This is a genomic window from Streptomyces sp. NPDC059787 (assembly GCF_042732315.1).
Classification (GTDB): Bacteria; Actinomycetota; Actinomycetes; order Streptomycetales; family Streptomycetaceae; genus Streptomyces; species Streptomyces atrovirens.
Window position 1 is genome coordinate 1 of the sequence record NZ_JBHWHX010000007.1, and the last position, 225,309, is coordinate 225,309.

The following is a 225,309-nucleotide window of genomic DNA, read 5'->3' on the forward strand; positions in this document are numbered from 1 at the left end:
GGGGACGGGGGTCACGGGGTCTCCCCGGACTCGACGCCGCGCCGCCGCTCGGGGGCGGCGTCCGACGGGGCCCCGGCGTCCGGCGCGAGGCCGGCGTCCGGCACGGGGCCGGCGTCCGACGGAGCCCCGGCACCCGGCGCGAGGCCGGCGTCCGGCACGGGGCCGGCGTCCGACGGAGCCCCGGCACCCGGCGCGAGGCCGGCGTCCGGCGCGAGGCCGGCGTCCGACGGAGTCCCGGCACCCGGCGCGAGGCCGGCACCCGGCGCTGGGTCCGTGTTCAGGCGGAGACGGCAGGCGCCCGGTTCGGCGAAGGGCAGGAGTTCGATCTCCTGGGAGTTCTCGCCCAGGGCGCCGAGGGCGGCCCGGGCCAGTCCTTCGTGGACGCCGCAGATGACGCCGGGATGCTCGCGGGCCGTCTCGACGAAGGGGCAGCGCGGCAGCCGTACTTCGCGCGCCTCCGCGTCGGCCTCCGGGGCGAAGCCGATCTCCCCGAGGAGGTCCAGCAGCCGTTCCCGCGCCTCCCCCGGGTCCGCCGACGGCTCCTGCCCGGCGGTCAGGACGCGCCCCCAGTCCTCGCCCGCCGCGAGGGCGTCCCCGCGCGGATCGGCGCTGGTACGGGCGATCCGCGCGGCCAGTACGGCGGCGAGCCCCGCGTACTCCCGCGCGGGGGACTCCTGCGGCGGGCGGGCCCGGTAGCGCCAGGCGGGACGGCCGCGCCCGGCGGGGGCGGACCGCTCGCGGGCGGCCAGACCGTCGTCCACCAGGGCGTCCAGGTGCTCGCGGACGGTGTTGACGTGCAGCGCGCACACCTGGGCGAGCGCGGTGGCGGTGACGGGACCGGCCTGTCCGCGCAGGTACTGCAGGACACCGCTCCGCTGCCGGGACAGCGGGACACGGTGCGATCCGCTGCCGGGAAGCGGTCCGTTATTTTCCACGGTCATGTCCGTACTATATTGCAGGCATTCGGCCCGCACCGTTCGGACGGGTCGTCGACGGCTGGAAGGAACGGCCCCCTGATGAGCACTCTGACCCTCGCATCGGACCCCGAGGACGCGGCGGCCGTCGAAGCCGTCGAGGCGCACCACGCCCAGCTGGCCGGTGAGCTGGCCGGACGGGTGGCCATGCTGGTCGCCGCGGCGGACCGCGACCCGGCCTCGGCCGACGAGGTCCGCGCCGGACTGGTCGCCTTCTGCGACCGGGACCTGCTCCCGCACGCGGTCGCCGAGGAAGGCACCCTCTACGCCGCCGCCCGCGACCTGCCCGAGGCCCGTCTCCTCGTCGACGGCATGCTCGCCGAGCACCGCAGGCTCACCGCCCTGGTCGACGCGGTGCGCGAGGCCGGCTCCGCCGTACGGGCGGCGGCCGACGGCCGGGCCCTGCAGGTCCTGTTCGAGGAGCACCTGGGCAAGGAGAACGACCTCGTCCTGCCGCTGCTCGCCGGTGCCCCGGACATCTCGCTGGCCGATCTGCTGGGCGGCATGCACGAACTGCTCGGCGGCGGCGAGGAGAGCGCGGGCGAGTCCGCGGGCGGCGGCTGCGGCGGCACGTGCGACTGCGGCGGATCGGACGACGTGGAGGTGCCCGAACTCGACGTCCGGGAAGTCCCGCACGCGCTGCGGCACGCCACGGTCTTCGGCGCGCTCGGTGCCGTACCGGCCGGGCGGGCCATGGTGCTCGTGGCACCGCACGACCCGCTGCCGCTGCTGCGGCAGATCGAGGACCGGCACCCCGGTGTCTTCGCGGTGGACTACCGGCAGCGCGGCCCGGAGGCGTGGCGCCTGCTGCTCACCCGCCGCTGAACTCCCCTGCCGGCCCCGGACGTTCCGGGTTTCAATCGCCCTTTCGGGGCCAGTCGGAGAGTATGTCCCCTCGATATCGCACTGGTTCCAACTCCGCAGGGACGGTCATCGCGGTGATCGCGGACATCATGGCCGTCATCCTCGGACTCTGGATTCTGATGTACCTGCTGGACGCCAACCGGGGCAACGACCTGGTGCAGTTCGTCCACGACGCGGCCAACTGGCTGGCCACCTGGTCACGCGACCTCTTCACGTTCGACGAGGCCTGGGCCCGCGTGGTCGCCGGCTACGGACTCGCCGCCGTCGTCTACCTCTTCATCGGCCACGCCATCGCGGGCCGCCTCCGCCGGTACTGAGCCGCCCCCAGCCCCGGACCCCACCCCTCACTGGTCACGTGACCCGGGGGTCTGGGGGGCACCCCCAGTGAACACAGCACCTTCGACGAGGCCCCGGCCGGCTCAGGTGAGGGAACAGCAGTCCGGGTCCAGGCCCCTGGGCAGGTGGTCGCCGCCGAACACCGCGCAGGTGGCCTCGTGGCCGCCGAGGGCGGCGACCGCCAGGAGCAGTGAGCCGGCGGTCCAGGTGGTCAGTTCGCGCGGCCAGATCGCGTCGTCGTCGAAGACGTAGCCCGTCCAGTACAGGCCGGTCTCCGGATCGCGCAGGTGCTGGATCGACTGGAGCACCTCCAGCGCGCGGTCGGACTCGCCCATCGCCCAGAGGGCCAGGGCGAGTTCGGCCGACTCGCCGCCGGTCACCCACGGGTTGGGCACCACGCAGCGCACCCCGAGTCCGGGGACGACGAAACGGTCCCAGCCCTCCTCGACACGGGCCTTGGCCTCCGCGCCGGTGAGCGCGCCGCCGAGCACCGGGTAGTACCAGTCCATGGAGTAGCGGTCCTTGTCCAGGAACCGCTCCGGGTGGTGCCGGATCGCGTGCCGCAGCGCGCCCGCCGCCAACTCCCAGTCCGGCTGCGGCTCTTCGCGCTGCTCGGCGATGGCGAGCGCGCAGCGCAGCGCGTGGTGGACGGACGAGGAGCCGGTGAGCAGCGCGTCCGCGGTGGGCGTGCCGTCGTCGTCGCGCCGCCAGCCGATCTGCCCGCCGGGCTGCTGCAGCCGCAGCACGAACTCCACCGCCGCGCACACCACGGGCCACATGCGGTCCAGGAACGTGTCGTCGCCGGTGGAGAGGTAGTGGTGCCACACCCCGACCGCGATGTAGGCGACGAAGTTGGTCTCCCGGCCCCGGTCGGTGACGTCGAGCGGGTCGCCGTCGGCGTAGGCCGCGTACCAGGAGCCGTCCGCCAACTGGTGCCGGGCCAGCCACAGATAGGCCCGTTCGGCGGCGTCGTGCTCGCCCGCCGTGTCCAGGGCCATCGCGGCCTCGACGTGGTCCCACGGGTCGAGGTGGTGCCCCCGGAACCACGGGATCGCCCCGTCCTCCCGCTGCACCGCGAGGATGCCGGCGACGGTCGCGGCGGCCTGGCCGGCCGTGAGGACCCCGGGCAGGACCAGGTGTTCGGTCCGGGGGGTCGTCACGTGGCGTCCGCCTCGGCCCCGGCCGCGGCGCGCGGCAGGTGCGGCTTGGTCGCGTACGCCACGAAGCTCTTGCCGATCAGCGGGTTCAGCGCCTGCTCCGCGACCCGGGTGGCCAGCGGCTTCTTCATGATGTCCCAGACCAGCAGCTTGTGGTACGCCCGTACCGGCAGCGCCTTGTCGTTGTCCACGCCGAACGCGCACTTCAGCCACCAGTACGGCGAGTGCAGCGCGTGCGCGTGATGCGTGCCGTACGGACGCAGGCCCGCCCCGCGGATCTTCGCCAGCAGTTCGTCCGCCTTGTAGATGCGGATGTGGCCGCCCTCGACCTCGTGGTAGGCGTCGGACAGCGACCAGCACACCTTCTCCGGGCCGTAGCGCGGCACGGTGATGGCGATCCGGCCGCCGGGCTTGAGCACGCGCACCATCTCGGCGAGGACGCCCTTGTCGTCCGGGATGTGCTCCATCACCTCGGAGATGATGACGACGTCGAAGGACTCGTCGGGGAAGGGCAGGGCGAGGGCGTCGCCCTCCATGGCGGTGGCGGTGGCCCCGGCGGGTGCCTCCCCGGCCTCCTTCATCGCCGCGAACCACTTGGCGACCTCGCGGATCTCCTCGCCGTTCTGGTCCAGCGCCACGACCTGCGCGCCGCGCCGGTAGCACTCGAAGGCGTGCCGGCCGGCCCCGCAGCCGAGGTCCAGGACGCGGTCGCCCGGGGCGAGCGGGAACCGGGAGAAGTCGACGGTCAGCACGTGGCCCTGCTTTCGCGGTCGGAGGTGTCGGCTGCGTGCACGGCGGCGGCCGTGTCCGTGGGGGTGTCGGGACCGGCGTCCCCGGCGACCGGGGCGTCGGGGGTCGCGGGCGCGGGGTGGTCGACGGCCCCGGTCGCGGCACGGTCCGCGGGCCGGGTCCCGGCGAGGTCGGCAGCCCGGGCACCGGAGCGGGCCGCGGCCGTGTCCCGGCCCGCACCCGCCATCGCCTCGCGGTAGCGGGCCACCGTGCCCTGGGCCGCACGCGCCCAGGTGAAGTGCCGCAGCACCCGCTCCCGTCCGGCCGCCCCGAGCCGGGCGCGCAGTTCCGGGTCGCCGAGCAGCCGGGTCAGCGCGGCGGCCAGCGCCCCCGCGTCGCCGGGCGGTACGGCGAGACACGTCTCGCCGTCGCGGCCGGCCACCTCGGGGATCGCCCCGCCGGTGGTGGCGACCAGCGGGGTGCCCGTGGCCATGGCCTCGGCGGCCGGCAGGGAGAACCCCTCGTACAGCGACGGCACGCACGCGACCTGCGCCGACCGCACGAGGTCGACGAGTTCGGCGTCCGAGATGCCCTTGACGAACTCGACGGCGCCTTCGAGGCCGTACCGCTCCACGGCCTGCGCGACGGGCCCCTCCACGGGCCGCTTGCCGACCACGACGAGGTGTGCCCCGGGCTGCTCGGCCCGCACCTTCGCCAGCGCCTCGACGAGGAAGACCAGCCCCTTCAGCGGTACGTCCGCGCTGGACGTGGTCACGATCCGGCCCGGCACGACCGGCACCGACGGATCGGGCGCGAACAGGTCGGTGTCGGCGCCGATGTGGACGACGTGGACACGGTCCTGCCGTACGCCGAGATCGTCGACGATCTCCTGGCGGGAGCTGCCGGAGACGGTGAGCACGGACGGCAGGCGGCGCGCCACCCTCTTCTGCATCCGCGTGAAGGCGTACCAGCGGCGCACCGAGTAGCGCCGCTGCCAGTTCTCGGCGGCGTCCAGCTCCAGCCGCCGGTCGACGGTGATGGGGTGGTGGATGGTGGTCACCAGGGGGGCGCCGAGGTCGCCGAGCAGGCCGTAGCCGAGGGTCTGGTTGTCGTGGACGACGTCGAAGTCGCCGCGGCGGGCGCGCAGATGGCGGCGGGCGCGCAGGGAGAACGTCAGCGGCTCGGGGAAGCCGCCGGTCCACATCGTGCCGACCTCGAGCGCGTCGATCCAGTCCCGGTACTCGTCGCGCTTCGGAGTGCGGAAGGGGTCCGGCTGGCGGTAGAGGTCGAGGCTGGGCAGTTCGGTGAGGGTGGGGCCGCCGCGGTCCTCGCCGCGGTCCTCGTCGTGGATCTCGTCGTGGATCTCATCGAGGACGGGGTACGGCTGGGCGCCGATGACCTCGACGCGGTGTCCGAGGCGGGCGAGTTCGCGGGAGAGGTGGCGTACGTAGACGCCCTGCCCGCCGCAGAACGGGTTTCCCTTATAGGTGAGGAGTGCGATGCGGAGCGGTCGCAAGCCGTCGGATGCGGGCCCCCGCGAGGGCCCGGCCTGACTGGCCTCAGCGGTCACTCTGGGCCCCCTTCTCCCTGCACTGTCCCGCGAGATTACGCCGGGACGCTGATCTAGAACAAGTTTCAGAGTTGATCGTTCGGAGGATCCGAATCTACCGGCAGGTAGGGGTACTGGGAGCAGTGGATCAGGTGATTCACGCCACGACGGACGACATGCCATGCTGTCTGATCATCCACCCTCACCGACTGTCACGGACGGGACCCATGCCTGCGGAAGCCAACAGGGACAAGGCGGCCAGGGCAGCCACAACGGACAAGGCGGGCAAGGCGGCGGGGCCCGGCACCGCGCGGCCCGCCCCGGCCTCGCCGCTCACCGAGCGCCAGGAGGCGCGGCGCCGCCGCATCCTGCGGGCGTGCGCGCAGCTGGCCTGCCGGGGCGGTTTCGACGCGGTGCAGATGCGCGAGGTCGCGGAGTCCTCGCAGGTGGCGCTCGGCACGCTGTACCGCTACTTCCCGTCCAAGATCCATCTCCTGGTCGCGACCATGCAGGACCAGCTGGAGACCCTGCACGGCACGCTGGGGAGGAAGCCGCCGGCCGGCGAGACCCCGGCCGAGCGGGTCGCGGAGACCCTGATGCGGGCCTTCCGCGCGCTCCAGCGGGAGCCGCACCTGGCCGACGCGATGGTGCGCGCCCTGACGTTCGCGGACCGCAGTGCGAGTCCGGAGGTCGACCAGGTCTCCCGGCAGACCACGACGATCATCCTGGACGCCATGGAGCTCACCGATCCCACACCCGAGCAGCTCTCGGCCGTCCGGGTCATCGAGCACACCTGGCACTCGGCCCTGATCACCTGGCTCTCGGGCCGCGCCTCCATCGCCCAGGTCAGGATCGACATAGAGACGGCGTGCCGTCTGATGGATCTGACGGCCCCGAAGGGCCCGAGGACCACGGACGACCACTGACGCCCACCGGTAATCACCGGCGAAACTTTCGACACCTTTCCGTCCACGCTGGTAGCGGGCTTTCACTTCACGCACCCTCGTACGCCGACGACTCCCGCCCTGTGCGAATGATTGACCACCTCCCCCGTGGCCCGTATCGTCTCCGCAGCAATTCGGAGCCGAGTCCGAAACTTTCGTTCGACCGCACGGCAGCAATCCCGCCCACCCGTGACACGGGACCCACCGGAGAAGGGATGACATGCGCATGATCAGGAAGCGAACGAGAACGAGAGCCGGAGGCGGCACCCCCGCGCACGGCCGGCTGCGCGCCGTCCTCGGCGCCACCACCACCGCCCTGCTCACCGTCACCGCGCTCGCCGCCCTCCCCCAGACCACCGCCCACGCCGCCGGCACCCTGGGCGCGGCGGCGGCCGAGAAGGGCCGCTACTTCGGCGCCGCCGTCGCCGCGAACCACCTGGGCGAGGCGCAGTACGCCGCCACGCTGAACCGCGAGTTCAGCTCGGTGACGCCCGAGAACGAGATGAAGTGGGACGCCGTCGAGCCGAACCGCGGCTCCTTCAGCTTCAGCCGCGCCGACCAGATCGTGAACCACGCCCGGAGCCAGGGCATGGACGTCCGCGGCCACACCCTGGTCTGGCACTCCCAGCTGCCCGGCTGGGTCTCCGGACTCGGCGCGAGCGACCTCCGGTCGGCCATGAACAACCACATCACCCAGGTCATGACCCACTACAAGGGCGAGATCCACTCCTGGGACGTGGTCAACGAGGCGTTCCAGGACGGCGGCAGCGGCGCCCGGCGCAGCTCGCCCTTCCAGGACAAGCTCGGCAACGGCTTCATCGAGGAGGCCTTCCGCACGGCCCGCGCGACCGACCCGGCCGCCAAGCTCTGCTACAACGACTACAACACCGACGGCGTCAACGCGAAGAGCAACGCCGTCTACGACATGGTCAAGGACTTCAAGTCCCGTGGCGTGCCGATCGACTGCGTCGGCTTCCAGTCCCACTTCAACCCCAACTCCCCCGTCCCCTCCGACTACCGGGCCAACCTCCAGCGCTTCGCCGACCTCGGGGTCGACGTGCAGATCACCGAGCTGGACATCGAGGGCTCGGGCCAGGCGCAGGCCACCAACTACGGCAACGTCGTACGGGCCTGCCTCGCGGTGACGCGCTGCACCGGCATCACGGTGTGGGGCATCCCGGACAAGTACTCGTGGCGGTCGAGCGGCACTCCCCTGCTGTTCGATGACAACTACAACAAGAAGCCCGCGTACGACGCGGCGCTGAGCGCCCTGGGCGGCACCACCGACCCCGACGACCCGGACGACCCCGACGACCCGGGCACCCCGGGTGCCGGCTGCACCGCCACCTACACCACGGCGGAGCAGTGGGGCAGCGGCTACAACGGCAAGGTGACGATCACGGCGGGCAGCTCGCCGATCACCGGCTGGAGCGTGGACGTCACCATGACGTCCCCGCAGAAGGTCCTCTCCGTCTGGAACGGCTCACCCACCTGGGACAGCAGCGGCAACGTCATGACGGTGCGCCCCAGTTGGAACGGCTCGCTCGCGGCCGGGGCCTCGACCAGCTTCGGCTTCACCGTGAGCGGCGGCGCCTCGCCCCCGCCACAGGTCGGCGCCTGCACGGCTTCCTGACCCGGCCCACCCGCACCCGCGCTCCCCTTTCCGGGGGTGCGGGTGCGGTGCGCGTCCCACGATTGACGTGACCCTGCTCACCGAAGCCACCCCTGGCCCCTTCCCTACGGGCGGGTAGAGTGTCGGCGTCGTCATCACACCGTACGGGGGGAAGCCGGTGCAATTCCGGCGCTGACCCGCAACCGTGAACCGTCCGCCAGGGCGGTGAGCCGGACTGCCCCGCACGGTCCATGACCGGCTCACGTGCCCGGCGGACCCGCCGGCGCACCGGCACCGTCGAGGTATACGGAGCCGAGCCGCCGGGGTGTCCCGCGCTGCCCGGCTCCCCGCAGGGAAGAAGGCACCCGCCGATCATGAATGTTCGCCGCAGCGCAGCGGTCCTGGCCGCCGTCGCCGTGATCGGCGCCGCCACCCCGGCCGCCGCCGACACCACCCCGTCCCCGTCGCCGTCCCGGACGCTCCCCTCCGCCCTGTACGGCGACAGCGACCCGCAGTACGACGGCGTCTGGCGCCAGTCGCTCGCCCTGCTCGCCCAGCACACGGTCGGTGTCGAGCCGTCGAAGGCGGCCGTCGACTGGCTCACCGGCCAGCAGTGCGCCGACGGCTCCTTCGCCCCGTACCGCGCCGACACCGCCGAGGCGTGCGACGCGAAGACGATGGTCGACACCAACCAGACCGCCGCCGCCGTCCAGGCCCTCGCCGCGCTCGGCGGCCACGACGACGTCACGAAGAAGGCCGTCGACTGGCTGAAGTCCGCGCAGAACAAGGACGGCGGCTGGGGCTATGTGGCGGGCGGCGCCAGCGACACCAACTCCACCTCCGTCGTCGTCGGCGCGCTCGCGGCCGCCGGTGAGAAGCCGGCCGAGGTGAAGAAGGACGGCAAGTCCCCCTACGACGCCCTGCTGAAGCTGGCGCTGCCCTGCGAGGGCGACGGCGCGGGCGCGTTCGCCTTCCAGCCGGACAAGAAGGGCGAACTGGTCGCCAACGCGGACGCGACGGCGGCGGGCGTGCTCGGCTCGCTCGGTGCGGGCCTGGTCGTCGAGCCCGGCAAGGACGGCGCCGGGGAAGCGGCGTGCGAGAAGGCCGACGGCCCCGAGCAGGCCGCCGCCAACGGTGCCGCGTACCTCACCGACGCCCTCGCCGAGGACGGCCACCTCACCTCCGCCCTCGCCGGCGCCGAGGACCAGCCCGACTACGGCAACACCGCCGACGCGGTGGTCGCGCTCGCCGCACAGGGCGCCGGCGAGCAGGCCGGGAAGTCCCTGTCCTGGCTGGAGAAGAACGCCGCCGGCTGGGCGGCCCAGGGCGGCCCCGCCGCCTACGCCCAGCTGATCTTCGCCGCCCACGCGGCCGGAGCCGACCCGCGCGCCTTCGGCGGCACGGACCTGGTGAAGCAGCTCGGCGCGACCGGCCCGGCCGCCGAGAAGACCACGGAGGCCAAGGCGGACGAGAAGAAGGACGAGTCCGAGTCCGGATCGGACTCCGGCTTCGGTGTCTGGTGGTTCGTCGGCGTCTGCCTGGTCGCCGGCATCGGCATCGGCTTCCTGATCAGCGGCCGTACGAAGCGGCAGCAGCCGTGATCCGCCGGGCCACCGTCCTGTTCCTGGCCGCGCTCCTGCCCCTGTCGGCGGGCGCGGGCCAGGCGCAGGCCGCCGGCTACCGCTACTGGTCGTTCTGGGAGCAGGACGGCACGGCATGGACGTACGCCGACCAGGGCCCGTCCCTCGCCCGCCCCGCCGACGGCGACGTCCACGGCTTCCGCTTCTCCGTCAGCGAGAACTCCGCCGACGCGACGAAGCCGCGTGGCACCGCCGACTTCGACACCATCTGCGCACAGACCCCGGCGGCCGACGGCAGGAAACGCGTGGCCCTGGTCATCGACTTCGGCACCCCCGCCGACGCCCCGTCCGGCGAGACCCCGCCGGCCGGCCGCACGGCCTGCGCCCAGGTCCCCGAGGACGCCACCACGGCCGAGGCCCTGGCCTCGGTGGCCGAACCCCTCCGCTACGACACCAACGCCCTGCTCTGCGCGATAGCGGGCTACCCGGAGAAGGGCTGCGGAGAGCAGGTCTCGGCGGAGAAGGCCCCCGCCTCCACAGAGGAAAAGCCCGAGCCGGACGACTCGGGCGGCCCGTCGGTGGGCCTGACAGCCGGAATCGCCGTGGTGGCCCTCCTCGGAGCAGCAGCCATCTGGCAGGCCCGCCGCCGTGCGTAACGCACCCGGCTGCGGGCAATCGTGCCCGCCCGGCTGCGGGCAATCGTGCCGCTGGGGCGGCACGGGTGGGCGCGGCGGCACCCCGCGAACGCCGGGCCGCGCAACACCCCCCGCCCAGCGACAGCACCGGCACCGCACCCACCTCCACCCCGGCGCCTGGTGGCTCTGGTCCCTCTCCCTCGGCACAGCCGCCACCCGCACCACCAACCCCCTCCTCCTCACCCTCCTCATCACCGTCTCCGCCTACGTCGTGGCGACCCGCCGCCCCCACACCCCCTGGTCCCGCTCCTACGGCGCCTTCCTCAAACTCGCCCTCGCCGTCATCCTCATCCGCCTCACCTTCGCCGTGGTCCTCGGCTCCCCCATCCCCGGCACACACACGCTCATCCACCTCCCCGAAATGCCCCTCCCCCACTGGGCCCAGGGCATCCGCCTCGGCGGCAAGGTCACCGCCGAAGCCCTCGCCTTCGCCCTGTACGACGCCCTCCGTCTCGCCACCCTCCTCATCTGCGTGGGCGCCGCGAACGCCCTCGCCAACCCCTCCCGCCTCCTCAAATCCCTCCCCGGCGCCCTGTACGAACTCGGTGTGGCCGTCGTCGTCGCCCTCACCTTCGCGCCCCACCTCGTCGCCGACGTCCAGCGCCTGCGCGCCGCCCGCCGGCTGCGGGGCCGGCACGACAAGGGCATACGCGGCCTGCTCCAGGTCGGACTCCCGGTCCTGGAGGGCGCGTTGGAGCGCTCGGTCGCCCTCGCCGCCGCGATGGACGCCCGCGGATACGGCCGTACCGCCCAGGTGCCTCCCGCCGTCCGCCGTACCACCGCCGCCCTCACCCTCGGCGGTCTGCTCGGCGTCTGCGCCGGCACGTACGGACTGCTCACCGCCGAGGGCGGCACCTACGGCCTGCCCGTCCTCCTCACCGGTGTCGCCGCCGCCCTCGCGGGCCTGTGGCTCGGCGGCCGGCGCACCCTGCGCACCCGCTACCGCCCGGACCCGTGGGACGCCAGAGCCTGGCTGGTCACGGCGTCCGGAGTCGCCGTAGCGACCCTCCTGACCCTCGCCGCCTCCCGCGACCCGGCGGCCCTGCACCCCGGCGTGGTCCCGCTCGTCGCGCCCACGCTCCCCCTGTGGCCGGCGGCGGCCGTCCTGATCGGCCTGCTCCCCGCTCTCATCACCCCCGCCCCCGAGGCGGCCACGGACACCCGCAAGGAGCCGACGACGTGATCCGCTTCGAGAACGTGTCGGTGACGTACGACGGAACGGCCGAACCCGCCGTCCACGGCGTCGACTTCGAGGTCCCCGAGGGTGAACTGGTGCTCCTCGTCGGCCCGTCCGGCGTCGGCAAGTCGACGGTGCTGGGCGCGGTGAGCGGCCTGGTCCCGCACTTCACCGGCGGCACCCTGCACGGCAGGGTCACGGTCGCCGGCCGCGACACCCGTACCCACAAGCCGCGCGAACTCGCCGACGTCGTGGGGACGGTGGGCCAGGACCCGCTCTCCCACTTCGTGACGGACACGGTGGAGGACGAACTCGCCTACGGCATGGAGTCGTTGGGCCTCCCTCCGGCCGTGATGCGCCGCAGGGTGGAGGAGACCCTGGACCTCCTCGGCCTCGCCGGTCTCCGCGACCGCCCCATCGCCACCCTCTCCGGCGGCCAGCAGCAGCGCGTGGCGATCGGCTCGGTCCTCACCCCGCACCCCCGGGTCCTGGTCCTCGACGAACCGACCTCCGCACTCGACCCCGCGGCGGCCGAGGAGGTCCTCGCGGTCCTCCAGCGCCTGGTCCACGACCTCGGCACCACCGTCCTCATGGCCGAGCACCGCCTGGAACGCGTCATCCAGTACGCCGACCAGGTGGCCCTGCTGCCGGGCCCCGGCGAACGGCCGTGGCTCGGCGCCCCGTCGGAGGTGATGGCGGTCTCCCCCGTCCACCCCCCGGTGGTCGGCCTGGGCCGCCTCGCCGGCTGGTCCCCCCTCCCCCTGACGGTCCGCGACGCCCGACGCAAGGCGGGCCCGTTGCGCGACCGCCTCGCCGGCGGACGACCGCCCGCACAGGCACCCGGGCCGAAGCCGGCACCCGCCCCCAGGCGTTTGTTCCCGCGCAGGAAGCACGACACGCCCGCCCCCGTTCATGTGGCCGAGGTCCGCTCCCTGGCGGTCCGCCGCGACCGTGTCCAGGCCCTGCGCGGGGTCGACCTGACCGTCGCCCCCGGCGAGACGATCGCCCTGATGGGCCGCAACGGCGCCGGGAAGTCGACGCTGCTCAGCGCGCTCGTGGGCCTGGTCGCCCCCTCCTCGGGCTCGGTCCGCACCGGCGGCGCGGTCCCCCACCGCACCCGCCCCCGCGACCTGGTCCGCCGCGTCGGCCTGGTCCCGCAGGAACCCCGCGACCTCCTGTACGCCGACACGGTCGCGGCGGAGTGCGCGGCCGCCGACGAGGACGCGGGCGCCGAGCCGGGCACCTGCCGCGCCCTGCTGACGGAGCTGCTCCCCTCGGTGGCCGACGACACCCACCCCCGCGACCTGTCGGAGGGCCAGCGCCTGACCCTCGCCCTGGCGGTCGTCCTGACCGCGCGCCCGCCCCTGCTCCTCCTCGACGAGCCGACCCGCGGTCTGGACTACGCGGCGAAGGCCCGCCTGGTGACGATCCTGCGCGGGCTGGCCGCCGAGGGCCACGCGATCGTCATGGCCACGCACGACGTGGAACTGGCGGCGGAACTCGCCCACCGGGTGGTCCTGCTCGCCGAGGGCGAGGTGATCGCGGACGGCCCGGCGGCGGAGGTGGTCGTGACGTCCCCGTCCTTCGCCCCGCAGGTGGCGAAGGTCCTCGCCCCGCAGCACTGGCTCACGGTCTCCCAGGTCCGGGAGGCGCTGCGATGACCGCCGCCGGAAGCACGCCCACCCAGCGCCAGACCCGGGCCGTCCGCCTGGGCCCCCGCTCCTGGGCGGCCCTCGCCCTGGTCAGCGCGGTGGGCGTGGCAGGCGTCGGCTGGCCCTTCCTCGCCCCGCCCGACTCCTCCGTGAACGCCCACGCCCAGGACGCGCCGTGGCTCTTCGCGGGCCTCCTCGTCCTGCTGGTGGCGGTCGTGGCGGCGACGATCTCGGAATCGGGCCTGGGCCCGAAGTCGGTGGCGATGCTCGGCGTCCTCGCGGCGACGGGCGCGGCCCTGCGCCCCATCGGCGCGGGCACGGCCGGCCTGGAGCCCATGTTCTTCCTCATGGTCCTCAGCGGCCGGGTCCTCGGGCCGGGCTTCGGCTTCGTCCTCGGCTCGGTGACGATGTTCGCGTCCGCCCTGCTCACCGGCGGTGTCGGCCCCTGGCTGCCGTTCCAGATGCTGTCCATGGGCTGGTTCACGATGGGCGCGGCCCTGCTGCCGGGCGCCGACCGCCTGCGCGGGCGCGCGGAGCTCTGCCTGCTCGCCGTCTACGGCTTCCTGGCGGCCTTCGCCTACGGCACGGTGATGAACATGGCGGGCTGGCCCTTCATGTCCGCCCTGGCCTCGAACATCTCCTTCGACCCGGACGCGTCGCTCCCCGCCAACCTGGCCCGCTTCCTGGCGTACTGCCTGGCCACGTCCCTCGGCTGGGACCTGGGCAGGGCCCTGGCCACGGTCGCCCTGACCCTCACCCTCGGCACCCCGGTCCTGAAGGCCCTGCGTCGCGCCACCCGCCGGGCGGCCTTCGAGGCGCCGGTCACATTCGAGGAGACCCCTCGGTGAGCAGCCGCTCGCGCCCCGTGAACGAGTGGGTGAAGGACCCCACATGACCCGGGTCACATACGAAGCGGGGCCGTAGCCGGGCTCCCCGCGGGCGCTGCCGCGAACACCCCCGCACCCCGTCCCCCACTGCGACCGCGCTTAGTAAAAGGGACCTTTGCGGGCAATCCCGGGATTTGTTTCCGTGGAGCGGTCGCCAGGCGCCGACGTCCCTCACGGGTCGCGGCGCCGACACATGCCCCCGCCGCACGACATCCGTACGGCACCGGGCATACGGCGACCTCCCAGCTCCCGACCGAAAGGCCGCCTGTGTCCGCCGCTTCCCTCCTCCGCACCGTCGCCACCCCGAAGAAGGCCCTCGCCGGCGCCGCCCTCGCGGCCGCCACCTGCGGCACCCTGATCGCCGCCGCGCCCGCCCAGGCCGCGACCACGACGAGCGCCTCCTCGGCCCAGGCGACCGCGAAGAAGATGATCGGCGACTCGGCCGAATTCCAGTGCTTCTCGAAGATCGTCCAGCACGAGAGCAGCTGGAACCCCCACGCCACCAACGCCTCCAGCGGCGCCTACGGCCTGGTCCAGGCCCTGCCCGCCTCCAAGATGGCCTCGGCCGGCTCCGACTGGAAGACCAACCCCGCCACCCAGATCAAGTGGGGCCTGGACTACATGAAGGACCGCTACGGCAGCGCCTGCGACGCCTGGTCCTTCTGGCAGGCCAACAACTGGTACTGACAGCCCCGCACCCCCCTATACCGAAGGCGGCGGCCCCACGATCCCCGGGGCCGCCGCCTTCGTCATCCCGTATCAGCGCCTCAGTGCTCGCAGAGGGAGAACTCCCGCTCGTAGAGCTGCTCGTTGTGTTCGGCGACGAAGAACTTGCGCTCGTGCATGAGCTGTTCGCGGTACTCCTTGGCCTGCTCCAGCGTCATGGTCGAGGTGTCGGACCACGGCTGCTGCGGCGGCACGTCGGAGGTCGAGACGATCGTCTCCGAAGGGTCGACCAGGAAGAACGCGAGGATCTTGCGGTGTCCCGGGCGGGTGGGGTCCGCGAGGCGGAACGATCCGACGCGGTGCTGCAGGATGTTCGGGAACGCCAGGCAGCGGCCCGCCGGCGTCGACGCCGATCCCAGCACCTGGTTCAGCGCGTCCTCGTTCTCCAGGCCGTAGACCTCACGCATGCCGTTGTCGTCGTTCTGTTCGTAGTCCGGGTCGTCGAGCGCCGCCCGGAAGCTCAGCCGGCTCTCGGTGATGTTCTCGCTGTCCCAGTAGTAGATGCCGGTCGAGACGATCCGCTCGTTCAGCATCCCCTCGACATGCCAGGAGCCGCCCTGGTACTCGGGCTTGTCCGGGGTGAGGTGGATGGTGGCGAGCTTGACGACGACCTGGAGACGGCGGCCGCGCAGGTCGACCCGGTCGGAGTCGTCGGGCGGCTCGGGCGGGGTGAAGGCCGGGGCGTCCGGGACGACCGGGCGGCGGTTCTCCCACCAGTCGTCCTGGGCCTTCTCCCATGCCTCGATGGCCTCTTCGTAGGCCTCGTCATCACTGAAGGAGGACTTGTCCGGGTGCTCCGGCTCCGAGTCGTACCAGCCGTAGGGATCGGCCTCGATCCGCAGGGGCCTCGGACGGCGCAGATCGGTGAGCACGTTCTCCCACAGCGGGCGGAAGCGCGCGAACACCTCCGGCAGGACGGCGGCGAGGTCGCGATGGCGCTCGGGGTGGACGTTGTTGACGTACGACCGGAAGGCGACATCGCCGTCCTCACTGACGTCGACGTCCGTGGGCAGCCACTGGAACCTCTCCGAGAACTCGTGCTTCGAGTAACTGTTCGTCGGGTTGAGCCAAGCCCGCTCGGGCGCCCCGCTCACCTCTCTCACCAGGCAGAACAGTGAGGGATGGACCAGATCGAGCACCTGGCCGCCGGATCCGGGATGCCAGTCCCGCTCCGCTTCGGGGACCTGCTCCAGCACCCGGACCGCCTCGCGCAACCGGGCCCTGAGCTTGTCGTCGACCAGTGTGTCCGACTGCCACACCCCGTCGACGGCGGACACCTCGGCGCCGGTCCGTCCGTCCCGCAGCGCGGCGTAGTGCCGGAGTTCGTCGAGCACATGGCGGACCTGCGCCTCGGTGAGCCCTTGGGCGACCGCTTCCTCCGTCCACCTGGCGACGATGCCGGCATCGTTCATCTTGTCGGACCACCCCGGCTTCTCCCGGAGATGTGCGCTGCACCGGATCATCTCGAGTTCCCGCAGCGTCCGGGGGGCCGCGAACGCTATGGAACGGGAAGCGTGAAAGGGCAGCGGAAAAGCAGACAGGCCAGGCAACTCTTCTGTTCCTCACGGTCGGTGTGCGGTGGCCGGAAGAATACGACAGCGCACTGACACCGCGACCGTGCACCGGATCAGCCCGGAGCACGGTCCTTCTCCGGCACCGGCGGCCCGCTGCCGATCCCGGCGGCGGCCACCGCCGTACGGGCGCGCGGGCCCTGGAACAGGTACGTCAGTCCGAAGCCGGCGCCGACGACGACCGCGCCGCCGGCCGCGTCCAGGATCCAGTGGTTGCCGGTGGTGACGATCGCGGCGGCCGTGAACAGGGGGTGGAGGAGGCCGAGGGCCTTCGTCCAGGGCTTCGGCGCGATGACCGCGATCACCACTCCGCACCACAGGGACCAGCCGAAGTGCAGCGACGGCATCGCCGCGTACTGGTTGGTGAGGTGGGTGAGGGTGCCGTAGTCGGGCCGGGAGAAGTCCTGGACGCCGTGGACCGTGTCGATGATGCCGAGGCCGGGCATCAGGCGGGGCGGGGCGAGCGGGTAGAGCCAGAAGCCGACCAGGGCGAGGAGGGTGGCGAAGCCCAGGCTCGCGCGGGCCCAGCGGTAGTCGACGGGGCGGCGCCAGTACAGCAGGCCGAGGACGGCCAGCGGGACGACGAAGTGGAACGACGTGTAGTAGATGTCGAAGAACTCCCGCAGCCGGCCGATCCTCACCACGGCGTGGTTGACGGCGTACTCGATGTCCATGTGGAGCAGGCGTTCGAGGTCGAGGATCTGCTGTCCGTGTTCCTCGGCGCGGGCGCGGCCCGCCGAGTTGCTGCCGCCGGTCACGGCGAGGCGGACCTGGGCGTACGCGCTGTAGGTGACGCGGATCAGCAGGAGCTCGAGCAGGAGGTTCGGGCGGATGAGCACCCGGCGCAGGAACGGCAGCAGCGGAACGAACGCGAAGCGCGCCGGGGCGGGCGGGGCGTACGGGGTCGGGACCGGTGTGCGGAAGTACGGCGAGCCGCGGGAGAGGAAGGGGGCCGCGGTGGCCGCGGCCAGGGCCACCAGGAGGACGGTGTTGTCGCGCAGCGGGTGCAGGAACGCCATGTTCGGCAGCATCGTCTTCGCCGGCAGTGTCATCACCAGGATGACGGCGACGGGCCACACCGGGCGGTCGCGGGCGCGTCCGCCGACCCGGCCGACCACGGTGAGCAGCACCCACAGCAGCTGGTGCCGCCACGCGGTGGGGGAGACGGCGATGACGGCGCAGCCGGTGACGGCGACCGCGAGCAGGAGCTGGCCGTCGTGGGCGTAGCGCACCGCGCGGCGCAGGGCGAGGGCCACGACCGCGGCGCCGATCAGCAGGAAGAGACCGGTCTCCAGTGGGCCCCGGAGGCCGAGGCGGAGCAGGGCGCCGTGCAGGGACTGGTTGGCGGGGTCGTCGGCGGGGCCGCCGAGGCCGGTGCCCGCCAGGTGGTGCACCCAGTAGGTGTGGGAGTCGTGCGGCAGCGCGGCCCAGGCGAGCGCGGTGGCCGCGGCGAAGGTGACGCCCGTGGCGGCGGCGGCCCGGCGGCGGCCGGTGAACCACAGCAGCGGGGTGAGGAGGAGGAGGGCGGGCTGGAGGGCGGCGGCGACGCCGGTCAGTACGCCGCCGACGCGCTGCCCCCGCGCGACGAAGCAGCCCAGCAGGACGAGCAGGACCGGGATGATGCTGGTCTGGCCGAGCCAGAGGGTGTTGCGCACCGGCAGGGACAGCATGAGCAGGCTGACGGCGACGGGCCCGGCGAGGATCTCGGTGCGGCGGCCGACCGGCCGGGGCAGGGCGCGGGCGGCGATCAGCCCGAGGGCGACGACCAGGAGCAGCGTGCCGAAGGTCCAGCCCCAGCCGAGGGCCTGTTCGGCGGGGCCGGTGAGGGGGGCGAGGACGAGCCCGCCGAAGGGGGTGCCGGTGAACCGGGTGGAGTCGTAGAGGGAGCCGCTGACGTGCAGGACGCCCCCGGGGCCCACCCAGGTCTCCCATGCGGTCAGCCGTTCCCCGGGTGACGTGGTGAGAACGGCGGTGACCTGGCGTGCGGCGAGGACGGCGGCGAGCGTCCAGAGTCCGAGGCGTGCCATGCGCAGCCGTGCCCGGGGGCCGCCGGCGGCTGCCGCCCCGTAGGGCTCCGTCGCTTGTCCGCTGCGGTCCGCGTCCATCACCCTCGCCGGCCTCCCACCCGCTCGACTCACAATGAGTCATCACGCGATCTCTCTCCGTGACGAGCATAGGGTTCGCACCCCCGGGCGGGTCGCAAGCGACCCCCGCCCCACCTGACGGCCCCGCGGCTTCCGCCCGGTCGGCGATGGCCCACATTGGCCACCGTCGCCCGCGAGGGGCGCGAGAAGGGTCACACCGAACAGTCGGCCGAAGCCCTCGAGGGCGGCGCCGCGTGCCTGCACATCCCCCATTTAGATGCACTATGCAGCTAAGCCCGTACCGCCCGTAACGGCACCAACGGCGCCTATCGTCGTTTTCTTCGGCCCGCCGACAGCGCCGCCGCGCGGACCCGTCCCTGTTCCCGTCGAAAGGTAGGCGAGCGAAGTTTTGGCCACCGCCACGGTCACCGCTCCCCCGTCCACGCGAAAGGCCTCGCAGAAGGCCGGCGCCGCGCACACCCCCGCCCCCACCGTCACCGACCCCGCGCTCGTCCGGCGCGCCGTGAAGGCGGCGGCGCTCGGCAACGCGATGGAATGGTTCGACTTCGGTGTCTACAGCTACATCGCGGTCACGCTGGGCAAGGTCTTCTTCCCCTCGGGCAACCCCACCGCCCAGCTGCTGTCCACGTTCGGCGCCTTCGCCGCGGCCTTCCTGGTCCGCCCGCTCGGCGGCATGGTCTTCGGCCCGCTCGGCGACCGCGTCGGGCGGCAGAAGGTCCTCGCCCTCACCATGATCATGATGGCGGCCGGCACCTTCGCCATCGGCCTCATCCCGTCCTACGCCGCGATCGGCGTCGGCGCCCCGATCCTGCTGCTGGCGGCCCGTCTGGTGCAGGGCTTCTCCACCGGCGGCGAGTACGCCGGCGCGTCCACCTTCATCGCCGAGTACGCCCCCGACAAGCGGCGCGGCTTCCTCGGCAGCTGGCTGGAGTTCGGCACCCTCGCCGGATACATCGGCGGCGCGGGCCTGGTCACGCTGATGACCGCGCTGCTGTCGTCGGACGACCTGCTGTCCTGGGGCTGGCGGATCCCGTTCCTGATCGCGGGCCCGATGGGCATCGTCGGCCTGTATCTGCGGATGCGCCTGGAGGAGACCCCGGCGTTCGCGGCCGAGGTCGCCAAGGCCGAGAGCGAGCGCCCGAAGGTGCCGCTGCGGGAGATGGTGACCGGCCAGTGGCGTGCGCTGCTGCTGTGCGTGGGCCTGGTGCTGGTCTTCAACGTCACCGACTACATGCTGCTGTCGTACATGCCGAGCTACCTCACCAGCGAGCTGGGCTACGACGCCACGCACGGCCTGGTCGTCGTGCTCGGCGTGATGGTGCTGATGATGATCGTCCAGCCGTTCGCCGGCGCGCTGACCGACCGGGTCGGCCGCCGTCCGGTGATCGCGGCCGGCTGCGCCGGGTTCCTGGTGCTGTCCGTGCCGGCGCTGCTGCTGATCCGCGACGGCGGTCTGCTCGCGGTCGCCGCCGGCATGGGCGCGCTCGGCCTGCTCCTGGTCTGCTTCACCGCCGCCATGCCGTCCGCGCTGCCCGCGCTGTTCCCGACCCGGGTGCGCTACGGCTCGCTGTCGATCGGCTTCAACGTCTCGGTGTCCCTGTTCGGCGGCACCACCCCGCTGGTGGTCACGGCCCTGATCGGCGCGACCGGCAACATGATGATGCCCGCCTACTACATGATGGCGGCGGCCGTGATCGGCGGTTTCGCGGTGTGGCGCATGGCCGAGTCGGCGGGCCGCCCGCTGCCGGGGTCGGCGCCCTCGCTGGAGGCCGGGGCGGCCGGGACACACCGGGAGAACGCCTGACGGGCGGCGGGGGCACGGCGTATCTTCGTCAGCGGCACTAGTTAGGCTAGCTAACCAGCCGTACGGAAGGCACAGGTGCATGAGCGAGTCGCAGCTCTGGCAGAAGGTGGACGACTACTTCACCGGCCGCCTCCTGCCCGACGCCCCTGACGACGCCCTGGCGGCGGCCCTGCGCGACAGCGACGCCGCCGGGCTCCCGCCGATCGCCGTCTCGGCCCTGCAGGGCAAGCTGCTCCAGCTCCTCGCCCAGCTGCAGGGGGCCAGGAACATCCTGGAGATCGGCACGCTCGGCGGCTACAGCACCATCTGGCTGGGCCGCGCCCTCCCCGCCGACGGGCGGCTGGTCTCCCTGGAGTACGACCCCGGCCACGCCGAGGTCGCCGTCCGCAACATCGCCCGCGCGGGGCTCGACAAGCAGGTCGAGGTGCGGGTGGGCGCGGCGCTGGAGTCGCTGCCCCGGCTGGCCGACGAGAACCCGCCGCCGTTCGACGTGGTCTTCATCGACGCCGACAAGGTGAACAACCCGCACTACATGGAGTGGGCGCTCAGGCTGACCAGCACGGGCAGCCTGATCATCCTCGACAACGTGGTGCGCGGCGGCCGGGTGGCCGACCCGGACAACACCGACCCGGACGTGCTGGGCACCCGCGCCGCCCTCGACCTGATCGGCAGCCACCCCCGGCTGAGCGGTACGGCGGTCCAGACGGTCGGCGCCAAGGACTACGACGGCTTCGCGCTGGCCCGGGTGCTGGCCTGAGCCCTGTGCCCTACACCTCGTGGTAGAAGCCCACGTTGACGCTGCGCGGGGCGGTGCGGTCCTGGACGACGACCTCGCCGCTGCCGCCCCGGGGCAGCGCGACGGTGCCGCCGTAGGCGACCGGGTGCTCGTACCCGCCGACGGTCAGCCGCACCTCGGAGGACGGCTCGGGCAGGGAGCCGCGCAGCCAGGTCAGCTGCCAGGTGCCGTCCGGCGCGCACTGGAACTCCAGGTGGACCCGCGAGACGAACAGCCAGTCGTCCGGCGTGGAGAGCCGGCACAGGGACTTGTCCCGGCCCACCCGCAGCACGGTGCCCGGCTCGCTGGGCGCGTCGGCCATGAGCATGCCGGCCGTGGCGCCCGCTTCCGCCGCGGACACCGCGGCCATGGTGAGTTCGAGCACGTGGGCTCCTCCTGAGACGTCCTGGCGGACCGGAGGGGCCCGGACCCGCTGCCGCCGAATGATAAAACGCCCGGCTCCACGGCGTCCGGCACAATGGCCTCATGACCGAGCGAAAGCCACCTGGCGTCGACTTCGAGTCCTGGGTCGACAAGCAGATCCGTGATGCCGAGGCCCGCGGCGAGTTCGAGCAGCTGGCGGGGGTGGGCAAGCCGCTCCCCCGCGAGGTCGAGACCACCTACGACGAACTGTGGTGGGTCAAGCGGAAGATGGCCCGTGAGGGCTTCTCGGTGCTGCCGCCGACGCTGGCCCTGCGCAAGGAGGCCGAGGACGCGCTGGAGGCGGCCCTCGCGGCCCCCTCGGAGCGGATCGTGCGGAAGATCCTCACGGAGATCAACGCGAAGATCAGCGACATGATGTTCAAGCCGCCGCCCGGCCCCCCGCTGGGCAAGAAGCCGTACGACGTCGAGGACGTCGTACGGCAGTGGCGGGAGCGCCGGGCGGCGACGGGCGGGTCGGACGGCTCAGGCGTGTAGCAGCCGTTCCGCCAGCTCTCGGTAGTCCCGCAGGGCGAGCCGCAGTTGCTCGGTGTCGGTCGCCGCCGCGGCCCCGCTCGTTTCGGCGCCGTCGGTGTGCCAGGACCGCCGCAGGGTGCGGCGCCGCTCGGTCACCGCGTCCGTGAAGCGCGCGGTGAGCTCCTCCAGTGCGCGGTCCGCCTCCTGTACGGCATCCCGCGGCGCGTCGACGAACCCGGCCACGGCGTGCTGCAACTGCGCCGTGAGCTTGTCGGTGTCGTCGAGCCGGAGAAGACGGGCGACGGGGGTCCGGTCACCGTCGTGGTGCGTACCGGTGCCGGTGCCTGCGGAGATCCGGTCGTCGTGGTGCGTACCGGTGCCGGTGCCTGCGGAGATCCGGTCGTCGTCGTGGTGCGTACCGGTGCCGGCAGGGGCGGTGGTGCCGGACTCCGGGTGTGCGGCGGCCGGCGGGCTCTCGCCGCCGGGGGCGGTGCGGCCGGTTTCCTCACGGGTGCCGAAGCCGCTGCCGCGGGCTCCCGTGTCACCCGTGTCAGGGGCGTCACCCCAGGCGCCGGGAGCGGTGCGGCCGACTTCCTCGCGGCTGCCGAAGCCGCGTGCGCCCGCGTCCGGGGCACCGCCCCGGGCACCGGGGGCCGGGGCCTCGCCCAGGGGGCCGGGGGCCGTACGGCCGGCCCCTTCACGAGTGCCGAAGCCGCGGGCGCCCGGGTCCGGGGTGTCGCTCCGGGCATCGGGGGCCGAGGCGTCGTTCCGGACGTCGGGTGTGGTGCGGTGCCCCTCGACAGGCGGGGTGTCGCCGGGGCGTCGGGTCGCGTCGGTCATCGGTCAGCTCTCCTTCGCCTGGTGCCGGTGGAACAACGACGGTGTGCGGTGGCCGCGGCCGGCGGCCGGGGACGTACGGTCGCCGTCCGCGCCGACGCGGTGGCGTCCGGCCTCGTGCCGGGACGGCCGCACCAGTTCCTCGAACAGCGCGCGGGCCTCGACGACGGCCTCGCGCATCTCCTCGGTGCCCGCACCACCGTCGTGCGCGCCGTTCGCGCGTGCCTGCGCCACCCGGTGCACACGCCGGTAGCCCTCGACATGGTGGGCGTGGTGCACGGACAGCGCGGCGAGCTGGTCCTCGTAGTGCCCGTCGGCGGGGAAGCCGCGGGCGGCGGCGAGTTCGGCGATCAGCCGGTCCGCCTCGGCGACCGCGTCCCGCGGCGCGTCGACGAACCGCTCCTGGACGGCCGTCCAGCGCGCCTCGTACCTCTCCCGCTCGGTGGACTCCAACGGCCGTACGCGCAGGTCGCCGTGGCGCTCCACGCGCTCGGCGAGCTCCCGCTCGGCGGCCTTGGTGTCCCCGTCGTGCCGGGCGACGGCACGGTCGTACTCGGGTCCGAAGCGCCGCTTCAGACCGGCGCCGTGCCGCGGGCCGCGGGCGCGCGAAATCAGTACGGCCGCGACGACGGCGACCGCGACAATCACGATCAACGCAATGATCAGGCCAGTGGACATGGATGCCTTCCGGGTTATCGGCCCAACCGGCACTCCTCGCGAGCCGGTTCGTCTTCCGGGTTGCCCGAAGGTTCACCCACAAACAGTTCGGGGCCGTCACGGTCCGCCACGGCTTGTTCGCTCGCGGGCCGCGAGAATGCGGGCATGGTGTGGACCGTGGAACCGGAACCGTACGACTCCCCCGTCGCCGCCGCGCTGTGGCGGGCGTACTACACGGAGGTCAGCGACCGCTGGTACCTGCTGCACGAGGGGCGGCGGACCGGCCCCGAGGAGCTGGAGCGGGAGATCGCCGCCGTGTCGGGGGCCGACCTCGCGCCGCCGAAGGGCCTGCTGCTGGTCGCGCGGTACGCGGGCGAGCCGGCCGGCAGCGCGGGCGTCCGGCTGCGGGCCGGTACGACCGCCGAGCTGACCCGGGTGTTCCTGTACGAGGGGATGCGGGGCAGGGGCGGGGCGGCGCTGCTGGTGCGGGCCGCCGAGGACGCGGCCCGTGCCTCGGGCGCCACCCGGATGATCCTGGACACGCGCGGGGACCTCGTCGAGGCGCGGGCGCTGTACGCCCGGCTCGGCTACACGGAGACCGGGCCGCACAACACCGACCCGTACGCCGAACACTGGTTCGCCAAGGAGCTGGGCTGAGGAACTGGACTGAGGAGGCGCCTCAGCCGGCCCGTGCCACCGCCCGTTCGTCGTGCGGGCGTTCGCTCCGGGAGCCGCACAGCTCGTCGTTCAGCTCGTGCACCAGCCGCACCAGGTCGGTCGGACGGTCCGGCCCCCACCAGTCGCCGAGCAGTTCGGCCAGCGACTCCTCGCGGGCCCGCGCCAGCCGCTCCGTCACCTGGCGCCCCTCGTCGGTGAGCACCATGTCGACGCCCCGGCGCACGGCGAGATGCCGTATCTCGGCCTGGCGGGCGGCTTCGAGGACGACGTTCAGCGGGACGGGGCTGCGTTCGGCGAGCCTGGCCGGTTCCACCGAGCCGTGCTTCCTGATGCGCAGGAGCATCCAGCTCGTCGCGGGCAGCAGGTCGTAGCCCGCGCGGTCGGTGATCTTCCGGTAGATCTCACGGCGTCCCTCGCGGGTGCCGAGCACCGACAGCGCACGGCACACCTCGTCGTACGAGGACCGCTCCACGGGGTTGCTGGCGAGCGTCTCGGTGACGTCGGGCGCGGTGACCGAGGCGCGCAGCCGGTCCTCCTTGAGGAACCAGGCCAGCGCGAATCCGAGGAGGGCGATGGGTACGGCGTACAGGAAGACGTCGGTTATGGCGGTGGCGTACGCGTCGAGCGCCGGCGGGCGCAGGGCGGGCGGCAGGGCGGCGATGCCGCGCGGGTCGGCCTCCAGGGAGTCGGCGGAGACGCCGGGCGGGAGCCGCGTTCCCCGGAAGGCGTCGGTGAGCTCGCTGCCGAGGCGGCTCGCGAAGATCGTGCCGAAGATGGCGACGCCGAACGAGGCGCCGATGGAACGGAAGAAGGTCGCGCCGGAGGTGGCGACGCCGAGGTCCTCGTAGGGGACGGCGTTCTGCACGATCAGCACCAGGACCTGCATCACCAGGCCGAGTCCGAGGCCGAAGACGAAGAAGTACGCGCTCATCTCGGCGGTGGAGCTGTGCGCGTCGAGCCGGTGGAGCAGCAGCAGTCCGAGGGTGGTGACGGCGGTGCCGGCGATGGGGAAGACCTTCCAGCGGCCGGTGCGGCTGACGATCTGCCCGGAGCCGGTGGAGGACAGCAGCATCCCGGCCACCATCGGCAGCATGTGCACGCCGGACATGGTGGGGGTGACGCCCTGGACCACCTGGAGGAAGGTCGGCAGATAGGTCATCGCGCCGAACATGGCGAAGCCGATGATGAAGCTGATCACGGCGGAGAGCGTGAAGGTGCGCACCCGGAACAGCTTCAGCGGCAGCACCGGCTCGGCGGCCCGCCGCTCCACCGCCACGAAGGCCACGGCGAGGAGCGCGCCGAGCACCGCGAGCCCGATGATCTGCGGCGAGGCCCACTCCCAGGTGGTGCCGCCGAGGGAGGCGACCAGCACCAGGCAGGTGGCGACGGAGGCGATGAGGAAGGTGCCGAGGTAGTCGATGACGTGCTTGGTCCGCCGGCGCGGGATGTGCAGCACCGCCGCGATCACGGCGAGGGCGACGATCCCGACGGGCAGGTTGATGTAGAACACCCAGCGCCAGCTCAGGTGCTGGGTGAACAGTCCGCCGAGCAGGGGCCCGAGGACGCTCGTCGCGCCGAACACCGCCCCGAACATGCCCTGGTAGCGGCCGCGTTCGCGGGGCGGGACGAGGTCGCCGACGATCGCCATCGACAGCACGATCAGCCCGCCGCCGCCCAGGCCCTGGAGCGCGCGGAACGCGATCAGCTGGGACATGTCCTGCGCCGCGCCGCACAGCGCGGAGCCCACCAGGAAGATCACGATGGCGGTCTGGAAGAGCCTCTTGCGCCCGTACTGGTCACCGAGCTTGCCCCACAGCGGGGTCGCGGCGGTGGAGGCCAGCAGATACGCGGTGACCACCCAGGACAGGTGCTCCAGGCCGCCCAGTTCGCTGACGATGGTGGGCAGCGCGGTGGCGACGATGGTCTGGTCGAGGGCGGCGAGCAGCAGGCCGAGCAGCAGGGCGCCGATCGAGACCACGACGTTCCCGGACACGTGCTCCCGGTCGCCGGCGTCACGGCCCGGTGGTCCGGCGCCGGGTGCGGGCCCCGCGTTGCTCACCTTCGGCGTCGTACGGCGCGCGTCCCCGGCCATGAAGACCTCCACAGAGAACTGGTTCCACCGTCCATCGTGATCGGTGTGTCCCGTTATGGCCTGTCGAGTCCTACCGGAAGTCCACATTCCGGGGGCGCGCGGACAGGACTGTGAAGAAGATCTGCATAATCTCTGGAGTTCGCGAGGGGAGGGATGAACACGTGGAACAGCCGAACGGAAACCCGTGCCCGGAGTGCGGTGCGCCCAGAAACAGCGACAACACGCCGTCGTGCGCCTGCACCGTCCGCGCGTCCGACGCCCTGCGCGACGCCCGTACGGCGGAGGCCGCAGCCGCGGAGGACTTCGATCCGCTGCGCATACGGCCGTACGTCGAGCTGGACGACGGGGCCGGGCGGAGTACGCCGGACGGGCCCGCGGAGGCCGCCGGTGCGGCGGGGGCGCCCGCTCCGTCCGCGGAGGAGCCCGGCGCCTCGGGGGCGGCCGACGAGACCATGACCCTGCGCGCCGTCCCGGCGGAGGCGGCGCCCGGCGCGGCGGACCCGACGTCCGTCCTGCCGACGCCGCTGGCGCCCGGGACGGCCCGGCCGAACGCCACCGACCTGCACCTGTTCGACACCACGCGGCCCCTCGCGGCCGTCCCCGCCGCGCCCGGACCGGCGCACGCCGACGAGGCACCGCCGCGCCGGCGGCGGCGCGGGACGCTGTTCGCGGTCGCCGGGGCCGTGGTCGCCGTGGTGGGGGCGGCGGGGTGGGCGAGCGGAGTGTTCTCCTACGAGACGCCGTCCCGGGACGGCGCGGCGCCGGAGGAGGTCAGGGCGAGCGTCCCGGACCCGTCGTCCTCCTCGCCCTCCGCGGAGCCGTCGGCCGGCGCGTCCTCCGCCGCGCCGTCGTCGTCCGCCTCCCCGTCGGCCTCCCCGTCGGCGAGCGCGAGCGCGTCGGCCTCGCCGTCACCGTCGGCGTCCACCACGTCGGCGAGCCCGTCGGAGTCCGCCGAACCGTCCTCGGCCCCGACGACCACGGCACCGACCGACTCCGCCGAGGACACGGAGGAGGCCGAAGGCGGCAGCACCGGCCCGGTACTGCGCCGCGGCGACCGGGGCGCGGAGGTCACGGAACTCCAGCAGCGCCTGCGCCAGCTGTACCTCTACAACGACGAGGCCAACGGCCAGTTCAACCGCCGCGTGGAGGAAGCCCTGCGCAACTACCAGTGGTCCCGGGGCCTCCAGTCCGAACTGAGCGTCTACGGCCCGGAAACCCGGACCCGCCTGGAGACGGAGACCCAGGAGCCGTGACCCCGGACCCGCGCGGGGCCGCACACCGGACCGCACGACGTCCGCGGCGACCGGAAGAGGCTTCACCAAATCCCGGAAGCCACTACGGACGAAGCCCGCGGGGGCCACAACCGGCCCAGCACCACACACCGGACCGCACGACGCCCGTGGCGACCGGAAGAGGCTTCACCAAACCTCGGAAGCCACTACGGACGGAACCCGCGCGAGTCGCAGGCGCCCGTGTCCCGGGCCGTATCGCGACCGCGGCACGTCGGGTGGGTCGGTCGGGTACGGGCCGCCCCCGGACGCGCCTCGCGCCGGAAGCCCGAGCCGTAAGGGCGCGGCCTTGGTGAGGGGCTACTCCGTGATGTGCAACCGGATCGTGCCGTCGGCCGCCGCCTCCACCCGTACCCGGGTCAGGTCGCGTACGAGTGCGTCCGGGGCGTGGAAGCCGGCCCGGGGGCCGATGCCCACGACCCGCATCCCGGCCGCGCGGCCTGCGGCGATACCCGCGCCGGAGTCCTCGAAGACCACGCAGTCGGCCGGGTCGACGCCCAGTTCCGCCGCGCCCTTCAGGAAGCCCTCGGGGTCGGGCTTGCTCGCGCCGACGGACTCCGCCGTCACCCGCACGCCGGGCTGCTCAAGGCCGGCGGCGGCCATCCGCGCCGTCGACAGGGCGACGTCGGCGGAGGTCACGAGCGCGTGCGGCAGCCCCTTCAGGGAGGCGAGGAACGCGCGGGCGCCCGGCACCTCGACGACGCCCTCGGTGTCCGCGGTCTCCTCGGCGAGCATGCGGGCGTTGTCGGCGTGGTTCTGTTCCATCGGACGGCCGGGCAGCAGCAGGGCCATCGAGGCGTATCCCTGGCGCCCGTGCACGACCTTCATGACCTCGTCGCCGTCGAGCCCGTTCCGGTCGGCCCAGCGCCGCCAGACGCGTTCGACGGAGGCGTCGGAGTTGACGAGGGTGCCGTCCATGTCCAGCAGGAGGGCGCGGGCGGTGAGTACGGCGGTGGCCGTCATCGGCAGCTCCAAGACGCGGCGGAGGGGGTTTCGGACGGGGTGGCCCGGGGAACAGAGTGACCCCGCCCGCCGGTCAGGGGAAACGAGCGGGAGCCACTTTGTTCATCCACGGTACAAAACAAACCCGGCATCCCGCCACCTCCTTCGCCGACCGTTCACCGACGCTTCGGCCCGCCGTCACCGCGGGGGCCCGCGCGGCCGGGCGTCACCCGGCGATCGCCTCCCACAGGCTCCACACGCCCAGACCCAGCATCAGCAGCGCCGCGATCTGCGTGATCAGCTTCAGCGGCACCCGCTTCATCAGCGCCTTTCCACCGACGATGCCGAGCCCGGCGACCGCCCACAGCGCGAGCACCGCGCCCAGGCCGACGGAGAGCGGGTCGTCGTAGCGGGCGGCGAGGTTGGCCGTCATGATCTGCGTCAGATCGCCGAACTCGGCGACCAGGATCAGCATGAACCCGGCCCCGGAGACCTTCCAGAAGGACTGGTTCTCCGGCTTGCGGACCTCCTCCTCGTCCTCGTCCTTCTTCATCAGCAGCACCGCCGCGCCGCCCAGGAAGAGCACACCCGTGATCGCGTGCACGATCTGCTGCGGCAGCAGCGTGAGCACGCTTCCGGCCGCCACCGCGAGCGCGACGTGCAGCGCGAAGGCGGCGGCGACACCGGCGAAGACGTAGGAGGCGCGGTAGCGGGTGCCGAGGACGAGGCCGGCGAGCGCGGTCTTGTCCGGCAGTTCGGCGAGGAAGACGACGCCGAAGACGACGGCCGTCACGGTCAGGCTGATCAACGGTTCCTCAATCGGTCGGGACTGCCCCACCGAGAGTGCTGTGCGATTCCACGGGACACCTCGGCACGGCAGCACACGTGGCACCCGCGCCGTACGGCACGGGCGTGCACTGCTTGCCGAAGGTCTCGCTGGCCGGCCTCGCGTCACGAGGCCCGCCTCCGGGCGCCGGCTCAGGCGAGCTGAGCAGTATGTCGACGGTCCGGCGAAGAGCTACTCCCCTTCTGCGCCGTCCATGGTACGCGAGGTCCGCGCCGGCCGTCGTACGCGGAAACTTCACACCCGAACCATAGACGTGTCATGAACACGTCACTACCTTCTTACCGGATCCACCCCTCCCGGCAACACGGCGCGGCGAGCATTCCCCTGCCCGCACGCCAACGACCCCACCCCACAAGGGAGTTCGCATGTCGAAGTTCTACGCGCGTCGACGGCTCAGCATAGTCGCGGCGTTCACCGGACTCATAGCCTCCGTCGGCCTGTTCAACGGGCCGAACGCCTCCGCCGCCCTCCCCACCCCGGTCAGCGCCGCCACCGCCCGCGGCTACCTCGCCACCCTCGACGTCCGCACCGAGAACCGCACCGGCTACGACCGCGACCTCTTCCCGCACTGGATCACCCAGTCCGGCACCTGCAACACCCGCGAGACCGTCCTCAAGCGCGACGGCTCGGGCGTCGTCACCGACTCCTCCTGCGCCGCCACCAGCGGCAGCTGGTACTCCCCGTACGACGGCGCCACCTGGTCCGCCGCCTCCGACGTCGACATCGACCACCTCGTCCCGCTCGCCGAGGCCTGGGACTCCGGCGCGAGCGCCTGGACCACCTCCCGGCGCCAGTCCTTCGCCAACGACCTGACCCGCCCGCAGCTCCTCGCCGTCACGGACAACGTCAACCAGTCCAAGGGCGACCAGGACCCCGCCACCTGGATGCCGTCCCGCACGGCCTACCGCTGCACCTACGTCCGCGCCTGGGTCCAGGTGAAGTACTACTACGACCTGTCGGTCGACTCCGCCGAGAAGACCGCCCTGCAGAACCACCTCGCGAGCTGCTGAGACGAATTGCCGGGTGCGCAAATCTCCCCGGCGGCCTCCGTCGCTGCGTACCGTACGGGGCGACGGAGGAAGGGGTCACCATGGCCGGACTGCGGCTCGGACCACTGCTGAGGTACATCGACGGCTCGTCCGCCACCATCTGGGTCGAGACCCACCATCCGGGCACCGTCGAGGTGCGCTGCGCGGACGGGACCGGCGGGACGGCCGGCACCTTCCGCATCGCGGACCACCATTACGCGCTCGTCCACGTCACCGGTCTCACACCGGGGACGGCCACCCCGTACGAGGTCTTCCTGGACGACACCCGGGTGTGGCCGCCGGCCGAGGACCCCTTCCCGTCGCTCCCGCCGTCCGTCATCCCCACCCCGGGCCCGGACGGCCGGGTGCGCGTCGCGTTCGGCTCCTGCCGCTGGGCCTCGCCTCCCACCGGGGAGCCCGACCCGGTGGGCCCGGACGCCCTGGACGCCCTGGCGAAACGCATCGCCGCCGATCCGGACGGCGAACGCCCCGACGTCCTGCTGCTCCTCGGCGACCAGGTGTACGCCGACGAGACCTCCGACGCCACCCGCGAGTGGCTCGCCACCCGCCGCGACCTGGACGACCCCCCGGGCGGTCAGGTCGCGGACTACGAGGAGTACACCCACCTCTACTACGAGTCCTGGCTCGACCCGCAGGTGCGCTGGCTGCTGTCCACCGTGCCCACCTGCATGATCTTCGACGACCACGACGTGATCGACGACTGGAACACCTCCGCCTCCTGGGTCGCCGACATGCGTGCCACGTCGTGGTGGCACAAACGGGTGCTCAGCGGCCTGATGTCGTACTGGGTGTACCAGCACCTGGGCAACCTCTCCCCCGCCGAGCTGGAGGCCGACCCGCTGTACGCGTCCGTCCGGGCGGCCGACGACGGCACCGACGCGCTGCGCGCCTTCGCCTCCCGGGCCGAGGCGGACGCGGCCACCGTGCGCTGGAGCTACCGGCGCGACTTCGGCCGGGTGCGCCTGGTGATGGTGGACAGCCGCGCGGCCCGCGTCCTGGAGGAGGGCCGGCGCTCCATGCTCGACGCGGCCGAGGCCGACTGGCTGCGCGAACAGACCCTGGACGAGCGCGGTTCCTACGACCACCTGCTCATCGGCACGTCCCTGCCCTGGCTGCTGCCCCACCTGGTGCACGACGTCGAGGCGTGGAGTTCCGCGCTGTGCCGGGGCGACAAGGGCACCCGCTGGGCGCGGCTCGGGGAGAAGCTGCGGCGCGCGGCGGACCTGGAGCACTGGGCGGCCTTCCCGGAGTCGTTCGGCGAGCTGGCGGAGCTGATCGCCGAGACCGGTACGGGGCCGGAGGCGCCGGCGACGGTGTGCGTGCTCTCCGGGGACGTCCACCACGCCTATGTCGCCGAGCCGAGCTGGCCGGACGGCACCGGTCCTGACTCCCGGGTGGTGCAGCTGACCTGCTCGCCGGTCCACAACTCCATTCCGCTGTCGATGAGGATCGGCTTCCGCGTGGGCTGGGGCGGGGCCGCCCGGCTCCTCGGCCGCCTGTTCGCGCGGCACGGCCGGCTCGCCCCGCCGCCGGTCACCTGGCGCAAGACGGGCGGGCCCTGGTTCGGCAACCAGCTCATGACGCTGACGACCGAGGGGCGTTCGGCGGTGCTGCGCCTCGAACACGCGCAGCAGGAGGAGACCGGGACGCGTCTCAGGAGCGTGACGGAGACCCGGCTGAGCCGGTGAGATCCGAAACCTGTGAGCCGCCTGTGAACCGTGGTGTGGATTCGGTCACGCCGATGGTCATGACGGCGGGGCGGACGCCGTATTGACCGGCGGGAGCTGGCGCCCGAACAGCCGAATCAGGGCAAACCCGAGGGCTAAATGTTGAACTTGCAAGTATGAGTTAGGGACACCTAACGTGGGGAGTCGACTCGGTTCCGTCCCCCGGACCGGCCCCACCCGGGGGCCGGCCTGACCGAAGGAGACCCCCCACATGACCGGACGCCTCAACAGCGCCCAGCCATATGCCCTGGGCATGTTCCGCATCGTCATCGGCCTGCTCTTCGCCTGCCACGGCGCCGTGGACCTGCTCGGCCTGTTCGGCGGCGCGGACGGCAGCGGCGGCACCGTCGAGACCGGCACCTGGCCCGGCTGGTACGCGGCCCTGATCGAACTCGTCGGCGGCACCCTGGTCCTGCTCGGCCTCGGCACCCGCGCCGCCGCGTTCGTCTCGTCCGGCGCGATGGCCTACGCGTACTTCAAGGTCCACCAGCCCCAGGCCCTGTGGCCGATAGAGAACAGCGGCGAGAGCGCGGCCATGTACTGCTGGGCCATGCTCCTGCTGGTCTTCACCGGCTCCGGAGCCCTCGGCCTGGACCGCCTGTTCACCAAGGACTCGTCGGCGAACGGCGAACGGGAGACGGAGCGGACCCCGGTGACGGCCTGACCGTCCTCCCCACGGGGCCGCACGAGCCCCACGGGGCCGCACGAGCCCCACGGGGCCGCACGAGCCTCACGGGTGCCCTCCCTCGTACGACGGGGAGGGCACCCTTCCCCTTTGCGCGGGGAAAGGGAAGAGGAACGCCGGGCACCGCACGCGCGAACCCCCCGTGACCTTTCTGTCACTCGCCGGGCGTACGCTGTATGGCTGTCATCGGCCACTCCTGCCACTCCTGCCGCTCCCCGCGTCAGCGCGGCACGGCGCGGCCTGCGGGGGAGCCACGGGGAGTTCGGGTGGAGAGTCTGGGGTCGCTGGTCGGCAGCCCGTGGATCTATGCGGTGGTGGCCCTCTCGGTCCTGCTCGACGTGTTCCTCCCGGTCCTGCCGAGCGGAGTACTGGTGATCACCGCGGCCACGGCGGCGGCCGCGGGCACGGCGACCGACGTTCCCGACATCCTGGTGCTGACGCTGTGCGCCGCCACCGCCTCCGTCCTGGGCGACCTGGTGGCCTACCGCCTCGCCTGGCGCGGCGGCGCCCGGCTGGACAGGGCGATCGCCCGTTCGCGGCGGCTGAAGAGCGCGCAGGAACGTCTCGGCGCGGCGCTCGCCCGGGGCGGCGGCGCGCTGGTCGTCCTCGCCCGCTTCGCCCCGGCCGGACGCTCGGTGGTCTCCCTCGGCGCCGGCGCCGCACGCCACCGCGCCCGCGACTTCCTCCCCTGGTCCGCCCTGGCCGGGCTGTCCTGGGCCGCGTACAGCGTGGCCCTCGGCTACTTCGGCGCCCACTGGCTGGGCGCGACCTGGCTGGCCACGGCGGTATCGGTGGGCGCACTGTTCGCAGCGGGCGCAGGCGCGGGCTACCTGATGCGCCGCCACCCACGCCCTTCATGAACCACCCCGGCCACGGACACTCACACCATTGAGCCGGCACCCCCAACTGCGGGCAGTCGCGCCACCCCCAACTGCGGGCAGTCGCACCACTCCCGGCTGCGGGCAGTCGTGCCTCCCCCAGCGCCTTGAGGGCCTGGGAGGTACCCCCAGGGCGATGGGGGTCCCCCGCTCGAGCGGAGCCGAGAGTGGGGAGGGTGGGCGATGGGGGTACCTCCCGCTCGAGCGGAGCCGAGAGTGGGGGAGGCACCCCGCAAACGCCGGGCCGCGCAACACCCCCCGCCCAGCCCCGGCACCGGTACCGACACACCGGCACCGGCGTCCCTACCCCGCCGCCCGCCGCGCCGCGCCCCCACGCACCTCCAGCCCGTCCAGCAGCTCGGCCGTCGCCAAGGCAACCGCCTCCACCGCCCGTTCGAACACCTCGCGATTATGAGCGGCCGGCGCCCGGAACCCGGACACCTTCCTCACGTACTGCAGGGCGGCAGCCCGGATCTCCTCTTCCGTGGCCTCCTCCGGCTGCACGGGCGGACGCAGGGTCTTGATACTCCGGCACATGCCCCCAGTCTGACGCGCCCTCTCGGCAATTCGCCACCCAAAATCGAACAGGCGTATCATTGGGCCGTGGCTGCGACCTACGATTTTCCGAGTGACCTCCTCGCCGGTCAGGAGGAACTGCAACAGGTCCAGGGCGAGTTGTCCGCCCTGCTGAAGCGGCTCCCCTGGTCGGTCGAGCCCCTCGACGGCTTCAGCGACGACAACGGCTGGCGCAAGATCGAGCGCCCCGCCTCACCCGGCTGGACCGCCGACGAACAGGCCGAGGTGGAGAAGCTCCGGCAGCGGGAGCACGAGCTCGCGGTGTTCGTCAGCACCCACCGCTACTGGGCCGAACTCACCGGCGCCGACCGCATGCACGCCCGCTCCCGGCTCAAGCACACCCGCGAGAAGACGGAGGAGTCCTCGTAGAGGACGGGCGAAAGGACCGGGGAGGCACGACGACAAGGACCCCCGGAGCAACTCCGGAGGCCCTGTGTCCCGGTGGGCGCGGACGGTTTCGAACCGCCGACATCCTGCTTGTAAGGCAGGCGCTCTACCCCTGAGCTACGCACCCGGGGCCCGGGCCGTGCGCCCAGGTCGAGTCGACAGCCTACATGGCCGGGGCACGGACCGGCACACCCCCACCGGCGGTCACCGGGGGATATCCCCACCCCTGATCCGCCAGCCGCCCGGATCCCCCCGCGGGTTCCCCGTCCGTACGGTCGAAGAGCGCCCGGACACCGCCGGTGAGCGCCACCGTCCGTCCCAGGGGGAGACCGTCATGACCCGTACCACCACCCGTACCGCCCGGATCACCGGCCCCGCCTCCGACCGCCGTGCCGCGTGGACACGCGTCCTCGCCCTCGCCGGGTCCACCGTGGTGATCGTCGCGGGTGTGAGCGCCTGCGGGGCCTCGGCCGCCGACGACGACGATCCCGACCACCGGTCCTTCGACCTGCCCGGCAGGACCCTCACCATCGACTCCGACGACTCCGCCCTCGAGATCGTCGCCTCGGACGAGAACCCCTCGGGCAAGGTCGGGGTCACCCGCTGGTTCCAGGGCACCGTCGCCATCGGCACGGACCCGGAGGTCACCTGGTCCATGGACGGCGACCGGCTGGTGCTGCGGGAGAAGTGCTCCGGGCTCGTCGCCGACTGCTCCACCAAGCACCGCATCGAGGTGCCCCGCGGCGTCTCCGTCAAGGTCGAGGAGAAGGACGGCAGCGTACGGGCGCGGGGCTTCCGCGACGCGCTGAGCATCCGCACGACGGACGGTTCGGTCCGTGTCACGGACTCCACCGGGCCGCTGGAACTGCGCACCGGTGACGGGTCCGTGCGCGCGGAGGTCTCCTCCCGTACGGTGCGCACCCACAGCGGTGACGGCTCGGTCCACCTCGAACTGGCCGCCGTACCCGACCTGGTGGACTCCCGCAGCGGCGACGGTTCCCTGACGATCGACCTGCCGCGGGCCTCCTACCGCGTGGACACCGGGACCGGTGACGGCGCCGAGGACGTGTCCGTGTCCCGCGACGACTCCAGCTCCCATGTGGTGACCGCGCGCACCGGCGACGGCAAACTCACCGTCCGCACGGTGAACTGACCGACCCGTGTCTTCGTCCTTCACCGGTGGGAGAATGACATCGGGCAGGGCGAACGACAGTACGGGAGAGGGATGTGACGGCGACACCAGCGCAGCCGTACTCGCCGTCGGAGCCGCGCGTGCCTCGCGTGCGTCGTGCCGTGCCTCCTCTCTCTCCGCGGCCGGGTGCCCGCCGGGCCCGCGGCGCGCTGCGGGACGCGCTCGCGCTCGTGGGAATGCCGCTGGTCGCGGCGCTGGTGCTGCCCGCCGCGTTCGCCGGGGGCGGGACGCGGCGCTGGTTCGGCGGACGGGCCGAGAACCAGCGGGCCGAGGCGCAGGCCGCCAAGGACGCGGCGGCCGCCGCCTTCTACGAACTCGACACCGCCCAGCGCGACCTGCGGATCTCCATCGAGACGATCACCGCGGTCGACGACTCCCCCGCCGCCCGCCGGGCCGTCGCCGACTTCGAGGCGCTCGGCCGGCGCATCGACGAGGCCAGCCACCGGTACATCAGCGCCGTCGACGCCCATGACTTGGACCGCGACGACCTGGAGGCCTCGGCCGCCGCCCAGGCCCGCGACCGGCTGACCGCCGCCAAGGACGAGCTCGGCCGGGTCAAACAGGAGCTGGACCGGTTCACCGACGGGCTCGGTTCCCTTCTCGGCAAGGCCGAGACCCAGCTCGCCCGGCTCGCGCCCGCCGTCGAACGCGCCCGGCAGGCGCTGCTCGCCGCCTCGAACGCCCTCGACACCGCACGCGGATCGGGCCTGAGCGCCGACGACCTCGCCGCCCGGCTCGCCGCGCTCTCCCCGGAACTGACCAAGCTGAACCAGGGCGCGGGGCAGCACGGCGTGCCGGGGACCCTGGAGCGGGCCGAGCGGGTCACGCGCGAGGCCGAGGCGGTCCGCGTCGAAGCCGACCGGCTGCCGGAACGGGCCGCCGAGATCGACCACCGGCTGGTCTCCCTGCGCACCCGCGCCCAGGCCCTCACCACCCGCTCCGAACAGGTCGAACCGGTCCTCAGCGAACTGCGCCGCCGCTTCACCGCCGCCTGCTGGCAGGACCTGCAGCACGTCCCCGACGTCGCCTCGGAGAACGTGGGCCGGGCGGAGGCGAGACTCGCCGAGGCCCGGGCGGCCCGCGAGGAGCAGCGCTGGGCGGACGCGACCGCTCTGCTGTCGACCGCACGGGCGCTGCTGAACACGACCGACGAGGCGGTGTCGGCCGCCGGCGACCGGCTGCGGCGGCTGAACGCCGTGCAGAAGGACCCCGGGCAGGAGATCGAACGCACCCGGTTCGCCATCCGGGACGCCCAGCGTCTGGCCATGGCCGGCCGCAACACACCCGACCCGCGCCACGCCCGCCCCCTGGACGACTCCGTGGCCCGTCTGGAGCGGGCCGTCGCCGGACTGGAGGGCCGCCATCCCGACTACTGGCACTTCCTGACGGAGACGGAGGAGGTACGGGCGACGGTGGGCCGTGTGGTGGCCCTGATCCGGGAGGAACGCGGCGGCGCCGCCCACTGACCGTCCCGGCGCGGGCCGATCCGGTTAACCTGTGCCCATGCCTCGCTACGAGTACCGCTGCCGGACCTGCGGCGACACCTTCGAACTGAGCCGCCCCATGGCGGAGTCCTCCGCGCCCGCGGCCTGCCCCGCGGGTCACGACGACACGGTCAAGCTCCTCTCCACGGTCGCGGTGGGCGGCACCGCCTCCGCCGCGGCCCCCGCTCCGTCCGCGGGTGGCGGCGGTGGCGGCTGCTGCGGTGGCGGCTGCTGCGGCTGACCCCCGCCCGGGGGACACGGCACCGGACGTCAGCCGCACATCAGCTGCCGAGACAGCGCAGCATCAGCTGCCGAGGTAGCGCAGTACCGCCAGCACCCTGCGCGAATAGCCCTCGCCCCCCGTCAGTCCGAGCTTGTCGAAGATCGCGTTGGTGTGTTTCTCCACCGCGCTCTGCGAGATGTGCAGCCGACGCGCGATGGCGGCGTTGGTGTGCCCCTGCGCCATCTCTGCCAGCACCGCCTGCTCCCGCGCGGTGAGGCGGGCGAGCGGGTCGGTGTGCGTCGTGCGGCCGAGCAGCTGCCGCACGACCTCCGGGTCGAAGGCGGCGCGTCCCTGCGCCACCCGCTCCAGGGCGTCCAGGAACTCGTCGACCTGGACGACACGGTCCTTGAGCAGGTAGCCGACCCCTTCCGACTCACCGGTCAGCAACTCGGTCGCATACCGCTTCTCCACGTACTGCGAGAGCACCAGCACCCCCACGGACGGCCAGCGCCGGCGTATCTCCAGGGCCGCGCGCAGCCCCTCGTCGGTGTGCGTGGGCGGCATGCGCACATCGGCCACCACCACGTCCGGCGGGTCCTCCGCGACCGCCCGCAGCAGCAGTTCCGCGTTGCCGACGGCGGCCAGCACCTGATGTCCCTCCTCCGCCAGCAGCCGTACCAGGCCCTCTCTGAGCAGGGTGGAGTCCTCGGCCAGGATCAGGCGCATGGCAGCTCCGCGGTCACCAGGGTCGGCCCGCCCGGCGGACTGCGCACCTCGAGCCGCCCGTCGAGTGCGGCGACGCGCCGGGCCAACCCGAACAGTCCGCTGCCCGTGGCGTTCGCCCCGCCCCGGCCGTCGTCCTCGACACTCACGTACAACGCTCCTTCCCTCGATCCGACCTCGACCACTATCCGGGTCGGCTTCGCGTGCTTCACCGCGTTGGTGACGGCCTCGCAGACGACGAAGTAGACGACGGTCCCCACCGCCCGCTCGGGCTCCCCGGTGAGCCCGTACTCCACCCGTACCGGGACGGAGGCCCGCTCGGCGACCGTCTCCAGCGCCGCCCGCAGCCCCGCCTCGTCCAGGGTGGTGGGGTAGATCCGCCACGCCACCTCGCGCAGGTCGTCCAGGGCGTGCCGGCTCTCCTGGTGTGCCTGGCGCAGCAGCCGGTCCGTGCGGGCCGGGTCCTCGCTGCGCAGGGCGCGGCCGAGCAGCATGCCGAGCGCGACCAGGCGCTGCTGCACTCCGTCGTGCAGGTCCCGCTCGATGCGCCGCCGCTCGTCGTTCACCGCGTCGACCACGGCCGCGCGGCTCGCGGACAGCTCGGCGATGCGCCGCTCCAGCGCGTCCTGGTGGCGGGGGCCGAGCAGGCGGCGGGCCAGCTTCCCCTCCAGTTCGGCCACGCCGACTATCCCCTGGACGGCGAGGAAGAGGAGGAAGAGCCCTCCGAGGGAGGTGAGGGCGACCGCTCCGGGGGTGCGTATCTCGTCGACCAGCAGCCAGAGGTACATCCACGACGTGCCGTACCCGAGGCCGATCGCCACCGAGAGCATCACCACCGCGCCCAGTACGCCCAGGGTCCAGCGACAGGCCAGGTACCCCAGGGCCTGCGTGTCCTCGTACGCGGATGAGGTGTGCGCCCTCAGCCAGGTCCGCAGCCGGGTGCGGTTCAGCTCCGTCAGTCCTCGCGCGCCCGCGAGGACCGGTCGGAGCACGGCGCGTCGGCCGCGCGGCCAGGCCACGACGAGCAGGAGGGGCAGGCCGGCCAGGACGGTGTAGAGCAGCTCGACGACGGCCGCGGCGGCGCCCCACATCAGCCCCACCGCGCACCGCGTCACGCGCCGCACCATGTCTCGCATGATCGCGAGGCTAGTCGGACGCGGCATGGGGGCACACTGCGGAAAACCGCAATTGCGGCTGTGGAGTACCGCAGGGCATCGTGCGGCTTTCCTCAGCCTCCCTTCAGCTCCGGTTCTCTAGCGTGGCAGGCATGACAGCCATCGCAGCGCACACGATCACAGCGGCCGCGGACGGGAGTGCCGGACCGCAGTGGGTCAACGACCTCATGGACGCCATGGGCGCTCCCGGGGCCGGCCTCGCCATCGCGCTGGAGAACCTCTTCCCTCCCATCCCCAGCGAGGTGATCCTGCCGCTGGCGGGGTTCGCCGCGAGCAGTGGGCGGATGGGGCTGCTCGCCGTGCTGCTGTGGACGACCGCCGGCTCGGTGGTCGGCGCGCTCGCGCTGTACGGAGTGGGCGCGCTGCTCGGCCGGGACCGGACGGTGGCGATAGCGGAGCGGCTGCCGCTGGTGAAGGTCGCGGACATCGAGAAGACGGAGGCGTGGTTCCTGCGGCACGGAACGAAGGCGGTGTTCTTCGGCCGGATGATCCCGCTCTTCCGCAGTTTCATATCGGTGCCGGCCGGTGTGGAGCGCATGCGACTGCCGCTGTTCCTGGGGCTGACCACGCTGGGCAGCGCGATCTGGAACACCGCGTTCGTGCTCGCGGGGTATGCGCTGGGGGACAACTGGGAGCAGGTGTCGACCATCGTGTCGGCGTACTCGAAGGTGGTCCTCGGCGTGGCCGCGCTGGCCCTGGTGGCGTTCGTGGTCCTGCGGCTGCTGCGCTCGGGCGACGGCCGCCGGCGGCGGGACGGGCGAGCGGGCACGGATCACATACGCCCGTCGCACCCGGCCACCGGCGCCGAGCACGCCGGCGGGGACGCACCCGCCCACGGGTACGACTCCGCCGACACGATGAGCCTGCGACGCCACCGCTGACGCCCCGGCCGCACGGCCTCCCGGCCGCACGGCCTCACCGAGGTGAGCGCACCGTCTGCAGGAATTCGCGAAGGATGCGCTCGCCGGCCAGGACGCCCCGCTCGGGGAGGGCCCTGATCGCGGGGGCCGTCCAGTCGTCGTCGGCGAGTTCACCGTGACCGGGGCGCCAGCCCTGGTCGGCGGCGAGGAGCAGGTCGGCGTCGAGGAGGGAGTCGCCGGCGGCGAGGGTGAGATCGGCTCCGGTACGACGGGCGACCTCGTGCACGGCCGCGCTCTTGGTGAGGGGCTTGGGCACGGCGTAGATCTTGCGCCCCTGGAGGGACACGGTCCAGCCGCGGTTCTCCGCCCACTCCCCGAGTTCCTTCACCCACTCCTCGCGCAGCAGTTCCCGCTCGACGACGAGGTAGGCGAAGAGGTCCTCGGCGACCCGGTGCTTGCGCACCCAGACCGGGTCGGCGGTCCGCAGCAGATGTTCCTGGACCTCGGACAGCGGGGCGCACTCGTCGGCCAGCCGGGCGAGCACCCGGGTGTGCCAGTCCTGGTCGGACACGCCGTCGACGAGGAGGTGTCCGCCGTTGGCGCAGATCGCGTAGGCCGGCGGCGGGCCGGGGAGGTTGATGCGCTGGTACTGCTTGCGGGTGCGGGTCGTCGTGGGGACGAACACGGCCTCGTCGCCGAGGTCGGTGAGGAGCCGGGCCGCCGTCTCCGTCATATAGGACAGGGGCTTGCTCTCGTGGACCTCCACGCACAGCAGCCGGGGTGCCCGTGCGTCCGGCATGGTCAGGGCGAGGGCGGCGGCGGAGTAGATGAGTGTGCGGTCGAGGTCGCTGGCGACGATGACGGGCATCACCGGGTCACCGCCTTGCCGTCGGCGCCGGTGGCGCCACGGGTGTAGCGGGGGTGGATCAGTCCGACGCAGGTGTAGGGGAGTCCGTCGACCTCTTCGACGGGGACGCCCCGCTGCTGAGCGAGGAGGCGTACATGGTCGAGGTCGCTGCCGGCTCCGGCCCGGGCGAGCACCTTCCAGGGCACCCGGCGCAGCAGCACCCGGGTGGTCTCGCCGACGCCGGGCTTGACGAGGTTCACGTCGTGGATGCCGTACTCCTCGCTGATGCGTTCGACCGCCGCCCAGCCCTCCCAGGTGGGGGTGCGGTCGGTGGAGAGGAGTTCCTTGGCCTGGGCGCAGGCGGCGTCGGTGACCTCCGGGAAGCGGGCGGAGACGGCGTCCAGGAAGGCCACCGAGAGGTCCGCGCCGGCGAGTTCGCGGTAGAACTTGGCGCCGTGGAAGTCGTGCGGGCCGACCAGGTCGGCGCGGAGCACGGTGCGTGAGATCAGGCCGGACACCGTGGAGTTGAGGCAGGCGGAGGGGATCAGATAGTCCTCGCGGGTGCCGTAGGTGCGGACGCAGGAGCCGGGGTCGGCCAGGACCGCGATCTCCGGGTCGAAGCCGGTGACGCCCTCGGTCTTCTCGAATTCCTCGATTGCCTGGGCGAGTTCGCGGGTGATGGCGCCCTTGCCGGTCCAGCCGTCGACGAAGACCACGTCCCGGGGGTCGTGGTGGGCGGCCAGCCAGCGCAGCGCGTTGGCGTCGATGCCCCGGCCGCGGACGATCGAAACAGCGTAGTGAGGGAGGTCGAGTTGGTGGCGGTACTGCGCCCAGCGGCGCATCAGGATGCCCACGGGAGTGCCCGCACGGGCCAGGGAGACGAGTACCGGCCGGGGGGACCGCTCGGCGAGCACGGTCTCGGTGACCACGCCCACCGCGTGGGCCAGACGGGCCGCCGACTCGTCCAGGGCCGCGTGGAACAGTTCCTGGTACTGCTCGCTCGGCTGGTACTCCACGGGCAGCGACTCCGCGTAGTGGGCGCCGCCGCTCTGGATGGCCTCCTCGCGCTCCTCGGTCGGCGCCTCCAGCGTCACGTCCGAGAGGTCCTGGAGCAGCCAGCCGACCTCCTCGGGCGCGTACGAGGAGAAGGCGGGGCCTCTGAGGGGCTCGGGCAGCATGGTGGCGGGCCTTTCGGGGGCGTCCGGTCGGGCGTCCTTGGGGGCGTCCTGGGGTGCGGGTACGTAGGACGGTACGACCGCGAGGAGGACCTGCGGGGTGTGCGCGGCGAGCCGGGCGAGCAGGCCGCCGGGCGCGTGCAGTGCGGGGGTGTCGGCGGCCGAGTCGACGACGGCGACGACGGTGTCGAAGCCGCCGCCGGCGACGTTGTAGGCGTAGCGCTCGCCGGGGCCGTCGGCGGGGTCGTCGTGGGCGGGGAAGACCAGGCGGGTGCGTATCGCGTAGCCGGGGTCGTCGACGGCGAGGACGGGCGAGCGGGTGGTGGTGGAGAAGCGTACGTCGGCGCGGATGGTCCGCTCCAGCTCGCCTGCCAGGCGCAGCGGGGTGTACATCAGTTCCTCGAAGCCGAGGACGAGGACGCGGTGCGTCCTGGCGGGGAGTGCCTTCGCGAGGCGGGCGGCCATGCCGGGGAGTGCGTGTTCGAGGCGGGCTCGGTGTGCGGGGGTGAAGCCGTGGCGGCCGCCGTCGGGGAGGCCGTCCGGCCAGCGCAGGTCCACTCGCGCGGCGCGGCCGGGCTCGCCGGCCGGGTGCGGGCCGGATGTGGCTGGTCGCGCCCACGCGGCGGCAGCCGCAGATTCGACTACGTCCCGCGCCCCCGGAGGGTGGGCCCGAGCACCGGCTTCCAGGCTCGGGGTACGGGCATCTCCCTCGAGGGGCGCGGGGAACTGCGCGACCAGCCCCGACGCAGCCGCAGACGACCGGTCACCCTTCGTGGCACCCTCGTACTGCGCCACCAGCTCCCGCCCCTTCTCAAGGACGCCGTCAGGCAGCCGCACCGTGCCCGACGCGGTCGTCACCAGGTCGATGCGTGCCCCGATCTCGCGGGCGAACTCGTCCAGGCGGCCGGTGTCGGCGGGCGACCGCATGTCGACGAGGGCGACCACGACATACCGCCTCCGCGGATACCGCGCATGAAGATCCCGAACGGTGTTCAACACCGTGTTCCCCGTGGAGAACTCGTCGTCGACCAGGACCAGCGGGCCGTCCCCGGCCAGCAGGGACGGGTCCTCCGGGAGCAGCAGGTGGGACGTGGCGTGGGAGTGGGATTCCTCGAAGCCGCCGGCCGTGGCGGTTCCCACGACCGGGCGGCGGGTGGAGTGCAGATAGGGGGCGACGCCCAGGCCGTCGGCGACGGAGTGGCCGAGGCCGGTCGCGGTCTCCGCATAACCCAGGACGACCGCGTCCTCCGCCGAGTCACCCAGCAGCTCGCGCACCCGGCGGCCGAGCGTGACGCCGTGGCCGTACACGACGGACGGGGACTGGGGGACGTGTTTGCCGAGGACGTTGGAGACCAGCAGGTGGGCCCGTTTGGGATTGCGGCGCAGTGCCAGACCCAGCAGCCCGGGCAGGCTCTCGTCCCCGGCCAGCTCGACGCCGAGCCGCTCCGTGACCCAGCTGCCGGACCATATGTCCTCGCCGGCCCGGGTTCCGCGACGCGCCGGCCGGCGCATCCCCTCGTTCACAGTCTTCTCCGTCCCGGTCACTCGGCCAGGCCCGCCGCGAGCAGTTCCACGAAGCCGATGTCCTCGTTGGTGACGCCGAAGACCTCGGCGCGCAGCAGGGTCCGCTCGGCCCAGGCGCGGTGGGGTTTCACCTCGTTCATCTTGTTCGTGTAGGCCGACCTGAGTACACCCCCGCCGCCGCGTTCCGGCCGCAGGATGTCCTGGGCGTCGCTGAACTCCTCGTGGCTGACGACGGACAGCGCGTGCACGGGGAGTACGTGCGAGGGGTGGATGCAGGTCTTGCCCAGCAGGCCGTTGGCCCGGTCGAGGGAGATCTCGCGCAGCAGGCCGTCCATGGCGTGTTCGATCAGCTTCTCGCGCAGTGCCACGGCCTGCACCTCGTGGAAGGGGCTCTGCCGCAGGAGTGGCTTGAACATGCGTTCCTGGACCCGGAAGTACTCCCAGACCGGCCCCGTCACGGTGAATCCGGTGCCGTCGGCCCGGGCCAGCATGTTCACCACGTCGGAGATCACGGAGGCGACGACCTGGATGTCGTACGCCGTCATGTCGGGGCCCCTGCGCAGCCCGTAGGAGGAGCAGAAGTCGGTCACGCCGAGGCGCAGTGCGAGCACGCGGTCGCGGTACTTGTCGACGGCGCGGAAGATGCCTTCGAGGGTCTCGACGCGGGATTCGCGGTAGAGCAGCTCGGGCGACTCCAGCACGGGCATGGCGAAGAGCCGGTGGCCGCTTTCGGCCTCGGCGGTGGCCAGCGCCTCCAGGAACGGCAGGCCGCGTTCCGCGGTGAACTTCGGCAGTACGAATCCGGACAGCAGCGCGACGGAGGGGCCGAGGCGGCGGACGAGGTCGGGGATCTGTTCGGGGGTGCGGACCCGGATGAACAGCAGCGGCAGATCCGCCCCGGGCCGCCCGGCCAGGTCCGTGAACTGCCGTACGAGGTTCTCCTCACCGGCGGGTACGTCGGCGTCGTTGATGGAGTCCTCCAGGCACAGCACCATGGAGACCACACCGTTGCCGCCCTGCTTGACGACGTCGTCGGCGAGCCGGGGCCGGGTCGCGGGGCTGTAGAGCGTGGCGCCGAGGGCCGCGGAGAGCAGCCGGGCCGGGGAATCCGGCGTGAACTCGCCGGGCTCCCGGTAGAAGAGACGTTTCCGCACCGCAGGGGCAAGGTGCCCGAAATGACGCATTGAACTCCCCCGTGGCCTCTCTGGAATCTATGGAATCCATGGAATCCATGGAATGTCGGAAGGTGGCCGGTAATAGTACGTAGGGATCCATGTCGGCGGTTCCCCCGGGTCGTGAACTTCAGGTAACCCCGCCGTGTCGACCCCAACCCCGCGTTGTCGTGACCAGGACGGAGAAGGCAGGATGACCGCATGACGCACGCGATGCTCAAGGGGTCGAACGTCCCTCTCGAGGCCACCACGGTACGTGCCGTGCTGCGCTGGTCGCCCGGGCAGGGGGTGCCGGACATCGACGCCTCCGCGCTGCTCCTCGGCCCCGACGGTCGTGTGCGCTCCGACGAGGACTTCGTCTTCTACAACCAGCCACGGCATCCTGCCGGGCAGGTGTGGCGGCTCGGCAAGAAGCGCGTCGCCGAGGGCCTGACCGACACGATCCAGACGGATCTCGCCGGTGTCGAGTCCGGTGTCGGCCGGATTCTGCTCGTCGCATCGGCGGACGGCGTCGCCTTCGACCGCGTACGGGACCTGCGCATCCTGCTGTACGACGCGCAGGCCGCCGACGGGGACGCGCTGGCGTACTTCGACATCAAGCCGGAGACCGGCGAGGAGACCGCGCTGATCTGCGGTGAGCTGTACCGGCGCGGTGAGGGCTGGAAGTTCCGGGCGCTCGGCGAGGGCTATTCGAACGGTCTGAAGGGTCTGGCGACCGACTTCGGCATCTCGGTGGACGAGTCGGAGACCGCGCAGGAGCCCGACGCCTCCGACGTCACCCAGCTTCCGCCTCCGACGGCGCACGTACCGGCCTTCGACCGGACCTCCTCCGAGGCCCTGACGCAGCCGCAGGCACCGCTCGCCCCGCCGGTGCCCGAGGTGTCCCGGCCGCTGCCGCCCGAGCAGCCGGCGGGGGTGCCCGCGCAGCCCGCGTACGGCTATCCGCCGCAGCAGCCCGCGGCCACGCAGCCGGCCTACGGCTATCCCCAGCCGACCAGTCAGCCCGCCTACGGATACCCGCCGGCGCCCGCCACGGCCGCCGCGGGGGCGCCGGGCGGGTACGGTTTCCCGCCGCCGGCCGCCGCCTCACCCGACCCGGACTTCCGGCTTCCGCCGCAGGGTCCGCAGTTCATCGGGCGCTGACGGGCCGACGCCTGCGCGATCAAGGGCTTCTCAGCGATCGGCCTTCGTCTTGAAGCCCCTCCCCCACTGGAGCCCCCACCCGTACAGCCGGTCCAGCTCCGCCTGGAATCCGTACACGAACTTCACCTCGCGGCGGACGATGATCTCGTTCTTGACGTTCTCGATCATCACCACCGCGCAGGAGCGGGCCTGGGGGTGGCGTTCGTCGAGGCCGATCTCGATCCGCGGGCCGTTGCTGGGGTAGAGCGTGACCATGGCGTGCGTCCGGTCGAACGCGGGCGTCTGGTCGTAGATGTAGGCGAAGACCAGCAGGCGTTTGATGTTCTCGCGGTGGTCCAGGTTGACGTACATGGTCTCGCCCGAGCCGGACCCGAACCGGTCGTCGCCGCTGAGCTTGACGTACGGCGCGGCGTTGACGTCGCCGAGGAGGCCGCCGAGGGGCTGGACCACGCCCTTGGTGCCGTCCTGGAGCTCGTACAGGCAGCCCAGGTCGAGGTCGACGTTGACCATGGACTGGCTGTGGCCGACGACCTCCGGGGGCTTGAGCGCCTTGAGGGGGTGGCGCAGCAGGCTCTCCCGCTGGGGGCCGCCGAAGTCGGAGGTGCGCATCCGCCAGCTCAGGTTGATCCGCAGATGGCCGGTGGCCGCTCCCTGTTTGGTCAGGGACACCTGACCGTGCCGTTTGGTCAGCTCGATGGCGTTGCTGGCCGCGCTGCCCGAGTCGAAGGCGCTCTCACGGCCACGCCACAGTCCGTCCAGGAAACCCATTCCCGCCCCAAGTCCAGTCGCCGAACCCCGCTCGGGCCGCCGGGACTCCCGGGCGGCCGACGGGGCGGCCCCGAGGAGTGGTCCTCGGTGGCCGCCCCGTCGAGAGCGTTCCTCACCCGGAGGGCTGTCACACCCCGGAGGGGACCTCGGTCTTGTCGTCGGCGTTCCCCTCGGCTTCCGCGAGCCGCTTGTTGCGGCGGACGGATGACCAGAAGGAGGCGCCGATCAGGATGACGCCGATGGAGCCGGTGATGAGTTCGGGGATCTCGTACTGGATGGTGACGAGCAGGATCAGCGCCAGGGCGCCGATGGCGTAGTGCGCGCCGTGCTCCAGGTAGACGTACTCGTCGAGGGTGCCCTGGCGGACCAGGTAGACGGTCAGGGACCGGACGTACATGGCGCCGATGCCCAGGCCGAGGGCCATCAGGACGATGTCGTTGGTGATGGCGAAGGCGCCGATGACGCCGTCGAAGGAGAAGGAGGCGTCCAGGACCTCCAGGTAGAGGAACATGAAGAACGCGGCCTTGCCGGCCATGGCCACCACCGTGCGGGGCTTGCCGGAGCGCGCGGCCTTCTCCTCCTCCTCGTGTTCGTGTTCCTCCTCCTCTTCGAGCTTGTCCTCGAAGTAGCCGGACAGGCCGCCCACGATCATGTAGGTGATCAGGCCCGCGATGCCGGCGAGCAGGACCGTCTCGGCCTTGTCGACGTGGGTGCCGCCGTGCTGGTGGGCGTGGGTGGCGAAGGTCATGGCGGAGATCAGCAGGATGACCAGGGCGATGCAGACCGACAGCATGTCGACCTTGCCGAGCTTGGCCAGCGGGCGTTCCAGCCAGGCCAGCCACTTGATGTCCCGGTCCTCGAAGATGAAGTCCAGGAAGATCATCAGCAGGAACATGCCACCGAACGCGGCGATCGCCGGGTGGGCGTCGGTGACGAGTTCCTGGTAACGGTCCTTGTCGCTGAGCGCGAGATCGACCGCCTCGATCGGGCCGAGCTGGGCGCTGACGGCGACGATCACGACGGGGAAGACCAGCCGCATGCCGAAGACGGCGATCAGAATGCCGATGGTGAGGAAGATCTTCTGCCAGAAGGCATTCATCTTCTTCAGGATGCCGGCGTTGACCACCGCGTTGTCGAAGGACAGCGAGATCTCGAGGATCGAGAGGATCGCCACGATTCCGAAGGCGGTCCACCCCCCGAAGAGGATCGCTGCGACCAGGCCGAGCGCGGTGACCGCGAACGACCAGCCGAAGGTTTTCAGAACCACTGGCTACCCCAGGTGTGTTAACGGGTCTCCCCCGCTGCCGTGATCGGCTTTACGAAACGTTGACTCCGAAGTCTAGAGCGATGCCCCGCAACCCCGACGCGTACCCCTGTCCCACCGCACGGAACTTCCATTCGCCCTGGTAGCGGTAGAGCTCGCCGAAGATCATCGCGGTTTCGGTGGACGCGTCCTCGCTCAGGTCGTAGCGGGCGAGTTCCTGGCCGTCCGCCTGGTTCACCACGCGGATGAAGGCATTGCTGACCTGGCCGAAGGTCTGGCCGCGCTCGTCGGCCATGTGGATGGAGACCGGAAAGACGATCTTGTCGCACTGAGCCGGCACCTTGGGGAGGTCGACCAGCAGGGACTCGTCGTCCCCGTCGCCCTCACCGGTGAGGTTGTCACCGGTGTGCTCCACCGAGCCGTCCGGGCTCTTGAGCTGGTTGTAGAAGACGAACCACTCGTCCCCCATGACCCGGCCGCCGCTGCACATCAGCGCGCTGGCGTCGAGGTCGAAGTCGGCTCCGGTGGTGGAGCGCGCGTCCCAGCCGAGCCCGATCATGACCTGCGTGAGGTTGGGTGCGGCCTTGGACAGGGAGACGTTGCCCCCTTTGGCAAGCGTGACGCCCATGATGCTGGTCCCTCCCCGGGTGGTGATGTTTCTCAGGTGGTCCTGCACGTCCGGCGCCGCACGTAAACCGTGCGGCGCCGGGCGGTGTGGCCGCGGAAGGCGGCCGGGCTCGGGCGTGGCCGCCCTGTGGGCCTCTCAGACGTTCACACCGAAGTCCTGCGCGATGCCGCGCAGGCCCGAGGCGTAGCCCTGGCCGATGGCGCGGAACTTCCACTCCGCGCCGTGCCGGTACAGCTCACCGAAGACCATGGCGGTCTCGGTGGAGGCGTCCTCGCTCAGGTCGTAACGGGCGATCTCTGCCTCGCCGGCCTGGTTGACGACGCGGATGAACGCGTTGCGCACCTGGCCGAAGGACTGCTGGCGGTTCTCGGCGTCGTAGATGGAGACCGGGAAGACGATCTTCTCGATGTCGGCGGGGACCCCGGCGAGGTTGATCTTGATCTGCTCGTCGTCGCCCTCGCCCTCACCGGTGAGGTTGTCACCGGTGTGCTCGACCGAGCCGTCCGGGCTCTTCAGGTTGTTGAAGAAGATGAAGTGCGCGTCACTGGCGACCTTGCCGCCGCTGTTCAGCAGCAGGGCGCTGGCGTCGAGGTCGAAGTCGGTACCGGTCGTGGTGCGGATGTCCCACCCCAGACCGACGATGACCGCGGTCAGGCCCGGCGCCTCCTTGGTCAGCGATACGTTGCCGCCCTTGCTGAGGCTGACTCCCACGAGTCCTCCATTGGTGTCCTGGGGCGGGGTGCCCCGTAGTGCGTCGGATGTCGGATCAACGATTCGATCCTAGTGACGGGTTCCCGGTCGCCGCAGGCCCCACGGTCGAAGAACCACAGGGTGTCGGGCCGGGTCCACGGGTGTCGAGCGCTTTGACGTGGCTACAGGGTGTCGAGCGCCTTGACGTACTCGTTCAGGTCACGGGCGTCCGGCAGGGCGTTGACGACGGTCCAGCGCACGACGCCCTCCTTGTCGATGATGAACGTCCCGCGCACCGCGCACCCCTTGTCCTCGTCGAAGACGCCGTACGCGCGCGAGACGTTGCCGTGCGGCCAGAAGTCGCTGAGCAGGGGGTACTCCAGGTCCTCCTGCTCGGCGAAGACGCGCAGGGTGTGGATGGAGTCGTTGGAGACGGCGAGCACCTGGGTGTCGCGGTCGGAGAACTGCGGCAGCCGGTCACGGACCTCGCACAGCTCACCGGTGCACACGCCGGTGAAGGCGAACGGGTAGAAGAGCACCACCACGTTCTTCCGCCCGTGGAAGTCGGACAGCTTCACGGTCGCCCCGTGGTTGTCCTTGAGTTCGAAGTCGGGGGCCTTGTCGCCGACCTGGATCGCCATCGTCGTGTTCATCCCTTCGGGGTGGTTCGCTCCGACCACCCTACGCAGGGAGTACGACAGGCCGACGGACGGGCCGACGCGTGACGCGACCGGCCCGTCCGGGGGTGGTTCACCGCTTGGACTTGGCCGCCTTCGGCGTCGCCAGCCGGCTGCCGCTCCAGTCCTTGCCCACACTGACGCTCTTGGCCGCCGTCAGGCCCGCCGTGGTGGCCGCCTCCGAGATGTCGCTCGGCTCCACATAGCCCGAACGGCCTGTCTTCGGCGTGAGAAGCAGGATCGCGCCGCCCTCTTCGATGTACGTGGTGGCATCCACCAGCGCATCCGTCAGGTCGCCGTCGTCGTCGCGGAACCACAGCACAACGGCGTCAGCCACGTCGTCGTAGTCCTCATCGACGAGGTCGCTCTCGATGACGCCCTCAATGGCCTCGCGGAGCTCCTGGTCGACGTCGTCGTCGTAGCCGATCTCCTGGACCACCTGCCCGGGCTGGAACCCCAGCCTGGCGGCAGGGTTCGTCCGCTCCTCCGCGTGGTCCGCGGTCGCGCTCACGGGTTGCCTCCTGATCATGTCTTGGGAATAACTCAGCCACGCGCGTGCGCGAAGCATTGGCCGTAGTCCACACGGGCGGGACGGATCGCGCAAGTACCCGGCCGTACAGACCGCCGAAACGGTGACGATCCTGGCCGGGTCACCGCAACTCCAGGCACACCATCATGGCCTGAAGTGACGCACACCACACCTTTGTGCCCCGTTTGGCCCTTTGGGAACCGTCTACGTGTACGAAGACTCGAATGGACGAGCCCCATGAACACCGTACTGGTCCCGGCTCCGGATTACCTCCCGGTAGAGATGACGCCGACGGCCCCGAGGTGGACCATGGGGAGCGGCGCAATCCGGGCCGTACCGGCGAAAAACAACGGCCCGTCTCACGGCCCTCTGACAGGTAAGGAACAGCGTGGCTTCCGCATCCGATCGCAACCCGATCATCATTGGCGGCCTTCCGAGTCAGGTTCCTGACTTCGATCCCGAGGAAACCCAGGAGTGGCTCGACTCCCTCGACGCCGCGGTCGACGAGCGCGGCCGGGAGCGGGCCCGCTACCTGATGCTGCGGCTCATCGAGCGTGCCCGCGAGAAGCGCGTGGCCGTGCCCGAGATGCGCAGCACGGACTACGTCAACACGATCCCGACCCGCGCCGAGCCGTTCTTCCCGGGCAACGAGGAGATCGAGCGCAAGATCCTCAACGCCACCCGCTGGAACGCCGCGGTGATGGTCTCCCGCGCGCAGCGTCCGGGCATCGGGGTCGGCGGCCACATCGCCACCTTCGCCTCCTCCGCGTCGCTGTACGACGTGGGCTTCAACCACTTCTTCCGCGGCAAGGACGAGGGCGACGGCGGCGACCAGGTCTTCTTCCAGGGACACGCCTCCCCCGGCATCTACGCCCGCGCGTACCTGCTGGACCGGCTGAGCGAGCGGCACCTGGACGGCTTCCGCCAGGAGAAGTCGAAGGCGCCGTACACCCTGTCGTCGTATCCGCACCCGCGGCTGATGCCGGACTTCTGGGAGTTCCCGACCGTGTCGATGGGCCTCGGCCCGATCGGCGCGATCTACCAGGCGCGGATGAACCGCTACATGCACGCGCGCGGCATCGCGGACACCTCGCGCTCGCGCGTGTGGGCGTTCCTCGGTGACGGCGAGATGGACGAGCCGGAGTCGCTGGGCCAGCTCACCCTCGCCGCCCGTGAGGGCCTGGACAACCTGACCTTCGTCGTCAACTGCAACCTGCAGCGGCTCGACGGCCCGGTGCGCGGCAACGGAAAGATCATCCAGGAGCTGGAGTCGGTCTTCCGGGGCGCCGGCTGGAACGTGATCAAGCTGATCTGGGACCGCACCTGGGACCCGCTGCTGGCGCAGGACCGGGACGGGATCCTGGTCGACCGGATGAACACCACACCGGACGGCCAGTTCCAGACGTACGCCACCGAGTCGGGCGCGTACATCCGCGACCACTTCTTCGGCGACGACCACCGGCTGCGCGCGATGGTCGAGGGCATGACCGACGACCAGGTCCTGCACCTGGGGCGCGGCGGTCACGACCACCGCAAGATCTACGCGGCGTACAAGGCGGCGGTCGAGCACAAGGGCCAGCCGACGGTGATCCTCGCGAAGACGGTCAAGGGCTGGACGCTGGGCCCGAACTTCGAGGGCCGCAACGCCACGCACCAGATGAAGAAGCTGACGGTCACCGACCTCAAGCACTTCCGGGACCGGCTGCACCTGCCGATCTCCGACCAGGAGCTCGAGTCCGGTCCGCCGCCCTACTACCACCCGGGGCCGGACACGGAGGAGATGCAGTACATGCACGACCGCCGCAAGTCGCTCGGCGGGTACGTGCCGACGCGGGTGGTGCGGTCGAAGCCGCTGCGGCTGCCCGAGGACAAGACGTACGCGACCGTGAAGAAGGGCTCCGGCCAGCAGTCCATCGCGACGACCATGGCCTTCGTCCGGCTCCTCAAGGACCTCATGCGGGACAAGGAGATCGGCAAGCGGTTCGTACTGATCGCGCCGGACGAGTACCGTACGTTCGGCATGGACTCGTTCTTCCCGAGCGCGAAGATCTACAACCCGCTCGGCCAGCAGTACGAGTCGGTGGACCGGGAACTGCTGCTCGCCTACAAAGAGGCGCCGAACGGGCAGATGCTGCACGACGGCATCTCCGAGGCCGGCTGCACGGCCTCGCTGATCGCGGCGGGATCGGCGTACGCCACGCACGGCGAGCCGCTCATCCCGGTGTACGTCTTCTACTCGATGTTCGGTTTCCAGCGCACCGGTGACCAGTTCTGGCAGATGGGCGACCAGATGGCGCGCGGTTTCGTCCTGGGTGCGACCGCGGGGCGTACGACGCTGACCGGTGAGGGTCTCCAGCACGCGGACGGCCACTCGCAGTTGCTGGCGTCCACGAATCCGGCGTGCGTCGCGTACGACCCGGCGTTCGGGTTCGAGATCGCGCACATCGTGCAGGACGGACTGCGCCGGATGTACGGCTCCGACGAGGAACACCCGCACGGCGAGGACGTCTTCTACTACCTGACGGTGTACAACGAGCCGATCCAGCACCCCGCCGAGCCCGAGAACGTCGACGCGGAGGGCATCGTCAAGGGCCTCTACCGCTTCAGCGAAGGCACGGCGGGCTCGCTCCCGGCACAGATCCTGGCGTCCGGGGTCGCGCTGCCGTGGGCGATCGAGGCGCAGAAGATCCTCGCGGAGGAATGGAACGTCAAGGCCGACGTCTGGTCGGCGACCTCCTGGAACGAGCTGCGGCGCGAGGCGGTGGACTGCGAGCGGCACAACCTGCTGCACCCGGAGGAGGAGCAGCGCACGCCGTACGTGACGCGGAAGCTCGCGGCGGCGCAGGGGCCGGTGGTGGCGGTGTCCGACTGGATGCGGTCGGTGCCGGACCAGATCGCGCGGTGGGTGCCGGGGACGTACCAGTCGCTGGGCGCGGACGGGTTCGGGTTCGCGGACACGCGGGGGGCGGCGCGGCGGTTCTTCCACATCGACGCGCAGTCGATCGTGGTGGCGGTGCTGACGGAGCTGGCGCGGGAGGGGCATGTGGACCGGTCGGTGCTGAAGCAGGCGATCGATCGGTATCAGTTGCTGGACGTGGCCGCGGCCGACCCCGGGGTGGCGGGAGGCGACGCGTAACGCTCCGCGGGGCACGGCCGGGGGCTGCGCGGGTGCGCGGTCGTACGGGGCTCGCGCCGCGAGGAGCGCGTGGCGCGAGGAGCGCGTGGCGCGGGAGTGCCGCTGCGCCCACCTGTGCCGCCCCAGCGGCACGACCGCCCGCAGCCGCGGGGTGACATGGTTGAGCCCCCGGCGGCTTGCCGGGGGCTCAACCATGTGGTGCTGCGTCAGAACATCGAATAGCCCGACGTGGTCGCTCCGGCCAGGAAGATGATGGCCAGGAGCGTGTCGATGGCGCCCAGGACGAGGGCGACCAGGGCCGGCACCGAACGGGAACCCGTCCAGCTGCGGCCCATGGCGAGCCAGCCGCAGACGATCGCCACCGGGCCGAGGATGATCCCCAGCACGAAGAAACCGGCGACCGCGCAGATGGTTCCGATGATCCCGAGCGTCGCGCGGTCCGGCCCGGACCGTGACCACGTCCGGCCACGTGTGCGGGGGTTCCTGCGCGTTCCGTGTCCGAAGCTCGCCATCATCAACTCCCTGAAGGGTTCGTTGACATGACGGGTACCCCCGCTTCCGCGGTGAATTCAGATGTGGCCGACGCCCGCGCCCGCCTCCGCGTTCTCACCGCGCTTGGTGAGGAAGGCGACCAGCACCGCCACGACGGCGACTCCGGCGGCGACCAGGGACGCCAGGCTCATCCCGGAGATGAAGGTGTCGTGGGCGACGTCGGTGATCTTCGCGGCAATCTGTGCCGGGGTGCCCTCGGCCACGGGGGCGATGCCCTGCTGGACCAGCGGCTCGGCCTGTGCCAGCTGCTCCGGGGTGAGCTTCGGCAGCCCCGCGTCCGCCCAGTTGCCGACGAGGTCGTTGTCGACCTTGGAGGCCATCACCGCGCCCAGCACGGCCGTACCGAGGCTGCCGCCGATCTGCATGGCGGCCTGCTGGAGACCACCGGCGACGCCGGACAGCTCGAGCGGCGCGTTGCCCACGATGACCTCGGTGGCGCCGACCATGACCGGCGCGAGGCCGAGGCCCAGCAGGGCGAACCAGAGCGACATCGCAACGCTGCCGGTGTCCGTCTCCAGCGTGGACATGCCGTACATGGCGAGCGCGGTGAGGGCCATGCCCCCGGCGAGCGGGATGCGTGGGCCGACCTTGGTGATCATCACTCCGGCCAGCGGCGATCCGACGATCATCATGCCGGTGAGCGGCAGCAGGTGCAGACCGGCGTCGATCGGGCTCATGCCGTGCACGTTCTGCAGGTAGAAGGTGACGAAGAACAGGCCGCCCATGAAGGCGATGGCCATCAGGACCATCAGCACGACACCCGCGGACAGCGGTACGGAGCGGAACAGCGCCAGCGGGATCAGCGGTTCCTTGACCTTGGTCTCCCAGAAGGCGAAGGCCCCGAAGCCGACGAACGAGCCGACGATGAACGACCAGGTCTGGACGTCGCCCCAGCCCCACTCGGGCGCCTTGATCAGGGCCCAGACGAGGCAGAACATCGCACCGGACAGCAGGGCTATGCCGAGCAGGTCGAAGGAGCGCGGGGCGTTCTCCGCGCGGTGGTCGAGCAGGATCCACGCGCCGAGCGCGACGGCGAGGACGCCGACCGGCACGTTGATGAAGAACACCGACTGCCAGTTGACGTGCTCGACGAGGACACCGCCGAGGATCGGGCCGCCCGCGGTGGAGGCGCCGATGACCATGCCCCAGATGCCGATGGCCATGTTGAGCTTCTCGGCCGGGAAGGTGGCCCGCAGCAGACCGAGCGCGGCCGGCATCAGCAGGGCGCCGAACAGACCCTGGAAGACACGGAAGACGATGACCATCGTGATGCCGTCGGACAGGCCGATGGCCGCCGACGAGGCGGCGAAGCCCGCCACGCCGATGAGGAAGGTCTGCCGGTGCCCGAACCGGTCACCGAGCTTGCCCGCGGTGATCAGGGAGACCGCGAGGGCGAGGAAGTAGGCGTTGGTGATCCATTGGAGATCGGTCCAGGTGGCACCCAGGTCCTTGCCGATGGCCGGGTTCGCGATGGCCACGATGGTGCCGTCGAGGGCCACCATCATGACGCCCACGGCGACGGTGATGAGGGTGAACCAGGGGTGCCCGCGCAGCCCCTTGCCCGGGGTCCCGTCCGACGGGGCGCCCGGCGTGCCGTCCCCCGGCCCCGTCTTGTCGATGGTGGTCTGACTAGTCATACGTTCGACACTAATGTCAGCCACTGACAGTTGACAAACCAATTCACCAGTCAGTCACTGACAGGACACTCGCGTATAGCCTGAACTGGGGAAACAGTTAGAGGAGGAGCAATGGAGACGGTCGGGACCGCCGTGGGCGCGCTGCCGCGGCCGGGTCTGCGGGAGCGCAAGAAGCAGCGCACACGGGACGCACTGGTCCGGGCCGCGCTGGAGCTGATCGCCACGCGCGGATACGAGGGGACGACCGTCGACGACATCGCCGCGGCCGTCGACGTCTCGCAGCGCACCTTCTTCCGCTACTTCGCGAGCAAGGAGGAGGTGGCGTTCTTCGTCCCCCGGCTCGCGGAGTCCCACGTCGTCGAGGCCGTACGCGAACGCCCGCCGGACGAGGCGCCGCTGGAGGCGCTGCGCCGGGCCGTGCTGGACAGCTGGGACGGCATCAACGAGGCCGTCGAACAGCTCGTCCCCCTGGAACTGCACATGCGCGTCTACCGGGTCATCGAGTCGACGCCCGCCCTGCTCGCCGCCCATCTGCGGCGAGCGACGGAGCTGGAGGAGGAGCTGGCGCGCATCATCGCCGAGCGCGAGGGGCTCGACGTGGACGCCGACCCCCGGCCGAGGATCCTGCTGGCCGCGTTCGGCGGGGTGATCCGGGTGGCGGAGCGGCTCTGGTCCGCCGGGGACGATTTCAGCGCGGCGGCCATGCGGGACCTGATGACGACCTGCCTGGACCATGTGGGACCGGCGCTCGCGGGGAACTGGCGTACGGATTGATCCCTGAAGCGGCACAACGAAACGTGATCCCGATCACTTGGGTCACGCGAGACTCTCCCGTTCTCCTAGTGTGTCCTTTCAGTGACTTCCTTCGACACCTCCCCGCAACTGAACGTCTGGCGCATGCTGCTCGCGCTCGCCGTCGTTTTCGTGATGCTGGCGACCACGGGCTGGACGGCGCTGCGCCATCAGCGCCACCCCGCTCCGCTCCAGGCATCGCTCAGCGCGTGGGAGCACGGCCGGATAGCCGGCCACCGGCTGCCGGACCCGGAGGCGGCGCCCGCACGGCTGACCCGGTTCTTCGCCTCCCTCACCGCGGGGCAGCGCGCGAGTCTCGCCCGCCGCTATCCGCTCGCGGTCGGCAACATGAACGGCGCACCCGTCCAACTGCGCTACCGCGCCAACCGCATCGCGCTGGGGCAGGCCCGCAAGGTCGAACTCGAACGCGTGCACGACAACCGCCTCACCGCCTCGGGCCAGCGGCAGGCGGCACTCCGGATGGACCGCTTCGAGGCGCTGATGCGCCCGGGCCGGCACATCCTCGCCTTCGACCCGTCGGGCTCCGGCCGGGTCGCCGAGGTCTTCGGCGACCTGCGCAGGGCCGAGCGGATCTCGGTCGTCGTCCCCGGCGTCGACACCGACCTGCTCACCTTCCAGCGCACGAACCGCACGTACTCGGCCCCCGTCGGCATGGCGAAGTCCCTGTACGCGGCGGAGCGCGACACCGACCCCACGACCCGTACGGCCGTGATCGCCTGGGCCGACTACACCGCCCCCCGCGGGCTCGGCATGGACGCGGCCACGGCGATGCGCGCCGAGGACGGCGCGGTGCGGCTGGACGCGCTGGTGCGCGGGCTGCCCGGGATCGCTCCGGTCTCGCTGTTCTGCCACAGCTACGGCTCCGTGGTGTGCGGGGTCGCCGCGCACACCCTGCCGGAGCGGGTGGCCGACATCGCGGTGGCCGGCAGCCCCGGCATGCGCGTCGAGAACGCCTCCCAACTGCACACCACCGCCCGGGTGTGGGCGATGCGGGACGCCGACGACTGGATCCAGGACGTGCCGTACCTGGAACTCGGCGGTCTGGGCCACGGGGCCGACCCGGTGACGGCGGAATTCGGTGCGCGGGTGCTGTCGGCACGGGAGGCCGAGGGCCACGCCGGGTACTTCGTACCGGGCACGGACAGTCTGCGGAACTTCGCCGAGATCGGTGTTGGCGCATACCGCGCGGTGTCCTGCGCGGGCGAGGAGGACCTCTGCCGGACGGGTTTGTCCGGTACGACCACTACCGGACGCGCGTAGAGGCGGAGATACTGCGGTATGCGTGGAGAAGGGACGGAGAAGCTCGTGCCGCATACGATGAGCCGCATGGGTGACGTACTGGCCGGATTTCATGCCGCCTGGGAGTTCGAGTCCGACTCCGTGCTCATCCGTTACGAACGGGGGATTCGAACACCCAAGCTGTTCCAGGCGCTCGGGGAGCGGCGTGTTCCGCTGGAGGCGGTCGAGGGGGTGACCCTCGCGCCCGGGAAGCGCGGGACGGTGGTCCTGCGGATCGAGCTCCGGCCCGGAGCCGATCCGCTGATGGAGGCCGCCTCCGGGCAGCTGAAGGAGAGCAGCGACCCCTACCGGCTGGTGCTGCCCGCCGAACGCGAGACGCTCGCCGAGTACTACGCCGACGAACTGCGCACACAGCTCACCGAGTCCGGGCCCGCGGAACGCCATCTGGTGGCCGCGCCCGAGGTGCCGCTGCAGTTCAAGGCGTACGACGGGAAGGCGACCTTCGACGGTACGGCGGTGGCGTTCCGGTGGTTCTGGACGGGGGCGTCGTCGGCGAAGTGGAAGGCCGGGGACCAGCGGTTCCCGGTGGGTGAGCTGAGCGGGGTGGAGTGGCGGTCGCCGGAGGTGTTCGAGGGGCATCTGCGGTTGCTGCGGCGGGATGCGGGGACTCCGCCGGCGCAGGCCGATCAGGATCCGGCTGCGGTGGTGTTCGGGCTGGGGTACGGGCCTGTGCACGAGTCACTGCCGTTCGCCGCGGCTGTGCTGGCGGCGGTGCGGAACTGTGCGCCGGTGCCGACGGTGTCCACGGCGCGGGCGCGCCGTGATCCCGCGGACATCGCCGAGCGGATCCGGCATCTCGGGGAGTTGCACCAGGCGGGGCTGGTGACGGACGAGGAGTTCTCCGTGAAGAAGGCGGAGTTGCTCGCGGAGTTGTGAGGCGCCCGGGGGGTGGGGCGCGCGGCCCGGCGCTGACGGGGTGTCCCCCCACTCTCGACTCCGCTCGAGCGGGAGGTGCCCCCCACCGCCCGCCCGTGCCGCCCCTGGGGGTGTCTCCCAGGCCCTTGAGGCACCGGGGGAGGCACGACCGCCCGCGGTCAGCACTCCCTGCCTGCCGACGTGAACGTCATGTCCGCGTAGCGGGTGCCGGTCACCCTGGCCGCGATCGGGTCCAGCAGGGTCAGTTCCTCTGCCGTCGGTTCGATGTGCGTCGCCTCCGTACCGATCCCGCCGTCGGTCATCGTGCCCTTTCCGACGCCGGGGCGTGCCCGGCGTCCGCGTAGAAATCGATCTTCCGGTCGAGCACGGCGAGCGTGCCCTGGAGTTCGGCGATCCGGGACAGTACGTCCTCGCGGGTCTGCTGCAGCAGTTCGAAACGCTCGGTGTACGTGTGGTCGCCCGCGCGGACCAGTTCCGCGTACCGCACCATGTCCGCGACCGGCATCCCGGTCAGGCGGAGCTTGCCGACGAGGGCGAGCCAGTCGAGGTCACGGTTGCTGTAGCGCCGCTGGCCGGTGTGGGACCGGTCGATGTGCGGCATCAGCCCGATGCGCTCGTACCAGCGCAGGGTGTGCGCCGTCAGCCCGGTGAGAGCGACGACCTCGCTGATCGTGTACTTGTCCGCGCCGTCCGGCCGTCGATTCCCCTGCGGCGGCCCGGCGCAGGTGTCGGCGCTGGCCCCCGTGGTCTCCGTCTCCGTCACCGTCATGCCTCCCACGCTAGAACGCTGGAGTGCACTCCAAGCAAGCGGCGGAGGCGAGAAACGGGCGGGACTCTGAGGCGGGTGGCTGATTAGCGTACGGCCATGATCCCTGTACGCCGTGCGACACCCGAGAACGCGGAGGAAGTACTGCGTCTGCGCCAGGTGATGATCGACTCGATGCCCCTGTCCGACCCGTCCACGGCCTGGCACGCCGAGTCGCTGCCCGTGCTGCGCGGCAGGCTGTCCGAGCCGGACGGCACCTTCGTGGTGTTCGTCGTGGACCACCCGGAGCGGCCGGGCGCGCCGGCGGCGCTGGTGGCCGGCTCGCTGGAGTACCGCATCGGCGGCGCGCGCAACCCGCACGGGACCGACGGATACGTCTTCAGCGTCGCCACCGACCCGGACGCCCGCCGCCGCGGCTACGCGCGCGTGTGCATGGAGGCGCTGCTGGAGTGGTTCCGCGAGCGCGGCGCCCGGCGGGTCCGCCTCACCGCGTCCGCACAGGCCGAGCCGCTGTACGTCGCGCTGGGCTTCAGGCCCAAACCGGACCCCTTGCTGGAGCTGACCCTCTGAGCGCTTAGGCTCGACGGCATGTCGCTGAAGAGCCTCGCGTTGATCGAGAACTGGCCGGTTCCCACCGCCGCGGCGGGTGTCGTACGGGCGGACGGCACCGTCCTGGGCACGCACGGCCCGGCCGGGCACCGCTTCCCGCTGGCCTCGGTCACCAAGCCGCTGGCGGCGTACGCGGTGCTCGTGGCGTACGAGGAGGGCGCGATCGAGCTGGACGAACCGGCGGGTCCGGAGGGCTCGACGGTCCGGCACCTGCTCGCGCACACCTCGGGGCTCGCCTTCGACGAGCACAGGGTGACCTCGGCGCCGGGTGAGCGGCGCCTGTACTCGAACGCCGGTTTCGAGCAGCTCGGCGACCATGTCGCGAAGGCGACGGAGATCCCGTTCGCGGAGTACCTGCGGCAGGCGGTGCTGGAGCCGCTGGGCATGACCGGAACCTCGTTGGAGGGCTCCCCCGCGAAGGACGCCGTCTCCACGGTGGACGACCTGCTGCGCTTCGCCGCCGAGGTGCAGGCCCCGCGCCTCCTCGACCCCCGCACGGTCGCCGCGGCGATGACCGTCCAGTATCCGGGCACGAAGGGCGTCCTGCCGGGCTACGGCCACCAGAACCCCAACGACTGGGGCCTGGGCTTCGAGATCCGCGACTCCAAGTCACCGCACTGGACGGGCGCGTCGTCCTCGCCGCGCACCTTCGGCCACTTCGGCCAGTCGGGCACGTTCCTGTGGATCGACCCCGACGCGGGCGTGGCCTGCGCGGCCCTCGCCGACCGCGCCTTCGGCCCCTGGGCGGTCGAGGCGTGGCCGCCGTTCACCGACGCGGTGCTGGCGGAGCTGCGCGGCTGAGCACCGCGCGCCGGCCGGCGGCCCCCACGGCCACCGGCCGGTACCGGCTTCCCGTGCCGGTCACCCGCCCGTCGGCGGCTGGTCCTGCGCGGGGAGGGCCCACAGGACCCAGTACGGGTCGTCCCAGTCGCAGTAGTAGTTCACCCAGCCCCGGGCGAGGAGCTCCTGCCCGGCCTGCACGCACTCGAGCTTGTTCGTCGACCCGCCGACCTCCCGGTAGCCCCAGGGGTTGGTGGCAGCGGACGCCGAGCCCGCGGTCAGCGGAATGGCGACCATCGCGGTACCGACCGCGACAGCGGCGGCGATACGGGAACGCCACGACTTCATACGTCTCTCCTTACGGACGGAACCGGGACCTGCGACGCAGGACACCGGCACCCTGTGCGACCGAACAGGAGGTACAACGGCGGCGCCACGGCGATGGTTCAAGGCGCGTGGGGAGTCCGGTGAACGCGGACGGGCCGGCCGATGGCCGTGGAGGCGGAGTTGACGGCCCGGCACCTGCTCGCGCACGCATCAGGGTCCGCACTCGAACCACACCGTCTTGCCCCGCCCGCCGGGGTGGACGGTGACACCCCACCGGTCGGTGACCGCGTCCACGATCACCAGCCCGCGCCCGCTCTCGCCGAGCCCGCTGCCGACGGCTCGCGCAGGCAACTCCGCGCAGTCGTCCGCGACTTCCACACGCACTCCGCCGGGCCGGAGCAGGAAGCAGATGCGGCAGCGGCGGCCGGAGACATGCCGTACGACGTTGGCGACCAGCTCGGTGAGCGCCAGCTCGGCGGCGTCCGTCACCTCGGCCAGCCCCGAGCCGACGAGGTACAGCCGCAGGATGCGACGCAGGTGCCGGGCCGAGTGCTCCCCCATGGCGAACTCGGCGTGGTACTCGCTGCGGATGTCCGCCACCTGCGGATCAGTTACGTGATTCACGCCATAATCATGCGACTCTCCGCATACGCTCGGCTACGGAACGAAACGAACGCCGTGAGGCGTTGAGGCGAGGTGCCGCCGTGGTCAACATCCAGTCGCTCGACCCCACCGCTTCCCCGCTCGACTACTACGGCTGGGAACTGCGCCGTCAGCGCGAGGCACACGGCCTCAAACAGGGCCAGCTCGGCGAGATCATCTTCTGCACGGGCTCGCTGATCGGCCAGATCGAGACCACGAAGAAGGTCCCGACCCGCGACTTCTCCGAACGCGTCGACGCGGCCCTCGGCACGGACGGCCTCTTCTCCCGCCTGATCGGCCTGGTCCTGCGCAGCCAACTGCCCACGTGGTTCCAGCCGTACGCGGAGATGGAGGCGAGGGCGGCGTACATCTCGACGTACCAGGCGCAGTTGGTTCATGGCCTGTTGCAGACGGAGGAGTACGCACGGGCCGTGCTCGCCACCGGCATGTCGGACGACCTGGAAGGTCTGGTAGCGGCCCGTGTGGAACGCCAGCGCATCCTGGAGCGTGAACATCCACCGCTGACCTGGGTCGTACTGGACGAGGCCGTACTCCACCGTCCGATCGGCGGGCATGAGGTGATGCGGCGTCAACTGGCTCATCTGTTGGAGTTCACCAGCCACCGCTGGATGCACGTACAGGTGCTGCCGAACAAAGCAGGCGCGCACTCCAGCCTGGCCGGTTCGTTCACCGCCATGCGCTTCGAGAACGACCCCGACATCGTCTACACCGAAGACCTCATCTCCGGTCACATGACGGCCAATCCCGAGACCGTCAAGGAAGCAGCACTCCGTTACGCTCGCGTGCAGGCCGCCGCCCTCTCCTCGGAGGAGTCGGTGGAACTGATCGCCCGCCTGATGGAGGAACGCTATGGAGACCGCTCCCAGTCCGAGGAACAGCCAGTGGCGTAAGTCCAGTTACAGCGGCAACACCGGCGGCGAATGCGTCGAGTGCACCGTCACCGACGGCGCCTCTTGGCGTACGTCCTCGTACAGCGGAAACACCGGCGGTGACTGCGTCGAGGCCGCCCCCGCCTGCCCCACCGGCGCCGTCCCCGTGCGCGACAGCAAGAACCCCTCCGGCCCGGTCGTCACCGTCGGCGCCGGCGCCTGGCAGGCGTTCGTCGACGGTCTGCGGTAGCCACGGGAGACGAGCGAGCCCCCCTGGACCAGAGCCTTACGTGACCGACGGGCGGCACGGGTGGCGGCCTGTCGGCCGGCGAAAAGGCGAGTTGATCCCGAAACTCAAAGAGCACTTCAGTTCCACGCATTCCATTCGCATGAAACTGAAGTGCTGCCTGAGTTGTGTGAGCTCACGCTCACCAGGTTCGCGTCAGCGCGCCGCCATCTCCCACAGCAGCAGCTCCGCCGTCGGGCTCACGACGACCGCCTCGACGTCCTTCGTGTCCGTGAGGCGGGCCTCGTCGCCCGGGCCCAGTTCCTCGCCGTCCAGGCGGATGTCGCCGTGGACGACATGGACGTACACGGACGCCGCGTCGGGGACGGCGGTCCGCTCCCCCGCCGTCAGCCGGCGTACGTGGAGCATCGCGCCCGCCTCCGGGAGGGCGTACGGGGTGGAGTCCGCTATGCCCCGGACGACCTCGTAGAAGGGGTCGCCGCCCGGCTCCACCGGGGCCAGCCACATCTGGAGGAAGGTGAGCGGGCGGTCGCCCGCGTTGCGTTCCACGTGGCGGACGCCCGACGCGGCGCTCAGGCGTTGCACGTCGCCGGGGCGGATCACCGTCTCCTCGCCCGTGGAGTCGCGGTGGGTCAGCTCGCCCTCCACCACCCACGTCACGATCTCGGTGTGGCTGTGCGGATGCTCGTCGAAGCCGGCGCCGGGGGCGAGGTGCTCCTCGTTGCAGGCGATCACCGCGCCGAAGCGGAGGTTGTCCGGGTCGTAGTGGGGGCCGAAGGAGAAGGCGTGCCACGTCTCGACTCCGGCCGCCGGATCGCCGCCCTGGTAGCGCTCGTGCGCGCGCCGTACGTCCATCACACGGTCCACCGTAGACCCGGCGACACGCGCGGCCGTACCGATAAGGCAGTCTTGTCCCCGTGCCCGAACCCGAAACCAGTACCAACCAAGCCGCCGCACGCCCCGCCCATCCGCATGCCGCGACGCTGAAGCGGCTGGAGAAGTCGTCCGGCAGTCTCGCCGCGCAGGCGATCGCGCGGATGGACGAGACGCTGTCCTGGTACCGGGCCATGCCCCCGGAGAACCGTTCCTGGATCGGCCTGGTCGCGCAGGCGGGCATCGCCGCGTTCACCGAGTGGTTCCGGCACCCGGACGCCCCGCAGGCCATCTCCACCGATGTGTTCGGCACCGCGCCGCGCGAGCTGACCCGGGCGATCACGCTGCGGCAGACCGTGGAGATGGTGCGCACCACCATCGAGGTCATGGAGTCCGCGATCGACGAGGTGGCGGCGCCCGGCGACGAGCGCGTGCTGCGTGAGGCGCTGCTGGTGTACGCCCGGGAGATCGCCTTCGCCACCGCCCAGGTGTACGCGCAGGCCGCCGAGGCACGGGGTGCCTGGGACGCGCGGCTGGAGTCGCTGGTGGTGAACGCGGTGCTCAGCGGTGAGGCCGACGAGGGGGCCGTGTCACGGGCCGCCGCCCTGGGGTGGAACTCGCCCGATCATGTGTGCGTGGTGCTGGGCACCGCGCCGGACGGGGACTCCGAGCTGACCGTGGAGGCCATCCGGCGGGCCGCCCGGCACGCCAAGCTCCAGGTGCTGACCGGGGTGCTCGGCGACCGGCTGGTGGTGATCGCGGGCGGCAGCGACAACCCGCTGGGGGTCGCGAAGTCGCTGATCGGGCCGTATGCGGCGGGGCCGGTCGTCGCCGGTCCCGTGGTTCCCGATCTGCTGGCCGCGACCCGGTCCGCGCAGGCCGCCGCGGCGGGGCTCAAGGCGTGTTCCGCCTGGCAGGACGCCCCGCGCCCGGTGCTGGCGGACGATCTGCTGCCGGAGCGGGCGATCGCCTCGGACCCCTCGGCCCGCGAGCAGTTGGTGGAGGAGATCTACAGACCGCTGGAGGAGGCCGGGGCCGCGCTGCTGGAGACGCTCAGTGTCTATCTGGAGCAGGCGAGCAGTCTCGAAGGCGCGGCGCGGATGCTGTTCGTTCACCCCAACACCGTTCGTTACCGGCTTCGACGTGTGACTGACGTCACCGGATGGTCACCCTCCGATGTACGCTCTGCGTTCACGCTGCGGATCGCGCTGATCCTGGGGCGTCTGGCCGACGGCGATCCTCATTCCTAGCCTTTTGTCGGGGCCCCACAAAACCGCCTCCTGTTCTTCGTCCTTGTCCCCACGGGCGGCCGTGGCCGCCTCCAAGAGAGAGTGTGAGAGTGCTCGTACTCGTCGCTCCCGGCCAGGGTGCCCAGACTCCCGGCTTTCTGACTGAATGGCTCGACCTCCCCGGTGCCGGGGAGCGCGTCGCCGCGTGGTCCGACGCCATCGGACTCGACCTCGTCCACTACGGCACGAAGGCCGACGCGGACGCGATCCGTGACACGGCCGTCGCCCAGCCGCTGCTGGTCGCGGCCGGGCTGCTGTCCGCCTCCGCGCTCGGAGACGTGGCACCCGGTGCCGTCGCCGGTCACAGCGTCGGTGAGATCACCGCCGCCGCCTTCGCGGGCGTCCTCGACGACACCGCCGCGCTCTCCCTGGTCCGCAAGCGGGGTCTGGCCATGGCCGACGCCGCCGCGATCACCGAGACCGGCATGGCGGCGCTGCTCGGCGGCGACCCCCGGGCGACCGTGGCGCACCTGGAGAAGCTGGGCCTGACCCCGGCGAACATCAACGGCGCGGGCCAGATCGTCGCGGCCGGCACCAAGGAGCAGCTCGCCGCGCTGGAGGCGGACAAGCCCGAAGGGGTGCGCCGGGTCGTCATGCTGCAGGTGGCCGGCGCCTTCCACACGCACCACATGGGTCCTGCCGTGGACACGCTGGCGAAGGCCGCCGAGGCCCTGACGCCGGGCGACCCGAAGGTCACCTACGTGTCGAACAAGGACGGCAAGGCGGTCGGGACCGGCGCCGAGGTGCTCGACCGCCTGGTCGGCCAGGTCGCCAACCCGGTCCGCTGGGACCTGTGCATGGAGACCTTCAAGGAGCTCGGCGTCACCGCCCTCCTGGAGGTCTGCCCCGGCGGCACGCTGACCGGCCTCGCCAAGCGCGCCCTGCCCGGTGTGCGGACGCTGGCCCTGAAGACCCCCGCCGACCTCGACGCGGCCCGCGAGCTCATCGCCGAGCACGCCGCCTGATCGCCTTAAGGAGCCGACCCGCATGGCGAAGATCAAGCCCAGCAAGGGCGCCCCGTACGCGCGCATCCTCGGCGTGGGCGGCTACCGGCCCACCCGGGTCGTGCCGAACGAGGTGATCCTGGAGACGATCGACTCGTCCGACGAGTGGATCCGCTCGCGCTCCGGCATCGAGACCCGGCACTGGGCGTCCGACGAGGAGACCGTCGCCGCGATGTCGATCGAGGCGTCCGGCAAGGCGATCGCGGACGCCGGGATCGACGCCTCGCAGATCGGCGCCGTCGTCGTCTCGACCGTCTCGCACTTCAGCCAGACCCCGGCCGTCGCGACCGAGATCGCCCACAAGCTGGGCACGGACAAGGCCGCCGCCTTCGACATCTCGGCCGGCTGCGCGGGCTTCGGATACGGGCTGACCCTGGCCAAGGGCATGGTGGTGGAGGGCTCCGCCGAGTACGTGCTCGTCATCGGCGTGGAGCGGCTGAGCGACCTGACCGACCTGGAGGACCGGGCCACGGCCTTCCTCTTCGGTGACGGCGCGGGCGCGGTGGTCGTCGGCCCCTCCCAGGAGCCCGCGATCGGCCCGACCGTGTGGGGCTCGGAGGGCGACAAGTCCGAGACCATCAAGCAGACCGTGCCGTGGACGGACTACCGCGACGGGACCGTCGAGAAGTTCCCCGCGATCACGCAGGAAGGCCAGGCGGTGTTCCGCTGGGCCGTGTTCGAGATGGCGAAGGTCGCCCAGCAGGCGCTGGACGCGGCCGGGATCACCGCGGACGAACTGGACGTCTTCATCCCGCACCAGGCCAATGTGCGGATCATCGACTCGATGGTGAAGACCCTGAAACTGCCGGAGCACGTCATGGTCGCCCGTGACATCCGCACCACCGGCAACACCTCGGCCGCCTCGATCCCGCTCGCGATGGAGCGGCTCCTGGCGACCGGCGAGGCGAAGAGCGGCGACACCGCGCTCGTCATCGGCTTCGGGGCGGGTCTCGTCTACGCCGCTACGGTCGTTACCCTCCCCTAGGCACTCCGTGCCGGATCATCGGTCCGGTACGCGAGGAACCACCACCCCATCCTCTGGAATCACAACGAAGGAGCGCCACCATGGCCGCCACTCAGGAAGAGATCGTCGCCGGTCTCGCGGAGATCGTGAACGAGATCGCCGGCATCCCGGTTGAGGACGTCCAGCTGGACAAGTCCTTCACCGACGACCTGGACGTCGACTCGCTGTCCATGGTCGAGGTCGTCGTCGCCGCCGAAGAGCGCTTCGACGTCAAGATCCCGGACGACGACGTCAAGAACCTCAAGACGGTCGGCGACGCGACCGACTACATCCTCAAGCACCAGGCCTGAGCCCTGCCGGGCCTTCCGTCCGCGTTCCACCGGTACGGGAGGCCCGGAGGCCGGGAACCCCGGCCCCGCCACCCGGCGGTGGCGCCGTACGAATCCTCGTAGATCCGTTGGAGAGAGCATTCCGATGAGCCCGACCAATCGCACCGTGGTCGTCACCGGTATCGGCGCAACCACACCGCTGGGTGGCGACGCAGCCTCGACCTGGGAGGGACTGGTCGCCGGACGTTCCGGCGTCAAGGCCCTCACGGAGGAGTGGGCCGCCGAGCAGGCGGTACGTATCGCGGCCCGGGTGGCCGTGGAGCCCACCGAGGTCATCCCCCGGCCGCAGGCCCGCCGCCTGGACCGCTCGGCGCAGTTCGCGCTGATCGCGGCCAAGGAGGCGTGGGCCGACGCCGGTTTCGAAGCCAGGGCCGGTGAGGACCCGAGCGTCGACCCGGACCGGCTGGGCGCGGTCATCGCCTCCGGCATCGGCGGTGTGACGACCCTGCTGGACCAGCACGACGTGCTGAAGGAGAAGGGCGTACGCCGTGTCTCCCCGCACACCGTCCCCATGCTGATGCCGAACGGCCCGTCCGCGAACGTGGGTCTCGCGGTGGGCGCCCGCGCCGGTGTGCACACCCCGGTCTCCGCGTGCGCGTCGGGTGCGGAGGCCATCGGCTACGCCATCGAGATGATCCGTACCGGCCGTGCCGACGTCGTCGTCGCGGGCGGCACGGAGGCGGCGATCCACCCGCTGCCGATCGCCGCGTTCGGCAACATGATGGCGATGTCCAAGAACAACGACGACCCCGAGGGCGCGTCGCGTCCCTACGACGTCGCCCGTGACGGCTTCGTCATGGGCGAGGGCGCGGGTGTCGTCGTGCTGGAGTCCGCCGAGCACGCGGCCGCGCGTGGTGCGCGGGTCTACGCGGAGGCGGTCGGGCAGGGGATCTCGGCCGACGCGCACGACATCGTGCAGCCGGAGCCGGAGGGGCGGGGCATCTCGCACGCCCTGCAGAACCTGCTGGAGCGGACGGATCTGGATCCGGCGGAGATCGTGCACGTCAACGCGCACGCGACGTCCACGCCGGCCGGTGACATCGCGGAGCTGAAGGCTCTGCGGAAGGTGTTCGGGGACGACGCGGACCACTTCGCGGTCTCCGCGACGAAGTCGATGACGGGGCATCTGCTGGGTGGGGCGGGTGGGGTGGAGTCCGTGGCCACCGTGCTCGCGCTGTACCACCGGCTGGCTCCGCCGACGATCAATGTCGAGAACCTTGATCCTGAGGCCGAGGCGGCTGCGGACGTTGTTCGTGGTGAGGCGCGGAAGTTGCCCGTGGACGGGCGGATCGCCGCGTTGAACGACTCGTTCGGGTTCGGTGGGCACAACGTGGTGTTGGCGTTCCGGTCCGTGTGACCGGCGTTGGTCCGAAGGGCCTTCACCCCCTTGTCGGGGTGGGGGCCCTTTGCCGTGTGGGGGTGTTCGGGGATTTTCTTCGCCCCCGCCGCCCCTTCCCGTCCCTTCCTCAAGGGGCTTCGCCCCTTTGCCCCCATGGGAGCGCGGTCGGGTGCGGGTCCGTTGGGGCTGAGCGCGCAGTTCCCCGCGCCCCTTTGGGGCGGTTGGTCGCGCCCGCGCGGCGGAGCCGCATGTCGATACAGTCCCGCGCCCCTTTGGGGCGGTTGGTCGCGCCCGCGGCGGAGCCGCATGTCGATACGGGCCCGCGCCCCTTTCGGGGGCGCTTCGCTAGACCACCTGGTGGAGCCAGCGGACCGGGGCGCCTTCGCCTGCGTAGCGGAAGGGTTCGAGTTCGTCGTCCCAGGGTTTGCCGAGGAGTCTGGCGATTTCTGATTCCAGGTCGGTCTGCTCGGTCCGGGAGCGGGTCAGGGCGGCGCGGAGGCGGTCCTCGGGGATGAGGATGTCGCCGTGGATGCCGGTGACGGCGTGGAAGATGCCCAGGTCCGGGGTGCAGCTGTAGCGCTCGCCCTCGGCGGTGGGGCAGGGTTCCGAGGTGACCTCGAAGCGCAGCATCTGCCAGCCGCGCAGCGCGGAGGCGAGTTTGGAGGCGGTGCCGGCCTGGCCCTGCCAGGAGAACTCAGAGCGCCAGGTGCCGGGGGCGGCGGGCTGGCGGATCCAGTCCAGGCTGACGCGCGTGCCGAGCACCCCGGCGATGGCCCACTCGACGTGCGGGCACAACGCGCGCGGCGCGGAGTGCACGTACAGAACTCCACGAGTCGTCACCGGAACCTCCGGACGGAACAGGCACGGTCCGGGCGGACCGCGTTGATGGCGAGGCTACCGTGCGACGGCGCAAGGAGTGTGACGTACCGTCGGTCCCGGTGCCGGGAAACCTCCAGCATTCACCCGGCAGGACGCCTGTGCGGGTGTGCAATGAACACATCACGACACACGGGGAGGCGACGGATGGAGCAGGCGGTGCGGAGGCCGGCCCGGCGTTCTCGGGCGGCCGTGCTCGCCGTGGTGGCGGCCGTGGCGCTGGGCGCGGCCGGCTGTGATGCCGGCGGCGGCTCCCCCGCCCCGTCGGGCACTGCGGCGGAGAAGGGGCGGCCGTCCCCGAAGCCCACGCCCGTGTGGGACACCAGCCCTGAGTCGGTCGCCGCCGTGGGGGACTCCATCACGCGCGGCTTCGACGCGTGCGCGGTGCTGACGGACTGCCCCGAGGTGTCGTGGGCGACGGGCGGCAGCGAGGAGGTCGACAGTCTCGCCGTACGGCTGCTGGGGCGGGCGGAGGCGGCCGAGCGGAGCTGGAACCACTCGGTGACCGGGGCCCGGATGGCGGATCTGCCGGGGCAGATGGCACGGGCGGTGCGGCGGAGTCCGGAGCTGGTGGCGGTGATGGCCGGGGCGAACGACGCCTGCCGGGAGACGACGTCGGCGATGACGTCGGTGGACGACTTCCGGGCCGACTTCCAGGAGGCGATGCGCACGCTGCGCGAGGCGTTGCCCAAGGCGCAGGTGTATGTGGCGAGCGTGCCGAACCTGAAGCGGCTCTGGTCGCAGGGGCGGACCAATCCGCTGGGCAAGCAGGTGTGGAAGCTGGGCATCTGCCCGTCGATGCTGGGGGACGCGGACGCGCTGGACGCGGCGGCGACGCTGCGGCGCGAGACGGTGCAGGACCGGGTGGAGGACTACAACGAGGTGCTGGAGGAGGTCTGCGCGAAGGACCGCCGCTGCCGCTTCGACGGCGGCGCGGTGTACGCGTACCGTTTCGGCACCGACGAGTTGAGCCGCTGGGACTGGTTCCACCCCAGTGTCGAGGGGCAGGCCGAGCTGGCCGAGATCGCGTACCGGACGGTCACGGCGAAGCAGCCGTGACTTATTGTTTCGCACATGAACGAACTCTTCGGCACACTTTCCGACGGCACGCCGGTGCACCGTTGGACCCTGGAGCGGGCGGGCGTACGGGTACGGATCCTGTCCTACGGCGGGATCGTGCAGGACGTCGAGGTGCCGGACCGGGACGGGCGGACCGGGAACGTGGTGCTGGGGTTCTCCGACCTGGACGGCTACCTCCGGCACCCGGAGCCCTTCCTGGGCGCCCTGATCGGCCGGTACGCCAACCGGATCGCGGGCGCCCGCTTCTCCCTGGCGGGACGCGAGCACACGCTCGCCGCGAACAACGGGCCGAACTCGCTGCACGGCGGTGAGCGGGGCTTCGACAAGCGGGTGTGGGACGCGAGCCCGGTCGAACACGGCCTGCGGCTCTCCCTGGTCGGCGAGGACGGCGAGGAGGGCTTCCCGGGCCGCCTGGAGGTCTCCGTGACGTACACGCTGGACGAGCGGGGCGCGCTGGGGATCGCGTACGAGGCGGTGACGGACGCGCCGACGCATGTGAACCTGACGAACCACTCGTACTGGAACCTGGCCGGCGCCGGCTCCGGCAGCGCGGCCGGGCACGAGCTGCGGCTCGCGGCCTCCCGCTACACGCCGTCCGACGCGGACCTGATCCCGAGCGGCGAGCTCGCCGACGTCTCCGGGACCCGCTTCGACTTCCGTGAGGCGCGGAAGGCGGGCACCGGGTACGACGACAACTTCGTGCTCGACAAGGGGGTGACGGCGGCCGCCGAGGAGGTCGCCGAGCTGTACGACCCGGCGTCGGGCCGGGTGCTGACGGTGGCGACCACCGAGCCCGGCATGCAGCTCTACACCTCGGACCACATCGGGGAGCCCTTCACCCCCGGTGACGGCATCGCGCTGGAGACCCAGCACTTCCCGGACTCCCCGAACCGTCCGGAGTTCCCGAGCACGGTCCTGAAGCCGGGCGAGGTGTTCCGGTCGGAGACGGTGTACGGGTTCGGCGTGCGGTAGGGCCCGTCCGGCCTCCGCTCACACATAAGCCCCGGTCCGGGGTCAGGGTCCCGGACCGGGGCTGCTCATGTGGGTGCTTCCCGGATCAGACGTTAATCGCTGTGGTGGGATCGCGGTCACCGATCAGCATGCCCGCTTGAATCTCGTACGAAGCCTTCACATATGACCGCGATGCGGTGGGGTTGCGCTGCCCGGTGCGCTTTACGGGGTGCCCCGCGTCGGTGTGGGCCGGGGGTGGGTTGCGCTGCCCGGCGCTGCACGGGTGCCCCGGCGTGGGTGTGGGCCGGGGGTGGGTTGCGCGGCCCGGCGCTTGCGGGGTGCCGTCGCGCCCACCCGTGCCGCCCTGCGGCACGACTGCCCGCGGATCGCGAGGGGGGTGGCGCGGCTGCCCGCGGATCGCGAGGGGGGTGGCGCGGCTGCCCGCGGATCGCGAGGGGGGTGGCGCGGCTGCCCGCGGATCGCGAGGGGGGTGGTGCGGCTGCCCGCGGCGGGCGGGCGGCGCGCGGCGCGACTGACCGCGGAGGGCGGGTGCTCATGGCCCGTGGCGTGGACCGTGGTGGGCGCGCGATACTGCGGGCTTCGGCATCCCCGTACCCCACGACGACGGAAGGCCCAACTCTCTTGAGATCCGTACGTGTTCGCATCGGTGTTCTCGGTCTGGTCCTGTTGACCGGTCTCGCCGCCCCTACGACCGCGACCGCCGCCGGGACAACCCCCTCCCCCACCGTCGAGGAGCGCCGCCTCGACGGGGCCGCCCCGCAGGAGATACTCCGCCGTTCCGGATTCGCCGACGTGGCGCCGGAGTTGGCCCGTGCGCTCGACCACGCGCACTCCTACGCCCAGGCCCGCCGTGCCGTCGTGCGCGAGGGGACCCGGTTGTGGCGCCGGGCCGTCGACCGGGCGCAGGGGCGTGGCCCCGCGGGCGGTGACCTCAGCCGGGACGACGACCGGCCGCTGTACTGGGCGCGGCTCGGGATGACCCGTGAACTGCGCTCCTGGGAGCCGGGGTTCCGGCTGGCCGAGGAGCAACGAGCGCGGCTGCTCGACGAACTGGAGCGGACCTCGCGCGGGCAGACCACGATCCGCTATCCGCGGCACGGCAAGGAGATGAAGCGGGTCCTGCTGACCGGTTTCGACCCGTTCACCCTGGACCGGGACATCCGTATCTCCAACCCGTCCGGCGCGGTCGCGCTCGCCCTCGACGGCACCGTGATCGAGACCGCGGACGGTCCCGCGCGCATCGAGACGGCCGTGTTCCCGGTGCGCTGGCGGGACTTCGCGGAGGGGACGGTGGAACGCGCGCTGCGGCCGCAGCTGCCGGGGGTCGACCTGTTCACCACCGTGAGCCAGGGCCGGGTGGGCCGCTTCGACGTCGAGCGGACCAACGGGGCCTGGCGGGGCGGCTTCGGGGACAACGAGAACATCGGCCGCACGGAGACGATCCCGGTCACCGCCCCGGCCTCGCAGCCCCAGTGGACGTCCACGACACTGCCGTACGCGGAGATCGTCGCCGCGGACACCGGGCGGTTCCCGGTGTACGACAACACGAGCGTCACCGAGATCCCGGCAGGCGGCACCGAGCCCGTCGTACGGCCGCAGGGGCCGACGCCCGGCTCGACGGCGCGGGCCGGGGGCGGCGGGGACTACCTGTCCAACGAGATCGCCTACCGGGCGACCCTGCTCCGGGACCGGCTCGGACTGCACGAGGAGCTGCCGGGCGGGCATGTGCACACGCCCGTGCTGCAGTTCGGCGCCGGGAACACCACCGAGGTCACCGACCCCGAGTTCGTGCGGAACCGGCTGGACATCATCGACCAGATGCGGTCGATCGTGACCGTGGCGGTCAGTGCGACGGGGCGAACGCGAGGCTGACGCCGAGACCGGCCAGGACGGATCCGATCACCTTGTTGAGGACCTTCTGGCCGCGCAGCATCAGAGTGCGCATCCGGTCGTGGGAGAAGAACACCGCGACGACGCCGAACCACAGCAGGTGGGCCAGCGACATGAACAGCCCGTAGCCCGCCTGCTGGAGGACCGGGGTGCCGGGGCTGACGACCTGCGCGAAGGTCGAGACGACGAACAGGGTCGTCTTCGGGTTGAGGACGTTGGTCAGGAAGCCGGTGCGCAGCGCCGCGAACGGGGTCAGCTCCGTCCTGTTCTCCAGGTCGACGGTGACCTCGCCGCGGGTGCGGAAGGTGCGGACGCCGATGTACACGAGGTAGGCCGCGCCGACCAGCTTGATCACCGTGAAGAGGAAGGTGGAGGAGGCGATCAGCAGGCCGACGCCGAGCATCGTGTAGGTGACGTGCACCAGGACGCCGGCGGCGACGCCGAGGGCGCCGAGCAGGCCGGTGCGGCGGCCGTGGAGGTAGCTGTTGCGGACCACCATGGCGAAGTCGGCGCCCGGCGCGATCACGGCCAGGACGGTGATGACGGCGACGGCGAGCACCTCGGTCACGACGTGACGCCCTCCTCCTCGGGCTTCTCGGCGTCGTCCCCGGCGGTCGTCTCCTCACCGAGCAGGTCGCGGGCCATCAGCGTGGCGCCGGCGACCGCGCCGGGCATCAGGAACACGGCGACGAACGGGACGAGGAACGCCAGCCCCAGGGGGGTGCCGAAGCCCCAGACGAGGGTCTTGCGGGAGCGCAGCAGGCGGAGCCGCTCGCGCAGTTCGACCCCGCGCCGCTGGAGCGCGACGGCGGTGAGCTCCTCGGTGAGGAAGAACCCGGTGACGAAGAACCCGATCACCGGTACGACGGTCTGCCCGACCACCGGGACGAACCCGAGCGCGAACAGCAGCACGCCCCACACCAGGGCCCGTACGACGATACGGAGGCTGTCGCGGGCCGAGATCCACAGCTCCCGCCACAGCGGCAGCCCCGACTCGGGCGCGGTGCCGTCGGGCGAGACGTCACGGTCGACCTTCTCGGAGAGGTTCTCGTAGAACGGCTGCCCGATGAGCAGGGTCACCGCGGTGAAGGTGAGCACGGACAGCAGCAGGCCGAGCGCGAACAGCACGGCGGTGAGGAAGCCGCGGAACAGCCCGGCCCAGGGGCTGGACCAGTCGTCGGCGAACGGGGTCGCCCACGTGACGAAGTCCTCTCCCCACAGCGCCAGCGCCACCAGCGCCGCCGCGTACAGCACCAGGGTGATCAGCCCCGGCAGCAGCCCGAACCCGAACTGCTTGCCGTGCCGGGCCACCCACCGCTGGCCCTTCAGGAGATACCGGAAACCCGCCCCAAGATCGCGCATGGTAAAAACCCTATCGGGGAGCCACCGGGGAACCTCACCCCGGCACCGGTCAAGGGGGAGACGGGGCACATGGACACGATGAGGTTCGAGCTCACGCGTGCGGAGTTCGAGCACCGGCGGCTGCTGCGGCGGGCCACGTACGTCTGGAGCGGGACACTGCCCGGCATCGGGGAGGTCCGGCTGACGTGCCCCAGGGAGTCCTGGCACTCCGGGGAGAAGCAGACCGCCCGGGTGACGGGCGAGGGGGTTCCCACGCTGGCCTTCCGGGGCGTCCGGTTCCGCGGGCTGCCACGCATGGCGCACATGCAGATCAGCGCCGGCGTGGACAACTGCGCGCCGAAACGCCGTCATCTGGCCGTCCGGCGGGCGGAGCGCGCCCTGCGGATCGAGCTGAGGGGGCGCTCGTACCGGTACCGGGTGCTGGACGACAAGCGCCGGCACGAACTGACGCGCAAGGGCGTCGCCGTCACCCTGACCCGCTCCGAGTGGCGGCGGCCACGGACGATCTCCGGTGTCGCGGAGGGCGAACCGGACGGTCTGGACCTCGGGCTCGCGATCCTGCTGGAGGGCGTCTACACCCGCAATCTATCCTTCGGCGGCGCGGTGTACTCCTGGCCGGGGCGGTTCCTGAGCCGGCTCGACCCGACGGATCTGGCGGACCTGCTGGACTTCTGACGGGGGTCGGCGGGGTCAGTGAGGTCGGAGCGCCGATGGGACCGGTGAGGGCCGCACCCCACGTCCAAGGGTGCGGCCCCCGTCGTACGCAACGACCGTCGCCGGTGCCGCGTCACGGCCGTGTCAGAGCTTGACGATCATCTTTCCGGTGTTGTCGCCGCGCAGGACGCCGAGGAACGCCTCGAGGTTGTTCTCGATGCCCTCGACGACCGTCTCGCGGTACTTCAGCTCGCCCGAGCGGACCCAGGGGCCGACCTCCTGGACGAACTGCGGCTGGAGATCGTAGTGGTCGCCGACGAGGAAGCCCTCGATGCGGCCGCGGGTCTGGATCAGCCGGGCGAGGTTGCGGGGGCCGGGGGCGGGCTCGGTGTTGTTGTAGACCGAGATCATCCCGCAGACCGCGATACGGCCGTCCCGGTTGAGGGACCCGATGGCCGCCTCCAGGTGGTCGCCGCCGACGTTGTCGAAGTAGACGTCGACGCCGTCCGGGGCGGCGGCGCGCAGCTGCTCGCTCACGGGGCCGGTCTTGTAGTTGAAGGCGGCGTCGAAGCCGTACTCCTCGACGAGCAGCTTCACCTTCTCGTCGGAGCCGGCCGAGCCGATCACCCGCGAGGCGCCCTTGAGCTTCGCGAGCTGTCCGACCTGGCTGCCGACGGCGCCCGCGGCACCGGACACGAAGACGGAGTCGCCCTCCTTGAAGGAGGCGGTGCGCAGCAGGCCGGCGTAGGCGGTGAGGCCGGTCATGCCCAGCACGCCCAGGTACGCCGAGAGGGGCGCCGCCTCCGGGTCCACCTTGACGGCGTTCTTCGCGTCCACGACGGCGTACTCGCGCCAGCCGAAGAAGTGCAGGACGTGGTCGCCGGCCGTGATCCCGTCGACGTTCGAGGCGACGACCTCGCCGACGGCTCCGCCCTGCATGGCCTTGCCCAGCTCGTACGGGGCGACGTAGGACTTCGCGGCACTCATCCGGCCGCGCATGTACGGGTCGACGGAGAGGTACTTGTTCCGTACGAGCACCTGGCCCTCGGCCGGGGCGGGGACCTCCGTCTCGACGAGGGCGAAGTCCTCGGGCTTCGGCCAGCCGACGGGGCGGCTCAGCAGATGCCACTCGCGGCCGGTGGTGGGAAGTGTGGGGGCGGTCATGGCCTGGCACCTTTCCTCGGATAGTTCAGTACCTGAAACAACCATGCGGCTGAACATTTCAGGATGTCAAGCAACCGGGTACCCTGAAGGGCATGGCCACACCCGATGCCTCTTCGCGCCGTCCCGACGCCCTCACCCTGGAGGTCGTCGAGCTCATCGGCTCGGTGGTGGCCCGCTACCACGAGGAGTACGAGGAAGCCGCCGCCGGTCATGCCCTTACGGGTGCCCAGGCGAAGCTGTTGAGTCTGCTGTCCCTGGAGCCGCTGCCGATGCGGAAGCTGGCGCAGCGGCTGAAGTGCGAGCCGTCGAACGTCACGGGGATCGTGGACCGGCTGGAGGCCCGGGGGCTGGCGGAGCGCCGGCCGGATCCGGCGGACCGGCGGGTGAAGCTGGCGGCGGCGACGGCCGAGGGGCGGCGGGTGGCTCGGAGTCTGCGGGAGTCCCTGCGGTTCGCGCGTGAGCCGTTGGCGGGGCTTTCGGAGGTGGAGCGGGTGGCGTTGCGGGATGCGTTGCGGAGGATGCTGGGGTAGGGGCTACGGCCGGAGTGTCGAAGGGGCGCCCCGGCGTTGGTGTGGGGCGGGGGGTGTGCGCGGCCCGGCGCTTTGCGGGTGCCCCGGCGTCGGTGCGGGCCGGGGGGCGCGCGGCCCGGTGTGCTTCACGGGGTGCCCCGCATTGGCTTACGGGGGGCCGCGTGTTGGTGTGGGGCGGGGGATGCCTGCGCGGCCCGGCGCTTGCGGGGTGCCTCCCCCACTCTCGGCTTCTCCCCCACTCTCGGCTTCGCTCGAGCGGGAGGGACCCCCATGAGCGGGAGGTACCCCCACCGCCCACCCGTGCCGCCCTGGGGGCACCTCCCAGGCCCTTAAGGCACTGGGGGAGGCACGACTGCCCGCGGAGGGCGGGGATGACGGCGCGGAGGTCGGGGACGCGGCGGCCCGCCGAGGGCGGGGCTGCGGCAGCGGCTGTCCGCGGACCGCGCGGGTGGTTCAGGTGCACCACCACAGGAAACGGTCGCACGTCTCCGTGGGCTCGGGTTCCGGTTCGGGCTCCTTCGTCGTCGGGTCCGGGTCCGGTTCCGGGGTCTCCGGATCCGCCGAGGGCTCCGGCGGCGGGGGCGTCGTCGGGTCGGTCGTGGACGGGGTCGCGGGCGCGGACGAGGAGTCCTGCTCGGTCTCGTCCTCCGCCTCCTCGGACTCCTCGCCCGTCGGGGACCCGGAAGCCGACGGTGAGTCGGAAGGCTTCGCACCGGGTGACTTTCCGGGTGCCACCGCGTCCGTGACACCGCCGCTCGCCGACTCCGTCGGCTCCACCTTCGTCGCGCCGCCGTCCGTGGTCTCCTCCCCGGCGGCCGCCGGCTTCGGGGCCGAGCCGGGCGCGTCCAGGCCGAGTTCCGCGAGGCTCAGTCCCCCCACCGCGAGGACTAAACCGGCCGCGATCAGCAGGGTGCGGTTGCGTCGGCGGCGGTGCGCCGCGGCCTTGCGGTCCCGGCGGCTCTCGCCCGCCACAGGGGCCTCGTCCGGGTCAGGTGCAGGGTCCGGGGCCAGGTCCGGGTTCGGGCCCGGCTCCCGGCCTCGACGCCGGTCCGCCCGACGCCCGCGCGGCCCGTCGTCCCGCGGCCCGTCGTCGTACCCGCCGGGACCGTCCCCGACTTGTGCGACCCCGGCGACCTCCTCGGTCCCGTGCACCTCGCCCTCGTAGCCCGAAGACCCGGCAGGTTCCTGCCGCTGCTGGGCGCGGAGCGTCTCGACGGGGGTGCCGCAGCCGGGGCAGGCGAGGGCGCCATTGAGGTGCCGTCGGCACGGGTGGCAAAAGTCCATGACGCGGGAAGGTTAGGTTCCGTTCGGGCCCGCTTCATAGGCCTTGTTGTGAAGGTTTGGTGCGGACCAATGCTCAATGGTTTCGAAACTGCCGAAACCGTTATGCGCGTGACCCATTGACACCCCCGCCACCCCGTCCTTACTGTCACGCCAGCATTTCGAACGTGTGCCGAAATATCGAACGCGTCGAACCGCTGACGACGAAGACAAGGTCCACCACCACAGCGAGGGGCTAACTGCCGTGCGCATCACCGGAATCAGCACACACGTGGTCGGGACGCCGTGGCGCAACCTGACGTACGTCCAGGTGCACACCGACGAGGGAATCACCGGAGTCGGCGAGACCCGGATGCTGGGCCACACCGACGCCCTCCTGGGTTACCTGAAGGAAGCCGAGGTCAACCACATTCTCGGCTCCGACCCGTTCGCTGTCGAGGACCTGGTCCGCCGGATGAAGTACGGCGACTACGGCCGCGCCGGCGAGATCGTGATGTCCGGCATCGCCGTGATCGAGATGGCCTGCTGGGACATCAAGGGCAAGGCCCTCGGCGTGCCCGTCTGGCAGCTCCTCGGCGGCAAGGTCACCGACAAGGTCAAGGCGTACGCCAACGGCTGGTACACCACCGAGCGCACCCCCGAGGCCTACCACAAGGCCGCGCAGGGCGTGATGGAGCGCGGGTACCGGGCGCTGAAGATCGACCCGTTCGGCACCGGCCACTTCGAGCTGGACCACGAGCAGACGCTGTACGCGGTCTCGCTGATCGAGGCGGTGCGGGACGCCATCGGTCCGGACGCCGAGCTGATGCTGGAGATGCACGGCCGCTTCTCCCCCGCCACCGCCGTGCGCCTCGCGCACGAGCTGGCGCCGTTCAAGCCGGCCTGGCTGGAGGAGCCGGTCCCGCCGGAGAACCTCAAGGCGCTGGAGAAGGTCGCCGCGAAGGTCGACATGCCCCTCGCCACCGGTGAGCGCATCCACGACCGGATCGAGTTCCGCGAGCTGTTCGAGAGCCAGGCGGTCGACATCATCCAGCCGGACGTCGGTCACATCGGCGGCATCTGGGAAACCCGCAAGCTGGCCGCGACCGCCGAGACCCACTACATGCTGGTCGCCCCGCACAACGTGGGCGGTCCGGTGCTGACCGCCGCGTCGCTCCAGGTCGGCTTCACCGCCCCGAACTTCAAGATCCTGGAGCACTTCAACGACTTCGCGGACGCGGAGATCAAGAAGGTGGTCAAGGGCGCGCCGCAGGTGAACCCGGAGGACGGCTGCTTCCACCTCTCCGACGCCCCCGGTCTCGGTGTGGAGCTGGACGTCGACGCGGCGGCCGAGTTCCCGCAGCAGCAGGCCCGGTTCGACCTGTGGGCCGAGGGCTGGGAGACGCGCAAGCCCAAGGGCGCGAAGTGACCGCCGCGGACCGGCGGGAGGCGCGGCGATGAGCACCCAGGTCGTCATCGAGCGACCCGGCGAGCACCGTCTGGTCCCGCACGAGCCGCGCGAGCCCGGTGCGGGCGAGGCCCTGGTGCGGGTGCACGCCTCGGGCATCTGCGGCAGTGACCGCGAGGTGTACCAGGGCAACCGGCCCGAGGGGTACGTGCGTTACCCGCTCACTCCGGGCCACGAGTGGTCCGGGACCGTGGAGCGGGTGGGCGCGGGCGTGCCCGGGACGCTGGTCGGCCGCAAGGTCGTCGGCGAGGGCTTCCGCAACTGCCAGGTCTGCGACCGCTGCCACGCGGGCGAGACGACGTTGTGCTCGGCGGGCTACGAGGAGACCGGGTTCACCCGGCCGGGCGCCATGGCCGCCACGCTGACCCTCCCGGCCCGGCTGCTGCACGTCCTCCCGGACGACGCCGACCTGAGCGCCGCCGCGCTGCTGGAGCCGGCCGCCTGCATCGCCGCCGCCGCGCTGAAGGCGAACGCGGTGCCCGGTGAGCGGGTGGCGGTGGTCGGCACCGGCACGCTGGGGATGTTCGCCGTGCAGTTCCTGCGCGCGGGCTCCCCTGCCGAACTGCTGGTGGTGGGCAGCCGGGACGACCGCGAGGCGCTGTCCCGGCAGTACGGGGCCACCGACTTCCGCACCAAGGACCGTGAACTCCCGGACGACTTCGACGTGGTGATCGAGACCGCCGGGTCCGCGGACGCGGCCCGCACCGCGGCCTCGCTGCTGCGGCGCGGCGGGCGGCTGGTCCTCACCGGTATCCCGGCGCCGGGCGCCGACGGGCTCGACCCCACGGACCTGGTCGTACGGCAGCTGGAGGTGCACACCGTCTTCGGCGCTCCGCCGGACGCCTGGGCGCACACCGTGCGGGTGTTCGCCGCCGGGCTGCTCGACCCGCTGCCGCTGGTCAGCCACGAGCTGCCGCTCGCCGAGTTCCCGCAGGCCATCGAGTTGGTGGGGTCCGGCGATCCGAAGGTGGGCAAGGTGCTGTTGCGTCCCTAGTCCGTACGCCGGTACGAGGGCGACCTGACGGCCCTCGTACCGGCGTACACCCGGCCCCGCACCGAACTCACCCGACTCGTACCCCGAGCCGCGAACTTCGTCCGATATATCGAACCAAAGGACACCCTGTGACCGACGCTTCCGCCACGGCTCCCCGCAGGCCCGGTGAGCAGACCCTCACCGCGCTCGGCTTGAGCGCACCCGCCCTCGACCCCGCCGACGCCTCGCCGCACACCTTCCCCGGCGGCGGCCGCTGGCGCACCGAGGTTCCCTCGTGCGAGGGGCCCGAGGCGCTGGCCGTGGTACTGAAGGAGGCCTCGCGCCTCGATGTGCCGATCCACCGGATCAGCCAGGGCAGCGGCGTCTGGATGCTGACCGACGCCGAGATCACCGAGATGGCCGAGGCCACCGCGGAACGCGACATCGAGCTCTGCCTGTTCACCGGCCCGCGCGGCACCTGGGACATCGGCGGTTCCACCCGTACCGACTCGGGCGGCGCCGGACTGCGCGCCCGCGGCCACGACGCGGTCGCCGGCTGTGTCGAGGACGCCGTGCGCGCCACGGAGCTGGGCGTCAAGTGCCTGCTCGTCGCCGACGAGGGCGTGCTGTGGACGCTGCACCGGGCGCGCGCGGCCGGGCTGCTCCCCGCCGACACCACGCTGAAGCTGTCGGCGCTCGTCGGGCCGGTCAACCCGGCCTCCTTCGCGGTCTACGAGCACCTCGGCGCCGACTCGATCAACGTGCCCAGCGACCTGACGCTCGATCACCTCACCGAGATACGGCGGGTTTCGGCCACGCCGATGGACATGTACATCGAGGCCCCGGACGACCTCGGCGGCTATGTGCGGATGTACGAGGTCGCCGAACTCATCCGGCGCGGCGCCCCGCTGTACCTGAAGTTCGGCCTGTCCAAGGCGCCCGGGATCTACCCGTACGGACACCACATGCGGGAGCTGACCCTGGCGACCGCGAAGGAGCGCGTGCGGCGCGGCCGGCTGGCCCTGGACCTGCTGGCCCGCCACGGCGCGGACGGCGACATGGCGCCGCTCGGGTCCCGGCTCCCGGGCGATCTGAGCCGGTTCGAAATCTCGTCATAACGTTCCGGAAACTCGGCTTCACAGAAGTAGACACAGACGCGCACAATCGCACACACCTCTTTCTCGGTCTCCCGGTTCCACCCCGACAAGCGCCTCGCTCGTCCGGACCGACCCCGCACACATCAAGGATGATGATCATGCGTAATCGCAGAGCCGCACTCGCCGCCGTCGCCTCGGCCGCCACCCTCGCCCTCACCCTGACCGCCTGCGGCCAGAACAGCGAGGGCGGCAGCGAGGAGAACAAGGGCGGCTCGGACGGGGCCACCGTCGGCATCGCGATGCCGACCAAGTCCTCCGAGCGCTGGATCGCCGACGGCGACAACGTCGTCAAGAACCTGGAGTCCAAGGGCTTCAAGACCAAGCTGGTCTTCGGCGAGGACGAGCCCGACCAGCAGGTCTCGCAGATCGAGAACATGATCACGCAGGGCGTGGACGCGCTGATCGTGGCGGCCATCGACAACAAGTCGCTGAACAACGTGCTCCAGCAGGCCGCCGACGCGGACATCCCGGTGATCTCCTACGACCGGCTCATCCTCGGCACCGAGAACGTCGACTACTACGCCTCCTTCGACAACGAGAAGGTCGGCGAGCTCCAGGGCACCTACATCGTCGAGAAGCTCGGCCTGAAGGACGGCAGCGAGAAGGGCCCCTTCAACATCGAGCTGTTCGCCGGCTCCAACGACGACAACAACACCCGCTACTTCTTCCAGGGCGCGATGAGCGTTCTGCAGCCGTACATCGACAAGAAGCAGCTCGTCGTCAAGTCCGGCCAGACGGAGCTGACCCAGGTCACCACGCTCCGCTGGGACGGCGCCACCGCGCAGCGCCGCATGGACGACATCCTCACCAAGTCGTACAAGAGCGGCAAGGTCGACGCCGTGCTCTCGCCGTACGACGGCATCTCCATCGGCATTCTCTCGGCGCTGAAGTCCGACGGCTACGGCTCCAAGGACAAGCCGCTGCCGGTCGTCACCGGCCAGGACGCCGAGGTCGCCTCGGTGAAGTCGATCATCGCCGGCGACCAGTCGATGACCGTCTACAAGGACACCCGCGAGCTCGCCAAGGTGGCCACCAACATGGTCGACGCGCTGCTCAACGACAAGAAGCCCGAGACCAACGACACCGAGACCTACGACAACGGCGCGAAGGTCGTGCCGGCCTACCTGCTGGAGCCGGTCGCGGTCGACAAGGCCAACTACCAGAAGACGGTCGTCGACTCCGGCTACATCAAGGAAAGCGACCTCAAGTAACCGCCGGCCCACACTGATTGGAAGGCACGACCATGGCGGGACCCGTCCTGGAAATGCGCTCGATCGTCAAGACCTTTCCCGGCGTCAAGGCGCTGTCGGACGTCACGCTGACCGTCCGGCAGGGCGAGGTCCACGCCATCTGCGGCGAGAACGGCGCCGGGAAGTCCACCCTGATGAAGGTGCTCTCCGGCGTCCATCCGCACGGCAGCTACGAGGGCGAGATCCTCTTCGAGGGGGAGCTCTGCCGGTTCAAGGACATCCGGGCGAGCGAGCAGCACGGCATCGTGATCATCCACCAGGAACTGGCGCTGGTGCCGTTCCTGTCCATCGCGGAGAACATCTTCCTCGGCAACGAGCACGCCACCCGCGGGCTGATCAACTGGAACGAGACCCTGCGGCACGCCACCGAGCTGCTGCGCCGGGTCGGTCTCACCGACCACCCGGAGACCCGCGTCGCCGACATCGGCGTGGGCAAGCAGCAGCTCGTGGAGATCGCCAAGGCGCTCTCCAAGAAGGTGAAGCTGCTCATCCTCGACGAGCCGACCGCGGCCCTGAACGACGAGGACAGCGACAAACTCCTGGATCTCATCCTGGAGTTGAAGAAGCAGGGCATCACCTCGATCATCATCTCCCACAAGCTGAACGAGATCCGCAAGGTCGCCGACTCGGTGACGATCATCCGGGACGGCAAGTCGATCGAGACGCTCGACGTGAAGGCCCCCGGGACCACCGAGGACCGGATCATCAGCGGCATGGTCGGCCGCGACCTCGACCACCGTTTCCCCGAACGCACCCCGCACCAGCCGGAGGAGGGCACGGCCCCCGCGCTGGAGATCCGCAACTGGACCGTGCACCACCCGATCGACCAGCAGCGCAAGGTCGTCGACGACGTGTCGATCAGCGTCCGGCGCGGTGAGATCGTCGGTATCGCGGGCCTGATGGGCGCCGGCCGCACCGAACTGGCGATGAGCGTCTTCGGCCGGGCCTACGGGCGCCACGCGGGCGGCACCGTCCTGAAGGACGGCCGGGAGATCCGTACGAAGACCGTCCCCGAGGCGGTCGGCCACGGCATCGCGTACGTCACCGAGGACCGCAAGCACTACGGCCTGAACCTGCTCGACACCATCAACCGGAACATCTCGCTGACCGCCCTCGGCAAGGTCGCCAAGCGGGGCGTCGTCGACGAGCACGAGGAGCGGCAGGTCTCCGAGGGCTTCCGGAAGTCGATGAACATCAAGGCACCGACGGTGTTCGAACCGGTGGGCAAGCTGTCCGGCGGCAACCAGCAGAAGGTCGTCCTCAGCAAGTGGATCTTCGCCGGTCCGGACGTGCTGATCCTCGACGAGCCGACGCGCGGCATCGACGTCGGCGCCAAGTACGAGATCTACACGGTCATCGACAAGCTGGCCGCCGAGGGCAAGGCGGTCGTCTTCATCTCCTCCGAGCTGCCGGAACTGCTCGGTATGTGCGACCGCATCTACACCATGGCCGCCGGGCGGCTCACGGGTGAGTTCTCGCGGGCCGAGGCCTCGCAGGAATCGCTGATGCGCCAGATGACGAAGGACAAAGAGGTAACCCGATGAGCACGGATGTGACCGCCAAGAGCCCGGCCCCGGCGCCGCCGGGCGGCACCGGATCGGCCGCGGGCGGAGGCCTGCTCCACCTGGTGCTGGACGGCCTGCGCCGCAACATGCGCCAGTACGGCATGCTGCTCGCCCTCGGCCTGATCGTGGCGCTGTTCGCCGTGTGGACCGACGGCGACCTGCTGCTGCCGCGCAACGTCTCCAACCTGGTCCTGCAGAACAGCTACATCCTGATCCTCGCGATCGGCATGATGCTGGTGATCATCGCGGGCCACATCGACCTGTCGGTCGGTTCGCTCACGGCGTTCGTGGGCGCGTTCGCGGCGGTGCTGACGGTGCAGCACGACCTCTCCTGGCCGGTCGCCGTGGTGCTGTGTCTGCTGGCCGGCGCCGTCGCGGGCGCGGCACAGGGCTTCTTCATCGCCTATCTCGGCATACCGTCGTTCATCGTCACCCTCGCCGGCATGCTGGTGTTCCGCGGTGTGACGGAGATCCTCCTGGAGGGCCAGACCCTCGGCCCGTTCCCGGGCGGTCTGCAGAAGATGGGCAACGGGTTCCTCCCCGAGGCCGGTCCGGAGACCAACTACCACAACATCACCCTGCTGCTGGGCTTCGCGATGGTCGCCTTCGTGATCCTCCAGGAGCTCCGCGACCGCAAGCGCCAGCAGGAGTTCGCGCTGGACGTGGTGCCGTTCAACCTCTTCCTGCTGAAGCTCGTCGCCATCGCCGCCGCGCTCCTCACGGTCACCCTGCTGCTCGCCAGCTACAAGGGCGCCCCGATCATCCTGCTGATCCTGGGCGCGCTGGTGGTCGGCTACGGCTACCTCATGCGGAACTCGGTCTTCGGCCGGCACATCTACGCGATCGGCGGCAACCTGCCGGCGGCGAAGCTGTCCGGCGTGAAGGACAAGAAGGTCACCTTCCTGGTCTTCCTGAACATGGGCGTGCTCGCGGCCCTGGCGGGTCTGGCGATCGCCGCCCGCCTGAACGCGGCCTCTCCGAAGGCGGGCCTGAACTACGAACTCGAGGCGATCGCCTCGGCGTTCATCGGTGGCGCGTCCATGAGCGGCGGTGTCGGCACCGTGCTCGGCGCGATCATCGGCGGTCTCGTCCTCGGCGTGCTGAACAACGGCATGAACCTCCTCAGCGTCGGCACCGACTGGCAGCAGGTCATCAAGGGTCTCGCCCTGCTGGCCGCGGTCGGCTTCGACGTGTGGAACAAGCGCAAGTCCGGTTCGTAAGTCAGCTCGGGCCCCGCCGGACGGCGGGGCCCCTTCCTTTTCGGGAGCCGCACGGATGGAACTGAACAGACGCACGGTCATCGCGGGCGCGGCGGCGGCCGGGGTCGCCGCCACCACCACCGCGTTCGGCGGCACGGCACACGCCGCGTCGGGCAGGGGGAAGCCGGTGAAGTCGCTCTTCGGCAGGCTCGCGGACGGCACCAAGGTCCACAGCTGGTCGCTGGAGAACGGCGGCACCCGGATGAAGGTCCTCTCCTACGGCGGCATCGTCCAGTCCCTGGAGATCCCCGACCGCCGCGGCCGGTACACCAACGTCTCCCTCGGCTTCGACACCGTCGAGGAGTACGTCGCCTCCAGCCCCTACTTCGGCGCCCTGATCGGCCGCTACGGCAACCGCGTCGACCAGGGCCGCTTCACCCTCGACGGCACCCCGTACCAGCTCTCCGTCAACGACGGCGAGAACAGCCTGCACGGCGGCGCCCAGGGCTTCGACAAGCGGGTCTGGGACGTCGAGCCGTTCACCCGGGGCTCCGACGTCGGCCTGTACCTGTACTACACGAGCGTCGACGGCGAGATGGGCTACCCGGGCACGCTGCGTACGAAGGTCACGTACACCCTCACCCGTGACGGCGACTGGCGCGTCGACTACGAGGCCACCACCGACAAGGCCACCGTCGTCAACCTCACCAGCCACGTCTACTGGAACCTCGCCGGCGAGGGCAGCGGCTCCGTCTACGACCACGAGCTGTCCATCGCCGCCTCCCGCTACACGCCGGTCGACCCGGGGCTGATCCCCACGGGCGAACTGGCGCGGGTCGCGGCCACCCCCTTCGACTTCCGCCGGGCCAAGCCGGTCGGCCGGGACATCCGCACCGCACACCAGCAGGTGCTCTACGGGCAGGGCTTCGACCACAACTGGGTGCTCGACAAGGGCATCACCCGCCGTCCCGAGCAGGTCGCCGTTCTCCGCGACCCGTCCTCCGGCCGCACGCTGAGGATCGCGACGAACGAGCCGGGCCTGCAGTTCTACTCCGGCAACTTCCTCGACGGCACCCTCGTCGGCACCGGCGGCCGGGTCTACCGGCAGGGCGACGGGCTGTGCCTGGAGACCCAGCACTTCCCGGACTCGCCGAACCAGCCGTCGTTCCCGTCGACCGTGCTGCGGCCGGGGCAGACGTACCGGACGACGACGGTCCACTCGTTCGGGGCATGAGCCCCCGGGGATCGCCGCCGTCACATTTTCCTCACACGAGCTGAACGGCGGCGCGTCCCGCTCCGTACTCCTGGGTGGCCCGTGCTCCCCCGCGCGGGCCACCCAGGCATGACGGGCCCGCCACCTCCCCAGCGGGCCCGCCGCACACGGAGGTTCCCTTGGCCGACAACGTCACCTCGTTGTTCCGCAGCACCACGGCGCACAGTCCGTCGATGGCGGCGCTGACACGGGAGAGCGACGGGGCCGGCCCGGTGGACTTCTGCATCCCCTGCAACCCGTACTTCCCCACCCCCGCCATGTTCGAGGACATGGCGGGCCGGCTGCGCGACATCATCACGTACTACCCGAGCAGCGCCGACACCATCACGGCCGAACTGTGCGGCCTGCTCCAGCTGCCGCCGCAGTGCGTGGCGATGGGCAACGGCTCCACGGAGCTGATCACCTGGATCGACCACCTGCTGGTCCGTGAGTCCCTCGCCGTCCCCGTCCCCACCTTCGGCCGCTGGACCGACCAGCCCATGGAGACCGGCAAACGGGTCGACATGTTCCCGCTCCAGGAGGCCGGCGGCTTCGCCCTCGACCTCGCGCAGTACGCCGAGTTCATCCGGGCGCGCGGCACCCGGGTCGCCGTCATCTGCAACCCCAACAACCCCGACGGCGGCTTCCTGCACAAGCACGCCGTCGTGCAGTTCATGGACGCCATGGCCGACCTGGACCTGGTGGTGATCGACGAGTCCTTCCTGGAGTTCGCCGACGCGGAGAACGAACCGAGCGTGGTGCAGGAGGCGATGCTGCGCCCCAACGTCATCGTGCTGCGCAGCCTCGGCAAGAACTTCGGCCTGCACGGCATCCGCTTCGGCTATCTGGTCGCCAACCCTGCCCTGGCGGGGCGGGTGAGGTCCATGCTCCCCAAGTGGAACCTCAACTCCTTCGCCGAGCACGTGGTGTTCATGCTGAAGGAGCACGGCGCCGAGTACGCCCAGAGCCTGCACCAGGTCCGCCGCGACCGGATGGACATGTCCGGCCAGCTCTCCTCGCTGCCCGGACTGACGGTCTACCCCTCCCAGGGCAACTTCCTCTTCGTGCGCCTCCCCGTGGGCGCCGAAGGCACCGTGGTCCGGGACCGGATGCTCACCGAGCACCGGATCCTGGTCCGCGAGTGCGGCAACAAGATCGGCTCCTCCAGCCGCTTCCTGCGTCTCGTGGTACGCCCCCAAGTGGACGTACGCCGCCTGGTGTCCGGCCTGGAACAGGTGCTCTACGGGACGTCCAGGAGGGGAGCCGCCGTGCCCGAGCAGGCTCCGGGGACCGGCTACAGCTCGGGCACGGCGGCCGTGGACCGGCTGGTGAGCCAGACCAACGGGGCGGGCATGCGGGGGCTCGCCGCTCAGACCGCCGGTGCCGGCGTTCCGGGGCTCGCCGCCGCTCCGTCCGCCGGCACCGGCATGCCGCTCCCCGCCGCCGCGTCCGCCCCCGCGGTGGGCGCGGGCGGCGGGATGCCGGTGCCGGCTGCGGCTTCGGTGGTGACGGGGGTCGGGGCGGGGGTGCCAGGGGTGCCGGGAGTGCCCCAGCCGGTTGCCCAGCCCGTGCCGCAGCAGGTTCCGGCACCGGTCCCGCAGCAGGTTCCCGCGCCGGTCCCGCAGCCCGTGCCACAGCAGGTTCCCGCGCCCGTGCCGATGCCTGCGCCCGCCCAGCCGCTCGCGCCCGTGGCGCAGGCACCGATGCCCGCCGCGGCGTTCCCGGCACCGGCGGCGGCCCAGATGTCACCGCAGATGCCGCCGCCCGCCGGCCCCACCCCGCCCGGCGTCCCCGCCCGCGGCGGTCTGACGGCCGCCCAGGTCAGGGGGACCGACGGCCTTTCCATGGCCCCGGCGACGGGCTGGCAGGGGCCGCAGAGCTGGCCGAACCCGGCGGGGATGGACCAGGTGGGCTGAGCCCGCCGGCGTCCGCCCGGCGGATGACGGGCCTCACTCGGAGGGAGTGGCCGGGGCGGTCGGGCAGGGCGAGGCGGTCGGGGAGGCGCCGGGTTCGGGAGACGGGGTCGCGGACTCCGGGGCGCAGTCGTCCGAGGCGGTGGGCGAAGGGCTCGGACCGGTCGGGTCCGGCGAGGGCGACGGGGTCCCGGTGGGGGACTCACCGGGCGGCTGCGAGGGTTCCTGACTCGTCGGAGACGCCGTCGGGGAGGAGGGCTCCGGGGACGGGGAGGCCGGATCCGGGGTGGACGACGGTGAGGGCGTGGAGGGGGACGGTCCGGGGCTGCCCGGCGTACTCGGGTCCGGGCCGATGACGATGCCGCCGCCCCCGTTCCCGTCCCCCTTGCCGCCGCTCCCGCCGTCGACGGGTTCGGTCGCCGGGGTCCCACCGCCCGCGCCGGGGCTCCTCGGGATGACGCCCCTGCCGTCGGGGACGGTGTGGACCCCCCGGCTGTAGAACTCCAGCCAGTACCTGACCAGCCTCAGGTAGGAGGACGAGTGGTTGTAGCTGAGGACCGCCCGGTCCAGGTCCGCCGCCCGGCCCAGATCCCGGCCGCCGGCGCACAGGTAGTGGCCGGCCGCCAGGGCCGCGTCGAAGATGTTGTTCGGGTCGGCGCGGCCGTCGCCGTTGCCGTCCGCGCCCCAGCGGGCCCAGGTGGACGGCAGGAACTGCATCGGCCCCACCGCGCGGTCGTAGACCGTGTCACCGTCGTGGGCGCCCCCGTCCGTGTCCCGGATCAGGGCGAAACCCCGTCCGTCGAGCGGCGGTCCGGTGATGCGGCCCGGCGTCGTGCCGTTCCGGTCGACCGCGCCGCCGCGCGCCTGGCCCGACTCGACCTTGCCGATCGCCGCGAGCAGCTCCCAGGGCAGCCGGCAGCCTGGGTCCGTGTCGCCCACGGAGGCCTCGGCGGCGCGGTAGGCGCGCAGCACGGTGGCCGGGATGCCCGACTGGGAACGGAGTTCCCGCACGAGCGCCGGGGGCGCCGACGCGACGTCCGGGGTCTTCAAGGGCGGGAGTTCGGTGTGGTAGGAGCCGTCGCCCGGAGGAGCGAGCTCGGTGTACGGGCCGCCTGCCGCCGGTGTGCTTACGTCGTCGGCGAGCGGGGCGGCGTGGTCGTCCTTCGTGTCCCGGGTGAGGCCGGGTGCCTGGGAGGCGGTGAGGGCCGCCATGGCCGCCACTGCGACGGCGGTCGTCCGCAGTCCCCTGCGGGTCCGGCCGGCATACGGGCGTCGGGCGGCGCGGCGTACGGGCATGGCTGTCGCTCCTGTGGGTGGTGGGGGCGGTCGTACGGTCCTCAGCGGCCGAAGGTGTCGATGCCGGAGACGAGCCAGCGTCCGTCGCGGTGTACGACGTCGACGGCGAGCATGGCTCCCGCGTACACGCCCTCGTCCTGCGAGTCCTTCGCGTCCTTCGCGTCCTTGGCGTCCTTCGCGGTCCCGGCGGTGCTGACGCTGCTCTGGTCGGCGTAGACGAGGACCCGGGCCCGGTCGCCGTCGATCCGTTCGACCGCGCTCTCGGTGACCGTCGTGGTGATCACCGCCTTCTGTTCGTCGGCCCGTTCGCGGACGTCGGCGAGCAGGGCTCCGTGCTGGTCGACGGCCTTTCCCGTGAGGAGGTCCTCCGCGGCTTTCCCGAGGGCGCCGGGGTCGGTGTGGTCGTAGGAGAAGAGCGCGTCGACGGCCTTGGCCGTCCGTCCCTTGATCTCGCTGGTGCGGGCCAGGTCGGTCAGAGCGGTGTTGTGCCGCGCGGGGTCGTCCCGGAGCGCTTCGGCCTCCGCGTGCGCCCAGCCGGCGAAGCCGCCGAGGAGCACGGTCAGTACGCAGAGCACCACGAGGCCCACCGGTCGGCGCGGCCGGGTCCGGGTGGCTTTCTCGTCGTCGGCCGCGGCCGGTTGTGCCGCCCGCGCGGAGGACGGGGACGAGGGCGAGGCGCCGGAGGGGGTCAGGACCGCCGTGCCGCGCGTACGGGTCCGGCTTCCCGTGCTCTCCGGGGTCCCGGCGGAGGCGGCGGGCCGGGTCTCGCGGGCCTGGCGGCGCCGCTGGCGGTTGATGTGGTGGCGGGTCGTCGACATGGTGCGGTGTCCTCCTCGGTACGGCCGGCTGCCGCGGTACGGGACCGGGTCAGCCGGTCGATGTGCCGCCCACGGGTGCCTGGCCCAGGGCGCTCAGCTTCCACCGGCCGTCGGTCCGGGTGAGTTCGCCGAGCATGCGGCTGTCCTTGTCGGTCTTCGCGCCGTCGGACGCCTTGACGGTGACGCGCAGGGCGATCAGCACCCGGGCGCGGCCGGCCCGGTCGTCGAGTTCGGTGACGGCGCCCGACAGCACCCGGGCCGTGGTGACCGTTTTCGCCGCCTTCACCTGCTCGGCGAACTCCGCGCGGCCGGAGGTGAGTTGTTCGTGCAGTTCACCGGTGGTCGACGACTCCCAGAGGTCGAGGCCCCGGTTCACGTCGCGGTGGTCGAGCGTGTTGAGGTTCTGCACGGCCTGTTCCCCGGCGGCGAGTGCCTCGTCCCGTTGCCCGGCGTACGCGGCCCGGTCGTCGTGGGCCGCGTAGTACCAGTCCTGACCGGCCCACGCGGCGAAGCCGCCCGCGACGAGGGTGAGGGCGAGGACCAGGGCCGGCAGCGGCCGGGAGCGGGTTCCGGCGAGGGCGCGGACCGCGCGTTCCATGGGGTGCTCCAGTCTCCCGCGCACGTTCAGCGGGCCTTGATGTCGACGATCCGCCACCGGTCGTCCTCGAACCGGGCCGTGACGGTGAGCTGGGCCGCCGCGGTGGTGACCTCGTCCTCGCCTCTGCCCTTGTGGGAGGTCTGGTCGAGGAAGACCAGCAGGCGGGCCTCGTCGCCGTCGAGTTCGACCACTCCGGTGCGGACGGCCCGGGTGCTCAGGGTGACGCGCTGCTCGGTGAGGTCGTCGCGGACCTGCTCGAAGAGGGTTTCGTACTGGCGGGCGGCGCGGCCGTCGAGGACGGCGCGTGCGGAGCGCTCGGCGGCCGCGGTGCCGTCCGGTGTGTAGGAGAAGACACGGGCGAGGGCGTTGCCGACGTCACCGGCGACGCGGGTGGTGGCCCCGGTGTCGGTGAGCGCGTGGTTCCGGGCGGACGCGGCCGACCTCAACTGGTGGGCACCGTGGAAGAAGCCACAGCCACCGAGGACGAGCGCCACGACGGCTGCGACGAGGGCGGCCCGCCGCAGCCGCCCGCCCGGTGAGCGGCGGGCCCGGTCACCGTCCGGCGCGTCGGCGGCGGACTCGGGCTCGTCCCCGCCCTCCCTCTCGACGGACTCGGACTCCTGCCCGCCCTCCTCCTCGACGGACTCGGGCTCGTCCCCGCCCTCCCTCTCGACCGGCGCGTCCGCGGAGTCCGCCTCCGCGCCGGGTTCCGGGGTACCGCCCCTGCGCAGCAGTCGCGTCAGCGTCATCGGTCGCCGCCCTCCTTGTCGCCCTCGACCGGCACGGCGCTCAGTGCCCTCACCTTCCACTCCCCCTCGCCCGTGCGGGCCAGGACCGCCTCCAGGCGCTTGCGGTCGGTGGTCGGCCTCTTCGTGCCGGCGGGCGTGACCTCGACGCGGACGGTGGCGATGAGCTTGGCCGTACCGGACCGTGTGTCGAGCGCGGTGACGGCGGCCTCGGTGACCGTGCCGCGCGCCGAGGCGCCCGCCTCGGCGCCGGTACGGCCCAACTCCTCGCGCAGCGGCCCGGTGGAGGCGGCGCGCCAGGCCCGGACGCCCCGCTCCGCACGCTGCCGGGTGGAGGCGTCCAGCGTGGTGAGCGTCGCGATGCCCGCCCGTCCGTCGGCAAGCGCCTCGTCCCGCTCACGGCCGTACGCGAGCGAGTCGTCGGTGCGGGCCTGCGCGTACGTCCACGCGCCCGTACCGCAGAAGCCGAGGGCCAGCGTGAGCGCCGCTCCGGTGAGGATCCGGGCCCTCCTCATCGCGTACCGCCGGTGTCCAGGAGGCCGGACAGGTCGTCCGGTGCCTCGCCGCTCTGTCCGGGCAGGGCGAGGGCGCCGGGGAGTACCGGGGAGGCGTCGTTCTCGGCGGGTCTCCCGCCGCTGCCCGAGGGCAGGGAGCCGGGTTTGGCCGGCTCGGGCACCGCGCCGCCCTTCGGGGCGTTCGCCGAGCCGCGTACGTTCGACCCTGTGGAGGCCGGGGCGGTGCAGGCCGCGCCGGTGTTGAGGGCGGGCGCGGTGCCGAGGTCGAGGCCGTTGCGGTAGCGCGTGGCGCCGTATCCGTCGGTGCAGGGCAGGGGGGTGAAGAAGGTGACGGCCATGCCGAGGTTCAGCTTCCCTCCGTCGACGGCGGTGGAGCCGGCGGCGACGGCCGCCGGGTACTTCACGAGGAGTTCCTCGATGCCGCGCTGCCGGGTGACGGCGACCTCGGAGGTGGTGAGGAGGTTGGCGAGGACGACGCCGAGGCTCGGGTCGAGGTCCCGCAGCAGGCCGCTGACCTGGGTGGCGGCCTCGGGGGTGACCGCGAGGAGGCGGCGCAGGTCGGCGTCGGAGCCCTTGAGGGCACGGGCCAGCTCCTCCGCCCCGCCGGCGAAGTCGCGGATGGCCTTCGCCTCCTGGGCCTGGGTGCGCAGGACGGTCTCGCCGTCGGTGATGAGCAGGCTGGTGGACGGCAGGGCGCGGTCGGCGGCCTCGACGAAGTCGCTGCCGCTGTCGAGGAGCGTCTGGAGGTCGTCGCCGTGCCCTTCGAAGGCCTTGCCGAACTCGTCGACGACCGTACGCAGATCCTCCAGCGGGACGGAACCGACGAGGTCGTCGACGCTGGCGAGGACGTCGGTGACGGGTGCGGGCACCTGGGTGTCGGCCTGTTCAATGCGGGTGCCGTCGGCGAGGTAGGGGGAGCCGTCGCTCTCGGGCCGCAGGTCGATGTACTGCTCGCCCACGGCGGAGAGCCCGGCGACCACGGCCTTGGTGTCGGCGGGGATGCGGGGGGCGGACTTCTTGATGCGGAGTTCGGCGACGACTCCGTCGGCGGTGAGGCCGATCGGACCGACGCGGCCCACCGAGACGCCCCGGTAGGTGACGTCGGAGTGGGTGAACAGGCCGCCCGTGTGCGGGAGTCGCACGTCCACCGTGTAGTAGTCGGCGACGCCCACGTACCGGCCGAGGTCGGCGTAGCGGATGCCGAGGAACGAGAGGGCGAGGACGGCGATGAGGAGGAAGGCGAGGTTCTTCAGCCGTACGGCGGGAGTGATCACCTGCTCTCACCTCCGGCCCCGGACACGGAGGGCAGCGGCAGCGGCGAGGAGGAGTCCCCCGACGGGGAGCGCGCCCCGGACGGCGACGCGGACGACGGCCCGGCCCCCGGTGCTCCGTCGTCGTCCCCGGCGGACCGCCCCTTCCCGGCCGCGCCCGGCCCGCCGTCCGCCGCGGCGGACGGAGCAGCCGTGCCCTCGGTCACCAGCGGCGGGATCACCTGGGTCCCGGGTACGGCGGCCATGGTCAGGTACGTGTTGAGGTAGTCGCCCTTCACCCCGCGCAGCACCTCGTCGGTGAACGGGTACGTCACCAGCACCTGGAGCGAGTCGGGCAGGTCCGTGCCCGCGTCGGCGAGCGCCTTCAGCGTCGGCGCGACGGCCTTGAGGTCGGCGATCATGTCGTCCTTGCTCGCGTCGATGGTGGAGACGGCGACGCCGGAGAGGGTGTCGAGGGAGCGCAGCATGGTCAGCAGTGAGCCGCGCTGCTTCTCCAGCGTCTTCAGTCCGGGCGAGAGGTCGGTGAGGACGGTGCCGACGTCGTCCTTGCGGGTGGCGAGGGTCGAGGAGAGCCGGTTGACGGCGTCGAGGGCGTCGGTGATGTCTCCCCGGTGGTCGTCGAGGTCGCCCACCAGGGTGTCGACCCGTTTCAGCATGGAGCGGACCTCGGGTTCGCGGCCGCCGAGGGCCGCGTTGAGCTCCTGGGTGATGGTCCTGAGCTGGTTGACGCCGCCGCCGTTGAGGAGCAGGGACAGCGCGCCGAACACCTCCTCGACCTCGGTGTTGCGGCTGGTGCGGGCCAGCGGGATGACGTTCCCGTCCGTCAGCCGGCCGGCGCCGGTCTCCTTGGCGGGTGCGACGAGCTGGATGTACTTCTCGCCCAGCAGGCTGGACTGTTCGAGCCGTGCGGTGGCGTCGGCGGGCAGCCGCACATCGCCGTTGATCTCCATGGTGACGCGGGCGGACCAGTCGTCGCGGCCGAGTTCGATGTCGGTGATCCGGCCGACGGCGACGTCGTCGACCTTCACCGCGGCGTGCGGGACCAGGCTGAGCACGTCGTGGAGTTCCGCGGTGACGGTGTAGGGGTGGTCGCCGAGGTCGGCGCCGCCGGGCAGCGGCAGGTCCTCGATGCCGTCGAAGCGCGGTGGTCCGACGGCGACCGCGCCGAGGGCGAGGGTGAAGCCGAGGCCGAGGGCGACCAGTCCGCCCGCGGTGAGGCCCGCGGCCCGGCCCGCGATGAGCGTGCCGCGCTTCATCGGCCGTCCCCCTTCCGCCCGTCGGCCGCACCGGCCACGGGCAGCGGCAGCAGCGGGCCGCCGATGCTGATCTCGTTGAGGTTGGCGCGGCCGTCGAGGGTGCGGGTGTCGGGGTTGTAGGCGTTGACGACGTTGCCCGCGGCCAGCGGTGCCACGTCCAGCGCCTCGGCCAGCGAGGCCCGTTGTTCGACCAGGGTCCGTGTGAGGGGGACGAGCCGGTCGACGTTCTCCTTCAGCTCGCCCCGGTTGTCCTCGATGAAGGTCCTGACCTGGCCGAGGGCCTTGCCGAGTTCCTCCAGCGCGCCGGTGAGGTCGTCCTTGTTGTCGGCGAAGAAGCCGACGACCTCGTCCAGGCGTTCCTGCGCGGTGCGCACGTCGGTGTCCTTGTTCTTCAGCATGGTGGTGAAGGTCTGGAGGCTGCTGAGCGTCTTGAACAGGTCGCCGCTGCTGCCGTCGAGGGTCCTGGCCGCCTTGCCGAACTCCTCGACGCCCTCGCCGATGGCCTCGCCGTTGCCGTCGAGGTTGGCGGCGCCGGTCCGCAGCAGTTCGGACAGGGCGCCGTCGGCGTTGGCGCCGTCCGGGCCGAGGGCCTCGCCGAGTTCGGTGATCGAGTCGTAGATCTGGTCGATCTCGACGGGGAGACGGTTGCGCGAGGCGGGCAGTACGGCGCCGTCGGCGAGGGCGGGGCCCGTGCTGTGGGCGGGGGTGAGCTGCACGTACCGGTCGGCGACGACGCTCGGTGCGACGACGACGGCCCGCGCGCCCTCGGGGACCTTGATCCCCTCGTCCAGGCGGAGGTCGACACGGACCGTGGTGCCCTGTGGCCGCACCGACTCCACCTCGCCGACCCGTACCCCGAGGATGCGCAGGTCGGACCCGGCGTAGACACCGGTGGCGCGGTCGAAGTAGGCGGTGAGGCGGGTGCCGTCGGATGCGAGGGCCCGGACGGTGGCCACGCCGCCGGCGGCGAGTACCAGGAAGGCGAGCACGCCGGTGAGGATCTTTCCGCGTCGGTTCATCACTCACCGCTCCCCTGGGCCGCCACCGGCTGTTTCGGCGGCAGGCATCCGGTCTCGGGCTGGGAGGTCTCGGGCAGGTAGTCGCGGGGCACGACACCGCACAGGTAGCTGTCGAACCAACGGCCGTTGCCGAGGGTGTTGCCGACCAGGCGGTAGTACGGGCCGACCAGCGCGAGGGTCTTGCCGAGCTGGGTGTTGTTCTCCTCCAGGACGGTGGTGACGCGGCCGAGGGCCTTGAGGGTGGGGCCGAGCTGCTTCTCGTTGTCCTTGACGAGGCCGCCGAGTTCGGTGCCGAGGTCCTTGCTGCCCTTGAGCAGGGCTTTGATGGCGGCGCGGCGGTCCCTCAGTTCGCCGAGCAGGGAGCCGCCGTCCTCGATGAGGGTCTCGAAGCTGGACTTCCTGTTCTCCAGCGTCTTGGTGAACTTGGTGCTTCCCTTGAGGAGTTCGGAGAGCTCGGCGTCGCGCTCGGAGACGGACCGCGACAGGTCGGACAGGCCCGTGGCGGCCTTGCGCACGTGCGGCGGGGAGTCCTCGAAGGTGTCGGAGATGGTCTCGAAGCTCTCCGCGAGCCGCTGTGTGTCGATGTCGTCGACGGTGCCGCTGAGGTCCTGGAACGCCTGGGTCACGTCGTAGGGGGAGGTGGTGCGGGTCAGCGGGATGCGGCTGCCGGGGTCCTGGCGGCCGGAGCCGAGCGGGTCGAGCGCCAGGTACTTGTCGCCGAGGACGGTCTTGATGGCGATGGCGGCGGTCGTGCGGTCGCCGAGCCAGGCGTCCTCGACCTCGAAGGTGACCTTCACCTTGGCGCCGTCGAGCGCGACGCCGGTGACCTGGCCGACCTTGACGCCCGCGATGCGCACCTCGTCGCCCTCGTCCAGGCCCGCCGCCTCGGAGAAGTCGGCGCTGTAGGCGGTGCCGCCGCCGAACGGAAGCCGGTCGACGTTGTAGGCGAGGAGGGCGATCAGGGTGAGGACGAGCAGCCCCACGACGCCGACGGCGACGGGATCGCGCTCTTTCACGGGTTTGATGCGCGGGCGCCTCATCCGCCGCACCTCGATTCGGTGATCGCGACACCGGTCGGCGGTTCGGAGCCGTCGGAGGTGGTGACTCCGCTCACGCGCGCCTCGCAGAGGTAGAGGTTGAACCACGATCCGTAGGAGGACAGGCGGGCCAGGGCGGTCATCTTGGCGGGGGTCTTCTCGAGGAAGTCCTCGATCTGCGGGGTGTGTTCGCCGAGGTTCGTCGAGAGCCGGCCCAGTTCACGGATGTCCTGCTTGAGGGGCTCCCGCCCGTCCTCGAAGAGGTCGGCGGTGACGGTGGTCAGGTCACCCATGGCCGCGACGGCCCTGCCGAGGGGTTCACGGTCCTCGTCGAAGCCGGTGACGAGTTCCTGGAGGGTGACGACGAGGTCGTCGAAGCTGTCCTCGCGGTCGTTGAGGGTGTCCAGGACGGTGGTGAGGTTCGCGACGACCTGGCCGATCACCTCGTCCTTGGCGGCGACGGTCGTACTGAGCGAGCCGATGTGGCGGATCAGGCTGTCCACGGTGGCGCCCTCGCCCTGGAGCACCTGCACGATCGATCCGGCGAGTTCGTTGACGTCCTTCGGGGAGAGCCCCTCGAACAGCGGCTTGAAGCCGTTGAAGAGCAGGGTCAGGTCGAGCGCGGGCGTGGTGCGCTCCAGCGGGACGGTGCCGCCCTCCTCCAGGGTGCCGGTGAGGTCGCCGCTGCCGCGGCCGAGGGAGACGTAGCGCTGGCCGACCATGTTGAGGTACTTCACGGCGGCGGTGGTCGACCGGGGCAGCCTGCGGTCCTCCCGGACGGTGAAGGTGACCTGCGCGGTACGCCGTTCCACCACGCGTACGTCGGTCACCTCGCCGACCTCCACCCCGGAGATCCGCACGCTGTCGCCGTCGACGAGTCCGGTGACGTCGGTGAACAGGGCCTTGTAGGTGGTGGTGCCGGAGCCGGAGCCGACGCCGGTGTTGGCGACGCCGATGCCGAGCACGGTGGTGGCGAGGGCGGTGACCACCACGAAGGCGAGGGACTTGAGCAGCGGCCCGGTCAGCGGGCGGCGCCGGGTGTGCGCGTCGTCGGCGGTGGTCATCCGAGGGTCACCTCCGTACCGCGGTAGACGGGGCCGACGAGCAGGCTGCTCCAGTCGGGCAGGTCGCCGGGGCTCTCGCCGGCGGCGGGGGCGAGGAGTTCGTTGACGAGGTCGTTCTCCGCCGGGGAGTTGGCGGGTCCGAGGTCCTGCTCGGCCGCGGGGCCGGCGGCCAGCGCGGTGGGCCGGGGCAGCGAGCCGAGGTAGGGCACGGAGGGGCAGCGGGGGCCGCCGCCGGAGTCGTACACCGGGGTGTCGCGGCCGGGGCGGTAGGCGCCGCGCGAGGCGACGGTGGTGACGTCGACGTGGATGCCGGGCCGGTCGGTGCCCTTGCCGAGCGCCTTGTCCATGGCCGGGACGAACTCGGCGAGGGTGCGCAGGGTGCAGGGGAAGGCCGAGGAGTACTCGGCGAGCAGTTCCAGCGTGGGCCGGCCGGCGGCACCGAGCCGGATGACGGTGGCCTTGTTCTTGCGCAGGAAGGCCGTCACGTCCTCGGCCGTGCGGGTGGTGGCGCCGAGGGTGGCGGCGAGTTCGGCCTCCTGCTCGGCGAGGGTGCCGCTGGTGGTGGTGAAGTCGGTGAGCGCCGTGACGATGTCGGGCGCGGCGTCCGCGTAGACATGGCTGACCTTCACGAGTTCCCTGAGGTCACGGTTGAGGGCGGGCAGGTGGGGGTTGAACTCCTCCAGGTGCTCGTCCAGCAGGCTCAGGGTCTCGCCGAGCCGGTCTCCGCGGCCTTCCAGGGCCTGTGAGACGGCCGACAGGGTCGCGGAGAGCTTCTGCGGCTGGACGGCGGTGAGCATCGGCAGGACGTCGTCGAGCACCTGCTGGAGTTCGATGGCGTTCTCGGAGCGGTCCTGGGGGACGACGGCTCCGGCGGCCAGGGGCCGGGCCGAGGGGTTCTCGGGCGGTACGAGGGCCACGAACCGTTCGCCGAACAGGGTGGTCGGCAGCATCTGCGCGCGGACGTCGGACGGTACGTCGTCCAGCGCGCCGGGCTTCATGGCGAGGGTGAGCCGGGCCCCGTCGCCGGTGGCGTCGATGGCGCGGACCTCGCCGACGACGACGCCGCGCAGTTTCACCTCGGCGCCCGGGTGCATCTGGCTGCCGGCGCTGCCGGTCTCGACGACCACCGGGTCGGAGTCGGTGAACCTCTTGTCGTAGACGGCGACGGCCAGCCAGATCAGCAGGGCGGGCACCAGCACGAACACCACCCCGGCCAGCCGGTGGCGCAGCGTCTGTCCTCGGGATCCCCGGGGTCCGCTCATCTCACCCCGCCACCTTCACGGTCGTGGTCGCGCCCCACAGGGCGAGCGACAGGAAGAAGTCGGTGACGCTGATCAGCACGATGGCGTTGCGCACGGACCGGCCGACGGCGACGCCGACACCGGCGGGGCCGCCCGAGGCGCGGAAGCCGTAGTAGCAGTGGGCGAGGATCACCATCACGCTGAAGATCAGCACCTTCAGTACGGAGAGCAGCACGTCCGTCGGGGAGAGGAAGAGGTTGAAGTAGTGGTCGTACGTCCCCCGGGACTGCCCGTTGAACAGGACGGTCACATAGCGGGAGGCGACGTAGGAGGAGAGCAGCCCGATCGCGTAGAGCGGGACGATGGCGACGACGCCGGCGATGATGCGGGTGGTGACCAGGTAGGGCATGGAGCGGATGCCCATGCCTTCGAGGGCGTCGACCTCCTCGTTGATGCGCATGGCGCCGAGCTGGGCGGTGAAGCCGGCGCCGACGGTCGCGGAGAGGGCGAGTCCGGCGACGAGGGGGGCGATCTCGCGGGTGTTGAAGTAGGCGGAGACGAATCCGGTGAACGCGGCCGTGCCGATCTGGTCGAGGGCCGCGTAGCCCTGGAGTCCGACGACGGTCCCGGTGAAGAGCGTCATCGCGATCATCACGCCGATGGTGCCGCCGATGATCCCGAGGCCGCCGGAGCCGAAGGCCACCTCGGCCAGCAGGCGCTGCACCTCCTTGAGGTAGCGGCGCAGGGTCCGCGGGATCCACAGCAGGGCCCGGACGTAGAAGAGCAGTTGGTCGCCGGAGCGGTCGAGCCAGACGAGCGGGGAGGCCATCGGACCTCAGCCTCCCTTCGGCGGGACGATCTGGAGGTAGACGGCCGTCATCACCATGTTGACGAAGAAGAGCAGGAGGAACGTGATGACGACGGACTGGTTGACGGCGTCGCCGACGCCCTTGGGGCCGCCGCGCGGGTTGAGGCCGCGGTAGGCGGCGACGATGCCCGCGATGAACCCGAAGACCAGCGCCTTGAGTTCGCTGATGTACAGGTCGGGGAGCTGGGCGAGGGCGGAGAAGCTGGAGAGGTAGGCGCCGGGGGTGCCGCCCTGCATGATGACGTTGAAGAAGTAGCCGCCGAGGATGCCGACGACGGAGACCAGGCCGTTGAGCAGGACCGCGACGCCCATGGCGGCCAGGACCCGGGGCACGACCAGGCGCTGCACCGGGGATACTCCCATGACCTCCATCGCGTCGAGTTCCTCGCGGATCTTGCGGGAGCCGAGGTCGGCGCAGATGGCCGAGCCGCCGGCGCCGGCGATCAGCAGGGCGACGATGAGCGGGCTGGCCTGCTGGACGACGGCGAGGACGCTGGCACCCCCGGTGAACGACTGGGCGCCCAACTGTTCGGTCAGGGAGCCGACCTGGAGTGCGATGACGGCGCCGAAGGGGATCGAGACGAGGGCGGCGGGCAGGATGGTCACGCTCGCGACGAACCAGAACTGCTCGACGAACTCGCGGAACTGGAAGGGTCTTCGGAAGACGGCGCGGCCGACTTCGGCGGCGAGCGCGAAGAGCCGGCCGGTCTGCCGCAGCGCGCCGGTGATCACGCGCCGCTCCCGGCGGTGGGCATCGGCAGGGTGGCCGCCTCGGAGTTCCTGGCGTAGGTGTCCCGGATGGCGGAGCGCGCGGCGGGCGGCAACGTGTCGATCATGCCCATGACACGGTTACGTCGTCGGTCGACGGCCCGGCGCGGCGGGAGGCCGGGCGACGGCTCCAGCTGCGGGACGATCACCCGGGGTACGGCGGGTGCGGCGGAGGCGGCGCCCGCCTCGGCGGCGAGGGTGGCCGCGTCCTTCTCCTCGGACATCCCGATGGGGCCCTCGCGCCGGCCGCCGAGGAACTGGGCCACGACCGGCTCGTCGCTGGTGAGCAGCACCTCGCGCGGACCGAAGGTGACGAGCTCGCGCCGGAAGAGCATCCCCATGTTGTCGGGCACGGTGGCGGCGATGTCGAGGTTGTGGGTGACGATCAGCATCGTCGCGTCGATCTGTGCGTTCAGGTCGATCAGCAGCTGGGAGAGGTAGGCGGTGCGGACCGGGTCGAGTCCGGAGTCCGGTTCGTCGCACAGGATGATCTGCGGGTCGAGGACGAGCGCGCGGGCCAGTCCGGCCCGCTTGCGCATGCCTCCGCTGATCTCTCCCGGAAGCTTGCCCTCCGCACCCAGCAGCCCGACGACCTCGATCCGCTCCATGACGATGCGGCGGATCTCGGACTCCTTCTTGCGGGTGTGCTCGCGCAGCGGGAAGGCGATGTTGTCGAAAAGGGACATGGACCCGAAGAGGGCTCCGTCCTGGAACATGAGACCGAACAATTTACGGGTCTCGTAGATATCCTTTTCGGGACTGTTCACCATGTCCACCCCGTCGATGAGGACACGGCCCTTCTCGGGTTTGAGCAGCCCTATGAGCGACTTCAGGAAAACGGTCTTCCCGGTGCCGGACGGGCCCAGCATCACGCTCACCTCTCCGGCAGGAAGGGTGAGTGTCACGTCCCGCCAGATGCTCTGCTTACCGAAGGACTTGGTCAGGCCCTCGACCACCACTTCGATTCCCATATCACCTCCAGCGGACGTCCATCGGATATGTACCGCGGGCGCACGTTAAGTCGGCGCGGAGCGCACTGACAACGGGTGCGGCAGCGGATCCCCGCCGGCCCACCGGAACTTGTCACCGCGCACACAACACACCGGCCCCGCACTTGTCTCCGGGGAGACAGGGCAGGGTCCCGCGGCTCCGGGGGGTGTGGATCCGGGAGACCCTGCCGACGAACGCCCGAGCCCGATGGAAGGGGGCCGGAAAGCGCCCGTCATGGCTCCGGCCGACGGGGGCCACCGACCCGGAACCGAGCACCACACCGGCACGTTACGGCCGGGTAACCTCGACGGGCAACACCGGAATCCGAGTTTTCCGGGATACCGACTCCGGCCATCCGGAACCTGTCACGGAGGACACAAAAAACCCTCTCGACGTTGTCGGTGGGTGAGTGTCACGACCCCCGGCACGGGGAGCGCCCGGAGAGCGGGACCGTCCTCGCCGGACGTTTCGTCCTTGGCAGCGCGTGACTAAGGCGAACCGCGAATCACTCACTGGGGAAACAGCTTGTTCCACTTTTAAAAGAATCATGGACAACCGCATTGTTCGGCTAAGTTTCCGGCGAGTAACGTCACCGCTCACTGCAGGTCAACCCTCAAGGAGTCCCGAATCATGAAGAAGAACACGAGAAGGTCGGCCATCGTGGTGTGTGCGGCCGCGTCGGCGCTGGGTCTCGCCGCCGGCCCGTCCTCCGCGGTGCCCTCCACGGTGTGGACCGTCACTCCCTCGCCGTCCTCGTTCCAGGCCACGAACGTCGGCAACATCGTGCTGACCGCCACCATCCCGATGACCTGTACGACCTCCAACGCGGCCGGTGTGATGAACAGCGCCACCGGCAACCCGGGGGACGTCGCCGACATCACCACCATGAACTTCGGTGCCACCGGCTCGCCGTGCACCAGTGTCCTGGGCAACGTCACCACCACGTCGGTCACCCCCTGGGACGTCATCGCGGTGGACTACACCGCCTCCACCGGCGTCACCAAGGGCTACGTCGGCAACGTCAAGGCCAACGTGACCGCCGGTGCCTGCAAGTTCACGGTGACGGGCAAGGCCTCGGCCACCTACACCAACTCCACCGGTGTCCTCGCGGTCAACAGCGTCGCCGGTGAACTGGCGGTCAGCAACCCCGTCAACTGCGGTGCGATCGTCACGACCGCCACCAAGCCCACCTTCAAGGGCAACTACGCCGTCAAGCAGACGGGCACCAACGTCATCCCGACCATCGTCGGCTCCAACCCGTAGACCGCTCCCGCTCACGTCCGCCCGGCCGGTGACCCCGGCCGGGCGTTCGCGGACTCCGTGCCGCGTCCCGCCGACACCGGCCTCCTACCGAGCGGAGTTGTATGAGAGTCCAGCGAGCCGCCGCCCAGCGGCCCTCCCGTGCCCGCACCAGGACCACGTCGATCGCGGCGTTCGTCGTGCTCGCCGCCCTGATACCGACCACGGCCTCCGCCACGGGACCCCAGGAGATCGAGGCCGAACTCCCCTACATCTGCACCCTGCCCTCGGGACGACTGCCCGCGACGGTGCGGATCTCGGCGGACTTCCCGGAACGGGCCGAGGCGGGCGAGGCGTTCTCGCCCGCCGGCGTCACCACCACCGTGGAACTCCCGGCGGAGGCCGTCGCCGACCTCACCGCACGCGAGGCGTCCGAGGTACGGGCGGCGACCCGGCTCGCCGTGGGCGTCGCCCAGAACGCGGCGACGGCGACGGCGACCTGGCGCGGAAGCGCCGAACCCGTCGCCCTTCCCGCCTCCGGGCCGCTGACACTGACCACGAAGGGCGAGGTTCCCTCGGTGGCCGGCCGGAGCGACGGCGACCTGACCTTCACCGCCGGCGACCTCGCGATCGACCTGGAGCCCGGAACGACGGACACGACGGACACGGCGGACACGTCCACCGCCGGCCCCGGCTCGCTGACCGTCGACTGCTCCCTCGCCGAGGACGCGCCGGACCAGGGGCTGCTGGCCACCGTACCGGTCGGCACGGGCGGCCCCGGGGCGAGCGGCCCGCCCTCCCCGTCCGGGTCCGCGGAGGCATCGGGCCCGCCGGAGGACGGACCGGGGGACGGAACGGAGGAGCGGCAGGGGGACCGGTCGCCGAAGGCGCTGGAGAACTCGCCCGGCACCGCCGCGGACCGCGACGTACCGCCGTGCCGCTACGACGAACAGCACCCACCCACGGACGTGTCGCTCAACGCCTACGTCACCGGCTACGCCAACGTGAAGAAGATGAAGGGCGCCGCGTACCTGCCGCCGTCCTGCGTGCTGATCGAACAGGGGCTCCCCGAGACGGGTCCCCCCGACCCGGAGTACCTGATCTTCGACACCGTGTCGTACGCGAACTTCCACTACCAGGAGCGGAAGCAGACACCGCCCTTCGACGCGACCTTCCTGTCCTTCGACTTCGCCCCGGTGAAGGCCACCATGGTGATGGAGCAGACGGGCCCCATGAGGATCGACTCGCGCATGAGGATGAGTCTGATCGACTTCACCACGGTCACGGACACCTACGTCCGGGCCCCGCTGGTCCTGCACGTACTGGATCTCGAGGTCAACGGGACGCCCCTGGACGTCGGTTCCGGGTGCCGGACCGAGACGTCCCTCACCTCCGTCGACCCGGACCCCGCGAACTTCCCGGGTGACCACCTGGTGCTGTACGGCCGGGGCGAGCAGATCATCGGCCTGCCGGCCACCGGTTACCTGCTCCTCAGCGGCGGCGTGCTGTCCGGCGAGGCGACCATCCCCGCCTTCACCGGCTGCGGCACCGACGGCGAGGACCTCGACCGCCTGCTCACCGCCTCCGTCTCCGGTCCCGGCAACCACATCAAGCAGGTCCAGGGCCAGACGTGCGCGATCGCCGCCCCCGTGTTCCCGAGCCCGACCAACGAAGGCCAGTGCACCGAGGACCTCCAGCCCTACGAGGTCCCCGTCGCCGAGCGCTGATCCCCTGTCCCCCACCTCCACGGAAGGCCACCACCATGCCCCCGATCTCCCCCCGCACCCGGCTCGCCACCGTCTCCGCGCTGACCGCGCTCGGCGCCTTCGCCTCCCTGGGCACGGCGACCGCCGCCGACCCCGCGCTCAACGGCGAGTGGGCCCCCTTCACCCGCTGCCCCGTGGACGCCCCGGCGATGCTGGCCGCCGACGGCTTCGACAAGACCCCGCAGTGCGTGGTCTCCACCTCGGCGAGCGGCTCCATCAAGCTGGGCGACACCATCGTGACGACCGGCAGGACCAACCTCCAGGTCGGCGTCGTCCAGAACGCGGACGGCACCAGCAGGGTGGTCGCCCCGGCCTCCGGCGCGCTGGTCGCCGAGCCCGCCACCGTGCCCGGCGGACTGCTCGGCCTGATGTGCCCGAGCGACATATTCGTGATCACGGGCATCTGCGAGTCGCTGGAGAACTCCAGCCTCAACAAGATCACCGCGACCATGGAGTCCGTCGGCGCGCCCTACGCCTTCGACCAGACCGCGGGCGTCCTCACGGACACACCCATCATCGCCCTGCCGGTTCGCATCCACCTGGAGAACCCGCTCCTCGGCAGCAAGTGCTACATCGGAACGGCCGCCAACCCGATCGTGCTGCGCCCCGAGAACCGCGAGTACCCGGCGTTCGGGATGACCTTCTTCCAGGGTGACGGCACCCTCGACCCGGCCGGCGAGATGAGCCGGATCGACCTCACCGGCGCCCCCCAGAACGACAGCACCTTCGCGGTGCCCGGCGCCACCGGCTGCGGCCTGAACGTCGGTCTGATCAACGCGGCGGTCAACGCGAAGACCGGGCTGCCCTCCGCCTCCGGGAACAACAGCCTGACCCTCAACGACACGCAGACCCACCTCACCGGCCTCAACGCCCCCGGGACCGCCGCCCCCGACGCCGGCAAGGTCCTGGCGGAGAACTGGCACTCCGCCGCCGAGTAGCCACCACGGGACCGGAACCGCGCGGCCGCCCCGGCAGCCGGCCCTCACCACCATGACGTGATTCCTTCACAAGTGATGTACAACACAACAAAGTTGATTTACCGTCAGCTTGCCAAGCCGGTGAATCCCGGTGGACCGGTCCGGGTTCCGCCCGACGAGGGCGGAACCCGGCCGGCCGCCCCACCGGACATGTCGGAGAGCAAGGGATCACTCATGCCCTCAAGCGCGCGTCCCTCGGTGCTCGGTGAACCGCTCGACCCGCTCCCCAAGAAGTTCGCGGCCTTCATGCGGCCGCTGCTTCCGGGGCTGCTGAACGAGATACGGATCGAGGTCACCCGCACCTACCCGGTGTACGGCAGGCTGCTCAACGGCCCGGACGGGGACGCGATCCGCCAAGGCGTCGAACAGGCGCTGACCGCCTTCGTGGACCGGGTGGCCGACCCCGGCAGCAGCTCGGAGCTGCGGGACGAACTGCTGCGCAGGTTCGGCCGGGTGGAGGCCTACGAGGGCCGTGACCTGGAGGTCCTGCAGGGCGCCTACCGGCTCGGCGCCCGCATCGCACTGCGCCGGGCCAAGACGCTGGGACGGCAGTACAGCCTCTCCCCCGCGCTGATCCTCGCCTTCGCCGACGCCCTCTTCGCGTACGTCGAGGAACTGGAGGCGATCACCCGCGAGGGGTACGCGGAGGTGCGGGAGCGGGCCGCCTCCGAAGAGTCGGCGTTACGGAGGCAGTTATTACACTTCCTCCTGGCCTCCTCGCCGCTGCCCCGGACGACCGTCTCCGAACTGTGCAAGGCCGCCGCCTGGGAGCTGCCCCGCTCGTGCTTCCTCGTCGCCCTGCGCCCCCCGGTGCCGGAACACATCCAGGCGGGACTCGACAGGGACGTCCTCGCCGACCTGGACATACCGCAGCCGCATCTGCTCGTCCCCGGGGACCTCACCCCCCGGCGCCTCGACATGATCCGTACGGCCCTGACCGGCACCCGTGCCGCGGTGGGCCTGACCGTGCCGATCGCGCAGGCCGCCGACTCCGTCCGCTGGGCACGCCGTGTGCTCCAGCTCGTCGACGACGATGTCGTACCCGACGCCCCGCTGATCCGCTGCGAGGATCATCTGACGACCCTGTGGCTGCTGTCCGACTCCGCCCTCGTCGACCGTGTCGCGGCGCGTGAACTGGCCGCGCTCGACGAGTTGCCCGCCAGGCGGCGCGACCGGCTCGTCGAGACCCTCCGGGTCCACGTCTCCACCCGGGCGCCCGCCGAACAGGTCGGCGAGATACTGGGCGTGCACGCCCAGACCGTCCGCTACCGCCTGCGGATGCTGGACACCTACCTGGGCGACCGGCTCGCCGACCCCGACCACCGCTTCGCCATCGAGGTGGCCCTCCGCTCGCTCCACCTGCGGGGCCACGACGGCACGGAGTGACCCCCGAGGCCGGCGTGAGGCCCGGTACAGGCCTCACGCCGGCCCCGTACAGGCCTCACGCAGGGTTCAGCCGCCACTGCTGACAGCCGTTGTTCAGCCAGGTCCACTGCCGTACGTCGGCACCGTCCCCGGTGGAGCAGTCGGCGACGTCGGCGACCTTGCCGGTGGCCTGGTTGACGATGCGGACGTAACCGCCGTCCGTCGCCACGAACCGGAACCGCTGGCAGGTGTTGTTCAGCCACGACCACTGCCGCAGGTCGGCGCCGTCGGCGGAGGAGCAGTTCTCGGTGTCGAGCACCTTGCCACCGGCGACGTTCACCAGCCGGTGGGTGTCGTCGCCGAGGTCCTCCAGACGCCACCGCTGGTTGGCGCCGCCGTTGCAGGCGTACTGCCGCACATCGGCGCCGTCGGCGGACGAACCCCCTGCCAGATCCAGGCACTTGCCGCTGTTGCGGTTGGTGAGGGTGTAGGTGGTGGAGACGGTCGACGGCTCACCGGAGGGCCCGGTGAGGCCCGCCCCGAGCCGTACGGGCGTACCGAAGTTCGGCGACCCGTCCGAGTTCCAGGTGAACTTCTGCGCCCGTGCCGTACGCCCGTTGTCGCACCCCTCGGACGCGGAGTCGTTGGCGTGGTAGACGATCCAGCTCTCCGTGCCGTCCGGCGAGGTGAAGAAGCCGTTGTGGCCGGGACCGTAGACGCCGTTGCCGTCACTGCGCTGGAAGACGGGCGTGGACTTCTTGGTCCAGGAGGACGCGGAGGCCGGGTCGGAGCCGGTGAGGGTGAGCTGCCCGAGCTTGTAGTCGGGGGTCCAGCAGCCGCTCGCGGAGTAGACGAGGAAGGTCCGGCCGCCCCGCTGGAGGATCTCGGGCCCCTCGTTGACGGTGCCGCCCTGCCGTTCCCAGTCGTAGGTGGGTGTGGAGACGGTGGAGAAGGACGAACTCACCGTGTACGGGTTCGACATGCGCGCGGCGACGATGTTCTGCGTGCCGTTGTGCGTGCTGCCGAAGAGATACAGCTGCCCGTTGACGGTGGCGACGGTGGGATCCAGCATCCAGCCGGAATTCAGCTGTCCCTTGTAGCTGTACGGCCCCATGGGATCGGACCCGGCGCTCTCCAGGACGTGGCTGCGCTGGGTGGGGTTGTAGTCGGCGATGTTCTGCCCGGCCACGTAGTACAGGTACCAGCGCCCGTTGAGATAGTGCAGTTCCGGCGCCCAGATGTTGCAGCACCGGGAGGCCGCGTCGCCCTGCCACACCTGCACGCTGGGGGCGGTGGCGAGGCCGCCGAGGGTGGGCGACTTGCGGATGGTGATGACGTCGGTCCAGGACGTGCTGATCAGGTAGTAGTTGCCGTCGTGGCGGACGATCCAGGGGTCGGCGCCCTTCTGGGCCTTGACGGGGTTGCCGAAGGAGGCCGCCTGCGCGGACGACTGCCCGAGCGAGAGGGCGAGCAGCAGCGCGGCCAGCAGGGTCAGTAGGCGACGGGCCATCCGCTGCTCCAGTTCAGGAGGTTGATGCCGAGCTTGGGGGTGCCGTTGTCGTTGCCGTCGTAGTAGTGGTAGACGATCAGGTCCCCGTCGACGTCGTTCATGATCGACTGGCCGCCGGGGCCGATGACGCTGCCGTGCGACTCGAGTACGGGCGTGCCGCCGTTGTTCGTCATCGAGACGCCGTTCTTGTCGCGGTACGGCCCGGTGACGCTGGTGGCGCGGCCGACCTTGACCTTGTAGGTGGAGCCGGTGCCGGCGCAGCAGGTGTCGTACGAGGCGAAGAGGTAGTAGTAGCCGTTCCGTTTGACGATGAACGGCGCCTCGACGGCCTTCGTCCCGGAGGGCCGGGAGGCGAGCGAGTGGCGGGTGGTGTCGGAGGAGAGCTGCTTCCCGGTGGAGGGGTTGATCCGGATCATCTTGATCCCGGTCCACCAGCTGCCGAAGGACAGCCACCACTTGCCGTCGTCGTCGACGAAGAGGTTGGGGTCGATGGCGTTGTAGTCGCTGGAGGAGCCGGAGGTGTACACGGTGCCGTAGTCGGTCCAGCTGCCCGGCTGTCCGGTGGTCGAGCCGGCCAGCCCGATGGCGGAGGTGTTCGAGCCGAACTTCGAGACGGAGTAGTACATCAGGTACTTGCCGCCGTGGTACGAGATGTCCGGCGCCCAGGCCTCCGGTACGGAGGAGTAGTTCCGCCACCAGCTCGGCCGGGACGAGAACGCGTCGGCTCCGGCGGAGAAGGCGGTGCGGTCGGTGGAGGTCTTGCTGGAGATGCCTCCGCCGGTGGCGTAGAGGAGGTACTGCCCGGAGGAGGTCCGGATCATCGACGGGTCGTGCGTGACGACGGACCCGGTGACGCGGCCGGGGTTGGGGTACGCCGAGGCGGTGGTCGGCATCAGCGCCAGGAGGGCTGCGGTGGGGATCGCGAGGAGTGCGGTGCGCTTCCGGAGGGTGCGGCTCATACGGGGTTCTCCTTGCGGTGGGGGTGAGGGAACCGTTCGGCATTCCGAACGGCGATCGCAAGTTCGAACGGACCGTAGAATCGAACCACTTGCGCGTCAATGGTCCGCACAGCCCCACTTGCCTCCGCACGGACGGCCCCCGCCGAAGGAAGCGGGCGGGCCGCGCATGCGCCGCGCCGGCCCGCCCGCTCCCGTTCCCGCTCCTCAGCGGGCCGTCACTCCTGCGGGCACTCCTTCCACGCGAGGTGGTACACGGTGCTGATGTCCCCGTCCGTGGAGTCCATCGTCATGAAGCTGACGTCGTCGGGGGACGAGGTACCCGCGCTCACCCGCAGCTCCGTGTTGATGTTGAAGTTGCGCTGGACCCCGCAGGGCGCGTAGACCAGCTGGGCCCAGTCGGTCTCGTCCGTGGCCTGCCAGTTGTCGTCGAAGGGGCCCGCGAAGGGATGACTGCGGTACTCCGTGTTCGGGGAGCCCTGGAAGTAGTACGACGCCCTCTGTGTCCCCTTCGCGCCGGACCGGAGCGAGGCGAAGCCCCGGTAGTCGGCGCTGGCGATGGCGTAGGTGAAGCCCTGGGGGACGTGCACCAGCAGGCTGAGCTGGCAGTTCTTGCGGAAGGCCGTGGGGTCGGAGTTCCCTCCGACCTGGGCGAGGTAGTCGCTGTACGTCACGGTGAAGGCGGTGTTGTCCGCGGAGACGGCGACCGCGGCGGTGCCCTGGGGGCAACCGGAACCGTTCACTGTGGCGACCTTGATGACGATCTTGTCCGGCGGCGGGTCCTCGAAACCGGCCGACGGGTCGTGCGCGGGTAACGCGGCGGTGAGGAGCGCGGCCGCCGCCGCACTCAGGAGCAGTCCACCAGCCATGGTTCTCCATCCTTCGGTGGGGGGTGATTGAAGCGTCATGTACATGCCAATCAGGTACGCACATGTACTCCCGGCCTCGTGAAGGAGGCATGAAGGTGCGGTGAAGGCCGGGAGCGCTCGCATCGTATGAAGCCCCGCGACCGGCGGACAGGGCGAACTCCGGCCATTCACTTCCGTCACACCGAAACGGGAGGAAACAGGCGTACCGGAACCCTCGCGTGAACGCGGAGGCGCCGGTTCATGGACAATGGCCCACCGGCACCCCGTGTGGCAGTACAAGCAGGAGGCGCTCCCTTGGAGCTCAGCAGGCGTACCTTCACCGCCCTGGCCGGTACGGCGGCGCTCGGTCTCGCGCTGGCCGGCAGCGGCGGGGCGGCGACCGGCGCGCACGGACCGCGCGGCGTGCCGACGGGTCCGCCGCCCCCTCCCCCGAGCGCGGACGGCAAGCGGCACCGGATCGGCCACGACCGGTACTCGCTGCTGGTCGACGGCCGGCGCCTGGTGCTGTGGTCCGGCGAACTGCACCCCTTCCGGCTGCCCAGCCCCTCCCTGTGGCGGGACGTGCTGCAGAAGCTGCGCGCGGGCGGGTGCAACGCGGTCAGCGTCCCCGTGCCGTGGAACCACCACTCCCCCGCGCCCGGAACGTACGACTTCACCGGGGTGCGGGACCTGGACCTCTTCCTGACCATGGCCGCCGAGGAGCGGCTGTACGTCATCCTGCGTCCCGGCCCGTACCTCGGCTCCGCCGATCTCGACGCCGGCGGCTTCCCCGGATGGCTGACGGCCACCGAGGGCCGCGCCCGCACCGCCGACCCGGAGTATCTGCGGCACGTCGACGAGTGGCTGAGCGCCGTCAACCGCATCGCCGTCCGGCACCTGTTCACCGCGGGCGGCGGCACCGTGCTGCTGTACCGGTTCGAGGACGGGTTCGAGGTCTTCGCCGACGAGCCGGCCGGGCGGGCCTATCTGACCCATCTGTACGACAAGGCGCGCGCCGACCGCATCGACGTACCGCTCTTCCACGCGGACGGGCACCTCGGTGAGCGCGAGACCCGCCGGCAGGCGCCCGGAGTGCTCGCCGGGGCGACCGGCGGGGCGGCCGATCCGTGGGGCGGGGCCACCTCCGGCGGCAAGGGGTACGCGCAGGTGCGGCGGACGTACGACGCGGCCCACGAGCGGCGCGACCGCCTCACGAGCCTCGCCGACGGCGTCACGGTGCACAACGTCCGCGTGGCGTTCGGCGGGACCTCGTGGGGCTGGCTGCCCGGACCGGGCGTCTACACCTCGTACGACTACGGGGCGGCGATCGACGAGGGCCGCCGGCCGACGCCGAAACTGGCCGCGCTCCAGCAGCTCGGCCATCTGCTGCGGACCGTGCCCGACCTGGCCCGGCTGGACCCGGCGGAGGAGGTGCGGGCCGAGGACGACCGGCTGAAGGTGCGCCACCTGGCCAATCCCGACACCGGCGCCCAGGTGTACGTCCTGCACAACGACTCCGCGGAGCCGGTCGACTCGATGCTGCCGGGCACCGGCATCGACGTACCGGTCACCGTCGGCGCGCGGGACGCCAAGCTGCTCACCACCGGCCTGGAACTGGGCCGGCGGAGACTGGCGTACACCACCGCGCAGCCCATGCTGAACATGACCGTCGGACGGCAGGACATCGCCCTGTTCACGGGCCGCAGCGGTGAGACGGCGCAGGTCGCGCTGGACTGCGAGACCGAACCGGTCACCAACCGGCTGGACGACGAGCCCGGATGGTCCTACGACCGGGGCAGGCTGAACGTCGTGGTGCCGCTCGGGGTGGGCGGGCTGAGCAGGGTGCTGGTCGAGGGCGGGGACTCCGAGACGCCCATGGTGCTGCTGTTCGCCGACGACGCGACGGCGCTGCACCTGTGGCCGTACGAGACCCCGTCCGGCTCGCTGCTGGTCCACGGCCCGGCGCTGCTCCGCTCGGTCACCCTGCGCGGCTCCACCGCCCATCTCGTCGGCGACCACGTCGGCGGGATGGGCCTGGAGGTGTGGGCACCGCGCGGGATCACCGCCGTGACCTGGAACGGACGGCCGGTGCGCACCCGTGTCGGCCGGGCCGGGAGCCTGGTGATGGAGGGGCTGATGCCGGGCGTGCCCGAGGTGCGGCTGCCCGTGCTGGAGGGCTGGCGGAGGCGGGCGGAGAACCCGGAGTCCGAGGCCGGTTTCGACGACTCGGCGTGGCCGGCCGCCGATCTCACCTCGTCGCACAGCACCACGCCCGTGCCCGAGGGCGGTCCCGTCCTCTTCGCGGACGACTACGGCTTCCACCACGGCGACGTCTGGTACCGGGGGCGGTTCGAGGACACACGCGGTGTCGGGTCCGTGTCGCTGTCCTACAGCACCGGTACCCAGGGACTGCTGATGGCCTGGCTGGACGGCCGCCCGCTGGGCACGCACCGCATGCCGGTGCCGGACGGGAACACGGCTCGGCGGGGCACATGGACGGCGACGGCCTCCTTCGACGTGCCGGAGGAGCGGCGCGAGCGGGGCCCGCACGTGCTGTCGGTGCTCGTACGGCCGATGCAGCACGACGGGGACGAGCGGGCGGAGGACACGCACAAGGCCGCGCGCGGGCTCGTGGCCGTCGGGTTCGGGGGCCGCTCCCGGAGCGTGGAGTGGCGGATCCAGGGCGCCACGGCACCGGACCGGGTGCGCGGGCCGCTGAACAACGGCGGGCTGTACGGGGAGCGGGAGGGCTGGCACCTGCCGGGGTTCGACGACCGGGAGTGGCGGGCCGCGGAGTTCCCGCGGGAGGTGCGGCGGCAGGGGGTGACCTGGTGCCGGACGGGCTTCCGGCTGAACGTGTCCGCCGACGTGGACGCCTCGATCGGGCTCACGATCGACGACGATCCGGAGCGTGCCTACCGGGTCCAGATCTTCCTCAACGGCTGGAACATGGGCCAGTACATCAACGATGTGGGCCCCCAGCACACCTTCGTCCTGCCGAACGGGATCCTGCGCACACGTGGGACCAACACACTGGCCCTGGCGGTGCTGTCCGACGGGACCACGCCCTCGGGCCCGCGGGATGTACGGCTGACGCTGCTGGGCGCGGTGCGGGGCGGGGTTCCGGTGGAGGCGGTGGACTCACCGGGGAGGAGGTGAGCCCACCGCCGGACACTCACGCCAGCCGGATCACGTTCCAGGACAGCGGCTCCAGTACGGCGGAGAGCCGGCCGTCGTCCAGGGCCGTGCCGTCGACCGTGTGCGGGGTGACCCGCTCGGGCTCGGCGAGGGTGTTGCGGGCGTCGGGGTCGGCGTCCGCGAGGGCGCTGTGCTCGACGACCGAGGTGAGGTCGAGGCCGCTCAGGGCGACGTCCAGCGGCAGCGGCTCGGTGCGGCTGCGGTTGACGGCGAACACGGTGACCGTGCCGTCCTCGGCGCGCACGGCGGTGGCGTGCAGCAGGTCGGCCTCGCCGTACTTCTTCGTCTCGTACGTCGGTGAGTCCACGCGGACGTCGAGCACCTCACCGCGGCCGTACTTCGAGGCCTGGGCGAACGGGAAGAACGTCGTCTGCCGCCAGGCCGGGCCGCCGGGCTCGGTCATGATCGGGGCGATCACGTTGACGAGCTGGGCGAGACAGGCGACGGTGACGCGGTCCGCGTGCCGGAGCAGCGCGATGAGCAGCGAGCCGAAGACGACGGCGTCGGTGACGCTGTAGTTGTCCTCCAGGAGGCGGGGGGCCTCTGGCCAGTCCAGAGCGCTGACCTGGGCTTCCGTGCGGGACAGGTACCAGACGTTCCACTCGTCGAAGGAGAGGTCGATCTTCTTCTTGGACTTGAGGCGGGCGCCGATGTGGTCGCAGGTGGCGACCACGTTCTCGATGAAGGACTCCATGTCGACGGCGGAGGCGAGGAAGGAGTCGACGTCGCCGTCGAGCGGCTCGTAGTAGGCGTGCAGGGAGATGTAGTCGACCAGGTCGTACGTCTCCTTGAGGACCGTCGCCTCCCACTCGGCGAAGGTCTCCATGGACTGGCCGGAGGAGCCGCAGGCGACGAGTTCGACACCGGGGTCGATCTGGCGCATGGCGCGGGCGGTCTCGGCCGCGATCCGGCCGTACTCCTCGGCGGTCTTGTGACCGGTCTGCCAGGGGCCGTCCATCTCGTTGCCGAGGCACCACATGCGGATGTCGAACGGGTCCTTGTCGCCGTGCTCGACGCGCAGGTCCGACAGGGTCGTGCCGGAGGGGTGGTTGGCGTACTCCTGGAGCTCCAGGGCCTCCGCCACGCCCCGGGTGCCGAGGTTGACGGCCATCATCGGTTCGGCCTGGGGGCCGACCTTCTTCAGGAACGCGATGTACTCGGAGAGGCCGAAGCGGTTGGTCTCCGTGGAGCGCCAGGCGAGGTCCAGGCGGCGGGGGCGGTCCTCCACGGGGCCTACGGAGTCCTCCCACTTGTAGCCCGAGACGAAGTTGCCGCCGGGGTAGCGGACGGCGGTGACGCCGAGTTCCCTGACGAGGTCGAGGACGTCCGTGCGGAGGCCCTCCGCGTCCGCGGTGGGGTGGTCCGGTTCGAAGATGCCGGTGTACACGCAGCGGCCCAGGTGTTCTACGAACGATCCGAAGAGGCGGGGGTTCACCTCACCTACGGTGAAGGCGGGATCCAGGGTGAAACGGGCGGTTCGCATGTGCGCCTTTCGAAGAGGGGGTTTCTGTGCCATCGCGGCTGCGGGTCGTGGGTGGCTGGTCGCGCCCGCGCGGCGGAGCCGCACATGGGCACAGTCCCGCGCCCCTAGAGGACGACGGGCCAGCCGTTTCTCTGCCAGCTCAGCTTGTTGAGCCCCAGCTTGGGCGTGCCTTCGTCCTCGGCGTCGTAGTAGTGGTACGCCAGCCAGTCGCTGCCCCGGTCGCGGAAGACCGACTGACCGCCCGTGCCCACGTACCTGCCGTGGCCGGCGAGGAGGAGGTCGCCGCCGCCCTCCAGCATCGGGGTGCCGTCGCTGTCGACGTACGGGCCGGTGATCGACGTCGAGCGGCCGACCTTGATCCTGTACGTCGAGTTCACGCCCGAGCAGCACGCGTCGTAGGACGCGAACAGGTAGTAGTGGCGGCCGTGTTTCACGATCTCCGGGCCCTCGACCGCGTACGGCTCGTCGGGGCGGGTGGCCAGGTGGTGGACCGTGGGGTTCTCGACCGCCTTGCCCGTTCCCGGGTTCAGTTCGACCATGCGGATGCCGGTCCAGTACGAGCCGAAGGTCATCCACAGGCGGCCGTCGGCCCGGACGACCGCCGGGTCGATGGCGTTCCAGTGGTCGGTGGTCTCCGAGGTGAAGACCTTGCCGTGGTCGGTCCAGGTGCCGGGCAGGCCCGTGCGGGAGGTGGCCACGCCGATCGCGGAGTGGTTGGTGCCCCAGGAGGAGACGGCGTAGTAGAGCCAGTAGCGGCCGGCCCGGTAGGTGAGGTCGGGGGCCCAGGGGTCGCCGGTGTCGTTGTACTCGTACCACCAACTCGGTGGTTCGGCGAAGGCGTTGCCCGCGTCCGTCCAGTGGACGCGGTCCTTGGAGGTGCGGGCGCCGATGACGCCGCCCGTCGAATAGGCCACGTAACCGCCGGACTTCAGGCGCAGGACGGTCGGGTCGTGGATGATCTGCTGGCCGGTGACCGGCTGCGGGTCGGGATACGTCACGTCCGCCTGGGCGGTGGTCGGGAGCAGGCCCACGACCGCGGCGGCCAGGAGGGTGACGAGTCTCAGACGCTTCAAATCAGGCTCTCCTCGCGGGGATTACTGACCCGCCAGACCGGTATGGGCGACGCCCGCCACGATCTGGCGCTGGAAGAAGACGAAGACGATGATCAGCGGCAGGCCCGCCATGAGGCCGCCGGCCATGAGCTGGGCCCACTGGATGCCGTAGGAGTTCATGACGGTCGCGATGCCGTTCGGCATGGTCATCAGGTCGGGGTTGTTGGTGACCATGTAGGGCCACAGGAAGTTGTTCCACGAGCTGATGAAGGTGAAGATGCCGACGGCCGCGAGGGAGGGGCGGGAGAGCGGCACGATGATCGTGAGGAAGACGCGCCAGCGGCCGGCGCCGTCGATGAAGGCGGCCTCCTCCAGTTCGCGCGGGATGCCCTGGAAGAACTTGTAGAGGATGTAGACCATCGCGGCGGGCGCGCACTGCGGCAGGATCATGCCCCAGTAGGTGTCGACCATGCCCATCTGCTGGACGGTGGTGAACAGGGGGACGCCGAGCACGGCCGGGGAGACCATGAGGCCGGCCATGACGACGCCCATCAGGACGTTCTTGCCGCGGAACTCGGTGCGGGCGAAGCCGTATCCGGCGAGGGCGCTGGTCACCAGCACGATCGCCGTCACGCACACGGACACCACCAGCGAGTTCACGAACCAGTTGGTGATGTTGCCGGTCTCGAAGAGCGCCTTCCACGCCTGGCCCGTCCAGACCTCCGGCAGCCAGTGCGGCGGGATCTCGGCGGCCTCCGCCTCGGACTTGAGCGAGGTGAGCAGGGCCGCGGCGATCGGCGCCACGAAGACGGCGGAGACGGCGGTGCCGAGCAGGGTGAGGACGATCTGGCTGGGCGTCCAGCGCCTGCGGGGCTCGGTGCGTACCGGCGTGGTATCGGCGGTGGTCATCGGCCGCCCTCCTCACGGTTGCGCAGCAGCCACATCCGCGCCAGGGCGACGGCTGCGATGATCACGAAGAAGATGATGGACATCGCGGAGGCGTAGCCCACGCGGTAGCTGGTGAAGCCCTGTTCGAGGGTGTACTGGACGAAGGAGCGGGTGCTGAGCTCCGGTCCGGGGCTGAAGTCCATCATCACGACGGCCTGGTCGAACAGTTGCAGCGAGGCGAGGATCTGGAGCGCGATCACCAGGCCGGTGATGTTGCGCAGCATCGGCAGGGTGATGTGGACCATGCGGTGCCAGGCGTTCGCCCCGTCCAGCTTGGCCGCCTCGTACAGGTGGCCGGGGATGCTCTGGAGGGCGGCGAGGTACAGCAGGAAGCTGAACCCGACCGTCCACCACAGGGTCTGGATCACGATGGCGAGCATGGCGTACGACTTGTCGGTCAGCCAGGGCGTGTCGATCCCGAGGGTGTGGTTGAACAGGCCGATGCCCTGGGTGAACAGCCACTGCCACATGTTGGCCGCGACCGTCGACGGCAGCAGGAACGGGACGAAGAAGCACAGCCGCCACAGCCACTTGCCGCGTTCGATGTGGTGGGCGAGCATCGCGAGGAGGAAGGCCATGACGGTGATGCAGGGCACGACCAGGAGCGTGAAGTACGCGCTGTGGCCGAGCGCGTCCCACATCGCCGAGTCGTTCAGCGCCTCGCGGTAGTTGTCGAGGCCGACGAAGCTCGCGCCCTCGCCGGAGATGTTGGCGTCCGTGAAGCTGAGGTAGACGCCGCGCAGCAGCGGCCAGACGATGAACAGCACGAAGAGCGCCAGGAAGGGGGCGACGAACCAGCCCCCGTGCTGGAAGCCCTGCTTGCGGCGGACGGTGGCGCCGGCGGTGGCGGTCCTCGCGCGTGCCGGGCGGATGACGGTCTCTGCACTGGTCGTCGTCATGCGACCGCACCTCCCTGCGCGGCGGTGTGGCCGTCCATCGGGTTCTTCGAGGCGAGGAGCGTGGCGAGTCGGCTCTTCATCCGCCGTGCGACGGCGTCCGGCTTGGCGGAGCCCATCGTCGAGGAGACGACGACGGGGCCGAGGTCCTGGGCGAGGACGCCGGTGGAGCCCGCGAACCACACCTTCGGCTCGGTGGCCTGGTGGTCCATGGCCGAGACGTACTCGTTCTGCGGTTCGAGCTTCTTGTACGCGTCCGTGGACAGGGTCGGCGTGTGGGCGGGGATGTGTCCGCCGGCGGCCCACTGCTGGGCGTGCTGGACGATGTAGGCGGCGAGCCGGTGGGCGGCCTCGTTGGTGGCGCCGCCGCGGCCGGCCTGGTGCGGGAGCACGAAGGCGTGCGACTCGGCGTGGGTGGCCTGCTCGCCGAAGACGGGCGGCAGCGGGGTGGCGCCGTAGTCCAGCTCCGCGCCGGAGAAGACCGGCACCGACCAGTTGCCCTCCCAGGTGAACGGGGCGCCGTTGATGAACTGCTCGCCGGTCGGCGCGCCCGGGATGACGTACCCGTCGGTGACGTGCCGGCGGAGGAACTCCAGGACCTCGGTGGCCTTGTCGGTGTCGAAGGTGACCTCGGTGTTGGCGTCGTCGAACCAGGTGCCGCCGATCTGGGTGTAGTAGGCGACGAAGAACCACCACTGGAAGTTCTGGTCGTTGGTCCACAGGCCGATGGTCTGCAGGCCCTTCTTCTGGGCCTTCCTGGCCTTCTTCAGGACGTCGAACCACTCGGTGGTGGAGGTCACCGGGATCATCCGGCCGTCGTCGCCGAGCAGGTCCGCCTTCTTCAGCACGTCCTTGCGGTAGAAGCAGAGCTGGACGTGGATGTCGAGCGGCAGGGCGTAGAGCTTGCCGTCGATGACGCCGCGGTTCCACAGCGCGGGGTTGTAGTCCTCCTCGCGCACGCCGTACTTGGCGAGGAGACCCACGTCCCAGGCGTCGAGGAGCCGCCCCGGCGAGAAGCCGGTGACCCGGCCCATGTGCATGACCCCGAGGTCGGGGGCGCGGTTGCCCGCGGCCGCCATGGCGAGCTTGGTGTAGAAGGGGTTGCCCCACTGGAGGGTCGAGTCCTTCACGTCGATGCCGGGGTTGTCCTCACGGAAGGAGTCCAGCATCGAGATCATGTTGTATCCGTCGCCGCCGCTGAAGAGGTTCCAGTAGCGCACGCGGGTGTCCGCTCCGGAGGCGAGCGCGTCGGCCCCGGTCCCGAGCGCCGCGAAGCCGAAGCTTCCGGCGACGGTCAACCCGCCTATTCCGGCGAGGAGTTGCCTGCGATTCAGGCCAGGTCGTCCCATGCCCTGCCCCATCTGCTCATGGATTGTTCGACATATCGAATGACGCCCGTAACTTCGAACGGACCGTAGATGTGATGGGCCGACGCGTCAATGGTTCGGACAAGAACTCACAGCCGGACTTTCCGAGTGCTCCGCTCCGGCCGTGGCACCCGGGGACACCGTGGCGGTCACCGAGTGACCGCGTCGCACGGGGAACTGGCCGGGACGGCACCCGACTTGGCATATTGCACTGGTGACCGGGCAACACCCAGGGGAACAGGGAGACAGCGGTGCGTACCAGGAAGGAGATGCGTCGTCTCGCTGACGCCCTCATCGGCCCCATCCGGGTGGCGGTACCGGCGGACCCCGAGGTCCTGTTCGAGGCGCTGGTCGCCTCCGTCAGCGCCTGGCGGGGACGTGACGTGGTCGTCCACCGGGCGGCGTTCCCCCCGCACACGGCGAGCGGACTGTGGCTGGAGCGCGAGGGCCACGACGACGTGGTGGTCGACGAACGGGCCGCCGTCTGGCACCAGATCGTGATCCTCTGCCACGAGGTGTGGCACATGAGCCGCCGGCAGGCGGACACCGGCACGGCCACCGGCGGACGGCCCGGGCCCGTCGCCGCGCGCACCGACTTCAGCCTGGCCGAGGAGCAGGAGGCCGACCGCTTCGGCATGCTGATGGGCCGCCGGCTGCGCACCTGGCTGGAGGCCTCCACCGACTCGGTGTACGCCGCGGAGGGCGGCGACCCCGAGAACCCGCCGGACCTCGCCGGACGCATCGGGGCCGCGCTCAACCACCGCGGGACCAGGAGATGAGCGGCCTGATCAACTACGTCAGCTGCGGGGCCCTGTGGCTCGGCCTGCTGGTGCGGGCCCCCGATCTGCTGCGGCACCGGCGCGATCCTTATCTGCGGGCGATCTGCGCGGTGCTGGGCCTGGCGGGGCTGTGCTTCTTCCTGGGGGCGCCGCCGACGGTCGGCGCCGTCAACCGCATCGGCGACGTGCCGAACCTCGCGGCGCCGGTCACCTATGTGGCGATCACCGGGTACTGCGCCGCGTCCCAGCTCCTCGTCGTGCACTGGCGCGGCGGGCCCCGGGTGCGCCGCACCGCCCGCCGCTGGCTGCTCGCCTACACCGTCGTCGTCCTCGGCATCGCGGTGACGTTCGCGCTCGGTGAGGCGCCCGTGGAGCGCCGTACCGACCTGGACACCTACTACGCGACGACACCGTTCATCGCCCAGATGATCGTGCTCTACCTGGTCGCGCACCTCACCGCGGTGACCGTCACCGCCGTGTCGGCGCTGCGCTGGGCACGCCGGGTGCGGGGCGGACTGCGGGCGGGGCTGACGCTGCTCGGCACCGGTTCGCTGTGCGGGGCCGGGTACAGCGTGGCCAAGCTGGCCGCGGTGGGCGCCCGCTGGTCCGGGCGGGACTGGTCGAGGCTCGGCACCACCGTCTCCCCGGCCGCCGCCGGACTCGGCGCCCTGCTGACGGTCGTCGGGGTACTGGTGCCGCTGGCGGCGCCCCGGATCACCGAGTGGCGGCGGGCGCGAAGGACGTACGCCCGGCTGGAACCGCTGGAGCGGACCCTGGACGACCTCCTCACCCGCCGGACGCTGCGGCTGCCCCGGCCCAGGCTCGCCTCCCCCACGACACGGCTGATGTGGCGGCAGACCAGCGTCCACAACGCGCTGAGCCACCTGGCCCCCTACTTCGACCGGAAGCTGTACGACCGGACCCGCGCCGGTGCGCTGGCCGAGACGGGGGAGGCGGAGCGCGCGGAGGCCGCCGCGTGGGCGGCGGTGATCACCGCGGCGGTACGGGAGGAGGCGGACGCGGGGCGCCGGGTCCCACCGCGCGACAGCGGTGGCGGTGGTGGCGGTGGTGGCGGCGACGACGGCCGGTTCCCGGACCGGGTGCCGGACCCGGCCGTCCTGCTCCGGATCGCCGACGCGCTGGCCGGTGCGGCTCCGGCGCCGACGCCGGCGGCCGACGCGGTGCCGAGCCGTACGACCACGGCGGGGACCGCGTGAACCGGGCCCCGGACGAGAGGAGCCGGCCGGTATGAGTCTCGTCGTCTACCTGGCGGCCTTCGTGTTCGGGATGACGTCCGTGCTGCTGTTCCGCCGCCCGCGCACGGCGGCCCCGCGCAACCCGCTGACGCTGTCCACCTGCGCCGCGATCGTCCTGGGCGCCCTGGTCTTCGTGTGCGCCGCCCCGGCCACCCTGGCCGGCGTCAACTCCCTCACCGGGATCCCCAACTTCGGGGCCCCGCTGACCTACGGGATGCTCTCCGCGTACAGCTGCGCGGTGCTGGTGCTGCTGATCAACTGGCGGGGCGGGTCGCGGGAGCGGGTGCGGCGCATGGTGCTGCGCAGTGTGGCCGCCTACGGGCTGCTGGTGGCCGCCATCGTCGTCCTGTTCGCGCTCGCCGAGGCGGACACCGAGCGGCTGGCCGACCTCGACACGTACTACGCCAACACCCCGTTCATGCGGGAGATGATCCTGCTCTACCTGGTCGGGCACAGCGCGGCGATGCTGGTGATGTGCGTCGTCTGTGTCAAGTGGGGGCGCGAGGTCGGCGGGCTGCTGCGGGCCGGGCTGCGGCTGATCCTCGTGGGGGCGCTGCTGGACGTGGTGGGCTTCCAGCTCACCAAGTACACGGCGGTGGCCGCCCGTTGGACGGGCCACGACCTGGACTTCCTGTCCACCACGGTCGCCCCGCCGATGGCCTCGCTGGCCGCGCTGCTGTGTTCGGCCGGATTCGTGCTGCCGAGGCTGCTGCCGTCCGTCCTCGCGCAGTGGCGGGGGCTCGGCGACCACCGGCGGCTGGGCCCGCTGTGGTCGCTGGTGGGGTCGGTGTCGACCGCGCCCAAGCCACAGGCCGCCTGGTGGCAGCTGCCGCAGGCGCGGCTGCAGTGGCGTGAGGTGTCGATCCACGACGCGCTGCTCGCACTGGCGCCGTACTTCGACCACCGGGTCCGTGAACGGGTCCGGGACACCGCCCTGCGCGCGGGCCGCTCCCCCCACGAGGCGCGGCTGGCGGCGGAGGCGGCCATGCTCGCCGACGCGGCGCGCCGGGCCGCCGCCCGCGAGGAACCTCCCGAGACCGCCGGAACGTACCGGCTGCACGCCACCGAGGTCTCCGGCACCGGCGGACTGGTGGAACTGGCACAGGCGCTGCACCGCCCTCCCGCCGCGCGCGCGGGCACGGCGCCCTCGTCCCCGACCGGAACCGTGACCGAACCCGAGGAGCCCCATGTCGCGTAGAGCTGTCGTCATCGGTGCCGGGCCGGCCGGCATGCTGGCCGCGGCGGTGCTGTCCCGTGCGGGAGCGGACGAGGTGGTCGTCCTGGACCGCGACGAACTGCCGGACGGCCCCGAGCACCGCAAGGGGCTGCCGCAGGGGCGGCACGCGCATCTGCTGATGGCGGGCGGCATGGACGCCATGGAGGAGCTGCTGCCGGGCGCGGGGCTGCGGGGGCGGCTGCTCGCCGCCGGGGCGCACGAGATCCCGCTCAGCTCGGGCATGCTGGCGCTCACCTCCGAGGGCTGGCTGCGACGGTGGCGGCGCGAGGGCCCGGCGATGGTGACGTGCAGCCGGGCGCTGGTGGACTGGGTGGTGCGGGCGACGGTACGGGAACAGATGCCGGTGGAGATCCGCCGGGCGGCGGTGGTGGGTCTGACGGGCTCCGCGGGGCGGGTGCGCGGGGTGCGGATCGCGGCGCCCGGCGGGGACACGGACCTGGAGGCGGACCTGGTCGTCGACGCGAGCGGACGCGGGACCCGGGTCACCGGCTGGCTGGGCGGGCTCGGGCTGCCCGACGTGCGGGAACGCGTGGTGGACTCCGGGCTGGTCAACGCCTCGCGCGTGTACCGGGTGCCGGACGGGGCGGAACGGTTTCCGCTGACGGTCGTACAGGCCGACCCGTACGTGTCGCGGCCGGCGCGGAGCGCGATGGTGATGCCGATCGAGGGGGGCCGCTGGCTGGTGAGCTGCGGCGGCTCGCGCGGCGGTGAGCCACCGGCGGACCCGGCGGGGTTCCTGCGGTACACGCTCGAACTGCCGGACCCGATCGTGGGCCGGCTGATCTCGGGCGCGGAGCCGCTGTCCGATGTGCATCTGAGCCGGTCGACCAGCAATGTACGGCGGTATCTGGAGCGGATGCCGCGGTGGCCGGAGGGGTTCGCGGTCCTCGGGGACGCGCTGGCCGCGTTCAATCCGGCGTACGGACACGGGATGTCGGTGGCGGCGTTCGGGGCACGGGTGCTGGGGCGGGAGCTGGGGCGTTCGGGCGGGGGGATCGGCGCGCCCGGGCTGGGGTGGCGGGTGGTGCGGGGGGCCGCGCGGGCGGCGGATGCGGCGTGGGCGATGGCGGTGGGGCAGGACGTGCTGTATCCGGGGGTACGGGGCGGTCGGCCGACCGCGGCGGACCGCGTGCTGACGGCGTACACGCGGCGGATGGTGAAGGCGGCGACGGGGTCCTACGCGGCGGCCTCGGCGATGTGGGACGTCAGCAGTCTGCGGACGTCGCCGGCCCGTATGTTCCGGCCCTCGGCGATGCTGGCGGCTCTGGCCGGCTCCCCGCTGCCTCCGTCGGTGGAGCCTCCGCTGACGCCGGGTGAGCGTGAGGTCCTGCGGGGGCTCGACCGTACGGGGGTGTGAACCGAGGGGGTTTTCGCCCCCGCCGCCCCTTCCCGTCCCGAACCCGGGGCTCCGCCCCGGACCCCGCTCCTCGAACGCCGGAGGGGCTGAGTTTCAGCCGAGGAGCGGGGGTCCGGGGGCAGCGCCCTCGGGGGACGGGAACGGGAAGGGGCAGCGGGGGCGGAATCATCCTGCGAACGGAGGCTGCGGCACTCCCTTGCCCGCGCCCGGCACCACCAGCAGCGAGCCCGCCAGGGGATGCGGGGCCGTGAGGCCCACGCGGGCCGTGGTGATGTAGAGATCCGTCAGGTCGGGGCCACCGAAGGCACAGGCCGTGACAAGGGGAACGGGAAGGGGAACCACCCGGTCCAGCTCCCCGGACGGGGTGTAGCGGCGCACCGCACCCCCGCCCCACAGGGCCACCCACACACACCCGTCGGCGTCGACACACAGCCCGTCGGGAAAGCCCGCCCCGTCCTCGATCGCCGCGAACGAGCGGCGGTTCGTGATCCTGCCGTCCGCCTCACCGACGTCGAAGACGTCGATACGCCGGGTCGGCGAGTCGATGTAGTACATCAGCCGCCCGTCGGGGCTCCACCCGGTGCCGTTGCTCACCGCCACGTCGTCGAGGAGGACGTGCACCGTGCCGTCACCGGTGACACGGGACAGCGTGCCGCCACAGGGCGCCTCGTCGTAACGCATGGTGCCCGCGAAGAGGCTGCCGTCGGGGGCGACGGCGGCGTCGTTGGCGCGGCGGCCGGGGACGACCTCCCGGTGCAGCCAGCGGAAGGTGCCGTCGGGGTCGAGCAGGCCGATGCCGTCCCGCAGATTGAGGACGAGTCCGCCGCCCGCGCGGGGCTTGACGGCGCCCACGTGCTGGTCGGTGCGGCGGACCGTGCGGCGGCCGGTGGACGGGTCCCAGGTGTGGACGCGGGAGCCGAGGATGTCGATCCACAGCAGGCGGCCGGTGGCCGGGTCCCAGGTGGGGCCCTCGCCGAGGGCCGCCTCCGCGCGGACGGCGACGTCGAAGGTGTTCGTCATGCCACGCTCCTGTAGCCCAGTCGCTCGGAGAGCTCGGCGGCGCCCTTCGCCGCGAGCTGCTCCAGCTCGTCCAGCCGCTCGTCGCTCCAGCGGATCATCGGTACGGAGATGGACAGCGCGGCGACCACCTGCCCCGTACGGTCGCGCACCGGGGCGGCGACGCAGGAGACGTCCGGGTTGGACTCGCGGCTCTCCACGGCGACGCCCCGGGCACGGATCTCCGCAAGGGCCTCGCGCAGGGCGGCCACGTCGGTGATGCTGTTGGGGGTCATCGCGGACAGCTCGGCGTCGTCGGGGACGCGCGCGGTGAGTTCGTGCTCGGGAAGGGAGGCCAGCAGCATCTTGCCGACGGAGGTGCAGTGGGCGGGCAGTCTGCGGCCGGCCGCCGACACCATCCGCACCGCGTGGGTGGAGTCCACCTTGGCGATGTAGATGACGTCGGTCTCCTCCAGGATCGCCACGTGCACCGTCTCGTCACAGGTCTCGGCGACCGAGCGGGCGACCTGCTGGCCCTCGGCGGCGAGGTCGAGGTGTTCGGCGTAGCGGGCGCCGAGCTGGTACGGGCGTACGCCGAGCCGGTAGCGGCCGGGCTGGCCCGCCACCGGGACGATGTACTTCCGGGCGGCGAGCGTGGTCACCAGCTCGTGCACGGTGGTGCGCGGCAGTTGCAGCCTGCGCACGATGTCGGGGGCGGAGAGCGTCCCGTCCCCGTCGAGGAAGAGCTCGAGAATGTCGAGAGCCCGGGTCACGGCTGGTACGAGGCGTCCCACGACCGGCCCCCTCCCTATGTGTCTCAGGCGCCTGCGGTCGTTCGAGATTTCAACAGGCGATCGGAATGGCGAACACACAGGCTAACCGTGCGTGCCGACCCCGGGCAATGGGACAGTCGTCCTCACCGTCGTACGCAGGGGCCGGGCGGGATTCGAGGGAGTGCCGAGCCGACTGACGGTACCGGCGGTGCGGTCATCGGTCCGCTGAGCTCTGGAGGCCTCACCAGGCCCGCACCTCGTACGCCGTCACGCACGGCCTGCCACGCCGGGTGCTGCCGGACGGCCGCCGCCCCGAAGCGTCCCCGGTGCGCGACGATGGGTCCCGTGCCCACCGGACGACGCCCCACCAGACCGTTCACCCCGCTCGACTTCCAGCTCGTGCTGCTGCGCCGCATGGCCGACCACAACCCCGGCCCGGTGGAGGACGCCCGGCGCGAACTGGGCGTCTCCCCCGCGGACATGCGCGAGGCCAACAAGCGCTGGCAGGCGATGGTCCGCTCGCCGCGCTCCCGCCCGGCCCTGTCCCGGTACCGGTCCGTGCTCGGCGAACCGGAGTCCCGGACCCCGCGCAGGATCGGTGACCTGGACTGCGAGGCGTGGCGGTGGCCGGTCCCGCTCTGGCCCCGCCTGCGCTTCGAGGTGCTGACCACGGCGGCCGGCGGGGCGGTGTGGAACGAGTGGCTGGTCCGCGCGCCCGGCGCCGAACCGCCCGCCCTCCGCACGGTGGAGGACCTCACCCCCTGGTCCTGCACGGTGGACGAGGCCGCCCGGGCCTTCGCCCCCGCCAGCCCCCTGGAGGGCACGGCCCCCAACCGCCGGGGCCTCTCCTTCACGGCCCCGGACGCGAGCGGCGTACCGCGCGAGGTGGTCGCGGAGTTCACCTGGGGCCTGTTGCAACGGGCTGCGGTGGGACGGCCCGGTGGACCAAGTGGCACCACGCCACACCCGGTGCGACGATGAAGTAAGACCCTCACGCACGCCTCCGCTGACGGCGGACCACGCACATCGCCTGCGCACTCGTCCGGCTGCCCCTGCGCGTCGCCTGCGTTCGTCACCTTTCCCATTCCGACGAGGAGTTCCCATGCCTCGTATCGACGAAGTCACGCTGGCCGGCGCACCGCCGCGGTCACCGCTGCTGAGGTCCCCCGTCCTCCCTCTCGACGCCCACGCCGCCCTGGTGGCGAGGACCCGGGACATGGCGGCAAGTCTCGGCAGGGTCGAGCCCCTTGGTCCCGCCCCGCCCGCGCCCACTCCGGACGTCTTCTCCCTGGCGCAGTTCCAGTCCCCGTTCAAACAGCAGAACGACCGCGGTACCTGCTGGGCCTTCGCGGGAGCCGCCGCGCTCGAAGCCGCCTACCGACGGAAGTTCAACACCCTCATCGACGTGTCCGAGGAGTACGTCTTCCACATGGGCAAGGCGTTCGCGCTCAACCGCGACGCCCAGGGGAACGTCTTCCAGCCCGTGGAGAACAACTCCTCTCTGAACGGGTTCCAGGGCAGCGGCGACATCGTCAAGAAGCTGTCGGAGAACGCCGCTCCGCCGGAAGGCGCCGCGCCGTACCTGCCCAGCCAGCAGGCGCTGCTCGACATCCTCCCCGTGCTCGGCTTCCCCAACGCGCAGGCGCTGGCCAGCCAGGAGGACTTCGACGCGCTGGAGTTCTGCGAACAGCACATCCCGCTGCTCGCCCGGGTGAACGCCAGGTACCGGGCCACCGGTTGGTTCAACACCGACACCACCGTCGAGGCCCTGGAGAACACGCTCGCGGCCGGCCACGAGGTCGTGTGCGACGTCACCCACCTCACGCCCCCGCAGGGCGGCCACGTCCTGCTGCTGATCGGCTACGACCGCAACCGCCGGGTGTTCTCCGCCAAGAACCACTGGGGCGAGAACCGCTTCATCGAGATCAGGTACGAGAACGACCCCGACTGGAGGATCGACTCCGCCTGGTACATGACGGACGTGGTCGATCCGACGTTCGTGCAGAACGAGGCGTGCTGGCTCGGGAACTGGTGGGCGGACGTCCTGGGCAACACCTTCCGGATACTGCTGCGCCGCAGCGAGGACTTCGTCTCCCCGGGGACACCGACCCGTCTCGGCTCGGCCTACCTCTCCGACGGGCGCCACGACGTGAACGGCATGTTCCTCGACGGCGGCGGCCACCTGCGCCTCTTCGTGGCACAGGGGACGGCGCCGATCCCGCCCGGCACCACCAGCGGCACCCAGATCGACGTCCACCTCGACTTCTCCGACATCTACAACGCCACCGGGTCGCTCGCCGGCGGCACCCCGGTCACCATGTCGCGCTTCCGGACCCGGTTCGCCGCGCTGTTCGAGCACAACGACGGCCAGGGCGCCTGGCAGGCCCGGCACGGGATCGACGGCGAGACGTACCAGCGCACCTTCGACGAGCTCACCGCCCAGGGCTTCCGTCTCACCTCGCTCAACGGGTACAGCGAGGGCCGCGGCGCCCGGTACAACGCGGTCTGGGAACGGACCGACGGCCCGGCCTGGGAGGCCAGGCACGGCCTGACCTCCGACCAGTACCAGGCCACGTTCGACGACCTCACGGCGCGCGGCTTCCGGCTGCGGACCGTGAGCGGCTACGCGATCGACGGCCAGGCCCGGTACGCGGCGATCTGGGAACAGCGCGAGGGCCCCGAGTGGCAGGCCCGGCACGGTCTGTCCCGGGTGCAGTACCAGCAGACGTTCGACGAACTCACCGCACAGGGATTCGTCCTGCGTCAGGTCAGCGGCTACCGGGTCAACGTGGAGGTGCGGTTCGCCGCCATCTGGGAGAAGCAGGGCGGCGTCGCCTTCCAGGCGCGGCACGGGCTCACCGGCAGCGAGTACCAGAAGACCTTCGACCAACTGGTGAACGCCGGGCACCGGCTCGCCTGGGTCGGCGGATACAGCGACACCGGCATCGCCCGCTACGCGGCCCTCTGGCACCGGGCCGAGGGAGGGCACTGGCACGCGCGGCACGGCCTGGACGCGGCCTCCTACCAGCAGACCTTCGACGAACTGACCGCGCTGGGCTTCCGCCCGGTCTGCGTATCGGGGTACGGGGACGGTTTCCACGCCGCGTGAGTCCTCCGCCTCACGGTCGTGGCCGTCAGCGCGCCGCCTTGAGGATCTCCTCCACGACGCGCGGCACCGACTCCGGGTGCAGCCACAGGAACAGGTTCGGTTCGACCAGTTCCAGCTCCATCACGCGGGGCCGGCCGTCCTCCCCGTCCACGAGGTCGACCCGCGCGTACAGCAGGTCGGGCCGGCCCGGTACGGAGGCCAACGCCTTCCTGGCGACGGCGGCCTCCTCGAGGGTCGGGGTCCAGTCGGTCAGTCCGGGGTGGGCCACCTTGCGCCGGTCGTAGGGCGTACCGGGGGCGAGGACGGGCCCCTTGCGGCTCACGTGCAGCAGGTTCCCGCCGAAGAACTGCAGCGCCCGCTCACCGGTGGTGTCGATGCCGCGCACATAGGGCTGCACCATCGCGGTGAACCCCTCGGCGTGCATGCGCCGCAGGTGCCGTACGGCCGTGTCGTGCTCGTCGGGGGTGTAGCGGGCGGCGAACCGGGCGCCGGCGCCGGAGGTGGGCTTGACGACGTACTCGTGGCCGTCCGGGAGGTCGAGCGGATCGCCCGCCGCGATGTACCGGGTGTCCACCACCGGCACCCCGGCGGCGGCGAGTTCCCCGAGGTACCGCTTGTCGGTGTTCCAGCGCACCACGTCCGCCGGATTGGCCAGCCGGGTGAGCGTGCCGCACCGTTCGGCCCACGCGGTGAACTCCGCCGACCGCCAGCTGTAGTCCCAGGTGGAGCGGATCACGACGAGGTCGAAGCGGGCCCAGTCGACGGCGTCGTCGTCCCACACCTCGGCGGACGCCTCGGCCCCGGCCTCCTCCAGCGCCCGTACCAGCCCCGGCAGGTCCCGGTCCTCGGCCACCTCGGGGCCGGGCCTGCAGGTCACGAGCGCGATACGGGGCACGACGGCTCACTCCTCATACGACATACGAACAGCTGATCGACGGGAAGGCTAACAATCGCACCGGGAACCGCGACAGGCCGCTCGACGGTCAGGAGGCGGTCAGCGGTCCTCCTCCGGCTCCCAGTCCAGGAGGCGGACCTTGGCGACCGTGCGGACATGGCGGCGCATGGCGGTGGCCGCCTGCCGGGGCTGCCCGGCGGCGACGGCGTCGAGGATCGCCCGGTGCTGGGCCAGAGACCGGTGGGGCCGCCCCGGCTGGCGGAGGGACTCCGTGCGGCTCTCGGCGATCTGCTCGGCGATGGAGCGCATGAACTCCGCGAGCAGGCTGCTGTGGGCGGCCGCCGTCACCGCCGCGTGGAACAGGCGGTCGCCCTCCACTCCGCCGCCGCCCGCCTCGATCTCCTCGGCCATGTGCGCGAGCGCGGACCGCATCGCGGCGAGGTCGTCGTCCGTGCGGCGCTCGGCGGCGAGTTCGGCGAGCTTCGTCTCCAGCGCCTCCCGGGCCTCCAGTACGTCGGGCAGGCGCCGGCGGCGTTCCACCATCCGGTCGACCGGCTCGACGTCCAGGCTGTCCCGTACGAGATAGGTGCCGCCGCCGTGCCGGGCCTCCACCAGGCCCTGGACCTCCAGGACCACGATCGCCTGCTTCACCGAGGCGCGGCTGACGCCGAGCCGCTGGGCCAGGTCCCGTTCGGGCGGGAGGCGGTCGCCGGCCCGCAGGCCGCCCTCGGTGACGTACTGGCGCAACCGGTCCAGCACCTGCTCGTACAGGCGCTGTTTCGTCATGGGGCGCAGGGCGTCGGTCACGGGGTCCCCCTCTCGTCGCGAGATTAGCACCGGGGCCCGCACAGTGGACGAGTGGCTGAGCCAATTCATGCGCGACCCCTTGACGGCTCCTCCCGCGGGGCCCACGCTTTCCAGCCGAACGGAACACACCACTCCAGCGGACAAGTGGTTCAGCCACTCGGCCACTCAGCCATCTCGGGAGCCCGCATGTCCCCCGAACTCGTCTCGATCCTCGTCCTGGCGGTGGTGTTCGTCATCGCCACCACCCGCTCCGTCAACATGGGCGCGCTGGCCTTCGCCGCCGCCTTCGGGGTCGGCACGCTCGTCGCCGACCTCGACGCGGACGGCGTCTTCGCCGGTTTCCCCGGCGACCTGTTCGTCGTCCTGGTCGGCGTCACGTATCTCTTCGCCATCGCCCGCGCCAACGGCACCACCGACTGGCTGGTGCACGCGGCCGTCCGGCTGGTGCGGGGGCGGGTCGCGCTGATCCCCTGGGTGATGTTCGCCCTCACCGGCGCGCTGACCGCGATCGGCGCGGTCAGCCCGGCCGCCGTCGCGATCGTCGCGCCGATCGCGCTGAGCTTCGCCGCCCGGTACCGGATCAGCCCGCTGCTGATGGGCGCGATGGTGGTGCACGGCGCCCAGGCCGGCGGCTTCTCCCCGATCAGCATCTACGGCTCGATCGTCAACGGCATCGTCGAGCGCGAGAAGCTCCCCGGCAGCGAGATCACCCTGTTCCTCGCCTCGCTGCTGGTGAACCTCGTCATCGCGGCGGTCGTGTTCGTCGTCTGCGGCGGGCCGAGGCTGTGGAGCCAGGGGGCCGTGACCGGGGGCGGGAACACCGGGAGCACGGACGGTGGCGGCGGCTCCGGTGCCGCCGTCGAGGGCAGCGGCGGCGGCACCCGTACCGTCCCCGCCCCCACCGCCGTGGCCACCCGCCCCGACGCCCCCGCCTCCGTACCGCTCACCGCTCCCGTCGTCGCCACCCTCGTCTCCCTGGCCGCCCTCGTCGTCGCCGTCCTCGGCTTCGACCTGGACGCCGGTCTGACCGCGATCACCCTCGCCGTCGTGCTGAGCACCGCCTGGCCGGACGACAGCCGCAAGGCGGTCTCCGAGATCGCCTGGCCCACGGTCCTGCTGATCTGCGGTGTGCTCACCTACGTCGGTGTCCTGGACGAGATGGGCACCATCACCTGGGCCGGTGAGGGCGTCGGCGGCATCGGTGTCCCGCTGCTCGCCGCGGTGCTGCTCTGCTACATCGGCGCGATCGTCTCCGCGTTCGCCTCCTCCGTCGGCATCATGGGCGCGCTGATCCCGCTGGCCGTGCCGTTCCTCGCGCAGGGTGAGATCGGGGCCGTCGGCATGGTGGCCGCGCTCGCGGTGTCCGCGACGGTCGTGGACGTGAGCCCGTTCTCCACCAACGGCGCGCTGGTCCTGGCCGCCGCACCGGACGTCGACCGCGAGCGTTTCTTCCGGCAGTTGATGGTGTACGGCGGGATCGTGGTCGCGGCGGTCCCGGCGGTGGTGTGGCTGGTGATGGTCGCGCCCGGATGGGGGTAGGCCCCGGGCGGCACGAGCACCTGGCAGCCTTCGAACGACAGCTAGTCAAGGAGTACGACGCATGTCCTCTCTCTTCCCGGCCCTGACCGACGGCCCGGCCGGCCGGCCCGCCCTGCGCTTCGGCGAGCGCGCACTGACGTACGGGGAACTCGCCTCGGCGGCCGGAGCGGTGGCCGGGGGCCTGACGGGGGCGCGCCGGGTCGCCGTATGGGCCACGCCGGCGCTGGAGACGGCGGTCGCGGTCACCGCGGCACTGGTCGCGGGGGTGACCGTCGTGCCGCTCAACCCGAAGTCGGGCGAGCAGGAGCTCGGCCACATCCTGGCCGACAGCGCCCCGGACCTGGTGCTCACCGCGCCCGGCGAGGAGCTCCCCGCCCCGCTGGGCGAGCTGCCCCGCGTCGATGTGGACCCGGCGGCACGGGGTGCGCTCCCCGACGACCGCGAGCGGGACCCGGAGGACCCCGCCCTGATCGTCTACACCTCCGGCACCACCGGCCCGCCCAAGGGCGCCGTCATCCCGCGCCGCGCGATCGCCACCACCCTGGACGCCCTCGCCGACGCCTGGCGGTGGGCCGGTGACGACGTACTGGTGCACGGGCTGCCGCTGTTCCATGTGCACGGACTCGTCCTAGGCACGCTCGGCCCGCTGCGGCGCGGCGGCTCCGTGCGCCACCTGGGCAGGTTCACCCCCGAGGGCGTGGCGCGCGAGCTGAACGGCGGCGCGACGATGCTGTTCGGGGTGCCGACGATGTACCACCGCCTCGCGGAGGCGCTGCCCGACGGACCCGGGCTGGTGAAGGCGCTGGCCGGGGCACGGCTGCTGGTGTCGGGGTCGGCCGCGCTGCCCGTGCACGACCACGAGCGGATCGCTGCGGCGACCGGGCGCCGGGTCGTCGAGCGGTACGGCATGACGGAGACGCTCATGAACACCGCCGTCCGCGCGGACGGCGAGGCCCGCCCCGGCACGGTGGGCGTGGAGCTGCCGGGCGTGGAGCTGCGGCTGGTGGAGGAGGACGGGTCACCGGTGACGTCGTACGACGGTGAGACGGTCGGCGAGATCCAGGTGCGCGGGCCGAACCTGTTCACGGAGTACCTGAACCGGCCGGACGCGACGGCCGCCGCGTTCACGGCCGACGGCTGGTTCCGCACCGGGGACATGGCGGTGCGCGACGCCGACGGGTACGTCAGGATCGTCGGCCGCAAGGCCACCGACCTGATCAAGAGCGGGGGGTACAAGATCGGCGCGGGTGAGATCGAGAACGCGCTGCTGGAGCATCCGGGGGTGCGGGAGGCCGCGGTCACCGGGGAGCCGGACGCCGATCTGGGCGAGCGGATCGTGGCGTGGGTGGTGCCGGCGGACCCGCAGTCCCCGCCCGGCCTGGAGGAGCTGGCCGGTCATGTCGCCGGGCGTCTCGCCCCGCACAAGCGGCCGCGCGTGGTCCACCACCTCGACGCCCTGCCCCGCAACGACATGGGGAAGATCATGAAGCGGGCGCTGTCCCGTGGCTGACCGGCTGTCCGCGCGGGAGGTCGTCGCCCTCCTCGCGGACGACTTCACCGAACTGCCGCACCCCGAAAGGCGGTCGCCCCCCGACGGCCCGCTCGGCTGGCCCGGTTACGGCACCGCCCGCGCCCGTGCCGCCGGGCGCACCGGCGAGCAGGAGTCCGTGATCTGCGGCACCGCGGGCATCGAGGGCACCCGGGCCGTCGTCGTCGCCTTCGAGTTCGGCTTCCTCGGCGGCTCGCTCGGTGAGCGCACCGGCGACCGTCTGGTGGCGGCGTACGCCCATGCCCGCGCCCACCGGCTGCCGGTGGTGCCGCTGGTCGCCACCGGGGGCAGCAGGATGCAGGAGGGCATGCTCGCGCTCACCCAGCTCCAGCGGGTGGCACGGGAGTCGGCGCTCACGCGGGAGGCCGGGCTGCCGCAGATCGCGGTGGTGCGGGACCCGACGACCGGCGGCGGGTGGGCCACCCTGGGCGCGGGCGCCGATGTCGTCCTCGCCCTGCCCGGCGCGCAGGTCGGCTTCGCCGGCTCACGGGTGCGGCCCGCGGACGCGGACCCGGTGGCGTACACGGCCGAGGCGCAGGTGGCGGCGGGGGCGGCGGACGCGCTGGTACGGCCGGAGGAGCTGCGGGGGACGCTGGGCCGCTGGCTGCGGCTGCTGACCCGGCCCTCCACCGCCCCGGTCCCGCCGCCGCCCGCGCTGGGCAGGGCGGACCTCCCGGCCACCGGCTGGGACGCCGTCCGCCGCGCCCGCTCACCCGAACGCCCGCGCGCCACCGCCTACCTGGACGCCTGCCTCACCTCCCGCGTCACCGTCAGCGGCGACCGCTGCGGCGGTACGGACCCCGACGGCATGCTGTGCGGCTTCGGTGAGCGGGAGGGCCGTACGGTCGCCTACGCGGCGCAGACCGGGGCGGCCACCCGGCCCGCCGGGTACCGCACCGCCGCCCGGCTGGTCCGGCTCGCGGACCGGCTCGGCATCCCGGTGCTGACGCTGGTGGACACGCCGGGCGCGGCGAACGACGCGGAGGCGGAGCGGCAGGGCGCGGGAGCCGCCATCGCCGACCTGTTCGGCGCCGTGGCCGCCGCCCGTACGCCGGTCACCACACTGGTCGTCGGCGAGGGCGGCTCCGGCGGCGCGCTGGCCCTCGCGGCCCCCGGCAACACCTGGGCCACCCCGGACAGCTACTTCTCGGTGATCGCCCCGGAACTCGCGGCGGCCATCCTCAAACGGCCCCCGGAGGAGGCGGAGGACACGGCGGACCGGCTCCGCGTCCGCCCGCAGGACCTGGTGGAGCTGGGGGTGGTCCGGGGGGTCGTGGGACCGGCGGACCGCACGGAGGAGCACCCGGCCGGCCAATCCTCGTGACACGTCAAACACCGCACGTAACATAGGAGTTCACCGCAGTCGCACACCACGGGGGGCACGTCGCGCCATGGACGGGTTGACGCAGTTCACGACCGAAGGCGGCACAACGGTCGTGGTGGAGGGCGTGGAGGACGAGTCCGGGGCCCGGCTCGTCTCACGCGGCGACGGCCCGGCCCAGGCGGCGCGCACCTTCGAGGGCTCCCTGGAGGGCGTACGGGCGGCGGCCGAGTCCGCGCTGCGGGTGTTCCGCGACGGCTCCCTCAAACCGGACGCGGTGGAGCTGGAGTTCGGGGTGAAACTGACCGCGGAGGCCGGTGCCGTCATCGCCAAGGGCTCGGCCGAGGGGCACCTGGTCGTCAAGCTCAGCTGGTCCCCCGACCAGGCCGGGACGACAGCGGAGGCCGCCGACCGTCGATGAGCAGAGCTGCCTGGCACACCCGGATCCGGTGCGGCAACGAGGTCGGCGCGGGCTTCCTCGTCTCCGCACGTCACGTGCTCACCTGCGCCCACGTCGTCGCGGCGGGCGACACGTCCCCGGTGACCGTGAGTTTCCCGAACCGCGCCGACCTGGGTGAGGTCACCGCCACGGTGGCCGTCCACGGCGGCTGGCGGGGCGGCGGCACCGACCCCGGCGACCTGGCCGTACTGGAACTGGACCGGGAGGCACCGCTCGCCCCGGCGGTCTTCGCGCCCCCCGGCGCCGAACGTGCCACTCCCTCCCCGGAACTGATCGCCTACGGCTTCCCCCGGGGCTACGACGAGGGCACACTCGCGCTGTACCGGGCGGTGCCGGGTCCGCTGATCGCCGACGAGTGGGTGCAGTTGGAGGCCGTCTCCGGGCACGGACAGCCACTGGCCGACGGTTTCAGCGGGGCCGCGGTGACCCTGGCCGACGGCTCGGTGGTCGGGATGGTCACGGCGGTCGCGGGCGGCCGGGACGTCAGGGCCGGCCGGATGCTGCCCACGGAGGTCATGGCCCGCTACTGGAGCGGCCTCGGCGAGCTGGTCCCCACCCCCGGCCACGCGACGGACACGCGCAGACGTCTGTACACCCTGGTGCGGCGCGCCGAGCGGGCGGGACTGCGTTGTGATCCGCACCGGTTGTACGTCGACGCCGTGGGCCCCTTCGGCCCGCCCCTGCCGGACGACGGCTTCGCCTCGCTGGCGTCGGCGGCGGCGTACGTGCAGTGGGAGGTCCCGGAGCCGGAGGCCGTGGCCCGGTTCGCCGACCGGCTGCGCGACCTGCTGGACGGGCCTCCCGCGCGGCCCTCGGCCTGGTCCCCCGTGGTCGTCGAGATCGAGCACAGCGGCGCCGGCCCGGACCAGGTCACCGTGGAGGTGTCCGCGTGTCTCGACGGCCGGCGCCACCCCGTGGGCGCGCGCCGGCTGCCCCGCACCGGTGTGCGCGCCTACGTACAGGAGCGCATCGACGAGGCGGTCGCCCACCTCCCTCCGGGCGCGGAGGAGCTACTGGCCTTCGTGCTGCCGCGCGAGTGGTTGAACGAGCCGGTGGCGCACTGGGAGTGCGGCCCGGAAGACCCCACCCCGCTCGGTTGCGCCTACCCGCTCGTCGTCGCGGACCGGTCCCGGCACCGCAGCGGCCGGCTGCGCCACCAGCTCGGCAAGAAGTGGCAGAAACTGGACACGGGCACGGGGGCGGCCGTGCACCGCGTCGAGTGCGGCACCCACGAGCGCCCGGCCGGTCTGCGCAAACGCCTGTGGGACGGCGGCGCCGAACTGGCCGGCTTCCCGGCGCCGCCCACCGCCGCCCGGCAGTACTTCGAGGTCGGTCTGAACGTCCCGGTGCCGGTACTGCTGTGGCCCCGCACCGGCTGCCCGGAGCCGGGGGCCGGCCACGAGGGCCCCTGCTCCGGCGGCACGTTCCTCGACGAGCTCACCGCGTCCGTCGCCGGCGTGCCGCCGGGTGAACTTCCGCAGCACATCATGTCGTTGCGGCTGACGGCGGACGCCGCCGAGGAGCCGGACGGGCACTGGGCCAGGGACGTGCAACTGCTGTGGGACGACCCGCGCTGCTTCCCCGCCACCGCCGCGAGCCTGCACTCCCCCGTGGCCTGACCGACCGCCGTCCCCGACCGGAGAAGAGCACCATGCCCCTGTGGCCCGTCTACACCGGCGCCGAACAACCGCACGACGGCATCGAACGGCTGCCGCCGCCCCCGCCCTGGCGCGCCTTCGACGGCGGGCCGGTGCTGGACCCGCCGGACGAGGCCGCCGACGCCGCCGCCGTCTCCCCCGACCGCACCCACCGCGCCGTGACCTACCGGGCGACCCCGCAGACGGTCCAGCTGGTCAACGCGGCCCTGTACCTGCGCCGCCCGCTGCTGGTCACCGGCCCGCCCGGCACCGGCAAGTCCTCGCTCGCCTACGCGGTCGCCCGTGAGCTGCGCCTCGGTCCGGTGCTGCGCTGGAACATCACCAGCCGCAGCACGCTGCACGACGGCCTCTACCAGTACGACCCGCTCTCCCGCCTGTACGCGGCGCGGCAGGGCGCCGGCCGCGCCGCGGAGCGGTCCGGCGCGGCGGTCCGGGAGCCGGGCGACGGGACCGGCGTCGAGGACCACTTGCGCCTCGGTCCCCTGGGCACCGCCCTCCTCCCCTACGCCCGCCCCCGCGCCCTGCTCATCGACGAGATCGACAAGAGCGATCTCGACCTGCCCAACGACCTGCTGAACGTGCTGGAGGAAGGCCAGTACGAGATCCCCGAACTGGTGCGCGCCGCCCGGCAGCTCCCACGGGCCGAGGTGACGGCCGACGGCACCGACGAGCGGGTTCCGGTGGAACGCGGCCGGGTGCGCTGCCGGTCCTTCCCGTTCGTCGTCCTCACCAGCAACGGTGAGCGGGAGTTCCCGCCCGCCTTCCTGCGCCGCTGCGTCACGCTGCGCCTGCGGCAGCCGGACGACGGCCATCTCGCCGGGATCGTCCGCGCGCACCTGGGCGAGCCCGACGCGTACGCGCGGGGCCTGATCGAGCGTTTCCTGTCCCGGGTCGGCGCCGGCGACCTGGCCACCGACCAGCTCCTCAACGCGATCTACCTCGCCCGGTCCTCCGGCCTCGGCGTCGACTCCCTGGACGAACTGGCGGAGCAGCTGATGCCGTATCTGGGCCGGGCCCCGCAGTCCGATGCCTTCTGACCCGGGTCCCGGCGCCGCGGACGCCCCCGACCCGCTGGTCCGCCTGGCCGGCGTACTGACCGAGGCGTCCGGAGGCGTCCGTCCCACCCCGCTGGAACTGGCCGAACTCCTCTGGCTGGCCGGAACCATGGACACCGACACGTCCGGCGCCCCGCCCGCACGGCCGCGCCCCGAGCCGGCCCCGGGCCCCGCGGCCGGCCCCCCACCGGGGTCCGCGCCCGCGCCCCCCGCCTCACGCGCGGGGGACGACGCCCCCCGCAGCCCGCTCCACCTGCCGTCCCCGGCCTCCCCCTCCCCCGGTGTGCGGACCGAACCGCACACCGCGCTGCTGGCGCCGGCGCCCCCGATGCTGCGCCACCCGCTGGCACTGCAACGCGCCCTGCGCCCGCTCAAGCGCCGGGTGGACTCCCCCGTCGGCCTCGAACTGGACGAACGGGCGACCGCCGACCGGATCGCCCGTCTGGGCGCCGCCCCCGACCGGTGGCTGCCGGTGATGCGGCCCGCCAGGGAGCGCTGGCTGCGCCTGTTCCTCGTGCACGACGCCGGTCCCACCATGCCCGTCTGGCGGCCCCTGATCCGCGAACTGCGCACGGCGCTGGCCCAGTCGGGGGTCTTCCGCACGGTGACGGTGCTGCGCGCCGGACCCGACGGCACGGTCCGGGGACACGGCGCGCACGCCCTCGGGGACGGACGCGGCGCCGTCCTCGTCGTCAGCGACTGCATGGGCCCGCAGTGGCGGGAGGGCCCGGCCGGCGCCCTGTGGTACGCCACCCTGCACCGCTGGGCCCGCCGGGTGCCCCTGGCCGTGGTCCAGCCCCTCCCGGAACACCTGTGGCGGGACACGGCCCTGCCCGCCGTCGCGGGCCTGCTGTCGGCCCCGTACCCGGCCGCTCCCGCCGCGGCGCTCGTCTTCAGCCCGTACGACGCCCCCCGCGACACCACGCACGCGCCGCGGCGCGGCGTCCCGCTGCCCGTACTGGAGCCGGGCCCGCGGTGGCTGGCCAACTGGGCGGCCCTGCTCGCCGCACCGGGCGGCGGCGAGGTCCCGGCCGCGGTCGCGGAGCTGGACGGACCGCTCCCGGCGGACCTCGACGACCGTACGGACGTGGGCGGGCTCTCCCCCGGGGAACTCGTGCTGCGGTTCCGGGCGACCGCCTCCCCGGAGGCGTTCCGGCTGGCCGGTCACCTGGCCCTCGGCCGTCCCGATCTGCCCGTGATGCGCCTGGTCCAGGCCGCCGTCGAGCCCGACCCCCGGCCCCGGCACCTCGCCGAGGTGATCCTCAGCGGCATGCTCGCCACCGTCCCCGGACCGCCCGGCTCCTACGCCTTCCGCCCCGGAGTACGGGACCTGCTGCTGCGCGGTCTGCCCCGCACCGCCCGCAACCGCACCGCCGAGCTGCTGGAACGGGTGGGCGGCCTGATCGACGAACGCGCGGGCCGCGCTCCCGGCGACTTCCTCGCGTCCACGCCGTCCCGTTCCGGAACGCTCACCGTGCCCGCCGCCGGGGAGGCGTTCGCGACGGTCCCTCCCCGGATCGCACGCCGGCTGTCCGGGGCCGTCGAGCCGTCCCCGGCGGCCGGCGCGGGCCGGTCCGGCTCCGTGGCGCCACCGCGGGCCCACGCCACGATCACCTTCCGGGCCGAAGACCTGTCCGGTCATCCGGAGGCGCGCATCACCCTCGAGTACGCCGTCCACGAGATCCTCTCCCGGGGTGCCCTCCGCCCCCAGCAGTACGAGGTGCGGGTCCGGCCCGACGGGTACGTGGTGCGCACCGACCCCGACGCCTATCTGCTGCCCGTCCTGGTCGCCGTCCTGCGTGGGCTTCCGGAGGCGTTCGCCGGGCTCGCGGACCCGCCGCGGCTGCGGGTGCTGCTCCAGGACGCGCCCGCGGCGGGAGCCGACCTGCCCGAGCCGCCCCGCCACGCCGGCACCGGCCTCGTGGTCGTCGTCCCGCCCACCCTGTACGGGGAGTTCGCCGCCAGCTCCGCCGCCCGCGAGCCCCTGCGCTTCCAGCCCCTGTATCCCCCCGGTGCGCCGTCCGCCCCGCCGGTCGCCTGGTTCTGCTCCCTGGGCGGGCCGGCCGGCCCGGCGGACACCGACGCCCCGGCCCACGACCTGGTGCGGGGCCCCCTCATCACCCACGACCTGAACGAGCTGGGCACCCCCGCGCCGGGCCGCACGGCCGTCGTCCACACCGGGCCCGACGGCTCGCTCACCCTGCTCAACCCCGTCCAGCCCTACGGTGCCCGCGCACCGCACCCGGCGACCTACTACGTCGTCGACCTCACCGCGCGACGGGCCCGGCACACGGTCAGCCTGCCCGGCGCGCGGGGCGGCTCCTTCACCGCGGCGGTCGACCTGTCCTGGCACGTGGCGGACCCGGTCGCCTTCGTCCGGGCGGAAGCCGTCCGCGTGTCCGAGCGGCTGCTCACCCATCTGCTGGAGGTCGCGGCCCGCGTCACCCGCCACCACCCGGTGCGCCGGGTCGGCGGAGCGCAGCGCGAGATCGACTCCGCGCTGGGTTCCTGGCCCGTACCGGGTCTCGCGGTGTCCTGCTCCGTACGGCTCGCCCGGGAGGCGGCACCACCGGCACAGCCGTCCGGACGGGAGGGACCGGCGCCCCTGCCGCTGCCCGACGCCCTGGCCGACGCCCTGGCCGGCTGCCCCACCGTGCTCATCGGTTTCGACGGGCCGCTCGCCCGCCTGTTCTCGGCGAGCACCGCGCGCGAGGCCGCTCTGGACCTGCTGTCCGTCGTCTCCGAGCACCGCGCACCGCAGGGGGCGCTCGAGGGCCGCCCGCTCGGCGGCGGTGACGTCTCCCGGAAGGCGCCGGTGCATCCGCTGGAGGTGCTGCGCGCCTTCGCGCACGACCCGCTCGGCGCGGCGCTCCGCGACCGTCTCGACGAACTCGAGCTGCGGGCGGTGCCCGACGCGCCCGCCACGCACCGCTCGGTCGCTCTGGTGCGTGCCCTGCACGCGTCCGGCCGACGGGTCGTCATCGTCAGCGACGTGGGCGAACGGGCCCTGCGGCGCTACCTGCTGCCCCACCGCGTGCCCCTGGCCGGCATCCACGGGCGCGCCGACGACCTCACCCTGCTGATGCCCCACCCGGACTGTCTGCGGCGCGCCCTGGGCGCCTCCGGCACGTCCGCCGGCGGCGCGGCCGTCGTGATCGGCTCGTCGGTCGCCGAGTTCACCGCCGCCCGGCAGGGCGGTCTGCGCTTCATCGGCTACGCCTACACCTCCGCCATCCGGCGAAGCCTGCGCGAGGCGGGCTGCGAGCTCACCGTCGACTCCCTGGAGCCCCTCCTGGAGGCCGCCCGTGCCCTGCCCCGCCCGGACGGCGCCTGACCCCCCGTTCGGCGGCCCCCCGCCCGGCCCCCCAGGAAAGGCGCCCGGTCCGCCCACCGCGCACGATGCCTGAGAGGTCCGCCGCCCGGCGGGCCGCTGGGTGCGCACTCGGGAGGATCCGCCGTGACCGCCAGTCTGGAGCAGCTGCGCCGCTGTCACTTCGCCGTCGACCTGGGGGCGGCCCGCACCCGGGTGTATGTCAAGGGCGCCGGACTCGTCGTCGACCAGCCGTCCACCGCCGCCGTGAACACCCGTACCGGAGCGCTGATGGCGGTCGGTGAGTTCGCGGAGAAGATGACGGGCCGTACACCGGACTACATCCGCGTCGTACGTCCCGTCTCCGGCGGCACGGTCGTCGACATCGAGATGGCGCAGCGCATGCTGCGGCAGCTCATCGGGGACAGGATGCGCCGCACGCTGCGCCGCAGGCCCCGGCTGCGGGCCGCGGCCTGTGTCCCGCACGACGCCGATCCGCTCGCCCAGCGCGCCGCGATCGAGACGCTGGTCGGTCTCGGCGCCCGCCGGGTGGAGCTGGTCGACACGCTCATCGCCGCCGCCGTCGGCTGCGGTCTGCCGGTGGAGCGGCCCGAGGCCACCATGATCATGGTGTGCGGGGCGGCGGCCACGCAGGTGGCCGTGCTCTCCCTCGGGGCGATCGTGACGGCGGAGCGCGTCCCCGTCGGCGGGGAGGCCGTGGACAACGCGATCGTGCAGCATCTGCGCCACCAGCACGAGCTGATGCTGCCGAGCCAGTCCGTACGGCCCCTGCAGCTCGCCCTGCACGGCAACGGGCTCACCCCGCAGGGCCCGGAGTCGACGGAGATCCACGGGCGGGACGTGGCCACCGGTCTGGCCCGTTCCGTGCGGGTCGACACGGCCGCCGTGCGGCGGGCCATCCAGACGCCGCTCACCGCCGTCCTCGACGGCATCGGCAAGGTGCTGCGGGAGTGCCCGCCGGATCTGGTCGCCGACCTGGTCGACCGGGGGATCATGATGGTCGGCGGGAGCGCCCTGCTGCCGGGCTTCGACCAGATGCTGCGCCAGGCGACGGGCATGCCGGTGCACATCGCCGAACGGCCGGAGCTCTGCGCCGTACAGGGGCTGGGCGAGATGCTGGAGGGCAGGATCGCGCCGATCGTGCTGGACCCGCTGCGCGCCTGAACCGGGCGGGCTCCGGCGGGCGGACCGGCACCCCCTCGTCCCGGCGCGCACCCGCGGGCGGCCGGGCAAGCCGGCAGGCCCTCACCCCGTGCACGCCCGCGGGCGCGGGCGACCGAGGCGGGCCGTCAGCAGGCGAGCGGCAGGCCCTCACCCCGTGCGCACCCGCGGGCGCGGGCGGCCGGGCGGGCCGTCAGCGGGGGAACCAGCATCTGATCGTCGTGCCCTCGTCCCCGGTGTGCACGCGTACCAGGTCGGCGATCAGGTTGACCATCAGCAGGCCGCGTCCGCCGCGCTGGTCGCGGGAGGGGGGACGGCGCCCGGCGAGGGGGTCGGTCATCCGGCCCCCGTCGCGCACCTCGCACAGCACGTGGCCGTCCTCGGCCCAGACCCGCAGCACCCCCGAACCGCCGCCGTGCACCACGCTGTTCGTGGTCAGCTCGGCCGTGGCGAGGGCCAGGTCGTCCAAGGTGACTCCGGCGAGGCCGAGCCGCCGTCCCTCGTCGGACGCGGCGTGCCGGGCCAAGGGCAGCGAATCGGCGACGAACGGGAAGGTCATCGCGTCCGTCACGAGCGGCAGCGGCTCGTTGTAGCGGGCGACGACCGCGTCGGGGGCGTACGCCTCGCTGTCCCGCACCGGGCGGGCGCCGACGGGGATGACGGTGGGGTGGGTGGCGTGGGCGTCGGCGAGGACGTGCGCGGGCAGGCGCACGGCGTCGTAGGGGCACAGGATCGTCGCCGTACGGCCCTGGAAGGCGGCGTTGATCAGTGCCTCGTGCTGGACGCAGGCGGGGTACTCGGTCGCGGAGCGGCCGGCCCAGATGGGCTCGCCGATGATCCGCACCCGCTTCCCGGCCGACTGGCTGTCGGCGAAGGCGCGCAGCACGCCGGGGATGATCCGGCCGGGGTTGCGTCCGGCCTCGCGCATGTCGAGGAGGCGGACGCCGTCCGCGTCGTCGCCGAGCGCGTCCCGGACCATCCGCAGCCGGTCGCCGGGCACGGCGACCGCCACGGGCTCGCCGGCCGCGAGCCCCTCGCGCACGAAGGGAACGGTGCCCTCCAGGTACTCCTGGTCGTCCCGGTAGAAGAGGGCGGGGTGGACGAAGGGACCGGCGGGGGCTTCCAGGGGTTCGGCCGCGGCACTCATGACATCGACACCTCGATCGTCGACAGGCCGGGCCAGAACATGTCCAGCACCCGGCTCAGGGCGGGCGGCGGGCGGTGCACCACGAACCGGCGGCCGTCCCCGAGGCGCTCGGCGGCCGCCGCGAGCGCTCCGGCGCCCGCGACGTCGACGAACGTCACCTCGGACAGCTCCAGGTAGTACACGGCCTCACCCTCGCGCACCGCCTGCTCCAGCACGCGCTCCCAGATCGTATGTGTGGCCAGGCCGATCTCCCCGGCCGCGCGGACACCGCGGCCGCCCTCCAGCGGGCGCACCGTCAGACGCGACGCCGCGGTCCCGGGCCCGCACCGCATCCGGTGGTGATCGCCCAACACCCGTCTCCCCACGCTCTCGGACCTGCAGGTACCCCGCCGGTTCCCGGCCATTCCCCGGCACCGCGTGTAGTACGCCTCAGGCTGGGCAGGCGCACCCGCAGCGCAGCCGGGACCGTGCGCAGCCTACCGCTCCGGTGCCGACGGCGGCCGAACCCATCCGAAACGCCCCGACCACTCACGAGCACCGACAAGGCGGTGACATGACCTCCGCGGCATCACTCCCTCTCCCGGGAAGGCTGAACACCTTGGTCATCGGCGGTCGCATGGACGCGGACCGGGCGCTGCTCACCCCGCGCGGTGAGCTGGTCCGCGGATGTGCCCAGGACCTGGCCGAGAAGCTGGCGCGGCTGCCGGCCGGCACGGCGCGGGTCGACGTGGACATGAGCGGCGTGTACTTCATGGACACGGCGGGTCTGGAGTTCCTGGAGGTGCTGCGCGACCACGGCCGGCGGTGGTCGGTGCCGGTCACGGCCACCCGCTGGAACGGTCAGCCGCGCCGCATCCTGGAACTGGCCGGCCTCGACACCACGGACCCGCTGCGCTCCCCGGCGCCGGAGGACGCGCCGCGGGCCGTCTCGGCGGTGGCGCTGGAGCGGGAGGAGCGACTGCACCTGCTCCAGGAGGAGGTCGAGCAGTTGCGGCAGGCGATCGCCTCCCGCCCGGTGATCGACCAGGCCCGCGGCATCCTGATGGCGACGTACGGCTGCACCTCGGACGAGGCGTGGCACATTCTGCGGGAGGCGTCCCAGCTGTCCAACACCAAGCTCCGCGCGGTCGCCGAGGCGCTCACCGCCTCCGCGGAGGCGGAGGGCGCTCCCCCGCCCGAGGAGGTCCGCGCCGCCCTGTCCAGGGCCCTGGCCCGCCGCTCGGCGCGGTGACACCGGCCCGCGCGGGGTACCCGGCGACGGACCGACCACCGGCCCCGCGATCGGGAGGCAGCACCATGAGCGAGCTGAGCGAGCACACTCCGTCCCAGGCCGAGGGCGACCGGGACGACGACGAGTGGACCACCCCCGAGGTCCCGCACTCCACCCCGTCCCAGGCGGAGGGCGAGCGCGACCCGTCGGACGCCCCCGCCGCGTCCGACGGCGACGCCGAGGACGGGTGAGCCCGGCGCCCCGCCGCCTCAGGCCCGTACGTCCCGCTGTTCCACGTCCTTCAGGACGGCCGCGACAGTGCCGAAGTCGTTGTCCACATGGAGCACGGTATGGCCGTGGTGGACCGCGGTGGCGCACACCAGGAGATCGATGGCCCCTGCGGAGCGATGCTGCCCACGCTGGGTGAGCTTGTACTGGGCTGTGTCCACCCAGCGCCACGCGTTCTTCGGCACCGGCGAGAGCCGGCACAGCGCGTCCAGTTCTTCGGCGAGTTCGTCGCGGTGCGCCGGGCTGGTGGCCGAGTAGAGGAACTCAGCCCTCGTAGGTTCACAGATATGGAAAACTCCGGCGGCGATATGTCCTTCCCAGGGCGGGATCGCCCCCGGAGTACGGAACAGATGCCACAGGGCCGAGGCGTCGAGCAGGTACGTGATCACTCGAAGGCAGCCCGCCGCGCACGCTTGACCGCGTCATGCGCAGCCGCCGCGGCCTCGAATTCGCCGCGCTCACCGCGAGCGGCCAGCCGCTCGGCCGCCTCAAGCCGTTTGACACGTGCCACGTAGTCCCGGAGGGCTTCGTTGACCGTGTCCTTCTTCGTGGTGGATCCCATGAGACGCATCGCCTCGGCGAGTGCGTCGTCATCCAGGTCGATCTGTGTAACAGACATCCGCCACCACCTCCATATGTCATGTATGTCAACAAGATACATCACCAACACGCAGCGAGCGGGGAACGGACTGCCGGGCACACGTTCCGTCCCTCCCGTCGCGACGGCCGAAGGGACCGGGGTGGGCTGCCGGCAGACGCCGGAACCACCCGCCACGCTCCCCTTGATCCGAAACCGGCGGGTAGAGCCCGGCTTCCCTCGGTCAGAAAAGATCAAGCCGGGCGAGGAGGGACCGATTCGGCGTGGCGCGGCGGGAGGGGAACCCCGAGGGAAAGTACTACTCGGCCTTCTCCAGCTCGGAGAGCCGGGCCAGTATCCGCTGCGGCAGCTCCGCGGCCGTCAGCCGGTACGGCGTCCAGCGGTCCCCGGAGTCCGGTTTCAGGGAGGCGGCGAACCGGTACTTCCCCTTGCCGTTGGGCTCGCTCACCATCTCGCCGAACACGCCGCTCGGTACCAGCCAGGCAGTCATGACCGCCGTGCGCTCGACGTCCACCGCCACAAAGAGCATGTCCAGGTCATCGCGAGGCCGGAACGTCTGCGACCGCACATCGGCCAGGTACTGGCCCTTCCGGACGACCGACGTCGTGGACATGCGCGACTTCACCTGCACGGCCAGGGTCACCGGGTTCCCCCGCCGGTGGAAGACCAGGTCCACCCCCGCATCGTCGGCCTGGGACGTCGAGACGTTCAACTCGCCCTGGGTGGCGAGGATGCAGGAGGCCGCGACCAGGTACTCGGCAGCCTTGCCCATCTGAGCGGCTGACGGGCTCTTGTCGAGGTAGTCCTCGTCTTCAGTCATGACGGGAAGGTACCGGACCGGACCGACAGGCCCCGGCGCCCCTTCGACAGGACCCTGAGGGGATGTCACTCGCCCCTTGGTGACGGAGCGAGCGTTTCCCGTGGTGCGGTGAGTGGGGCGGGTGGGACTCGAACCCACGGCCGACGGATTATGAGTCCGCTGCTCTAACCGGCTGAGCTACCGCCCCATAACGGCGTGTCGCGTACATGTGTGCGCGCCGTCTGCCGCAGCATAGCCGCTCATACGATCTCCTGCTCCGGACGGTCGGCTGCGTGCGGTCTTCGTGACCATGGAGACTTCGCCGAGCCTCGCACGGTTCCCCCGAACATGAAAAAGGACCCCTACGGGGTCCTCGTTCAACATGCTCCCCCGACTGGACTCGAACCAGTAACCTGCCGGTTAACAGCCGGCTGCTCTGCCAATTGAGCTACGGAGGACCGAGCTCCCCCGACTGGACTCGAACCAGTAACCTGCCGGTTAACAGCCGGCTGCTCTGCCAATTGAGCTACGGAGGAATGACTCGTTGCATCGAACGTACCCGCCTGGGTATTCGCCAGGGGGCGCTCGCTCGCTGCGACACATACATTAGCGCAAGCAGGGGGGTGCTCCGCCAATCGGTACTCCCCGGCGCTGTCGCCGGAACAACGGGAAGGGTGGCCGCCATGCGTTACCGGCTCACGTTCGTCGCCGGAGTCGTCCTGGGTTACGTGCTGGGCACGAAAGCCGGACGCGAGCGCTACGAGCAGATGAAGAGGTCCGCGCAGCAGTTCACGCGGAACCCCGCCGTGCGCAACACCGCCGAGAGCGCGGCGCAGCAGGGCCGCGACTTCGCGGACAAGGCGTACCACGCGGTCAGCGACAAGGTCGGCGACCGCATGCCCGACTCGGTCGCCCAGCGGGTCCGCACCCTCCGCGAACGCACGGCCCACGGCCCGGCGGAGGACGACTGGGGCACGAGCAACACGTAGGGCCACCTCCCTCGGGGGCGCGGGGCCGTGTCGGCATGCGGCTCCGCCGCGTGGGCGCGAGCGGCCACGGACGACCCGCGCCCGCGACACGACAGGAACCCCGACGGCGCCCGCCGCCCACGCGGGTGCGGCGGTACGGCAAAATCGCCGTATGGGGATAGTCGCCGGACTGGACAGCGCGCCAGACTTCACTCGCATCGTCGTCTGTGACACGGACACCGGAGCCGTGCTCAAGCAGGGATACGCCCAGCATCCGGTACAGAGCACCGACGGCGGCGGCCGTCCCTCCGACGTCGACCCGCAGGCCTGGCTGCTGTCCCTCGGCGAGGCCGCGGGCGGCGGCCTGCTGGAGGGCGTGCAGGCCATCGGCGTCTCCGCGCAGCAGAACGCGCTGGTGCCGCTGGACGCGCAGGGCAACACCGTGCGGCCGGCGATGACCGGCGGCGACAAGCGGGCGCAGGTCGCGGCGGCGGATCTCATCGACGCGTTCGGCGGGCGTGAGGCGTGGGCGCAGGCCGTGGGCTGTGTGCCGGGGGCCGCCCAGCCGGTGACCAAGCTGCGCTGGATGGCCCGCAGCGAACCGGAGAACGCCGCGCGCACCGCCGTACTGCTGCAGGCGCACGACTGGCTGGTGTGGCAGCTCCTCGGCCGTCCGGTGCGGCGCACCACCGACCGGGGCGGGGCTTCCGGCACCGGGTACTGGGCGGCGGCCACCGGCGGTTACCGGCCCGATCTGGTGGAGCTGGCGCTCGGGCACCAGGCGATGCTGCCCGAGGTGATCGGTCCGGCGGAGGCGGCCGGTACGACACCGGAGGGGCTGCTGATCTCCGCCGGTACGGGCGAGACGATGGCGGCGGCGTTCGGGCTCGGCATCGGGCTGGGCGACGCGGTGGTGTCGCTGGGCGCGTCCGGGTCCGTGATGGCCGTGCACCCCGAGGCGCTCGTCGACCAGCACGGGATGATCACCTCTTTGGCGGACGCGACCGGCATGCACCTGCCCGTCGTCACCACCCTGAACGCCGTGCGCGCCCTGCGCGGCGCCGCCGAACTGCTGGGGCTGCCCGACCTGGAGAGCCTGTCCGACCTGGCGATGAAGTCGACACCGGGGTCGCACGGGCTGGTGCTGCTGCCGTACCTGGAGGGCGAGCGCACCCCGAACCTGCCGCACACCGCCGGGACACTGGCGGGGCTGCGGCGCGAGTCGATGAAGCCGGAGCATCTGGCGCGGGCCGCGTTCGAGGGGATGCTGTGCGGGCTCGCGGACGCGCTGGACGTGCTGCGCGGCCGGGGCGTGGAGGTGCGGCGGGTCTTCCTGCTGGGCCAGGCCGCGGAGTTGCCGGCCGTGCAGTCGGCGGCGCCCGCGCTGTTCGGGGCGCAGGTGGTCGTGCCGCAGCCCGCGGACTACGCGGCGATCGGCGCGGCCCGGCAGGCGGCGTGGGCGCTCGGCGTGTCGCAGGGCACCCTCGATCCGCGCACCCCGCCCGTGTGGCAGGGCGCGGTGGCGCAGGTGCTGGATCCCGGGGAGGACCTGGCGGTGGGACAGGCGGTGCGCCAGCAGTACGTGTCGGTGCGCGAGCAGACGCATCCGGGGGCGTTCCGCGCGTAGCACGGGCCGGTGGATTAATTCGGTTGAGGTAACGCGGGTGGAGTGTTCGACGATAGGGGCCACGGGCAACCGACGCCCCCGCCGACCACTCCGAGAGATTCAGCGTGCTCATACGACTCCTGCGGACCCATCTCCAGCCCTACAAGAGACCCATCACCCTGCTGGTGCTGCTGCAGTTCCTGCAGACCTGCGCCTCGCTCTACCTGCCCACGCTCAACGCGGACATCATCGACCGGGGCGTCGTCGAGGGCGACACCGGTTACATCCTGAGCTACGGCGCCCTGATGACCGGCATCTCGCTGGTTCAGGTCGTGTGCAACATCGGTGCCGTGTACTACGGCGCCCGGACCGCGTCGGCACTGGGACGGGACGTACGCGCCGCCGTGTTCGACCGGGTGCAGTCGTTCTCCGCGCGTGAGCTGGGTCACTTCGGCGCGCCCTCGCTGATCACCCGTACGACGAACGACGTCCAGCAGGTACAGATGCTGGCCCTGATGACGTTCACCCTGATGGTGTCGGCGCCCATCATGTGTGTGGGCGGCATCGTGATGGCGCTCGGCCTGGACGTCCCGCTGTCCGGGGTGCTGGTCGCGGTGGTACCGGTGCTGGGCGTCTGCGTGACGCTGATCGTACGGCGGCTGCGTCCGCTGTTCCGGACCATGCAGGAGCGGCTCGACACGGTGAACCGGGTGCTGCGCGAGCAGATCACCGGCAACCGGGTGATCCGCGCCTTCGTGCGGGACGAGTACGAGCAGGGGCGGTTCCGGAAGTCCAACACCGATCTGACCGACATGTCGCTGCGCACGGGCAATCTGCTGGCGCTGATGTTCCCGGTGGTCATGACGGTGGTGAACCTGTCGTCGATCGCGGTGGTGTGGTTCGGCGCGCACCGCATCGACAGCGGCGGGATGCAGATCGGCGACCTGACCGCGTTCCTCGCCTATCTGATGCAGATCGTCATGTCCGTGATGATGGCCACCTTCATGTTCATGATGGTGCCGCGCGCCGAGGTGTGCGCCGAGCGCATCCAGGAGGTGCTGGACACCTCCTCCAGCGTGGTGCCGCCCGTCGCTCCCGTCACCGAGCTGCGCCGGCACGGGCATCTGGAGATCCGGGGCGCGGGCTTCCGCTACCCGGGTGCCGAGGAGCCGGTGCTGAGGGCGGTCGACCTGGTGGCGCGGCCCGGTGAGGTCACGGCCGTGATCGGTTCCACCGGCAGCGGCAAGTCCACCCTCCTCGGTCTGGTCCCCCGGCTGTTCGACGCGACCGACGGGGAAGTACTGGTGGACGGCGTGCCCGTGGCGGACGTCGAGCCGGCGCTGCTGGCGAGGACGGTCGGACTCGTGCCGCAGAAGCCGTACCTCTTCGCGGGCACGGTGGCGACGAACCTGCGCTACGGAAATCCGGACGCCACCGACGAGGAGCTGTGGCACGCGCTGGAGGTGGCGCAGGGCAAGGACTTCGTGGAGCGGCTGGAGGGCGGCCTCGACGCGCCGATCGCCCAGGGCGGGACGAACGTCTCCGGTGGTCAGCGCCAGCGCCTCGCGATCGCCCGGACGCTGGTGCAGCGCCCGGAGATCTACCTCTTCGACGACTCCTTCTCCGCGCTCGACTACGCCACCGACGCGGCCCTGCGGGCGGCTCTCGGACGGGAGACGGCCGAGGCGACCGTGGTGATCGTCGCCCAGCGGGTGGCGACCATCCGGGACGCCGACCGGATCGTGGTCCTGGACGAGGGCCGGGTCGTCGGCACCGGCCGGCACCACGAACTGATGGCGGACAACGAGACCTACCGGGAGATCGTGCTCTCCCAGCTGACGGAAGCGGAGGCTGCCTGATGGCGGGGCCCGGAGGACGGATGATGGCCGGGGGCGGCCCCGACCAGCGGACGATCGACTTCAAGGGGTCGAGCAAACGGCTGATCGCGCGGTTCCGGCCGGAACGCGTGACGATCTACGGGCTGCTGGCCTGTGTCGTACTGAGCGTCGGGCTCAGCGTGATCGGGCCGAAGATCCTCGGCAAGGCGACCGACCTGGTCTTCGCGGGCATCGTCGGACGCGACATGCCGGAGGGCGCCACCAAGGAACAGGTGCTCGACTCGATGCGGGAGCGGGGCGAGGGCAACGTCGCCGACATGCTCCGCAGCACCGACTTCACCCCCGGCGAGGGCATCGACTTCACGGCGGTGGGCAACGTCCTGCTGTTCGCGCTGGCGGTGTTCGGGGCCGCCGGCCTGCTGATGGCCGTGGCCACCCGGCTGGTGAACCGGGCCGTCAACCACACCATGTTCCGCATGCGTGAGGACGTGCAGACGAAGCTGTCGCGGCTGCCGCTGTCGTACTTCGACAAGCGGCAGCGCGGTGAGGTGCTCAGCCGCGCCACCAACGACATCGACAACATCGGGCAGACGCTCCAGCAGTCGATGGGCCAGCTGATCAACTCGCTGCTCACCATCATCGGCGTGCTCGCGATGATGTTCTACGTCTCCTGGATCCTGGCGCTGGTCGCGCTGGTGACGGTGCCGCTGTCGTTCGTCGTCGCCACGCGCGTCGGCAAGCGGTCGCAGCCGCACTTCGTGGCGCAGTGGCGGTCGACCGGCACCCTCAACGCGCACATCGAGGAGATGTACACCGGGCACACCCTGGTGAAGGTGTTCGGGCGTCAGCAGGAGTCGGCGGAGAAGTTCGCCGAGGAGAACGACGCGCTGTACGAGGCCGGGTTCAAGGCGCAGTTCAACAGCGGCATCATGCAGCCGCTGATGTTCTTCGTCTCGAACATCAACTACGTTCTGGTGGCGGTCGTCGGCGGGCTGCGGGTCGCGTCGGGCACGCTGTCCATCGGTGACGTGCAGGCGTTCATCCAGTACTCGCGGCAGTTCTCGATGCCGCTGACACAGGTCGCCTCGATGGCGAACCTGGTGCAGTCGGGTGTCGCCTCGGCGGAGCGGGTCTTCGAACTGCTCGACGCCGAGGAGCAGGATGCCGACGCCTCACCGGCCGAGAAGCCGGCCGAGCCGCGCGGGCGGGTGGCGCTGGAGAACGTGTCGTTCCGGTACGACCCCGAGAAACCGCTGATCGAGGACCTGTCCCTGAAGGTCGAGCCGGGCCACACGGTGGCCATCGTCGGCCCGACGGGCGCCGGCAAGACGACCCTCGTGAACCTGCTGATGCGGTTCTACGAGGTGTCCGGCGGGCGGATCACGCTCGACGGGGTGGACATCGCCCGGATGTCCCGGGACGAACTGCGGTCCGGGATCGGCATGGTGCTGCAGGACACCTGGCTGTTCGGCGGCACCATCGCGGAGAACATCGCGTACGGTTCCGCGCGCGAGGTCACCCGGGAGGAGATCGAGGAGGCGGCACGGGCCGCGCACGCCGACCGGTTCGTCCGGACGCTGCCCGACGGGTACGACACGGTGATCGACGACGAGGGCAGCGGGGTGAGCGCGGGTGAGAAGCAGCTCATCACGATCGCCCGGGCGTTCCTGTCGGACCCGGTGATCCTCGTCCTGGACGAGGCGACGAGTTCCGTGGACACCCGTACGGAGGTGCTGATCCAGAAGGCGATGGCGCAACTGGCGCACGGGCGTACGTCGTTCGTGATCGCGCACCGGTTGTCCACGATCCGGGACGCGGACACGATCCTGGTGATGGAGAACGGCTCGATCGTCGAACAGGGCGCGCACGAGAAGCTCCTGGCGGCGGACGGGGCGTACGCCCGCCTCTACAAGGCGCAGTTCGCGGAGGCGGTGGCGGAGGTCGACTGAGTTTTCCTCGCCCCCGCCGCCCCTTCCCGTCCCGAACCTGGGGCTCCGCCCCGGACCCCGCTCCTCAAACGCCGGAGAGGCTGGATTTCAGCCTCTCCGGCGTTTGAGGAGCGGGGGTTCGGGGGCAGCGCCCCCGGAGGACGGGAACGGGAAGGGGCGGCGGGGGCGAAAAACTCAGTCCAGATATCCCCGCAACTGATCCGCGAAGGCGTGATCGCGGAGCTTGTTCAGCGTCTTGGACTCGATCTGCCGTATCCGCTCACGGGTCACGCCGAAGAGGCGGCCTATCTCCTCCAGGGTGCGCGGACGCCCGTCGACAAGGCCGTAGCGGAGCTGGACGACCTTGCGCTCGCGTTCGCCGAGGGTGGAGAGGACCGCCTCCAGGTGCTCCCTGAGCAGCAGGAACGCGGCCGACTCGACCGGGCTCGCGGCGTCGCCGTCCTCGATGAGGTCACCGAGCGCCACGTCCTCCTCCTCGCCCACCGGGGCATGCAGGGAGACCGGCTCCTGCGCCAGCCGCAGCACCTCCCCGACCCGCTCGGGAGGCAGATCGAGGTGTGCCGCGACCTCGCCCGGCGTCGGCTCGTACCCACGCTCCTGCAGCATCCGCCGCTGCACCCGCACCACCCGGTTGATGAGCTCCACCACGTGCACGGGCACGCGAATGGTCCGGGCCTGGTCGGCCAGCGCACGCGACATGGCCTGGCGGATCCACCACGTGGCGTACGTGGAGAACTTGTACCCCCGCGCGTAGTCGAACTTCTCCACCGCCCGGATCAGCCCGAGGTTCCCCTCCTGGACCAGGTCGAGCATGGTCAGCCCCCGGCCCACGTACCGCTTGGCGACGGACACGACGAGCCGCAGGTTCGCCTCGATCAGCCGCCGCTTGGCCATCCGTCCCATGACGACGAGCCGGTCCAGGTCGACGGCGAGCCGGCTGTCCAGATCGGGGGCCAGCCGCAGTTTCTCCTCGGCGAACAGCCCCGCCTCGACACGGCGGGCGAGTTCGACCTCCTCGGCGGCGGTCAGCAACGGGATGCGCCCGATCTCGCGCAGATACTGCCGGAAAAGGTCCGAGGAGGGGCCCCCGGTCTCGGCACGGACGGGCGCGACCGGCTCCTCGACGGACGGGGCCGGCTCGGGCGGTGTCCCGGGATGGTGCGCGACGCGGCTCTGCGCGGGCACGGCGACGAGGACGCCGGCGTCGGGCTGGGTGAGGATCTGGGTCTGGGTCTGCACGGGGGCGACCTCCAGGATGATCGCTGCCAGGGGGTGGGGCAGCGGTACTTCGGGAACGGAGTCGGCGGCCTCGCCGCTGTCCGTCCCGTACGCGATGAGCACAACCGCGGATGTCCGGGACCCGTCGGTGACGGATCGGCCGCGCTCCGAGGACTCAGGCACCGGGACCAGTGTGGGGTACGACACATCGTCCCCACGAGGGGCGTGCGATGACTTTTTGCGTCCGGTCGGTGACCGGCCGGTTACCGGGACCCTCCCCCGGCCGCCCTCACAGCGCGGCCGGGCCGTGCTCCCGCAGGGCCTGGTCGTACTGCTGGAGCACCCACAGCTCGTTCTGCACGGCTGCCAGTTCGCCCGGATCGCCGTGGGTGCTGAGGCGGGTGAGGCGGCTGGTGATGTCACGGATGCGGCGCTCGACCGCGCGGCGGCGGACGGTGACGAGCTGGGCGCCCGCGTAGGTCTCGTCGACCCCCTTGACGCCCCGGTGCAGCATGATCGCCTCGACGGCGAGTTCGGTGACCATGGCGCGGACGGTGTCGTCGGGGGCGGCCTCGCGGACCCGGATCAGGTACTCCTGCGGGTCCTGCACGCCGTGCTCCGCACCGCCCGCGTCCAGGATCGCCTGGCGTACGGCCGCGTAGGGCGGGGCGGTGAACTCGTCGACGCCGTACGCGTCGAAGGCCGGGGAGACCAGCTCCGGGCGCTGGAGGGCGAGCTTGAGCAGTTCGCGTTCGGTGGCGAAGACCGGGTTGCGGAGGTTGAGGGCGGGACCGCGCGGGGCGGCCTGGGCCGGGGCGTACTGCTGGGGCCCACCGCCGCCCCCGCGCTGCCGCTGGTCCGGTGCCGGGCCCTTGCCGCCGCGTTCGCGGGCCCAGCGGGCGAGCTGGGCGACCCGCTTGACGACGAACTGGGTGTCGAGGATGCCGAGCATCCCGGCGAGCTGGACGGCGACCTCGTGCTGGGCGCCGCTGTTCTTGATCCGGGCGACGATCGGCGCGGCCTCGTCGAGGGCGGCGGCGCGGCCGGCCGGGGTGTCCAGGTCGTAGCGGACCACGATCTGGCGGAGGGCGAACTCGAAGAGCGGGGTACGGGGTTCGGCCAGGTCGGCGACGGCCTCGTCGCCCTTGGCGAGGCGCAGGTCGCAGGGGTCCATGCCGTCGGGGGCGATGGCGATGTAGGTCTCGGCGGCGAACTTCTGGTCGTCCTCGAAGGCGCGCAGGGCCGCCTTCTGGCCGGCCGCGTCGCCGTCGAAGGTGAAGATCACGCGCGCGCTGCCGTTGTCCATGAGGAGGCGGCGCAGGATCTTGATGTGGTCGCCGCCGAAGGCGGTGCCGCAGGTGGCGATGGCGGTCGTCACCCCGGCGAGGTGGCAGGCCATGACGTCGGTGTAGCCCTCGACGACGACCGCGCGGGAGGCCTTCGCGATGTCCTTCTTCGCCAGGTCGATGCCGTAGAGGACCTGGGACTTCTTGTAGATCGCCGTCTCGGGGGTGTTGAGGTACTTCGGGCCGGTGTCCGCCTCGTAGAGCTTGCGGGCGCCGAAGCCGACGACCTCCCCGCCGATGTCGCGGATCGGCCACATCAGCCGGCCGCGGAAGCGGTCGATGGGGCCGCGGCGGCCCTCCTGGGAGAGGCCGGAGAGGATCAGCTCCTTGTCGCTGAAGCCCTTGCCGCGCAGGAAACGGGTGAGGTGGTCCCAGCCCTGCGGGCTGTAGCCGACACCGAAGTGGACGGCGGCGGCCTGGTCGAAGCCGCGGTCGGCGAGGAAGATCCGGCCGGTGTCCGCCTCGGGGGAGGTCGCGAGCTGTTCCGCGTACCACTCGGCGGCGATCTTGTGGGCCTCGACCAGACGGATGCGCTCACCGCGCTGGTGGGTCGGGTTGTACCCGCCCTCCTCGTAACGCAGGGTGATGCCGGCCTGCCCGGCGAGGCGCTCGACCGCCTCCGAGAAGGAGAGGTGGTCGACCTTCATCACGAACGTGATGGTGTCGCCGCCCTCCTGACAGCCGAAGCAGTGGAAGAGTCCCTTGCTCGGGCTGACCTGGAAGGACGGTGACTTCTCGTCGTGGAACGGGCAGAGCCCCTTGAGGTTCCCACCGCCCGCGTTCCGCAACTGGAGGTACTCGGACACGACGGCGTCGATCGGGACCGCGTCCCGAACCGCCTTCACGTCCTCGTCATTGATCCGTCCTGCCACGCGTAGATTCTACGGGTGCGCCGTGACGTCTCCGGGGCGTGGAGCGCCACGGAGGGGGCCCGGGACTGTGACATACGCGGCTCCACCGCGTGGACGCGACCGGCCGCGACGGCGCCGCGGCCGCGACGGACGGAGGAGATCCCCGAGGAGGGGCCCGGTGTCGTACGCGGTCTCCCGGCCGGTCCGGCGTGCCCTCACACCTCCGTCGCGTAGACGTGCTCGTACCAGTCGCTGCCGCCGTCGGCCGGGTCGTGGTCCGGGTCGTGCTCCCACTCGCTCCTGTCCACCTTGAAGCTCGCGCCCGGCATGAGCAGGACCTCCGCCTCGGTGCCCTGGTACTGGTGGAAGGGGTCGATGTCACGGCCGTACTTCCCGGTGAGCGTCAGCTCCAGGAGGATCCGGTGCGTCTTCGTGCCGGAGACCCGCTGGCCGCGCATGAAGCCCAGGGCCACGGACTCCTCCCTGCTGGTGCTGTCGAAGGAGCTCGTGAAGACGGAGCCCGGCCGGTAGTTCAGTGCGGCCTGCTTGCCGAGCCGGTAGACCGACTCGTCCCCGCCGAGGTTCCAGTCGCCGCGGAAGACGGTGCCGGTGACGGGAGGCAGCCGGTTCAGCGCCTCCATCGTCATGTCGGCGTGCATCTTGAGCTCCTCGAAGAGCGCGGGGGCGATGACCTCGATCCGCGCGTCGATGACGGCCATCGCCGCCTTCCTGGCCACCGGGTCCGTGCCCCGGGCGGCCGCGAGCTGCGGCCCGATCACCGGATCCTCGTCGAGGGTGGGCACCGGCTCCTGGTTGTGGCTGTTCTGGGCGGCCCAGCTGAGCTGTCCCTTGATCTGCCGCAAGGAGACGGCCTCGGCGCCGGCGGTGGCCACACCGGCGGTGCCGTACGGCGCGTACCCTCCGGGCAGCAGCCGGCTGCGCACCACCGAGTTGATCATCTGGTGCGCGCCGCCGGTGTACGTCATCAGCGCGGTCGCGTGGGCGGGCTTGAACGTCTTCGCGACGGCCTCGGTGGAGGCGCCGTGGTTGTCCGCCTTCCACTGGGCGATGCGCGCCGTGGGCGTGGTGTCGCCCGCCACGAACTCGTCGTACTTGTCCGGTACCTCGCCCGCCGCGACCTGGCCGGGTTCCATGAAGCCGCTCGTCGCGGGGTCCTCCGTACGCGGCTTGTTGGCCTCGGCGAGGTACATCAGCTCGTGCGGGAACTGTCCGTCGGCGCAGACGTGCTGCCTCAGCTCCTCCTCCGTGAAGGGCGCGATGTTCTGGTACATCAGCGCCGCGCCCCTGCCCGCCCGGGCCGCGGACTCGCCCGGCCCCTTGACCCCGGCCGCCCAGGAGCCGCGCAGGATCTCGTAGAGCGAGTGGTCCCAGGACGGCAGCATCCAGCCCATCACGGCCATCCGGTAGTCGAAGACGTCCACCCCGGGCACGTTGATCCACTGGAAGGTCTTGAGCATCCGGGTCGTGGTCCCGGACATGCCGGCGACGGTCGGGATGCCGCGCGCGGCGTTCTGCTTCGGCCAGGACTCGTTCTGCTGGATCTCCCAGTAGGCGGTGCCCTCGTCCCAGGGCAGCTTGTCGTCCGGGCCGGTACTGCCGGCGAACGCCAGCTCGCGCGCGCTGAGCGGGGCGCCCCGGTCCGCGTAGTCGCGGGGGGTCTTGCGGTTGGCCTCCTTGTCGGCCTGGCTCCGCGGCTTGCGCGGCCCCTGGCTGTTGATCATCTCGCGGGTGTCACCGGCGAAGGTCTCCGGGTTCGACTGCCACAGCAGGTTGCCCAGCGCGTACGGGTCCTTCTCGTAGTTGTAGCCCTTGCCCACGAGGTTCGCCACGGCCCACATGGGCGGCCGGGACCAGCTGTTGAGGAACGCGGAGTGCTTCTTCAGCTCCTCCTCGTTCATGCCGAGGGTCGACGCGAGCTGCGGTTTGGGCCCGATGATGCCTTCGAGGACGTGCTTGAGCGAGAGTTCCGCTCCCTTGTTGTAGTAGGCGGCGTTGTAGACGGCCGTGATCAGCTCCCGGACGTTGCCGTCCCGGGAGAAGAAGTCCTTGATCTGTTCGGTGGCCATCCCCTCGCCCACCTGCCCGGCGCTCGTTTTGTCGTTCTTGAAGAACGACTTGTTGGCGAGTGCCGGGTCCTTGTGCTCCGAGTGGGCGTAGGCGATGAGCAGCTGCTTGAGCCGGTTCACGGTCTTGCGCGCCGCGGCGAGCGCCTTCGGATGCCCGAAGGAGTACGCGCCCAGCCGCTTCTCGAACTCCTCGGCCGCCGCCTGCCAGTCCGTCTTCGCGTAGTACTGGGCGTGGTCGAAGGGCGCCTCGCCGCCGCCGGCGCGCTGTACGGCGGTCTCCCCGCCGGAGTGGGCGGGAGCGGCCGCCGTCCGCTGCACGGGCGCCGCCCCGGTGGGCACGGGGCCGGCCAGGACACGACGGGCGTTCTCCTCCGCCGCGCGTTCGAAGCGGTCGGAGGGGTCCGAGACGCTGAGCCCCGAGCCGTTGTCGGTACCCGCGACCGGCCCCTGACGCTGCTGGATGACGTGCGTCAGCTCATGGGCCAGGGTGTGCCGGTCCGCACCGCCGGCCCCGATGACGACATGGCTGCCGGAGGTGTAGGCGCGGGCCCCCACCTCGGCTGCCGAGCGCTGGGCGGCCACCCCGGTGTGCAGCCGTACGTCGGAGAAGTCGGCGCCCAGCCGCGCCTCCATCTCCGTGCGGACCGCCCCGTCCAGCGGCCGTCCGGCGGTACGCAGCACGTCCGGCACGGACGAACGCTGCACCGGCGCGGACTCGCCGTGGCCGCAGGAGGGGCCGTGCGCGTGGCGCTGCACGGGAGTGGGGTCGGCGTGGCCGCAGGAGGGTCCGTGCGCGTGGCGCTGCACCGGCGCGGACTCGTCGTGGCCGCAGGAGGGGCCGTGCGCGTGAGGCCCGGCCTGCCGCTGCCGTTCCAGCGCCTGGACGACGGCGGCGTTGCCGGCCGCGCGCTGCAACGCCAGCAGCCGCCTCGCGGCCGCCGGGCCGCCGGACCCGGTCGGGCCCGCCGGTCCGGTGGCGTCGGTCGAGCGCGCGGCAGCAGGCACGGTCCGGGCGGGACGGGCGGCGGTGTCCTGCTGATCCTGTAGATGCATGCTCCGATCATCGGCCATCCCGCCCCGGGACATCCAGGCCCTCTGCTCTCCAATTCGCTTGCCTGCGGCGGAACTTGCACCGCAGGGGACCCCGCTCGGCCCAGCTGCGAGGCACCGCTCACCGGAGCCGGCCCGACCCGGACGACACCCCCTAGGCCCCGACGCTCTCCAACGGCACGTGCGGATCCGCCAGCGTCTCCGTGTCCACCCGCACGCCGGAGCGGATCAGCCTCTGGATCGGCTCCGTGACGTCCCACACGTTCACGTTCATCCCGGCGAGCACGCGCCCTTCCTTCACCCAGAACGCGATGAACTCCCGCTTCCCCGCATCACCACGGATCACCACCTGGTCGTACGATCCCGGCGGCGCCCACCCGGAGTACTCCATCCCCAGGTCGTACTGATCGGTGAAGAAGTAGGGGACGCGGTCGTAGACCTCCTCCCGGCCCAGCATGGAGCGGGCCGCCGCCGGCCCGCCGTTCAGCGCGTTGGCCCAGTGCTCCACCCGCAGCCGCGTGCCGAAGAGGCCGTGCGGGAAGGACGCGACGTCACCGGCCGCGTAGATGTCCGGGTCGGACGTACGCAGCCGTTCGTCGACGAGGACGCCGCCGCCGTCCGCGCGGCCGGCGAGCTCCAGTCCCGCCGCCTCCGCGAGGGCCGTGCGGGGGGCCGCGCCGATCGCCGCGAGGACGGCGTGCGCGGGGTGCTCCTCGCCGTCGTCGGTGCGGGCGGCGAGGACCATGCCGTCCTGGCCGGTGATCTCGGTGAGCGTGGCACCGAAGTGGAAGCGGACGCCGTGCTCGCGGTGCAGCTCGGCGAAGAGCTGGCCAAGCTCGGGTCCGAGGACCGAGTGCAGCGGGGTCTCGCCGCGGTGGACGACGGTGACCTCCGCGCCGTACTCGCGGGCCGCCGCCGCGATCTCCAGGCCGATCCAGCCGGCGCCGGCGATCACCAGATGGCCGTTGTCGCGGCCGAGGGAGGCCAGGACGCCCTTGAGGCGTTCGGCGTGGGCGAGGCGGCGCAGATGGTGGACGCCGACGAGGTCCGTGCCGGGGATGTCCAGGCGGCGGGGCTCGGCGCCGGTGGCGAGCAGCAGTTTGTCGTAGCGGACGACGGTGCCGTCCTCGCCGAAGCGGACGGTCCTCGCGGCGCGGTCGACGGCGTCGACGGTCTGGCCGAGGTGCAGCTCGACGTCGTGGCGCGCGTACCAGGCGGGCTCGTGCACGAAGACGCTGTCGCGTTCGTCCTTGCCGAGGAGGTAGCCCTTGGACAGGGGCGGACGCTCGTAGGGGTGGTCGCGTTCGTCGCAGATCAGTATCACGCGGCCGGTGAAGCCCTCCGCTCTCAGCGTCTCGGCCGCCTTCGCGCCGGCCAGTCCGCCTCCGACGATGACGAATGTCTGATCCGCGTCGACCACGTGATGCCTCCTCGTAACGGTGTAGCCACCTGTGAGCGTCCCGCACTCAGCATGATGCCGTAAGGGGGAGCGACCCGATCAGGCCGTACGGCTCATGCCTGCCCCGTGAGCCGGGCGTGAAGCGAGCGGGCCGAGGCGTCGGTGAGTGACGCGATCTGGTCGACGATCACGCGCTTGCGGGCGCGGTCGTCCGGGGCCCGCTCGAACAGGGCGCGGAACTGGGGGTCCATGCCGCCGGGGGCGCGGGAGGTGAGCGCCTCGGCCAGTTCGAGGACGACGATCCGCTGGTCGGCGCGGAGCAGTTCCTGTTCGGCGCGCTGCATGACGTACCGGTCGGCGACCGCCTTGAGGACCGCGCACTCCATGCGGGTGCTGCGCGGTACGACGAGTTCGGCGCCGTATCTGGTGAGGTGCCCGGTGCCGAAGGCCTGCCGGGTGGCGCCTTCGGCGGCGAGGCAGAAGCGGCCGATGAGCTGGCTGGTGGCGTCCTTGAGGCGGGCCTGGGCGACGGCGGTGCCGTCGTAGCCGTGCGGCCACCACTCCTGGTCGAGGAGGCGGTCGAGGGCCTCCTCGAGTTCGGCGGGGTCGGTGTCGGCGGGGACGTACCGGCCGACGGCGACGGCGAAGACGGCTTCCCGCTCCGGATCGGAGTGCAGGCAGTTCGGGTCGATGTGGCCGGCGTGCAGGCCGTCCTCCACGTCGTGCACCGAGTAGGCCACGTCGTCGGACCAGTCCATGACCTGGGCCTCGAAGCAGGTGCGGGTGCCGGGGGCGTCCTCGCGGAGCCAGTCGAAGACGGGACGGTCGTCGTCGTAGACGCCGAACTTCGGGGAGGCCGGGTCGGTGGGGTGGGCGCCGCGGGGCCAGGGGTACTTGGTGGCGGCGTCGAGGGCTGCGCGGGTGAGGTTGAGGCCGACGGAGCCTTCGGGGGTGAAGCGTTTGGGTTCGATGCGGGTGAGGAGGCGGAGCGACTGGGCGTTGCCCTCGAAGCCGCCGCAGTCCTCGGCGAACTCGTTCAGCGCCTGTTCGCCGTTGTGGCCGAAGGGCGGGTGCCCGAGGTCGTGGGAGAGGCAGGCGGCCTCGACGAGGTCGGGGTCGCAGCCGAGGGCGGCGCCGAGTTCGCGGCCGACCTGGGCGCATTCGAGGGAGTGGGTGAGGCGGGTGCGGGGACTGGCGTCCCAGACCTGGCTGCGTTCGCCGGGGGTGACGACCTGCGTTTTTCCGGCCAGGCGGCGGAGGGCGGCGGAGTGCAGGACGCGGGCGCGGTCGCGTTGGAAGGCGGTGCGGCCGGGGCGTTTGTCGGGTTCGGGGGCCCAGCGGGCGACTGACGTCGGGTCGTATGCGGGGGGTGGTGCGGCGCCTTCCATGCCCCGACAGTACGGGGCGGGTGTGACAGCCGGGGGGTTTCCCACCCTCCGGAGGGGGCCGCGTCCGTGTCGTTCCGGGGCCCGGACGAGGCGGCGCACCGTCACACTCGCTGTCACCGGTGCCGGCGGCACCCGCACGACCCGCTACGTGCCGTCCTTGGAGGCTGCGCCCCCGGGCCCCTCTTTCTCGCGCGGTTCCCCGCGCCCCTCGGATGTCCCCGCGCCCCTTCAGACGGCCGACGCCAGCTCCATGGGCGCGGTGGACGGAGTGCGCAGAGCCTGGTCGTAGCGGTGGAGGAGGAGGTGGGCCGTCGCGGGGTGGGTGCCGAGGGGCGCGGAGGCGATGCCCGGCGCCGCTGCCGCGCATTCCGTGGCGAAGCGGCCGGGGGCCGTGAAGTAGGAGGCCACGGCCACGCGGTGGCGGCCCCGGGCGGCCAGGGCGCGGACGGCGTCGGGGACCGTGGGGGACGCGGCGGAGGCGTAGGCGGGGACGACGGGGACGCCGAGGCGTTCGGCGAGCAGTCGCGCGGTGCGGTTCGTGTCGATACCCGACTCGGGGTCGCGGGAGCCTGCGGCGGCGAGCACGATGCCGCTCGCGCGGCGGGTCGCCTCGTCCGCCGGGGCGCGCCAGCCGGCCTCGGTGAGGCGGGCGTGCAGGGCGTCCACGAGCAGGGGGTGCGGGCCGAGCGGCGCGGCCACGCGCGCGTGCAGTCGTGCCCCGGCGGCCATCCCGGGGATGTCCCGCTTGACGTGGTAGCCCCGGCTGAGCAGCAGCGGTACCAGGACGGCGGCCCCGGTGCCGTGCGCGTCCAGCTCGGCGAGGGTGTCGGGGAGCAGGGGCGCGTTCAGCTCGATGTGGCCCAGGTGCACGGGCAGGCCCGGCCGCAGTGCGCGGACGCGGTCCAGGAGCTGCCGTACGGTGATCGGCGCGCGCGGGTCGCGGCTGCCGTGGGCCACGACGACGAGGGCGGGAGGGTTCGTGGTGTACGTCGTCATGCACCGATGGTGGACGCGGCACGTTGCCTTCCCGTTGCGCGGGCGTGACGGGTGTTTTCCCGCGGTTCACGATGTGGACGGCGGCGGGTGTGAGGCCGTTCGGCCTGTGGGTTCGCGCCGGCCGTGAAGCCGGTCACAGTGCGTGACGTGAACCGGAGGGCTCGGCGGGGCGTCTCTCACGGTCGAGGACCGATCGGGGAGGGCCCGTCCGATGCGCCGTTTCAGAGTCCGCCGCCCGCGTCCGCCGCGTACCCGTACGGGGCAGCGGCGGCTGGTGCAGGGGGTGGTGGCGGTGTGCGTGCTGGCGCTGCTGCCGGCGACCTGGCTGCGCGTGACGACGGACGACCGGCTGCGCACCACCGCCGATGTGCCGCGCACCGACGTCGCCGTCGTCTTCGGCGCGGGTCTGTGGGACGGGGAGCCGTCGCCGTATCTCGCGCACCGGCTGGACGCGGCGGCGGAGCTGTACCGCGCGGGGCGGATCGAGGTGGTCCTGGTCACCGGCGACAACAGCCGAGAGGAGTACGACGAGCCGGACGCGATGCGCGCGTACCTGACGCGGCACGGCGTCCCCGACACGCGGATCGTCAGCGACTACGCGGGCTTCGACACCTGGGACTCCTGCGTCCGCGCGAAGAAGATCTTCGGCGTGGACCGCGCGGTGCTGATCAGCCAGGGCTTCCACATCCGCCGCGCGGTGGCCCTGTGCCGGACGGCCGGCGTCACCTCGTACGGCATCGGCGTGGACGACCGCCACGACGTCACCTGGTACTACGGGGGCGTCAGGGAGATCTTCGCGGCGGGCAAGGCGGCACTGGACGTCACCTTCCGCCCGGACCCGCACTTCCTCGGGCCGAGGGAGCCGGGGGTGGAGCGGGCGCTCGAGGAGGCGTCCGCGCGGAGCGTCGGATGAACCCCTCACCGTGGGGCGCGGCCGGCGGGGAGGCCGCCGTACCCGGGGTGTAACAACGGCCGGTGCGGTGCGTAACACCGGGGGCGCAGCCTGGGCGTATGCGAGACACCGTGACGCCCACGCACTGCCCTTACTGCGCCCTGCAGTGCGGGATGAATCTGACGCCGGCCCCCGACGGGAGAGCCGTCGAGGTGAGTGAGCGCGTCGACTTCCCGGTGAACCGGGGGGCGCTGTGCGGGAAGGGGCGTACGGCGCCCGCCGTGCTGTCGTCGAGCGTGCGGCTGACCTCGCCGCTGGTGCGGTCCGAGGGGGGCGCGCTGGTGCCGGCCTCCTGGGAGGAGGCGCTGGCGCGGGTCGCCGAGGGGCTCGGGCGGACCCGTGCGGAGTACGGGGCGGACGCGGTCGGGGTGTTCGGCGGGGGCGGGCTGACCAACGAGAAGGCGTACTCGCTCGGGAAGTTCGCGCGGGTGGTGCTGGGGACCTCCCAGATCGACTACAACGGGCGGTTCTGCATGTCGTCGGCCGCGGCGGCGGGCGGCAGGGCGTTCGGTCTCGACCGCGGGCTGCCGTTTCCGCTGGAGGACATTCCGCGGACCGGGTGCGTGATCCTGGTCGGGTCGAACCCGGCGGAGACCATGCCGCCGTCGCTGCGGTACTTCACCGAACTGAGGGAGAACGGCGGCACGCTGATCGTCGTCGACCCGCGCCGTACGAAGACCGCCGAGCAGGCCGATCTGCACCTGGCGCCGCGTCCCGGCACCGATCTCGCGCTGGCGCTGGGTCTGCTGCACCTGATCGTCGCCGAGGGGCGCACCGACGAGGCGTACATCCGGGAGCGCACCAGCGGCTGGGAGGAGACCCGGGCCGCCGCGATGGCGCACTGGCCGGAGTACGTGGAGCGCATCACCGGCGTGCCCGTTCCCGAACTGCGGGAGGCCGTACGGATGTTCTGCGAGCCGGAGGCCGCGATGGTGCTCACCGCGCGGGGGCCCGAGCAGCAGTCCAAGGGCACGGACACGGTGGGCGCGTGGATCAACCTGTGCCTGGCGACGGGGCGGGCGGGCCGGCCGCTGTCCGGGTACGGGTGTCTGACCGGTCAGGGCAACGGACAGGGCGGGCGCGAACACGGCCAGAAGGCCGACCAGTTGCCCGGCTACCGCAAGCTGACGGATCCGGTGGCGCGGGCGCATGTCGCCGAGGTGTGGGGCGTGGACCCCGACTCGTTGCCGGGGCCGGGGCGCAGCGCGTACGAGCTGCTCGACGCGCTCGGTACGGACATCCGCTCGCTGCTGCTGATGGGCTCCAACCCGGTGGTGTCGGCACCGCGCGCCGCGCACGTCGAGGAGCGGATCCGCTCGCTGGACTTCCTGGCGGTGTGCGACGTGGTGCTGTCGGAGACGGCCGCGCTCGCCGATGTCGTCCTGCCGGTGACGCAGTGGGCGGAGGAGACGGGGACGACGACGAACCTGGAGGGGCGGGTGCTGCTGCGGCGGCGGGCGATCACGCCACCGGAGGGCGTCCGCAGCGACCTGGAGGTCATGCACGAGCTGGCCGCGCGGCTGGGCGGGGGGAGGAACCTGGAGAAGGGCTTCCCGACCGACCCCGAGGAGGTCTTCGAGGAACTGCGCCGGGCCAGCGCGGGCGGGCCCGCGGACTACTCCGGGATCACCTACAGGAGGCTGGCGGAGGAGAACGGCGTCTTCTGGCCGTGCCCGGCGGACGGCCCGCCGGCCGCGGGCGGGACCGGAACCGGTCCTCGCAGCGTTGGCGGCGGCGGACACGCTGCGCGGGGCGCCGCCGAGCTCGACGACCCGACGCGGGCCGGCGGCACCGGCCGGCTCGACACCGCCGACGGTGCTCCCGCCCCCGGCGTCCACCCCGGCACCCCCCGCCTCTTCCACGACCGGTTCGCCACCGAGGACGGGCGGGCGCGGTTCGCGCCGGTGTCGCACCGGGCGGTCGCCGAGGAGCCCGACGACGAGTACCCCGTGCTGCTGACCACCGGGCGGGTCGTGGCGCAGTACCAGTCCGGTGCCCAGACCCGCCGCGTCGACGAGCTGAACGCCGCCGCACCCGGCCCGTTCGTGGAGCTGCACCCCCGGCTCGCGGAGCGGCTCGGCGCGGCCGAGGGCGAGCCGGTGGCCGTGGTGTCCCGGCGGGGACGGGCGGTGGCGCCGGCCAGGATCACGACCGCGATCCGGCCGGACACGGTGTTCATGCCGTTCCACTGGGCCGGTGAGGGCCGCGCCAACACCCTCACCAACCCCGCCCTCGACCCGGTCTCCCGGATGCCCGAGTTCAAGGCGTGCGCGGTACGGCTCGAGGCGGTGGAGGCCGGCCGGCCCGCGCCTTCCTCGCCGTAGCGGCCACGGGTGCGTGCCGGGTGAGAATCGTTCCGCCAGGTTCCGCCGACCGTCCGCGCAGGTGAACGTGATCCTCCCCTTCTTCGTCTACGGCACCCTCCGCCCCGGCGGGACCAACCACGACCTCTTCCTGCGCGGCCGCACCCTGCGCGAGGAACCCGGCCGGCTCCGGGGCGCGGTGCTGTACGAGGGGCCCGGATATCCGTACGCCGTCGAGGAGCCGGGCTCCGTGGTGAGCGGGGAACTGGTGACCGCGCTGCCGGAGGCGTACGCGGGGCTGCTCACCGAGCTGGACCGGCTGGAGGAGTACGTGCCGGGCGATCCGCGCAATCTCTACGAGCGGGTGGCGCGGGACGTCGTCCGGGCCGGCGACGGCATGACGGTGCGGGCCTGGGTGTACGTCGCCGCGCCCGCCGTCGCCGCCCGGCTGCGGGTACGGGGGAAGGCCGTCGAGGGCGGGGAGTGGCGGGGATGACGGCCGGCGGGTCACCCGGACGACGTCTCGCGGCCGCGCCCGCCTCCCCGCAGGGGATCCTCGCGGACACACCGGTCACCCGTTCACCCCCGTGTGCCGCACCCTTCGGGTGCTTCACCGCGACCGGATCGGCACGGCGCCGGTGACCTGCTGAAACGCCACAAAGGACGGCGGCCGTCCGGGTGCGCCTGACACCCGTTCAGCCCGCCTCCTGACGACCTCTCAGGAAGCGGTACGGCCCCGGTGGCACTTACCTCGAAAAGGCAGGGACGCGTCCGACAGCGGCACATGGGGGTGCCGCGGGCCGTGGCCCCGCCGTGAACCCGAGGGAGCATCGATGCGACGTACCGCCCGGCTGCTGACCGGCATGACCGGCACCGCGCTCGCCGTGGCCACCGCGGGGCTGCTCGCCGCGCCCGCGCACGCCGGGGAGAGCGCCGGCACGACGGCGGGGAGCCTGGAGGTGTACCCGTCCTCGGTCGCGCCGGGATCCCACGTCACGGTGAACACCGCGGCGTGCGGCGACGGAGGGACGGCGGCGGGCGACGCCACCGCCGTGGGCGCCGGCCGGTTCACGCTGGCACCGAGCGCGCACGAACGGGACGCGATCGGACAGTTCCAGGTGCCGCCGAGCGCGCAGCCGGGAACGTACGAGATCGTCGCCGCGTGTGACGGGAGCGACCGGCGGGTGGCCGGTGACCTGGTGGTCACGCTGACGCCCGACGCGCGGCAGGTGGTTCCCCGGGGGAGTGTGAAGACGGGGGTCGGGGGCGCGCTGGGCCCCGACCCCGTACAGACCGCGGCCGGTGTGACGGCTCTCGCCGTCGCCGCCGCGGGCGGTACCTGGCTCCTGCATCGCCGGGCGAGAGGCGATGACATCTGACGGGCACCCTCCGCCGCCCGTCCCCGCCGGTACCGCACGTCCCCTCCCCTCCGGGTCCGACGCCCCTCGCGGCCCGGAGGGGGCACGGGGACCGATTCGAGATGAGGTCGGTCCGTCATGCGCCGCAGGTTCCGCCGGGCCGGGGGTCCGGGCAACGCAGCGATAGCCGCCGTCACGGTGTGCGCCCTGTGTGCGGGGATGTGGCTGCTGCACGACGGGACCGGGACGCAGGCGCCGCCGCAGCCGTCCGCCGCCCAGGCGCACACGGGGGACGACGACCGCGGCGCGGACCGGGCCTCGGCCCCCGCCCTGCCGCCCTCCCCTCCCGACCGCGTCCGTATCCCCGCGATCGACGTGGACGCGCCCCTGACCGGCCTCGGTCTGACGAAGACCGGCAGTCTCGACGCGCCCCCGGCCGACCGCGAGAACCTGGCCGGCTGGTACGAGGCCGGCACCACCCCCGGTGAGACGGGCACCGCGATCATCGCGGGCCACGTCGACAACGCCAAGGGCCCCGCCGTCTTCTACTCCCTCGGCGCCCTGCGCAAGGGCGGCACCATCGAGGTGGACCGCCGCGACGGCACCGTCGCCGTGTTCACGGTGGACGCGGTCGAGGTGTACGACGCTCAGGACTTCCCCGACGGGAAGGTGTACGGGGCGGCGCCCCGCCCCGAGCTACGGGTCATCACCTGCGGCGGGGGCTGGTCCCGGACCACCGGCTATCAGGGGAACGTCGTCGTGTACGCCCATCTGACCGGCAGCCGCTGAGCCGGGAGACACCCCTAGGGACGGACCGCGAGCGCCGGCGGATAGTTGTCGCCGTCGGCGTTGACGATCACCCAGCCGTCGCCCGCCCGGACCAGCTGCGGGCCGCTGTCGAGCTTGAGCGAGATGTCGCGCACCGTGGTGCCGTCCTCCTCGCCCACCCGGGTGCCGTCGTCGGCGGTGAGCGTCCACATGCGCTGGGACTCGCCGAGTACGGCCACCCGGTCCGGGCCCACGGGGGCGAGGGCGGCGACCCCGGTGCCCAGGTCCGTGTGCCAGCGGCGGCGGCCGTCGTCGAGCGAGTAGGCCGCGACCCGCTCGGGGTGGTCCGAACCGGGCTTCGCGGCCGCCACGATCAGGTTCCCGTCGGCGACCACGGTCCGGAACACCGGCCGGGCGGCGAACTCGGGGTCGAACCCGGTGAGGGCCAGGTCCTCCTCGTCGGCGGTGAGCGGGATCGTCACCGGTTCCCGCCTCGGGTCGTCCGGGTCGCCGTAGGACAGCACGGCGGCGAGGCCACGCTCGTCCTTCTCCTGCACCAGCAGGGTGAACGGCTCGGCGGAGAGCACCGCGGCCGAGGTCAGGTAACTCTCGACCGGCAGCTCACGCCGGCTCAGCTCCTTGCCCGTGGCGGTGTCGAGGGTGAGGAGGAACGCCGAGTGGAAGTCGCTGTAGCCGCCGCAGGTCACGGCGACCGTGGTGGTGCCGCCGGCGGTGGAGGCCGTCACCGGCTCGCACTCGACGTCGTCATCGGCCTCGGTCCCGGCGGCGGGGACGGGCTTCGCGGTCCAGCGCACCGCGCCGTCGGTGAGCCCGTACCCGTGGACCGAGTGCTCGCCCAGCGCCACGGCCACGCCCGCGTCGGCGGAGAGCAGCCCGCCGCCGCCCTGGTAGAGCCCCGGCGTCACACCGGTGATGTTCCGCTCCCACACCTTGCGCCCGCTGCGTACGTCGACGCCCCACACGGTGCCGCAGGGCTTGCTGTCCCGCGCGAAGGCGACCAGGCCGATGCCGTCGACGATCCGCTCGCTCATCGCACACACCGACTCCCGCACGGGCGCCCGCAGCACCCACCCGCGGTCCCCGCTGCCGGAGTCGTACGCGACCAGCGCGTCGGTCCGGGCACGCACGACCGTCTTCGCGTCCTCGCCCACCGCCCAGGCCCCGACGCCGCGCACGCTCGCGGGCCGGTCCGCTCCGGCCTGCCAGGCGCGGTCGAGCACCGGTCCGCGCATCCAGAGGTAGGCCTGCCAGCCGGGCCACAGCGCGATCAGCACGCCCGCCGCCATGAGTGCGCCCGGCACGGCCTTACCGGAGCGGACCCGCTTGAACTCGGCGAAGGCGAGGGTGAGCCCGATGAAGCCCACGAAGGTGAGCACGAACGCCAGGATGAGGGTCGGCGTCGTACCCTCCGGGCAGGGGCTGTACCTGCCGCCGCAACTGCCGCCGGGTATGGACGTCCACCCCAGCCAGTGGAACTCCACCGCGAGCCCGACCAGCGCGCCCGCTCCGACCACCAGCCCGGCGGCCTTCACCCATGACCGCGTCCCGGACGGTCCGACGTCCTCGACCATCTTCTCCCCCACCCGTGTTCTGTTCTGCGGCGCTCCCCAGCACCGGCCGCCCGCGTCACGGGGCGGCGCTGGAGCCTAACCCGTACGTATGCGCGTCGGTCACCTTGATCACCCGGCGTGTCGCTCAGGCCAGCCACTGCTCGTACGCCAGGTTCGCCACCAGGGCGAAGACGACCGTCAGCAGGACGACACGGACGAAGCCGCTGCCCTTCTTCAGGGCCGTGTGCGCGCCGAGCGTGCCGCCCGCCAGGTTGAACACCGCCATCAGCAGCGCCAGTTGCCACAGCACCGCGCCCTGCCAGGCGAACATCGCGAGCGCGCCGGCGTTGGTGCAGCAGTTGACGATCTTGGCGGTGGCGGAGGCGGTGACCAGGTCGAGGTGGAGCAGGGCGGTGAGCGCCAGGACGAGGAACGTACCGGTGCCGGGGCCGATGAGACCGTCGTAGAAGCCGATGCCGAGGCCGGCCAGGCCGATCGCGGCGAGGATCTGACGGCGGGTCGCCGGGCCGGTGGCGGGGGCCGTGCCGAAGGCGGGGCGCAGGATCACGAAGGCGGCCACGGCGAGCAGCACCACCATGATCACCGGTTTGAGGACCTCGGTGCTCATCCCGGCCGCGAAGAAGGCACCGCCCGACGATCCGGCGAGGGCCGCGAGGCCGATGCGTACGGCGGTCTTCACGTCGACCGGCGCCTTGCGGGCGTACGTCACCGCCGCGCCCGTGGTGCCTACGATCGCGACCGCCTTGTTGGTGCCGAGCGCGTGCGCGGCGGGGGTGCCGGCGGGCAGGCCGAGCAGCAGGGCGGGCAGGAGCAGCAGCCCGCCGCCGCCTACCACGGCGTCGATCCAGCCGGCGGCGAGGGCGGCCAGACAGAGCAGGACGACCGTGGTCAGGGAGATGTCGGGCATGGTCGGGAGCCTATGGACGAGATAGATGCCACGTCCATCAAGATGAGCGTTACTTGAGGTTGCCGACGGGGTCGGCCTCCTCACACCCGCCGCGCCCCTCCGCTGAGGGCAGCGTTCCGCGCGGGAAACAGAAGGGATGCCGACGGGTAACACCCGCACCGCAGGCTCAAGGGCATGACCTCGAATGAGCGTGTGGTGGTGATCGGCTCCGGCCTCGCGGGCGTACGACTCGCCCGGCGGCTCGGCGAGCTCGGCACGCCCGTGACGCTGATCGGCGAGGAGGAGCACCGCCCGTACAACAGGGTGCTGCTCGCCGAGGTGCTGGCCGGACGTTACAGCCCCGAGGTGATCGCCCTGCCGGCGCCCGCGGAGCTGACCCGCGCCCGGGTGACCGGCATCGACCGCGCGGCGCGGACCGTCGCCTGCGCGGACGGTTCGGCGATCGCATACGACAGGCTCGTCCTGGCCACCGGCTCCAACCCCGTACTGCCGCCGCTGCGCGGCCTGTTCACCGAGGACCACGAGCTGCCCGAGGGCGTGCACGCGTTCCGCACCCTGGACGACTGCCTGGGCCTGGCCGAGGCGGTACGGCCCGGGGTGCGGGCGGTGGTGATCGGCGGCGGGCTGCTCGGGGTCTCCGCGGCCCGCGCGCTCGCCGTGCGCGGCGCGCAGGTCGTCCTCGCCCAGCAGTCCGAGCGGCTCATGGAACGGCAGCTCGACCCGGCCGCGTCCAAGCTGGTCGAGCGGCATCTGACCGACCTCGGCGTGGAGGTGCACACCGAGTGCCGGGTGCGGGACGTGCGCTGCGTCGGCGGCGCGGTCCGCTCGGTGGAGATGGCCGACGGTTACGCCCTCGACGCCGACCTCGTGGTGCTGGCCTGCGGGGTGCACCCGAGGACCGGTCTCGCGCAGGCGGCCGGGCTCGACGTCCGCAAGGGCGTCGTCGTCGACGACGAGCTGCGCACCTCCGACCCGTACATCCACGCGATCGGCGACTGCGTCCAGCACGCCGGCACGGTGTACGGGCTGGCCGCCCCGGCGCTGGAGCAGGCCGACGCGCTCGCCGCGCTGCTCGCCGGGGACACCGGCGCCCGTTACACCGGCACCCGCTCCCTGACCCGGCTCACCCTCACCGGCCCGGACAGCCCCTTCGACCTGGCCGCGTTCGGCGAGACCGAGGCGCTGCCGGGCGACGACGTCGTCCAGCTCACCGATGCCACCCGGGGCACCTACCGCAAGGTCGTCGTCCGCGACGACCGCCTGGTCGGCGGGGTCCTGGTCGGCGAACTCGGCACCGTCGGCGCCCTCGCGCGCGCCTGGGAGGGAGCAGAGCCGCTCCCGTCCGCCGGCGGGCCCCTGCTCCACCTGCTCACCAATGACGGAGGCTCCTGATGTCCACGGACACATCGACCATCGTGCTCATCGGCCACGGCATGGTCGGCCAGCGTTTCCTGGAGGCGCTCGCCGAGCGCGGCCTGACCGCCACGCACCGCGTGGTCGTGCTGTGCGAGGAGCCGCGTCCGGCGTACGACCGTGTCCAGCTCACCTCGTACTTCTCGGGGAGGACGCCCGAGGACCTGTCGATGACGGACCTGGCGTTCATCGAGGAGCACGGCATCGAGCTGCGCGTCGGTGACCCGGCGGAGACCGTCGACCGCGAGGCGCGCAGGGTGACGGCCCGCTCCGGGCTGGTCGTCGACTACGACGTCCTGGTGCTGGCCACCGGCTCCTACCCGTTCGTGCCGCCGGTGCCGAACAAGGACGCCGAGGGCTGTTTCGTCTACCGCACGATCGAGGACCTGCTCGCGATCGAGGAGTACGCGAGGAAGTCGACGACCGGTGCCGTGGTCGGCGGCGGTCTGCTCGGCCTGGAGGCGGCGGGCGCGCTCAAGGGCCTCGGACTCACCTCCCACATCGTGGAGTTCGCGCCGCGCCTGATGCCCGTACAGGTCGACGAGGGCGGCGGCGCGGCGCTGCTGCGCACCATCGAGGAGATGGGCCTGACCGTCCACACCGGTGTCGGCACCCAGGAGATCGTGGTCGGTGAGGACGGCGCCGTCACCGGCATGAAGCTCTCCGACGGTTCCGAACTCACCACCGACCTGGTGGTGTTCTCCGCCGGTGTCCGCCCCCGCGACCAGCTGGCCCGTGACTGCGGTCTGACGGTCGGCGAGCGCGGCGGCATCGCGGTCGACGAGCAGTGCCGTACGGTCTCCGACCCGCACGTGTTCGCGATCGGCGAGTGCGCGCTGGCCGCCGACGGCCGGGTGTACGGCCTGGTCGCGCCCGGTTACGAGCAGGCCGAGACGGTCGCCGCGACCATCGCCGAGGACGAGTCGTCCTTCACCGGCGCCGACCTGTCCACCAAGCTGAAGCTGCTCGGCGTGGACGTGGCGTCCTTCGGCGACGCGCACGGCACCGCCGACGACTGCCTGGACGTCGTCTACTCCGACTCCCGCGCCGGCCTGTACAAGAAGCTGGTCATCGGCCGCGACGGCACGCTGCTCGGCGGCATCCTGGTCGGCGACGCGGAGGCGTACGGCACCCTGAAGGCCTTCACCGGCTCCGTCCCGCCGGTCTCGCCCGAGTCGCTGGTGCTGCCGGCCGGCGCGGGCGCTCCCGTGCAGCTCGGCCCGTCCGCGCTGCCGGACGACGCGATCATCTGCTCCTGCAACAACGTCCGCAAGGGCACGATCCGCGAGGCCGTCACCGAGCACAGGTGCACCACCGTGCCCGAGGTGAAGAAGTGCACCAAGGCCGGTACCACGTGCGGCAGTTGCGTCAAGGTCCTCGGCCAGCTCGTCAACGCCGAGCTGGAGGCGAGCGGCGTCGAGGTCGACAAGGGCCTGTGCGCGTGCTTCTCCCAGACCCGCGAGGAGCTGTACGAGATCGTCCTCGCCCTGCGCGTCACCTCCTTCCGGGACCTGCTCGACCGCCACGGCCGCGAGGCCGCCCGGGGCGGCGACGGCTGCGAGGTCTGCAAGCCGACGGTCGGCTCGATCATCGCCTCCCTCGCCCCGACGATCGGCGCCGGCACCCACGTCCTCGACGGCGAGCAGGCGGCCCTCCAGGACACCAACGACCACTTCCTGGCCAACCTGCAGAAGAACGGCTCGTACTCGGTCGTGCCCCGCATCCCCGGCGGTGAGATCGCCCCGGAGAAGCTGATCGTGATCGGCGAGATCGCCCGCGACTTCGGCCTCTACACGAAGATCACCGGCGGTCAGCGGATCGACATGTTCGGCGCGCGGGTCGAGCAACTCCCCGTCATCTGGGCCCGGCTGGTCGACGCCGGCTTCGAGTCGGGGCACGCCTACGGCAAGTCGCTGCGCACGGTGAAGTCCTGCGTCGGACAGACCTGGTGCCGCTACGGCGTCCAGGACTCCGTCCGCATGGCGATCGACCTGGAACTGCGCTACCGGGGGCTGCGCTCCCCGCACAAGCTCAAGTCCGCGGTCTCCGGCTGCCAGCGCGAGTGCGCCGAGGCCCAGTCGAAGGACTTCGGCGTCATCGCCACCGCGGGCGGCTGGAACCTCTACGTCGGCGGCAACGGCGGCGCCACCCCGCGCCACGCGGACCTGCTCGCGCAGGACCTCTCGGACGCCGAACTGATCCGCCTGATCGACCGGTTCCTGATGTTCTACATCCGCACCGCCGACCGCCTGGAGCGCACCAGCGTGTGGCTGGACCGCATCCCCGGCGGCCTGGACCACGTACGGGACGTCGTCGTCCACGACTCGCTCGGCATCTGCGACGAACTGGAGGGCCTGATGGCCGCCCATGTCTCGCACTACCGCGACGAGTGGGCCGAGACCATCAACGACCCGGAGAAGCTGGCCCGCTTCGTGTCCTTCGTGAACGCCCCCGACACCCCCGACCCGGTGGTCGCGTTCGTCCCCGAGCGCGACCAGATGAAGCCCGACCTGCCGCTGCTGAACATCGGCCTGCGTCCCGCCGACGAGATCCTGGAAGGAAGCGCCACGCGATGACCCTGGCACTCGAGACCACCGATCTGAAGGTCCAGCTCCGCCTCGCCGACGACTGGTTCACGGTCTGCGACCTGAGCGCGCTGCTCCCCGGCCGCGGGGTCGCCGCCCTCCTCCCCGACGGCCGCCAGGTCGCCGTCTTCGCCGACCGCACCGGCCGCCTGTACGCCATCGACAACCGCGACCCCTTCACCGGCGCGGCGGTCCTCTCCCGCGGCCTGACCGGCACCCACCAGGGCCGCCCCTTCGTCGCCTCCCCGCTCCTGAAGCAGCGCTTCGACCTGGAGTCGGGCCAGTGCCTGGACGACGAGGCGGTACGGGTGACGGCGTACGAGGTGAAGGCGGCGTAGCCGGGCGGGCGGGCGCCTGTCGAGTCCGGGTCGCACCGACCGGTGGGCGGGGCCGGCGAGTCACAACCCTGGTTCCGCCCGCGTTCCGGGCCCCGCCCGACCGTCACGGAGACCCCCCGCGCCCCGGTGTCTTCGCGGCCACCGCCCGCTCCCGGAACCGCCTCCACCCGTTTCACGCACGCTTCATGAACCGGCAGACCCCAAAGACGACGTTCACGGCGGTGGCGGTGCCGCTCCGTCTCACCGAGGGACGTGCGACGGAAACGGGACGGCCTTTAACAAGGAATTTGTTAAAGTCGCTCCGTGACCGCTTCTCCCGCCCCCGCTCCCGGCGAAGGCCCCGTCCGCCCGGTCTCCGTGTCACTCCACGAGGGCACCATCGCCGCCCTCAAGGCACGCACCGGCAAGCGGGGCATGTCCGCCTACGTCGAAGCACTCATCCAACGTCAGCTGGAGCGCGATCGGCTGCACGAGCTCATCGCGGAGGCGGAGGCCGAACACGGACCGGTCGACCCGGCGGCCGTCGAGGCCAAGCGGGCGATCCTGCGCGGTGACGCGGCCGACACGGCGGACGCCGCGTGAGCGGCACACTGGTGCTGGACTGCGAGGGCCTGTCCAAACTCGTGCGACGCGCGCCCGAGCTCACCGAATGGCTCACGGCGGCCGAGGCCGAGGACATCCGCGTCATCACCAGCTCGGTCACCCTCGTCGAAGCCCGCGACCCCAGGACAGACCAAGCCCGCTTCGACTACGCGGTCTCCCGGGTGAACATCGTCCCGCCCAGCGAGGCCATCGCACGCCACGCCGGCAGGCTCCTCGCCGCGGCGGGACTCCACGGGCACAAGTACGCCCTCGACGCCATCGTGGCCGCCACGGCCCTGGCCTCCCCCGCACCCGTCACCCTTCTGACATCGGACCCCGAGGACCTCGTCATGCTGTGCGAACCCGGCGTCCGCGTCATCAAGGTCTGAGGCCAAGGAGTCCGGCGCCGGCCAACCGCACGGCACGTTGCGGAGAGCTACCCTCCGGTCACGTCACGTTCGCATCACGGGCTCTCCATATGCCCCACACGGCACGAGCCCCCCAGTAGCTTCGTCACTCTCGTACCAAGCACACGCAATCGCCCGATCTGGGGGGCTCTCCACCATGCACCCGTTCCGTACCTCCGCCGCCGCGGTCCTCGCCGCACTCGCCCTGGCCGCCGTACCGGCCACCGCCGAGGCGCACGGCGGCAACCACCCGTTCAAGAACTGCACCGAGGCGTACGACAACGGGTACAGCAACATCGCCAAGGGCGACGACCACTACGGCAAGCACCTGGATCGCGACAACGACGGCATCGGCTGCGACCAGCCGCCCGCGGACTTCAAGCCCCACGAGGACGACACGGAAGCCGAGGACAGCGGCACGGAGGCCGAGAACACCGACTCCTCCGACAGCAAGGAGCAGGGCGGCGGCACCGACCTCGCCGAGACCGGCGGCAGCGACGCCACCCCGTACATCGCGGCCGGCGGCGCCGCCGTCGTCCTCCTCGGCGGCGGCGTGATGATCGCGGCCCGCAGGCGCCGCGACGACGCCCGCTGACGCCGTTCCGCGCGAAGACCGGCTCCCGGCCTACAAGGACAGCAGCAGGGAGTCGGTCTTCCCCCGCCGGCGCCGCACATGCCCGCGCCGCCCGGCGAGGACCGCCATCAGCGTCCACGCCACGAGTCCGCCGATCAGACCGTTCAGCCGCCCCGCGGCGTCCACCTCGTCCGCCTGCTCCATGGGCGCCACGCCCTCCGGGTCGCGGAGGACGTCGAGCCGGTCGCCCACCTCCAGACCCGAGCCGTCACCGTTGTAGGTGAGCCGCTCCTCCAGTTCCTCCCCGTCCGCCGTACGCAGCGTGAACCGGTGGTTGTCACCGCCCGTCTCGTCCACGCTGTCCGCCACGATCACCACGCTCTCCCGCACCCCGCGCAGCTCCAACGCCGCCTCGGGCGCGTACTGGACGGCCCCGACGAGGACGAACAGCCCCGGCACGAAGGACAGCAGGGCGATCCACCCCGCGCGATGGAGCAGCGCCAGGAGCAAGGCGAACGCCAGGCACAGCACAACGCCCACGGCGATGGGCACCCACACCCAGCGCAACGCCAGGTAGGACGCCCCCGCGGTGACGGCCGCGGCGGCCCACCCGAAGAGCACCACCCCGACCGTGCGCCGGAACGACTTCCAGGGGTCGACGGCGTACCCGCCCATGCTGCTCAACGGCCTGATGCTGCTCCTGCGTATCCCCAGTGGCACTGCTGCTCCCTGTGCTCCCCCGCCACGGCGGCTCCGTGAGTCCGGCACGGGACACTACATCGGGACCTGCCGTCGAAGGACAGCAGCCCGAGCGAACGCACCGGGGCGACCGTCGGTCCCCGTGCGCCTGTGGGATACGCCGATCCGTGTTCGGGGGCGCCGGATGAAGAGACGTACGGCACGCAAGGTGATCAGCGAGTTGCTGACGCGAGGGGTTCTGGAGATTCGCCTGTTGGCCCGCTCCGAAGTCGCCGTCACCACTGATGACCCTGCCGAGGTGGATCGTCTGGGCGAGATCCACCTGATCGCGGACATCTGCCATGGGTTCGCGAGCGCTCTGGGCAGCAGCGTGTTCACCCGTGAGCGCCGTTCGCGGCATGCGCTTTCCCAGCGTTGGAGTGTGCTCGACGAGTCCGGGAGACGTTGGATCAGGTCCCGGCTGGAAGATCTCGGGCCCGAGTACCTCCGCGTGCTGGACTCGTGCGTGGGGGACGAGCCCCTTGTGTGAGAGGGGCGGGCACCCCCGCACGGGTTGCCCGCCCCTCTTTCGTGGTCCGGAGCCGCCACCGATCGGTGAGGGTGGTCGGGTGACAGGCGACGGCTCCGGGGCTTCGCGTGCCCCTACCGGTGGTCGCTGCCCGCCGACGTGACGGCCGCGCGGCCGGCTTCCAGGCGGGCGACCGGGATGCGGAACGGGGAGCAGGAGACGTAGTCCAGGCCGACCTCGTGGAAGAAGTGGACCGACTCCGGGTCGCCGCCGTGCTCGCCGCAGACGCCGAGCTTCAGGTCGGGGCGGGTGGCACGGCCGGCCTGCGCGGCGGCGGCGACCAGGGAGCCCACGCCGTCCTTGTCGATCGTCTCGAACGGCGACACCCCGAAGATGCCCTTCTCCAGGTACGCCGTGAAGAACGATGCCTCCACGTCGTCGCGGGAGAAGCCCCACACCGTCTGGGTGAGGTCGTTCGTGCCGAAGGAGAAGAACTCCGCCGCCTCCGCGATCTGGCCGGCGGTCAGCGCGGCGCGCGGCAGTTCGATCATCGTGCCGATGGCGAGCTTCAGCCTGGTGCCGGTGGTCTGCTCGACCTCGGCGATGACCTGGTCGGCCTCCTCGCGGACGATCTCCAGCTCCTGGACCGTGCCGACGAGCGGGATCATGATCTCCGCACGCGGGTCGGCCTTGGCCGCCTTGCGCTCGGCCGCCGCCTCCGCGATGGCCCGCACCTGCATGGTGAACAGGCCGGGGATGACCAGGCCGAGGCGGACACCGCGCAGACCCAGCATCGGGTTCTGCTCGTGCAGCCGGTGCACGGCCTGGAGCAGGCGCAGCTCGTTCTCGTGCGGCTCCTGCCGGGACTCGGCGAGGGCGACGCGGACCGACAGCTCGGTGATGTCGGGCAGGAACTCGTGCAGCGGCGGGTCGAGGAGGCGGACGGTGACCGGGAGGCCGTCCATCGCCTCGAAGAGCTCCACGAAGTCCCGCTTCTGGAGCGGGAGCAGGGCCTTCAGGGACTCCTCGCGCTCGGCCTCGGTGTCGGCGAGGATCAGGCGTTCGACCAGTTCGCGGCGGTCGCCGAGGAACATGTGCTCGGTGCGGCACAGGCCGATGCCCTGGGCGCCGAAGCGGCGGGCGCGCAGCGCGTCCTCGGCGTTGTCGGCGTTGGCGCGCACGCGCAGCCGGCGCTTGCGGTCGGCGAAGGCCATCATGCGGTGCACGGCCTCGACCAGTTCGTCGGCGTCGTCGGCGCCCGGGTGCATGCGGCCCTCGAAGTACTCGACGACCGGCGACGGGACGACCGGGACCTCGCCCAGGTAGACCTTGCCGGAGGAGCCGTCGATCGAGATGACGTCGCCCTCCTCGACGACGTGCCCGCCGGGCACGGTCATCCGGCGGCGCTTGGTGTCGACCTCCAGCTCCTCGGCGCCGCAGACACAGGTCTTGCCCATACCGCGCGCGACGACGGCCGCGTGGGAGGTCTTGCCGCCGCGCGAGGTGAGGATGCCCTCGGCGGCGATCATGCCGTCCAGGTCGTCGGGGTTGGTCTCGCGGCGGACGAGGATGACCTTCTCACCGGAGCGGGACCACTTGACGGCGGTGTACGAGTCGAAGACCGCCTTGCCGACCGCCGCGCCCGGCGAGGCCGCGATGCCCCGGCCGACCTTCTCGACCTTGGCGCTCTCGTCGAAGCGGGGGAACATCAGCTGGGCGAGCTGGGCGCCGTTGACGCGGCTGAGCGCCTCGGCCTCGTCGATCAGGCCCTGGTCCACCAGCTGGGTGGCGATGCGGAAGGCCGCGCCCGCGGTGCGCTTGCCGACGCGGGTCTGGAGCATCCACAGCTGGCCGCGCTCGATCGTGAACTCGATGTCGCACAGGTCCAGGTAGTGGTTCTCCAGCGTCTCCATGATCTGCATGAGCTGGTCGTACGACTTCTTGTCGATCGACTCCAGCTCCGCGAGCGGCACGGTGTTGCGGATGCCCGCGACCACGTCCTCGCCCTGCGCGTTCTGCAGGTAGTCGCCGTAGACGCCCTGGTGGCCGGAGGCGGGATCGCGGGTGAACGCGACACCCGTGCCCGAGTCCGGGCCGAGGTTGCCGAAGACCATGGAGCAGACGTTGACGGCGGTGCCGAGGTCGTGCGGGATGCGCTCCTGGCGGCGGTAGAGCTTGGCGCGGTCGCCGTTCCAGGAGTCGAAGACCGCCTTGATGGCGAGGTCCATCTGCTCGCGCGGGTCCTGCGGGAAGTCCCGCCCCGCCTCGGTCTTGACGATCTTCTTGAACTTGGTGACGAGCTTCTTGAGGTCGGCCGCCTCCAGCTCGGTGTCGACGGTGACCTTCTTGGCCGCCTTCGCCGCCTCCAGCGCGTCCTCGAACAGCTCGCCGTCGACGCCGAGGACGGTCTTGCCGAACATCTGGATGAGGCGCCGGTAGGAGTCCCATGCGAACCGGTCGTCGCCGGCCTGCTGGGCGAGGCCCTGCACGGACTTGTCGGAGAGGCCGATGTTGAGGACGGTGTCCATCATGCCCGGCATGGAGAACTTCGCCCCGGAGCGGACCGACACGAGGAGGGGGTTGTCGGCCTGGCCGAGCTTCTTGCCCATGGTCGTCTCGAGGGCGTCGAGGTGCGCACTCACCTCGTCACGCAGTGCCGCCGGCTCCTCGCCACTGTCGAGGTAGGTCTTGCAGGCCTCGGTGGTGATGGTGAAGCCGGGCGGGACGGGAAGGCCCAGGTTGGTCATCTCGGCGAGGTTGGCACCCTTGCCGCCCAGGAGGTCCTTCAGGTCCTTGTTGCCCTCGGTGAAGTCGTAAACGAACTTCGCTACGTGGGGATCTTTGTTTTCCGACACGGGTCTCGACTCCTCGAGGACGCGGTGGCTGCCCTGACGGCGAGAATGTACCCAGATCAAAGGCTTCTGGGTACGTCCACTTGTGCGTCATACGCCTGTAACCGGTCGTCCGCCAGCGGATCGAAAGTCAAAGCTTGGCAAGCCGTGACGGCCGAATGTTTTCACTTCTTGAACGCGCAAGCCTTTCCATCGACCCCTGGGCGCTCACATGAGCGGCAATCGCCACGTCTGATTTCGCTCGATGAACGATCAAGAGATGGCACTGAGTGCCACCCTTTGAGAAGTGCAGTCGCCCAAGATCCGCTCATCTGAGCGCAACCCTTATCAAGGGTGGCGAGAATCACGCTGCCACAGCGGGCCGGATTTCACCATGCGGACCAGGTGAACACACCGTTCCCGCCGCCCGTACGGAATGACGGCGGACCCGGACCCCCACGCCGGGTCCGCCTCTCACCGGGCTCGGCACGGAAGGAACCTCCGGGTTGCCTGTCTTCACACATCTGCGCGACACGCGCATCCGCACACGCCTGCGCGACGCACGGGACGCTCACCCCGTCGCCGCCCGCACCCTCCGCCGGGCGGTCCACGTCCTCGCCGCCGCCCTCGTCGTCGGCGCCCTCCTGATGCCGAACACCGCGTTGGGGCTCCGGCCCGACCGGTTCACCCGGATACCGGCGGAGGCGATCATCGGGGCCGTCCTGCTGCTCGCCCTGCCGCGCCGGCCGCGGATCGTCGTGGCGGCGCTGTACGGGGCGGGCATCGGCGTCCTGACCGTGCTGAACCTGCTGGACATCGGGTTCACCGAATACCTGGGCCGCGGCTTCAACGTCGTACTCGACTGGGGGCTGCTCGACGACGCGCAGAGCTACGTCGCGGACTCGATGGGCTCCGCGACCGCGACCGCCGCCGCCGTCGGCGCGGTCGTCCTCGTCCTGCTCCTCGTGGGCGTCATGGCGCTGGCCACCGTCCGGCTCGGCAACCTGCTGGCCCGGCACCGCGTCCACGCCACCCCGGGCGCGCTGATCGCGGGGACGGTCTGGGTCACCTGCGCGGCGCTCGGGGTCCAGGTCGCCGGCATGCCGGTCGCCTCCGACCCCGCCGTGGACGCCCTGACGGGGCAGACGCAGCGCGTGGTGGACACCCTGCGCGACGAGGCGGCGTTCGCGAAGGAGGCGCGGGCGGACGCCTTCGGCGCCACTCCCCCCGACCAGCTCGTCCCGGACCTGCGCGGCAAGGACGTCGTCCTCGCCTTCATCGAGAGCTACGGCCGCACCGCCGTCGAGGACCCGCTGATCGCCCCCGGCGTCGTCCACACCCTCGACACCCGCACCGCCGCGCTCACGAAGGCGGGCTACCACGCCCGCAGCGGCTGGCTCACCTCGGCGACGTACGGCGGCAACAGCTGGCTCGGCCACTCCACCACCCTGTCCGGCCTGTGGATCGACAACCAGCAGCGCTACCGCACCGTCACCTCCGGCGACCACCTCACCCTCACCAAGGCGTTCCGGAAGACCGGCGCCTGGGACACCGTCGGCGTCATGCCGGGCGTGCAGAAGGCCTGGCCGGAGGCCGAGTGGCACGGCCTCGACAAGGTCTACGACGCCTTCGACCTCGGCTACGAGGGGCCGAAGTTCAGCTGGTCGACCATGCCGGACCAGTACGCCCTGGAAGCCTTCCAGCGCCTGGAGCACGGCAGGAAGCGCGACAAGCCGCTGATGTCGGAGGTCATCCTCACCTCCAGCCACCAGCCCTGGGCGCCGATCCCGGAACTGGTCGGCTGGGACGAACTCGGCGACGGCTCGGTCTTCGACGCCATCGAGAAGGCGGGCAGGAAGACGTCCGACGTCATGGCCGACTCCACCGAGTCGCGGCGGGAGTACGGCAGGTCGATCGAGTACTCGCTCACCAGCCTCACCCAGTGGCTGGAGCGCTACGGCACCGACGACACCGTCCTCGTCTTCCTCGGGGACCACCAGCCCATCAGCCGCGTCAGCGGCAGGAACGCGGGCCGGGACGTGCCGGTGTCGATCGTCGCCAAGGACCCGGAGGTGCTGGAGAAGATCGACGCCTGGAACTGGACGGAGGGCCTCCGCCCGGCACAGGACGCGCCCGTGTGGAAGATGAGCTCGTTCCGCGACCGCTTCCTGACGGCCTACGGCTCCGTCCCGCACCCCACCGAGGGCTGATCAGCCGCCGGAGGTGTCCAGTTCCGCCTCCTCGCCGACGCCCGCGCAGTCGTACGGGTCCTTCAGCCAGCCGTCCGGCAGCACCACCCGGTTGTTGCCGGACGTACGGCCGCGGGGGCCGTCGGCGCCGGCCGGCCAGGGCTGGTCGAGGTCCAGCTCGTCGAGCCCGGCCCGCAGCTCCTCCAGCGAGGAGGTGATCGCGAGCCGCTTGCGCATCTCGGAGCCGACCGCGAAGCCCTTCAGGTACCAGGCCACGTGCTTGCGGAAGTCGATCACCCCGCGCGACTCGTCGCCGATCCACTCCCCCAGCAGCGTGGCGTGCCGGACCATGACGTCGGCGACCTCGCGGAGCGTGGGCCGTACGAAGGCGTCGGCGCGTCCCTCGAAGGCGGCCACCAGGTCCGAGAACAGCCACGGCCGGCCGAGGCAGCCACGCCCCACGACCACCCCGTCGCAGCCGGTCTCGCGCACCATCCGCAGCGCGTCCCGGGCCGACCAGATGTCGCCGTTGCCGAGCACCGGGATCTCCGGGACGTGCTCCTTCAGCCGGGCGATGGCGTCCCAGTCGGCGGTGCCGCCGTAGTGCTGGGCGGCGGTACGGCCGTGCAGCGCGATGGCGGTCACGCCCTCCTCGACGGCGATCCGGCCGGCGTCCAGGTAGGTCAGGTGGTCGTCGTCGATGCCCTTGCGCATCTTCATCGTCACCGGCAGGTCCCCGGCCCCGCTGACCGCCTCGCGCAGGATGGACCGCAGCAGGTTCCGCTTGTACGGGAGGGCCGAGCCGCCGCCCTTGCGGGTCACCTTGGGGACCGGGCAGCCGAAGTTGAGGTCGATGTGGTCGGCGAGGTCCTCCTCCGCGATCATGCGGACGGCCTTGCCGACGGTCGCCGGGTCGACGCCGTAGAGCTGGATGGAGCGCGGCTTCTCGGTCTCGTCGAACCTGATGAGCTGCATGGTCTTGTCGTTGCGTTCGACCAGCGCCCGGGTGGTGATCATCTCGCTGACGAACAGGCCCTTGCCGCCGCTGAACTCCCTGCACAGGGTGCGGAAGGGCGCGTTGGTGATCCCGGCCATGGGGGCGAGCACGACGGGCGGCTGAACCGTGTGCGGGCCGATGCGCAGGGTCGTGTCCGTGGTCGGCGAGGAAGTGGGCATTCCCCCATTGTCCCGCATCCCGAGGGGTACCCGGCACGTCGGCACCCGATGATCGTGTAACGGTCATTAGTTAACCGCACTATCGAAATCGCGTACGATGGCCCCCATGCCCGAGCTCAGCCATGGCCGACGCATGCTGGTGCTCGCGATCTGCTGCATGAGCCTGCTGATCGTGAGCCTGGACAACACGGTCCTCAACGTCGCCCTGCCCGCCCTGCAGAGGGACTTCGACGCAAGCACCTCGGGTCTGCAGTGGACCATCGACGCGTACACCCTCGTCCTGGCCTCCCTGCTGATGCTGGCCGGCTCCACCGCCGACCGGATCGGCCGCAGACGGGTGTTCATGGCGGGCCTGGTGATCTTCACCTTCGGCTCGGTGCTGTGCTCACTGGCGCCGGACCTGACGTCGCTGGTCGCGTTCCGGATGATCCAGGCGGTCGGCGGCTCGATGCTCAACCCGGTCGCCATGTCGATCATCACCAACACCTTCACCGACCCCCGTGAACGGGCCCGCGCGATCGGCGCGTGGGGTGCGGTCGTCGGCATCTCGATGGCCGCGGGACCGCTGGTCGGCGGGCTGCTGGTGGAGTCGGTCGGCTGGCGCTCCATCTTCTGGATCAACCTGCCGGTGGGGCTGGCCGCGCTGCTGCTCACCTGGCGTTTCGTCCCGGAGTCCCGCGCCCCGAAGGCCCGGCGCCCGGACCCGGTCGGCCAGTTCCTGGTGATCGTCCTGTTCGGCTCCCTGACGTACGCGATCATCGAGGCCCCGCACGCCTCCCTCCCGGCGACCGCGCCCTTCGCCGCCGTGGCGCTCGTCGCCCTGCTCGCCCTGCTGTGGTACGAGCCGCGCCGCCGCGAACCCCTCATCGACCTGCGCTTCTTCCGCTCCGCTCCGTTCAGCGGGGCCACGGTGATAGCCGTGAGCGCGTTCGCCTCGCTCGGCGGCTTCCTGTTCCTGTCCACGCTGTACCTGCAGAACGTACGGGGGCTGAGCGCCCTGGACGCGGGCCTGTGGATGCTTCCGATGGCCGTCCCGACCTTTCTGTGCGCCCCGCTCTCCGGCCGGCTGGTCGGCAGCCGGGGGCCGCGGCTGCCGCTGCTGATCGCCGGCGGCGCGATGACGGTCAGCGGGCTTCTCTTCGCCCTGTTCGAGGCCGAGACGTCCGACGTCACCCTCTTCATCGGGTACGTCCTGTTCGGCGTCGGCTTCGGCTTCGTCAACGCCCCGATCACCAACACCGCCGTCTCCGGCATGCCGACCGCGCAGGCGGGGGTGGCCTCGGCGGTCGCCTCCACCAGCCGTCAGCTGGGGCAGGCGCTGGGCGTCGCGGTGATCGGCGCGGTGCTGGCGGCGGGGGTGGGCTCGTCGTCGTACGCGGACGCGTTCGTGACGGCGGCGCGGCCGGGGTGGTGGATCCTCGCGGGCTGCGGCCTCGCGGTGCTGGTCGTGGGCGCGGCGAGCTCGGGCCGCTGGGCCCGTAGGACCGCCGAACGCACGGCGGAGCGGCTGGAGTCGACGGAGATGCGACGGAGTGCGGGCGTGAGCGCCTGATCGGTTCGGCGGGGCTTCGGCATGTGGGCCGGGGGTGGGGCTGCGGCCCCGGCACCGTACGGGGTGCCCTGTGCTGGTGTGGGGCGGGGGGTGTTCGCGCGGCCCGGCGCCGTACGGGTGCCCCGCGTTGGTGTGGGGCGGGGGTGTTCGCGCGGCCCGGCGCCGTACGGGTGCCCCGCGTTGGTGTGGGACGGGGGTGTTCGCGCGGCCCGGTGCTTGCGGGGTGCCGTCGCGCCCACCCGTGCCGCCCCAGCGGCACGACTGCCCGCGGAGGGCGGGGGCGGGGTGGTGGCGCGACTGCCCGCGGAGGGCGGGGCGGGGTGGTGGCGCGACTGACCGTGGTGGGTGCGGGGCAGTAGAACGGCGACACCCCGCCCGGACTCCGGAGGAGCCATGTCGCAGATCGACACGAGCAAGGTCAGCCGCTGGGACCTGCACGGCCGTGAGTACATCGTGCGCGTCCAGCGCACCGGTGTGCAGCGGACGATCCGGTGCGACACCTGCGGCTGGCGCAGAGGCGCCCAGTTCCTGCCCTGGCTCAAGGCACAGGAGCACCTGACGGAGGCGCACCAGGCGACGGTGGACCCGACCGCTGCGTGAGCCCACCCGCCGACCGAGTCGGGTGGCGGGTGGGCGAAGGCCTGGGGGCCAGGGGGCGGAGCCCCCTGGTACGGTCCCGGCGGCCGACGGCCACGCGGGGTCCACGGGGGCTGAGCTCCCCGTACGACCCCCCGCGGCCAGCGGTTACGCGCCGATCAGACGGGACGCGAGGTACCCCTCGATCTGGTCCAGCGACACCCGCTCCTGCTTCATCGTGTCGCGCTCACGCACCGTCACCGCGTTGTCGTCCAGCGTGTCGAAGTCGACGGTGACGCAGAACGGCGTACCGATCTCGTCCTGGCGACGGTAACGGCGCCCGATCGCGCCGGCGTCGTCGAACTCGATGTTCCAGTGCTGGCGCAGGGCCTGCGCGAGACCCTTCGCCTTCGGCGACAGCTCCGCGTTGCGGGACAGCGGGAGCACCGCCGCCTTCACCGGCGCGAGGCGGTGGTCGAGCCGCAGCACGGTCCGCTTCTCCATCTTGCCCTTGGCGTTGGGCGCCTCGTCCTCGACGTACGCGTCGAGCAGGAAGGCGAGCATCGCCCGGCCGACACCGGCCGCCGGCTCGATGACGTACGGCGTCCAGCGCTCCCCGGCCTCCTGGTCGTAGTAGGCGAGGTCCTGGCCGGAGGCCTTGGAGTGGGAGGAGAGGTCGTAGTCGGTGCGGTTGGCGACACCCTCCAGCTCGCCCCACTCGCTGCCGCCGAACTGGAAGCGGTACTCGATGTCAGCGGTGCGCTTGGAGTAGTGGGAGAGCTTCTCCTGCGGGTGCTCGTACCACCGCATGTTCTCCTCGCGCAGGCCGAGACCGGTGTACCAGTTCCAGCGCTGCTCCATCCAGTACTCCTGCCACTTCTCGTCCTCGCCCGGCTTGACGAAGAACTCCATCTCCATCTGCTCGAACTCGCGGGTGCGGAAGATGAAGTTGCCGGGCGTGATCTCGTTGCGGAAGGACTTGCCCATCTGGGCGATGCCGAACGGCGGCTTCTTGCGCGAAGTGGTGTGCACCTGGGCGAAGTTGGTGAAGATGCCCTGGGCGGTCTCGGGGCGCAGGTAGGCGATGGAGCCGGAGTCCTGCGTCGGGCCGAGGTGGGTGGAGAGCAGACCCGAGAACTGCTTGGGCTCGGTGAAGGTGCCCTTGTTGCCGCAGTTGGGGCAGCTGAGGTCGGCGAGGCCGTTCTCCGGGGCGCGGCCCTTCTTCTCCTCGTACGCCTCCTCCAGGTGGTCCGCGCGGAACCGCTTGTGGCAGGAGGTGCACTCGGTCAGCGGGTCCGTGAAGGTGGCGACGTGGCCGGAGGCCACCCACACCTCGGGGGCCAGGATGACGGACGAGTCGAGACCGACCACGTCCTCGCGCGACGTCACCATGTAGCGCCACCACTGGCGCTTCAGGTTCTCCTTGAGCTCGACGCCCAGCGGCCCGTAGTCCCAGGCGGCACGCTGGCCGCCGTAGATCTCACTGCAGGGGTATACGAAGCCACGGCGCTTGCTCAGGCTGACGATGGTGTCGATCTTGTCGGCGGCCACGGTGCTCTCTTCATTACGACGACGGGCGACGAAGCGAGTTTGCTTCCAGCGAAGCCCTCAGGCTACCGGCGCGGCCTGCCCCGCGACCAATTCGGTGCCCCCTACAGCGCTCTCACGTGCTTTGTTGACAACGGTTTCCATATTTGTTGAAAATGACTGTCATGAACGTACGACGACATCACATATCCGCGGCCGCTCTGGCCGCGGTCACCGCCCTCGGCCTCGGCACCCTGACCGCCTGTTCCTCCGACAGTGCCGCCGCGGGCAACACCGACAAGTTCGATGTCGTCGCGTCGTTCTACCCGATGGCCTTCCTCGCCGAGCAGATCGGCGGCGAGCACGTCAACGTCACCAGTCTCACCGAGCCCGGCCAGGAGCCGCACGACCTGGAGATCAGCGCCAAGCAGACCGCGCAGCTCGAGGAGTCCGACGCGGCGCTCTACCTCAAGGGCCTCCAGCCCTCCGTCGACGAGGCCATCGGCCAGTCCCCGGTGGGGACGAAGATCGACGCGGCGACCCTGACCTCCCTGGAGGAGCACGGCACCGAGGCCGGCGGCCACGAGGAGGAGCACGCCGAGGAGGAACACTCCGAGGAAGAGCACGGCCACGAGCACGAGCACGAGGGCGGCAAGGACCCCCACGTCTGGCTCGACCCGGTCAAGTACGCCGAGGTCGCCGAGGGCGTCGGCAAGGCCTTCGAGAAGGCCGACCCGGACCACGCCGCCGACTACAGGAAGAACACCGAGACCCTGGTCGGCAAGCTGAACGAGCTCGACGAGAAGTTCGAGACCGGCCTCGCGGACAAGAAGAACAGCGTCTTCATCACCACGCACGCCGCCTTCGGCTACCTCGCCGAGCGCTACGGACTGACCGAGGAGGCCATCAGCGGCCTGGACCCCGAGTCCGAGCCCAGCGGGGCCCGCGTGAAGGAACTCCAGAAGATGGCGAAGGCCGACGGCGTCACCACCGTCTTCTACGAGACGCTCGTCAGCGACAAGACCGCCAGGACCCTCGCCGGCGACACCGGACTGAAGACGGACGTCCTGGACCCGCTGGAGGGCATCACCGACGCCTCCCGAGGCGACGACTACTTCCAGGTCATGGAAGCCAACCTCAAGGCCCTGCAGACGGCCCTGGGAACCAAGTGACCGACGAACCACCGGAGGACGGCATGACGACCGAGCCCGTCATCTCCCTGCGCGGCGTCCGCGCCGAGCTGGGCTCGCGCCCCGTCCTGCGCGGCATCGACCTCACCGTGCACCGCGGTGAGGTCGTCGCCCTGCTCGGCGCCAACGGCTCCGGCAAGTCGACGGCCGTGCGCAGCGTCATCGGCCAGGTGCCCGTCAGCGCGGGCGAGATCGAGCTGTTCGGCACCCCGCGGCACCGGTTCCGCGACTGGGCGCGCATGGGCTACGTCCCGCAGCGCACCACCGCCGCCGGCGGCGTGCCCGCCACGGTCACCGAGGTCGTCTCCTCCGGCCGCCTGGCCCGCACCCGCTTCGGCCTCTTCCGCAAGGCCGACCACGAGGCCGTACGCCACGCCCTGGACCTGGTCGGCATGGCGGACAGGGCGAAGGACTCCGTCGACGCCCTCTCCGGCGGCCAGCACCAGCGGGTCCTGATCGCCCGCGCGCTCGCCGCCGCCCCCGAACTGCTGATCATGGACGAGCCGATGGCGGGCGTCGACCTGGCCAGCCAGGAGATCCTCGCCGAGACGCTGAAGGTCCAGGTCGCCGAGGGCGCCACGGTCCTCCTCGTCCTGCACGAACTGGGCCCCCTGGAGCCCCTGATCGACCGGGCGGTCGTGCTCCGCGACGGCTGCGTCCTGCACGACGGCCCGCCCCCCAAGGCCGTCGGCCAGCACGCCCTGCCCGGCCACGACCACGTCCACCCGCACGCCCCCGCGGGCGCCGAACCGATCCGCACAGGACTGCTGAGCTGAATCCGATGGACATCCTCGACTACGCCTTCATGCAGCGGGCGCTGCTCGCCGCCGTCCTGGTCGGCATCACCGCCCCCGCCGTCGGCATCTACCTCGTCCAGCGCCGCCAGGCCCTCATGGGCGACGGCATCGGCCACGTAGCCATGACCGGCGTCGGCCTCGGCTTCCTGTTCTCCTGGTCCCCGGTGTGGATGGCGACGCTCGTCTCCGTCCTCGGCGCCGTCTTCATGGAACTGGTCCGCTGGTACGCCAGGACCCGCGGCGACATCGCCCTCGCGATGCTCTTCTACGGCGGTATGGCCGGCGGCGTCATGTTCACCAGCCTCGCCCCCGGCGGCTCCACCTCGAACCTCTCCTCGTTCCTCTTCGGCTCGCTGTCGACGGTCTCCACGTCCGACGTCACCGCGATCTGTGTGCTGGCGGCCTTCGTGGTCCTCGTCACGGTCGGTCTGCGCCGGCAACTGTTCGCGGTCAGCCAGGACGAGGAGTTCGCCCGGGTGACGGGCCTGCCGGTGCGGTTCCTGAACCTGCTCACGGCGGTCACGGCCGCGGTGACCGTCTCCGTCGCGATGCGCGTGGTCGGCCTGCTGCTGGTGAGCGCGCTCATGGTGGTGCCCGTCGCGGCGGCCCAGCAGCTCACCCGCAGCTTCGCCGCCACCTTCGCCATCGCCGTCGCGATCGGCGTGAGCGTGACCATCGGCGGCACGGTCACCTCGTACTACCAGGACGTGCCGCCCGGCGCGACGATCGTGCTGCTGACCATCGCCGCGTTCATCGCACTGACCGCGCTGGCCGCCCCGCTGGCCCGCCGCCGCGCCCGGGCACTGGCCGCCGCCCAACCCGGCGGCGACCCCGCGGAGTGCGCGATTCCGGCCAGCCGCGAGGCCGGCGACACGGTCGGCGCCTGACTGCCCTCCGCCCGGACTGGCACAATGGCCCGGGCAGACGGGGCCAGATGTGAGGAGGCAATCCGGTGACGACCGCAGGACCGCCCGTGAAGGGCCGCTCCACCCGGCAGCGTGCCGCTGTGGCGGCTTGCCTTCAGGAGGTCGACGAGTTCCGCAGCGCGCAGGAACTCCACGACATGCTCAAGCACAAGGGCGACTCGGTCGGGCTCACCACGGTCTACCGCACCCTGCAGTCCCTCGCCGACGCAGGCGAGGTCGACGTCCTGCGCACCGCCGACGGCGAGTCCGTCTACCGCCGCTGCTCCACCGGCGACCACCACCACCACCTGGTCTGCCGCAGCTGCGGCAAGGCGGTCGAGGTGGAGGGCCCGGCGGTGGAGAAATGGGCGGAGGCCATCGCGGCGGAACACGGCTACGTCAACGTGGCCCACACGGTCGAGATCTTCGGCACCTGCGCGGAGTGCGCGACGGCATGACGCAACCGCGGGCAGCCGCCCCGTCAGCCGCGGGCAGTCGTGCCGCGGGGCGGCACGGGTGGGCGCGACGGCACCCCGCGAGCGCCGGGCAGCGCAACCCACCCCCGGCCCGCTCCAACCCCGCGGAAAGCCGTCACACGCGCGCAAGGTGCCTATCGAGCAGAGCCCGCAGGCGCCGGAGGTCCTCCTCACCGCGCAGCCCGCGCTTGGGTTCGACCTCCAGAACCAGAATGCCCGGGTCACGACTGAGCAGCACCACGTGCTCGGAAGTCTCGCGGTAGCCGCGGAACAGCGTCCAGCGCTGCACCACCGTCGTGTGCTCGGTCTCGACCGTGATCCCGGCGTCGGTCACCGTGACGCGGTACTCGCCCTGCCACGAGACGGCCCGGAACACCTGGCCGGCCTGGAGCCGGGGCGTGCCCCAGATCAGGACCGAGGTCAGCAGCGAGAGCGCGGTCAGCACCGCGGCGTCCACCCCTCCGAGCGCGGTGAACGCGGCGAATCCGGCGAACAGCACGACGAATATCCACCGCACCGGCGCCAGCCCGCGCACACGTGCACGGACCTGAATGCCCTGGAGGATGTCGGTGCGCGTCGGCCGGTAGACCAGCTCGACGGCACCGGTGCCACTGTCCTGAATGGTGTCCCGCCCCTGGTGATCCATGAGGCGGAACCCTAACGCCCTGCGCTCCGGCGTCAGCCGTCAGGCTGCGTGCCCTCCATGGCCAGCAGCTCCTCGTTCGGGATCGCCCCGCCGAACCGCCGGTCGCGGGAGGCGAACTCCAGGCACGCCCGCCACAGGTCACGCCGGTCGAAGTCCGGCCACAGGACGTCCTGGAAGACCATCTCGGCGTACGCGCTCTGCCACAGCAGGTAGTTCGACGTCCGCTGCTCCCCGCTCGGCCGCAGGAACAGGTCCACGTCCGGCATGTCCGGGTAGTACATGTACTTCTGCAGGGTCTTCTCGTTGACCTTCGACGGGTCGAGCCGCCCGGCCCGCACGTCCTCCGCGAGCGCCTGCGCGGCGTCCGCGATCTCCGCCCGCCCGCCGTAGTTCATGCAGAAGTACAGCGTCAGCCGGTCGTTGTCCTTCGTCTGCTCCTGGGCGACCTGGAGCTCCTTGGCCACCGACTTCCACAGTTTGGGCATCCGCCCGACCCACCGCACCCGGATCCCCAGCTCGTCGAGCGTGTCGCGCGTCTTGCGGATGAAGTCCCGGTTGAAGTTCATCAGGAAGCGCACCTCGTCCGGCGACCGCTTCCAGTTCTCGGTGGAGAAGGCGTACAGCGAGATCGCGCCGACCCCCATCTCGACCCCGCCCTGGAGCACGTCCAGCACCCGCTCGGCGCCGACCTTGTGCCCCTCGGTACGCGGCAGCCCCCGCTCCTTCGCCCACCGCCCGTTGCCGTCCATGACGATCGCCACATGCTTGGGGACCAGTTCCCCGGGGATCTTCGGAGGCCGCGCGCCGGACGGGTGCGGTTCCGGCGTCCTGTACTCCCGGCGCTGACGCCCCAGGAACCCGCGTACCACCATGTGTCTCTCGTCTCCTCGTGCTTACTTCTCTACGTACCTCAGCGAGCGCAGCCCGCGCTCCAGATGCCAGTGCAGGTAGGCGGACACCAGTCCGCTCCCCTCCCGGACGTACCGCGCCTCGCACGCGTCCGCGGTCCCCCAGTCTCCCGTAAGCAGCGCTCCGAGGAGCCCCAGGGCCTGCGGCGAGGGTACGACGCTGCCGGGCACCCGGCAGTCGGCGCAGACGACGCCGCCCGACGCGACCGAGAAGAACCGGTTCGGTCCGGGCATCCCGCACTTCGCGCAGTCGGTGAAGCTGGGCGCGTACCCGTTGACGGCGAGGGAGCGCAGCAGGAACGCGTCGAGTACGAGATGCGGGGCGTGCTCGCCCCTCGCCAGCGTCCGCAGGGCCCCGACCAGCAGCAGGTACTGCTGCACCGCCGGCTCGCCCTCGTGATCGGTGAACCGCTCGGCCGTCTCCAGCATGGCCGTCCCGGCCGTGTACCGCGCGTAGTCCGTCACGATCCCGCCGCCGTACGGCGCGATCGTCTCGCTCTGCGTGCACAGCGGCAGGCCGCGCCCGATCAGCTCGCTCCCCTTCGAGAAGAACTGCACGTCGACGTGCGAGAACGGTTCGAGACGCGCACCGAACTTCGACTTCGTCCGGCGCACGCCCCTCGCCACCGCGCGTACCCGCCCGTGACCGCGCGTGAGCAGTGTGATGATCCGGTCCGCCTCACCCAGCTTCTGGGTGCGCAGCACGATGCCGTCGTCGCGGAACAGACTCATGGCATCCATTGTCGCCCACGTTCAGGGCACCTCACCGCGACTCCGGGCATTGGCGTACGCCGTCGCCGCGCGCAGCCGCTCGGCGGAGGTCGCGCGCCGTACGACACCGGGGTCGGCGTCCCACTCCCGGCCGCCGCCGTACGGCCTCAGCTGGACGTAGGGCCCCTCATGCCCCATGACCACACCGATCCGCTCGGTCCTGGTGTCCACGACATACGCGCCGACGGGCGGCTTCACCGCAGCACCGCCGCCGCGATCCGCCGCGCGGTCTCCACGGAACACCGCCCCAGTTCGATGAGCGGACAGGGCGCCTCCCGCGCGAGACTCACCGGGTCCAGTCCCAGTGACGGCAGGGAAATTCCGGCCTTCGCGAGTGCCGCCCGCAATTCCTTCACCACTTCCTCCGCTTCTTCGACGCAGAGCGCCGAGTGCCGTGCCTTCACCGTGCTCCCCTTCCCTTTCGGCTTTCACTCTTCGTACCCCAAGGGTGACATTCCGTGTCTACACTCGGGAGGGGCTCGCGCTCTACAAGCGCGAGTCAGCACAAGGGGGTTTGTCATGGCCAATGGTTCGCGTCAAGCGGCGTGGGAGTTCTTCGGCGCGGAACTGAAGCGCCGGCGCGAGGACGCGGGGTTCACGCAGGTGGAGCTGGGTGCGCGGGTGTTCGTGTCGGGCGGCTACATCGGCCAGTTCGAACAGGCGATTCGTAAGCCGCAATTGGATGTGGCCCGGCGGATCGATGAGTCACTACAAACCGACGGCTTTTTCGAACGGCTCTGGCGCAAACTCATCAAGGAGCAGCCGTACGCGGAGTACTTCGCACACGCAGCAGAGCTGGAGCGGCTAGCGACGAACATCTGCGAGTGGGCGCCAGCCGTGGTACCGGGCCTCCTCCAGACACCCGAGTACGCCCGCTCGATCTACTTCGCGAGCAATCCGCTCACCACGGACGAGTATGTCGATGAAATGGTCGCACTTCGCATTGCACGTGCTCAGCTACTCAAGGACGCTACACGGCCGGTGTATTGGGTCCTCCTGCACGAGGCGGTGCTGCGCGTGCCCGTCGGCTCCGCCTCTGTGATGGCCCTGCAACTGGACCACATCGCGCAGGCGGCGCGCAGCCGCAAGGCCCTCGTCCAGGTACTGCCGTTCTCGGCCGGGGCACATCCACAGATGGGCAAAATCCTGAGGCTTCTGGAGTTCGAGGACGCCCCGCCGACCGTCTATACAGAGGCCGTGTTGTCCGGCAATCTGCTGGACGATCCGGCAGTAGTGAAGCGCGTGCGTGCGGATTACGATCTTTTGCGGGCCGCAGCTCTGTCACTGGACGCGTCCCTGACCATGATCGAAGCGGCAGCGGAGGACTTCAGACGATGCGCGGGTACAACCTGACCAACGCACGCTGGCGCAAGAGCAGCTACAGCGGCGGCAGCGGCGGCGAGGAATGCGTCGAAGTGGCGTACGACTTTCCCGGTGCCGCACGCTGGCGCAAGAGCAGCCACAGCGGCGGCGACGGCGGCGAGGACTGCGTCGAAGTCGCCGCCGGACTCCCCGGCGTCGTCCCCGTCCGGGACAGCAAGGTGACCGGCGGTCCGGTGATCGTCGTCGGGTCGGCGGCCTGGACGGAGTTCATAGGCGGCATCGGTCGCTGAGAGGCCCTGACCACAGGCGAATTGATATGGACGGCCTCTCGCCGTCCGACGTATCGTGCGTCCGCGCGCGATCTTCCGCGGGTGTCTGCCGTCTTACCGCCCGTGGGGGGCCATCGTCATGCTCGCGTCCAAGAATGGGCTCAGCCCGCATCACCCGCTGCCCAGCAGCGTGCCACCACTCGCCTCGCGCGGCCTCCTCATCGCCGTGGTGGCGGCGTTCGCGGCCGCCGCGCTCAGCGACCTGTTCGCCGTGTACACCGGAGTCCGGCTCCGCGCGGTGGTCGACGGCGACGTGACCGCCACGACCGTGTCGAGCCTGGAGGACACGTACTCGCTGTACGAGAGGGCGGGACAGGTCCAGATGGTCACCTTCCTGCTCTGCGCGGCGCTCTTCATCACCTGGTTCTTCCAGACGCGCCGCCGCACCGAGCTCCTGGCACCGAACTGGTTCCGCAAGGGACCCGGATGGGCGATCGGTGCCTGGTTCGTCCCCGTGGCCAACCTGTGGCTGCCGTACCGCATCGCGTCCGACATGTGGAACGCCTGCGCACCGCTGCCGACCGAGGGGAAATCGCACCGGTTGCCGATGTGGCCGGTGAACCTGTGGTGGGGCCTGTTCGTCGGAACGACACTGCTCAGCCGGTACGCCGCCGCGCGCTTCGACATGGCCGACTCGCTCACCGAGATCAGTGGCATCGTGACGCTGTTCCTCACCGTCGACCTCCTGTACGTCGCCGCCGCCGGGGCCGCCGTGGTGTTCACGGTACGGCTGGCAGCCCTGGAACGACTGAAGGCGGCCGAGGGTCGGAGCGCTTCCCCGGACGGAGTTCATACGCACCGTTGAGCCACGTGCAAGCAGGCGCCCACCACAACCCCCTGGGGTAAACCCCAGCAAAGACAAGGGCGTTGCCCGGATGTGAGCGGGGCCGTGCTGCGACAAAGCTCGTACACATGCCATCGACCACACGCACCCTCGCCCTCACCGCCGTACCCGCCGCCCTCCTCGTCGCCCTGCTCCCACCCCTGACCGCCCAGGCCGTACCCGCCTCCCTCGACTGGGGATCCTGCGCGGGCACGGCCGGCGCCGACCCCCGCCAGGAGTGCGCCACCCTCCAGGTCCCCATGGACCACGCCGACCCCGACGGGCCACAGATCTCCCTCGCCGTCTCCCGTGTCCCCGCCGAGAATCCCGCATCCCGCCGCGGCACCCTCTTCCTCATCCCCGGCGGACCTGGTGGCTCCAGCCTCAACGACCCTTCCGGCAAGGGACAGAAACTGCCGCAGGACGTACGCGACCAGTACGACCTGATCGGCTTCGCACCCCGCGGCGTCTCCCCCTCCACCTCCGTCGACTGCGGGCTGGACCACGCCGACCTCGCCACCTCCAAGCTGCGCCCCTGGCCCGCACCGGACGGCTCGATCGACGAGAACGTCGCCACCGCCGAGCGCATCTCGACCACCTGCGTCCGCAACGCCGGTGAGCTGATCCGCCACATCAGCACACGCGACAACGCCCGCGACCTCGACCGCCTCCGGGCCGCGCTGGGCGAGCGGAAGATCTCCGCGTGGGGTGTCTCGTACGGGACGTACGTCGGTGCCGTGTACAGCCAGATGTTCCCGCACCGGACGGACCGGATCGTGCTGGACAGCAACGACGACCCCGACCCCACCCGGGTGGCCCGCGCCTGGCTCGCCGGGCACGAGCGGGGTGTCGAGGACACGTTCCCGCACTTCGCGGCATGGGCGTCGGCGCCCGACAACCCGGACCGGATCGCGGACACGGCCGCCGAGGTGCGTCCGCTGTTCCTGCGGCTCGCCGCCCGTCTCGACCGTGAGCCGCTCCCCTGGCCCGGCGCCAACCCGGACGAGCTGAACGGCAACGTCCTGCGCCAGACCCTGCTGGACAGCCTCTACCGGCCGAGTAGTTACCCGGCCCTCGCGAAGCTGATACTCGCCGCGCAGTCCGGCACCGTACCGCCCGCGCCGCCCGCCCCGCCGGAGTCGGTACTGCAGAACGTGACCGCTGTCGGCGTGGGAACGCTCTGCAACGACGTGACCTGGCCCAGGTCGGCCGCCGTGTACGAGAAGGGCGTCGCGGAGAGCCGGGCCGAGTACCCGCTCACCGCCGGGATGCCGCGCAACGCGATGCCGTGTGCCGCCTGGCCGTACCCGCCCCGCGAGGCACCTGTACGGATCACCGGCCGGGGCCCGTCCGACATCCTCCTGGTCCAGAACGAACGGGACGTCGCGACCCCGCTCAGCGGCGCGCTGAAGCTGCGGGAGGCGCTCGGCCGGCGGGCGGTCATGGTCACCGTGAACTCCACCGGCCACGACGCCTACCTCGCCCACGGCAACGAGTGCGGCGACCGCACGGTCTCCCGATTCCTCGCCACCGGCGAACGGCCCCGGCAGGACACGTACTGCCGCTGAAGTCGAAGGCCCTCGGAAGCGTTCGTCCGACCGGCCGATGAGATGCCGATGACTCCGTTGGCGTGACGTTTCACCACGGTCGCAACCGGAGCGCCCACGCCCCGGCTCCTGTCCTGCAGAACCGACACCCCTCGGTGAGGAGACCGACATGACCGCGACCGCTTTCGAGTACGGCCCGAACCATGCCTTCGTCGACCCCTGCGCCGTCGCGGACGGCACGGACGCCCGCTGGTGGCCCGCGGCCGCCGGACAGCCGGAGGGCGACTACCTGCTGGCCCCGCCCAACCCGGCCGACCGGCTCGGCACCGGTATCGACCCGCGCGACCGGCGCCGGCTGGAGCTCCACGCCGCCCTGACCGCCGCCGGCATTCCGCCCCGGCCCGAGGACCGTGAGGCCATCGAGAGCCTGAGCGCCCTGTCCGGCAGCATCAACAGCACCATCCAGCGCTGGCTGCACCACACGCTCTGAACCCCGGCCGGCTCACGACCTCCCCGGTGCCACCAGCCCCGACTCGTACGCCACGATGACGAGTTGAGCCCGGTCCCGCGCCCCGAGCTTGCCCATGGTCCGGCTGACGTGGGTCTTCGCGGTGAGCGGGCTCAGGCCCAGCGAGTCGGCGATCTCGGTGTTGTTCAGGCCGCGCGCGACCAGGGCGAGCACCTCGCGCTCGCGGTCGGAGAGGCACTCGGGTCCTGCGGTGACCGGCGCGGACGGGCTGCGCAGGAAGCGTTCGATGAGCCGGGCCGTGGGGCCGGGTGAGAGCAGGGCCTCGCCGGCCGCCACCGTGCGGATGGCGTCGAGGAGTTCGGCCGGTCTGGTGTCCTTCACCAGGAAGCCGGAGGCGCCGGCGCGCAGCGCGTCGACGATGTTCTCGTCGGTGTCGTAGGTGGTGAGGACGAGGACCCTGACCCCCGCGAGGTCGTCGTCGGCGGCGATCAGGCGGGTCGCCTCGATGCCGTCGAGGTCGGGCATGCGGATGTCCATGACGACGAGGTCGGCGCGCTCGGTGCGGGCCAGTTCCGCCGCCTGCCGGCCGGTGGCGGCCTGGCCGACGACCTCCATGTCGGGCGCCGACTCGACGAGCATCGCGAAGGCCTCCCGTACGAGGGTCTGGTCGTCGGCGAGCAGCACGCGGATGGTCATCCGGTTCCTGTTCCTTCCCGAGTCGTCGCGGGCGTCAGCGGCAGGGTCGCCGTCACCTGGAAGCCGCCGCCCGCCCGTGGTCCGGCGTCGAGTGTGCCACCCACGCTGCGGGCCCGTTCCCGCATTCCGACCAGACCGAAGCCGGGGGTGGTGCCGGGGGTGGGGCCGGTGCCGTCGTCGGTGACGGACAGGCGCAGCGCTCCGTCCTCCTCGCGCAGGTCGACGCGGACCGCCGGTTCGGGTCCGGCGTGCCGGACCGCGTTGGTCAGCGCCTCCTGGACGAGACGGTAGGCGGCGGCGCCGACGGCGGGCGGTACGGGGCCCGCCACCCGGACGGCCGGTTCGACGCGGGCGCCCGCGAGGCGCGCGGCCTCCACCAGGTCGGGTACGCCGTCCAGTCCGGCCAGCGGGCCACGGGTGTCCGAGGGGCCGTTGTCGCGCAGCACCTCCAGGGTCGTACGGAGCTCCCCGCGGGCCGTCCGGCAGGTCTCGGCGATGTCGTCGAGGGCCTTGGCGACGGTCTCGCGGTCGAGGCGGTCGGGGTCGGCGGTCAGGACGTGGGCGGCGACCGAGGTCTGCACGCCGATGAGGGTGATGCTGTGCGCGAGCAGGTCGTGCAGGTCCCGGGCGACGCGCAGGCGCTCCTCGGCGACCCGGCGGCGGGCCTCCTCCTCGCGCGTGCGTTCGGCGCGTTCGGCGCGCTCGACGATGGCGGTGACGTACTGGCGGTAGAAGCGGACGTCGACGCCGAGGAAGAGCACGGCGACGACCCAGCCGGTGATGCGGAGCAGCTCCACGAAGCCGTCGGGGTTGGTGAGGGCGTTCACGGTGAGGGTCGTGCCGATGACCAGGACGCCGATGGTGAGCGTGCGGCGGGGCGTGCTGGTCGCGGCGACCGTGTAGAGGGCGATCATGGAGCCGGCGACGGGTGCGCCGTGGTTGTTGTCGAGGGCGTGGTACGGCACGACCGGCGCCAGGACCAGCAGGAGCACCAGCAGGGGCCTGCGTCGGCGCCACGCCAGCGGTACGTGGGCGGCGAGCAGCAGTGCCCAGCCGAGCGCGTCGGGGCGGCTGCCGTGGCCGGCGAGCAGCGCGACGGCCGTGGCGAGCGCGGCGGTGCACACGGCGAGGATCGCGTCGTTGCGGACGGCGTGCGGGGCGGTCAGGGGGTCGCGGTTGATCGCGGCCATGATCCGCTCGCCGGTGCGGGGGCGTTCGGCCGCCTGCGCTGTCTTCGTGTGCACGGGGTACATCCTCCGGGAGGAGGGCGCCCCTCCGGGAGGGAGGGGCGCCCTTGTCATCGGCACGCGGGCGGTCACACCGGTTCCGGCTGCCGTTCGCGCGGGACGGGCTCCGGGGCCTTGGAGAGCCTGCCGGGCCACCACAGCCGGCGGCGCAGCAGCACGCTCGCGGTGGTGACGAGGTAGGTGCGGACGAGGAAGGTGTCGAGGAGGACGCCGACCGCGATGACGAAGCCGAGTTCGACCAGCGGCACCAGGGGCAGCGTGGTGAGTACGGCGAAGGTCGCGGCGAGGACGACGCCGGCGGAGGCGATCACGCCGCCCGTGGTGCGCAGGGCGGTGAGTGCGGCGGCCTCGGGTTCGGCGCCGTTCAGGGACTCCTCGCGCATGCGGTGCAGGAGGAAGATGCCGTAGTCGACGCCGAGGGCGACCAGGAAGACGAAGGACAGCAGTCCGAGTCCGGGGTCGGTGCCGGAGAAGCCGAGCAGCGGTTCGAAGACCAGTCCGCCGATGCCGAGGGCGGCGCCCCAGACGGCGACGACCGCGGCGAGCAGCAGCAGCGGTGCGACGAGGCTGCGGAGCAGGACCATGAGGATCACGAACACGGCGGCGAGGACGAGCGGCACGATCACCTTGCGGTCGCGGGCCTCGCTGTCGGCGAGGTCGAGCTGCTGGGCGCTGAGGCCGCCGACGTAGGCGCCGAGGTCGTCGTCGAGGGTGTCGCGCAGGGTTTCGATGGTGCGGGTCTCGCCGGCCGTCTCGGGGGCGGCGGTGGCGAACACGGAGATCTCGGTCCAGCCCTCGCCGTCGCGTCCGGCGGTGGCGTCGGCGACCCCCTCGGTGGTGCGGGCCTTCGCCAGGACGGCGTCCGCCCGGTCGGTGGGGGCCATCACGGTGAGGGGGCGGCTGCTGCGCTCGGGGTACTCCTCGGCCAGAATCTCCATCGCGGTAATGGACTCGGGCCGGTCGGTGAAGGAGTCCTCCTGCCTGAGGTCGCCGCCCAGGTTGAGGGTGCCGAGGGCGAGGGCGCCGAGGAGGAGCCCGCCGCCCACGAGGACGGCGGCGGGGCGGCGCGCGGCGGAGGTGCCCATGGCGGCGAACAGCGACCGGCGGGCCTTGGGGGCGCTGCCGAAGGCGGGGATCAGTGGCCAGAACACGCGGCGGCCGAGCAGGACGAGGACCGCGGGAAGCAGGGTCGTCATGGCGACGAGTGCGGCGAGTACGCCGATCATGCCGACCGGGCCCATGCCGCTGCTGCTGTTGAGGTCGGCGGCGAGCAGGCAGAGCAGTCCGGCGGCGACGGTGCCGGAGGAGGCGAGGATCGCCGGTCCGCAGCCGCGCAGGGCGGCGCTCATCGCGTCGTACGGCCGCTCGTGGCGGCGCAGTTCCTCGCGGTAGCGGGAGACGAGCAGCAGCGCGTAGTCGGTGCCGGCGCCGAGGACGAGGACGGTCATGATGCCGCCGCTCTGGCCGGTGACGGTGACGTCGAAGAGTTCGTGCAGGCCGTATCCGGCGGCCATCGCGACACCGGCGGCGACACCCGCGACGGTGAGTGGGACCAGCCACAGGAACGGGCTGCGGTAGATCAGCACGAGCAGCACGGTGACGACGCCGAGGGTGGCGAACAGCAGGGTGCCGTCGATGCTCTCGAACACCTCGCCCATGTCGGTGCCGAGGGCGCCGGGCCCGCCGACCTCGACGCTCAGTCCGCCGGTGCCGTCGGCGATCTCGCGCACCCCGTCGACGAAGGCGTTCCTGGCCTCCTCGTCCTGGCCCGGCTGGGTGCTGGAGACCGGGTACATGAGGGTGCCGCCGTCCGCGGAGGGGACGCCCCGGGGGGTGTCCGTCAGGTCGTACGCGCCCTCGACCTCGGCGACCTGTGCGGCGGCGGTCTCCCGGTCGGCGGCGCTCAGTCCGCCGTCCCGGTGGTAGACGAGCACGAGGTCGGTGGACTCTCCGCCGGGCAGCTCGTCCTGGATGCGGGCCACCTGGGTGGAGTCGGCGCTGTCGGGCAGGTAGTCGACGGCCCGGTCCTGCTGGACCCCGCTGAACTTGCCGGCGAGCGGCCCGACGAGCACGAGCGCGGCCAGCCACAGCCCGACCACCGCCCAGGGCACGAGGCGCCGTCGCCGTACTGGTGTCCTTGCGTCCCCCATGAGACGGGGCTCCCTCCGGTCGGGTGTCTGGGTCGGTTCCCAGACTCCCGGCGGAAGGGGCGCGGGTCGTCGGACGTGGGATCGAGTTGCGGGGTACTGCGTGGGGCGGCACGGGGGCGCGACTACTCCCCCGGGAGTAACCGCCCGGAGGCTACGCCCGGTCGACCATCCAGGTGCCGTCCTCCTCGTCGTCGACCCGCACCTCCAGTTCGCGGACGCTCATGCCCGCCTCCCACAGTTCCCGGAAGCGTTTCATCCGGTCCTGGACGTGGTCGCGTCGCGCGATGAGCCGGGTCCTGACGTTGACGTCGCGCAGGTCCTGCTCGATCTCGAAGGAGACCTCCTCGTCGTAGACGATGAAGTCGTCGGTGGTGCCGCGCTGGAGGTGCGGCGGCAGCTCGGGCAGCACCGCCACCCGGACCTCGATGTGCAGCGCCTGCTGTTCGTCGCACAGCCGCAGCAGCCGGTCGTCGAGTTCGCGCGCGCTCGCCAGCAGGAACAGCCGCCGTACCGGCACCCCGTGTTCCTCGATCGCCTCCCGCTGGGCGTCGAGGTAGCGGCTGGCGGGTTCGCTGTTCCAGAACTCTCGGTCGACGGAGGTGCTGATGGCGTCGACGGAGCGTTCGGCGGCGTGGGTGAGGGTGAGCATCCAGTCGTGGTTCTCGCCGTGGCACTCCACGCTCATGCTGGTGAGCGCCGCCATGTGGCCGACCACCCGCTGCATCTCCAGGCGGACGAACGTGTAGAGGATCGACGGTCCGGGTGCGAGGGCCTCGGCGAAGCGCTTGGCCAGTTCCGGTACGCCGTCGGTGCGGACGCGGTCGAGCGGCGGGTAGGACTCGGGGGCCGGGTCCTGCTGGGTGAGGCGGGTCTCGACGAGCTGCCGGATGTCCTCGGTGTGCCGGGCCAGGCCGGTCCGCAGGTCGTCGTCGTGCCGCTCCAGCCCGTCCCGCACGGTGGCGGCGGTCTCGGCGAGGACGCTCTGCGTCCGCAGGGCCTGTTCGTCGGGTTTCCGGTCGCGGGCGAGGAGGTGCTGGAGGGCCACCGTGGCGGCGGCGCAGAGTGCGGCGGCGGAGAGCTGCCGGAGCGCTCCGCCCTCGGGGCTCAGCAGTGCGGCGACGCCCCAGATGACGAGGCCGACGGTGAGGCCGGTCAGGAGTCTGCGCGTCCACTCGGTCCGGTCGGGCGACTGTGCCCGGGGACGTGCGGGTGTGCCGCCCGGGGCGCCGGGCGGCCGGGTCGGACCGGGGATCGCCGGGGCGCCCTCGCCTCCGGGCGCGCCCCCCGCGCCGGGCGGGCGTGCCGTCTCCTCGGGCTGGGGTGACTGTGCCGTGCTCATCTCGCTTCTCCCCCCGTTGGGATACGCGTCGGATCGGGGTGCGGGGATGTGCGTCGGGGCCGTGGCGGCGCGCTCAGGGGCTCAACTCGCCTCCCGGTGGGGAATCGCGTGCAGGGCGAGCTGGTCCCGGATGCGCTGCACCAGGGTGCGCCACTGCCGGGTGAAGCCGGGGCGGTCCTCCAGCGCCTCCCAGAGCGGGGCGAGTTCGTGCGCGACGCGGGCCCGTGGCATCCACAGGTGCAGCAGGTGGTCGACGGCGGGCCGCAGCGCCGTGACGACGGCGGGGCGGTCCTCGCCGGTACGGGGCCGCGTCCGGGCGGGGGGTTCCGCGGCGCCCAGCCGGATGCCGTCCAGGACGCGGACGAGGGTGGTGAGCAGCCAGTCGTGCAGGGCGAGGTCGTCGCAGAGCCCGGCGATCTCACCGGCGGGCGTGCCGGCGGGGACGCGGAGCCGTACGGTGCGCAGCTCGTCCTCGGCGAGGGTGAACCGCTCGATCGACGGCCCCTCGTCGCGCTCGGCGGGCAGGGCGACCCAGCGCAGCCGGGTGGGGCGGGACTTCAGGGGCGGGCGGTGGTCGAGCAGGGGGTGGCGCAGCAGGCGGGTGAGGAGTCCGTCGGCGATCAGCCCGACGTCGAGTTCGCCGTGCCGCCCGCCGTTCAGCAGGCCCTGGGCGACCGCCTCGTACGGCAGTTTCCCGAACGGCTCGACCGTCGCGGGCCGTACGAGGTAGTGGCCCCAGGGGCGCCGGTGGTCGGGACCGGAGGCGGGGACACGGAAGTAGGCGGAGCTCTGCAGGACGCGCCCCTCGGTGAGGGAGGCCCGGGCGGCGACGGTGCCGACGGCGCGGATCCTGGCGCCGTCGGCGCTGGGCAGGGGGCAGTCGACGCCGGTGAGGGTGTCCGGGGAGCGGCCGTAGAGGTTGGGGCGTTCGGAGAGCAGGACGCGTTCGTCGGCGCGCAGTCCGAGGAGCTGGGCGGCGGAGCGGCTGTCGAGGGCCTGCAGGGCGGGCAGCAGGCAGGTGCGGACCTCGCCGCAGGCGAGCACGACGGGTGGTGGCGTCTCCCCCGGCGTCATGTCACTGCCCCGCGTAGAAGACGTAGGAGATGCGGTCGGCCACCGAGTCGGGAACGGCCGCGTTCTCGCGGGCGGAGCGCTCGGCGGTCTGGGCCAGTGCTCCGGGGTCGACCTCGATCTGGTCGAGGATCACGCGGACGGCGTGCTCGACGGGGAGGAACCGGCTGGGGATCACCGAGCAGGTCCGGTAGGCGGCGAACGGGTCCGCGCGCGGGTTGAGGCGGAGCAGCGGAGGCAGTTCGTCCCAGTCGTCGGGGAAGGCGTCGGCGGTGTGCGGCTGGGGTACGAGGACGGCCTCGCCCTCGTTGCGCAGCAGCCCGAGGCGGGCGAGCTGCCACACCGCGGCGAGGAAGGGGCAGGACCAGGTGCGGTGTCCGTCGGGGCCGTCGTCCCGGAGTTCGACGTCCAGGAAGACGGAGTGGCGGCGGGCGGCGGTCTCCTTCGGCGGCTGCCAGGCGGTGGCCTTCTTCATGGCCTGCGGGGCGCGTGCGACGGGGCTGCGCTCACCGTTGGCCAGCCAGCCGGTCTGCGCGGCCGGGGGGCGCAGGCCGTAGCTGCCGGGCGGTGGTTCCTCGACGATCCGTCCGGCCACGGCCTCGGCGACCGGTACCTTGCCGGCGACGGCGCAGCCGGACTCGCGGGCCAGGTAGTCGACGACGAGCCCGGCCCGGTCGGCCTCCCGGAGCAGCATGGGGACGACTTCGGCGGGGGCGGAGAAGCGGGTGAAGTAGTCGTCGATCAGGAAGCAGGTGCTGATCCGGGGGCGTTTGCCGCCGGTCGCGGCGGCGGTGGCGCGGGCCGCCTCCGCCCAGGGGCGCACCCGCTCGAAGTGCCGCCGCAGGTGCCCGGGGCCGGCCTCGAAGTCCTCCATGTAGAGGTGGCCGAGTTCCAGGGAGAGGTGGGACAGGGGCACCGCCTGGGTGCGTGGCCTGGAAGCGGTCTCCTGGAACACGGACTCCGTCATAGCGTCTCCACTCCGTGTAGGTCATAGCCGTGTCAGTAGCCCAAGTCATCGATTACACAATTGACTTGACGATATGCTGTCGGCAGCAATGTTCCGTGGCCAAAGGGCCGAGGAGCACACACCGATCAGTAGCATGCAATCCCGGAACCTCGGGCTGACCGGAACGGACGGACATGGCTGCGTGGTCGACCAGGACAGCTGACTCAGAGGATCTGGCCCACCTCCACTCTCTCCTGATCGATTCGTGCGAGCCGTCGGTCCTCCCCTCGCCGACTGTCCTCGGCACAGCCATTGAGCGTGGCCTGGTGCGAGTCGCCGAATCCGGCGGTGCGTTGGTGGGGTGCGTCGTCGCCGAGACGCCGTCGCCGGGGCATGTGCGGCTGTCGGCGATCGCGGTCCGCACCAGCGTGCGGCGGCAGGGCCTGGCCACTCAGCTTCTGGTCGAGACCGTGAAGGCCCACCGGGCGTCCGAGTCACCGCTCATATCCGCCCTGGCCAATCCGGGGGACTCGGCGCTGTCACGGCTCCTCCTGACATGCGGCTTCCTGGGTACCCGACTCATGCGCGGCAGCGGTTCCGGTTTCCACATTCACTACCAGCACAAGTCGCGCGTCGCTTATTTGGATCCGGATTCCCGGCACCTCGTACCTGTCAGTGATCAGGAGCAGCTCGCCGAGTCCCTGGCACCGTCCGATCACGCGGTGACGGCGCTGGTGCCCCTGGGCGACGGTTCGGCGTTCGAGATAGCGAGGTTCGAGCAGGACGACCCCGCGACGCTTCAGTCCGGAGAAGCCGCGGCCGGCATCGCCTTCGCCGGTTCCGTTCTCGCCGCCATCACCTTCCTCCTCGGCTTCGCCTTCACCTCGACCCGCTTCCCGGACGACGTACGTCTGCTCCTCATCGGAGCGACGTTCAGCACCGTGCTCTCCCTGATCGTGTACGCGAGTGCTTCTGGCGAGCTCGCCCGGATCCGCTCCAACTCGTTCGGCAAGATCATGAAGTGGGGGAATGTGCTGTCCGAGTACGGCGGTGTGTTCCCTTTCCTGATCTCGCTCCCCGTGACCTACGCACAGGCCAGCGGGAACCCCTGGACCACCATGGTCTTGGCCCTTGTGATCAGTGGCGCCATCGCCTGGTACGAACGATCCGAGTTTTCCGTCGCCCGTCGCTTCCGCCGGAGTCCGGGCGAACTCACCTTGGTGGTGCTCACTGCGGCTTCGCCGACAGTGGGCGCGGGCCTGGTGGCGGCGAACGCCACGAGTTGGCCGTGGACCACGGTGCTGGTCGTTACCCTTTCGGCCCGGACATGGTTATACCTCTTCCGCCGAGGCGCTGAGGCGGACATCCCCGAGCGTCGGCAGTGGCAGATCAGGCAGTCGCCGTGAGCACACGGCGGATCCGCTCCGCAACCTCGCGGGCGCACCCCCAGGACAGGGTCAGCCCGGCTCCGCCATGACCGTAGTTGTGCACGAGCAGTCCGCCCCCGTGGTGTTCTTCCGCCAGCCGGATCCGTGTCCGTGCCGGTCTCAGCCCCACCCGCTGTTCGAGGATCCGGGCTCCGGAGAGCGACGGTTCCACGGCGACGCAACGCGCGATGATCCGGTGGGCCGCTTCCTCGTCGGGTGACAGATCCCAGTTGCCCCGGTCCGACGTACCGCCGAGAACCACCGTGCGAGCGTGCGGGTAGATGTAGGTGAGCTCGTCGGCATCAGGGGTGCCGTCGCAGAAGAACGACTCGATGCCGGGGTTCTCCACCACGACGAGTTGGCCGCGCACCGCCTCGACCGAGGGGTCGTCCACCAACGCCCTGGCTCCGGTGCCCGAGCAGTTGACGACCACCGGCGCCTCGCGCATCGCCTCCTCGACCGCGCCGTACCGGTGACTGCGAATGGAGCTGCCTTCCTCCGCGAGTCGTCGAGCGAGGTAATGGAGGTATCGGGGCATGTCGACGAGAGGCGCGCGGTAACGCCATCCGGCCACGAACCCACGCCGAAGGTCCTCCGGCGCGCACAAGCGCCCGCCGACCAGGCCGCTCCACGTCGGCATGGCACACGGAATTCTGGACTCCTGCGTTCCCTCCACGATGCGGATACCCGTGTCCTTGTCGACCCCCAATGCGACAAGCTCCGACAGGGTCTCCCGGCTCCAGCGTTCGACCACGTCGCTGGGCTCGGCGAGATAGGGGTCCCACATCGCGCCGGCGGCCGCCGAGGTCGTCGCGCCGGGGGGACGATCGGTGTCCACCCGGACTCTCATCCCGGCCTCCGCGAGACACACCGCTGTGGTCAGCCCGGAGACTCCGGCACCGATCACGACCGCATCGGCCGACACTGCTCGCCTCCGTCATGCGCAGTTGTCAGAGCTCCGCTCGGCCAACGCCAGCTTCCGGTTCACCGAGGCCACCCGAACCGGCGTACACGCCATGATCCACGACCGGCATCTCCGTCAAGATCGCCCCCAGTACGAGTCGTCCGTCAAGCGCCGGGCGATCTCCTCCAGCGCCTCCAGTGTCTCCTTGTTGGCGATCTGTGTGGAGAGGACGTCCGCTTCGGTGATGAGCTGTTCGCGCCACTGCAGGATGGGTTCCAGGGGGACGACGCCGAGCACCACACTGTCACCGATGCCGTGTTCCGCGGCGAGCCGGCGCAGCGCCTCGTCGCAGGACTGCATCCAGGCGGCCTGGGCGGGTGTGCCCTGGGACCACAGCGGTGAGTCCGGGTCGGGTACGGCGGCCCGGACGAAGCGGACGGCGCCCCGCAGCGCCTCCTCGTCGTGACCGCGTTCGACGCCGCCCCTGATGATGCCGTGGTCCTTGTGGACGAGTCCGGCGGCGGCGATCACGTGCTGCCGGGTCCAGCGGTGGAAGACCAGCCAGCGGAAGGGGACGTAGCGCATCCGGGGGTGGGCGGTCGCGGCGAGGGCCATGTCGACGGCGTAGCTGCGGCCGGCGCTGAGGTCGACGACGATCAGGTCGAACTCGCCGTGCAGCCGCAGCAGGAGGTCGACGCACCGTTCGAGGGCGTCCTCGCCGACGGCGAACTCGCCGCCGCCGGCGTCGCCGGGGAGCAGCACCAGGCGGCCGGCCTGGTTGGGGCGGGCGCGCAGCTGGGGGTGCTCGGTCTGCCGCCAGACGTCGATCCTGGCCGGTTCGGTGACCGTGCCCTCCAAGTAGGAGTGCAGGCCGCGTTCCTCGGTGCCGCGCATCGCGCCGGGTACGTCGAAGACGGCGGCGGCGGTGGGCGAGCCGAAGTCGAAGTCGACGTAGGCCACGTGGTCGCCGGCGAGGGCGCGCTGGTAGGCCAGGTTGGCGCTGGTCACCGAACGGCCGGTGCCCCCTTTGTCGGAGGCGGCGAAGACGAGCACGGCTCACACCTCCTGCGCGGCTGCGCCCCGTGCCTGGGCCAGGGTGTCGAGTTCCTGGAGCACCGGCAGGGCCAGGGCGAAGGCGGTCGCGGGCCGGTCGTCGACCAGGCTCCGGGCGTGGTCCAGGCGGCTTTCTATGCTCCGCATCGCCCGGCCCCGGCTGCCGTCGGGGCTGGCGGAGGCCTCCATCTGTTCCCTGCCGAAGAGGTGGGTGGCCTCGCTGAGCAGGTCACGGGCGAGCTGGGCGAGTTCGGGGCTGCGGATGGGCTGTTGTTCGTAGAGGTTGCGGGCGGCGACCAGGCACTCGGTGACGCGTTCGGTGATGCTCCAGGAGAGGCGCTTGCTGACGCGCGTGTCCGGGTAGACGGCCCGCGCGTGGTCCCAGAGGCCGGCTCCCTCACCGTCCTCGATCCGCCGGTTCCACAGGTGCTCGAACGCCTGCTCGCCGAGGCGGAGCAGCCGGTCCTGTGCGTCGATGTTCCGGGAGAGCTCCGCGAGCTGGATGATCCGCTTGAGGAGTTGGGCCGAGAAGTCGGTCATCCGCCACTGCAGCGGGGAGCCGGACCGCTCGGAGCCGGCGAGCGGCATGGTGACGCCCGGGTTGTGCAGCTCGATGACGGGATCGTTCCTGGTCATGCGGCTGGTGACGCGGCCGCGGTCGGCGAGGCGCTCCATGATGGCGACGGTGCGGGTGAGGTCGTCGTCGGTGGCCTTCCGGCGGACCAGGTCGTGGACGAGGATGGCCGCGACGGTCAGGGAGAAGTACTCCGACTCCAGGCGCAGTCCGGTGGTCTGCCAGGGCAGGTCCTCCAGGGGCCAGCGCTCGCTGCCGAACCGGGCGATGGCCGACCAGTACTGCTGGCTGAGCTCCCAGCGCAGGCGTAACGCCTCGGCGAGTTTCTGCTGGTCGGCGTCGAGCAGTCCGAGGGTGAGGGTGCGGTCGGAGAACAGGTCCTGGATGCCGTCCAGGGCGATGACGGTGAAGTACACGTACGGCAGCCGGTCGGCGATGCCGTCGGGCTGGCCGGGGACCTGGATGTCCAGGTCGGTGATGGTCGGCGCGTCCTTGACCACGCCCCAGGCCCAGCCGCACTCGAAGAGCTGGCTCTCGTCGCGGATGGACTCGTCGGCCTGGATGCCGCGGCTGAGGCTTTCGATGATCGTGGCGCGCAGCGGGCGGAAGCGGCGGGAGAACTGCTGGAGGGCGGCCCGGTCGGACTGTCTGTCCTGGCCGATGACCTGGATGAGCCGCTGTCCCTGTTCGGACTCGGCGTCGAAGACGTTGACGGTGAAGGAGCGCAGCAGACTGATCATCGCGGCGGTCAGCCGGGTGTTGGTGGCCTCCCTCAGCTCGGCGAGGGCCTTGCGCACGTCGGGGCGGGTGGTGCTGGGCTCGTAGACCTTGAGGAATCCGAGTGTGGCGAGGCAGAGCGTGACGGACATGGAGTAGGAGTCGACCACGCCCAGCTGGTACTGCTCGTGGGTGAGTTTCTGCTGGGGTTCGGTCGGCCTGAAGTAGTGTCCGCCGGCGAAGGTGGGGCTGTCGTCGGGGCCGGTGTGGCTGCGCATGAACTGGGAGAGCGCGGTGATCAGGTTGGGCGGGATCTCCAGCCGGCTGCCGACCCCCTCCAGCGCGCGCAGCACGTCCCGTTCGGTGGTGTCGGGCTGGTCGAGGCGGAACGCGGGTACCTCGGTGGCGGGATAGAGCAGGCAGAGCAGCCGCTCGGCGTCGGCGACGCTGCTCAGCCCGTCGGTGTCCTCCCAGACGAGCTTCCCGTCGTCGAACGAATGGCGGGCCATGGACCGCCAGATGTCCAGCAGGTGCTGCCGTGGCTTGATCTGCATCCCCGCACCCCTCGTACAGATCTCGTTGCCCTGTGTTCAGACATGGTCCCCGTTCCTACGGGGTGGCAATCTCCGGATTCCGCCGCCCCAGGGCGAGAATCATTCCCTCGTGACCCGGCCGCACCATGTGGTCCATGTCGTGGATCTCCAGCTCGGCGGCGAAGGGTTCCAGGCTCTCCCGGATCCGGTCCGCGTTGACCCGGTAGGCGGGATACTTGTGTGCGCCGACCTGGTATCCGAGGGATTCCTTCATGAACGCGGCGGCGAAGGGCGCTCCCTCGTTCAGCGCGTCCATGAAGCACTTCACTCCCCGCCGGAACCCGTCGGGGCACTCGGACATCGAGTCGGCGACGAAGAACATCGTGCCGATGTCCCAGCGCCGCTGTCCGTCGAGGTCCAGCAGGTTGGCTCGTTCTACCCGGACGATCTCGCCGAACCGGCTCCGCGGCTCGACGTCCCGGTAGGCGGGAGCCTCACTCAGTACGTCCCAGAACGCGTCCCACGCCGTGTCGTACCCCCCGCCGGACGCCTGTTTCTCCAGGTATTCGACATTCGGAGTCGCGTATTCCAGAAGGAGGACCTTCTCGCACCAGGGCAGCATGGAAAGGGCCGGATAGAGATTCGCGCCGGCGCCCACGTCGACTCCCCGGACCGACGCCGGAACGCCTTGCGCGTAGCAGCGGCTGAAATAGTCGCGCATGAGCCGCACGATCAGCAGATCGACCTCGAGCGGGGTGCGGTAGTTGAGGTCGACGTACATCTCCGGATCGAACTTCGACCAGGGCGCGTCGGCGTTACGGTCCACGAACGGGCGCATCAGGACGGGGTGCGGGCCGCCGCCAGCAGGCGGGTCACGTCGTCCGAACAGATGGTGAGGGCCGCGCCCACGGTGGCCAGGGCGTCGCGTTCGGCGGGGGTGTAGGGGCCGTCGGCGAGGGCGATACGGGCGCCCTGCAGGAGGATCGACTCGCGGCCCGGCGCGGCGAGGTGCGGGGCCAGCGGGTCCAGGGCCTCGTGCAGCTCGATCGCCAGGCCCGCCGTGCAGGGCTCCCCGGTGAAGCGGCCGGTGTCCGCCTCCAGCGCCTCGACGAGCGCGGCGAGCTGCTCCTCCGTGCAGTCGTCGAAGCCGGCGGCGCGCACCCCGACCGCGGCCGTCTCCAGGGAGGCGCGCGAGCAGGTGCCGCCGGCGGCCAGCACCGCGAGGGCGACGGTGTGGACGGCGTCGCGGAGCATCGCGGAGAAGCGGGTGGTGGTGGGGTGGTCCAGGACGTCGGTGCCGAAGTGACGGCGGCAGGCGGCGCATTCGACGACCGGCCCGGTCCCGCCGCGCGGCAGCACGGGCACGCCGAGGAGGGCGAAACGGCGGTGTCCGGTCAGCCTCTGGTAGTTGCGGTCGCCGCCGCAGCCGGGGCAGAAGAACTCCCCGTCACCGACGGCCGTCCACGCGGTGCGGGTGCCCAGCAGGCGCGACAGTCTGGTGGCAGCGGCACGGCCGTTGGGTCCCCGTCCTGGCAGCACGTCGTACCTCCATAACCGCCACAGCGTCGTCGCCGCGCTTGCGTGATGTTAGCCACATCAGGGAGGTGGAGTCAGCACCCAGGACGAGACCTTTCCGTGACCATCACAGATATATGGCCGGTATATGACGGGGCCCCGCCCGCCGGTTTCCGGCGAGCGGGGCCTCAAACCGCCGATTCGGCTGGTCAGCGCGATGCGCGGTTGACAGCCGAGACGACCGCCTTCAGCGAGGCCCGCGTGGTGTTCGCGTCGATTCCGATGCCCCACAGCACCTTGTCGCCGATCGCGCACTCGATATAGGAGGCGGCCTGTGCGGAGGCGCCCTCGCTCATCGTGTGCTCCTGGTAGTCCAGCAGCCGTACGTCGATGCCGACGCCCTGCAGCGCGTGGAAGAACGCCGAGATCGGGCCGTTGCCGCTGCCGACCAGAGTGGTCTCCGTGCCGTCGACCGTGGCCTCGACGGTGAGGGTGTCCACGCCGTCGCGGTCGGTGGTGGACTGGCCGTTGGCGACCTGGATGCGGCCCCAGGGGTTCTCCGGGTTGGGCAGGTACTCGTCCTGGAAGACGTCCCAGATGGCGGTCGGCGTGATCTCGCCGCCCTCGGCGTCCGTCTTCGCCTGGATGATCTTCGAGAACTCGATCTGCATCCGGCGCGGCAGGTCCAGCTTGTGGTCGTTCTTCAGGACGTACGCGATGCCGCCCTTGCCGGACTGCGAGTTGACGCGGATGACGGCCTCGTAGGAGCGGCCGACGTCCTTGGGGTCGATCGGCAGGTACGGGACCGCCCACTCGATGTCGTCGACGGTGACGCCATTGGCCTTCGCGTCGGCCTCCATGGCGTCGAAGCCCTTCTTGATGGCGTCCTGGTGGGAGCCGGAGAAGGACGTGTAGACCAGGTCGCCCACGTACGGGTGGCGCGGGTGGACCTCCATCTGGTTGCAGTACTCCCACGTACGACGGATCTCGTCGATGTCGGAGAAGTCGATCCGCGGGTCGACGCCCTGGGAGAACAGGTTCATGCCCAGGGTGACCAGGTCGACGTTGCCGGTGCGCTCGCCCTGCCCGAACAGGCAGCCCTCGACGCGGTCGGCGCCGGCCATCAGCGCCAGCTCGGCTGCCGCCACCGCCGTACCGCGGTCGTTGTGCGGGTGGACCGACAGGCAGACGTACTCGCGGCGGGACAGCTTGCGGCCCATCCACTCGAAGCGGTCGGCGTGCGTGGACGGGGTGGAGCGCTCGACGGTGGCGGGCAGGTTGAGGATGATCTCGCGGCCGGGACCGGGCTGGTAGGTGTCCATCACCGCCTCGCAGACCTCCAGCGCGAAGTCCAGCTCGGTGTCGGTGAAGATCTCCGGGCTGTACTGGTAGCCGAACTCCGTCTCCGGGCCCAGCAGCTTCTCGGCGTACTCCATCACCAGGCGGGTGCCGTCGACGGCGATCTGCTTGATGTCGTCCCTGGAGCCGCGGAAGACCACGCGGCGGAAGACGGGCGCGGTGGCGTTGTACAGGTGGACGGTGGCCCGCTTGGCACCCTTCAGGGACTCCACCGTGCGCTCGATCAGGTCCTCGCGGGCCTGGGTCAGTACGGAGATGGTGACGTCGTCCGGGATGGCGTCCGGGTCCTCGATGATCGAGCGGACGAAGTCGAAGTCGGTCTGGCCGGAGGCCGGGAAGCCGACCTCGATCTCCTTGTAGCCCATCTTGACCAGCAGGTCGAACATGGCGCGCTTGCGGGCGGGCGACATGGGGTCGATCAGGGCCTGGTTGCCGTCGCGCAGGTCGGTGGAGAGCCAGCGGGGGGCGGTGGTGATCCGCTTGTCCGGCCAGGTGCGGTCGGGGATGTCGACCTGCTCGTAGCGGCCGTACTTGTGGATCGGCATGGGGCTGGGCTGCTGGCGGTTCGCCATGATGCGGGGGCTCCTCGGTGTGTCCTGATGGACGGCCGACGGCGCACGCCGAACTCCGCGGGGAGGGGGTCGGCCTCTACTGCAGACCCTCACCGCGGCAGCTAAGGAGAAGCAGCCCGAAACGCATGATGCAGAGCATGCTAGCCGAGCTTTCCCTGACGCGGGCCGCATGTATCAGTATGCGGGATCGCCACACCCAAAAGGGGCGCGGGGAACTGCGCGATCCGCCACAAACCACCCGCACGGATAACACACGGCTACCCCCACAGCGGATGAATCACGGCATTTCACCCAATCAAGGTCGCCCCTAGTGACAGCATGCCAACACGGTGTCATCGTGCCGGACATGACCAAGAACGGGGGCTTCGAGCCCGTCTTCTGCACGATCGTCCCGCCGCACGTCCTCGACCGGCTCGCGCAGGCCGAGGACCCCCTGCTCCACGGTCCCGCGCGCCGCACCATCCGGCGCGACGCCTACGAGCGCACCCAGCGCCACCTGACCACGGTCGCCGGCGCCCCGGCCGTCGCCCTGCTCTCCGAGGCCGAGCCCGGCAAGCCGCAGCGCACCGTGTACGACGCCCGGCACGGCACCGACCTGCCGGGGACGAAGGTGCGCGGCGAGGGCGACGAGCCCGGCCAGGACGCCACCGTCAACCGCGCCTACGCCGGTCTCGGCGCCACGTTCGAGCTGCTGCTGAAGGCGTACGCCCGCGACTCCATCGACGGCAACGGGCTGCCGATGGACGCGACCGTGCACTACGACGAGGAGTACAACAACGCCTTCTGGAACGGCGAGCAGATGGTGTTCGGCGACGGGGACGGCGAGATCTTCCTCGACTTCACCATCCCCGTCGACGTCATCGGCCACGAACTCGCCCACGGCGTCACGCAGTACACCGCGAACCTGACCTACTTCGGCCAGCCGGGCGCACTCAACGAGTCGGTGTCGGACGTCTTCGGAGCGCTCATCAAGCAGTACACGCTCGGCCAGACCGCCGACGAGGCCGACTGGCTGATCGGGGCCGGGCTGCTCGCCCCGCGCGTCACGGGCAAGGCGCTGCGCTCCATGAAGGAGCCGGGCACGGCGTACGACGACGACGTCCTCGGCAAGGACCCGCAGCCCGCGACGATGGACGACTACGTCCGCACCGGCCGGGACAACGGCGGCGTGCACATCAACTCGGGCATCCCGAACCACGCCTTCTACCTGGCGGCCACCACCCTCGGCGGGCACGCCTGGGAGCGGGCGGGGCAGGTCTGGTACGACGTGCTGACCGGCGGGGAGCTGGAGCAGGACGCGAAGTTCACGGACTTCGCGACGCTGACGGTGAAGGCGGCGCGCGCCCGGTACGGGGAGGGCGAGGAACTCCAGGCGGTGTCGAAGGCCTGGGAGCGGGTGGGGGTGCGGACGCTGTAGTTCCGTACTAGACACGGACCCATGCGTATTCAGGTGCGGCGTACGGGCGGGTTCGCGGGGATCGAGCGGCGGGCCGAGGTGGACACCTCGGGCCGGGCCGACGCCCACGAGTGGCACGCCCTGGCCGAGCGGGTCATGGCCTCCGGCCGGGGCACGCCTCCGGCCGGGGTGCCGGACGGTTTCGGCTACCGGATCACGGTGGACGGGAGGTCGGTGTACTGCGCGGATCCCCGGCTGACGGACGAGCAGCGGGAGCTGATCAGGAGGGTGCTGAAGGAAGGCGCGTAACTCGCTTGTTCCGCACGGGCGTTGACTTGGTCCGGCTCGGGTGCGGATGATCCGGGCCATGGCGACGACGAACCCGATCCCCCGTTTCCCGGCCGGTTTCCTGTGGGGTGTGTCGACTTCGGCGCACCAGATCGAGGGAGCGGTGGACGCGCGCGAGCCGTCCGTGTGGGACGTGTTCTCGGACGAACCGGGGCGGGTGCGGGACGGCTCGACGGCGGCGGTGGCCTGCGACCACGTCCACCGCCATCGCGAGGACGTGGCGCTGCTGGCCGGCCTGGGCGTGGACGCGTACCGCTTCTCCGTCTCCTGGCCGAGGGTGCGGGCGCGGGGCGGCCTGGACTTCTACGACCGGCTGGTCGACGAGCTGTGCGCGGCGGGCGTACGGCCGGTGCCGACGCTGTTCCACTGGGATCTGCCGGCCGGGCTGGACTGGCTGGAGCGCGGTACGGCACAGCGGTTCGCGGAGTACGTGGCGGAGGTCGCCGGGCGGCTGGGCGACCGGGTGACGAAGTGGATCACCCTCAACGAGCCCGCCGAGCACACCCTGCTGGGCCACGCGCTGGGCGTGCACGCCCCCGGCCGGAGGCTGCTGTTCGACGCGCTTCCCGTGGCCCACCACCAGCTCCTCGCGCACGGGCTCGCGGTACGGGCGCTACGGGCGGCGGGGGCGGACGACATCGGCATCGCGAACTCGCACGCGCCGACCTGGCCGGCCTCCGAGGACGAGGCGGACGTGGCGGCGGCCGGCTTCTACGACGCCCTGCTGAACGGGATGTTCGCCGACCCGCTGCTGCTCGGCCGTTACCCGGAGGGCATCGGCGAGCTGATGCCCGGCGACGTCGAGGCGGACCTGAAGGTCATCGCGGAGCCGCTGGACTGGTACGGGATCAACTACTACGCGCCGACGAGTGTGGGCGCCCCGCAGGGCACGGAGATCGACTTCGGCGGGGTCCGGATGCCGGCCGAACTCCCCTTCTCGGTGCGGGAGATCGAGGGACACCCGGTGACGGACTTCGGCTGGCCGGTGGTCCCTCGGGCCCTGCCGGAGCTCCTCACCACCTTCCACGCCCGGTACGGCGACCGCCTCCCGCCGGTGGTCATCACCGAGAACGGCTGCGCGTACGACGGCCTGGACGACCGGGACCGCATCACCTACCTCGACGGCCACATCCGCGCACTGCACCGGGCGGTGGAGGCGGGCGTGGACGTGCGCGGCTACTTCGTGTGGTCCCTGATGGACAACTTCGAGTGGGCGGAGGGCTACGCCCGCCGCTTCGGCCTGGTCCACGTCGACTTCGACACACTGGAACGGACCCCGAAGGCGTCGTACGCCTGGTTCAGGGAGCTGCTGCGCGAACAGCACCGCTGATCAGGCCGCATCGACATGCGGCTACCGCCGCGCGGCCGGGCCACCGAGGAGCACCTCGACCTGCCCACGGGACCCGACACCGACACCCGCCCCCGTCAGAAACCGAGCCGCCGCAACTGCTTCGGGTCACGCTGCCAGTCCTTGGCGACCTTCACGTGCAGATCCAGGCCGCATCGACATGCGGCTACCGCCGCGCGGCCGGGCCACCGAGGAGCACCGCGACCTGCCCGCGGGACCCGACACCGACACCCGCCCCCGTCAGAAACCGAGCCGCCGCAACTGCTTCGGGTCACGCTGCCAGTCCTTGGCGACCTTCACATGCAGGTCCAGGAAGACCGGGGTGCCGAGGAGTGCCTCGATCTGTTTGCGGGACTTGATGCCGACGTCCTTCAGGCGCTTGCCCTTGGGGCCGATGACGATGCCCTTCTGGCTGGGGCGCTCGATGAAGAGGTTGGCGTGGATGTCGAGGAGGGGCTTGTCGGCGGGGCGGTCCTCGCGCGGGAGCATCTCCTCGACGACCACGGCGATGGAGTGCGGGAGCTCGTCGCGGACGCCCTCCAGGGCCGCCTCTCGGATCAGCTCCGCGACCATGACCTGCTCGGGTTCGTCGGTGAGGTCGCCCTCGGGGTAGAGGGCGGGGCCCTCCGGCATCAGCGGGATCAGGAGGTCGGCCAGTAGGTCGACCTGCTTGTTCGCGGTCGCCGAGACCGGGATGATCTCCGCCCAGGTGATGCCCAGCTCCTGGCCGAGCTGGTCGACGGCGATCAGCTGCTCGGCCAGCGCCTTGCCGTCCACCAGGTCGGTCTTGGTGACGATCGCGATCTTCGGGGCCTTCTTGATCCCGGCCAGTTCCTTGGCGATGAAACGGTCGCCGGGGCCGATCTTCTGATCGGCGGGGATGCAGAAGCCGATCGCGTCGACCTCGGCCCAGGTGGTGCGGACCACGTCGTTCAGCCGCTCGCCGAGCAGGGTGCGCGGCTTGTGCAGTCCGGGGGTGTCCACCAGGATGAGCTGCGCGTCCTCGCGGTGCACGATCCCGCGCACGGTGTGCCGGGTGGTCTGCGGCCGGTTCGAGGTGATCGCCACCTTCTGCCCGACCAGAGCGTTCGTGAGGGTGGACTTGCCCGCGTTGGGACGGCCCACGAAGCAGGCGAAACCGGCCCGGTGGACGGCGTCGGCCGGCTGCTCGGATGACTGGGTACGAACACTCATGCCGCCCATTCTCCCTGATGCGGGAGACCCCGCCGTACCACCCGTCCGGGACGGGGCCGGACCGGGCATCCGTGGAGGGCCGGCCCGGCCGTCCGCCGGGGGATCCGTCGAGGACGACCGGGCCCGGTGGCCGTGGGAGGGAGAGCGACGGCGCCGGACGCGTCCTTCGCGGTCTCAGCCCGCGGTGACCGTCTCCCGGACCGTGCCGTCCGTGCCGGCCACCAGGACCGGGGTCGAGGGACCGCCGAGGTCCCGTACGGCCGCGCGGTCCTCGGGCGACGCCGACTCCGCCTCCGTCACCACGGCCGCCGCCTCCAGCGACTTCGCGCCGGACGCCACGGCCATCGCCACCGCCGTCTGCAGGGCGCTGAGCTTCAGGGAGTCCAGGGCCACGGTCCCGGCGACGTACGTCCGGCCGGTCTCGTCGCGTACGGCGGCCCCCTCGGGCACACCGTTGCGGGCCCGCGCGGAACGGGCCAGGGTGACGATCTTGCGGTCCTCGGGGTCGAGCGCGGTGGTGTCGGTCATGATCCGAGCATAAGGGGGGTTCAGGGGCGGTCGAGGCGGAGGCGGTCCGCTCGTGGCAGACCGGCCACGACCAGGTCGTACGAGTCCTCGACCAGCTCCCGGACCAGGCGGTCCGGGAGGGTGCCGTCCGCCGTCACCGTGTTCCAGTGGCGTTTGTTCATGTGCCAGCCGGGGACGATCAGGTCCGGGTGCTCGGCGCGGAGCCGGATCGCGTCCTCCGGGTCGCACTTGAGGTTGACCGTGAGGGGCTCGGCGTCGAGGGCGGTCAGGGCGAAGAGCTTGCCCCGGGCCTTGAAGACGGAGGTCTCCGGGTTGAAGGGGAACTCCTCCACGGCCGCGTTGAAGGACAGGCACAGGGCGCGCAGCTGCTGCGGGGTCACTCCGGCTTCTCCTCCTCGTCGGCAGGCGGGTCCGCCGGGGCCACCGGCTCCACCAGCACCGTCACGATCTTGTTCCGGCGGCCGGCCGCCGCCTCGGCCGTCAGCCGCAGCTCGCGGGCGTCGGGGAGTGCGACCAGGGACGAGGCGCCCGCGATCGGCACCCGGCCGAGGTGCTTGGCGAGCAGCCCGCCGACGGTCTCCACGTCCTCGTCGTCGAACTCCTCCAGGCCGTACAGCTCGCCCAGGTCGCCGATGTCGAGGCGGGCGGTGACCCGGTAGCGGTCCTCGCCCAGCTCCTCCACGGGCGGCAGCTCACGGTCGTACTCGTCGGTGATCTCGCCGACGATCTCCTCGAGGATGTCCTCGATGGTGACGATGCCGGCGGTGCCGCCGTACTCGTCGACGGCGACGGCGACGTGGTTGCGTTCCTTCTGCATCTCGCGCAGCAGGTCGCCGGCGTTCTTGGTGTCGGGCACGAAGAACGCGGGCCGCATCGCCGTGGACACCAGTTCGCTCTCGGCGTCCCGGCTGATGTGCGTCTTGCGGGCCAGGTCCTTGAGGTAGACGATCCCGACGATGTCGTCCTCGCTCTCGCCGGTCACCGGTATGCGGGAGAAACCGGAGCGCAGGGCGAGGGTGAGAGCCTGGCGGATGGTCTTGTACCGCTCGATCACCACGAGGTCGGTGCGCGGCACCATGACCTCGCGCACGAGCGTGTCGCCCAGTTCGAAGACCGAGTGCACCATGCGGCGCTCCTCGTCCTCGATCAGCGACTCCGCCTCCGCGAGGTCCACCATCGCGCGCAGCTCCGCCTCGGAGGCGAACGGTCCGCGCCGGAAGCCCTTGCCGGGGGTGAGCGCGTTGCCGATGAGGATCAGCAGGTTCGGGACCGGTCCCATGACCCGCGCGAGCGGCACCAGGACGTACGCGGCGGCCGTGGCGGTGTTCAGCGGGTGCTGGCGGCCGATGGTGCGCGGGGACACCCCGACGGCGACGTACGACACCAGGACCATGATCGCGATGGCGATCAGCAGCGCCTCGGCGGTCCCGTCGAACTCGCGCAGGCAGCCGTAGGTGATCAGGGAGGCGGCGGCCATCTCGCAGGTGACGCGGACCAGCAGCGCCACGTTGAGGTAGCGGGTGGGGTCGCCGGCGATCTGCGCGAGCTTGGCGCCACCCCGGCGGCCGGAGCGTACGGCCTCCTCGGCGCGGAAGCTGGAGACGCGCGCGATGCCGGCCTCCGCGGAGGCGGCCAGCCAGGCGACGACGACCAGGGCGATCGCGCCGAGGACGAGTGTCGGACTCATGACACGGTCGGGGCCGGGGACGGGCCGGTGAGGCCCTTCTCCGCGCGCCAGCCGTCCACGATGGCGGCCTGCAGGCCGAACATCTCGGCCTTCTCGTCCGGTTCCTCGTGGTCGTAGCCCAGCAGGTGCAGCACACCGTGGACGGTGAGCAGCTGGAGCTCCTCGTCCATGGTGTGCCGCGTCTCCGCCTCCTGGCCCTGCCGGGTGGCGACCTCGGGGCAGAGCACGATGTCGCCGAGCAGCCCCTGCGGGGGCTCGTCGTCGTCCTTGGACGGGGGCCGCAGCTCGTCCATCGGGAACGACATGACGTCCGTCGGCCCGGGCAGGTCCATCCACTGGATGTGCAGCTGCTCCATGGCGCCGGCGTCCACGACGATCACCGAGAGTTCGGAGAGCGGGTGGATACGCATCCGCGCGAGCGCGTAGCGGGCGATGTCGAGGATCGCCTGCTCGTCGACCTCGGTTCCGGACTCGTTGTTGACGTCGATCGACATCTGGTGCTCGGTCTACTTCCCCTTGTGCCCGGACTTGCCCCGGCCGCCCTGGTGGGTGCCGTTCTGGGTGCCGTGCTGGCTGTCGTACTGCTCGTACGCGTCGACGATACGGCCCACCAGCTTGTGCCGGACGACGTCGTGGGACGTCAGCCGGGAGAAGTGGACGTCGTCCAGGCCTTCCAGGATGTCCTGCACCTGCCGCAGGCCGGACTTGGTGCCGTTCGGCAGGTCGACCTGCGTCACGTCACCCGTGATCACTATCTTCGAGTCGAAGCCGAGGCGGGTGAGGAACATCTTCATCTGCTCGGGGCTGGTGTTCTGGGCCTCGTCGAGAATGATGAACGCGTCGTTGAGCGTGCGTCCGCGCATGTACGCGAGCGGCGCGACCTCGATCGTGCCCGCCGCCATCAGCCGGGGGATCGAGTCGGGGTCGAGCATGTCGTGCAGCGCGTCGTAGAGCGGGCGCAGGTACGGGTCGATCTTCTCGTAGAGCGTCCCCGGCAGGAATCCGAGCCGCTCGCCTGCCTCGACCGCGGGGCGGGTCAGGATGATGCGGTTGACCTGCTTGGACTGCAGGGCCTGGACCGCCTTGGCCATGGCGAGGTACGTCTTGCCGGTGCCGGCCGGGCCGATGCCGAAGACGATGGTGTGCTTGTCGATCGCGTCGACGTAGCGCTTCTGGTTGAGCGTCTTGGGGCGGATCGTGCGGCCGCGCGAGGACAGGATGTTCTGCGTGAGCACCTGGGCCGGGGTCTCCTGGCCGTCGCTCTCCCCGTTGTCGCTCGCCTTGAGCATGGCGATCGAGCGTTCCACTGCGTCCTCCGTCATCGGCTGCCCGGTGCGGAGCACCAGCATCATCTCGTCGAACACGCGCGAAATGAGGGCGACCTCGTTCGCGTCGCCGACCGCGCTGATCTCATTGCCCCGGACGTGGATGTCGGCCCCCGGGAAGGCCTTCTCGATCACGCGCAGGAGGGAGTCTCCGGACCCCAGCACGGTCACCATGGGGTGCTGGGCGGGGACGGTGAACTGCACTCTCGCCTGCCCCTGCGCGGGGGTGTGAGCTGTGGGTGTCTGAGTCATGGGCCGGCTCTGAAGGCCTGCGGATCCTCCTGGTCACGGCCGCCTGGCTGAGGGCGGCCTCGCGGTTCCCAGGGTACGACGGAGGAGTGACAACCCCGTAGGCCTTTTACATGACCTCTCGCCCCACCGAGCCGGGCCCGTGCCCCTGGCCCGTGGCCCGCGTCCCGGCCCACCGAGTCGGAACGACACCCGGGCCCGTGGCCCACTTTCCAGCCGGCCGAGTCGGAGCGGTGCCTGGGCCCCTGGCCCACATCTCAAGCCCACCGAGTCGGGACGACACCCGGGCCCGTGGTCCACTTTCCAGCCGGCCGAGTCGGAGCGGTACCTGGGCCCCTGGCCCACATCTCAAGCCCACCGAGTCGGAACGACACCCGGGCCCGTGGTCCACTTTCCAGCCGGCCGAGTCGGGTGGTGGGTGGGCATGGGCCGGGGGTCCAGGGGGCGGGAGCCCCCTGGCGGGGGTGCGGGGGCGGAGCCCCTGCTGCGGGAGTGTGTGGGGGCAGGCCCCATACGGGGACACGGGGGCGGGCCCCGTATCAGGCCGACCGGCGGAAGCCGATCGTCGGCACAGCCCTCCGCAGCGGCCACGGCCGCACCAGTTCCCCCGGAACCAGCCCCGCCAGGAACTCGTACCGCCCCAGCGCCGAGGGGTCCTGCCCCTCGGCGCACTGCACCCGACGCCACCACGCCCCGATCTCCGTCCACCCCGGCGCCGACAGCGACCCCCCGAACTCCTGGACGGACAGCGCCGCCGTGAGCCCCGCGAAGGCGAGCCGGTCGGCCAGCGGCCACCCCGCCAGCGACCCCGTGACGAACCCGGCGACGAACACGTCCCCCGCCCCGGTCGGATCGAGCGCCTCCACCTCGATCGCCGGCACCGACGCCGTCTCCCCCGTACGCCGGTCCACCGCGTACGCGCCCTCCGCGCCGAGGGTGACCACCGCGACCGGCACATGCTCGGTGAGGGCGTGCGCCGCCGCGCGCGGGCAGTCCGTGCCGGTGTACCGCATCGCCTCCTCCGCGTTCGGCAGGAACGCCTCACAGTGCCGCAGGTCGGGCAGCGCGGCCAGGTCCCACGCCCCGGTGTCGTCCCAGCCGACGTCACCGAAGATGCGCGCCCCCTTGCGCGCGGCCTGCGCGATCCACGGCGCGCTGCGGCCGGGCGTGAGGGAGGCGACGGCGGCACGCGCGCGGGGCGGGCACGGAGGAAGGTCTGCGCCCGGAGGGCGTCGTTTGAGGGTGGTG

General features: G+C 71.8%; 207 protein-coding genes, 4 tRNA genes and 1 riboswitch (1 of these 212 only partly in view). Of the genes, 104 read left to right on the forward strand and 107 right to left on the reverse strand.

Going from position 1 to position 225,309, the window contains the following annotated elements; translation table 11 throughout:
* Positions 1–11 precede the first annotated feature (11 nt).
* Positions 12–941: a helix-turn-helix domain-containing protein gene (locus ACFV5H_RS08495; protein WP_385193616.1), complete on the reverse strand. Its 930-nt coding sequence runs from the start codon at positions 939–941 to the stop codon at positions 12–14.
* Positions 942–1,016: 75 nt separating this feature from the next.
* On the opposite strand from ACFV5H_RS08495, the gene ACFV5H_RS08500 reads away from it, so the two are divergent.
* Together ACFV5H_RS08500 and ACFV5H_RS08505 are read left to right on the forward strand one after the other, a co-directional pair.
* Positions 1,017–1,799 carry a DUF2249 domain-containing protein gene (locus ACFV5H_RS08500; protein ID WP_385058327.1) on the forward strand — a complete coding sequence of 261 codons (783 nt, stop codon included), beginning with the start codon at positions 1,017–1,019 and terminating at the stop codon, positions 1,797–1,799.
* A gap of 62 nt (positions 1,800–1,861) precedes the next feature.
* Positions 1,862–2,155, forward strand: coding sequence for a hypothetical protein (locus ACFV5H_RS08505; protein WP_385058325.1), 294 nt, complete (start codon positions 1,862–1,864; stop codon positions 2,153–2,155).
* A 102-nt stretch (positions 2,156–2,257) separates the two neighbouring features.
* Here the strand turns inward: ACFV5H_RS08505 and ACFV5H_RS08510 are convergent, their stop codons facing one another.
* From ACFV5H_RS08510 to ACFV5H_RS08520, 3 genes are read right to left on the reverse strand one after another with little or no spacing between them, the layout of a single operon-like run.
* Positions 2,258–3,334: a prenyltransferase gene (locus ACFV5H_RS08510; RefSeq protein ID WP_385058323.1), complete on the reverse strand. Its 1,077-nt coding sequence runs from the start codon at positions 3,332–3,334 to the stop codon at positions 2,258–2,260.
* Positions 3,331–4,083 carry a class I SAM-dependent methyltransferase gene (locus tag ACFV5H_RS08515; protein WP_385058321.1) on the reverse strand — a complete coding sequence of 251 codons (753 nt, stop codon included), beginning with the start codon at positions 4,081–4,083 and terminating at the stop codon, positions 3,331–3,333. The genes ACFV5H_RS08510 and ACFV5H_RS08515 overlap by 4 nt, the downstream gene beginning before the upstream one ends.
* A complete protein-coding gene (locus ACFV5H_RS08520) occupies positions 4,077–5,630 on the reverse strand; it encodes a glycosyltransferase family 4 protein (protein ID WP_385193619.1) in 1,554 nt (517 codons plus the stop codon). Before ACFV5H_RS08520 ends, ACFV5H_RS08515 begins: the two co-directional genes overlap by 7 nt.
* 206 nt (positions 5,631–5,836) lie before the next feature.
* On the opposite strand from ACFV5H_RS08520, the gene ACFV5H_RS08525 reads away from it, so the two are divergent.
* The 8 genes from ACFV5H_RS08525 to ACFV5H_RS08560 all read left to right on the forward strand — a co-directional run bounded on the left by ACFV5H_RS08525 (position 5,837) and on the right by ACFV5H_RS08560 (position 14,843).
* Positions 5,837–6,535: a TetR family transcriptional regulator gene (locus ACFV5H_RS08525; protein ID WP_385047367.1), complete on the forward strand. Its 699-nt coding sequence runs from the start codon at positions 5,837–5,839 to the stop codon at positions 6,533–6,535.
* 244 nt (positions 6,536–6,779) lie between these two features.
* Positions 6,780–8,186 carry an endo-1,4-beta-xylanase gene (locus tag ACFV5H_RS08530; protein WP_385193622.1) on the forward strand — a complete coding sequence of 469 codons (1,407 nt, stop codon included), beginning with the start codon at positions 6,780–6,782 and terminating at the stop codon, positions 8,184–8,186.
* Positions 8,187–8,287: 101 nt separating this feature from the next.
* Positions 8,288–8,427, forward strand: a riboswitch (cobalamin riboswitch).
* Positions 8,428–8,539: 112 nt separating this feature from the next.
* Entirely contained in the window at positions 8,540–9,766 is a 1,227-nt protein-coding gene (locus ACFV5H_RS08535) for a prenyltransferase/squalene oxidase repeat-containing protein (protein ID WP_385193625.1), read from the forward strand.
* Positions 9,763–10,401: an SCO2322 family protein gene (locus ACFV5H_RS08540; protein WP_385047359.1), complete on the forward strand. Its 639-nt coding sequence runs from the start codon at positions 9,763–9,765 to the stop codon at positions 10,399–10,401. The genes ACFV5H_RS08535 and ACFV5H_RS08540 overlap by 4 nt, the downstream gene beginning before the upstream one ends.
* The gene (locus ACFV5H_RS08545) at positions 10,394–11,623 is read left to right on the forward strand and encodes an energy-coupling factor transporter transmembrane component T (protein WP_385047356.1); all 1,230 of its coding nucleotides are present in this window, start codon (positions 10,394–10,396) and stop codon (positions 11,621–11,623) included. The genes ACFV5H_RS08540 and ACFV5H_RS08545 overlap by 8 nt, the downstream gene beginning before the upstream one ends.
* Entirely contained in the window at positions 11,620–13,278 is a 1,659-nt protein-coding gene (locus tag ACFV5H_RS08550) for an ABC transporter ATP-binding protein (protein WP_385047353.1), read from the forward strand. The genes ACFV5H_RS08545 and ACFV5H_RS08550 overlap by 4 nt, the downstream gene beginning before the upstream one ends.
* Entirely contained in the window at positions 13,275–14,117 is an 843-nt protein-coding gene (locus tag ACFV5H_RS08555; protein WP_385193628.1) for an ECF transporter S component, read from the forward strand. The genes ACFV5H_RS08550 and ACFV5H_RS08555 overlap by 4 nt, the downstream gene beginning before the upstream one ends.
* 306 nt (positions 14,118–14,423) lie before the next feature.
* Positions 14,424–14,843 (forward strand): lytic transglycosylase domain-containing protein, encoded by a 420-nt coding sequence (locus ACFV5H_RS08560; RefSeq protein WP_385047347.1) that lies wholly within the window; start codon positions 14,424–14,426, stop codon positions 14,841–14,843.
* 80 nt (positions 14,844–14,923) lie between these two features.
* Here the strand turns inward: ACFV5H_RS08560 and ACFV5H_RS08565 are convergent, their stop codons facing one another.
* Together ACFV5H_RS08565 and ACFV5H_RS08570 are read right to left on the reverse strand one after the other, a co-directional pair.
* A complete protein-coding gene (locus ACFV5H_RS08565; RefSeq protein WP_385193631.1) occupies positions 14,924–16,432 on the reverse strand; it encodes a DUF4246 domain-containing protein in 1,509 nt (502 codons plus the stop codon).
* 77 nt (positions 16,433–16,509) lie between these two features.
* Complete coding sequence (locus ACFV5H_RS08570; RefSeq protein ID WP_385193815.1) at positions 16,510–18,558, reverse strand: bifunctional glycosyltransferase 87/phosphatase PAP2 family protein; 2,049 nt, start codon at positions 18,556–18,558, stop codon at positions 16,510–16,512.
* Between the two features lie 388 nt (positions 18,559–18,946).
* Here ACFV5H_RS08570 and proP point away from each other — a divergent pair, with 388 nt between their 5' ends.
* Both proP and ACFV5H_RS08580 read left to right on the forward strand, forming a co-directional pair.
* Positions 18,947–20,362, forward strand: coding sequence for a glycine betaine/L-proline transporter ProP (gene proP, locus ACFV5H_RS08575; RefSeq protein ID WP_385047341.1), 1,416 nt, complete (start codon positions 18,947–18,949; stop codon positions 20,360–20,362).
* 79 nt (positions 20,363–20,441) lie between these two features.
* Entirely contained in the window at positions 20,442–21,119 is a 678-nt protein-coding gene (locus ACFV5H_RS08580; protein ID WP_385047338.1) for an O-methyltransferase, read from the forward strand.
* A 10-nt stretch (positions 21,120–21,129) separates the two neighbouring features.
* On the opposite strand, the gene ACFV5H_RS08585 is transcribed toward ACFV5H_RS08580, so the two are convergent.
* Positions 21,130–21,522: a hypothetical protein gene (locus ACFV5H_RS08585; RefSeq protein ID WP_385047335.1), complete on the reverse strand. Its 393-nt coding sequence runs from the start codon at positions 21,520–21,522 to the stop codon at positions 21,130–21,132.
* Positions 21,523–21,623: 101 nt separating this feature from the next.
* On the opposite strand from ACFV5H_RS08585, the gene ACFV5H_RS08590 reads away from it, so the two are divergent.
* Positions 21,624–22,055 carry a DUF1992 domain-containing protein gene (locus ACFV5H_RS08590; RefSeq protein ID WP_385047332.1) on the forward strand — a complete coding sequence of 144 codons (432 nt, stop codon included), beginning with the start codon at positions 21,624–21,626 and terminating at the stop codon, positions 22,053–22,055.
* On the opposite strand, the gene ACFV5H_RS08595 is transcribed toward ACFV5H_RS08590, so the two are convergent.
* On the reverse strand, positions 22,044–22,874 hold the full coding sequence (locus tag ACFV5H_RS08595) for a hypothetical protein (RefSeq protein WP_385193633.1): 831 nt from the start codon (positions 22,872–22,874) through the stop codon (positions 22,044–22,046). The genes ACFV5H_RS08590 and ACFV5H_RS08595 overlap by 12 nt on opposite strands.
* Positions 22,875–22,877: 3 nt before the next feature.
* A complete protein-coding gene (locus ACFV5H_RS08600; RefSeq protein WP_385047325.1) occupies positions 22,878–23,549 on the reverse strand; it encodes a hypothetical protein in 672 nt (223 codons plus the stop codon).
* 144 nt (positions 23,550–23,693) lie between these two features.
* Here ACFV5H_RS08600 and ACFV5H_RS08605 point away from each other — a divergent pair, with 144 nt between their 5' ends.
* Complete coding sequence (locus tag ACFV5H_RS08605; protein WP_385047322.1) at positions 23,694–24,185, forward strand: GNAT family N-acetyltransferase; 492 nt, start codon at positions 23,694–23,696, stop codon at positions 24,183–24,185.
* Between the two features lie 22 nt (positions 24,186–24,207).
* On the opposite strand, the gene ACFV5H_RS08610 is transcribed toward ACFV5H_RS08605, so the two are convergent.
* Positions 24,208–26,298 carry a DHA2 family efflux MFS transporter permease subunit gene (locus ACFV5H_RS08610; RefSeq protein ID WP_385047319.1) on the reverse strand — a complete coding sequence of 697 codons (2,091 nt, stop codon included), beginning with the start codon at positions 26,296–26,298 and terminating at the stop codon, positions 24,208–24,210.
* Positions 26,299–26,459: 161 nt separating this feature from the next.
* Here ACFV5H_RS08610 and ACFV5H_RS08615 point away from each other — a divergent pair, with 161 nt between their 5' ends.
* Positions 26,460–27,551 (forward strand): peptidoglycan-binding protein, encoded by a 1,092-nt coding sequence (locus ACFV5H_RS08615; protein WP_385047317.1) that lies wholly within the window; start codon positions 26,460–26,462, stop codon positions 27,549–27,551.
* A 336-nt stretch (positions 27,552–27,887) separates the two neighbouring features.
* On the opposite strand, the gene ACFV5H_RS08620 is transcribed toward ACFV5H_RS08615, so the two are convergent.
* Both ACFV5H_RS08620 and ACFV5H_RS08625 read right to left on the reverse strand, forming a co-directional pair.
* The gene (locus ACFV5H_RS08620) at positions 27,888–28,550 is read right to left on the reverse strand and encodes an HAD-IA family hydrolase (protein ID WP_385047314.1); all 663 of its coding nucleotides are present in this window, start codon (positions 28,548–28,550) and stop codon (positions 27,888–27,890) included.
* Between the two features lie 205 nt (positions 28,551–28,755).
* Positions 28,756–29,337 (reverse strand): TMEM165/GDT1 family protein, encoded by a 582-nt coding sequence (locus tag ACFV5H_RS08625; protein ID WP_073935754.1) that lies wholly within the window; start codon positions 29,335–29,337, stop codon positions 28,756–28,758.
* A 404-nt stretch (positions 29,338–29,741) separates the two neighbouring features.
* Here ACFV5H_RS08625 and ACFV5H_RS08630 point away from each other — a divergent pair, with 404 nt between their 5' ends.
* From ACFV5H_RS08630 to ACFV5H_RS08645, 4 genes are all read left to right on the forward strand, one after another.
* Positions 29,742–30,386, forward strand: coding sequence for an HNH endonuclease family protein (locus ACFV5H_RS08630; protein ID WP_385193636.1), 645 nt, complete (start codon positions 29,742–29,744; stop codon positions 30,384–30,386).
* An 80-nt stretch (positions 30,387–30,466) separates the two neighbouring features.
* Positions 30,467–32,113 (forward strand): alkaline phosphatase D family protein, encoded by a 1,647-nt coding sequence (locus ACFV5H_RS08635; RefSeq protein WP_385047307.1) that lies wholly within the window; start codon positions 30,467–30,469, stop codon positions 32,111–32,113.
* A gap of 250 nt (positions 32,114–32,363) precedes the next feature.
* A complete protein-coding gene (locus ACFV5H_RS08640) occupies positions 32,364–32,816 on the forward strand; it encodes a DoxX family protein (RefSeq protein WP_385047304.1) in 453 nt (150 codons plus the stop codon).
* 287 nt (positions 32,817–33,103) lie between these two features.
* Positions 33,104–33,697, forward strand: a complete 594-nt coding sequence (locus tag ACFV5H_RS08645; RefSeq protein WP_352384731.1) for a VTT domain-containing protein — start codon at positions 33,104–33,106, stop codon at positions 33,695–33,697.
* 321 nt (positions 33,698–34,018) lie between these two features.
* On the opposite strand, the gene ACFV5H_RS08650 is transcribed toward ACFV5H_RS08645, so the two are convergent.
* Complete coding sequence (locus ACFV5H_RS08650; RefSeq protein WP_073935759.1) at positions 34,019–34,252, reverse strand: DUF2277 domain-containing protein; 234 nt, start codon at positions 34,250–34,252, stop codon at positions 34,019–34,021.
* Positions 34,253–34,318: 66 nt separating this feature from the next.
* On the opposite strand from ACFV5H_RS08650, the gene ACFV5H_RS08655 reads away from it, so the two are divergent.
* The gene (locus tag ACFV5H_RS08655) at positions 34,319–34,660 is read left to right on the forward strand and encodes a hypothetical protein (protein ID WP_385193639.1); all 342 of its coding nucleotides are present in this window, start codon (positions 34,319–34,321) and stop codon (positions 34,658–34,660) included.
* Positions 34,661–34,733: 73 nt separating this feature from the next.
* Here the strand turns inward: ACFV5H_RS08655 and ACFV5H_RS08660 are convergent.
* Positions 34,734–34,805, reverse strand: a tRNA-Val gene (locus tag ACFV5H_RS08660).
* A 207-nt stretch (positions 34,806–35,012) separates the two neighbouring features.
* Here ACFV5H_RS08660 and ACFV5H_RS08665 point away from each other — a divergent pair.
* The 3 genes from ACFV5H_RS08665 (at position 35,013) to ACFV5H_RS08675 (ending at position 37,595) form a co-directional block, all read left to right on the forward strand.
* On the forward strand, positions 35,013–35,831 hold the full coding sequence (locus ACFV5H_RS08665; RefSeq protein WP_385193642.1) for a hypothetical protein: 819 nt from the start codon (positions 35,013–35,015) through the stop codon (positions 35,829–35,831).
* 74 nt (positions 35,832–35,905) lie between these two features.
* The gene (locus tag ACFV5H_RS08670) at positions 35,906–37,336 is read left to right on the forward strand and encodes a hypothetical protein (RefSeq protein ID WP_385047295.1); all 1,431 of its coding nucleotides are present in this window, start codon (positions 35,906–35,908) and stop codon (positions 37,334–37,336) included.
* A gap of 37 nt (positions 37,337–37,373) precedes the next feature.
* Positions 37,374–37,595: a zinc ribbon domain-containing protein gene (locus tag ACFV5H_RS08675; protein WP_030817855.1), complete on the forward strand. Its 222-nt coding sequence runs from the start codon at positions 37,374–37,376 to the stop codon at positions 37,593–37,595.
* A 63-nt stretch (positions 37,596–37,658) separates the two neighbouring features.
* Here ACFV5H_RS08675 and ACFV5H_RS08680 read toward each other — a convergent pair whose 3' ends face one another.
* Positions 37,659–38,303 carry a response regulator transcription factor gene (locus ACFV5H_RS08680; RefSeq protein ID WP_073935764.1) on the reverse strand — a complete coding sequence of 215 codons (645 nt, stop codon included), beginning with the start codon at positions 38,301–38,303 and terminating at the stop codon, positions 37,659–37,661.
* Positions 38,294–39,436, reverse strand: a complete 1,143-nt coding sequence (locus ACFV5H_RS08685; protein ID WP_385193644.1) for a sensor histidine kinase — start codon at positions 39,434–39,436, stop codon at positions 38,294–38,296. Before ACFV5H_RS08685 ends, ACFV5H_RS08680 begins: the two co-directional genes overlap by 10 nt.
* 131 nt (positions 39,437–39,567) lie before the next feature.
* Between ACFV5H_RS08685 and ACFV5H_RS08690 the strand changes: the two genes are divergently transcribed.
* A complete protein-coding gene (locus ACFV5H_RS08690; RefSeq protein ID WP_385193647.1) occupies positions 39,568–40,356 on the forward strand; it encodes a DedA family protein in 789 nt (262 codons plus the stop codon).
* A 34-nt stretch (positions 40,357–40,390) separates the two neighbouring features.
* Here ACFV5H_RS08690 and ACFV5H_RS08695 read toward each other — a convergent pair whose 3' ends face one another.
* From ACFV5H_RS08695 to ACFV5H_RS08705, 3 genes are read right to left on the reverse strand one after another with little or no spacing between them, the layout of a single operon-like run.
* The gene (locus tag ACFV5H_RS08695) at positions 40,391–41,203 is read right to left on the reverse strand and encodes an HAD family hydrolase (protein ID WP_385193649.1); all 813 of its coding nucleotides are present in this window, start codon (positions 41,201–41,203) and stop codon (positions 40,391–40,393) included.
* A complete protein-coding gene (locus ACFV5H_RS08700; protein WP_385193817.1) occupies positions 41,203–43,869 on the reverse strand; it encodes a phosphoribosyltransferase in 2,667 nt (888 codons plus the stop codon). The genes ACFV5H_RS08695 and ACFV5H_RS08700 overlap by 1 nt, the downstream gene beginning before the upstream one ends.
* Before the next feature lie 29 nt (positions 43,870–43,898).
* On the reverse strand, positions 43,899–45,065 hold the full coding sequence (locus tag ACFV5H_RS08705) for an HpcH/HpaI aldolase/citrate lyase family protein (protein ID WP_385193651.1): 1,167 nt from the start codon (positions 45,063–45,065) through the stop codon (positions 43,899–43,901).
* Between the two features lie 189 nt (positions 45,066–45,254).
* Between ACFV5H_RS08705 and ACFV5H_RS08710 the strand changes: the two genes are divergently transcribed.
* Entirely contained in the window at positions 45,255–46,196 is a 942-nt protein-coding gene (locus ACFV5H_RS08710) for a TerD family protein (protein WP_385193654.1), read from the forward strand.
* Positions 46,197–46,226: 30 nt separating this feature from the next.
* Here ACFV5H_RS08710 and ACFV5H_RS08715 read toward each other — a convergent pair whose 3' ends face one another.
* From ACFV5H_RS08715 to ACFV5H_RS08740, 6 genes are all read right to left on the reverse strand, one after another.
* Positions 46,227–46,964, reverse strand: a complete 738-nt coding sequence (locus ACFV5H_RS08715) for a Tellurium resistance (RefSeq protein ID WP_385047277.1) — start codon at positions 46,962–46,964, stop codon at positions 46,227–46,229.
* Positions 46,965–47,091: 127 nt separating this feature from the next.
* Complete coding sequence (locus ACFV5H_RS08720; RefSeq protein WP_385047274.1) at positions 47,092–48,231, reverse strand: DUF475 domain-containing protein; 1,140 nt, start codon at positions 48,229–48,231, stop codon at positions 47,092–47,094.
* Positions 48,232–48,280: 49 nt separating this feature from the next.
* On the reverse strand, positions 48,281–48,856 hold the full coding sequence (locus ACFV5H_RS08725) for a TerD family protein (protein WP_073935772.1): 576 nt from the start codon (positions 48,854–48,856) through the stop codon (positions 48,281–48,283).
* 135 nt (positions 48,857–48,991) lie between these two features.
* A complete protein-coding gene (locus ACFV5H_RS08730) occupies positions 48,992–49,567 on the reverse strand; it encodes a calcium homeostasis/redox stress adaptation protein (RefSeq protein ID WP_073935773.1) in 576 nt (191 codons plus the stop codon).
* Positions 49,568–49,728: 161 nt separating this feature from the next.
* On the reverse strand, positions 49,729–50,187 hold the full coding sequence (locus tag ACFV5H_RS08735; RefSeq protein ID WP_385047376.1) for a peroxiredoxin: 459 nt from the start codon (positions 50,185–50,187) through the stop codon (positions 49,729–49,731).
* Between the two features lie 109 nt (positions 50,188–50,296).
* Positions 50,297–50,734 (reverse strand): DUF3052 domain-containing protein, encoded by a 438-nt coding sequence (locus ACFV5H_RS08740; protein WP_030218400.1) that lies wholly within the window; start codon positions 50,732–50,734, stop codon positions 50,297–50,299.
* 406 nt (positions 50,735–51,140) lie between these two features.
* Between ACFV5H_RS08740 and aceE the strand changes: the two genes are divergently transcribed.
* Positions 51,141–53,888: a pyruvate dehydrogenase (acetyl-transferring), homodimeric type gene (gene aceE, locus ACFV5H_RS08745; protein WP_385193657.1), complete on the forward strand. Its 2,748-nt coding sequence runs from the start codon at positions 51,141–51,143 to the stop codon at positions 53,886–53,888.
* Between the two features lie 206 nt (positions 53,889–54,094).
* Here the strand turns inward: aceE and ACFV5H_RS08750 are convergent, their stop codons facing one another.
* Both ACFV5H_RS08750 and ACFV5H_RS08755 read right to left on the reverse strand, forming a co-directional pair.
* Positions 54,095–54,403, reverse strand: a complete 309-nt coding sequence (locus ACFV5H_RS08750) for a small hydrophobic protein (RefSeq protein ID WP_385047267.1) — start codon at positions 54,401–54,403, stop codon at positions 54,095–54,097.
* Between the two features lie 54 nt (positions 54,404–54,457).
* Positions 54,458–56,077 (reverse strand): MFS transporter, encoded by a 1,620-nt coding sequence (locus tag ACFV5H_RS08755; protein ID WP_385193659.1) that lies wholly within the window; start codon positions 56,075–56,077, stop codon positions 54,458–54,460.
* Positions 56,078–56,188: 111 nt separating this feature from the next.
* Between ACFV5H_RS08755 and ACFV5H_RS08760 the strand changes: the two genes are divergently transcribed.
* The 3 genes from ACFV5H_RS08760 (at position 56,189) to ACFV5H_RS08770 (ending at position 59,065) form a co-directional block, all read left to right on the forward strand.
* Positions 56,189–56,851, forward strand: coding sequence for a TetR family transcriptional regulator (locus ACFV5H_RS08760; protein WP_385193661.1), 663 nt, complete (start codon positions 56,189–56,191; stop codon positions 56,849–56,851).
* 81 nt (positions 56,852–56,932) lie between these two features.
* Entirely contained in the window at positions 56,933–58,150 is a 1,218-nt protein-coding gene (locus tag ACFV5H_RS08765) for an alpha/beta hydrolase (protein WP_385047258.1), read from the forward strand.
* A gap of 66 nt (positions 58,151–58,216) precedes the next feature.
* Complete coding sequence (locus ACFV5H_RS08770) at positions 58,217–59,065, forward strand: DUF4429 domain-containing protein (RefSeq protein ID WP_385047255.1); 849 nt, start codon at positions 58,217–58,219, stop codon at positions 59,063–59,065.
* A 158-nt stretch (positions 59,066–59,223) separates the two neighbouring features.
* Here ACFV5H_RS08770 and ACFV5H_RS08775 read toward each other — a convergent pair whose 3' ends face one another.
* Positions 59,224–59,367 carry a hypothetical protein gene (locus ACFV5H_RS08775; protein WP_385047252.1) on the reverse strand — a complete coding sequence of 48 codons (144 nt, stop codon included), beginning with the start codon at positions 59,365–59,367 and terminating at the stop codon, positions 59,224–59,226.
* A complete protein-coding gene (locus ACFV5H_RS08780; RefSeq protein ID WP_385193664.1) occupies positions 59,364–59,834 on the reverse strand; it encodes a MerR family transcriptional regulator in 471 nt (156 codons plus the stop codon). The genes ACFV5H_RS08775 and ACFV5H_RS08780 overlap by 4 nt, the downstream gene beginning before the upstream one ends.
* 96 nt (positions 59,835–59,930) lie before the next feature.
* Between ACFV5H_RS08780 and ACFV5H_RS08785 the strand changes: the two genes are divergently transcribed.
* Both ACFV5H_RS08785 and ACFV5H_RS08790 read left to right on the forward strand, forming a co-directional pair.
* Positions 59,931–60,401, forward strand: coding sequence for a GNAT family N-acetyltransferase (locus ACFV5H_RS08785; protein WP_385193667.1), 471 nt, complete (start codon positions 59,931–59,933; stop codon positions 60,399–60,401).
* Between the two features lie 18 nt (positions 60,402–60,419).
* Positions 60,420–61,241, forward strand: coding sequence for a serine hydrolase domain-containing protein (locus ACFV5H_RS08790; protein WP_385047244.1), 822 nt, complete (start codon positions 60,420–60,422; stop codon positions 61,239–61,241).
* A gap of 60 nt (positions 61,242–61,301) precedes the next feature.
* Here the strand turns inward: ACFV5H_RS08790 and ACFV5H_RS08795 are convergent, their stop codons facing one another.
* Positions 61,302–61,568 (reverse strand): hypothetical protein, encoded by a 267-nt coding sequence (locus ACFV5H_RS08795; RefSeq protein ID WP_385047241.1) that lies wholly within the window; start codon positions 61,566–61,568, stop codon positions 61,302–61,304.
* Between the two features lie 189 nt (positions 61,569–61,757).
* Complete coding sequence (locus tag ACFV5H_RS08800; protein ID WP_385193820.1) at positions 61,758–62,108, reverse strand: ATP-binding protein; 351 nt, start codon at positions 62,106–62,108, stop codon at positions 61,758–61,760.
* Between the two features lie 143 nt (positions 62,109–62,251).
* Between ACFV5H_RS08800 and ACFV5H_RS08805 the strand changes: the two genes are divergently transcribed.
* Both ACFV5H_RS08805 and ACFV5H_RS08810 read left to right on the forward strand, forming a co-directional pair.
* Entirely contained in the window at positions 62,252–63,100 is an 849-nt protein-coding gene (locus ACFV5H_RS08805; protein WP_385047238.1) for a helix-turn-helix transcriptional regulator, read from the forward strand.
* Positions 63,060–63,329 carry a DUF397 domain-containing protein gene (locus ACFV5H_RS08810; protein ID WP_385193670.1) on the forward strand — a complete coding sequence of 90 codons (270 nt, stop codon included), beginning with the start codon at positions 63,060–63,062 and terminating at the stop codon, positions 63,327–63,329. Before ACFV5H_RS08805 ends, ACFV5H_RS08810 begins: the two co-directional genes overlap by 41 nt.
* Positions 63,330–63,521: 192 nt before the next feature.
* Here the strand turns inward: ACFV5H_RS08810 and ACFV5H_RS08815 are convergent, their stop codons facing one another.
* Positions 63,522–64,181 (reverse strand): pirin family protein, encoded by a 660-nt coding sequence (locus tag ACFV5H_RS08815; protein WP_385193823.1) that lies wholly within the window; start codon positions 64,179–64,181, stop codon positions 63,522–63,524.
* Between the two features lie 62 nt (positions 64,182–64,243).
* Between ACFV5H_RS08815 and fasR the strand changes: the two genes are divergently transcribed.
* From fasR to fabF, 5 genes are all read left to right on the forward strand, one after another.
* Entirely contained in the window at positions 64,244–65,449 is a 1,206-nt protein-coding gene (fasR, locus tag ACFV5H_RS08820) for a fatty acid biosynthesis transcriptional regulator FasR (RefSeq protein ID WP_385193672.1), read from the forward strand.
* Positions 65,450–65,538: 89 nt separating this feature from the next.
* Positions 65,539–66,453, forward strand: a complete 915-nt coding sequence (locus tag ACFV5H_RS08825; protein ID WP_385193675.1) for an ACP S-malonyltransferase — start codon at positions 65,539–65,541, stop codon at positions 66,451–66,453.
* Positions 66,454–66,475: 22 nt separating this feature from the next.
* A complete protein-coding gene (locus tag ACFV5H_RS08830) occupies positions 66,476–67,477 on the forward strand; it encodes a ketoacyl-ACP synthase III (protein WP_385047216.1) in 1,002 nt (333 codons plus the stop codon).
* Between the two features lie 80 nt (positions 67,478–67,557).
* A complete protein-coding gene (locus tag ACFV5H_RS08835) occupies positions 67,558–67,806 on the forward strand; it encodes an acyl carrier protein (RefSeq protein ID WP_004931691.1) in 249 nt (82 codons plus the stop codon).
* Between the two features lie 124 nt (positions 67,807–67,930).
* Positions 67,931–69,202, forward strand: coding sequence for a beta-ketoacyl-ACP synthase II (fabF, locus tag ACFV5H_RS08840; RefSeq protein ID WP_385047213.1), 1,272 nt, complete (start codon positions 67,931–67,933; stop codon positions 69,200–69,202).
* 327 nt (positions 69,203–69,529) lie between these two features.
* Here fabF and ACFV5H_RS08845 read toward each other — a convergent pair whose 3' ends face one another.
* Positions 69,530–70,024, reverse strand: a complete 495-nt coding sequence (locus tag ACFV5H_RS08845) for a DUF3145 domain-containing protein (protein WP_385047210.1) — start codon at positions 70,022–70,024, stop codon at positions 69,530–69,532.
* A gap of 183 nt (positions 70,025–70,207) precedes the next feature.
* Between ACFV5H_RS08845 and ACFV5H_RS08850 the strand changes: the two genes are divergently transcribed.
* From ACFV5H_RS08850 to ACFV5H_RS08860, 3 genes are all read left to right on the forward strand, one after another.
* A complete protein-coding gene (locus ACFV5H_RS08850; RefSeq protein WP_385047207.1) occupies positions 70,208–71,119 on the forward strand; it encodes an SGNH/GDSL hydrolase family protein in 912 nt (303 codons plus the stop codon).
* Positions 71,120–71,134: 15 nt separating this feature from the next.
* The gene (locus ACFV5H_RS08855; protein WP_385193677.1) at positions 71,135–72,112 is read left to right on the forward strand and encodes an aldose epimerase family protein; all 978 of its coding nucleotides are present in this window, start codon (positions 71,135–71,137) and stop codon (positions 72,110–72,112) included.
* A 621-nt stretch (positions 72,113–72,733) separates the two neighbouring features.
* Complete coding sequence (locus tag ACFV5H_RS08860; protein WP_385193679.1) at positions 72,734–73,984, forward strand: pyroglutamyl peptidase; 1,251 nt, start codon at positions 72,734–72,736, stop codon at positions 73,982–73,984.
* Here the strand turns inward: ACFV5H_RS08860 and ACFV5H_RS08865 are convergent.
* Together ACFV5H_RS08865 and ACFV5H_RS08870 are read right to left on the reverse strand one after the other, a co-directional pair.
* A complete protein-coding gene (locus ACFV5H_RS08865; RefSeq protein WP_385047199.1) occupies positions 73,956–74,570 on the reverse strand; it encodes a LysE family translocator in 615 nt (204 codons plus the stop codon). The genes ACFV5H_RS08860 and ACFV5H_RS08865 overlap by 29 nt on opposite strands.
* Entirely contained in the window at positions 74,567–75,364 is a 798-nt protein-coding gene (locus ACFV5H_RS08870; protein ID WP_385047196.1) for an EI24 domain-containing protein, read from the reverse strand. The genes ACFV5H_RS08865 and ACFV5H_RS08870 overlap by 4 nt, the downstream gene beginning before the upstream one ends.
* A gap of 69 nt (positions 75,365–75,433) precedes the next feature.
* On the opposite strand from ACFV5H_RS08870, the gene ACFV5H_RS08875 reads away from it, so the two are divergent.
* The gene (locus ACFV5H_RS08875) at positions 75,434–76,039 is read left to right on the forward strand and encodes a hypothetical protein (protein ID WP_385047193.1); all 606 of its coding nucleotides are present in this window, start codon (positions 75,434–75,436) and stop codon (positions 76,037–76,039) included.
* Between the two features lie 123 nt (positions 76,040–76,162).
* Here the strand turns inward: ACFV5H_RS08875 and ACFV5H_RS08880 are convergent, their stop codons facing one another.
* The gene (locus tag ACFV5H_RS08880) at positions 76,163–77,182 is read right to left on the reverse strand and encodes an NADP-dependent oxidoreductase (RefSeq protein WP_385193682.1); all 1,020 of its coding nucleotides are present in this window, start codon (positions 77,180–77,182) and stop codon (positions 76,163–76,165) included.
* 92 nt (positions 77,183–77,274) lie between these two features.
* Between ACFV5H_RS08880 and ACFV5H_RS08885 the strand changes: the two genes are divergently transcribed.
* The gene (locus ACFV5H_RS08885; protein WP_385047187.1) at positions 77,275–77,712 is read left to right on the forward strand and encodes a MarR family winged helix-turn-helix transcriptional regulator; all 438 of its coding nucleotides are present in this window, start codon (positions 77,275–77,277) and stop codon (positions 77,710–77,712) included.
* Positions 77,713–78,165: 453 nt separating this feature from the next.
* Here ACFV5H_RS08885 and ACFV5H_RS08890 read toward each other — a convergent pair whose 3' ends face one another.
* Entirely contained in the window at positions 78,166–78,996 is an 831-nt protein-coding gene (locus ACFV5H_RS08890; RefSeq protein WP_385193684.1) for a hypothetical protein, read from the reverse strand.
* A gap of 241 nt (positions 78,997–79,237) precedes the next feature.
* Between ACFV5H_RS08890 and ACFV5H_RS08895 the strand changes: the two genes are divergently transcribed.
* The 8 genes from ACFV5H_RS08895 to ACFV5H_RS08930 all read left to right on the forward strand — a co-directional run bounded on the left by ACFV5H_RS08895 (position 79,238) and on the right by ACFV5H_RS08930 (position 89,752).
* Positions 79,238–80,401: a mandelate racemase/muconate lactonizing enzyme family protein gene (locus ACFV5H_RS08895; protein ID WP_385047178.1), complete on the forward strand. Its 1,164-nt coding sequence runs from the start codon at positions 79,238–79,240 to the stop codon at positions 80,399–80,401.
* A 28-nt stretch (positions 80,402–80,429) separates the two neighbouring features.
* Positions 80,430–81,434 (forward strand): zinc-binding dehydrogenase, encoded by a 1,005-nt coding sequence (locus ACFV5H_RS08900; RefSeq protein ID WP_385047176.1) that lies wholly within the window; start codon positions 80,430–80,432, stop codon positions 81,432–81,434.
* Between the two features lie 128 nt (positions 81,435–81,562).
* Entirely contained in the window at positions 81,563–82,531 is a 969-nt protein-coding gene (locus ACFV5H_RS08905; RefSeq protein WP_385047174.1) for a hypothetical protein, read from the forward strand.
* Between the two features lie 137 nt (positions 82,532–82,668).
* On the forward strand, positions 82,669–83,781 hold the full coding sequence (gene chvE / locus ACFV5H_RS08910) for a multiple monosaccharide ABC transporter substrate-binding protein (protein WP_385047171.1): 1,113 nt from the start codon (positions 82,669–82,671) through the stop codon (positions 83,779–83,781).
* Positions 83,782–83,813: 32 nt separating this feature from the next.
* Entirely contained in the window at positions 83,814–85,364 is a 1,551-nt protein-coding gene (mmsA, locus tag ACFV5H_RS08915; RefSeq protein ID WP_385047168.1) for a multiple monosaccharide ABC transporter ATP-binding protein, read from the forward strand.
* Positions 85,361–86,605, forward strand: a complete 1,245-nt coding sequence (mmsB, locus tag ACFV5H_RS08920; RefSeq protein ID WP_385047166.1) for a multiple monosaccharide ABC transporter permease — start codon at positions 85,361–85,363, stop codon at positions 86,603–86,605. Before mmsA ends, mmsB begins: the two co-directional genes overlap by 4 nt.
* 55 nt (positions 86,606–86,660) lie before the next feature.
* A complete protein-coding gene (locus ACFV5H_RS08925; RefSeq protein WP_385047163.1) occupies positions 86,661–87,818 on the forward strand; it encodes an aldose epimerase family protein in 1,158 nt (385 codons plus the stop codon).
* Between the two features lie 158 nt (positions 87,819–87,976).
* Positions 87,977–89,752 (forward strand): pyridoxal phosphate-dependent aminotransferase, encoded by a 1,776-nt coding sequence (locus tag ACFV5H_RS08930; protein WP_385193687.1) that lies wholly within the window; start codon positions 87,977–87,979, stop codon positions 89,750–89,752.
* Between the two features lie 33 nt (positions 89,753–89,785).
* Here the strand turns inward: ACFV5H_RS08930 and ACFV5H_RS08935 are convergent, their stop codons facing one another.
* Genes ACFV5H_RS08935 through ACFV5H_RS09000 form a run of 14 tightly spaced genes read right to left on the reverse strand, consistent with a single transcriptional unit; the run spans position 89,786 to position 103,217 of the window.
* Positions 89,786–91,045, reverse strand: a complete 1,260-nt coding sequence (locus tag ACFV5H_RS08935) for a lytic murein transglycosylase (RefSeq protein WP_385047157.1) — start codon at positions 91,043–91,045, stop codon at positions 89,786–89,788.
* Positions 91,046–91,086: 41 nt separating this feature from the next.
* Positions 91,087–91,863, reverse strand: a complete 777-nt coding sequence (locus ACFV5H_RS08940; RefSeq protein WP_385193689.1) for a hypothetical protein — start codon at positions 91,861–91,863, stop codon at positions 91,087–91,089.
* 49 nt (positions 91,864–91,912) lie between these two features.
* Complete coding sequence (locus tag ACFV5H_RS08945; RefSeq protein WP_385193691.1) at positions 91,913–92,461, reverse strand: nuclear transport factor 2 family protein; 549 nt, start codon at positions 92,459–92,461, stop codon at positions 91,913–91,915.
* A gap of 26 nt (positions 92,462–92,487) precedes the next feature.
* Positions 92,488–93,210 (reverse strand): hypothetical protein, encoded by a 723-nt coding sequence (locus ACFV5H_RS08950; protein ID WP_385193693.1) that lies wholly within the window; start codon positions 93,208–93,210, stop codon positions 92,488–92,490.
* On the reverse strand, positions 93,207–93,722 hold the full coding sequence (locus tag ACFV5H_RS08955) for a hypothetical protein (RefSeq protein ID WP_385193695.1): 516 nt from the start codon (positions 93,720–93,722) through the stop codon (positions 93,207–93,209). Before ACFV5H_RS08955 ends, ACFV5H_RS08950 begins: the two co-directional genes overlap by 4 nt.
* On the reverse strand, positions 93,719–94,996 hold the full coding sequence (locus tag ACFV5H_RS08960) for an MCE family protein (protein ID WP_385047145.1): 1,278 nt from the start codon (positions 94,994–94,996) through the stop codon (positions 93,719–93,721). The genes ACFV5H_RS08955 and ACFV5H_RS08960 overlap by 4 nt, the downstream gene beginning before the upstream one ends.
* Entirely contained in the window at positions 94,993–96,249 is a 1,257-nt protein-coding gene (locus ACFV5H_RS08965; protein ID WP_385047142.1) for an MCE family protein, read from the reverse strand. The genes ACFV5H_RS08960 and ACFV5H_RS08965 overlap by 4 nt, the downstream gene beginning before the upstream one ends.
* Positions 96,246–97,268 (reverse strand): MCE family protein, encoded by a 1,023-nt coding sequence (locus ACFV5H_RS08970; protein WP_385047139.1) that lies wholly within the window; start codon positions 97,266–97,268, stop codon positions 96,246–96,248. The genes ACFV5H_RS08965 and ACFV5H_RS08970 overlap by 4 nt, the downstream gene beginning before the upstream one ends.
* Positions 97,268–98,308, reverse strand: a complete 1,041-nt coding sequence (locus ACFV5H_RS08975; RefSeq protein ID WP_385193697.1) for an MCE family protein — start codon at positions 98,306–98,308, stop codon at positions 97,268–97,270. Before ACFV5H_RS08975 ends, ACFV5H_RS08970 begins: the two co-directional genes overlap by 1 nt.
* Positions 98,305–99,369 carry an MCE family protein gene (locus tag ACFV5H_RS08980; RefSeq protein WP_385047135.1) on the reverse strand — a complete coding sequence of 355 codons (1,065 nt, stop codon included), beginning with the start codon at positions 99,367–99,369 and terminating at the stop codon, positions 98,305–98,307. The genes ACFV5H_RS08975 and ACFV5H_RS08980 overlap by 4 nt, the downstream gene beginning before the upstream one ends.
* Positions 99,366–100,631, reverse strand: a complete 1,266-nt coding sequence (locus tag ACFV5H_RS08985) for an MCE family protein (RefSeq protein ID WP_385047132.1) — start codon at positions 100,629–100,631, stop codon at positions 99,366–99,368. The genes ACFV5H_RS08980 and ACFV5H_RS08985 overlap by 4 nt, the downstream gene beginning before the upstream one ends.
* Before the next feature lies 1 nt (position 100,632).
* Positions 100,633–101,439: an ABC transporter permease gene (locus ACFV5H_RS08990; protein ID WP_085574364.1), complete on the reverse strand. Its 807-nt coding sequence runs from the start codon at positions 101,437–101,439 to the stop codon at positions 100,633–100,635.
* 6 nt (positions 101,440–101,445) lie between these two features.
* Positions 101,446–102,210, reverse strand: coding sequence for an ABC transporter permease (locus ACFV5H_RS08995; RefSeq protein ID WP_085574363.1), 765 nt, complete (start codon positions 102,208–102,210; stop codon positions 101,446–101,448).
* The gene (locus tag ACFV5H_RS09000; RefSeq protein WP_385193699.1) at positions 102,207–103,217 is read right to left on the reverse strand and encodes an ABC transporter ATP-binding protein; all 1,011 of its coding nucleotides are present in this window, start codon (positions 103,215–103,217) and stop codon (positions 102,207–102,209) included. Before ACFV5H_RS09000 ends, ACFV5H_RS08995 begins: the two co-directional genes overlap by 4 nt.
* A 649-nt stretch (positions 103,218–103,866) precedes the next feature.
* Between ACFV5H_RS09000 and ACFV5H_RS09005 the strand changes: the two genes are divergently transcribed.
* The 4 genes from ACFV5H_RS09005 (at position 103,867) to ACFV5H_RS09020 (ending at position 108,604) form a co-directional block, all read left to right on the forward strand.
* A complete protein-coding gene (locus tag ACFV5H_RS09005) occupies positions 103,867–104,499 on the forward strand; it encodes a hypothetical protein (RefSeq protein ID WP_385047125.1) in 633 nt (210 codons plus the stop codon).
* A gap of 101 nt (positions 104,500–104,600) precedes the next feature.
* Positions 104,601–106,202, forward strand: a complete 1,602-nt coding sequence (locus ACFV5H_RS09010) for a DUF6801 domain-containing protein (protein ID WP_385193702.1) — start codon at positions 104,601–104,603, stop codon at positions 106,200–106,202.
* Between the two features lie 35 nt (positions 106,203–106,237).
* A complete protein-coding gene (locus ACFV5H_RS09015; RefSeq protein ID WP_385047119.1) occupies positions 106,238–107,179 on the forward strand; it encodes a hypothetical protein in 942 nt (313 codons plus the stop codon).
* A 213-nt stretch (positions 107,180–107,392) separates the two neighbouring features.
* On the forward strand, positions 107,393–108,604 hold the full coding sequence (locus tag ACFV5H_RS09020; protein WP_385059716.1) for a helix-turn-helix domain-containing protein: 1,212 nt from the start codon (positions 107,393–107,395) through the stop codon (positions 108,602–108,604).
* A 55-nt stretch (positions 108,605–108,659) separates the two neighbouring features.
* Here the strand turns inward: ACFV5H_RS09020 and ACFV5H_RS09025 are convergent, their stop codons facing one another.
* The 3 genes from ACFV5H_RS09025 to ACFV5H_RS09035 all read right to left on the reverse strand — a co-directional run bounded on the left by ACFV5H_RS09025 (position 108,660) and on the right by ACFV5H_RS09035 (position 111,918).
* Complete coding sequence (locus ACFV5H_RS09025; RefSeq protein ID WP_385054584.1) at positions 108,660–110,093, reverse strand: family 43 glycosylhydrolase; 1,434 nt, start codon at positions 110,091–110,093, stop codon at positions 108,660–108,662.
* Positions 110,075–111,052, reverse strand: a complete 978-nt coding sequence (locus tag ACFV5H_RS09030) for an arabinan endo-1,5-alpha-L-arabinosidase (protein ID WP_385054587.1) — start codon at positions 111,050–111,052, stop codon at positions 110,075–110,077. Before ACFV5H_RS09030 ends, ACFV5H_RS09025 begins: the two co-directional genes overlap by 19 nt.
* A gap of 215 nt (positions 111,053–111,267) precedes the next feature.
* Positions 111,268–111,918 carry a DUF4360 domain-containing protein gene (locus ACFV5H_RS09035; protein WP_385054590.1) on the reverse strand — a complete coding sequence of 217 codons (651 nt, stop codon included), beginning with the start codon at positions 111,916–111,918 and terminating at the stop codon, positions 111,268–111,270.
* A gap of 294 nt (positions 111,919–112,212) precedes the next feature.
* Between ACFV5H_RS09035 and ACFV5H_RS09040 the strand changes: the two genes are divergently transcribed.
* The gene (locus ACFV5H_RS09040) at positions 112,213–115,056 is read left to right on the forward strand and encodes a beta-galactosidase (RefSeq protein WP_385193704.1); all 2,844 of its coding nucleotides are present in this window, start codon (positions 112,213–112,215) and stop codon (positions 115,054–115,056) included.
* A 16-nt stretch (positions 115,057–115,072) separates the two neighbouring features.
* Here the strand turns inward: ACFV5H_RS09040 and ACFV5H_RS09045 are convergent, their stop codons facing one another.
* From ACFV5H_RS09045 to ACFV5H_RS09065, 5 genes are all read right to left on the reverse strand, one after another.
* Entirely contained in the window at positions 115,073–116,578 is a 1,506-nt protein-coding gene (locus ACFV5H_RS09045; RefSeq protein ID WP_385193706.1) for an alpha-N-arabinofuranosidase, read from the reverse strand.
* Between the two features lie 104 nt (positions 116,579–116,682).
* Entirely contained in the window at positions 116,683–117,651 is a 969-nt protein-coding gene (locus tag ACFV5H_RS09050) for an arabinan endo-1,5-alpha-L-arabinosidase (protein WP_385054598.1), read from the reverse strand.
* A gap of 21 nt (positions 117,652–117,672) precedes the next feature.
* Positions 117,673–118,539 (reverse strand): carbohydrate ABC transporter permease, encoded by an 867-nt coding sequence (locus ACFV5H_RS09055; protein WP_385054601.1) that lies wholly within the window; start codon positions 118,537–118,539, stop codon positions 117,673–117,675.
* Complete coding sequence (locus ACFV5H_RS09060; RefSeq protein WP_385054603.1) at positions 118,536–119,477, reverse strand: carbohydrate ABC transporter permease; 942 nt, start codon at positions 119,475–119,477, stop codon at positions 118,536–118,538. The genes ACFV5H_RS09055 and ACFV5H_RS09060 overlap by 4 nt, the downstream gene beginning before the upstream one ends.
* Positions 119,474–120,823 (reverse strand): extracellular solute-binding protein, encoded by a 1,350-nt coding sequence (locus tag ACFV5H_RS09065; protein ID WP_385193708.1) that lies wholly within the window; start codon positions 120,821–120,823, stop codon positions 119,474–119,476. The genes ACFV5H_RS09060 and ACFV5H_RS09065 overlap by 4 nt, the downstream gene beginning before the upstream one ends.
* 269 nt (positions 120,824–121,092) lie before the next feature.
* On the opposite strand from ACFV5H_RS09065, the gene ACFV5H_RS09070 reads away from it, so the two are divergent.
* The 4 genes from ACFV5H_RS09070 to ACFV5H_RS09085 are packed head-to-tail and all read left to right on the forward strand — an operon-like array spanning position 121,093 to position 125,470.
* The gene (locus ACFV5H_RS09070; RefSeq protein ID WP_385054608.1) at positions 121,093–121,620 is read left to right on the forward strand and encodes a toxin; all 528 of its coding nucleotides are present in this window, start codon (positions 121,093–121,095) and stop codon (positions 121,618–121,620) included.
* The gene (locus ACFV5H_RS09075; RefSeq protein WP_385193711.1) at positions 121,617–122,837 is read left to right on the forward strand and encodes an MAB_1171c family putative transporter; all 1,221 of its coding nucleotides are present in this window, start codon (positions 121,617–121,619) and stop codon (positions 122,835–122,837) included. The genes ACFV5H_RS09070 and ACFV5H_RS09075 overlap by 4 nt, the downstream gene beginning before the upstream one ends.
* Before the next feature lie 31 nt (positions 122,838–122,868).
* Positions 122,869–124,074 (forward strand): MAB_1171c family putative transporter, encoded by a 1,206-nt coding sequence (locus tag ACFV5H_RS09080; protein WP_385054613.1) that lies wholly within the window; start codon positions 122,869–122,871, stop codon positions 124,072–124,074.
* The gene (locus ACFV5H_RS09085; RefSeq protein ID WP_385193713.1) at positions 124,064–125,470 is read left to right on the forward strand and encodes an FAD-dependent oxidoreductase; all 1,407 of its coding nucleotides are present in this window, start codon (positions 124,064–124,066) and stop codon (positions 125,468–125,470) included. Before ACFV5H_RS09080 ends, ACFV5H_RS09085 begins: the two co-directional genes overlap by 11 nt.
* Positions 125,471–125,635: 165 nt before the next feature.
* On the opposite strand, the gene ACFV5H_RS09090 is transcribed toward ACFV5H_RS09085, so the two are convergent.
* Together ACFV5H_RS09090 and ACFV5H_RS09095 are read right to left on the reverse strand one after the other, a co-directional pair.
* Positions 125,636–126,490 (reverse strand): SMP-30/gluconolactonase/LRE family protein, encoded by an 855-nt coding sequence (locus ACFV5H_RS09090; protein ID WP_385193716.1) that lies wholly within the window; start codon positions 126,488–126,490, stop codon positions 125,636–125,638.
* Positions 126,487–127,260 carry an IclR family transcriptional regulator gene (locus tag ACFV5H_RS09095; protein ID WP_385054621.1) on the reverse strand — a complete coding sequence of 258 codons (774 nt, stop codon included), beginning with the start codon at positions 127,258–127,260 and terminating at the stop codon, positions 126,487–126,489. The genes ACFV5H_RS09090 and ACFV5H_RS09095 overlap by 4 nt, the downstream gene beginning before the upstream one ends.
* A 315-nt stretch (positions 127,261–127,575) precedes the next feature.
* On the opposite strand from ACFV5H_RS09095, the gene ACFV5H_RS09100 reads away from it, so the two are divergent.
* Both ACFV5H_RS09100 and ACFV5H_RS09105 read left to right on the forward strand, forming a co-directional pair.
* A complete protein-coding gene (locus tag ACFV5H_RS09100) occupies positions 127,576–128,220 on the forward strand; it encodes a hypothetical protein (protein WP_385193718.1) in 645 nt (214 codons plus the stop codon).
* Between the two features lie 121 nt (positions 128,221–128,341).
* The gene (locus ACFV5H_RS09105; protein WP_385054626.1) at positions 128,342–130,348 is read left to right on the forward strand and encodes a hypothetical protein; all 2,007 of its coding nucleotides are present in this window, start codon (positions 128,342–128,344) and stop codon (positions 130,346–130,348) included.
* A 25-nt stretch (positions 130,349–130,373) separates the two neighbouring features.
* On the opposite strand, the gene ACFV5H_RS09110 is transcribed toward ACFV5H_RS09105, so the two are convergent.
* Together ACFV5H_RS09110 and ACFV5H_RS09115 are read right to left on the reverse strand one after the other, a co-directional pair.
* On the reverse strand, positions 130,374–131,243 hold the full coding sequence (locus ACFV5H_RS09110; RefSeq protein ID WP_385054629.1) for a RimK family alpha-L-glutamate ligase: 870 nt from the start codon (positions 131,241–131,243) through the stop codon (positions 130,374–130,376).
* Between the two features lie 99 nt (positions 131,244–131,342).
* Positions 131,343–132,050, reverse strand: a complete 708-nt coding sequence (locus tag ACFV5H_RS09115) for a FadR/GntR family transcriptional regulator (protein ID WP_385054632.1) — start codon at positions 132,048–132,050, stop codon at positions 131,343–131,345.
* A 186-nt stretch (positions 132,051–132,236) separates the two neighbouring features.
* On the opposite strand from ACFV5H_RS09115, the gene ACFV5H_RS09120 reads away from it, so the two are divergent.
* The 8 genes from ACFV5H_RS09120 (at position 132,237) to ACFV5H_RS09155 (ending at position 144,127) form a co-directional block, all read left to right on the forward strand.
* Positions 132,237–133,589 carry an SLC13 family permease gene (locus ACFV5H_RS09120; RefSeq protein ID WP_385054634.1) on the forward strand — a complete coding sequence of 451 codons (1,353 nt, stop codon included), beginning with the start codon at positions 132,237–132,239 and terminating at the stop codon, positions 133,587–133,589.
* Positions 133,590–133,650: 61 nt separating this feature from the next.
* Positions 133,651–135,099, forward strand: a complete 1,449-nt coding sequence (locus tag ACFV5H_RS09125) for an acyl-CoA synthetase (protein ID WP_385193721.1) — start codon at positions 133,651–133,653, stop codon at positions 135,097–135,099.
* Complete coding sequence (locus ACFV5H_RS09130; RefSeq protein WP_385193724.1) at positions 135,092–136,462, forward strand: carboxyl transferase domain-containing protein; 1,371 nt, start codon at positions 135,092–135,094, stop codon at positions 136,460–136,462. The genes ACFV5H_RS09125 and ACFV5H_RS09130 overlap by 8 nt, the downstream gene beginning before the upstream one ends.
* Positions 136,463–136,529: 67 nt before the next feature.
* Positions 136,530–136,880 carry a CU044_2847 family protein gene (locus ACFV5H_RS09135; RefSeq protein WP_385054642.1) on the forward strand — a complete coding sequence of 117 codons (351 nt, stop codon included), beginning with the start codon at positions 136,530–136,532 and terminating at the stop codon, positions 136,878–136,880.
* The gene (locus ACFV5H_RS09140; protein ID WP_385054644.1) at positions 136,877–138,538 is read left to right on the forward strand and encodes a trypsin-like peptidase domain-containing protein; all 1,662 of its coding nucleotides are present in this window, start codon (positions 136,877–136,879) and stop codon (positions 138,536–138,538) included. The genes ACFV5H_RS09135 and ACFV5H_RS09140 overlap by 4 nt, the downstream gene beginning before the upstream one ends.
* A gap of 32 nt (positions 138,539–138,570) precedes the next feature.
* Positions 138,571–139,614, forward strand: coding sequence for an AAA family ATPase (locus tag ACFV5H_RS09145; protein ID WP_385054647.1), 1,044 nt, complete (start codon positions 138,571–138,573; stop codon positions 139,612–139,614).
* Complete coding sequence (locus tag ACFV5H_RS09150; protein ID WP_385054650.1) at positions 139,604–142,966, forward strand: SAV_2336 N-terminal domain-related protein; 3,363 nt, start codon at positions 139,604–139,606, stop codon at positions 142,964–142,966. Before ACFV5H_RS09145 ends, ACFV5H_RS09150 begins: the two co-directional genes overlap by 11 nt.
* A gap of 123 nt (positions 142,967–143,089) precedes the next feature.
* The gene (locus ACFV5H_RS09155; protein ID WP_385054653.1) at positions 143,090–144,127 is read left to right on the forward strand and encodes a rod shape-determining protein; all 1,038 of its coding nucleotides are present in this window, start codon (positions 143,090–143,092) and stop codon (positions 144,125–144,127) included.
* 190 nt (positions 144,128–144,317) lie between these two features.
* Here ACFV5H_RS09155 and ACFV5H_RS09160 read toward each other — a convergent pair whose 3' ends face one another.
* Together ACFV5H_RS09160 and ACFV5H_RS09165 are read right to left on the reverse strand one after the other, a co-directional pair.
* Positions 144,318–145,271: an anti-sigma factor RsbA family regulatory protein gene (locus ACFV5H_RS09160; RefSeq protein WP_385193727.1), complete on the reverse strand. Its 954-nt coding sequence runs from the start codon at positions 145,269–145,271 to the stop codon at positions 144,318–144,320.
* The gene (locus tag ACFV5H_RS09165) at positions 145,268–145,603 is read right to left on the reverse strand and encodes an STAS domain-containing protein (protein ID WP_385054683.1); all 336 of its coding nucleotides are present in this window, start codon (positions 145,601–145,603) and stop codon (positions 145,268–145,270) included. The genes ACFV5H_RS09160 and ACFV5H_RS09165 overlap by 4 nt, the downstream gene beginning before the upstream one ends.
* A 221-nt stretch (positions 145,604–145,824) precedes the next feature.
* Between ACFV5H_RS09165 and ACFV5H_RS09170 the strand changes: the two genes are divergently transcribed.
* Together ACFV5H_RS09170 and ACFV5H_RS09175 are read left to right on the forward strand one after the other, a co-directional pair.
* Positions 145,825–146,502, forward strand: a complete 678-nt coding sequence (locus ACFV5H_RS09170; RefSeq protein ID WP_385193730.1) for an ANTAR domain-containing response regulator — start codon at positions 145,825–145,827, stop codon at positions 146,500–146,502.
* Positions 146,503–146,567: 65 nt separating this feature from the next.
* Complete coding sequence (locus tag ACFV5H_RS09175; protein WP_385193733.1) at positions 146,568–146,732, forward strand: hypothetical protein; 165 nt, start codon at positions 146,568–146,570, stop codon at positions 146,730–146,732.
* Between the two features lie 18 nt (positions 146,733–146,750).
* Here ACFV5H_RS09175 and ACFV5H_RS09180 read toward each other — a convergent pair whose 3' ends face one another.
* From ACFV5H_RS09180 to ACFV5H_RS09205, 6 genes are all read right to left on the reverse strand, one after another.
* Entirely contained in the window at positions 146,751–147,158 is a 408-nt protein-coding gene (locus ACFV5H_RS09180) for a PIN domain nuclease (RefSeq protein ID WP_385193735.1), read from the reverse strand.
* Positions 147,155–147,388: a type II toxin-antitoxin system VapB family antitoxin gene (locus ACFV5H_RS09185; protein ID WP_030859680.1), complete on the reverse strand. Its 234-nt coding sequence runs from the start codon at positions 147,386–147,388 to the stop codon at positions 147,155–147,157. The genes ACFV5H_RS09180 and ACFV5H_RS09185 overlap by 4 nt, the downstream gene beginning before the upstream one ends.
* A 277-nt stretch (positions 147,389–147,665) precedes the next feature.
* The gene (locus ACFV5H_RS09190; protein WP_385054669.1) at positions 147,666–148,187 is read right to left on the reverse strand and encodes a hypothetical protein; all 522 of its coding nucleotides are present in this window, start codon (positions 148,185–148,187) and stop codon (positions 147,666–147,668) included.
* A 113-nt stretch (positions 148,188–148,300) separates the two neighbouring features.
* Positions 148,301–148,374: transfer RNA gene (locus ACFV5H_RS09195), tRNA-Ile, on the reverse strand.
* Positions 148,375–148,551: 177 nt separating this feature from the next.
* Positions 148,552–148,624: transfer RNA gene (locus ACFV5H_RS09200), tRNA-Asn, on the reverse strand.
* Between the two features lie 5 nt (positions 148,625–148,629).
* Positions 148,630–148,702: transfer RNA gene (locus ACFV5H_RS09205), tRNA-Asn, on the reverse strand.
* Between the two features lie 147 nt (positions 148,703–148,849).
* Between ACFV5H_RS09205 and ACFV5H_RS09210 the strand changes: the two genes are divergently transcribed.
* From ACFV5H_RS09210 to ACFV5H_RS09225, 4 genes are all read left to right on the forward strand, one after another.
* Complete coding sequence (locus ACFV5H_RS09210) at positions 148,850–149,155, forward strand: YtxH domain-containing protein (RefSeq protein WP_385054672.1); 306 nt, start codon at positions 148,850–148,852, stop codon at positions 149,153–149,155.
* Positions 149,156–149,306: 151 nt separating this feature from the next.
* On the forward strand, positions 149,307–150,761 hold the full coding sequence (locus ACFV5H_RS09215; RefSeq protein ID WP_385054675.1) for an FGGY family carbohydrate kinase: 1,455 nt from the start codon (positions 149,307–149,309) through the stop codon (positions 150,759–150,761).
* 104 nt (positions 150,762–150,865) lie between these two features.
* On the forward strand, positions 150,866–152,599 hold the full coding sequence (locus ACFV5H_RS09220) for an ABC transporter ATP-binding protein (protein ID WP_385193737.1): 1,734 nt from the start codon (positions 150,866–150,868) through the stop codon (positions 152,597–152,599).
* Positions 152,599–154,527 (forward strand): ABC transporter ATP-binding protein, encoded by a 1,929-nt coding sequence (locus ACFV5H_RS09225; RefSeq protein WP_385054680.1) that lies wholly within the window; start codon positions 152,599–152,601, stop codon positions 154,525–154,527. Before ACFV5H_RS09220 ends, ACFV5H_RS09225 begins: the two co-directional genes overlap by 1 nt.
* Before the next feature lie 174 nt (positions 154,528–154,701).
* On the opposite strand, the gene ACFV5H_RS09230 is transcribed toward ACFV5H_RS09225, so the two are convergent.
* The 6 genes from ACFV5H_RS09230 to ACFV5H_RS09255 form a co-directional block, all read right to left on the reverse strand.
* Positions 154,702–155,928, reverse strand: a complete 1,227-nt coding sequence (locus tag ACFV5H_RS09230) for an RNA polymerase sigma factor (RefSeq protein ID WP_385048915.1) — start codon at positions 155,926–155,928, stop codon at positions 154,702–154,704.
* Positions 155,929–156,034: 106 nt separating this feature from the next.
* Positions 156,035–157,963 (reverse strand): DNA primase, encoded by a 1,929-nt coding sequence (dnaG, locus tag ACFV5H_RS09235; RefSeq protein WP_385048918.1) that lies wholly within the window; start codon positions 157,961–157,963, stop codon positions 156,035–156,037.
* Positions 157,964–158,157: 194 nt separating this feature from the next.
* Positions 158,158–161,082, reverse strand: coding sequence for a DUF4157 domain-containing protein (locus tag ACFV5H_RS09240; RefSeq protein ID WP_385193740.1), 2,925 nt, complete (start codon positions 161,080–161,082; stop codon positions 158,158–158,160).
* A 151-nt stretch (positions 161,083–161,233) separates the two neighbouring features.
* Positions 161,234–162,499 (reverse strand): NAD(P)/FAD-dependent oxidoreductase, encoded by a 1,266-nt coding sequence (locus tag ACFV5H_RS09245; RefSeq protein ID WP_385048923.1) that lies wholly within the window; start codon positions 162,497–162,499, stop codon positions 161,234–161,236.
* A gap of 92 nt (positions 162,500–162,591) precedes the next feature.
* Positions 162,592–163,866, reverse strand: a complete 1,275-nt coding sequence (locus ACFV5H_RS09250) for a deoxyguanosinetriphosphate triphosphohydrolase (RefSeq protein WP_385048925.1) — start codon at positions 163,864–163,866, stop codon at positions 162,592–162,594.
* A gap of 228 nt (positions 163,867–164,094) precedes the next feature.
* Complete coding sequence (locus ACFV5H_RS09255; RefSeq protein ID WP_385048928.1) at positions 164,095–164,862, reverse strand: sirohydrochlorin chelatase; 768 nt, start codon at positions 164,860–164,862, stop codon at positions 164,095–164,097.
* Positions 164,863–165,073: 211 nt separating this feature from the next.
* Here ACFV5H_RS09255 and ACFV5H_RS09260 point away from each other — a divergent pair, with 211 nt between their 5' ends.
* The 5 genes from ACFV5H_RS09260 (at position 165,074) to ACFV5H_RS09280 (ending at position 170,264) form a co-directional block, all read left to right on the forward strand.
* Positions 165,074–165,775, forward strand: coding sequence for a vancomycin high temperature exclusion protein (locus ACFV5H_RS09260; protein ID WP_385048929.1), 702 nt, complete (start codon positions 165,074–165,076; stop codon positions 165,773–165,775).
* A 98-nt stretch (positions 165,776–165,873) separates the two neighbouring features.
* Positions 165,874–168,138: a molybdopterin oxidoreductase family protein gene (locus ACFV5H_RS09265; protein WP_385193742.1), complete on the forward strand. Its 2,265-nt coding sequence runs from the start codon at positions 165,874–165,876 to the stop codon at positions 168,136–168,138.
* A 67-nt stretch (positions 168,139–168,205) separates the two neighbouring features.
* Complete coding sequence (locus ACFV5H_RS09270) at positions 168,206–168,613, forward strand: gamma-glutamylcyclotransferase family protein (RefSeq protein WP_385049112.1); 408 nt, start codon at positions 168,206–168,208, stop codon at positions 168,611–168,613.
* 337 nt (positions 168,614–168,950) lie between these two features.
* Positions 168,951–169,496, forward strand: a complete 546-nt coding sequence (locus ACFV5H_RS09275; protein WP_385193744.1) for a hypothetical protein — start codon at positions 168,951–168,953, stop codon at positions 169,494–169,496.
* A 117-nt stretch (positions 169,497–169,613) separates the two neighbouring features.
* Positions 169,614–170,264 (forward strand): class F sortase, encoded by a 651-nt coding sequence (locus ACFV5H_RS09280; RefSeq protein WP_385193747.1) that lies wholly within the window; start codon positions 169,614–169,616, stop codon positions 170,262–170,264.
* A gap of 14 nt (positions 170,265–170,278) precedes the next feature.
* Here ACFV5H_RS09280 and ACFV5H_RS09285 read toward each other — a convergent pair whose 3' ends face one another.
* Together ACFV5H_RS09285 and ACFV5H_RS09290 are read right to left on the reverse strand one after the other, a co-directional pair.
* The gene (locus ACFV5H_RS09285; RefSeq protein WP_385193749.1) at positions 170,279–171,847 is read right to left on the reverse strand and encodes a PQQ-binding-like beta-propeller repeat protein; all 1,569 of its coding nucleotides are present in this window, start codon (positions 171,845–171,847) and stop codon (positions 170,279–170,281) included.
* Between the two features lie 112 nt (positions 171,848–171,959).
* A complete protein-coding gene (locus ACFV5H_RS09290) occupies positions 171,960–172,742 on the reverse strand; it encodes a sulfite exporter TauE/SafE family protein (protein WP_385048942.1) in 783 nt (260 codons plus the stop codon).
* Between the two features lie 174 nt (positions 172,743–172,916).
* Between ACFV5H_RS09290 and ACFV5H_RS09295 the strand changes: the two genes are divergently transcribed.
* The 6 genes from ACFV5H_RS09295 to ACFV5H_RS09320 all read left to right on the forward strand — a co-directional run bounded on the left by ACFV5H_RS09295 (position 172,917) and on the right by ACFV5H_RS09320 (position 178,662).
* Positions 172,917–174,134: an NAD(P)/FAD-dependent oxidoreductase gene (locus tag ACFV5H_RS09295; protein WP_385193751.1), complete on the forward strand. Its 1,218-nt coding sequence runs from the start codon at positions 172,917–172,919 to the stop codon at positions 174,132–174,134.
* Positions 174,134–176,731 (forward strand): nitrite reductase large subunit NirB, encoded by a 2,598-nt coding sequence (gene nirB, locus ACFV5H_RS09300; protein ID WP_385193753.1) that lies wholly within the window; start codon positions 174,134–174,136, stop codon positions 176,729–176,731. The genes ACFV5H_RS09295 and nirB overlap by 1 nt, the downstream gene beginning before the upstream one ends.
* A complete protein-coding gene (gene nirD, locus ACFV5H_RS09305) occupies positions 176,728–177,078 on the forward strand; it encodes a nitrite reductase small subunit NirD (RefSeq protein WP_385048951.1) in 351 nt (116 codons plus the stop codon). The genes nirB and nirD overlap by 4 nt, the downstream gene beginning before the upstream one ends.
* Before the next feature lie 303 nt (positions 177,079–177,381).
* Positions 177,382–177,660: a hypothetical protein gene (locus ACFV5H_RS09310; RefSeq protein WP_385048954.1), complete on the forward strand. Its 279-nt coding sequence runs from the start codon at positions 177,382–177,384 to the stop codon at positions 177,658–177,660.
* Positions 177,657–178,049 (forward strand): type II toxin-antitoxin system VapC family toxin, encoded by a 393-nt coding sequence (locus ACFV5H_RS09315; RefSeq protein WP_385048956.1) that lies wholly within the window; start codon positions 177,657–177,659, stop codon positions 178,047–178,049. The genes ACFV5H_RS09310 and ACFV5H_RS09315 overlap by 4 nt, the downstream gene beginning before the upstream one ends.
* Positions 178,050–178,224: 175 nt before the next feature.
* On the forward strand, positions 178,225–178,662 hold the full coding sequence (locus tag ACFV5H_RS09320) for an LAETG motif-containing sortase-dependent surface protein (RefSeq protein ID WP_385193756.1): 438 nt from the start codon (positions 178,225–178,227) through the stop codon (positions 178,660–178,662).
* Positions 178,663–178,692: 30 nt separating this feature from the next.
* Here the strand turns inward: ACFV5H_RS09320 and ACFV5H_RS09325 are convergent, their stop codons facing one another.
* Positions 178,693–179,316: a hypothetical protein gene (locus tag ACFV5H_RS09325; protein WP_385049115.1), complete on the reverse strand. Its 624-nt coding sequence runs from the start codon at positions 179,314–179,316 to the stop codon at positions 178,693–178,695.
* Positions 179,317–179,548: 232 nt separating this feature from the next.
* Between ACFV5H_RS09325 and ACFV5H_RS09330 the strand changes: the two genes are divergently transcribed.
* On the forward strand, positions 179,549–179,869 hold the full coding sequence (locus ACFV5H_RS09330; RefSeq protein ID WP_385048960.1) for a hypothetical protein: 321 nt from the start codon (positions 179,549–179,551) through the stop codon (positions 179,867–179,869).
* 113 nt (positions 179,870–179,982) lie between these two features.
* On the opposite strand, the gene ppdK is transcribed toward ACFV5H_RS09330, so the two are convergent.
* Positions 179,983–182,703 carry a pyruvate, phosphate dikinase gene (gene ppdK / locus ACFV5H_RS09335; protein WP_385048963.1) on the reverse strand — a complete coding sequence of 907 codons (2,721 nt, stop codon included), beginning with the start codon at positions 182,701–182,703 and terminating at the stop codon, positions 179,983–179,985.
* Between the two features lie 482 nt (positions 182,704–183,185).
* Here ppdK and ACFV5H_RS09340 point away from each other — a divergent pair, with 482 nt between their 5' ends.
* Positions 183,186–184,889 carry a CDP-alcohol phosphatidyltransferase gene (locus ACFV5H_RS09340; protein ID WP_385193758.1) on the forward strand — a complete coding sequence of 568 codons (1,704 nt, stop codon included), beginning with the start codon at positions 183,186–183,188 and terminating at the stop codon, positions 184,887–184,889.
* Here the strand turns inward: ACFV5H_RS09340 and dusB are convergent, their stop codons facing one another.
* The gene (gene dusB / locus ACFV5H_RS09345) at positions 184,890–186,044 is read right to left on the reverse strand and encodes a tRNA dihydrouridine synthase DusB (protein ID WP_385048969.1); all 1,155 of its coding nucleotides are present in this window, start codon (positions 186,042–186,044) and stop codon (positions 184,890–184,892) included.
* A gap of 106 nt (positions 186,045–186,150) precedes the next feature.
* Here dusB and ACFV5H_RS09350 point away from each other — a divergent pair, with 106 nt between their 5' ends.
* Positions 186,151–187,596 (forward strand): MFS transporter, encoded by a 1,446-nt coding sequence (locus ACFV5H_RS09350; RefSeq protein ID WP_385048972.1) that lies wholly within the window; start codon positions 186,151–186,153, stop codon positions 187,594–187,596.
* Between the two features lie 393 nt (positions 187,597–187,989).
* Positions 187,990–188,196, forward strand: a complete 207-nt coding sequence (locus tag ACFV5H_RS09355) for a hypothetical protein (RefSeq protein WP_385048974.1) — start codon at positions 187,990–187,992, stop codon at positions 188,194–188,196.
* Between the two features lie 144 nt (positions 188,197–188,340).
* Here the strand turns inward: ACFV5H_RS09355 and ACFV5H_RS09360 are convergent, their stop codons facing one another.
* Positions 188,341–189,723 carry a glycine--tRNA ligase gene (locus ACFV5H_RS09360; RefSeq protein WP_385048977.1) on the reverse strand — a complete coding sequence of 461 codons (1,383 nt, stop codon included), beginning with the start codon at positions 189,721–189,723 and terminating at the stop codon, positions 188,341–188,343.
* Positions 189,724–189,884: 161 nt separating this feature from the next.
* On the opposite strand from ACFV5H_RS09360, the gene ACFV5H_RS09365 reads away from it, so the two are divergent.
* The 4 genes from ACFV5H_RS09365 to ACFV5H_RS09380 all read left to right on the forward strand — a co-directional run bounded on the left by ACFV5H_RS09365 (position 189,885) and on the right by ACFV5H_RS09380 (position 193,049).
* Positions 189,885–190,871 (forward strand): metal ABC transporter substrate-binding protein, encoded by a 987-nt coding sequence (locus ACFV5H_RS09365; protein ID WP_385048979.1) that lies wholly within the window; start codon positions 189,885–189,887, stop codon positions 190,869–190,871.
* Between the two features lie 23 nt (positions 190,872–190,894).
* Positions 190,895–191,665, forward strand: a complete 771-nt coding sequence (locus ACFV5H_RS09370) for a metal ABC transporter ATP-binding protein (RefSeq protein WP_385048982.1) — start codon at positions 190,895–190,897, stop codon at positions 191,663–191,665.
* A 5-nt stretch (positions 191,666–191,670) separates the two neighbouring features.
* The gene (locus ACFV5H_RS09375) at positions 191,671–192,573 is read left to right on the forward strand and encodes a metal ABC transporter permease (RefSeq protein WP_385048984.1); all 903 of its coding nucleotides are present in this window, start codon (positions 191,671–191,673) and stop codon (positions 192,571–192,573) included.
* 65 nt (positions 192,574–192,638) lie between these two features.
* The gene (locus ACFV5H_RS09380) at positions 192,639–193,049 is read left to right on the forward strand and encodes a Fur family transcriptional regulator (protein ID WP_385193760.1); all 411 of its coding nucleotides are present in this window, start codon (positions 192,639–192,641) and stop codon (positions 193,047–193,049) included.
* A gap of 133 nt (positions 193,050–193,182) precedes the next feature.
* On the opposite strand, the gene ACFV5H_RS09385 is transcribed toward ACFV5H_RS09380, so the two are convergent.
* Genes ACFV5H_RS09385 through ACFV5H_RS09405 form a run of 5 tightly spaced genes read right to left on the reverse strand, consistent with a single transcriptional unit; the run spans position 193,183 to position 195,796 of the window.
* Entirely contained in the window at positions 193,183–193,713 is a 531-nt protein-coding gene (locus ACFV5H_RS09385) for a YcxB family protein (protein ID WP_385193762.1), read from the reverse strand.
* Positions 193,714–193,745: 32 nt separating this feature from the next.
* On the reverse strand, positions 193,746–194,585 hold the full coding sequence (locus ACFV5H_RS09390) for an isoprenyl transferase (protein WP_385048992.1): 840 nt from the start codon (positions 194,583–194,585) through the stop codon (positions 193,746–193,748).
* A gap of 21 nt (positions 194,586–194,606) precedes the next feature.
* Positions 194,607–195,353, reverse strand: a complete 747-nt coding sequence (gene recO / locus ACFV5H_RS09395) for a DNA repair protein RecO (protein WP_085572114.1) — start codon at positions 195,351–195,353, stop codon at positions 194,607–194,609.
* A gap of 21 nt (positions 195,354–195,374) precedes the next feature.
* The gene (locus ACFV5H_RS09400) at positions 195,375–195,590 is read right to left on the reverse strand and encodes a hypothetical protein (RefSeq protein WP_385048994.1); all 216 of its coding nucleotides are present in this window, start codon (positions 195,588–195,590) and stop codon (positions 195,375–195,377) included.
* Positions 195,587–195,796: a hypothetical protein gene (locus ACFV5H_RS09405; RefSeq protein WP_385048997.1), complete on the reverse strand. Its 210-nt coding sequence runs from the start codon at positions 195,794–195,796 to the stop codon at positions 195,587–195,589. Before ACFV5H_RS09405 ends, ACFV5H_RS09400 begins: the two co-directional genes overlap by 4 nt.
* Before the next feature lie 115 nt (positions 195,797–195,911).
* Here ACFV5H_RS09405 and ACFV5H_RS09410 point away from each other — a divergent pair, with 115 nt between their 5' ends.
* From ACFV5H_RS09410 to ACFV5H_RS09430, 5 genes are all read left to right on the forward strand, one after another.
* Positions 195,912–196,745, forward strand: a complete 834-nt coding sequence (locus tag ACFV5H_RS09410; protein ID WP_385193765.1) for a helix-turn-helix domain-containing protein — start codon at positions 195,912–195,914, stop codon at positions 196,743–196,745.
* On the forward strand, positions 196,727–197,005 hold the full coding sequence (locus ACFV5H_RS09415) for a DUF397 domain-containing protein (RefSeq protein WP_385049002.1): 279 nt from the start codon (positions 196,727–196,729) through the stop codon (positions 197,003–197,005). Before ACFV5H_RS09410 ends, ACFV5H_RS09415 begins: the two co-directional genes overlap by 19 nt.
* A 118-nt stretch (positions 197,006–197,123) precedes the next feature.
* Complete coding sequence (locus ACFV5H_RS09420) at positions 197,124–197,849, forward strand: DUF4328 domain-containing protein (RefSeq protein ID WP_385049005.1); 726 nt, start codon at positions 197,124–197,126, stop codon at positions 197,847–197,849.
* 107 nt (positions 197,850–197,956) lie between these two features.
* The gene (locus tag ACFV5H_RS09425) at positions 197,957–199,435 is read left to right on the forward strand and encodes an alpha/beta hydrolase (protein ID WP_385193768.1); all 1,479 of its coding nucleotides are present in this window, start codon (positions 197,957–197,959) and stop codon (positions 199,433–199,435) included.
* 148 nt (positions 199,436–199,583) lie between these two features.
* On the forward strand, positions 199,584–199,904 hold the full coding sequence (locus ACFV5H_RS09430; protein WP_385049011.1) for a hypothetical protein: 321 nt from the start codon (positions 199,584–199,586) through the stop codon (positions 199,902–199,904).
* Between the two features lie 12 nt (positions 199,905–199,916).
* Here ACFV5H_RS09430 and ACFV5H_RS09435 read toward each other — a convergent pair whose 3' ends face one another.
* The 6 genes from ACFV5H_RS09435 to ACFV5H_RS09460 form a co-directional block, all read right to left on the reverse strand.
* Positions 199,917–200,579 (reverse strand): response regulator, encoded by a 663-nt coding sequence (locus tag ACFV5H_RS09435; protein WP_385049014.1) that lies wholly within the window; start codon positions 200,577–200,579, stop codon positions 199,917–199,919.
* Positions 200,576–201,832 carry a sensor histidine kinase gene (locus ACFV5H_RS09440; protein ID WP_385193770.1) on the reverse strand — a complete coding sequence of 419 codons (1,257 nt, stop codon included), beginning with the start codon at positions 201,830–201,832 and terminating at the stop codon, positions 200,576–200,578. The genes ACFV5H_RS09435 and ACFV5H_RS09440 overlap by 4 nt, the downstream gene beginning before the upstream one ends.
* 62 nt (positions 201,833–201,894) lie before the next feature.
* The gene (locus ACFV5H_RS09445) at positions 201,895–203,976 is read right to left on the reverse strand and encodes an MMPL family transporter (RefSeq protein WP_385193772.1); all 2,082 of its coding nucleotides are present in this window, start codon (positions 203,974–203,976) and stop codon (positions 201,895–201,897) included.
* 151 nt (positions 203,977–204,127) lie between these two features.
* Entirely contained in the window at positions 204,128–205,315 is a 1,188-nt protein-coding gene (locus tag ACFV5H_RS09450; protein WP_385193775.1) for a hypothetical protein, read from the reverse strand.
* 81 nt (positions 205,316–205,396) lie between these two features.
* On the reverse strand, positions 205,397–206,389 hold the full coding sequence (locus ACFV5H_RS09455; protein ID WP_385193777.1) for an SCO2521 family protein: 993 nt from the start codon (positions 206,387–206,389) through the stop codon (positions 205,397–205,399).
* A gap of 1 nt (position 206,390) precedes the next feature.
* Positions 206,391–207,353, reverse strand: a complete 963-nt coding sequence (locus ACFV5H_RS09460; protein ID WP_385193780.1) for an SCO2522 family protein — start codon at positions 207,351–207,353, stop codon at positions 206,391–206,393.
* Between the two features lie 305 nt (positions 207,354–207,658).
* On the opposite strand from ACFV5H_RS09460, the gene ACFV5H_RS09465 reads away from it, so the two are divergent.
* On the forward strand, positions 207,659–208,738 hold the full coding sequence (locus tag ACFV5H_RS09465; RefSeq protein ID WP_385193782.1) for a GNAT family N-acetyltransferase: 1,080 nt from the start codon (positions 207,659–207,661) through the stop codon (positions 208,736–208,738).
* On the opposite strand, the gene ACFV5H_RS09470 is transcribed toward ACFV5H_RS09465, so the two are convergent.
* The 6 genes from ACFV5H_RS09470 to leuA form a co-directional block, all read right to left on the reverse strand.
* Complete coding sequence (locus ACFV5H_RS09470; protein WP_385193785.1) at positions 208,722–209,684, reverse strand: FAD-dependent oxidoreductase; 963 nt, start codon at positions 209,682–209,684, stop codon at positions 208,722–208,724. The two genes, ACFV5H_RS09465 and ACFV5H_RS09470, sit on opposite strands and share 17 nt — an antisense overlap.
* A gap of 114 nt (positions 209,685–209,798) precedes the next feature.
* The gene (locus ACFV5H_RS09475) at positions 209,799–210,716 is read right to left on the reverse strand and encodes an SCO2523 family variant P-loop protein (RefSeq protein WP_385193788.1); all 918 of its coding nucleotides are present in this window, start codon (positions 210,714–210,716) and stop codon (positions 209,799–209,801) included.
* Between the two features lie 3 nt (positions 210,717–210,719).
* Complete coding sequence (locus ACFV5H_RS09480) at positions 210,720–212,561, reverse strand: SCO2524 family protein (RefSeq protein ID WP_385193790.1); 1,842 nt, start codon at positions 212,559–212,561, stop codon at positions 210,720–210,722.
* A gap of 55 nt (positions 212,562–212,616) precedes the next feature.
* Positions 212,617–213,378, reverse strand: a complete 762-nt coding sequence (locus ACFV5H_RS09485) for an SCO2525 family SAM-dependent methyltransferase (RefSeq protein WP_385193793.1) — start codon at positions 213,376–213,378, stop codon at positions 212,617–212,619.
* Positions 213,378–214,079, reverse strand: a complete 702-nt coding sequence (locus tag ACFV5H_RS09490; protein ID WP_385049041.1) for a TerB family tellurite resistance protein — start codon at positions 214,077–214,079, stop codon at positions 213,378–213,380. The genes ACFV5H_RS09485 and ACFV5H_RS09490 overlap by 1 nt, the downstream gene beginning before the upstream one ends.
* A gap of 185 nt (positions 214,080–214,264) precedes the next feature.
* Positions 214,265–215,986: a 2-isopropylmalate synthase gene (leuA, locus tag ACFV5H_RS09495; RefSeq protein ID WP_385193795.1), complete on the reverse strand. Its 1,722-nt coding sequence runs from the start codon at positions 215,984–215,986 to the stop codon at positions 214,265–214,267.
* Positions 215,987–216,332: 346 nt separating this feature from the next.
* Between leuA and ACFV5H_RS09500 the strand changes: the two genes are divergently transcribed.
* Genes ACFV5H_RS09500 through ACFV5H_RS09510 form a run of 3 tightly spaced genes read left to right on the forward strand, consistent with a single transcriptional unit; the run spans position 216,333 to position 219,060 of the window.
* Positions 216,333–217,403, forward strand: coding sequence for a M4 family metallopeptidase (locus tag ACFV5H_RS09500; protein ID WP_385049047.1), 1,071 nt, complete (start codon positions 216,333–216,335; stop codon positions 217,401–217,403).
* Between the two features lie 21 nt (positions 217,404–217,424).
* On the forward strand, positions 217,425–217,691 hold the full coding sequence (locus tag ACFV5H_RS09505) for a protealysin inhibitor emfourin (protein ID WP_385049050.1): 267 nt from the start codon (positions 217,425–217,427) through the stop codon (positions 217,689–217,691).
* Between the two features lie 58 nt (positions 217,692–217,749).
* Positions 217,750–219,060 (forward strand): GH1 family beta-glucosidase, encoded by a 1,311-nt coding sequence (locus ACFV5H_RS09510; RefSeq protein WP_385193798.1) that lies wholly within the window; start codon positions 217,750–217,752, stop codon positions 219,058–219,060.
* A 258-nt stretch (positions 219,061–219,318) separates the two neighbouring features.
* Here the strand turns inward: ACFV5H_RS09510 and era are convergent, their stop codons facing one another.
* The 7 genes from era to ACFV5H_RS09545 form a co-directional block, all read right to left on the reverse strand.
* Positions 219,319–220,272 carry a GTPase Era gene (era, locus tag ACFV5H_RS09515; RefSeq protein WP_385049056.1) on the reverse strand — a complete coding sequence of 318 codons (954 nt, stop codon included), beginning with the start codon at positions 220,270–220,272 and terminating at the stop codon, positions 219,319–219,321.
* A gap of 174 nt (positions 220,273–220,446) precedes the next feature.
* Positions 220,447–220,800 carry a cytidine deaminase gene (locus tag ACFV5H_RS09520; protein ID WP_385049059.1) on the reverse strand — a complete coding sequence of 118 codons (354 nt, stop codon included), beginning with the start codon at positions 220,798–220,800 and terminating at the stop codon, positions 220,447–220,449.
* A 20-nt stretch (positions 220,801–220,820) separates the two neighbouring features.
* The gene (locus ACFV5H_RS09525) at positions 220,821–221,180 is read right to left on the reverse strand and encodes an MmcQ/YjbR family DNA-binding protein (RefSeq protein ID WP_385049062.1); all 360 of its coding nucleotides are present in this window, start codon (positions 221,178–221,180) and stop codon (positions 220,821–220,823) included.
* A complete protein-coding gene (locus tag ACFV5H_RS09530) occupies positions 221,177–222,487 on the reverse strand; it encodes a hemolysin family protein (protein ID WP_385049065.1) in 1,311 nt (436 codons plus the stop codon). Before ACFV5H_RS09530 ends, ACFV5H_RS09525 begins: the two co-directional genes overlap by 4 nt.
* Positions 222,484–222,981 carry an rRNA maturation RNase YbeY gene (gene ybeY, locus ACFV5H_RS09535; protein ID WP_073931956.1) on the reverse strand — a complete coding sequence of 166 codons (498 nt, stop codon included), beginning with the start codon at positions 222,979–222,981 and terminating at the stop codon, positions 222,484–222,486. The genes ACFV5H_RS09530 and ybeY overlap by 4 nt, the downstream gene beginning before the upstream one ends.
* A 12-nt stretch (positions 222,982–222,993) precedes the next feature.
* Positions 222,994–224,064, reverse strand: coding sequence for a PhoH family protein (locus ACFV5H_RS09540; protein WP_385049069.1), 1,071 nt, complete (start codon positions 224,062–224,064; stop codon positions 222,994–222,996).
* 536 nt (positions 224,065–224,600) lie between these two features.
* Positions 224,601–225,309, reverse strand: partial view of a carbohydrate kinase family protein gene (locus tag ACFV5H_RS09545; RefSeq protein ID WP_385049072.1) — the 3' portion only. The gene runs 464 nt beyond the window's last position; only the last 709 of its 1,173 coding nucleotides appear in the window; the start codon falls outside the window, past its right edge; its stop codon occupies positions 224,601–224,603.

Bases quoted from the DNA above. Each gene is read 5' to 3' on its own strand.
- ACFV5H_RS09105 (WP_385054626.1), top strand. From the start codon at position 128,342: ATGCCTCGTATCGACGAAGTCACGCTGGCCGGCGCACCGCCGCGGTCA.
- ACFV5H_RS09415 (WP_385049002.1), top strand. From the start codon at position 196,727: ATGCGCGGGTACAACCTGACCAACGCACGCTGGCGCAAGAGCAGCTAC.
- ACFV5H_RS09010 (WP_385193702.1), top strand. From the start codon at position 104,601: ATGAGAGTCCAGCGAGCCGCCGCCCAGCGGCCCTCCCGTGCCCGCACC.
- ACFV5H_RS08505 (WP_385058325.1), top strand. From the start codon at position 1,862: ATGTCCCCTCGATATCGCACTGGTTCCAACTCCGCAGGGACGGTCATC.
- ACFV5H_RS09510 (WP_385193798.1), top strand. From the start codon at position 217,750: ATGGCGACGACGAACCCGATCCCCCGTTTCCCGGCCGGTTTCCTGTGG.
- ACFV5H_RS08680 (WP_073935764.1), bottom strand. From the start codon at position 38,303: ATGCGCCTGATCCTGGCCGAGGACTCCACCCTGCTCAGAGAGGGCCTG.
- ACFV5H_RS08675 (WP_030817855.1), top strand. From the start codon at position 37,374: ATGCCTCGCTACGAGTACCGCTGCCGGACCTGCGGCGACACCTTCGAA.
- ACFV5H_RS08900 (WP_385047176.1), top strand. From the start codon at position 80,430: ATGAGCACCCAGGTCGTCATCGAGCGACCCGGCGAGCACCGTCTGGTC.
- ACFV5H_RS09000 (WP_385193699.1), bottom strand. From the start codon at position 103,217: ATGGGAATCGAAGTGGTGGTCGAGGGCCTGACCAAGTCCTTCGGTAAG.
- ACFV5H_RS09375 (WP_385048984.1), top strand. From the start codon at position 191,671: ATGGACATCCTCGACTACGCCTTCATGCAGCGGGCGCTGCTCGCCGCC.
- ACFV5H_RS08880 (WP_385193682.1), bottom strand. From the start codon at position 77,182: ATGACCGCCCCCACACTTCCCACCACCGGCCGCGAGTGGCATCTGCTG.
- ACFV5H_RS09385 (WP_385193762.1), bottom strand. From the start codon at position 193,713: ATGGATCACCAGGGGCGGGACACCATTCAGGACAGTGGCACCGGTGCC.
- ACFV5H_RS09100 (WP_385193718.1), top strand. From the start codon at position 127,576: ATGGGTCCCGTGCCCACCGGACGACGCCCCACCAGACCGTTCACCCCG.
- ACFV5H_RS08650 (WP_073935759.1), bottom strand. From the start codon at position 34,252: ATGTGCCGGAGTATCAAGACCCTGCGTCCGCCCGTGCAGCCGGAGGAG.
- ACFV5H_RS09185 (WP_030859680.1), bottom strand. From the start codon at position 147,388: ATGTCTGTTACACAGATCGACCTGGATGACGACGCACTCGCCGAGGCG.
- ACFV5H_RS09145 (WP_385054647.1), top strand. From the start codon at position 138,571: ATGCCCCTGTGGCCCGTCTACACCGGCGCCGAACAACCGCACGACGGC.
- ACFV5H_RS09370 (WP_385048982.1), top strand. From the start codon at position 190,895: ATGACGACCGAGCCCGTCATCTCCCTGCGCGGCGTCCGCGCCGAGCTG.
- ACFV5H_RS08755 (WP_385193659.1), bottom strand. From the start codon at position 56,077: ATGACTAGTCAGACCACCATCGACAAGACGGGGCCGGGGGACGGCACG.
- ACFV5H_RS09045 (WP_385193706.1), bottom strand. From the start codon at position 116,578: ATGCGAACCGCCCGTTTCACCCTGGATCCCGCCTTCACCGTAGGTGAG.
- ACFV5H_RS08975 (WP_385193697.1), bottom strand. From the start codon at position 98,308: ATGAGGCGCCCGCGCATCAAACCCGTGAAAGAGCGCGATCCCGTCGCC.
- ACFV5H_RS08815 (WP_385193823.1), bottom strand. From the start codon at position 64,181: ATGGACGTACGGCGCGCGCACGAGCGCTACCAGGGCGGCGATCCGGCG.
- ACFV5H_RS08950 (WP_385193693.1), bottom strand. From the start codon at position 93,210: ATGACGCTGACGCGACTGCTGCGCAGGGGCGGTACCCCGGAACCCGGC.
- ACFV5H_RS08715 (WP_385047277.1), bottom strand. From the start codon at position 46,964: ATGGGTTTCCTGGACGGACTGTGGCGTGGCCGTGAGAGCGCCTTCGAC.
- ACFV5H_RS09240 (WP_385193740.1), bottom strand. From the start codon at position 161,082: ATGCATCTACAGGATCAGCAGGACACCGCCGCCCGTCCCGCCCGGACC.
- ACFV5H_RS08830 (WP_385047216.1), top strand. From the start codon at position 66,476: ATGGCGAAGATCAAGCCCAGCAAGGGCGCCCCGTACGCGCGCATCCTC.
- ACFV5H_RS08790 (WP_385047244.1), top strand. From the start codon at position 60,420: ATGTCGCTGAAGAGCCTCGCGTTGATCGAGAACTGGCCGGTTCCCACC.
- ACFV5H_RS08600 (WP_385047325.1), bottom strand. From the start codon at position 23,549: ATGTCCACTGGCCTGATCATTGCGTTGATCGTGATTGTCGCGGTCGCC.
- nirB (WP_385193753.1), top strand. From the start codon at position 174,134: ATGTCCACGGACACATCGACCATCGTGCTCATCGGCCACGGCATGGTC.
- ACFV5H_RS08870 (WP_385047196.1), bottom strand. From the start codon at position 75,364: ATGCGCGATCTTGGGGCGGGTTTCCGGTATCTCCTGAAGGGCCAGCGG.
- ACFV5H_RS09165 (WP_385054683.1), bottom strand. From the start codon at position 145,603: ATGCGGTGCGGGCCCGGGACCGCGGCGTCGCGTCTGACGGTGCGCCCG.
- ACFV5H_RS09210 (WP_385054672.1), top strand. From the start codon at position 148,850: ATGCGTTACCGGCTCACGTTCGTCGCCGGAGTCGTCCTGGGTTACGTG.
- era (WP_385049056.1), bottom strand. From the start codon at position 220,272: ATGAGTGTTCGTACCCAGTCATCCGAGCAGCCGGCCGACGCCGTCCAC.
- ACFV5H_RS09425 (WP_385193768.1), top strand. From the start codon at position 197,957: ATGCCATCGACCACACGCACCCTCGCCCTCACCGCCGTACCCGCCGCC.
- ACFV5H_RS08535 (WP_385193625.1), top strand. From the start codon at position 8,540: ATGAATGTTCGCCGCAGCGCAGCGGTCCTGGCCGCCGTCGCCGTGATC.
- ACFV5H_RS08780 (WP_385193664.1), bottom strand. From the start codon at position 59,834: ATGACGGTGACGGAGACGGAGACCACGGGGGCCAGCGCCGACACCTGC.
- ACFV5H_RS09390 (WP_385048992.1), bottom strand. From the start codon at position 194,585: ATGGTGGTACGCGGGTTCCTGGGGCGTCAGCGCCGGGAGTACAGGACG.
- ACFV5H_RS08695 (WP_385193649.1), bottom strand. From the start codon at position 41,203: ATGCCCGTCATCGTCGCCAGCGACCTCGACCGCACACTCATCTACTCC.
- ACFV5H_RS08590 (WP_385047332.1), top strand. From the start codon at position 21,624: ATGACCGAGCGAAAGCCACCTGGCGTCGACTTCGAGTCCTGGGTCGAC.
- ACFV5H_RS09540 (WP_385049069.1), bottom strand. From the start codon at position 224,064: ATGACTCAGACACCCACAGCTCACACCCCCGCGCAGGGGCAGGCGAGA.
- mmsA (WP_385047168.1), top strand. From the start codon at position 83,814: ATGGCGGGACCCGTCCTGGAAATGCGCTCGATCGTCAAGACCTTTCCC.
- chvE (WP_385047171.1), top strand. From the start codon at position 82,669: ATGCGTAATCGCAGAGCCGCACTCGCCGCCGTCGCCTCGGCCGCCACC.
- ACFV5H_RS09090 (WP_385193716.1), bottom strand. From the start codon at position 126,490: ATGACGAACACCTTCGACGTCGCCGTCCGCGCGGAGGCGGCCCTCGGC.
- mmsB (WP_385047166.1), top strand. From the start codon at position 85,361: ATGAGCACGGATGTGACCGCCAAGAGCCCGGCCCCGGCGCCGCCGGGC.
- ACFV5H_RS09075 (WP_385193711.1), top strand. From the start codon at position 121,617: ATGAGCGGCCTGATCAACTACGTCAGCTGCGGGGCCCTGTGGCTCGGC.
- ACFV5H_RS09520 (WP_385049059.1), bottom strand. From the start codon at position 220,800: ATGACCGACACCACCGCGCTCGACCCCGAGGACCGCAAGATCGTCACC.
- ACFV5H_RS09460 (WP_385193780.1), bottom strand. From the start codon at position 207,353: ATGACGGAGTCCGTGTTCCAGGAGACCGCTTCCAGGCCACGCACCCAG.
- ACFV5H_RS08685 (WP_385193644.1), bottom strand. From the start codon at position 39,436: ATGCGAGACATGGTGCGGCGCGTGACGCGGTGCGCGGTGGGGCTGATG.
- ACFV5H_RS09020 (WP_385059716.1), top strand. From the start codon at position 107,393: ATGCCCTCAAGCGCGCGTCCCTCGGTGCTCGGTGAACCGCTCGACCCG.
- ACFV5H_RS09355 (WP_385048974.1), top strand. From the start codon at position 187,990: ATGTCGCAGATCGACACGAGCAAGGTCAGCCGCTGGGACCTGCACGGC.
- ACFV5H_RS09485 (WP_385193793.1), bottom strand. From the start codon at position 213,378: ATGCGCCCGTTCGTGGACCGTAACGCCGACGCGCCCTGGTCGAAGTTC.
- ACFV5H_RS08925 (WP_385047163.1), top strand. From the start codon at position 86,661: ATGGAACTGAACAGACGCACGGTCATCGCGGGCGCGGCGGCGGCCGGG.
- ACFV5H_RS08620 (WP_385047314.1), bottom strand. From the start codon at position 28,550: ATGACGGCCACCGCCGTACTCACCGCCCGCGCCCTCCTGCTGGACATG.
- ACFV5H_RS08705 (WP_385193651.1), bottom strand. From the start codon at position 45,065: ATGCGTCATTTCGGGCACCTTGCCCCTGCGGTGCGGAAACGTCTCTTC.
- ACFV5H_RS09015 (WP_385047119.1), top strand. From the start codon at position 106,238: ATGCCCCCGATCTCCCCCCGCACCCGGCTCGCCACCGTCTCCGCGCTG.
- ACFV5H_RS08945 (WP_385193691.1), bottom strand. From the start codon at position 92,461: ATGGAACGCGCGGTCCGCGCCCTCGCCGGAACCCGCTCCCGGCCGCTG.
- ACFV5H_RS09450 (WP_385193775.1), bottom strand. From the start codon at position 205,315: ATGAGCACGGCACAGTCACCCCAGCCCGAGGAGACGGCACGCCCGCCC.
- ACFV5H_RS09150 (WP_385054650.1), top strand. From the start codon at position 139,604: ATGCCTTCTGACCCGGGTCCCGGCGCCGCGGACGCCCCCGACCCGCTG.
- ACFV5H_RS09260 (WP_385048929.1), top strand. From the start codon at position 165,074: ATGCGCCGTTTCAGAGTCCGCCGCCCGCGTCCGCCGCGTACCCGTACG.
- ACFV5H_RS08525 (WP_385047367.1), top strand. From the start codon at position 5,837: ATGCCTGCGGAAGCCAACAGGGACAAGGCGGCCAGGGCAGCCACAACG.
- ACFV5H_RS09435 (WP_385049014.1), bottom strand. From the start codon at position 200,579: ATGACCATCCGCGTGCTGCTCGCCGACGACCAGACCCTCGTACGGGAG.
- ACFV5H_RS08710 (WP_385193654.1), top strand. From the start codon at position 45,255: ATGACGCACGCGATGCTCAAGGGGTCGAACGTCCCTCTCGAGGCCACC.
- ACFV5H_RS09250 (WP_385048925.1), bottom strand. From the start codon at position 163,866: ATGGAAGGCGCCGCACCACCCCCCGCATACGACCCGACGTCAGTCGCC.
- ACFV5H_RS08855 (WP_385193677.1), top strand. From the start codon at position 71,135: ATGAACGAACTCTTCGGCACACTTTCCGACGGCACGCCGGTGCACCGT.
- ACFV5H_RS09530 (WP_385049065.1), bottom strand. From the start codon at position 222,487: ATGAGTCCGACACTCGTCCTCGGCGCGATCGCCCTGGTCGTCGTCGCC.
- ACFV5H_RS09320 (WP_385193756.1), top strand. From the start codon at position 178,225: ATGCACCCGTTCCGTACCTCCGCCGCCGCGGTCCTCGCCGCACTCGCC.
- ACFV5H_RS08500 (WP_385058327.1), top strand. From the start codon at position 1,017: ATGAGCACTCTGACCCTCGCATCGGACCCCGAGGACGCGGCGGCCGTC.
- ACFV5H_RS09255 (WP_385048928.1), bottom strand. From the start codon at position 164,862: ATGACGACGTACACCACGAACCCTCCCGCCCTCGTCGTCGTGGCCCAC.
- ACFV5H_RS08875 (WP_385047193.1), top strand. From the start codon at position 75,434: ATGGACACGATGAGGTTCGAGCTCACGCGTGCGGAGTTCGAGCACCGG.
- ACFV5H_RS08990 (WP_085574364.1), bottom strand. From the start codon at position 101,439: ATGGCCTCCCCGCTCGTCTGGCTCGACCGCTCCGGCGACCAACTGCTC.
- ACFV5H_RS09325 (WP_385049115.1), bottom strand. From the start codon at position 179,316: ATGGGCGGGTACGCCGTCGACCCCTGGAAGTCGTTCCGGCGCACGGTC.
- ACFV5H_RS09265 (WP_385193742.1), top strand. From the start codon at position 165,874: ATGCGAGACACCGTGACGCCCACGCACTGCCCTTACTGCGCCCTGCAG.
- ACFV5H_RS08640 (WP_385047304.1), top strand. From the start codon at position 32,364: ATGACCGGACGCCTCAACAGCGCCCAGCCATATGCCCTGGGCATGTTC.
- ACFV5H_RS09035 (WP_385054590.1), bottom strand. From the start codon at position 111,918: ATGGCTGGTGGACTGCTCCTGAGTGCGGCGGCGGCCGCGCTCCTCACC.
- ACFV5H_RS09190 (WP_385054669.1), bottom strand. From the start codon at position 148,187: ATGACTGAAGACGAGGACTACCTCGACAAGAGCCCGTCAGCCGCTCAG.
- ACFV5H_RS08770 (WP_385047255.1), top strand. From the start codon at position 58,217: ATGGGTGACGTACTGGCCGGATTTCATGCCGCCTGGGAGTTCGAGTCC.
- ACFV5H_RS09120 (WP_385054634.1), top strand. From the start codon at position 132,237: ATGTCCCCCGAACTCGTCTCGATCCTCGTCCTGGCGGTGGTGTTCGTC.
- ACFV5H_RS09055 (WP_385054601.1), bottom strand. From the start codon at position 118,539: ATGACCACCGCCGATACCACGCCGGTACGCACCGAGCCCCGCAGGCGC.
- ACFV5H_RS08785 (WP_385193667.1), top strand. From the start codon at position 59,931: ATGATCCCTGTACGCCGTGCGACACCCGAGAACGCGGAGGAAGTACTG.
- ACFV5H_RS08690 (WP_385193647.1), top strand. From the start codon at position 39,568: ATGACAGCCATCGCAGCGCACACGATCACAGCGGCCGCGGACGGGAGT.
- ACFV5H_RS08810 (WP_385193670.1), top strand. From the start codon at position 63,060: ATGGAGACCGCTCCCAGTCCGAGGAACAGCCAGTGGCGTAAGTCCAGT.
- ybeY (WP_073931956.1), bottom strand. From the start codon at position 222,981: ATGTCGATCGACGTCAACAACGAGTCCGGAACCGAGGTCGACGAGCAG.
- ACFV5H_RS08775 (WP_385047252.1), bottom strand. From the start codon at position 59,367: ATGACCGACGGCGGGATCGGTACGGAGGCGACGCACATCGAACCGACG.
- ACFV5H_RS09170 (WP_385193730.1), top strand. From the start codon at position 145,825: ATGACCTCCGCGGCATCACTCCCTCTCCCGGGAAGGCTGAACACCTTG.
- ACFV5H_RS08890 (WP_385193684.1), bottom strand. From the start codon at position 78,996: ATGGACTTTTGCCACCCGTGCCGACGGCACCTCAATGGCGCCCTCGCC.
- ACFV5H_RS08595 (WP_385193633.1), bottom strand. From the start codon at position 22,874: ATGACCGACGCGACCCGACGCCCCGGCGACACCCCGCCTGTCGAGGGG.
- ACFV5H_RS09065 (WP_385193708.1), bottom strand. From the start codon at position 120,823: ATGGGACGACCTGGCCTGAATCGCAGGCAACTCCTCGCCGGAATAGGC.
- ACFV5H_RS08700 (WP_385193817.1), bottom strand. From the start codon at position 43,869: ATGCGCCGGCCGGCGCGTCGCGGAACCCGGGCCGGCGAGGACATATGG.
- ACFV5H_RS09445 (WP_385193772.1), bottom strand. From the start codon at position 203,976: ATGGGGGACGCAAGGACACCAGTACGGCGACGGCGCCTCGTGCCCTGG.
- ACFV5H_RS09080 (WP_385054613.1), top strand. From the start codon at position 122,869: ATGAGTCTCGTCGTCTACCTGGCGGCCTTCGTGTTCGGGATGACGTCC.
- ACFV5H_RS09025 (WP_385054584.1), bottom strand. From the start codon at position 110,093: ATGGCCCGTCGCCTACTGACCCTGCTGGCCGCGCTGCTGCTCGCCCTC.
- ACFV5H_RS09005 (WP_385047125.1), top strand. From the start codon at position 103,867: ATGAAGAAGAACACGAGAAGGTCGGCCATCGTGGTGTGTGCGGCCGCG.
- ACFV5H_RS08760 (WP_385193661.1), top strand. From the start codon at position 56,189: ATGGAGACGGTCGGGACCGCCGTGGGCGCGCTGCCGCGGCCGGGTCTG.
- ACFV5H_RS09160 (WP_385193727.1), bottom strand. From the start codon at position 145,271: ATGAGTGCCGCGGCCGAACCCCTGGAAGCCCCCGCCGGTCCCTTCGTC.
- ACFV5H_RS09225 (WP_385054680.1), top strand. From the start codon at position 152,599: ATGGCGGGGCCCGGAGGACGGATGATGGCCGGGGGCGGCCCCGACCAG.
- ACFV5H_RS08635 (WP_385047307.1), top strand. From the start codon at position 30,467: ATGGCCGGACTGCGGCTCGGACCACTGCTGAGGTACATCGACGGCTCG.
- ACFV5H_RS08735 (WP_385047376.1), bottom strand. From the start codon at position 50,187: ATGGCGATCCAGGTCGGCGACAAGGCCCCCGACTTCGAACTCAAGGAC.
- ACFV5H_RS08795 (WP_385047241.1), bottom strand. From the start codon at position 61,568: ATGAAGTCGTGGCGTTCCCGTATCGCCGCCGCTGTCGCGGTCGGTACC.
- ACFV5H_RS09125 (WP_385193721.1), top strand. From the start codon at position 133,651: ATGTCCTCTCTCTTCCCGGCCCTGACCGACGGCCCGGCCGGCCGGCCC.
- ACFV5H_RS08495 (WP_385193616.1), bottom strand. From the start codon at position 941: ATGACCGTGGAAAATAACGGACCGCTTCCCGGCAGCGGATCGCACCGT.
- ACFV5H_RS09140 (WP_385054644.1), top strand. From the start codon at position 136,877: ATGAGCAGAGCTGCCTGGCACACCCGGATCCGGTGCGGCAACGAGGTC.
- ACFV5H_RS09030 (WP_385054587.1), bottom strand. From the start codon at position 111,052: ATGAGCCGCACCCTCCGGAAGCGCACCGCACTCCTCGCGATCCCCACC.
- ACFV5H_RS08725 (WP_073935772.1), bottom strand. From the start codon at position 48,856: ATGGGCGTCACGCTTGCCAAAGGGGGCAACGTCTCCCTGTCCAAGGCC.
- ACFV5H_RS09480 (WP_385193790.1), bottom strand. From the start codon at position 212,561: ATGCAGATCAAGCCACGGCAGCACCTGCTGGACATCTGGCGGTCCATG.
- ACFV5H_RS08800 (WP_385193820.1), bottom strand. From the start codon at position 62,108: ATGGGGGAGCACTCGGCCCGGCACCTGCGTCGCATCCTGCGGCTGTAC.
- ACFV5H_RS08570 (WP_385193815.1), bottom strand. From the start codon at position 18,558: ATGGACGCGGACCGCAGCGGACAAGCGACGGAGCCCTACGGGGCGGCA.
- ACFV5H_RS09060 (WP_385054603.1), bottom strand. From the start codon at position 119,477: ATGACGACGACCAGTGCAGAGACCGTCATCCGCCCGGCACGCGCGAGG.
- ACFV5H_RS09420 (WP_385049005.1), top strand. From the start codon at position 197,124: ATGCTCGCGTCCAAGAATGGGCTCAGCCCGCATCACCCGCTGCCCAGC.
- recO (WP_085572114.1), bottom strand. From the start codon at position 195,353: ATGAGTCTGTTCCGCGACGACGGCATCGTGCTGCGCACCCAGAAGCTG.
- ACFV5H_RS09215 (WP_385054675.1), top strand. From the start codon at position 149,307: ATGGGGATAGTCGCCGGACTGGACAGCGCGCCAGACTTCACTCGCATC.
- ACFV5H_RS09295 (WP_385193751.1), top strand. From the start codon at position 172,917: ATGACCTCGAATGAGCGTGTGGTGGTGATCGGCTCCGGCCTCGCGGGC.
- ACFV5H_RS09280 (WP_385193747.1), top strand. From the start codon at position 169,614: ATGCGCCGCAGGTTCCGCCGGGCCGGGGGTCCGGGCAACGCAGCGATA.
- ACFV5H_RS09175 (WP_385193733.1), top strand. From the start codon at position 146,568: ATGAGCGAGCTGAGCGAGCACACTCCGTCCCAGGCCGAGGGCGACCGG.
- ACFV5H_RS08940 (WP_385193689.1), bottom strand. From the start codon at position 91,863: ATGTCGACGACCCGCCACCACATCAACCGCCAGCGGCGCCGCCAGGCC.
- ACFV5H_RS08580 (WP_385047338.1), top strand. From the start codon at position 20,442: ATGAGCGAGTCGCAGCTCTGGCAGAAGGTGGACGACTACTTCACCGGC.
- ACFV5H_RS09135 (WP_385054642.1), top strand. From the start codon at position 136,530: ATGGACGGGTTGACGCAGTTCACGACCGAAGGCGGCACAACGGTCGTG.
- ACFV5H_RS09275 (WP_385193744.1), top strand. From the start codon at position 168,951: ATGCGACGTACCGCCCGGCTGCTGACCGGCATGACCGGCACCGCGCTC.
- ACFV5H_RS09500 (WP_385049047.1), top strand. From the start codon at position 216,333: ATGACCAAGAACGGGGGCTTCGAGCCCGTCTTCTGCACGATCGTCCCG.
- ACFV5H_RS09410 (WP_385193765.1), top strand. From the start codon at position 195,912: ATGGCCAATGGTTCGCGTCAAGCGGCGTGGGAGTTCTTCGGCGCGGAA.
- ACFV5H_RS09505 (WP_385049050.1), top strand. From the start codon at position 217,425: ATGCGTATTCAGGTGCGGCGTACGGGCGGGTTCGCGGGGATCGAGCGG.
- ACFV5H_RS08985 (WP_385047132.1), bottom strand. From the start codon at position 100,631: ATGAGCGGACCCCGGGGATCCCGAGGACAGACGCTGCGCCACCGGCTG.
- ACFV5H_RS09085 (WP_385193713.1), top strand. From the start codon at position 124,064: ATGTCGCGTAGAGCTGTCGTCATCGGTGCCGGGCCGGCCGGCATGCTG.
- ACFV5H_RS09440 (WP_385193770.1), bottom strand. From the start codon at position 201,832: ATGTACCCCGTGCACACGAAGACAGCGCAGGCGGCCGAACGCCCCCGC.
- ACFV5H_RS08555 (WP_385193628.1), top strand. From the start codon at position 13,275: ATGACCGCCGCCGGAAGCACGCCCACCCAGCGCCAGACCCGGGCCGTC.
- ACFV5H_RS08885 (WP_385047187.1), top strand. From the start codon at position 77,275: ATGGCCACACCCGATGCCTCTTCGCGCCGTCCCGACGCCCTCACCCTG.
- ACFV5H_RS08970 (WP_385047139.1), bottom strand. From the start codon at position 97,268: ATGAACCGACGCGGAAAGATCCTCACCGGCGTGCTCGCCTTCCTGGTA.
- ACFV5H_RS08965 (WP_385047142.1), bottom strand. From the start codon at position 96,249: ATGAAGCGCGGCACGCTCATCGCGGGCCGGGCCGCGGGCCTCACCGCG.
- nirD (WP_385048951.1), top strand. From the start codon at position 176,728: ATGACCCTGGCACTCGAGACCACCGATCTGAAGGTCCAGCTCCGCCTC.
- ACFV5H_RS08630 (WP_385193636.1), top strand. From the start codon at position 29,742: ATGTCGAAGTTCTACGCGCGTCGACGGCTCAGCATAGTCGCGGCGTTC.
- ACFV5H_RS08605 (WP_385047322.1), top strand. From the start codon at position 23,694: ATGGTGTGGACCGTGGAACCGGAACCGTACGACTCCCCCGTCGCCGCC.
- ACFV5H_RS09430 (WP_385049011.1), top strand. From the start codon at position 199,584: ATGACCGCGACCGCTTTCGAGTACGGCCCGAACCATGCCTTCGTCGAC.
- ACFV5H_RS09290 (WP_385048942.1), bottom strand. From the start codon at position 172,742: ATGCCCGACATCTCCCTGACCACGGTCGTCCTGCTCTGTCTGGCCGCC.
- ACFV5H_RS08955 (WP_385193695.1), bottom strand. From the start codon at position 93,722: ATGAGGAGGGCCCGGATCCTCACCGGAGCGGCGCTCACGCTGGCCCTC.
- ACFV5H_RS09365 (WP_385048979.1), top strand. From the start codon at position 189,885: ATGAACGTACGACGACATCACATATCCGCGGCCGCTCTGGCCGCGGTC.
- ACFV5H_RS09350 (WP_385048972.1), top strand. From the start codon at position 186,151: ATGCCCGAGCTCAGCCATGGCCGACGCATGCTGGTGCTCGCGATCTGC.
- ACFV5H_RS08980 (WP_385047135.1), bottom strand. From the start codon at position 99,369: ATGACCACCGCCGACGACGCGCACACCCGGCGCCGCCCGCTGACCGGG.
- leuA (WP_385193795.1), bottom strand. From the start codon at position 215,986: ATGGCGAACCGCCAGCAGCCCAGCCCCATGCCGATCCACAAGTACGGC.
- dusB (WP_385048969.1), bottom strand. From the start codon at position 186,044: ATGCCCACTTCCTCGCCGACCACGGACACGACCCTGCGCATCGGCCCG.
- fabF (WP_385047213.1), top strand. From the start codon at position 67,931: ATGAGCCCGACCAATCGCACCGTGGTCGTCACCGGTATCGGCGCAACC.
- ACFV5H_RS08835 (WP_004931691.1), top strand. From the start codon at position 67,558: ATGGCCGCCACTCAGGAAGAGATCGTCGCCGGTCTCGCGGAGATCGTG.
- ACFV5H_RS09455 (WP_385193777.1), bottom strand. From the start codon at position 206,389: ATGACGCCGGGGGAGACGCCACCACCCGTCGTGCTCGCCTGCGGCGAG.
- ACFV5H_RS08935 (WP_385047157.1), bottom strand. From the start codon at position 91,045: ATGCCCGTACGCCGCGCCGCCCGACGCCCGTATGCCGGCCGGACCCGC.
- ACFV5H_RS08530 (WP_385193622.1), top strand. From the start codon at position 6,780: ATGATCAGGAAGCGAACGAGAACGAGAGCCGGAGGCGGCACCCCCGCG.
- ACFV5H_RS08610 (WP_385047319.1), bottom strand. From the start codon at position 26,298: ATGGCCGGGGACGCGCGCCGTACGACGCCGAAGGTGAGCAACGCGGGG.
- ACFV5H_RS08850 (WP_385047207.1), top strand. From the start codon at position 70,208: ATGGAGCAGGCGGTGCGGAGGCCGGCCCGGCGTTCTCGGGCGGCCGTG.
- ACFV5H_RS08665 (WP_385193642.1), top strand. From the start codon at position 35,013: ATGACCCGTACCACCACCCGTACCGCCCGGATCACCGGCCCCGCCTCC.
- ACFV5H_RS08750 (WP_385047267.1), bottom strand. From the start codon at position 54,403: ATGATGGCGAGCTTCGGACACGGAACGCGCAGGAACCCCCGCACACGT.